The sequence below is a fragment of the Kribbella sp. NPDC050820 genome (genome assembly GCF_040653975.1).
Classification (GTDB): domain Bacteria; phylum Actinomycetota; class Actinomycetes; order Propionibacteriales; family Kribbellaceae; genus Kribbella.
This window is the reverse complement of record NZ_JBFAHB010000010.1, coordinates 1-188,870: the sequence shown is the minus strand read 5'-3', so window position 1 is coordinate 188,870 and position 188,870 is coordinate 1. Positions and strand designations below refer to the sequence as shown.

General features: G+C 67.2%; 171 protein-coding genes and 7 pseudogenes. 101 read left to right on the top strand and 77 right to left on the bottom strand.

Features of this window, described 5'->3' with window-relative positions; translation table 11 throughout:
- From AB0H36_RS12490 to AB0H36_RS12480, 3 genes are all read left to right on the top strand, one after another.
- The coding region (locus tag AB0H36_RS12490) for a hypothetical protein (protein ID WP_360520610.1) at nucleotides 1-256 on the top strand (256 nt) is incomplete at its 5' end.
- Nucleotides 257-343: 87 nt separating this feature from the next.
- Nucleotides 344-592, top strand: a complete 249-nt coding sequence (locus AB0H36_RS12485) for a hypothetical protein (protein WP_360520607.1) — start codon at nucleotides 344-346, stop codon at nucleotides 590-592.
- Nucleotides 593-755: 163 nt separating this feature from the next.
- Complete coding sequence (locus AB0H36_RS12480; RefSeq protein ID WP_360520604.1) at nucleotides 756-1,634, top strand: pyridoxal-phosphate dependent enzyme; 879 nt, start codon at nucleotides 756-758, stop codon at nucleotides 1,632-1,634.
- Here AB0H36_RS12480 and AB0H36_RS12475 read toward each other — a convergent pair.
- The gene (locus tag AB0H36_RS12475) at nucleotides 1,631-2,239 is read right to left on the bottom strand and encodes a hypothetical protein (RefSeq protein ID WP_360520601.1); all 609 of its coding nucleotides are present in this window, start codon (nucleotides 2,237-2,239) and stop codon (nucleotides 1,631-1,633) included. The two genes, AB0H36_RS12480 and AB0H36_RS12475, sit on opposite strands and share 4 nt — an antisense overlap.
- 1,297 nt (nucleotides 2,240-3,536) lie before the next feature.
- On the opposite strand from AB0H36_RS12475, the gene AB0H36_RS12470 reads away from it, so the two are divergent.
- Together AB0H36_RS12470 and AB0H36_RS12465 are read left to right on the top strand one after the other, a co-directional pair.
- A complete protein-coding gene (locus tag AB0H36_RS12470; protein ID WP_360520598.1) occupies nucleotides 3,537-4,151 on the top strand; it encodes a hypothetical protein in 615 nt (204 codons plus the stop codon).
- Nucleotides 4,152-4,547: 396 nt separating this feature from the next.
- Nucleotides 4,548-4,868 (top strand): hypothetical protein, encoded by a 321-nt coding sequence (locus AB0H36_RS12465; protein ID WP_360520595.1) that lies wholly within the window; start codon nucleotides 4,548-4,550, stop codon nucleotides 4,866-4,868.
- Between the two features lie 336 nt (nucleotides 4,869-5,204).
- Here the strand turns inward: AB0H36_RS12465 and AB0H36_RS12460 are convergent, their stop codons facing one another.
- Nucleotides 5,205-5,498 carry a hypothetical protein gene (locus AB0H36_RS12460; RefSeq protein WP_360520592.1) on the bottom strand — a complete coding sequence of 98 codons (294 nt, stop codon included), beginning with the start codon at nucleotides 5,496-5,498 and terminating at the stop codon, nucleotides 5,205-5,207.
- Nucleotides 5,499-6,057: 559 nt separating this feature from the next.
- On the opposite strand from AB0H36_RS12460, the gene AB0H36_RS12455 reads away from it, so the two are divergent.
- From AB0H36_RS12455 to AB0H36_RS12425, 7 genes are all read left to right on the top strand, one after another.
- Nucleotides 6,058-6,732 carry a haloacid dehalogenase type II gene (locus AB0H36_RS12455; protein ID WP_360520589.1) on the top strand — a complete coding sequence of 225 codons (675 nt, stop codon included), beginning with the start codon at nucleotides 6,058-6,060 and terminating at the stop codon, nucleotides 6,730-6,732.
- 53 nt (nucleotides 6,733-6,785) lie between these two features.
- Nucleotides 6,786-8,129 carry an aspartate aminotransferase family protein gene (locus tag AB0H36_RS12450; protein ID WP_360520586.1) on the top strand — a complete coding sequence of 448 codons (1,344 nt, stop codon included), beginning with the start codon at nucleotides 6,786-6,788 and terminating at the stop codon, nucleotides 8,127-8,129.
- A gap of 19 nt (nucleotides 8,130-8,148) precedes the next feature.
- A complete protein-coding gene (locus AB0H36_RS12445) occupies nucleotides 8,149-9,228 on the top strand; it encodes a phosphotransferase (RefSeq protein WP_360520583.1) in 1,080 nt (359 codons plus the stop codon).
- A gap of 108 nt (nucleotides 9,229-9,336) precedes the next feature.
- Complete coding sequence (locus AB0H36_RS12440; RefSeq protein ID WP_360520580.1) at nucleotides 9,337-10,806, top strand: ABC transporter substrate-binding protein; 1,470 nt, start codon at nucleotides 9,337-9,339, stop codon at nucleotides 10,804-10,806.
- 66 nt (nucleotides 10,807-10,872) lie between these two features.
- Complete coding sequence (locus AB0H36_RS12435) at nucleotides 10,873-11,817, top strand: ABC transporter permease (RefSeq protein WP_360520578.1); 945 nt, start codon at nucleotides 10,873-10,875, stop codon at nucleotides 11,815-11,817.
- A 100-nt stretch (nucleotides 11,818-11,917) separates the two neighbouring features.
- Complete coding sequence (locus tag AB0H36_RS12430) at nucleotides 11,918-12,760, top strand: ABC transporter permease (protein ID WP_360520575.1); 843 nt, start codon at nucleotides 11,918-11,920, stop codon at nucleotides 12,758-12,760.
- On the top strand, nucleotides 12,753-13,793 hold the full coding sequence (locus tag AB0H36_RS12425) for an ABC transporter ATP-binding protein (protein WP_360520572.1): 1,041 nt from the start codon (nucleotides 12,753-12,755) through the stop codon (nucleotides 13,791-13,793). The genes AB0H36_RS12430 and AB0H36_RS12425 overlap by 8 nt, the downstream gene beginning before the upstream one ends.
- A gap of 148 nt (nucleotides 13,794-13,941) precedes the next feature.
- On the opposite strand, the gene AB0H36_RS12420 is transcribed toward AB0H36_RS12425, so the two are convergent.
- A complete protein-coding gene (locus AB0H36_RS12420) occupies nucleotides 13,942-14,085 on the bottom strand; it encodes a hypothetical protein (protein ID WP_360520569.1) in 144 nt (47 codons plus the stop codon).
- A gap of 85 nt (nucleotides 14,086-14,170) precedes the next feature.
- Here AB0H36_RS12420 and AB0H36_RS12415 point away from each other — a divergent pair, with 85 nt between their 5' ends.
- The 6 genes from AB0H36_RS12415 (at nucleotide 14,171) to AB0H36_RS12390 (ending at nucleotide 22,139) form a co-directional block, all read left to right on the top strand.
- Nucleotides 14,171-15,085 carry an ABC transporter substrate-binding protein gene (locus AB0H36_RS12415; RefSeq protein WP_360520566.1) on the top strand — a complete coding sequence of 305 codons (915 nt, stop codon included), beginning with the start codon at nucleotides 14,171-14,173 and terminating at the stop codon, nucleotides 15,083-15,085.
- 42 nt (nucleotides 15,086-15,127) lie between these two features.
- Nucleotides 15,128-16,045: an amino acid ABC transporter permease gene (locus AB0H36_RS12410; protein WP_360520563.1), complete on the top strand. Its 918-nt coding sequence runs from the start codon at nucleotides 15,128-15,130 to the stop codon at nucleotides 16,043-16,045.
- Nucleotides 16,042-16,809 carry an amino acid ABC transporter ATP-binding protein gene (locus AB0H36_RS12405; RefSeq protein WP_360520560.1) on the top strand — a complete coding sequence of 256 codons (768 nt, stop codon included), beginning with the start codon at nucleotides 16,042-16,044 and terminating at the stop codon, nucleotides 16,807-16,809. Before AB0H36_RS12410 ends, AB0H36_RS12405 begins: the two co-directional genes overlap by 4 nt.
- A gap of 55 nt (nucleotides 16,810-16,864) precedes the next feature.
- Nucleotides 16,865-18,142, top strand: a complete 1,278-nt coding sequence (locus tag AB0H36_RS12400) for an FAD-binding oxidoreductase (RefSeq protein ID WP_360520557.1) — start codon at nucleotides 16,865-16,867, stop codon at nucleotides 18,140-18,142.
- 129 nt (nucleotides 18,143-18,271) lie between these two features.
- Entirely contained in the window at nucleotides 18,272-18,952 is a 681-nt protein-coding gene (locus AB0H36_RS12395; protein WP_360520555.1) for a GntR family transcriptional regulator, read from the top strand.
- A 64-nt stretch (nucleotides 18,953-19,016) separates the two neighbouring features.
- Nucleotides 19,017-22,139, top strand: a complete 3,123-nt coding sequence (locus AB0H36_RS12390) for an NAD-glutamate dehydrogenase domain-containing protein (RefSeq protein WP_360520552.1) — start codon at nucleotides 19,017-19,019, stop codon at nucleotides 22,137-22,139.
- A gap of 2 nt (nucleotides 22,140-22,141) precedes the next feature.
- On the opposite strand, the gene AB0H36_RS12385 is transcribed toward AB0H36_RS12390, so the two are convergent.
- The 5 genes from AB0H36_RS12385 to AB0H36_RS12365 form a co-directional block, all read right to left on the bottom strand.
- Nucleotides 22,142-22,285: a cupin domain-containing protein gene (locus AB0H36_RS12385; protein WP_360520627.1), complete on the bottom strand. Its 144-nt coding sequence runs from the start codon at nucleotides 22,283-22,285 to the stop codon at nucleotides 22,142-22,144.
- A gap of 94 nt (nucleotides 22,286-22,379) precedes the next feature.
- Nucleotides 22,380-23,099, bottom strand: coding sequence for an SDR family oxidoreductase (locus AB0H36_RS12380; protein ID WP_360520549.1), 720 nt, complete (start codon nucleotides 23,097-23,099; stop codon nucleotides 22,380-22,382).
- Nucleotides 23,093-24,160 carry a tartrate dehydrogenase gene (locus tag AB0H36_RS12375; RefSeq protein WP_360520546.1) on the bottom strand — a complete coding sequence of 356 codons (1,068 nt, stop codon included), beginning with the start codon at nucleotides 24,158-24,160 and terminating at the stop codon, nucleotides 23,093-23,095. The genes AB0H36_RS12380 and AB0H36_RS12375 overlap by 7 nt, the downstream gene beginning before the upstream one ends.
- Before the next feature lie 11 nt (nucleotides 24,161-24,171).
- Nucleotides 24,172-25,644 carry an NAD-dependent succinate-semialdehyde dehydrogenase gene (locus AB0H36_RS12370; RefSeq protein WP_360520543.1) on the bottom strand — a complete coding sequence of 491 codons (1,473 nt, stop codon included), beginning with the start codon at nucleotides 25,642-25,644 and terminating at the stop codon, nucleotides 24,172-24,174.
- Between the two features lie 109 nt (nucleotides 25,645-25,753).
- A complete protein-coding gene (locus AB0H36_RS12365) occupies nucleotides 25,754-27,205 on the bottom strand; it encodes an aldehyde dehydrogenase family protein (protein WP_360520541.1) in 1,452 nt (483 codons plus the stop codon).
- 195 nt (nucleotides 27,206-27,400) lie between these two features.
- Between AB0H36_RS12365 and AB0H36_RS12360 the strand changes: the two genes are divergently transcribed.
- Nucleotides 27,401-28,375: an oligopeptide/dipeptide ABC transporter ATP-binding protein gene (locus AB0H36_RS12360; protein ID WP_360520538.1), complete on the top strand. Its 975-nt coding sequence runs from the start codon at nucleotides 27,401-27,403 to the stop codon at nucleotides 28,373-28,375.
- Nucleotides 28,376-28,421: 46 nt separating this feature from the next.
- On the opposite strand, the gene AB0H36_RS12355 is transcribed toward AB0H36_RS12360, so the two are convergent.
- Nucleotides 28,422-28,874, bottom strand: a complete 453-nt coding sequence (locus AB0H36_RS12355; RefSeq protein ID WP_360520535.1) for a helix-turn-helix domain-containing protein — start codon at nucleotides 28,872-28,874, stop codon at nucleotides 28,422-28,424.
- Here AB0H36_RS12355 and AB0H36_RS12350 point away from each other — a divergent pair, their 5' ends adjacent.
- Entirely contained in the window at nucleotides 28,875-30,185 is a 1,311-nt protein-coding gene (locus tag AB0H36_RS12350) for a multidrug effflux MFS transporter (protein ID WP_360520532.1), read from the top strand.
- Here AB0H36_RS12350 and AB0H36_RS12345 read toward each other — a convergent pair.
- From AB0H36_RS12345 to AB0H36_RS12330, 4 genes and pseudogenes are all read right to left on the bottom strand, one after another.
- Nucleotides 30,175-31,440 carry an aminotransferase class III-fold pyridoxal phosphate-dependent enzyme gene (locus AB0H36_RS12345; RefSeq protein ID WP_360520529.1) on the bottom strand — a complete coding sequence of 422 codons (1,266 nt, stop codon included), beginning with the start codon at nucleotides 31,438-31,440 and terminating at the stop codon, nucleotides 30,175-30,177. The genes AB0H36_RS12350 and AB0H36_RS12345 overlap by 11 nt on opposite strands.
- Nucleotides 31,441-31,520: 80 nt before the next feature.
- Complete coding sequence (locus AB0H36_RS12340) at nucleotides 31,521-31,784, bottom strand: aldehyde dehydrogenase family protein (protein WP_360520624.1); 264 nt, start codon at nucleotides 31,782-31,784, stop codon at nucleotides 31,521-31,523.
- Between the two features lie 100 nt (nucleotides 31,785-31,884).
- A pseudogene (locus AB0H36_RS12335) lies at nucleotides 31,885-32,481 on the bottom strand (aldehyde dehydrogenase family protein); the annotation flags it as partial.
- A gap of 173 nt (nucleotides 32,482-32,654) precedes the next feature.
- A complete protein-coding gene (locus AB0H36_RS12330; protein WP_360520526.1) occupies nucleotides 32,655-33,932 on the bottom strand; it encodes an FAD-binding oxidoreductase in 1,278 nt (425 codons plus the stop codon).
- A 120-nt stretch (nucleotides 33,933-34,052) separates the two neighbouring features.
- Between AB0H36_RS12330 and AB0H36_RS12325 the strand changes: the two genes are divergently transcribed.
- The 12 genes from AB0H36_RS12325 (at nucleotide 34,053) to AB0H36_RS12270 (ending at nucleotide 46,821) form a co-directional block, all read left to right on the top strand.
- Entirely contained in the window at nucleotides 34,053-34,733 is a 681-nt protein-coding gene (locus AB0H36_RS12325; RefSeq protein ID WP_360520523.1) for a haloacid dehalogenase type II, read from the top strand.
- Between the two features lie 34 nt (nucleotides 34,734-34,767).
- A complete protein-coding gene (locus tag AB0H36_RS12320; RefSeq protein WP_360520520.1) occupies nucleotides 34,768-35,448 on the top strand; it encodes a GntR family transcriptional regulator in 681 nt (226 codons plus the stop codon).
- 149 nt (nucleotides 35,449-35,597) lie between these two features.
- On the top strand, nucleotides 35,598-36,074 hold the full coding sequence (locus AB0H36_RS12315) for a RidA family protein (protein WP_360520517.1): 477 nt from the start codon (nucleotides 35,598-35,600) through the stop codon (nucleotides 36,072-36,074).
- A 47-nt stretch (nucleotides 36,075-36,121) separates the two neighbouring features.
- Entirely contained in the window at nucleotides 36,122-37,228 is a 1,107-nt protein-coding gene (locus AB0H36_RS12310; protein WP_360520514.1) for an alanine racemase, read from the top strand.
- Nucleotides 37,229-37,283: 55 nt separating this feature from the next.
- Nucleotides 37,284-38,018, top strand: coding sequence for an SDR family NAD(P)-dependent oxidoreductase (locus AB0H36_RS12305; protein ID WP_360520511.1), 735 nt, complete (start codon nucleotides 37,284-37,286; stop codon nucleotides 38,016-38,018).
- Between the two features lie 1,483 nt (nucleotides 38,019-39,501).
- Nucleotides 39,502-39,771: a DUF6059 family protein gene (locus tag AB0H36_RS12300; protein ID WP_360520508.1), complete on the top strand. Its 270-nt coding sequence runs from the start codon at nucleotides 39,502-39,504 to the stop codon at nucleotides 39,769-39,771.
- Entirely contained in the window at nucleotides 39,701-40,387 is a 687-nt protein-coding gene (locus tag AB0H36_RS12295; RefSeq protein ID WP_360520505.1) for a CatB-related O-acetyltransferase, read from the top strand. The genes AB0H36_RS12300 and AB0H36_RS12295 overlap by 71 nt, the downstream gene beginning before the upstream one ends.
- Before the next feature lie 5 nt (nucleotides 40,388-40,392).
- Nucleotides 40,393-41,142 carry a YciI family protein gene (locus tag AB0H36_RS12290; protein WP_360520622.1) on the top strand — a complete coding sequence of 250 codons (750 nt, stop codon included), beginning with the start codon at nucleotides 40,393-40,395 and terminating at the stop codon, nucleotides 41,140-41,142.
- A 78-nt stretch (nucleotides 41,143-41,220) separates the two neighbouring features.
- Nucleotides 41,221-43,395, top strand: coding sequence for an MMPL family transporter (locus AB0H36_RS12285; RefSeq protein ID WP_360520502.1), 2,175 nt, complete (start codon nucleotides 41,221-41,223; stop codon nucleotides 43,393-43,395).
- The gene (locus AB0H36_RS12280) at nucleotides 43,392-44,591 is read left to right on the top strand and encodes a cytochrome P450 (protein WP_360520499.1); all 1,200 of its coding nucleotides are present in this window, start codon (nucleotides 43,392-43,394) and stop codon (nucleotides 44,589-44,591) included. The genes AB0H36_RS12285 and AB0H36_RS12280 overlap by 4 nt, the downstream gene beginning before the upstream one ends.
- On the top strand, nucleotides 44,588-45,388 hold the full coding sequence (locus AB0H36_RS12275) for a GDSL-type esterase/lipase family protein (RefSeq protein ID WP_360520496.1): 801 nt from the start codon (nucleotides 44,588-44,590) through the stop codon (nucleotides 45,386-45,388). Before AB0H36_RS12280 ends, AB0H36_RS12275 begins: the two co-directional genes overlap by 4 nt.
- Nucleotides 45,385-46,821: an MFS transporter gene (locus AB0H36_RS12270; RefSeq protein WP_360520493.1), complete on the top strand. Its 1,437-nt coding sequence runs from the start codon at nucleotides 45,385-45,387 to the stop codon at nucleotides 46,819-46,821. The genes AB0H36_RS12275 and AB0H36_RS12270 overlap by 4 nt, the downstream gene beginning before the upstream one ends.
- Nucleotides 46,822-46,851: 30 nt before the next feature.
- Here the strand turns inward: AB0H36_RS12270 and AB0H36_RS12265 are convergent, their stop codons facing one another.
- The 8 genes from AB0H36_RS12265 to AB0H36_RS12230 all read right to left on the bottom strand — a co-directional run bounded on the left by AB0H36_RS12265 (nucleotide 46,852) and on the right by AB0H36_RS12230 (nucleotide 53,931).
- Nucleotides 46,852-47,385, bottom strand: coding sequence for a PadR family transcriptional regulator (locus AB0H36_RS12265; protein WP_360520490.1), 534 nt, complete (start codon nucleotides 47,383-47,385; stop codon nucleotides 46,852-46,854).
- Nucleotides 47,386-47,497: 112 nt separating this feature from the next.
- Nucleotides 47,498-47,965, bottom strand: coding sequence for a hypothetical protein (locus AB0H36_RS12260; protein ID WP_360520487.1), 468 nt, complete (start codon nucleotides 47,963-47,965; stop codon nucleotides 47,498-47,500).
- Between the two features lie 22 nt (nucleotides 47,966-47,987).
- Nucleotides 47,988-48,689 carry a type 1 glutamine amidotransferase domain-containing protein gene (locus AB0H36_RS12255; protein ID WP_360520484.1) on the bottom strand — a complete coding sequence of 234 codons (702 nt, stop codon included), beginning with the start codon at nucleotides 48,687-48,689 and terminating at the stop codon, nucleotides 47,988-47,990.
- Nucleotides 48,686-49,120, bottom strand: a complete 435-nt coding sequence (locus tag AB0H36_RS12250) for an SRPBCC family protein (RefSeq protein WP_360520481.1) — start codon at nucleotides 49,118-49,120, stop codon at nucleotides 48,686-48,688. The genes AB0H36_RS12255 and AB0H36_RS12250 overlap by 4 nt, the downstream gene beginning before the upstream one ends.
- Before the next feature lie 76 nt (nucleotides 49,121-49,196).
- On the bottom strand, nucleotides 49,197-50,519 hold the full coding sequence (locus AB0H36_RS12245; RefSeq protein WP_360520478.1) for a cytochrome P450: 1,323 nt from the start codon (nucleotides 50,517-50,519) through the stop codon (nucleotides 49,197-49,199).
- Entirely contained in the window at nucleotides 50,516-51,928 is a 1,413-nt protein-coding gene (locus tag AB0H36_RS12240) for an FAD-binding oxidoreductase (RefSeq protein WP_360520475.1), read from the bottom strand. Before AB0H36_RS12240 ends, AB0H36_RS12245 begins: the two co-directional genes overlap by 4 nt.
- A gap of 28 nt (nucleotides 51,929-51,956) precedes the next feature.
- On the bottom strand, nucleotides 51,957-53,333 hold the full coding sequence (locus AB0H36_RS12235) for a TrpB-like pyridoxal phosphate-dependent enzyme (protein WP_360520472.1): 1,377 nt from the start codon (nucleotides 53,331-53,333) through the stop codon (nucleotides 51,957-51,959).
- 103 nt (nucleotides 53,334-53,436) lie between these two features.
- On the bottom strand, nucleotides 53,437-53,931 hold the full coding sequence (locus tag AB0H36_RS12230; protein WP_360520469.1) for a thioesterase family protein: 495 nt from the start codon (nucleotides 53,929-53,931) through the stop codon (nucleotides 53,437-53,439).
- A 414-nt stretch (nucleotides 53,932-54,345) separates the two neighbouring features.
- Between AB0H36_RS12230 and AB0H36_RS12225 the strand changes: the two genes are divergently transcribed.
- The 17 genes from AB0H36_RS12225 (at nucleotide 54,346) to AB0H36_RS12145 (ending at nucleotide 71,536) form a co-directional block, all read left to right on the top strand.
- A complete protein-coding gene (locus tag AB0H36_RS12225; RefSeq protein ID WP_360520467.1) occupies nucleotides 54,346-54,900 on the top strand; it encodes a 4'-phosphopantetheinyl transferase superfamily protein in 555 nt (184 codons plus the stop codon).
- A 2-nt stretch (nucleotides 54,901-54,902) separates the two neighbouring features.
- Nucleotides 54,903-55,871, top strand: a complete 969-nt coding sequence (locus AB0H36_RS12220; RefSeq protein ID WP_360520619.1) for an ACP S-malonyltransferase — start codon at nucleotides 54,903-54,905, stop codon at nucleotides 55,869-55,871.
- 26 nt (nucleotides 55,872-55,897) lie between these two features.
- Nucleotides 55,898-56,635 carry a 3-oxoacyl-ACP reductase family protein gene (locus AB0H36_RS12215; RefSeq protein WP_360520464.1) on the top strand — a complete coding sequence of 246 codons (738 nt, stop codon included), beginning with the start codon at nucleotides 55,898-55,900 and terminating at the stop codon, nucleotides 56,633-56,635.
- 86 nt (nucleotides 56,636-56,721) lie between these two features.
- Complete coding sequence (locus tag AB0H36_RS12210) at nucleotides 56,722-57,009, top strand: phosphopantetheine-binding protein (protein WP_360520461.1); 288 nt, start codon at nucleotides 56,722-56,724, stop codon at nucleotides 57,007-57,009.
- The gene (gene fabZ, locus AB0H36_RS12205; protein ID WP_360520458.1) at nucleotides 57,006-57,521 is read left to right on the top strand and encodes a 3-hydroxyacyl-ACP dehydratase FabZ; all 516 of its coding nucleotides are present in this window, start codon (nucleotides 57,006-57,008) and stop codon (nucleotides 57,519-57,521) included. Before AB0H36_RS12210 ends, fabZ begins: the two co-directional genes overlap by 4 nt.
- Before the next feature lie 11 nt (nucleotides 57,522-57,532).
- Nucleotides 57,533-58,555 carry a glycine cleavage T C-terminal barrel domain-containing protein gene (locus AB0H36_RS12200; RefSeq protein WP_360520455.1) on the top strand — a complete coding sequence of 341 codons (1,023 nt, stop codon included), beginning with the start codon at nucleotides 57,533-57,535 and terminating at the stop codon, nucleotides 58,553-58,555.
- Nucleotides 58,556-58,582: 27 nt separating this feature from the next.
- The gene (locus AB0H36_RS12195; RefSeq protein WP_360520452.1) at nucleotides 58,583-61,084 is read left to right on the top strand and encodes a beta-ketoacyl-[acyl-carrier-protein] synthase family protein; all 2,502 of its coding nucleotides are present in this window, start codon (nucleotides 58,583-58,585) and stop codon (nucleotides 61,082-61,084) included.
- Nucleotides 61,069-61,521: a hypothetical protein gene (locus tag AB0H36_RS12190; protein WP_360520449.1), complete on the top strand. Its 453-nt coding sequence runs from the start codon at nucleotides 61,069-61,071 to the stop codon at nucleotides 61,519-61,521. The genes AB0H36_RS12195 and AB0H36_RS12190 overlap by 16 nt, the downstream gene beginning before the upstream one ends.
- Entirely contained in the window at nucleotides 61,518-62,309 is a 792-nt protein-coding gene (locus AB0H36_RS12185; RefSeq protein ID WP_360520446.1) for an SDR family NAD(P)-dependent oxidoreductase, read from the top strand. The genes AB0H36_RS12190 and AB0H36_RS12185 overlap by 4 nt, the downstream gene beginning before the upstream one ends.
- A gap of 31 nt (nucleotides 62,310-62,340) precedes the next feature.
- Complete coding sequence (locus AB0H36_RS12180) at nucleotides 62,341-63,249, top strand: amidohydrolase family protein (RefSeq protein WP_360520616.1); 909 nt, start codon at nucleotides 62,341-62,343, stop codon at nucleotides 63,247-63,249.
- Nucleotides 63,246-63,512 carry a hypothetical protein gene (locus AB0H36_RS12175; RefSeq protein WP_360520443.1) on the top strand — a complete coding sequence of 89 codons (267 nt, stop codon included), beginning with the start codon at nucleotides 63,246-63,248 and terminating at the stop codon, nucleotides 63,510-63,512. The genes AB0H36_RS12180 and AB0H36_RS12175 overlap by 4 nt, the downstream gene beginning before the upstream one ends.
- A 3-nt stretch (nucleotides 63,513-63,515) precedes the next feature.
- Nucleotides 63,516-65,342: an asparagine synthase (glutamine-hydrolyzing) gene (gene asnB / locus AB0H36_RS12170; protein WP_360520440.1), complete on the top strand. Its 1,827-nt coding sequence runs from the start codon at nucleotides 63,516-63,518 to the stop codon at nucleotides 65,340-65,342.
- 35 nt (nucleotides 65,343-65,377) lie between these two features.
- Nucleotides 65,378-65,632 carry a ferredoxin gene (locus AB0H36_RS12165; protein WP_360520438.1) on the top strand — a complete coding sequence of 85 codons (255 nt, stop codon included), beginning with the start codon at nucleotides 65,378-65,380 and terminating at the stop codon, nucleotides 65,630-65,632.
- A gap of 34 nt (nucleotides 65,633-65,666) precedes the next feature.
- Nucleotides 65,667-66,944 carry a hypothetical protein gene (locus AB0H36_RS12160; protein WP_360520435.1) on the top strand — a complete coding sequence of 426 codons (1,278 nt, stop codon included), beginning with the start codon at nucleotides 65,667-65,669 and terminating at the stop codon, nucleotides 66,942-66,944.
- The gene (locus AB0H36_RS12155; protein ID WP_360520432.1) at nucleotides 66,941-68,416 is read left to right on the top strand and encodes a carotenoid oxygenase family protein; all 1,476 of its coding nucleotides are present in this window, start codon (nucleotides 66,941-66,943) and stop codon (nucleotides 68,414-68,416) included. Before AB0H36_RS12160 ends, AB0H36_RS12155 begins: the two co-directional genes overlap by 4 nt.
- Before the next feature lie 219 nt (nucleotides 68,417-68,635).
- Nucleotides 68,636-70,996 carry a LuxR C-terminal-related transcriptional regulator gene (locus tag AB0H36_RS12150; RefSeq protein WP_360520429.1) on the top strand — a complete coding sequence of 787 codons (2,361 nt, stop codon included), beginning with the start codon at nucleotides 68,636-68,638 and terminating at the stop codon, nucleotides 70,994-70,996.
- 12 nt (nucleotides 70,997-71,008) lie between these two features.
- Nucleotides 71,009-71,536 carry a hypothetical protein gene (locus tag AB0H36_RS12145; RefSeq protein ID WP_360520426.1) on the top strand — a complete coding sequence of 176 codons (528 nt, stop codon included), beginning with the start codon at nucleotides 71,009-71,011 and terminating at the stop codon, nucleotides 71,534-71,536.
- Between the two features lie 554 nt (nucleotides 71,537-72,090).
- Here AB0H36_RS12145 and AB0H36_RS12140 read toward each other — a convergent pair.
- The 4 genes from AB0H36_RS12140 to AB0H36_RS12125 all read right to left on the bottom strand — a co-directional run bounded on the left by AB0H36_RS12140 (nucleotide 72,091) and on the right by AB0H36_RS12125 (nucleotide 75,998).
- The gene (locus AB0H36_RS12140) at nucleotides 72,091-72,465 is read right to left on the bottom strand and encodes an Mth938-like domain-containing protein (RefSeq protein WP_360520423.1); all 375 of its coding nucleotides are present in this window, start codon (nucleotides 72,463-72,465) and stop codon (nucleotides 72,091-72,093) included.
- Nucleotides 72,466-73,264: 799 nt separating this feature from the next.
- Entirely contained in the window at nucleotides 73,265-73,843 is a 579-nt protein-coding gene (locus tag AB0H36_RS12135; protein ID WP_360520420.1) for a hypothetical protein, read from the bottom strand.
- A gap of 454 nt (nucleotides 73,844-74,297) precedes the next feature.
- Nucleotides 74,298-75,518: a globin domain-containing protein gene (locus tag AB0H36_RS12130; protein WP_360520417.1), complete on the bottom strand. Its 1,221-nt coding sequence runs from the start codon at nucleotides 75,516-75,518 to the stop codon at nucleotides 74,298-74,300.
- Between the two features lie 33 nt (nucleotides 75,519-75,551).
- Nucleotides 75,552-75,998: an Rrf2 family transcriptional regulator gene (locus AB0H36_RS12125; protein ID WP_360520414.1), complete on the bottom strand. Its 447-nt coding sequence runs from the start codon at nucleotides 75,996-75,998 to the stop codon at nucleotides 75,552-75,554.
- An 88-nt stretch (nucleotides 75,999-76,086) separates the two neighbouring features.
- Here AB0H36_RS12125 and AB0H36_RS12120 point away from each other — a divergent pair, with 88 nt between their 5' ends.
- Nucleotides 76,087-76,332, top strand: a complete 246-nt coding sequence (locus AB0H36_RS12120; RefSeq protein WP_360520411.1) for a hypothetical protein — start codon at nucleotides 76,087-76,089, stop codon at nucleotides 76,330-76,332.
- 60 nt (nucleotides 76,333-76,392) lie between these two features.
- On the opposite strand, the gene AB0H36_RS12115 is transcribed toward AB0H36_RS12120, so the two are convergent.
- Nucleotides 76,393-77,376, bottom strand: coding sequence for a CopD family protein (locus AB0H36_RS12115; RefSeq protein WP_360520408.1), 984 nt, complete (start codon nucleotides 77,374-77,376; stop codon nucleotides 76,393-76,395).
- Between the two features lie 261 nt (nucleotides 77,377-77,637).
- Between AB0H36_RS12115 and AB0H36_RS12110 the strand changes: the two genes are divergently transcribed.
- The 4 genes from AB0H36_RS12110 (at nucleotide 77,638) to AB0H36_RS12095 (ending at nucleotide 81,662) form a co-directional block, all read left to right on the top strand.
- On the top strand, nucleotides 77,638-78,411 hold the full coding sequence (locus AB0H36_RS12110) for a hypothetical protein (RefSeq protein ID WP_360520405.1): 774 nt from the start codon (nucleotides 77,638-77,640) through the stop codon (nucleotides 78,409-78,411).
- 296 nt (nucleotides 78,412-78,707) lie between these two features.
- A complete protein-coding gene (locus AB0H36_RS12105; protein WP_360520402.1) occupies nucleotides 78,708-79,025 on the top strand; it encodes a hypothetical protein in 318 nt (105 codons plus the stop codon).
- A 24-nt stretch (nucleotides 79,026-79,049) separates the two neighbouring features.
- Nucleotides 79,050-81,164 carry an acetate--CoA ligase gene (gene acs / locus AB0H36_RS12100; protein ID WP_360520399.1) on the top strand — a complete coding sequence of 705 codons (2,115 nt, stop codon included), beginning with the start codon at nucleotides 79,050-79,052 and terminating at the stop codon, nucleotides 81,162-81,164.
- 78 nt (nucleotides 81,165-81,242) lie between these two features.
- Nucleotides 81,243-81,662, top strand: a complete 420-nt coding sequence (locus tag AB0H36_RS12095; protein WP_360520396.1) for a VOC family protein — start codon at nucleotides 81,243-81,245, stop codon at nucleotides 81,660-81,662.
- A 257-nt stretch (nucleotides 81,663-81,919) separates the two neighbouring features.
- Here AB0H36_RS12095 and AB0H36_RS12090 read toward each other — a convergent pair whose 3' ends face one another.
- Nucleotides 81,920-82,312, bottom strand: coding sequence for a hypothetical protein (locus AB0H36_RS12090; RefSeq protein ID WP_360520393.1), 393 nt, complete (start codon nucleotides 82,310-82,312; stop codon nucleotides 81,920-81,922).
- A 273-nt stretch (nucleotides 82,313-82,585) separates the two neighbouring features.
- Nucleotides 82,586-82,813: a hypothetical protein gene (locus tag AB0H36_RS12085; protein WP_360520390.1), complete on the bottom strand. Its 228-nt coding sequence runs from the start codon at nucleotides 82,811-82,813 to the stop codon at nucleotides 82,586-82,588.
- Nucleotides 82,814-83,051: 238 nt separating this feature from the next.
- Here AB0H36_RS12085 and AB0H36_RS12080 point away from each other — a divergent pair, with 238 nt between their 5' ends.
- The gene (locus AB0H36_RS12080; RefSeq protein WP_360520387.1) at nucleotides 83,052-83,261 is read left to right on the top strand and encodes a hypothetical protein; all 210 of its coding nucleotides are present in this window, start codon (nucleotides 83,052-83,054) and stop codon (nucleotides 83,259-83,261) included.
- Here the strand turns inward: AB0H36_RS12080 and AB0H36_RS12075 are convergent.
- A complete protein-coding gene (locus AB0H36_RS12075; RefSeq protein ID WP_360520384.1) occupies nucleotides 83,222-86,644 on the bottom strand; it encodes an NAD-glutamate dehydrogenase domain-containing protein in 3,423 nt (1,140 codons plus the stop codon). The genes AB0H36_RS12080 and AB0H36_RS12075 overlap by 40 nt on opposite strands.
- A 119-nt stretch (nucleotides 86,645-86,763) precedes the next feature.
- Between AB0H36_RS12075 and AB0H36_RS12070 the strand changes: the two genes are divergently transcribed.
- Entirely contained in the window at nucleotides 86,764-87,675 is a 912-nt protein-coding gene (locus tag AB0H36_RS12070) for an ABC transporter ATP-binding protein (RefSeq protein ID WP_360520381.1), read from the top strand.
- Nucleotides 87,672-88,475 carry an ABC transporter permease subunit gene (locus AB0H36_RS12065; protein WP_360520378.1) on the top strand — a complete coding sequence of 268 codons (804 nt, stop codon included), beginning with the start codon at nucleotides 87,672-87,674 and terminating at the stop codon, nucleotides 88,473-88,475. Before AB0H36_RS12070 ends, AB0H36_RS12065 begins: the two co-directional genes overlap by 4 nt.
- A 204-nt stretch (nucleotides 88,476-88,679) precedes the next feature.
- Here AB0H36_RS12065 and AB0H36_RS12060 read toward each other — a convergent pair whose 3' ends face one another.
- The 5 genes from AB0H36_RS12060 to AB0H36_RS12040 are packed head-to-tail and all read right to left on the bottom strand — an operon-like array spanning nucleotide 88,680 to nucleotide 90,881.
- Nucleotides 88,680-89,132: a type II toxin-antitoxin system VapC family toxin gene (locus AB0H36_RS12060; protein WP_360520375.1), complete on the bottom strand. Its 453-nt coding sequence runs from the start codon at nucleotides 89,130-89,132 to the stop codon at nucleotides 88,680-88,682.
- Nucleotides 89,122-89,391 (bottom strand): type II toxin-antitoxin system prevent-host-death family antitoxin, encoded by a 270-nt coding sequence (locus AB0H36_RS12055; RefSeq protein ID WP_360520372.1) that lies wholly within the window; start codon nucleotides 89,389-89,391, stop codon nucleotides 89,122-89,124. Before AB0H36_RS12055 ends, AB0H36_RS12060 begins: the two co-directional genes overlap by 11 nt.
- A gap of 34 nt (nucleotides 89,392-89,425) precedes the next feature.
- Nucleotides 89,426-89,995: a hypothetical protein gene (locus AB0H36_RS12050; protein WP_360520369.1), complete on the bottom strand. Its 570-nt coding sequence runs from the start codon at nucleotides 89,993-89,995 to the stop codon at nucleotides 89,426-89,428.
- Nucleotides 89,996-90,049: 54 nt separating this feature from the next.
- Complete coding sequence (locus AB0H36_RS12045; protein ID WP_360520366.1) at nucleotides 90,050-90,430, bottom strand: VOC family protein; 381 nt, start codon at nucleotides 90,428-90,430, stop codon at nucleotides 90,050-90,052.
- Between the two features lie 16 nt (nucleotides 90,431-90,446).
- Nucleotides 90,447-90,881, bottom strand: a complete 435-nt coding sequence (locus tag AB0H36_RS12040; RefSeq protein ID WP_360520363.1) for a hypothetical protein — start codon at nucleotides 90,879-90,881, stop codon at nucleotides 90,447-90,449.
- 343 nt (nucleotides 90,882-91,224) lie between these two features.
- On the opposite strand from AB0H36_RS12040, the gene AB0H36_RS12035 reads away from it, so the two are divergent.
- A complete protein-coding gene (locus AB0H36_RS12035; RefSeq protein WP_360520360.1) occupies nucleotides 91,225-92,199 on the top strand; it encodes an alpha/beta hydrolase in 975 nt (324 codons plus the stop codon).
- Between the two features lie 36 nt (nucleotides 92,200-92,235).
- Here the strand turns inward: AB0H36_RS12035 and AB0H36_RS12030 are convergent, their stop codons facing one another.
- The 8 genes from AB0H36_RS12030 to AB0H36_RS11995 form a co-directional block, all read right to left on the bottom strand.
- Nucleotides 92,236-92,610, bottom strand: coding sequence for a hypothetical protein (locus AB0H36_RS12030; RefSeq protein ID WP_360520357.1), 375 nt, complete (start codon nucleotides 92,608-92,610; stop codon nucleotides 92,236-92,238).
- A gap of 131 nt (nucleotides 92,611-92,741) precedes the next feature.
- Entirely contained in the window at nucleotides 92,742-92,891 is a 150-nt protein-coding gene (locus AB0H36_RS12025) for a hypothetical protein (protein WP_360520354.1), read from the bottom strand.
- Nucleotides 92,892-93,244: 353 nt separating this feature from the next.
- Nucleotides 93,245-93,823, bottom strand: coding sequence for a GerMN domain-containing protein (locus AB0H36_RS12020; RefSeq protein WP_360520351.1), 579 nt, complete (start codon nucleotides 93,821-93,823; stop codon nucleotides 93,245-93,247).
- Between the two features lie 472 nt (nucleotides 93,824-94,295).
- Nucleotides 94,296-94,919, bottom strand: coding sequence for a hypothetical protein (locus tag AB0H36_RS12015; RefSeq protein WP_360520348.1), 624 nt, complete (start codon nucleotides 94,917-94,919; stop codon nucleotides 94,296-94,298).
- A 36-nt stretch (nucleotides 94,920-94,955) separates the two neighbouring features.
- Nucleotides 94,956-95,099 (bottom strand): hypothetical protein, encoded by a 144-nt coding sequence (locus tag AB0H36_RS12010; RefSeq protein WP_360520344.1) that lies wholly within the window; start codon nucleotides 95,097-95,099, stop codon nucleotides 94,956-94,958.
- A gap of 72 nt (nucleotides 95,100-95,171) precedes the next feature.
- A complete protein-coding gene (locus tag AB0H36_RS12005; RefSeq protein ID WP_360520341.1) occupies nucleotides 95,172-96,773 on the bottom strand; it encodes a polyketide antibiotic transporter in 1,602 nt (533 codons plus the stop codon).
- Complete coding sequence (locus AB0H36_RS12000; RefSeq protein WP_360520338.1) at nucleotides 96,770-97,672, bottom strand: ABC transporter ATP-binding protein; 903 nt, start codon at nucleotides 97,670-97,672, stop codon at nucleotides 96,770-96,772. The genes AB0H36_RS12005 and AB0H36_RS12000 overlap by 4 nt, the downstream gene beginning before the upstream one ends.
- A gap of 84 nt (nucleotides 97,673-97,756) precedes the next feature.
- Nucleotides 97,757-98,389, bottom strand: a complete 633-nt coding sequence (locus tag AB0H36_RS11995; RefSeq protein ID WP_360520336.1) for a TetR family transcriptional regulator — start codon at nucleotides 98,387-98,389, stop codon at nucleotides 97,757-97,759.
- 434 nt (nucleotides 98,390-98,823) lie between these two features.
- On the opposite strand from AB0H36_RS11995, the gene AB0H36_RS11990 reads away from it, so the two are divergent.
- The 3 genes and pseudogenes from AB0H36_RS11990 (at nucleotide 98,824) to AB0H36_RS11980 (ending at nucleotide 101,794) form a co-directional block, all read left to right on the top strand.
- Nucleotides 98,824-99,270 (top strand): CBS domain-containing protein, encoded by a 447-nt coding sequence (locus tag AB0H36_RS11990; RefSeq protein ID WP_360520334.1) that lies wholly within the window; start codon nucleotides 98,824-98,826, stop codon nucleotides 99,268-99,270.
- A 19-nt stretch (nucleotides 99,271-99,289) separates the two neighbouring features.
- Nucleotides 99,290-100,594, top strand: a pseudogene (locus AB0H36_RS11985) (ArsB/NhaD family transporter); the annotation flags it as partial.
- 21 nt (nucleotides 100,595-100,615) lie between these two features.
- Nucleotides 100,616-101,794, top strand: a complete 1,179-nt coding sequence (locus tag AB0H36_RS11980) for a cation:proton antiporter (protein WP_360520332.1) — start codon at nucleotides 100,616-100,618, stop codon at nucleotides 101,792-101,794.
- A 2-nt stretch (nucleotides 101,795-101,796) separates the two neighbouring features.
- Here the strand turns inward: AB0H36_RS11980 and AB0H36_RS11975 are convergent, their stop codons facing one another.
- The 5 genes from AB0H36_RS11975 to AB0H36_RS11955 all read right to left on the bottom strand — a co-directional run bounded on the left by AB0H36_RS11975 (nucleotide 101,797) and on the right by AB0H36_RS11955 (nucleotide 105,572).
- The gene (locus AB0H36_RS11975; protein WP_360520330.1) at nucleotides 101,797-102,573 is read right to left on the bottom strand and encodes a hypothetical protein; all 777 of its coding nucleotides are present in this window, start codon (nucleotides 102,571-102,573) and stop codon (nucleotides 101,797-101,799) included.
- Nucleotides 102,574-102,850: 277 nt separating this feature from the next.
- Nucleotides 102,851-103,606, bottom strand: coding sequence for an ABC transporter permease (locus AB0H36_RS11970; RefSeq protein WP_360520328.1), 756 nt, complete (start codon nucleotides 103,604-103,606; stop codon nucleotides 102,851-102,853).
- Nucleotides 103,603-104,316, bottom strand: coding sequence for an ABC transporter ATP-binding protein (locus tag AB0H36_RS11965; RefSeq protein ID WP_360520326.1), 714 nt, complete (start codon nucleotides 104,314-104,316; stop codon nucleotides 103,603-103,605). Before AB0H36_RS11965 ends, AB0H36_RS11970 begins: the two co-directional genes overlap by 4 nt.
- Nucleotides 104,309-104,863 carry a TetR family transcriptional regulator gene (locus AB0H36_RS11960; protein ID WP_360520324.1) on the bottom strand — a complete coding sequence of 185 codons (555 nt, stop codon included), beginning with the start codon at nucleotides 104,861-104,863 and terminating at the stop codon, nucleotides 104,309-104,311. Before AB0H36_RS11960 ends, AB0H36_RS11965 begins: the two co-directional genes overlap by 8 nt.
- Before the next feature lie 133 nt (nucleotides 104,864-104,996).
- Nucleotides 104,997-105,572 carry a helix-turn-helix domain-containing protein gene (locus AB0H36_RS11955; protein ID WP_360520322.1) on the bottom strand — a complete coding sequence of 192 codons (576 nt, stop codon included), beginning with the start codon at nucleotides 105,570-105,572 and terminating at the stop codon, nucleotides 104,997-104,999.
- Nucleotides 105,573-105,622: 50 nt separating this feature from the next.
- Here AB0H36_RS11955 and AB0H36_RS11950 point away from each other — a divergent pair, with 50 nt between their 5' ends.
- The 5 genes from AB0H36_RS11950 (at nucleotide 105,623) to AB0H36_RS11930 (ending at nucleotide 108,785) form a co-directional block, all read left to right on the top strand.
- Nucleotides 105,623-106,300 carry a haloacid dehalogenase type II gene (locus AB0H36_RS11950; protein ID WP_360520320.1) on the top strand — a complete coding sequence of 226 codons (678 nt, stop codon included), beginning with the start codon at nucleotides 105,623-105,625 and terminating at the stop codon, nucleotides 106,298-106,300.
- Between the two features lie 271 nt (nucleotides 106,301-106,571).
- Complete coding sequence (locus tag AB0H36_RS11945) at nucleotides 106,572-106,889, top strand: hypothetical protein (RefSeq protein ID WP_360520318.1); 318 nt, start codon at nucleotides 106,572-106,574, stop codon at nucleotides 106,887-106,889.
- A gap of 7 nt (nucleotides 106,890-106,896) precedes the next feature.
- Complete coding sequence (locus AB0H36_RS11940) at nucleotides 106,897-107,229, top strand: hypothetical protein (protein ID WP_360520316.1); 333 nt, start codon at nucleotides 106,897-106,899, stop codon at nucleotides 107,227-107,229.
- 99 nt (nucleotides 107,230-107,328) lie between these two features.
- The gene (locus AB0H36_RS11935) at nucleotides 107,329-107,904 is read left to right on the top strand and encodes a redoxin domain-containing protein (RefSeq protein WP_360520314.1); all 576 of its coding nucleotides are present in this window, start codon (nucleotides 107,329-107,331) and stop codon (nucleotides 107,902-107,904) included.
- Nucleotides 107,905-107,906: 2 nt separating this feature from the next.
- Nucleotides 107,907-108,785, top strand: coding sequence for a cytochrome c biogenesis CcdA family protein (locus tag AB0H36_RS11930; RefSeq protein ID WP_360520312.1), 879 nt, complete (start codon nucleotides 107,907-107,909; stop codon nucleotides 108,783-108,785).
- Nucleotides 108,786-109,010: 225 nt separating this feature from the next.
- Here AB0H36_RS11930 and AB0H36_RS11925 read toward each other — a convergent pair whose 3' ends face one another.
- The 6 genes from AB0H36_RS11925 to AB0H36_RS11900 form a co-directional block, all read right to left on the bottom strand.
- A complete protein-coding gene (locus AB0H36_RS11925) occupies nucleotides 109,011-109,628 on the bottom strand; it encodes a hypothetical protein (RefSeq protein WP_360520310.1) in 618 nt (205 codons plus the stop codon).
- 98 nt (nucleotides 109,629-109,726) lie between these two features.
- On the bottom strand, nucleotides 109,727-110,101 hold the full coding sequence (crcB, locus tag AB0H36_RS11920) for a fluoride efflux transporter CrcB (RefSeq protein ID WP_360520308.1): 375 nt from the start codon (nucleotides 110,099-110,101) through the stop codon (nucleotides 109,727-109,729).
- Nucleotides 110,098-110,487 carry a DUF190 domain-containing protein gene (locus tag AB0H36_RS11915; RefSeq protein ID WP_360520306.1) on the bottom strand — a complete coding sequence of 130 codons (390 nt, stop codon included), beginning with the start codon at nucleotides 110,485-110,487 and terminating at the stop codon, nucleotides 110,098-110,100. The genes crcB and AB0H36_RS11915 overlap by 4 nt, the downstream gene beginning before the upstream one ends.
- The gene (locus AB0H36_RS11910) at nucleotides 110,484-110,966 is read right to left on the bottom strand and encodes a CrcB family protein (RefSeq protein ID WP_360520304.1); all 483 of its coding nucleotides are present in this window, start codon (nucleotides 110,964-110,966) and stop codon (nucleotides 110,484-110,486) included. Before AB0H36_RS11910 ends, AB0H36_RS11915 begins: the two co-directional genes overlap by 4 nt.
- Before the next feature lie 137 nt (nucleotides 110,967-111,103).
- On the bottom strand, nucleotides 111,104-111,631 hold the full coding sequence (locus AB0H36_RS11905; protein ID WP_360520302.1) for a helix-turn-helix domain-containing protein: 528 nt from the start codon (nucleotides 111,629-111,631) through the stop codon (nucleotides 111,104-111,106).
- A gap of 192 nt (nucleotides 111,632-111,823) precedes the next feature.
- Nucleotides 111,824-113,200 carry a serine/threonine-protein kinase gene (locus AB0H36_RS11900; protein WP_360520300.1) on the bottom strand — a complete coding sequence of 459 codons (1,377 nt, stop codon included), beginning with the start codon at nucleotides 113,198-113,200 and terminating at the stop codon, nucleotides 111,824-111,826.
- A 478-nt stretch (nucleotides 113,201-113,678) separates the two neighbouring features.
- On the opposite strand from AB0H36_RS11900, the pseudogene AB0H36_RS11895 reads away from it, so the two are divergent.
- Nucleotides 113,679-114,137, top strand: a pseudogene (locus AB0H36_RS11895) (YoaK family protein); the annotation flags it as partial.
- A 152-nt stretch (nucleotides 114,138-114,289) separates the two neighbouring features.
- On the opposite strand, the gene AB0H36_RS11890 reads toward AB0H36_RS11895, so the two are convergent.
- Nucleotides 114,290-114,673, bottom strand: coding sequence for a hypothetical protein (locus AB0H36_RS11890; RefSeq protein ID WP_360520636.1), 384 nt, complete (start codon nucleotides 114,671-114,673; stop codon nucleotides 114,290-114,292).
- A gap of 124 nt (nucleotides 114,674-114,797) precedes the next feature.
- Complete coding sequence (locus AB0H36_RS11885) at nucleotides 114,798-115,397, bottom strand: TetR family transcriptional regulator (protein ID WP_360520298.1); 600 nt, start codon at nucleotides 115,395-115,397, stop codon at nucleotides 114,798-114,800.
- Between the two features lie 96 nt (nucleotides 115,398-115,493).
- Between AB0H36_RS11885 and AB0H36_RS11880 the strand changes: the two genes are divergently transcribed.
- Both AB0H36_RS11880 and AB0H36_RS11875 read left to right on the top strand, forming a co-directional pair.
- Nucleotides 115,494-117,638 carry an MMPL family transporter gene (locus AB0H36_RS11880; protein WP_360520296.1) on the top strand — a complete coding sequence of 715 codons (2,145 nt, stop codon included), beginning with the start codon at nucleotides 115,494-115,496 and terminating at the stop codon, nucleotides 117,636-117,638.
- Between the two features lie 77 nt (nucleotides 117,639-117,715).
- Nucleotides 117,716-119,227 carry a sulfatase gene (locus AB0H36_RS11875; RefSeq protein WP_360520294.1) on the top strand — a complete coding sequence of 504 codons (1,512 nt, stop codon included), beginning with the start codon at nucleotides 117,716-117,718 and terminating at the stop codon, nucleotides 119,225-119,227.
- 643 nt (nucleotides 119,228-119,870) lie between these two features.
- Here the strand turns inward: AB0H36_RS11875 and AB0H36_RS11870 are convergent.
- The 6 genes from AB0H36_RS11870 to AB0H36_RS11845 all read right to left on the bottom strand — a co-directional run bounded on the left by AB0H36_RS11870 (nucleotide 119,871) and on the right by AB0H36_RS11845 (nucleotide 123,381).
- Nucleotides 119,871-120,257, bottom strand: coding sequence for a J domain-containing protein (locus tag AB0H36_RS11870; RefSeq protein ID WP_360520292.1), 387 nt, complete (start codon nucleotides 120,255-120,257; stop codon nucleotides 119,871-119,873).
- A 38-nt stretch (nucleotides 120,258-120,295) separates the two neighbouring features.
- Nucleotides 120,296-120,778 (bottom strand): Hsp20/alpha crystallin family protein, encoded by a 483-nt coding sequence (locus AB0H36_RS11865; protein ID WP_360520290.1) that lies wholly within the window; start codon nucleotides 120,776-120,778, stop codon nucleotides 120,296-120,298.
- A gap of 245 nt (nucleotides 120,779-121,023) precedes the next feature.
- A complete protein-coding gene (locus tag AB0H36_RS11860; RefSeq protein ID WP_360520289.1) occupies nucleotides 121,024-121,311 on the bottom strand; it encodes a hypothetical protein in 288 nt (95 codons plus the stop codon).
- 55 nt (nucleotides 121,312-121,366) lie between these two features.
- Nucleotides 121,367-121,804 carry an Hsp20/alpha crystallin family protein gene (locus AB0H36_RS11855; protein WP_360520287.1) on the bottom strand — a complete coding sequence of 146 codons (438 nt, stop codon included), beginning with the start codon at nucleotides 121,802-121,804 and terminating at the stop codon, nucleotides 121,367-121,369.
- A 141-nt stretch (nucleotides 121,805-121,945) separates the two neighbouring features.
- Nucleotides 121,946-122,164: a hypothetical protein gene (locus AB0H36_RS11850; protein ID WP_360520285.1), complete on the bottom strand. Its 219-nt coding sequence runs from the start codon at nucleotides 122,162-122,164 to the stop codon at nucleotides 121,946-121,948.
- 917 nt (nucleotides 122,165-123,081) lie between these two features.
- Nucleotides 123,082-123,381 carry a hypothetical protein gene (locus AB0H36_RS11845; protein WP_360520633.1) on the bottom strand — a complete coding sequence of 100 codons (300 nt, stop codon included), beginning with the start codon at nucleotides 123,379-123,381 and terminating at the stop codon, nucleotides 123,082-123,084.
- On the opposite strand from AB0H36_RS11845, the pseudogene AB0H36_RS11840 reads away from it, so the two are divergent.
- Nucleotides 123,262-123,783, top strand: a pseudogene (locus AB0H36_RS11840) (1-aminocyclopropane-1-carboxylate deaminase/D-cysteine desulfhydrase); the annotation flags it as partial. The gene AB0H36_RS11845 and the pseudogene AB0H36_RS11840 overlap by 120 nt on opposite strands.
- A gap of 59 nt (nucleotides 123,784-123,842) precedes the next feature.
- Here AB0H36_RS11840 and AB0H36_RS11835 read toward each other — a convergent pair.
- The gene (locus AB0H36_RS11835; RefSeq protein WP_360520630.1) at nucleotides 123,843-124,493 is read right to left on the bottom strand and encodes a hypothetical protein; all 651 of its coding nucleotides are present in this window, start codon (nucleotides 124,491-124,493) and stop codon (nucleotides 123,843-123,845) included.
- Nucleotides 124,494-124,937: 444 nt separating this feature from the next.
- Here AB0H36_RS11835 and AB0H36_RS11830 point away from each other — a divergent pair, with 444 nt between their 5' ends.
- A complete protein-coding gene (locus AB0H36_RS11830) occupies nucleotides 124,938-125,201 on the top strand; it encodes a DUF6624 domain-containing protein (RefSeq protein ID WP_360520283.1) in 264 nt (87 codons plus the stop codon).
- 570 nt (nucleotides 125,202-125,771) lie between these two features.
- On the opposite strand, the gene AB0H36_RS11825 is transcribed toward AB0H36_RS11830, so the two are convergent.
- On the bottom strand, nucleotides 125,772-125,876 hold the full coding sequence (locus tag AB0H36_RS11825; RefSeq protein WP_360520613.1) for an FAD-dependent monooxygenase: 105 nt from the start codon (nucleotides 125,874-125,876) through the stop codon (nucleotides 125,772-125,774).
- Between the two features lie 421 nt (nucleotides 125,877-126,297).
- Between AB0H36_RS11825 and AB0H36_RS11820 the strand changes: the two genes are divergently transcribed.
- Nucleotides 126,298-126,639, top strand: a complete 342-nt coding sequence (locus AB0H36_RS11820; protein ID WP_360520281.1) for a hypothetical protein — start codon at nucleotides 126,298-126,300, stop codon at nucleotides 126,637-126,639.
- On the opposite strand, the gene AB0H36_RS11815 is transcribed toward AB0H36_RS11820, so the two are convergent.
- Together AB0H36_RS11815 and AB0H36_RS11810 are read right to left on the bottom strand one after the other, a co-directional pair.
- The gene (locus AB0H36_RS11815; RefSeq protein ID WP_360520279.1) at nucleotides 126,636-128,078 is read right to left on the bottom strand and encodes a S8 family serine peptidase; all 1,443 of its coding nucleotides are present in this window, start codon (nucleotides 128,076-128,078) and stop codon (nucleotides 126,636-126,638) included. The two genes, AB0H36_RS11820 and AB0H36_RS11815, sit on opposite strands and share 4 nt — an antisense overlap.
- Nucleotides 128,079-128,107: 29 nt before the next feature.
- Nucleotides 128,108-129,715, bottom strand: a complete 1,608-nt coding sequence (locus tag AB0H36_RS11810) for an amidohydrolase family protein (RefSeq protein ID WP_360520277.1) — start codon at nucleotides 129,713-129,715, stop codon at nucleotides 128,108-128,110.
- A gap of 101 nt (nucleotides 129,716-129,816) precedes the next feature.
- Here AB0H36_RS11810 and AB0H36_RS11805 point away from each other — a divergent pair, with 101 nt between their 5' ends.
- The 8 genes and pseudogenes from AB0H36_RS11805 (at nucleotide 129,817) to AB0H36_RS11770 (ending at nucleotide 148,848) form a co-directional block, all read left to right on the top strand.
- Nucleotides 129,817-131,169 carry a hypothetical protein gene (locus AB0H36_RS11805; RefSeq protein WP_360520275.1) on the top strand — a complete coding sequence of 451 codons (1,353 nt, stop codon included), beginning with the start codon at nucleotides 129,817-129,819 and terminating at the stop codon, nucleotides 131,167-131,169.
- Nucleotides 131,166-132,545, top strand: a complete 1,380-nt coding sequence (locus AB0H36_RS11800) for a hypothetical protein (RefSeq protein ID WP_360520273.1) — start codon at nucleotides 131,166-131,168, stop codon at nucleotides 132,543-132,545. Before AB0H36_RS11805 ends, AB0H36_RS11800 begins: the two co-directional genes overlap by 4 nt.
- A gap of 6 nt (nucleotides 132,546-132,551) precedes the next feature.
- Nucleotides 132,552-135,956: a DUF6603 domain-containing protein gene (locus AB0H36_RS11795; RefSeq protein WP_360520271.1), complete on the top strand. Its 3,405-nt coding sequence runs from the start codon at nucleotides 132,552-132,554 to the stop codon at nucleotides 135,954-135,956.
- A complete protein-coding gene (locus AB0H36_RS11790) occupies nucleotides 135,953-139,261 on the top strand; it encodes a hypothetical protein (RefSeq protein WP_360520269.1) in 3,309 nt (1,102 codons plus the stop codon). Before AB0H36_RS11795 ends, AB0H36_RS11790 begins: the two co-directional genes overlap by 4 nt.
- On the top strand, nucleotides 139,258-144,774 hold the full coding sequence (locus AB0H36_RS11785; protein ID WP_360520267.1) for a hypothetical protein: 5,517 nt from the start codon (nucleotides 139,258-139,260) through the stop codon (nucleotides 144,772-144,774). The genes AB0H36_RS11790 and AB0H36_RS11785 overlap by 4 nt, the downstream gene beginning before the upstream one ends.
- A gap of 1 nt (nucleotide 144,775) precedes the next feature.
- Nucleotides 144,776-146,644, top strand: a complete 1,869-nt coding sequence (locus AB0H36_RS11780; protein WP_360520265.1) for a hypothetical protein — start codon at nucleotides 144,776-144,778, stop codon at nucleotides 146,642-146,644.
- 87 nt (nucleotides 146,645-146,731) lie between these two features.
- Complete coding sequence (locus tag AB0H36_RS11775) at nucleotides 146,732-147,268, top strand: hypothetical protein (RefSeq protein ID WP_360520263.1); 537 nt, start codon at nucleotides 146,732-146,734, stop codon at nucleotides 147,266-147,268.
- A gap of 293 nt (nucleotides 147,269-147,561) precedes the next feature.
- A pseudogene (locus AB0H36_RS11770) lies at nucleotides 147,562-148,848 on the top strand (IS3 family transposase).
- Between the two features lie 154 nt (nucleotides 148,849-149,002).
- Here the strand turns inward: AB0H36_RS11770 and AB0H36_RS11765 are convergent.
- Nucleotides 149,003-150,568, bottom strand: coding sequence for an IS1182 family transposase (locus AB0H36_RS11765; protein WP_360520261.1), 1,566 nt, complete (start codon nucleotides 150,566-150,568; stop codon nucleotides 149,003-149,005).
- 732 nt (nucleotides 150,569-151,300) lie between these two features.
- Here AB0H36_RS11765 and AB0H36_RS11760 point away from each other — a divergent pair.
- From AB0H36_RS11760 to AB0H36_RS11740, 5 genes are read left to right on the top strand one after another with little or no spacing between them, the layout of a single operon-like run.
- The gene (locus tag AB0H36_RS11760; protein WP_360520259.1) at nucleotides 151,301-152,428 is read left to right on the top strand and encodes a hypothetical protein; all 1,128 of its coding nucleotides are present in this window, start codon (nucleotides 151,301-151,303) and stop codon (nucleotides 152,426-152,428) included.
- On the top strand, nucleotides 152,425-153,546 hold the full coding sequence (locus AB0H36_RS11755) for a CHAT domain-containing protein (RefSeq protein ID WP_360520257.1): 1,122 nt from the start codon (nucleotides 152,425-152,427) through the stop codon (nucleotides 153,544-153,546). The genes AB0H36_RS11760 and AB0H36_RS11755 overlap by 4 nt, the downstream gene beginning before the upstream one ends.
- The gene (locus AB0H36_RS11750; RefSeq protein ID WP_360520255.1) at nucleotides 153,543-154,958 is read left to right on the top strand and encodes a CHAT domain-containing protein; all 1,416 of its coding nucleotides are present in this window, start codon (nucleotides 153,543-153,545) and stop codon (nucleotides 154,956-154,958) included. Before AB0H36_RS11755 ends, AB0H36_RS11750 begins: the two co-directional genes overlap by 4 nt.
- Complete coding sequence (locus AB0H36_RS11745; RefSeq protein WP_360520253.1) at nucleotides 154,951-158,718, top strand: FHIPEP family type III secretion protein; 3,768 nt, start codon at nucleotides 154,951-154,953, stop codon at nucleotides 158,716-158,718. The genes AB0H36_RS11750 and AB0H36_RS11745 overlap by 8 nt, the downstream gene beginning before the upstream one ends.
- Entirely contained in the window at nucleotides 158,715-160,094 is a 1,380-nt protein-coding gene (locus tag AB0H36_RS11740) for a hypothetical protein (protein WP_360520251.1), read from the top strand. The genes AB0H36_RS11745 and AB0H36_RS11740 overlap by 4 nt, the downstream gene beginning before the upstream one ends.
- Nucleotides 160,095-160,263: 169 nt before the next feature.
- Here AB0H36_RS11740 and AB0H36_RS11735 read toward each other — a convergent pair.
- From AB0H36_RS11735 to AB0H36_RS11725, 3 genes and pseudogenes are all read right to left on the bottom strand, one after another.
- Nucleotides 160,264-161,568 (bottom strand): annotated as a pseudogene (locus AB0H36_RS11735) (ISL3 family transposase); the annotation flags it as partial.
- 384 nt (nucleotides 161,569-161,952) lie between these two features.
- A complete protein-coding gene (locus AB0H36_RS11730; protein ID WP_360520249.1) occupies nucleotides 161,953-162,267 on the bottom strand; it encodes a bacterial transcriptional activator domain-containing protein in 315 nt (104 codons plus the stop codon).
- A 565-nt stretch (nucleotides 162,268-162,832) separates the two neighbouring features.
- A pseudogene (locus tag AB0H36_RS11725) lies at nucleotides 162,833-163,001 on the bottom strand (transposase); the annotation flags it as partial.
- An 823-nt stretch (nucleotides 163,002-163,824) separates the two neighbouring features.
- On the opposite strand from AB0H36_RS11725, the gene AB0H36_RS11720 reads away from it, so the two are divergent.
- Nucleotides 163,825-165,057: a patatin-like phospholipase family protein gene (locus AB0H36_RS11720; protein ID WP_360520247.1), complete on the top strand. Its 1,233-nt coding sequence runs from the start codon at nucleotides 163,825-163,827 to the stop codon at nucleotides 165,055-165,057.
- A gap of 259 nt (nucleotides 165,058-165,316) precedes the next feature.
- On the opposite strand, the gene AB0H36_RS11715 is transcribed toward AB0H36_RS11720, so the two are convergent.
- A complete protein-coding gene (locus tag AB0H36_RS11715) occupies nucleotides 165,317-165,799 on the bottom strand; it encodes a hypothetical protein (RefSeq protein ID WP_360520245.1) in 483 nt (160 codons plus the stop codon).
- A gap of 812 nt (nucleotides 165,800-166,611) precedes the next feature.
- Between AB0H36_RS11715 and AB0H36_RS11710 the strand changes: the two genes are divergently transcribed.
- Both AB0H36_RS11710 and AB0H36_RS11705 read left to right on the top strand, forming a co-directional pair.
- Nucleotides 166,612-166,923, top strand: coding sequence for a hypothetical protein (locus AB0H36_RS11710; protein ID WP_360520243.1), 312 nt, complete (start codon nucleotides 166,612-166,614; stop codon nucleotides 166,921-166,923).
- A gap of 57 nt (nucleotides 166,924-166,980) precedes the next feature.
- On the top strand, nucleotides 166,981-167,397 hold the full coding sequence (locus tag AB0H36_RS11705; protein ID WP_360520241.1) for a hypothetical protein: 417 nt from the start codon (nucleotides 166,981-166,983) through the stop codon (nucleotides 167,395-167,397).
- Between the two features lie 539 nt (nucleotides 167,398-167,936).
- Here AB0H36_RS11705 and AB0H36_RS11700 read toward each other — a convergent pair.
- A complete protein-coding gene (locus AB0H36_RS11700) occupies nucleotides 167,937-168,428 on the bottom strand; it encodes a DUF4231 domain-containing protein (RefSeq protein WP_360520239.1) in 492 nt (163 codons plus the stop codon).
- Nucleotides 168,429-168,869: 441 nt separating this feature from the next.
- Here AB0H36_RS11700 and AB0H36_RS11695 point away from each other — a divergent pair, with 441 nt between their 5' ends.
- Nucleotides 168,870-170,105, top strand: a complete 1,236-nt coding sequence (locus tag AB0H36_RS11695; RefSeq protein ID WP_360520237.1) for a hypothetical protein — start codon at nucleotides 168,870-168,872, stop codon at nucleotides 170,103-170,105.
- Between the two features lie 140 nt (nucleotides 170,106-170,245).
- On the opposite strand, the gene AB0H36_RS11690 is transcribed toward AB0H36_RS11695, so the two are convergent.
- Together AB0H36_RS11690 and AB0H36_RS11685 are read right to left on the bottom strand one after the other, a co-directional pair.
- Entirely contained in the window at nucleotides 170,246-170,722 is a 477-nt protein-coding gene (locus AB0H36_RS11690; RefSeq protein WP_360520235.1) for an NUDIX domain-containing protein, read from the bottom strand.
- Nucleotides 170,723-171,213: 491 nt separating this feature from the next.
- Entirely contained in the window at nucleotides 171,214-171,453 is a 240-nt protein-coding gene (locus tag AB0H36_RS11685; protein WP_360520233.1) for a VOC family protein, read from the bottom strand.
- 225 nt (nucleotides 171,454-171,678) lie between these two features.
- Between AB0H36_RS11685 and AB0H36_RS11680 the strand changes: the two genes are divergently transcribed.
- The 5 genes from AB0H36_RS11680 to AB0H36_RS11660 all read left to right on the top strand — a co-directional run bounded on the left by AB0H36_RS11680 (nucleotide 171,679) and on the right by AB0H36_RS11660 (nucleotide 179,179).
- On the top strand, nucleotides 171,679-172,911 hold the full coding sequence (locus AB0H36_RS11680) for a hypothetical protein (RefSeq protein WP_360520231.1): 1,233 nt from the start codon (nucleotides 171,679-171,681) through the stop codon (nucleotides 172,909-172,911).
- A 42-nt stretch (nucleotides 172,912-172,953) separates the two neighbouring features.
- Nucleotides 172,954-174,279 (top strand): hypothetical protein, encoded by a 1,326-nt coding sequence (locus AB0H36_RS11675; protein ID WP_360520229.1) that lies wholly within the window; start codon nucleotides 172,954-172,956, stop codon nucleotides 174,277-174,279.
- The gene (locus tag AB0H36_RS11670; RefSeq protein WP_360520227.1) at nucleotides 174,276-175,043 is read left to right on the top strand and encodes a hypothetical protein; all 768 of its coding nucleotides are present in this window, start codon (nucleotides 174,276-174,278) and stop codon (nucleotides 175,041-175,043) included. The genes AB0H36_RS11675 and AB0H36_RS11670 overlap by 4 nt, the downstream gene beginning before the upstream one ends.
- A 103-nt stretch (nucleotides 175,044-175,146) precedes the next feature.
- Nucleotides 175,147-176,571 carry a WD40 repeat domain-containing protein gene (locus tag AB0H36_RS11665; protein ID WP_360520225.1) on the top strand — a complete coding sequence of 475 codons (1,425 nt, stop codon included), beginning with the start codon at nucleotides 175,147-175,149 and terminating at the stop codon, nucleotides 176,569-176,571.
- Nucleotides 176,546-179,179, top strand: coding sequence for an AAA family ATPase (locus tag AB0H36_RS11660; protein WP_360520224.1), 2,634 nt, complete (start codon nucleotides 176,546-176,548; stop codon nucleotides 179,177-179,179). Before AB0H36_RS11665 ends, AB0H36_RS11660 begins: the two co-directional genes overlap by 26 nt.
- Here the strand turns inward: AB0H36_RS11660 and AB0H36_RS11655 are convergent.
- On the bottom strand, nucleotides 179,164-179,802 hold the full coding sequence (locus AB0H36_RS11655; RefSeq protein WP_360520222.1) for a response regulator transcription factor: 639 nt from the start codon (nucleotides 179,800-179,802) through the stop codon (nucleotides 179,164-179,166). The genes AB0H36_RS11660 and AB0H36_RS11655 overlap by 16 nt on opposite strands.
- A gap of 152 nt (nucleotides 179,803-179,954) precedes the next feature.
- Between AB0H36_RS11655 and AB0H36_RS11650 the strand changes: the two genes are divergently transcribed.
- Both AB0H36_RS11650 and AB0H36_RS11645 read left to right on the top strand, forming a co-directional pair.
- The gene (locus AB0H36_RS11650) at nucleotides 179,955-180,224 is read left to right on the top strand and encodes a hypothetical protein (RefSeq protein WP_360520220.1); all 270 of its coding nucleotides are present in this window, start codon (nucleotides 179,955-179,957) and stop codon (nucleotides 180,222-180,224) included.
- 119 nt (nucleotides 180,225-180,343) lie between these two features.
- Complete coding sequence (locus AB0H36_RS11645; RefSeq protein WP_360520218.1) at nucleotides 180,344-180,904, top strand: DUF4231 domain-containing protein; 561 nt, start codon at nucleotides 180,344-180,346, stop codon at nucleotides 180,902-180,904.
- A 1,480-nt stretch (nucleotides 180,905-182,384) separates the two neighbouring features.
- Here the strand turns inward: AB0H36_RS11645 and AB0H36_RS11640 are convergent.
- Nucleotides 182,385-182,744 carry a hypothetical protein gene (locus tag AB0H36_RS11640; protein ID WP_360520216.1) on the bottom strand — a complete coding sequence of 120 codons (360 nt, stop codon included), beginning with the start codon at nucleotides 182,742-182,744 and terminating at the stop codon, nucleotides 182,385-182,387.
- Entirely contained in the window at nucleotides 182,741-184,186 is a 1,446-nt protein-coding gene (locus AB0H36_RS11635; protein WP_360520214.1) for a hypothetical protein, read from the bottom strand. The genes AB0H36_RS11640 and AB0H36_RS11635 overlap by 4 nt, the downstream gene beginning before the upstream one ends.
- A 435-nt stretch (nucleotides 184,187-184,621) precedes the next feature.
- On the opposite strand from AB0H36_RS11635, the gene AB0H36_RS11630 reads away from it, so the two are divergent.
- Nucleotides 184,622-184,936 carry a hypothetical protein gene (locus AB0H36_RS11630; protein ID WP_360520212.1) on the top strand — a complete coding sequence of 105 codons (315 nt, stop codon included), beginning with the start codon at nucleotides 184,622-184,624 and terminating at the stop codon, nucleotides 184,934-184,936.
- 60 nt (nucleotides 184,937-184,996) lie between these two features.
- Here AB0H36_RS11630 and AB0H36_RS11625 read toward each other — a convergent pair whose 3' ends face one another.
- Nucleotides 184,997-186,385, bottom strand: coding sequence for a DNA sulfur modification protein DndB (locus AB0H36_RS11625; protein WP_360520210.1), 1,389 nt, complete (start codon nucleotides 186,383-186,385; stop codon nucleotides 184,997-184,999).
- 133 nt (nucleotides 186,386-186,518) lie between these two features.
- On the opposite strand from AB0H36_RS11625, the gene AB0H36_RS11620 reads away from it, so the two are divergent.
- The 4 genes from AB0H36_RS11620 (at nucleotide 186,519) to AB0H36_RS11605 (ending at nucleotide 188,371) form a co-directional block, all read left to right on the top strand.
- Nucleotides 186,519-187,247 carry a hypothetical protein gene (locus AB0H36_RS11620; RefSeq protein WP_360520208.1) on the top strand — a complete coding sequence of 243 codons (729 nt, stop codon included), beginning with the start codon at nucleotides 186,519-186,521 and terminating at the stop codon, nucleotides 187,245-187,247.
- A 186-nt stretch (nucleotides 187,248-187,433) separates the two neighbouring features.
- On the top strand, nucleotides 187,434-187,646 hold the full coding sequence (locus AB0H36_RS11615; RefSeq protein ID WP_360520206.1) for a hypothetical protein: 213 nt from the start codon (nucleotides 187,434-187,436) through the stop codon (nucleotides 187,644-187,646).
- 203 nt (nucleotides 187,647-187,849) lie between these two features.
- Nucleotides 187,850-188,041: a hypothetical protein gene (locus AB0H36_RS11610; RefSeq protein ID WP_360520204.1), complete on the top strand. Its 192-nt coding sequence runs from the start codon at nucleotides 187,850-187,852 to the stop codon at nucleotides 188,039-188,041.
- Nucleotides 188,042-188,230: 189 nt separating this feature from the next.
- Nucleotides 188,231-188,371, top strand: a complete 141-nt coding sequence (locus AB0H36_RS11605; RefSeq protein ID WP_360520202.1) for a hypothetical protein — start codon at nucleotides 188,231-188,233, stop codon at nucleotides 188,369-188,371.
- Nucleotides 188,372-188,870: the final 499 nt, after the last annotated feature.

Genomic DNA, 188,870 nt, shown 5'->3' with positions numbered 1-188,870 from the left:
CGAGATCCTCGGCCCGGTCGGTAGCCGCGCGGAGTTGATGCGCGGCTACCCCGGCTTCGATCTCAACCGCTTCATCACGATGATGCTCAACGTGTTCTGGCCGCTGACCGACGACTTCCTCAGGGGCGGTGACGACGGACTGAGCCCCAACGGCGCGTGCATCACCAACTACTGGACCAGCTCAGCGTGCGGGCCATGGCGGCGGTGCCATCCCGAGTCGTCGTCTGGCGGCATCGCGTTGGTGCGCCAACAGTGACGATTCAGGCCCACCCGCGATACGGGTTTGAGCGGACAACAGGCGCGTCCGAGCACGACACAAGGCCTCTCGGAGGGTTGCGTTCGCGTGCTGAAGTTCGGTGACCTGGCGCTGCAGACGATCGACTTCCGCGATGAGCACGGCTACGTGCTCTGCCTCGATTGCCTCTGCCGAGCGGACCCGTTTACGGCTCCGCCAGTGGCGCAGACTGCAGCGATCCAAGCAGAACCGTTGGTCGAATCTGGCCGCGGTGTAGGTGTCTCCGCAGTGCTCACACACGTGCTGGCGCGCACTCAAATCGGGCCCAAACGGGGGTGGAAGATCGTCCATAAATGACTCAGCGTCCGGCCCCCGAAGGTGCCGAAATGCCCGTTGCAGATCGCCGAAACGCCTCGGGTGCAAGATGTGTGCCAGCGTTGGTGCCAGGACCTGGGGGAGCAGGTTCTTGGCGACGTGCCATGCTGGCGTGGTGGAGGATGGGCTGATGTCGGAGCTTCGGTTGCCGTCGCCGGTGGTTGAGGTTGACGATGAGCGGCTGAGGGCTGCGGGGGTGCGGGTTCTGCTGAAGCGGGACGATCTGATTCATCCGGATGTGCCGGGCAACAAGTGGCGGAAGTTGAAGTACAACATCGCGACTGCTCGGGAGTTGGGCTTCGAGGTTTTGCTGACGTTCGGTGGGGCGTACTCGAATCACGTTCGGGCGACGGCGGCGGTCGGGCAGTACTGCGGCTTCAGCACGATTGGGGTGATTCGGGGTGAGGAGCACCTGCCGCTCAATCCTTCGCTGCAGTACGCCGTCTCTCGCGGGATGCGGCTCACGTACCTCGATCGCACGACGTACCGGATCAAGAACTCAGATGCGGTGGCCGATGCGCTTCATCGGGAGTTCGGCGACTTCTATCTGATCCCCGAAGGCGGTAGCAACGCTGACGCCGTACGCGGCTGTGCCGAGCTGCCGGCGGAGCTGGACTCGTCCTTCGATGTTCTGTTCTGCGCGGTTGGTACTGGGGGCACACTCGCAGGCGTAGCGGCTGGCGCGCGCCGGGATCAGTTGGTGATCGGGGTCCCGGTTCTGAAGGGCGGCGACTTTCTCGAAGCGGAGATCGCTGAACTGCAGCGGCAGGTGTACGGCGCGCGCAGGGGATCCTGGCGGCTCGAGTGCGATTACCATTTCGGCGGATACGCGAAGCGGAGCCGGGAGTTGGACGAGTTCATCGATGACTTCGAGGCGCGGCATGGTTTGCGGCTGGACTGGGTTTACGAGGCGAAGATGATGTACGCGTTGTTCGACCAGGTGGCTCGCGACGCGTTCCCAAGGGGTACGACGATCGTCGCCTTGATCAGCGGCTCCGGAGATGTGCCGGTATCTGATTGCTAGGCGTCGTGCCACTCCAGGTGCCAGTCTCCTGAGTTGACGATGAAGTTCTTGCCGAAGCCCAGCCAGCGGCCGTTCATGCGGCGGGCGTGTGGGCTGATGACGAGTTGGATTGTGCCGTGGTACACCGCGCCGCGGTAGTAGCCGGTGGGTGCCGTTCGCTCCTTCCAGGTTCCGGTGGCGATGGCTCCGTTGACGGACAGGTCGAGCGTGAGTCGTGATTCGCCATCGGCGGGATCGGTCGAACCGTGGAGCCGGTTTCCGGTGTGGTGGAGGCGGATAGTGTGTTGGCCCTCGAATGTCGCGTCGCGGCCGGCGGAGAAGTAGCTGTACTGGGAAAGCCAGAGTCCGCTGAGATTGCCGCTTGTCGCTCGCGCTGTGTCGAGGCACGAATAGTCGGCGAGGTCGGCCACGAGATCCGCGACGGCGCACTGGTAGAGCTCGGCCAGTCGGGCGAGGACATCGAGGGATGGGGCGTAGCCGGTTGGCGTCGGCCACTGCTCCCAGGAGGAGAAGTTCTTGAAGGTCTTGGGGTCGTCCGGCCAGTGATGGTTCCATTGGTCGGCTGCGTCGCGCTGGCTCCAGTCGTGAGCGAGGCGGAACGCCACCCGTGGATTTACGCCGTACCGGTCGGCGAAAGCGTCGGCGACCTCGACCCAGGTTGATCCCTGAGCGCGTAGTTCGGTGGCCCAGTCTCGTCGCTCCTGGCGCAGACTGCTCGCTCTTGCCGGACGAGTGCCAGGGGTGATGCTCATGCCTCCCATGGTGTCACAACCTCCCCGTTGCACGGGGAGGCTTGGGGTTAATGGTCACTGGCTGTCTCGGCGGTTCGTTCGCGTTGCTGACGGCAGATTTGGAGCATGGTCAGGGCGGTGGGTGAGCCCGAGCGTGCGCCGGAAAGTGCGCGGTTCCTCTGCCCTGTCGCCCTGGCCTGTCCAAGCTGTGACTTTGATCGGAGGACGGGGAAGTGGACGTGACCAGGCCGCGAACGCGGGAGTGGCCGGTCCTGCGTTCGGCGCAGGAAATGGATTGCGATGGCCGGAACCCTCGCGGCGACCAACCGTGCGTTCTCGGATATCACCAGGGTCCGCATCGGGATGACGCCGGCACCGAGTGGCTTGATGACGGCGACCTCGCACACCCCGACTGGCTCGATGAGTAAGCGGCGGAATGTCCGCGACCGGCGGTTGCGCCGGTGGGTCCTGAGGACTGCGGCGGTCGATCGGCGCAACGGCGTCTCGCCGGAGGGCTACGACCCACACGGCGTCAGTCAGATTCTCCCTTGGTGCGTGGAGGCATATCTGGCCCGCGGTCCGATCACTCAGCGGATGTCTACCCGCAGATATCGCATGGTGGAGTGGCGGAAGGTTCATGCCGGCGGTTCGCGGATCCGGGCAACTGCGGTAATCGAGCTCCTCGAGGGCCGGCGACCAGCTCACGCGATCCGGCCATGACGTGCTGATCGCCCCTCGAGCCGGGGGAGCGGACGCGCTGAGGAGCAGCCCACGTTCTCCTCAAAGTCCCCTATGCCCCGCTTCCGTTCCTCGTTCGACCGGAAGTTCATGACCAGCCCCTCACTGATCCTGGTCCCGCCTTCGCCCCGGAAGCTGCGTCCATCCGATTCCTGACGCCGTGTCAGGCCGGGTGGGCGCAGCGCAGCACTTCGCAGCGTTTCGCAGGAGCCCTCATTTGCCGATTCGCTGGTGGTGCGGGGCGTTGAGCATTCATGGCGAACAGACGAGAGGTCCAGCGGGCGAAGCCAGAGTCGCGGGTGAGAGTAGAAGCGCCCGATCGGCCGCCGGTGCTTTATCCACAGGTGGCTCGTGTGCTGCGCCGGATTGTTGTACGACTGGCGCAGAAGAGGCGTGCAGCTGAGAACGCTTCGCGGTCGGAGGAGAAGGCATCATGATCGGCGACAGGCAGGACGAGTGGGCGACGCTGGATGAGCTGCTCGGGATGGAGGCGCTTGCTGCTCGTCCGGTCGGAGGCGATGGGATCGGGCGGCTGGCGTTCTACGGGCGTTGCTCGACGGAGGACAACCAGGATCCGAAGTCGTCGCTGGCGTGGCAGTTGGGTGAAGCCGCCCGGTTTGTCGAGCCGCTCGGCGGCGAGATCGTAGCGGAGTTCTTCGACATCGGGCAGACGCGGTCGTTGCCTTGGGAGCGGCGGAACGAGGCGAGCCGGGTGCCGAAATTCCATCGGTACGGCGTCTCGCTCTGGATACCGAGTCTCGGTGCGCAGTTCGATCCGGAGAACTCTGTGCACGACATGGCGATGACGATCACCGGTGGGTTGTCGAAGTCGGAACGCCAGCATGTGCAACGCCGCGTACGGGCGGCGATGGCGGCTCAGGTGGTGACCGATGGGCGGTACCAGGGCGGCAGGGCGCCCTACGGGTATGTGGTCGTCGACGCCGGCCCGCATCCGAACCCGCGGAAAGCGCAGGAGGGTTACAGGCTTCGGGTGCTTGCCGTCGACAACGAGGCGGCGCCGGTTGTTGAGCGGATCTTCGAGCTGTAGCTCGGTGGGCTGGGCCTGAAGTCGATAGCTGAGACGCTGAACGTCGATGGCGTCCCGTGTCCATCGGCGCACACGCCACAGCAGAACCGGCATGCACGTCGTACGGTTCCGGCGGTCGCGGCAGTCGAAGATCGTACGTTCTCGGGAGCCCGCCCACCCCGCCATCGTGTCCGTAGACGCCTTCACGCGAGCACAGCTGGAGTTGCGTGTGCGCCGAGGGAGCGGACCGGCGGATCAGGCCAGGCGTGAGCGGACGCGTGTGACAACCACGCGGGTCTATCGGTTCCGGGCGCGCGGGTGCGGTGTGGGTTGTGCGGACGGAAGATGCAAGGCGCTGCGCGGAAGCATGCCATCTTCTACCGGTGCTGCGCTCGAACTCTGGTGCCAGGGTCAGAGGTGGCGGCTGTCCATCCGGCGAATGTGTACCTGCGGGAGGACCATCTGACGCGGAAGGTGAACGCCTGGATCGCGACGCTGTTCAGCCCCGAGCATCTCGCCGAGACCGCGGAGGCGTTGGCAGCAGTCGAAGAGGATCACGAGTCAGCATTCGTTGCGGTCAGGTTGGCGCAGAGGATCGAGGCGGCGGAGGCTGCGATGGCCCGGTTGCGGCGAGCGCTCGAAGCCGGTTGGGATCCCGCGGCGCTGACAGAGCAATACAACGCGGCGGTGGCCGACAAAAGGGCCGCCGAGGTTCCCGAGCGCTTGGGCTCCAGGTGAGCTACAACCACGAGACCAGATCGGCTGAAGTCGCCATAAGCCCCGCTCTGCGTGGCTTTAGCGTTGGTGTCCGAGGAGGGACACGCACCTTAACCACACGGCCGGAGTTGAGTGCTTGAGATCGGCGTAGGGTGTGGTGCCGAGTTACGAGCATTCCGGTTCTTAGCGACTGACTGGCCACGCAGTTGGTTGTTTGAAGGGCTGTGGGGGAGCGGTGCGGGCAGGCGCGCTGTCTCTGCCCGGGAGCAGGGCCAGGCTCGTCGCGGTGCCGTTCAAGGTATCGGGGGCCGTTTCGGTGAGCGGACCGCGAATCGCGGGTGGGTGGTTCGTGCGGTCCTACAGTGTGGCGACGGTGCCGGACTTGCCAGGAGGTGCTGCATGAAGATCGACGCTGCAGCACGTCGGCGTCTGGAAGCGGCGCGCAGCATGACGCCGTGCGACCGGTTCGTGATCTGATCGGTGCCGACGACCTACCAAATCGAACCCCTCCAGTCCTTCTGCGTCCACCAGGTCCTCGACGCCGTCGGCGAACAGTTCCACCGACCACGGCTGCGCCCGCGTGTCCGAGGCGCCGAAGCCGAGCGTGTCCGGTGCGATCACCCGGCGATGGCCTGCCAGCCGGGGGATCACGACCCGCTACTCGTCCCACGATCTCGGCGTCTGGTGCAGGAGTAGCACGGCCTGGCCGCTGCCCTGGTCGGCATAGTGGATCTGGCCGTGCCGGGTGTCCGCATAGCACTTCCGCATGGATTGGCTCCTTCTGTGCTCAGGTCCGGTTCAGCAACGGCAGGACTGTGCGGCCCACCTCGGCGACCAAGGTCGTCGGGAGATCCCACGAACCGACGTGCTGCAGGCATGCCGCGCTGACCCATGCGCCGAGATCTCCCGAATTCCGGAGGCAATCTCGTCGGGGGTACCGAACAGGCAGGAACCGCCGGGCGAATCGGGCTGCGTCGGCGTCGCTGATCCAGTTCGAACACACCTCGACGGCCTGGTCCCAGCTCTCGGCGTGGATCAGATCGGGCTTCCGTGGGGGATGTGCTCGGGGACAGCGAGGTTGATGCCCGTGGGCGCGGTTCGGCAGGGGAGGCTTCGGTCAAGCTGACAGCATTAGACTGTTGACAATAGAAAGTCTGCGATCCTACGGTTGATGCCATCAGACCAACCCGCGGAGAGGCAGCTAGTGACTATGGGCACCCCGACGTTCCGGCCGACTTACGTCTCGTTCGACTGCTACGGCACGTTGATCGACTTCCAGATCACCCCGATCACCCGTGAGCTCGTCGGGGACCAGGTCCCCGCGGAGAGCTGGGACCAGTTCGTGGCGGAGTTCCGCGGCTACCGCTACGACCAGGTGTGCGGTGAGTACTACGCCTACGAGCAGGTGCTGCAGGACTCGTACGAGCGGGTCTGCCGCAGGTGGGGCCTCGAGGTGGACCCGAACGCGGGGAAGCGGTTCGCCGACGGCGTCCGGAGCTGGGGACCGCACGCTGACGTGCCGGCGCCGCTGAAGACGATGAGTGAGAACTACGAGCTGGTGATCCTGTCCAACGCCGACGACTCGTTCCTGGCGGAGAGTGTGCCGCGGCTCGGAGCCAAGTTCGACGCTGTCCTGACCGCGGAGCAGGCCGGGTACTACAAGCCTCGGTACGCCGCTTTCGAGTACATGCTGGACAAGCTCGACGCGTCCCCGGAGGACTTCGTCCACGTGTCCTCGCACACCCGGTACGACCTGATGCCGATGCACGACCTGCACTTCCCGAACCTGGTCCTCCTGGACCGCGGCTACGACCCGATCACCCCGGGCTACGGGTACGTGACGGTGAAGTCCCTCGACGAGCTCAACCGCATGCTCGGCATCTGACTCGAGCCGCACAGCCCGCCGCACGCCGACCCGTGAGCAGGATGATGACTTCGATGTTGAGCCGAGCAGTAGTCAACTACCCGAATCGGTTCGACCCAGGGGTTCTGAGCGATCTCCCGGAACGCCTTCAGCAGACGATCAGGCGCCGCGACGAGGTGCTCGGCCCCGGCTACACGCTCATTTACAAGGAGCCGGTCGAGTTCGTCTCCGGCTACGGGGCCCACCTGGTCGACCGGGACGGCAACGACTACCTCGACGCGTACAACAACGTTCCCTGCGTTGGACACGCGCACCCGCACGTCGTCGAGGCCGTCTCCCGCCAGTTGGCGGCAGTCAACACCAATACTCGCTACGTCCAGGAGTCGTTGGTGGACTATGCCGAGCGGCTTCTCGCGACGTTCCCCGCGGAGTTGTCGAGGCTGAGCCTCGCGTGTAGCGGGTCGGAGGCGAACGACCTGGCGATCCGGGTTGCGAGGTACCACACCGGCGGTGAGGGAATCATCGTGACTCGGTGGGCCTATCACGGCATTACCCGTGAGGTGGCGAGCTTCTCGCCGCATCTGGGCTCCGGTTCACCGCTCGGCCCGAACGTGCGGCTCATCGATCCTCCCGACCCGCGGCTGGCCGCGTCCGGATCCGTGCTGACCGAGCACATGCATCATCAGGTGCGTGACGCGATCGAGGATCTCCGGCGTCATGGCTTCCGGCTGGCGGCCCTGATCACCGACAGCGCGTACACCAGCGACGGGATCTTCACCGACCCGGTCGGCTACATGAGGCCTGTTGTGGACGAGGTGCACGCAGCCGGCGGTGTCTACATCGCGGACGAGGTCCAGTCGGGGTTCGCCCGGCTCGGCGATTCGATGTGGGGCTTCAGCCGCCACGGTGTGCTGCCGGACATCGTCACCATGGGCAAGCCGATGGGCAACGGGTTGCCGCTGTCCGGTGTGGTCTTCCGCCCTGAGGTGTCCGACGAGTTCGGCCGGAACGTCCGCTACTTCAACACCTTCGGTGGCAGTTCGATCCCGGTGGCTGCCGGCGCCGCAGTACTGGATGTCTTCGAGATGGAGAACGTGCAGCAGCGCGTTCTGGAGAACGGCAAGGCGCTGCGAGCCGGCCTGGTGGAGATCACGCGGAATTCCGCCCACGTCGCTGAAGTGCGCGGTGGTGGTCTGTACGTCGGGGTGGAAATCGTCCGGGACCGGGAGACGCTCTACCGCCCGGACCGCGGGCGTGCCGAGGACGTCATCAACGACCTTCGTGATCGGCGAATCCTCATCAACGGCACCGGCAGGGCGGCGAACGTGCTGAAGATCCGCCCGCCGCTCGCCTTCACCTCCGCCGACGTGACCCGATTCCTGGAGACCTTCGCCGAGGTCGCGAAAGTCCGGCTGTAGCCGGCCGAAGGGACCGACAGTGAGCGCTTCGCCGCCTACGAGCCCTGCCCAGGGACTCTTCGCCGAGAGCGGCCTGGGACCGTCGCATGAGCCCGTCGACGCGACGCTGATGAACATCCTGCTCGAGAAGCACTACCAGGTCGGCGGGCGCCTGGAGCGGCTGGCGACGGAGAAGGACGACACGTTCAGACTCAGAACCGGCGCGTCCGACTGCCTGGTGAAGGTCTCACCACCCGACGAGGCCGAGTTGGTGGTCTCGTTGCAGACTGCCGCGATGCGTTTTCTCGAAACCGCCGCTCCGGAGTTGCCGGTCCAGCGGGTGAGGCTGACCGTCGACGGCGACGACCACGTGCTCATCCCGTTGAACGACGGCAGGACTCGCGTCCTGCGCGTGTTCGGTTTCGTCGAGGGCGCCGTCTGGATACGCACGGATCCGGACGCGGCGCAGCTCGCCAAGGTGGGGGAGATGCTGGGGCGAATCGACGTGGCGCTCGAGTCTTTCGCGCACCCTGCGGACACGAGAGGCCTGGTGTGGGACATTGGCCAGTTCGACCACCTGACCGAATTGGTGGACCACACGCCGAACATCGGCCACCGTCAACTGGCTCGCGAGGTCTTCGGCCTGTACGGCGCCGCGATCGCGCCGCGGCTCGGCGCCCTGGAACGGCAGGTGATCCACGGCGACTACAGTCCGTACAACGTCGTGGTTGATCCGGTGAGCGACGACTTCGTCACCGGCGTCATCGACTTCGGCGACACGGTGTGCAGCGCGCTGATCTTCGACCCCGCCGTGTCGTTGGCGAACCTGATCGGCCGGGCGGATGGGGATCCGTGGCGTGACGCCTGCACCTTCGTGGCCGGCTACGAACGAACCCGGCCGATCAAGGACACGGAACGCCCGTTGCTGCCAGTCGCCGCGCTGGCGCGACTCACCGTGCGTGCATTGATCACGAACTGGCGGGCGCAGCGGGTGCCGGAACGCCGCGACTACCTGCTCGCCCATGCCAAGGACGACTGGACGAACGTGGAGCGGGCCCTCGCCGTACCAGTGAACGAAGTCGTAGCGCGACTGTCCGACGGCCGTCATGATGACCAATAGGCGTTCTTGGTTGTCGGTCCCGCCCGGTGCGGGAGGAGGACCACAATGGGTCGGAAGCGTTGGACGTGCGGCTTGGCAGTTCTCGCGCTGAGCGCCACAGCGTGCGGTATGAGCGCCGACGGTGAGGCCGGCGGGAACGCGACCGGTCGCCTGGTGTACGCCGAGTTCTTCGCGCCGGCCGCCGCCTGGGCGCCGGAAAGCGACGATGCCCAAGTGCTTTCCCGCGCCGGCTGCCTGGAGTCGCTCCTCCGCTACCAGGCTGACGGCTCGCCGGCGCCGAGCCTTGCCGCCTCGTGGGAGCAGGTGACGCCCACCGCGTGGCGGTTCAAGCTTCGCGACGGCGTGCAGTTTCAGAACGGCGCGCCGATGGACGCGAACGCGGTGGTGCAGGCCTTGCAGCACGTGCTGAAGGCCAAGACGCCGGCGCGCTCGTTCAACCCGGATGTCGTGTCCGGCGTGAAGGCGGTTGATATTTCCACCGTCGAGGTCGCCACCTCGGTGCCCGACGTACTCCTGCCGCTGCGGATGGCCGCTCCGAGCACGGGAATCCTGGCGCCGCAGGCCTACGCCGGCCCGCGGATCAACATCCGGGGGACCTGCACCGGGCCGTTCACGGTCGTCAACGAGGTACCGCTCCAATCCTTGGAGCTCAAGCGCAACGACGACTATTGGGGCGGCACACCGGGTGTCGCGACGGCCGAGGTGCGCTTCATCGCGGACGGCGCCGCGCGCGTGACGCAGGTGCAGACCGGTGAGGCGGACATCGCCTCGGTGGTCCCGGCCGTCTCCCTGGCCACGCTGGAAGGCGACGCCGGCATCGAGCTGCAGAAGGTCCGGACGCCGCGCACCGCCGTGATGCTGCTGAACAACGTTCGCCCGCCGTTCGACAATCCGCTGGTACGACGTGCTCTGCAACACGCCGTGGACAGCAAGGCGATCGCCGCGACCGTCTACGAGGGAGTCGCGGCGCCCGCCGTCGGTCCGTTCTCGCCCGACGACCCATGGACTCCGGAGGGGGCGGCCCCGGCGTCCTTCGACCACGACGAGTCGAAGAGCCTGCTCGATGCGGCGGGAGTCGATCCACACTCGCTCGACTTCGTGCTGATCGCCTACAACGACCGGCCCGAGTTCGCCGACCTGGCCGCTGTCATCCAGGAACAGGTCGGCAAGCTCGGTATCAAGGTCAAGATTCGCGCAGGCGACTACGCGTCGGTGGAACCTGACATGCTCGCGGGTAGGTTCGACGCCGCACTCCTGTCGCGCGGCTACCTGGTGGACGTCGGTGACCCGGCCGGGTTCCTTCGGTCGGACTACTCCTGCCGCGGCAGCTTCAACATCGCCCACTACTGCGATCAGCAGACCGATGCCATGATCAACGAGGCGTTGACAACCAGCGACCCGAACGCTCGGCATGACCTCGAGGCCCGGATCGCGGAGAAGCTCCAGGACGATGCCGCCGGCGTGTTTCTCGTGCACGAGTCACTCGTGACGGCGGTCCGCTCGGGGGTCCGGGGATTCGAGCCGCACCCACTCAACTTCTACGTCCTCACCAAGGATCTGAAGTTGGGGGTCGGCTGAGGCTTGGTTGCCCTCGTCAACTAGGCCGGACACGGTGTCCGGCCGGGAGAACCAGCGGAGATGGCGATGCTGAGCTTCCTGATTCGCAGGACGGTGGTCCTGCTGATCACGCTGCTGGTGGTGTCGGTGCTGGCGTTTCTGATCCCGTATGCCGGGGAGGGGGATCCGGCGCGGAAGATCCTGCAGGCCAGGGTCAACGACCCTGTGCTGGATCCGGCCCAGGTGGAGGCGTTGACCCGGGAGCTGGGCCTGGACCGGCCGGTCTTCGTGCAGTACCTGGACTGGCTGGGCCACGCGATGACGGGCGACTTCGGCTACTCGTTCACCAGCCGGACGCCCGTCGACGAGCTGGTCTTCCCGGCAATGGGCGTATCGATATCGCTGGCTCTGGCCGCCCTTCTGCTCGCCTTGCTCGTCGCCCTGCCGCTCGGGGCCTGGGCCGCCACCGCTCGGGGCGGCAAGGTTGACAGTGCGATCACGCTCGTCTCGCAGAGCGCGGTGTCGGCGCCGGAGTACTGGGTCGGCCCGGTGCTGGTTCTGCTCTTCGCCCGCTATCTGGGCTGGCTGCCGTCGAGTGGCTGGAGAGGGATGGCTTACCTCGTCCTGCCTGCTGTCGCTCTGGCGCTCCGGCCGCTGGGCTACTTCGCCCAGGTGACGCGCGCGGCGATGAGCGACGTGCTCGCCGCGCCGTACATGACGGCTGCTCGCGCTCGGGGATTGAGCTATCCGCAGACCCTGGTCAGGCATGGTCTGCGCAACAGCCTGCTACCGGTGATGACGCTGTTCTCCTTCTGGTTCGCCGGACTTCTCGGTGGGGCCGTGGTGATCGAGGTGATCTTCAACATCCCGGGCATGGGCCGGCTGCTCTACACGTCCGTCGTCAACAACGACGTGCCCGTGATTCAGTGCGGCCTGGTCTCGATCCTCACCTTCGCGGTGGCGATCAACACGGTGACCGATCTGCTGTACGGCGTACTCAATCCGGCGATCAGAGTGACCAGCCATGCCTAGTGATGTGACGCGCTGGCACCCACGCCGCAGCCTGCGTCCGGAACAGCGCCCGTCAGCGGTGCGATCCGCGACCCCGCATCGGCCGAACGCACTGGCCCTCATGCTGCGCGGCGCCCGCAGCCGGCCCTGGACCTTCCGCATCGGCGCCGGAATGCTCGCAGCAGTTGTGCTCGCCCTGCTGCTCACGCCCTGGATAGCACCGCACGACCCCGCGACCCAGGACCTGACGAACCGCCTGGCCGGATTGTCGGGGGAGTATTGGTTCGGCACCGACCATCTGGGCCGGGACGTGCTGTCCCGGCTGATGTGGGGCGGCCGGTTCTCGGTGACCATCGCCGCCGTCACGCTGATCATCTGCGCGGTCACCGGGTCGGTCATCGGGGCGTTGGCGGCGCGCAGAGGCGGCTGGCTCGATGAGCTGGTGATGCGCAGCGTCGACATGCTGATCTGCTTCCCCGACGTCGTGGTCGCGCTGTTCCTGATCGCGCTGTTCGGGAGCGGCTACGGCACCCTCGTCCTGGCCCTGACAGTCACCGGCTGGACACCCTTCGCCAGACTGATGCGCGGCCTCGCGCTGGAGATCAACTCCAAGGACTTCGTCGAGGCGGCGGAGATACTGGGCCTGCCGAAGACGTACATCCTGTTCCGGCATGTCATTCCCAACGCGCTGCGCCCTGTGCTGGCGATGGGCTTCCTGCGCTTCGGGCACAAACTGATCACCGTCGGCGCGCTGTCCTACCTCGGCCTGGGCGTGCAGCCGCCGGACTCTGATTGGGGCGCGATGCTGCTCGACGCGCAGCCCTACATGGAACGTGCGCCGTGGCTGGGAATTCTGCCCGGCGCGGCGATCTTCGTCACCGCGCTCAGCGTGACCATGATCGGCCAGGGTCTGGACGTCTCGGGCACGCGGCGCAGACGGCACCTGGGAGAATCCGATGCCTGAGGCAAGGAAGCGGGCGGAGTGCACGTCGCCGGACCGCGGGCCTGGCCCCTTGCTGGATGTCCGCGACCTGCGGGTGGACTTCCCCGGCGTGTCCGGCGGACCGGCGATCGACGGCTTGGACCTGAAGGTCGGTGAGGGCGAGATCGCCGCGTTGGTAGGGGAGTCCGGATCCGGCAAGAGCCTCACCGCGCTGACCGTGATGGGCTTGCTGCCGACCGGGGCCCAGGTGGTCCGGGGCAGCGCCGTGCTGGAGGGCGAGGACCTGCTGGCGATGCCGGCGAGGCGATGGAACGAGATCCGTGGCAGCAAGGTCGCCATGTTGTTCCAGCAACCCAAGGCGATGCTGGACCCGACAGCCCGGATCGGCAGCCAGGTCGCCGAAGCGTTACGCCGCCGCCACAAGATGAGTCGCCGGGAGGCGAAGGCACGGGTGGTGGAACTGCTCCGGGATGTGGGCATTCCGGAGCCGGTTCGGCGGTCGTCGTCGTACGCGTATCAGCTGTCGGGTGGAATGGCGCAGCGGGTGATGATCGCCGCCGCGCTGTCCGCGGATCCTGAGCTGCTGATCGCCGACGAGCCCACCACCGCGCTGGACGTGACCGTGCAGGCACAGATCCTCGATCTGCTGAAGCAGAAACGCGACGAACGCGGCCTGTCGATCCTGCTGATCACCCACGACCTGGGCCTCGTCTCCTCAGTGGCTGATCGGGTGGCTGTGATGTACGCCGGCCGGATCGTCGAGGACGGGGTCACGGCAGACATCTTCGCCGACCCCCAGCATCCCTACACCGAGGCGTTGCTGAAGGCCTCGCTGCTGGAAGCCAAGCCCGGCAAGCTGTTCTCGATCTCGGGAAGCGTCGCCCAAGCCCGGGCAATGACCCACGGATGCCGGTTCCTGTCGCGATGTCCGAAGGCAGCCGAGCTGGGACTCACCGAGCGATGCCAGAGTGCCGAGCCGGCCCTGCACACCTGCGGCGAGCACGAACACCTCAGCCGTTGTTACGCATCGCGTGGGTATCCCACCGCAGAATGACCGCCGTCGCGGCGACGTGGACCGGGACCTGACCCCGGTTATTTGCAGGCAGTCGGCGACAAACTGTTGACAGTCTAAAGTTGGCGGCTCATAGTTTGAGGACGATCAAGAAGCAAGAAGAGGCAGCGCCCGAGACCCGGTGCCCCGCCTACACCGGATCGACGGCCGCGCCGTACGTCTCCGGATGAGCCCAGATAGGGAAGTGCAGCCAAGCATCAGGCGCACATCCCGGGATGACGTGGCGCTTCGAACCAGCGGCTACGGCCTGCGGCTGCTTATCGATTGTTGACATTCAACACCTCAACACAGGCCTTGACCGGTGTGACGCTCACGCCGGCGAGCCAGAGACCACAGGAGGCACGACAATGCGCAGGTATATGCGGATCACTTGGGCTGCGGTGGCGGTCGCCGCCGCAGTGCTCGTCACGGCATGCGGTGGAACGGGAAGCCAGGACACCCGCGCCGCGGCAGCCGAGGGCGGCATTCACACCGACGACATCTCTCAGGGGGTCGAGGCCGACCCCGCCGCCGCGAAGCTCGTGCCCGCGGAGGTGCGGAGCTCCGGCAAGCTCGTGGTCGCGATGGACCTGTCCAGCCCGCCCACGACGTTCCTGGCCCCCGACAACAAGACGGCGGTCGGCTTCAACCCCGACATGGCTCGCCTGATCGCGAAGAAGCTCGATCTCCAACTGGACATCAAGAACGTCAAGTTCGACACCATCATCCCCGGTCTCGAGGGACATCGTTACGACCTCACCGTGTCGACCATGACCCCGACCAAGGAGCGCCTCAAGGTGCTCGACATGATCAAGTACTTCAAGAACGGTTCATCGATCGTCGTTCCGTTCGGCAACCCCAAGAAGCTGGCCGTCGACACGCTGTGTGGCCGGAACATCGGCGTCCAGTCGGGCTCGGTGCAGGAGCTGATCCGGCTGCCCAAGCTGTCCAAGGAGTCCTGCGAGGCCAAGGGTGAGCCGGCCATCAAGGGTGTGTCTCTGCCCAGTGTGCAGGACGGTCTGACCCAGTTGGCCAGCCAGCGGATCGACGGCGTCTTCTACGACACCACTTCCCTGATCTGGGCCGCCACCCAGCAGCCGAGGACCTTCGAGGTGCTGGAGCCGCCGGCCGCCAGTTCCGAAGTAGCGGTTGCCCTGGGCAAGGGTTCCGAGCTGACACCCGCGGTGCAGGCGGCGATCCAGTCGATCATCGATTCGCCGAAGTACGACGAGGCGCTCGGCCGATGGGGATTCCAGGGCCGGGGGCTCGACAAGGCGACGATCGCCGAAAGCTGACCCCGAGGTCAACGCCACCGGCCCGTGGAAAGGAACCGAACCATGCAGGTGATCCCGCCCGAAGTGAAGCCGCGCATCCGCCTCAAGACCTCCGTCGACTACCTGGCGTGGGCTGTCGCGGTCGCTGCCATCCTCGGCCTCGTCTACACGCTCGTCACGAACGAGAACTACCGGTGGGGCGTGGTGCTCAAGTACCTCACCGCCGACTCGATCATCAACGGCATCTGGATCACGCTGATGCTCACGATCAGCAGCATGGCCCTGGGCATTCTCCTCGGGCTGGTGCTGGCGGTGATGCGTTCGTCCTCACAGCGGCCGGTGTCGGGGCTGGCCCGGCTCTACATCACGTTCTTCCGCGGAACACCGGTGCTGGTGCAGCTGATCTTCTGGTTCAACCTGGCCGCGCTCTATCCGCACCTGTCGCTCGGCATCCCGCTGACCGGCATCTCGATGCCGATCAACGTGAACGAACTGCTCAGCCCGCTGACGGCCGCTCTGATCGGACTCACGCTGAACCAGGCGGCGTACATGGCGGAGATCATCCGCGGCGGATTCGCGGCCGTCGGCAGGGGTCAGCTCGAAGCGGCGGAATCGCTCGGTATGCACGGGTTCACGAAGCTCCGTACGGTCATCATCCCGCAGACGATGCCGACGATCATCCCGCCCACCGGCAACCAGTTCATCGGCCAGCTCAAGGAGACCTCGCTGGTCAGCGTGCTCGGGGTGGCCGATCTGCTGCAGAGCTCGCAGTCGATCTACGCCCGGACCTACGAGACGATCCCGCTGCTGATCGTGGCCAGCCTCTGGTACCTGATCATGACCGTGACGCTGAGCGTGCCGCAGTCGATGATCGAGCGCCGGTTCTCCCGGTCCACCCGCACCGGCCGGCCGAGTCGTTCGGGCGACGGTGACGGCCGGACCGGCCAGGTCGAGATCGCCCCGAAGGAGTCCGTGCTGTGAGCGCCGAAGGAAGCATCATCGCCCGGAAGCTGTGCAAGAGCTTCGGGGACAAGCCAGTCCTGCGCGACGTCGACTTCACGGTCGAGTCGGGCGAGATCTCCTGCATCATCGGTCCCAGCGGCTCCGGCAAGTCGACGTTGCTGCGCTGCCTCAACGGCCTGGAAACCGTCGACCGCGGGGTGCTGAAGGTCAACGGCGAGGATTTCGGGTACGTCGAACATCCCCGCGCCTTCCATGCAGTGAGCCGCCGGCGCCTCGCCCAGCAGCGCATCCGGATCGGCATGGTGTTCCAGCAGTTCAACCTGTTCCCGAACATGACCGCCCTGGACAACGTCATGGCCGGCCCGGTGCTGGTCAAGAAGATGTCGCGCGACGCGGCGAGGGACCGCGCCCGATCGCTACTTGCGAGTGTCGGCCTCGCCGAGTTCGAGGGCCAGTACCCCTCGCAGCTGTCCGGCGGGCAGCAGCAACGGGTCGCGATCGCCCGGGCTCTCGCGATGGAGCCGAGCATCCTGCTCTTCGACGAGCCCACCAGCGCACTCGACCCCGAGAAGGTGGGGGAGGTGCTGGACGTCATGCGCAACGTGGCCGCCGGCGGCATGACGATGGTCGTAGTGACTCACGAGATGGGGTTCGCCCGTGAGGTGGCGAAGAACCTGGTCTTCATGGATGACGGGGTCATCGTCGAGCGCGGGGACGCGCGCGAGGTGCTGGCCCGCCCGCAGGAGCCGCGGACCCGGGAGTTTCTCGAGTGCGTTCTCTGACCTCCACACAGTTCTGCAATCGACCGACATCTGACGAACACGGGAGTGCACCGCGATGAAGTTCATTCCATATTGGCTGGACACCTCCGAGCAGGGGCCCGACCGGTCTCGTACTGCGGTGGGTGGTGAGGTCGACGTGGCGGTCGTAGGCGCCGGTCTGACCGGTCTGTCCGCGGCGCTGCACCTGGCTCGCAAAGGCGCCAAGGTCGCGGTCCTGGAGAAGGAGACGGTGGCGTGGGGCGCGTCCGGCCGGAACGGGGGGATGGCGACGCCCGGGCTGTCGGTGGGCTTCCGGGACGCGGTCGCCAAGTACGGGTTCCCGACCGCGAGTGCCTTGTACCTGACCTACAACGATGCGATCGACACGATCGAGAAGCTGGTGGCCGACGAGGGCATCGACTGTGATTTCGCGCGTACCGGGAAGATGACGCTAGCGGCGAAGCACGGGCATATGGAGGGCCTGCGGCAGACCCAAGAGGTGCTGGCGCAGCGACTTGGCGAGGAGACCCTGCTGGTCTCCAAGAGCGAGTTGCGCGGCGAGATCGGCTCCGAGTACTACGCCGGAGCGCTGATCGATCCACGCGGCGCCGGGCTGCACGTCGGGAAGTTCACCCGCGGCCTGGGTGAGGCCGCAGCCCAGCAGGGGGCGGAGATCCATGAGAAGGCTCCGGTCGAGCAGGTACGGCGACTCGGCAACAGCAGGCACGAGTTGGTCACACCGCGGGGCAGCATCCGGGCGGACCAGGTGCTGGTCGCGACCAGCGGCTATACCGGGCGGCCGTTCCGGTGGCTGCAGGTGCGGATAGCTCCGGTCGGCAGCTTCATCATCGTCACCGAACCGCTGGGCAAGGAGGTCTGCGACCAGATCATGCCGACCCGGCGGATGGCGTCCGACACCAAGAACCTGCTCTACTACTTCCGGATCACGCCTGACCACCGGCTGTTGTTCGGCGGTCGCGCCCGGTTCGCGATGTCCAGTCCGCACTCGGACGAGAAGAGTGGACGCATTCTGCGCAAGGCCATGGTGTCGGTGTTCCCGCAGTTGGCCGCCGCGCGGGTGGACTATTGCTGGGGCGGCCTGGTCGACATGAGCATGGACCGGCTGGTCCATGCCGGTGAGCACGACGGGTTGTTCTACTCGGTGGGCTACTCCGGGCACGGTGTGCAGATGGCAACCCACATGGGTAAGCAAATGGCCGAATACCTGAGCGGCAGCATCGAGGCGAACCCATGGCGTGACATCACGTTCAAGCGCATCCCTGGCCATGTCGGCCCGCCCTGGTTCCTGCCGTTCGCCGGCGCCTACTACAAGTTCCAGGACCGGATCAGGTGATAGCTGGTCAGTTGACCGGTTTGGGTCTGCGCATTGGTATAATGTTGACAGTCTTCCCGTCGTCGTACGGGGTCGACGACCGCAGCCGCATTCGGCGTCTCGGTCCGGTAACAGTCAGGGAGCTCGATTGTGACGGGGAAGAACGAAGCACCGACCCGGATCCCCCGGGCGACGTTCGCGACGATGGTCGGCGAACGGATCCGCGCCAGCATCATCGAGGGTGAGCTCGCGCCTGGGACCCAGCTCAGCGAGGTCGAGCTGGCTGCCAGGTACGGCGTCAGCCGGGGGCCGGTCCGGGAGGCCCTGCAGCGCTTGATCCAGGAAGGTCTGCTGCTCAGCGAGCCCCATCACGGTGTCTCTGTGCCGGTCATGAGTACGGCCGACTTCGAGGACATCTACTTGGTCCGGCTGGCCCTGGAGACAGCGGCACTCCGGAAGGTCATGTCCGGTCCCGAGGCGGTGCAGACGCTCAGATCGCTGGAGCGGGTCGTCCGCCAGATGCGCAACGCCGAAGAGTCCGGCGACTGGCAGACTGTGGCAGAGCTGGACATGGAGTTCCACACGGTGATCGTCTCAGCGGCGCACAGCCCGCGGCTGGACCGGGTGTTCCACACAGTCATCTCCGAGACCCGGCTGTGTCTTGGAGTGCTCGTCCGCGCGGATGAGCGCCGCACGGATCTGGTCGATGAGCACGAGGACATCGTCGACAGGATGCGAGCCGGCGACTTCGACGGGACGGTGGCGGTCCTCAAGAAGGGCTTCGAGGAGGCGGTTGTCACGCTGACGCAGGAGAGCGCGGCCGCGCGATAACCCCCCGCCGAGCGCGGGGACGACCGAGCGTGCAGGCGTACGGTTGCGTCACGTGGAGGGGCTCATGGCCGAGTCATACCGGCAGGCTCGAACGCGAGGACTGCCCAAGGTCGACTGGGACGCGAACGGGTCCGGTCTGCGATGCCTGGTGCGGTGGCCGGGCAAGCGGCCGGCCCTGTCGCAGGTGCTTCCGACCTTCGACCAACTGGGCCTCAGGCTTGCGGATCACCGGCCCGAAGCAGCGGCGGATGCCTTCTTCTTCCAGCGGTTCGAGGACTCGTACGCCGACGAGGTTATGCCGCTGCTCACCGAGGCATTCATCGCGTCGTGGGAGGGCTCCGTCGACCGTGACGTGTTCGCCTCGCTGGTGGTCGACGCCCAGCTCCACCCGAGGCAGGTGCAGCTCGTGCGGGCGGCGTTCCAGTACCTACGGCAGGCCGGCCTCGCGGCAAGCCGGTCGTACGTTCGCGGCATCCTGACCCGGCATCGGGACTTCGTCCGTCATTGGGTCGAGGTGTTCGAGCAGCGGTTCGACCCGGACCGACCGACGAGGGCCGAGCACCTGCTGGGCAAGTACGCCGATGCCGCCACGACCCGCGACGAGTTCCGGGTCCTCGACTGGTACACCGGTCTGCTCGAGTCGGTGACGCGAACCAACTACTTCCGGCGCGACGACGTGGGTGCCCTGTCTGCCACGATCGTCCTGAAGCTCGACCCCGGCAAGCTGCCGTTTCGCACCGATCCGGCGGTGAAGGTCGAGACGTTCGTCCATCATCCCGGTGTCGAGGGCATCCACGTGCGCTACGGAGCCGTGGCACGGGGTGGACTGCGCTGGTCCGACCGGATCGAGGACTACCGCGACGAGGTGCTCGCACTCGCGAAGTCCCAGCAGGTCAAGAACTCCCTCATCGTTCCGGCGGGCGCCAAGGGCGCGTTCGTCGTGAAGACCGCGCTCGCCGAGCTGACCGCGGCCGCGGCCGCCGACGAGGTGAGGCGCTGCTATCGAATCTTCGTCCGAGGTCTGCTCGACGTTACCGACGACCTGACGGCCGGCCGTGGCATCACCCGTCCGCCCGGAGTCCTCGCGACGGACTACGCGGACCCCTATCTCGTGGTGGCAGCCGACAAGGGAACCGCCGCGTTCTCCGACCTGGCGAACGCCGAAGCGCGGGACGCCGGCTACTGGCTCGATGATGCGTTCGCCTCCGGTGGGTCCACCGGGTTCAACCACAAGGCGCTCGGGGTCACCGCACGTGGCGCCTGGGTCGCGGTACGCCGCCACCTCGTCGAGCTCGGCCTGGACCCGGAGCGCGACGAGATCACCGTCGTCGGGATCGGCGACATGTCCGGAGATGTCTTCGGCAACGGCATGCTGCTCTCGGACAAGCTCCGCCTGGTCGCGGCCTTCGACCACCGCGATGTCTTCCTGGACCCCGATCCCGACCCGGGCGCATCCTTCGCCGAGCGGACCCGGCTAGCGGCACTCCCGGGCTCCTCGTGGGCCGACTACGACCCTTCCGCCATCTCCGCGGGCGGCGGGGTGTTCCCGCGGTCCGGCCGTTCCGTCCCGATCTCCGCGCCGGCGAAGGCAGCTCTCGGCATCGACGCCGACACTCTGTTCCCGGACGAACTGGTCCAGGCAGTCCTCCGCGCACCTGCGGACCTGCTGTGGAACGGTGGGATCGGCACCTACGTACGGGCGTCGTACGAGACCGACGCCGAGGTGGCGGATCGTGGCAACGACCGGGTCCGGGTCACGGCCGACGAATTGCGCTGCAGGGTCGTGGGGGAGGGTGGGAACCTCGGGCTGACGCAGGCCGCGAGGGTCGAGTTCTCCCTCGCCGGCGGCCGGGTCAACGCCGACTTCATCGACAATGCCGCCGGGGTGAACACCTCCGACCGGGAGGTCAACCTCAAGATCATGCTGCGGGCGGCGGAGGACGCCGGTCTCATCGGCCGGGCCGAGCGCGACCGTGTCCTCGACGCGTGCGCGTCAGCCGTGGTCTCGGCGGTGCTGGACGACTGCGAGCAGCAGGCCTTGGCGATCAGCGTGGCCGAGGGGTACGGCGTGACCGTGCTGGACCGGCACGACCAGGTGATCCACAACCTCGAGGAACACGGACTCGTCCGGGGCCGCGAGCACCTCCCGGATGCGGAGGAGATCGAGCGGCGACGCGCGTCCGGCCGAGGCCTCACTCGCCCCGAGATCGCTGTCATCCTCGCCCACGCGAAGAACCTCACCCACGGGCTGCTGCTCGAGGGCGACGTACCCGATGACGATGGTGTGGCCGGCGTCCTGACCGGCTACTTTCCTGCGGAGCTGCGCGGTCGGTACGCCGCCCAGATCTCGGCGCACAAGCTCGGTCGCGACATCATCGCGACCCGCTTGACCAACGAGTTGATCGACCGCGTCGGCCCCGGATTCATCTACCGGATCGAGGATCGGACCGGCACGAGCACGGAGCAGACGATCCGGGCGATCCTGATCGTCAGGGAGCTGCTCGGCCTGGACCAGCTGTGGGACGGGTTGGCGCCGTACCCGGTCGCGCCGACGATCCCGATCAGGCGCGCGCTCGAACGGGTCTTGGACTACAACGCGTCCTGGCTGGTACGACGGAAGAGCACGCTGGGCTCGATCGACGACGAAGTGGCCTCGTTCGCAGACGCTGTCACTGACCTGCACAACGCTCTGGCTGCGTCTCCGTCACCCGACGTCGGGTCCGCGTACGCCGATGCACTCGACCACCTCGGGTCGCTCGGAGCCGCGCAAGACCTTCTGACTCGCTGCCGAGCGGTAGCGCGCATGGGAGCGGCTCTGGCGCTCTCATCAGCATCCGCTGAGAGCGGACTCGACGTGGTCCGGCTCGAACGCGTCTATGCCGCGATCGGCGAGACGGTGGGTCTGTCGTGGCTCTACGCCGCGATTCCGAGCAGCACCGCCGACCCCCACTGGGTGCAGCTGGCCAAGGCAGCCCTTCGCGACGAGTTGGCAGCCTTGACCGTGACCCTGGCCACCGACGTGTTGCGGGCCGGCGGCCTCGAGTCGTGGACCGAGCTGCACGGGGATGCGCTGGCCCGCGCACGTACGGCGTACGCGGGCCTGTCGGGTAGCGCGGAGGTGGACGTCGCGATGCTCACCGTCGGCGTCCAGGTGCTGCGCGACCTTTGCCACGCCGTCGGCGCCTGAGCTCAGTTGGCGGCCGCGGGTACGCCGATGCTGTAGACCTTCCGGATCGTCTCGGTGACGTGCCACCGGCCGGACCATCCGCGTGGCTGGACGATCACGTCGCCGGCGGACACCTCGTAGCGGCCTCCGGTCTCGCCGTCTGTGATGTCACCGCTGTCCGCACCAGGACGCTGGCCCCTCGGCGCTAGCGGGCTGATGGACGTAGGTCACGCTGTGTTCTCCCGTAGTCAGTAGAGCGTCTCAGAAGGCGAGCGGTTGTCTTTCGTAGAAGAAGCCACCGGTCGGTCCGTCGCCGGGGAGGGTGGCGAGCCACACCGGGGTATCGGCGCCGTCTTCCACCGGACGGGTGGCGTCCGGGCTCATGTCCGTCTTCGTGTAGCCGGGCGAGGCCGCGTTCACCAGGATGCCGGTGCCCTCGAGCTCGGCCGCCAGCACCCGAGTGAGCATGTTCAGCGAGGCCTTGGAGATCCGGTACGCCGGCGAGGTGGGAGTCAGTGCCAGCTCGAGTGACGCCATGGTGCTGGACAGGTTCACGATCCGGCCGTATCCGCGCCCAAGCATGAACGGGATCGCCGCAGCACTACAGCGCCAGGCGCCGTACAGGTTGGTGGCCAGGGTCTCGTCCACCAGCGGGAAGTTCGGTGCGGCGGCGCGATGGAGCGCCGGCCCATCGATCGCGACACCGGCGTTGTTCACGAGGACGTCGATCGAGCCGTGGCGGCGCGCGATCTCGGTAAAGGTCGAGCTGACGGAGTCGTCCTCGGTCACATCGAGCCGGGTGCCCATCACCAGTCCCGGACCCTCGCCTTGCAGCCGGTCAGCGGCCTCCTTGGCGCTTGACTCGTTGCGGGCGGTGAGCACGACGTGCAGACCGAGCCGCGAGAGCTGACGGCAGATCTCGAACCCGATCCCGCGGTTGCCGCCGGTGACGACCGCGACGCGGCATCCGTGTCTCAGCACAGCTGATCCAGCACCGTGGTGGTCACCTGCTCGGTGTCGGCGGTGCCGCCGACGTCGGCGGTCCGGGTCTCCGGACGGCGCAGCGACTCCTCGATCGCGGTCATGAGCACGGCCGCAGCCGCTGGCGCTCCGAGGTGCTCCAGCATCATCACCGTCGACCACAGCATGCCGACCGGATTCGCGATGCCCTTGCCGGCGATGTCCGGCGCCGAGCCGTGCACCGGCTCGAACATCGACGGGTGCTCCCGCGTGGGGTCGAGGTTGCCGGAGGGAGCGATTCCGATGCTTCCGGCGACACCTGCTGCGAGGTCGCTCAGAATGTCACCGAACAGGTTGCTGGCCACGATGACGTCGAACGACTCAGGCCGCAGGACGAGCTTGGCCGCGAGCGCGTCCACGTGCTCCTCCACCAACTCGACGCCGGGATGGAGGCCCGCCCGCTCCCGGGTGACCTCGTCCCAGAACGGCATGCTGTGCACCAGTCCGTTGGACTTGGTGGCCGAGGTCAGCCGCCGTCGCCTGGCCGAGCTGAGGTCGAGGGCGTAGTCCGCGATCCGCGCGATGCCGCGGCGGGTGAAGATCGCTTGCTGTACGGCGGTCTCGTCCGGCAGACCGCGGTTGAACCGGCCGCCGACCTCGCTGTATTCGCCCTCGTTGTTCTCGCGCACCACGACCAGGTCGATCTCGCGGTCCGACGCGTCGGCGAGCGGGCTCTTCACCCCTTCGAAGGCCCGCACCGGACGCAGGTTGACGTACTGCTGGAACGCCCGGCGGATCGGGATCAGCAGTCCCCACAACGAGACATGGTCCGGTACGCCGGGACGCCCGACCGCGCCGAGGAGGATGGCGTCGTACTCCCTTAGGGTGTCGAGACCGTCGGCCGGCATCATTGCGCCCTCGGTGAGGTAGCGCTCGCACGACCAGTCGAACTCGTCGATCACGAGCCCGAGCCGGTAGCGCGAGTCCAGCGCCTCCAGCACCTGCCGGGCCGACGCGGCCACCTCGATGCCGATGCCGTCGCCGGGAATCAGCGCGATGCGTCGCCCGTGTGTGGTGGTCACCTGTGCTCCCATCAGGCCGTCGTCGCCACGGCGACGTACTTCGTCTCGAGGAACTCGTCGATGCCGATCCGGCCGCCCTCGCGGCCCAGGCCGGAGGCCTTCACCCCGCCGAAGGGCGCGGCCGGGTTGGACACGATGCCCTGGTTGAGCCCGACCATGCCGGTCTCGAGTCGCTCGGTGATCCGAAGTGCGCGATCGAGGTCGCGGGTGAACAAGTAGGCGACGAGCCCGTACTCGGTGTCGTTGGCGGCGGCGACCGCCTCGTCCTCGGTCTCGAACGTGGTGATCGGGGCCACCGGGCCGAAGATTTCCTCGTGCCGCATCCGGGCATCGTGCGGTACGCCGGAGAGCACGGTCGGCGGGTAGAAATATCCGTCGCGGTCCAGCGGCTCGCCGCCGACCAGAACCTTCGCGCCGCGCTGTACGGCGTCGCCCACCAGTTCGGCCACCTTGGCGCGGGCATCGTCGTCGATGAGCGGCCCGACCGCAACGCCGTCCTCGACCCCGCGGCCGATGGACAAGGCGCCCATCCGGTCGGCGAGCCGGCGCGCGAATTCGTCCGCCACCGACGAGTGCACGTAGAAGCGGTTGGCAGCGGTGCAGGCCTCGCCGATGTTGCGCATCTTCGCCAGCATCGCGCCCTCGACCGCGGCGTCCAGGTCGGCGTCCGCGAACACCAGGAACGGGGCGTTCCCGCCAAGCTCCATGGAGGTCCGCATGACCTGGTCCGCGCATTGCGCGAGCAGCCGTCGCCCGACCGCGGTGGATCCGGTGAAGGACAGTTTGCGCGCCCGGCCGTCGCGGATCAGCGGCTCCATCACGCCGCCTGGGTTGGAAGTCGTCACCAGGTTGAGCACGCCGTCCGGGAGGCCGGCCTCGGTCATGACGGCCGCGAAGGCCAGCATGGAGAGGGGGGTTTGCTCTGCCGGTTTCACCACCATCGTGCATCCGGCCGCGACAGCGGGGCCGATCTTGCGGGCGGCCATCGCCATCGGGAAGTTCCAGGGCGTGATGAGCAGGCAGGGTCCGACCGGCTGCCGCATCACCAGCAGTCGGGCCTGGCCGCTGGGCGCCACGGCGTACCCACCGTCGATCCGGACCGCCTCCTCGGCGAACCAGCGGAGAAACTCTGCCGCGTAGGCGATCTCGCCGCGTGCCTCGGCCAGCGGCTTGCCCATCTCGAGGGTCATCAGCAGGGCGAGGTCGTCCTGCCGTTGCACGAGCAGGCTGTGGGCCCGGTACAGGATCTCGCTCCGCTCGCGCGGCGGCACGGCCGCCCAGGACGACTGTGCCGCCGCGGCTGCGTCGAGAGCGCGCAGTCCGTCCGCTGGGGACGCGTCAGCGACGTGCGCGAGCACCCGACCGGTCGACGGGTCCTCGACGGCGAAGGTGGTCCCGTTCTCCGCCGGGTGCCAGGCACCTCCGATGAACAAGCCCGTCGGAACCGAGCCGACCACCTTTTCCTCCCGCACGCTGTCGACCATCGGACCTCTCCTGAATCTGTGTCGGCTTGGTGAATGCAACGCCCCTCCGGAATGGAATCCGGGACGCGCGAGGGAAGGGGGAACTCGCGCGTCCCGGGTGCTGGTGGACTCAGGCCGAGGTGTGGATGGCGATGATCTTGGGCTCGGTCATCGCGTCGACGGCGTACGGAACGCCCTCTCGCCCGACTCCGGACCGTTTGCCGCCTCCGAACGGCATCGCGTCGATGCGGTAGTCGCAGGTGTCGTTGACCATGACCGCACCGACCCGCAGAGCGCGAGCCACTGCCAGGGCAGAGTCGAGGTCGTGGGTGAAGACGCCGGCCTGCAGTCCGTAATCGGAGCGATTCGCCTCACGCACCGCGGTGTTCACGTCTTCGAACGACTCGATCGACACCACCGGACCGAAGATCTCGTCGGTGAGCACGCGCGAGCCCGCAGGGACGTCCGTCAGCACGGTCGGCCAGAAGAATGCACCGTCGCGCTTCCCTCCGATCAGCAGGGTCGCGCCCGCTTCCACCGCTTCGTCGACCCAGCTCTCCACCCGCTCCGCGCCGGCCTCGTCGACGAGCGGCCCCACGTCGGTTCTCGGATCGGTCTTGCTGCCGACCACCAAGTCCTCGGTGCGATCGACAACCAGATCGACCAGCTCTTGAGCCCGGTTGCGGGCGACGAACACCCGCTGAACGGACAGACAGTTCTGACCCGCGTTGGCGAAGGCGCCGTCGACGATTGCGGCGGCGGCTCGTGGTACATCGGCGTCGGACAGGACGATGACCGTGCCGTTGCCGCCGAGCTCCATCAGGGTCTTCTTCGCGCCCGCGGTCCGGGCAACGGCGTTCCCGCTGGCCCAGCCGCCGGTGAACGAGACCATGTCCACCAGAGTGTGGCCGACCAGGGCGGCGCCGACAGTGGCGCCGCGGCCCGGAAGGACGGCGATCCGGTCGGCGGGGATGCCGGCTTCCAGGAGCACCTCGAGGAATGCGAGGGCGGTCAGGGGAGTCTGTTCGGCCGGTTTCAGCACGACACCGTTGCCCCCGATGAGTGCCGGCGCCACTTTGTGGGCGACGAGGTTCAGCGGATCGTTGAACGGCGTGATCGCACCGACGACCCCGATCGGCTCGCGGGTGTACCAGCCGATCCGGTTCGCGCCCCGCGGGGTGTTGCCGAAGGGCAGTGTGCGCCCCTCCAAGCGGTCGCCCTGCTCGGCCGACAGCCGGACAGTCTCCGTTGCTCGCCGTACCTCTTGCTCGGCATCACGAACCGGCTTGCACCCCTCGCGTGAGATCAGGTGAACGAACAGCGCGGCACGATCCGCGAGCAGTCGCGCCGCTTGGTTGAGCGCCGTACGTCGCTGCCACAGCGGCCAGCCATCAGGGTCGAGGGTCGCGAGCGTGACGGCCTCGACGGCCGCGTCGACGTCGGCCGGCGAACAGTCGGACACCTGACCGACCAGCGTCCCGTTCTCCGGGTCGTGAACCGCGAGCGCGGTGGACGCGTTGCGCCAGGCGCCGTTCCAGAAGGCGCCGGCCGGTGGTTCCCAGGCTGTCGGGTGCTCGTTCATGGCATCAACTGTGAGGCCAGGACGGGGATGGCGTCAACTGCAAGCTGTTGACAACTGACAGGCCTGGTGGTTGGGTGTGGGATGGGGCAGTTGCGCCTCCGTGGTTCCTCGGCGGACCCACACCTGTCATGGAAGCGTGGAAAACGATCTGCACCTCAGCCGCTGCGACCCAGTGTGCGAGCCCACGGAGGCGTCATGTCCGGTTCGAAGTCACCGGCCCACGAGCCGTTGCTGACGCTGCGAGGTGTGGTGAAGCACTTCCCGGCCGGGCGGGGCAAGACTGTGCACTCCGTCGACGGTGTCTCCTTGGAAGTCGGAAGGGGAGAGGTTGTCGGCCTGGTCGGCGAATCCGGCTGCGGCAAGACCACGCTCGCCCGGACCATTCTGCGGGCGGTGCCAGCCGACGCCGGACATGTCGTGTTCGACGGCGTGGACATCACCAGGGTGAAGGGCAAGCAGGTCAAGACCTTGCGCCGATCGATGCAGTTCGTCTTCCAGGACCCGTACAGCGCCTTCGATCCGCGAATGACGTTGCGCACGAGTCTGCAGGCGCCGCTGCGCCACCATGGGGTCAAGGATGAGCGGGAACGCCAGGCTCAGGTCGCCGGGATGCTCGAGCGGGTCGGTCTCGAGGAGCAGATCCTCGACCGCCGTCCAGAAGAGTGTTCCGGCGGCCAGCTGCAGCGGCTGGTGATCGCTCGCGCGCTGTTGCTGAAGCCGAAGTTCCTGATCTGCGACGAACCGACCTCGGCGCTGGATGCCTCCATCCGCGCGCAGATCCTCAACCTGCTCGTGGAGCTGAAGGAGCAGCTGGACCTCACCCTGGTGCTGATCTCCCACGATCTGCGAGTGGTGCGGTACCTGTGTGACCGCGTCGCGGTCATGTACCTGGGCCAGATCGTGGAAGTCGCCGGCCGCGACGACCTGTTCACCAATCCCCGGCATCCCTACACCCGGGTGCTGCTGGCGGCGTCGCTGGCCGAGGACGAAGAGCCGGCCGGCATGGTGAAGCGACTCAGGGGTGAGCCGCCCAGTCCGATCGATCCGCCCCACGGCTGCCGGTTCCACCCACGGTGTCCGATGGCGCAGGACATCTGCCGGACCGTGGTGCCCGAGGTCAGCCGCCCCGGTCCGAACCGACTCGTTACCTGTCACTTCTGGGACCGGTAGCGTCGGAACGACGGCCAGGCCTTCCGTGCGTTCCTGCCCCGGCCGGTCAGGTCTCGATGAGGTGGCGCTCGAGGCCGCTCAGGATCTTGTTGCACTTGCGGACGTCGGCCAGGTTGCCGCCGAGTGCCTCGGTCAGCTCGCGGGACCAGGCGGCCCGGAGCGTGCGGAGGTTCGCGGCGGCCTTCCTGGTCGGCAGGACCGCGATACCGCGCCCGGTCGTGGGCTTGCGGGTGACCATTCCCTGAGCTTCGAGGGCGCGTAGCGCTGCGCTGACGTTGGTTCGCTGCAGGTGTGCGCGGGCGGCGATCTCACTAGGAGATGAGCCGGGATAGAGGTCGACGACGCGCATGACCTGTCGCTCGGTCTCGGTCATGAGTACGACGTCCGGGCCGGTGGGCGTGCGAGCGCGGACCAGCCGGCCGACGTTGAGGATGAGGTCCGCGAGTTCGGCCAGCGGGTCTTCGTCCTGCAGCCCGTTGTCCAGGTTCTGGTCCGGCATGTGCCCAGTCTAGGCGAATTATGTCAAGATAATGATGTGCAGATAATACGACCGCACCCCGACACCGCTCGGCCCCGGCCCGAGGAGCCGATGAGCAGGGCACGACGTGCGCGATTGACGCTGGTGATCGGCGCGCTGAGCGCCTTCGGAGCGCTCACCATCGACATGTATCTACCGGCCATGCCGGTGATGGCCGACACCCTGCACACGGGTGCCGGTCTCGTCCAGCTGACCCTCACCGTCTTCGTCGTCGGCCTGGCCAGCGGGCAGGTTCTGGTCGGGCCTCTGTCGGACGCACTCGGGAGGCGGCGATTGCTGCTGGCTGGTCTGGCGATCTACATCTGCGGATCGATCGGCTGCTTCTTCGCGCCCACGATCGGCTGGCTGATCGCCGCACGCGTTGTGCAGTCGGTCGGCGCCGCGGCCGCGACCGTGCTCTCGCGGGCGATGGTTCGCGATCTGTTCGACGGAGCAGCGATGACCCGGTTCTTCTCTTCGCTGATGCTGGTCAACGGCGTCGCGCCGATCGTGGCGCCGATCATCGGCGGCCAGTTGCTCAGCCTGGCGTCGTGGCGGGTCATCTTTCTCGTCCTTGCGAGCGTGGGCGCTGCACTGCTGGCCATTGTCGGTCTCGCACTTCCCGAGTCCCTTCCCCCTGAACGCAGGCAGCCGTCCGATCTGCGCGCCAATCTGCGTACGTGCGCGATGCTCTTCAGGGACACGTCGTACTTGCGATACGTCCTTGCGGCCGCGCTCATGTTTGCGTCGATGTTCGCCTACATCTCCGGCTCCTCGTTCGTCCTGCAAGACATCTACGGCCTCACTGCACAGCAGTTCAGCCTCGTCTTCGCAGTGAACGGGCTGGGCATCGTGCTGCTGGGTCAGGTCAACAGCCTGCTGGTGCACCGCGTCGCGGACGAGAACACACTCCTGGGGGCCGGCCTGGCCACTGGTGCGGTGGGCGGCCTCGGTGTACTGGTCAGCACGATCGCCGGGCTGCCGTTGGGTGCGCTTCTCGTGTGCCTTTTCGTTGTCGTCTCCATGCTCGGCCCAGTGCTCGCGAACGCCACCTCGCTCGCGTTGGCCGGTCACGGCTCCGCGGCCGGTACGGCCTCCTCGTTCCAAGGGCTGCTTCAGTTCCTCATCGGGGGCATCGTCGCGTCCACCATGGGAGCTTTCGGCGACGGCAGCGCCGTACCCATGGGGGCTGCCATGTGGCTGACCGCAACCGCAGCGCTCGCGGTGTTCGCAACCGGTCTCACGGTCGTCAACCGACGCAACTGTCGACGGCCCGATTCGGTCAGTCGGTGATGTGGTCGAGTGCGACGCGGATGGTCTTGGCGATGAAGGAGACCTCGTCGTCGGTGACGACGAACGGCGGGCAGATGTGCAGGGTGTTGTTGTGGATGAGGCGGGTCAGCAGCCCACTGTCGAGGCAGGCGTCCACGACGGCTTCGCCCGGCACGTCGGCGTTCAGTTGTACGCCGGCGAGGAATCCGGTGCCGCTGCGTACTGCGGTCACCAGCGGGTGGTCGGCCAGCGGCTGGATCGCGTGGTGCAGAACGCCTTCGAGCTCGGCCGATCGTCGGAGCAGGTGTTCTCGCTCGAGGATGTCCAGGTTGGCGTGGGCCACAGCGCAGGCGGTGGCGTGGCCGGAGTAGGTGATGCCGTGCCGCAGGATCGGGGCGTCGTCGGAGTTGAAGTACCGCTCCCAGACGCGCGGCCCGATGAGGACGCCGCCGAGCGGGGCATAGCCGGAGGTGATGCCTTTGGCCATCAGCACCATGTCGGGCTCGAGGCCGAAGCGCTCGCAGGCGAACATCGTGCCGGTGCGACCGAAGCCGGTGACGACCTCGTCGGCGATGAAGAGGATGTCGTGCTGCCGGGCGAGACGTTGCAGGCCTTCGAGGTAGCCCGTTGCCGGCGCGATGACGCCGCCGGTGCCGATCACAGGTTCGGCGACGACGGCGGCGATGTGCTCCGGGCCGAGTTCGGTGATGATCGCCTCGGCCGCGGCCAGGTCGTTGGTGGGGATCCGGGCCGTCTCGGGGATCAGGGAGTCGGTGCCGTAGCCGTCGCGGTTGTAGTCCAGGCCGGCGATGCTGGTGCCGAAGCCGTGCAGGCCGTGGTAGGCGTTGTGCCGGCTGAGGATGATCCGCTTGTCCGGCCGGCCCTCCAGTTGCCAGTGGCGGCGAGCCAGTTTGCAGGCGAGGTCGACCGCGTCCGAGCCGCCGCTGGTCCAGAAGATCTTGGCATCGGGGATGGGGCCGAGCGCGGTCACCCGGTCGGCGAGGCTGAGCGCGACGTCGTTCACGAAACGGCCGAAGACGTGGTACGTCTCCAGCTTCCGCATCTGGTCATAGGCCACTCGTGCGATGTCCTCGCGGCCGTGCCCGACATTGGCGTGCCACAGGCCCGCGGGCGCGTCGAGCAACTCGGCCCCGTCCGCTGTGATCACGCTCGCGCCCTGGCCGGCCACGATCGTCACGCGCTTCGCGAGAGCGGCCGGCATCTGTGCCTGCGCGCTCCACAGCGAGGCGCCGGCTGGGGGAGTGGAGTTCCTCATCGTGGCCCGTCCTTGAGTTGATTGTAAGCATTAGATTGTCGACAATCTGAGAGTAGCGGTGGTTCTGCCGTGCGGGGAACTCATGTCTCACCTGGCGGCGCTCTCCTGGCACCTGGCGTGAATTGCGCTGGGGTAGCGCCGGCGGTGGTGTTGTCGCATCGGCATCCGCGGACGTGCGGCCCGGTGCGCAGGTCGCGCGTGTAGACATAGGACACGAGGCCGTACTCCGTATTGTTGGCCAGGGCAATGGCCTCTTCGAGGTCGTCGTACGCGACTACGGGGGCGACGGGCCCGAAGATCTCCTGGGACAGGATGTGGGCGTCCTGAGGGACACCGCCCAGCATCGTCGGGGTGTAGTAGTACCCCGACCCGGTCGGGGGCCGAGCCGCCGACGACTGGGACGGCGCCCGCATCCAGCGCCGAGTGGACCAGCTCGGCGACCTTGTCGCGGGTCTTCGCGTTCACCAGCGGCCGCACCTTGGTCGCCTCGTTGAGACCGGGGCCCACGGGGAGGCCGCGCATGGCCTCGGCGAACCTCCGTGTGAACTCGTCGGCCACCGAAGAGTGCACGATGAACCGGTTGGCCACGGTGCAAGCGGAGCCGCCGTTGCGAAGTTTCGCCACCATGGCGCCAGCGACCGCCTCGTCCAGATCGGCGTCGGGGAGAACGACGAACGGCGCGTTGCCGCCGAGCTCCATCGCCGCACCGACGACGGTACGAGAGGCGTGCTCGAGAAGAATGCGTCCGACCTCGGTCGACCCGGTGAACGACACCTTGCGCACCAAGGGATGGTCGAGCAGGGCCGAGCTGAGGTCGTTGGACCGGGTCGATGGGACGATGTTGACGACGCCGTCCGGTACGCCGGCTTCGGCGAGGATCGCCACGATCGCGAGTGCTGTCAGCGGTGTCTCGGATGCCGGTTTGAGGATGACCGAGCAACCAGCCGCGAGCGCCGGCCCGATTTTGCGGGTGGCCATGGCAGCCGGGAAGTTCCACGGCGTGATGAGGATGGAGACGCCGATCGGCTGGCGCAGGACCACGATCTTGTTCGTCCCGGCAGGAGCGCGCTCGATCACGCCGCCGAGAACGCGCGGCGCAGGATCTCGCTGCGCGACCGAGGGCTGACCTGCGCCCAGACGTCCAGCGCCGCTTGTGCGAACCCGACGGCTGCCACCGCCTCGGCCACGGTGCCGTTGGCGGAGGCGACGGAAAGTCAGCTCACGCGGTCCTTGAACTTGTAGTAGGCGCCGGCGAAGGGCAGGAACCAGGGCGGACCGAAGTGTCCTGGGATGCGGCGGAACTCGAAGTCGCTCCAGATGTTGGCCTCGGGGACGCCGGACATGTACGCGGCCATCTGGCCCCCCATGTACGTCGCCATCTGGACCCCGTGGCCGGCGTACCCCATGGCGTAGTAGACGCCGTCGTGCTGGCCGGCCTTGACCATCCGGTCGAGGGTCATGTCGACCTGACCTCCCCAGCAGTAGTCGATGCGGGCGTCGGCCAGCTGGGGGAAGTTACGCACCATGGCGTCCCGGAGGATCGATCCGCTCTTCATGTCCGACTGCTGGTTCGAGCCTGCGAACCGCGCGCGGCCGCCGAAGAGTAGCCGGTGGTCGGGCGTGATGCGGAAGTAGTTCAGGAGGTTCTTGGAGTCCGAGGCCATCCGTCGGGTAGGCAACAGCTCATCGCACACGCTCATGTCGAGCGGCTCGGTGGCGATGATGAAGCTGCCGACCGGGGCGATCCGGACCTGATACCAGTAGAACGGCCGGCGGGTGTACGCGCCGGTTGCGACGAGGACCTGGTCCGCGTGGATCCGGCCCCGGGGGGTCTGGAGCTGGTGGCCGGAGCCGACCTTGGTCAGCTTCTGCACGGGCGCCTTCTCGTGGATGGTCACGCCGGCACGCTCGGCGGCCTCGCCGAGACCGCGGACGTACTTGCCCACGTGGAGACCGGCGCTCTTCGACTCGACCATGCCGCCGTGGAACACGTCGGTGCCGATCTCGCGACGCAGCTCCGCCTTCGGGACCAGCTGAGAGTCCCCTCCCAGGCGGGTGTTCAGCAGCTCTGCGGTCTTCGCGAACCCCTCGTAGTGCGCCGCCTTGGTCGCGAGGTTGAGCTTGCCGGTGCGGGCGAAGTGGCAGTCGATGCCTTCCTCGGTCACCAGCTTCTCGACCAGCTCGATCGCCTCGCTGTAGGCGCCGTACAGCCGGGCTGCACGGTCGAAGCCCAGCTTCTCCACCGCGGGCCTGATGCCGATCGACATGCCGGTGGTTGCCATGCCGCCGTTGCGACCGGAGGCGCCGAACCCGACGGTGTCCTGCTCGAAGACGTCCACCTTGGCGCCCTTACGGGCCAGGTGCAGGGCCGCGACGACGCCGGTCAGTCCGCCGCCGATGACGGCCACCCCGGTGCGTCCTTCCACACTCGTTGCCGCTCGCTCGGGCGAACTCTGGGGCGCGGTGTCGAGCCAGTACGACGTGAACTTCATGCGGATGCCTCCATCAGCCGGAGTTGTTGACAGTTGACTACCATACACATATGGTCGACCATCTACCATCGACCAGGAGCGGAACCTTGACCGCTCGGGGCTTAAGCACCAGGAGGACTCGTGGCATTCGATGAGAAGCCGAAATTCGTGACGTTCGACATGAACGGAACGCTGATCAAGTTCGCCATCAACGACGCGATCCGTGAGGTCTTGGGTGACCGGCTGCCGGCCGAGATCGCCGATGATTTCCTGCAGGCCTGCAAGGCGTACCGGATCGACGAGTGCATGAGCGACTACCAGCCGTTCCACCAGATCGTCGCCCGGTCCATGGAACGGGCCTCGCGCTGGGTCGGTCTCGAGTACCGGGAGGACGACGCGCGGGCGGTGTACGAGATCATCCCGACCTGGGGCCCGTACCCCGGAGTCACCGAGGCACTGAACCGCCTGGCTGAGGCAGTCCCCCTGGTCATCATCACGAACAGTGACACCGCGTACGCGGTGCGCCTCGCGGAGAACCTCCAGGCTCCGTTCGAGTTCGTGATCAGCGCCGAGCAGATGGGGGTCTACAAGCCGCGGCTCCGCGCGTTCGAGTACATGTTCGACAAGCTCGGGGCGACGCCGGACGAGCTCGTGCACGTCTCCGCGAGCCCCATGTACGATCTCCGCTCCGCGGCGGTGATGGGCATCGAGCGCAAGGTGTACGTCGACCGGGGCTTCGAGCACGACGAGCACTGGCTCGGCTACGAGCGGATCACCGACATCGCCGACCTGCCCGTGCTCTTCGGCCTGCCGCGTCCCTGACCAGTAGGGTCGACAAACGACCAGGAGGAACGCGATGGACCTGAGGCTCGGCGGGTTGGAACGGACGACGACTCCGGAAGGGGTCTACCGGATCCTGCGTGCGGCCATCCTCGACGGCATGGTTCCTCCCGGTGGACAGCTGCGCGAGCGGGACATCGCGGCGGAGCTCGGGATCAGCCGGTCGCCGCTCCGCGAGGCACTGACCAGGCTCGAGGAGGAGGGCCTGGTCGTGCGGATCCCGTTCCGGGGTGCGTTCGTGATGGAGGTGAGCGCCCAGGAGGTCGCCGAGATCGCCTCGGTCCGGTTGCTCGTCGAGCCGTACGCCGGCGAGCTCGCCCTCCCAGCGCTCCGTGGTGCAGAGCGCGGCAGGCTGGAACAGGCGCTCGTCGACTTCAGCCGGGCGACGGAGACCCACGACATCCCGGCCAGCATCGATGCCCACCTGCAGTTCCACCGGCTCTTCTACGAGCTGTCCGGACATGGAGTCCTGCGCAACCTCTGGAACGGGTGGGAGACCAAGCTGCGCCTGTACCTCATGGTCGACCACCGCTCGTACGGCGAGCTGCACGACATCGCCGTCGAGCACGAGAGGCTGGCCGCGGTCGCCCTGGAGGGCGACACGGAGGCGTTCCGGCAGGAACTGGCGCGGCATTTCCAGTCGGCGCTGCACGGCCGGACCGACGGCCGGGACGCCGCGCCCGTGGGGAACGCCTGATCGCAGGGTCTGCTCGAAGCCGAGCGACTCCCGGGCCAAGGCAGCCTGAGCAACTCCCGCTAGCCCACTGCGCCCGCACGCGGTGGGCACGTACATCCTCACCGCCGACCTCGCCGTCGAAGGCGACCCACCAGGAGACCCGAGATCAGATGACTGGCATTCAGACGCAGAGCGGTTCGGCCACGGAGCGGCTCCAGGCCCTCGGCCGGAACCTCCCCGAGGTCCGTGAGAGCTCGAAGTACCAGAACCACCGCGCGGTCGACTCCAGTGTCCACGTGGCGGGTCAGCTGCCCTACCACGACGGTGAACTGCTGGGCCAAGGCATCGTGGGTCGGGACGTCGACGTCGAGACCGCCCGCGAGCTGGCCCGTCACGCGGCGCTCAACGCGCTCGCGGTGGCCGCACAGGCGGTGGGAGACCTGGAGCGGGTGCGGATCGTGCAGATGCTGGTCTTCGTGGCCAGCACCCCGGACTTGGGTCAGCAGTCGCGCGTCGCCGATGCCGCCAGCGACTTTCTGATCGACGTGCTGGGGGAGAACGGACGGCACGCGCGCACCGCCATCGGTGTCGCTGGTCTTCCGCTCAACAGTCCGGTCGAGATCCAGATGGTGATCACGGCGGCGTAGGTCCGCGCCGTCCCGCCACCCTCTTCAGAGAGTTCAAGGAGTGCAGCGTGCACCGGCTTCAACGAGTACTCGACGGCCTGGCCGGCCGGCTCGACACACCCGCGCCGATAGTGCTGGCCGATGTCATGCAGCGCAACATCGAGCAGATGCAGGCCTTCGCCGATGAGCACTGGCTGAAGGTGCGGCCGCACGTGAAGACGCACAAGTGCGTGGAGATCGGTCGCCGCCAGCTCGCAGCCGGGGCGTGCGGGATCACCGCCGGCAACGTCGGTGAGGCCGAGGTCTTCGCGTCGGCCGGGTTCGACGACATCTTCCTCGCCTACCCGATCTGGTCCGCGGGTACGAAGGGGCTGCGGATCCGCCGGCTCGCCGAGACCATCCGGTTGCGCGTTGGCGTCGACAACGTGGCGGCCATCGAGGCACTCGCCGAGGCGATGGGAGGCGAACCGGAGCGGCTCCAGGTGGTGATCGAGGTCGATTGCGGTGCTCGTCGTTCCGGGGCGCCGCCCGAGGTCGCCGGCCAGCTCGCGCAGGCCGCCCGCAAGCGCGGCCTCGTGCCGGTGGGCGTCTTCACGTACCCGGGCCACGGCAGCTCCGGTCGGGACGTCCGCCGGCGCGCCGTAGCGGACCAGCAGGCCGCGCTGGCCACCGCGGTGCTCAGCCTCGCCGATGTCGGAGTGACGGCTGAGGTGGTCAGCGCCGGCTCGACACCCACCGCCGAGTTCTCCACGAACAGCCTGATCACCGAGATCCGGCCCGGCGAGTACGTCTTCTGCGACCTGAACAACACCCGGCTCGGCGCCTGCGCCGAGGACCAGGTCGCGCTGTTCGTCGCGGCCACCGTGGTCAGCGACTGGGTCCCCGACCAGGTCATCCTCGACGTCGGCACCAAGGCCCTGGGCCGCGAAGGCAGCCCCGATCGTGGTTACGGCGCCGTCGCCGGCACGAAGGCCGTCCTGGCCAAGCTCAACGAGTACCACGGCTTCCTGCCCTTGCCCGCAAGGGACTTCCGCCCGCGCGTGGGAGCCGTCGTACCGGTGGTGCCCAACCACGTCTGCCCGGTCGTGGTCAACTTCGAGGAGCTGATCGTCACCGACAGCGCGGGCACGTCGCTGGAGCGGTGGCCGGTCGATGCTCGCGGATTCCTCAGCTGACTGCCCGCACAGACATACCCGCACACCCACACCAGAACCCCCAGGAGACGCTGAGATGAGACTCGAGAAGGTCACCGCTCTGGTGACCGGCGCCAGCAGCGGTATCGGCGAGGCGGTGAGCGCCCGCTTCCGCCGCGAGGGCGCCCGGCTGCTCCTTACCGGACGCCGGGAACGACTCGACAGCGCCCAGCCCGACGACCTGTACGTCCCCGGTGACCTCAACGACGAGGCGGTCGTCGAGGCGCTGGCCCGCCAGGCTGCCGAGTCGGTCGGCACCGTGGACGTCGTCGTGCTTAACCACGGACTGCAGGCCAGTAGCTCGCTGACCGACATGGCCTACGACGACGCGAGGAACGTGCTGCACAGCAACCTGCTCAGCGCGTTTCTGGTGATGAAGCACTTCGCACCACTGATGCCCGCCGCCGGGGGCTCGTTCGTGTGCGTGGGCTCCCGGCTCGGCATGGTCGGCATGCCTGGGGAAGTGCTGTACTCCGCGGCGAAGGGCGGCCTGATCATGCTCGCCAAGGGTGCGGCGATTGAGTGGGCTCCGCGCAACATCCGGGTCAACGTGGTCGCGCCCGGCCTGACCGCGACCCCGATCATCGAGTCCTCCTTCGAGCGCAGGCCGGACCCCGAGGCGTACCGGCGCCAGCGCGAGTCCCAGATCCCGCTCCAGCGCCTCGCGTCGCCCGAGGAGGTCGCCGACGCCGTCCTCTTCCTCGCCTCGTCGGAGTCGTCGTACATCACCGGTGCGGTCCTCCCGGTCGATGGAGGGTACACAGCCTTTTGAACGCCGTGGCTGCCAACCCGCCTCCCGGCGGGTCGCGGTGACGACTATCATGAGCGGCCGATCATTCGGGTCAGCACTGTTGAGCGCGATGTCCAGCCTCGGTGCGGGTCTCCGCGACCGCACCCGAACGGCCCTGGCAACCGGCGACCGCGGCTCCATCGCACTTGTGCGCAGCCTTTTACCGCTGTCCCTTACTCCCGGCTCACGAGAGCTCGATGATCACCGGCTGAACGTCCACCTGCACGAGGACCCGCCTGACGGCCAGGATCGACTCCTGGGTCTTCCAACTGGTCGCGAAGTCGACGATCGAGCGGCTGCAGAGAGCTCTCGAGGCCGGCTGGGATCCTGAGGCACTGACCGAGCAGTACAACGCGGCAGTGGCTGAGAAGCGCGCAGCGGAGGCGGGACCGGCGGCGATCAACCGGTTCCTCAGCTCTCGGCAGCTGACACATCCGCAGGATGGTGACGGTGCTCGGTGACATGGCGAAGGCGTTGAAGCGCCGAACCGTGGCGACTTAGCCCAGCTGTGCGACGCCTTGGGCTTCGCAGTCACGTACGACCACCGGAAGCAGGTGGCGGAAGTGTCTGGACGTGGACGTGCTGAGCCGGAGGAGCTGAGTGAGTCTTGTTCCAGGAGTCCGGGATTTGCTGTTCCGGGTTCGGGGTTGTCCGGTCTATGGCCATAGTGGGGCCGTCTACAAACAGCAGGCAGATCGGTGCAGCCGCGACGACGGTAGACCACCGAGAGATGGGAAAGGGTTCATGTCCCTGGGGATATGAACCCCCACGTGTCCGAGGAGGAACACGCACCTTAATCACATACATCAAGCCGAACGTCTCGGCGCTACCTTGAGCACAAGGAGTGTTGCCGCCCGCCGCCGCGGATTTCATGCTGAGGTCGTTGAGCATGGGAATGATCAGTCCCGGGCGTTTCAACCCGCTTACCAACGTGACTGGTCAGTAAATCTAATGCGTCATGGTCACTGGGCTGGGGCAGTTCGTCGGCGTAGTAGCGCATACTTGCCGCGTCTTGCAGAAAGGTTGCTGCGAGCTGGCCGGCAAGAGTAGTGCTGAAGTGTTCGGAGGCATGCTCTCGTTGACGAAGGGTGGGGCGGCTCCGACGTAGCGGGTGGAACGGTTCACCTGTCCCGGCGGCATGATGGCCACGGCGGCACCACCTTGCCAGGCTGGGCGCCTGGTCGGAGCTGAGCTGACCGATGGCAGTTGGCTGGCAAATCCTTGTCATTTGCCACCTGTTGGCAGTACTTGATTCCTCCCGTCTGTAGCATTTGTCAAAGTGTGAACGAGGCTGGGATGTAGATAAATGCTGCATGCGCTACATATCATCCGCGTTTTGTTTACCTCGATGTCAGCGCGAGTTTCGGCCCAGGAGCGGCGATGAAGGCCAGGGGTTTCCCGATGGAAGGGGCGATCGGGTGATCGGCACGGTGACAGAGGCGCTGGGCGCGGGGCCGGGGGAGTAGTGGTGCGGCGGCGGTTGCTGGAGCTTCTTGCCCGGTACGGCGAATCGTTGCTCGCGGTATCCGTGATCGCACCCGCGTGTTGGCCGGCCGATGACGGTTCGCCGCCGGGTCATCCCGAACGGCCGGCCGGCCACCTCCCGCTCACCCCGGAAGAGGTCGCACTGTGGTCGCAGATTCTCACCCCTCAAGGAGGTTGGCTTGCCCGCACCGGACCCGACTCGGCTGTACCCGGACGCCTACGGTCCGAACGCCGGCTTGATCAAGGGTGACCCACAGGTCGTGTTTCTCAAGGCACTGGTGCAGTCGCCGCTGACCTCGGTCGGCGACTACAGCTACTACGCCGATCCGGTCGACCCGACCGGTTTCGAGCGGCACAACGTGCTCTTCCACTACGGGCCGGACCGGTTGGTCATCGGCCGGTTCTGCGCGCTGGCGCGGGGCGTGCGGTTCATCATGGGTGCGGCCAACCATCAGCGCGCCGGCGTCTCGACCTTTCCGTTCCCGATGTTCGGCGGGGAATGGCTGGAGCATATGCCGCTGTTCGCGCAGCGGGACTTTCCGGGCGACACCGTGGTGGGCAACGACGTCTGGCTGGGCTTCGACGCGACGGTACTGCCCGGCGTCCGGATCGGTGACGGCGCGATCATCGCGGCCAAGTCCGTGGTCACCTCCGACGTGCCGGCGTACGCGGTGGTCGGAGGCAACCCGGCTCGGCTGATCCGGTACCGGTTCGAGGCGGACGAGATCGCCCGGCTGGTCGACCTGGCCTGGTGGAACTGGCCGATCGAAGTGGTGTCCCAGAACATCGCCACCATCATGAGCGGTGGTGTGGCGGAGCTCGCGGAGATCGCCCGCCACCACGCCCTGGAGGAGAACCCGAAGTGATCTTCATGCTGCTGTTCTACAGCGACGAGAAGGCGATCGCCGCGATGTCGGCGACCGAACGCAACCGGCTGATCGAGGCGCACGTCGCGTACGACCACGACTTCCTGCGGAAGCGCTGCACGATGCTGGCCAACCGGGCGCTGCAACCATCGGGGACCGCGACGACCGTCGGGCCGCGCGGCGTGACGCCTGGGCCTGCCGTCGTCACCGACCCACCGTTGACCGGCTTCTACCTCATCGACTGCGCCGACCAGGCGGAGGCGATCGAGCTCGCCGGCGGCTACCCGATGCCGGAGGGGCTGGGCAGCATCGAGGTGCGGGCCGTCATCCAGGAGTGGGACTACGCGCCGAGCGTGCAGACCACCGCCGCGCCGGACGCGGTGTGGCACCAGTACGACGACGTGGCGAGCTGGCCGGAGTGGAAGCACGGGATCGAGCGGGTCGAGTTGGACGGGCCGTTCGCCGCGGGTACCACCGGGCGGCTGGTCGTGACGGATCGGCCGGCGATGCCGTACCGGATCGTGTCGGCCGACCCGGGCCAGGGATATGTCTCGGAGACGGAGCTGGGTGCGGGGATCCGCCTGCGGATCGAGCATGTTCTGGCGGCGCTGCCCGGCGGCGGCACCCGGATCACCCACCGGGTGAACGTACCCCGGGCCGCGCTCGACCTGTTCGGGCACGACTTCAGCCCGGCGTTGAACGACGGCATTCGCCGTACCCTGCACGCCCTGACGCGGCGGATCGAGTCCGATTGACATGCCAATGTGGAAGGACTACATTCCACATTGGAATGTCAATGTGAGAGGTCCGCACATCGTGAGGAATGGGTGACCATGTCAGCCACCGACTCGAACCGCGTCCGCGTCGTCCGCTGGCTGGTCCCCTCGCTGTTGATCATCGTCTGGCTCGGTGCCGGTGGTTGGCTCGGCGTGGTCGGCAGCAAGCTCGCCGAGGAGGTCTCCAGCGGTGCCGCGACCTACCTGCCCCGCAATGCCGAGGCCACCGAGGTCGCTGCGTTCAACAAGCGTTTCGGCGAGGCGGAGACGTTGCCGGCGATCGTGGTGTACAGCCGTGACGCCGCCCTGACCGACGCCGACCGCCGTGCGATCGCCGACCAGACCGCTGCGATCAACCGCGACCTGGGCAGCACCCTGACCGAGCCGGCCACCGGACCGCTGGTCGCCCCGGATGGGCGCGCCGCCATGGTCGTCGTGCCGTTCGCGGGCACCGACTCGAACAAGATCTCCGGGTATGTGCCCACCGTGCGCGCGCTGGTCAGCGGCGGCGAGGGGCTCACCGTGCACGTCACCGGACCGGCCGGCGTCCAGGCCGACCTCAAGGACGCGCTGGGCGCCATCGACCTGATGCTGGTTCTGGTGACGATGGCAGTCATCCTCGTGATCCTGATCGTGGTCTACCGCAGCCCGCTGCTGCCGTTCCTGGTCCTGCTCGTCGCGGGTCTGGCCCTGGGCGCCACCCAGGGCGTCATCTACCTGCTCGCCAAGCAGGACGTATTGTTCTTGGGTGCCGAGGTACAGGGCATCCTCAACGTCCTGGTGCTCGGCGCCGGAACCGACTACGCGCTGCTGCTCGTCGCTCGGTACCGGGAGGAGTTGCGCCGGCACCGGAGCCGCTTCGACGCCATGCGCGTCGCCTGGCGCAACTCGCTCGGCCCCATTGCGGCCAGCGGCGGTACCGTCGCCCTCGGCCTGCTCTGCCTGCTGATCAGCGATCTGAGCCTCAACCGCGACCTCGGCCCCGCCGGGGCGATCGGCATCGGATGCGCACTGCTGGCGATGCTGACCCTGATGCCGGCAGCGCTGATGCTGCTCGGACGGGCCGCGTTCTGGCCTCGCCGCCCGGCGTACGGCTCCGAGGCCGCCGAGCTGGCCGGTGTGTGGTCGCGGGTTGCCCGGTACGTCGAACGCCGGCCGCGGATCCTGTGGATCGGCACCGCGCTGGGACTCGTCGTGCTGGCGCTGGGCGTAGTCCGGCTGGACGCCACCGGTATCCCGCAGAACGAAATGATCATTTCGAACAACGTCGAGTCGGTGGACGGCCAGCAGGAACTGACCCGGCACTTCCCCGGCGGCAGCGGCAGCCCGGTGATCGTCATCGCCGACGCAGACCGCATCGCCGACGTGGCCGCCACGGCTCGCCAGGTCGACGGGGTGGCGGCCGTCGACCCTTACGTCGGTGCCCAGGCCGGAGCGCCGGACCCGGGCGCCCAGCCGGTCGTCGTGGACGGGCTGGCCCGCGTCGATGTCACCCTCGCCGATCCGCCGGACAGCAAGGCGGCACTGGACACGCTCGAGCGGCTGCGCGACGCACTCACCGCGGTACCGCAGGCGGACGCCAAGGCCGGTGGGTACACGGCGGTCCTCGTGGACTTCAACGACGCCGCGACCAGCGACCGCAAGGTCATCCCACTGCTGCTGCTCGTGGTGGGGCTCGTTGTGGCGCTGTTGCTGCGCTCGATCGTGGCCCCGCTGCTGCTGCTCGCCACGGTCGCGCTGTCCTACCTCGCCTCGCTCGGCCTGTCCGCACTGGTGTTCCGCGACGTGTTCGGCTTCTCCGCAGTAGACGCGACGTTCCCGTTGCACGCCTTCGTGTTCCTCGTTGCCCTGGGCATCGACTACAACATCTTCCTGATGACCCGGGTGCGGGAGGAGTCCGCGCGGGTCGGTACCCGGCGGGGCATGGTTATCGGCCTGACCGTCACCGGCGGTGTCATCACCTCGGCCGGTGTGGTACTGGCCGCGACGTTCGCCGCCTTGGCGGTCATCCCGCTGGTACTGCTGGTCCAGTTGGCGTTCACGGTCGCGTTCGGCGTACTGCTCGACACGTTCGTCGTGCGTTCCCTGCTGGTACCCGCGCTCACTCTCGATGTCGGCCGGCGGATGTGGTGGCCGGGCCGGCTCAGCCGGGCGTCAGAGACGCCCGCCACCCCGCCCGCTTCGCCGTCCCCCGACCCAGCGGTCCTGGAACACACCGGAGCTGACTCGTGATTACCGACACCAGCACGTACCCGTTCGAGATCACCGACCCCTTCCGGCTACCCGAGCAGTTCGCGTGGCTCCGGGAGCACCGCCCGGTCAGCATGGTGCACGCGGCCACCGGCGACGAGGTCTGGCTGGTCAGCGACTACGCCAGCGTGCGCGCGGTGCTGTCCGACCGGCGCTTCTCCCGCAACATCTTCCGTGCCGACGCGGCCCGGCTGCTCCCCGGCGTACCCGTGCGGCAGGTCAGCGTTCCTTTCGTCGACCCACCCGCGCACACCCGCTGGCGCAAGTTGGTGTCCCGCGCGTTCACCCCCCGGCGCGTGGAAGGTATGCGACCGCGGATCCAGGAGATCGTCGACGCGCTGCTCGACGACATGGAGAAGGCAGGAGCGCCGGCCGATCTCGTGCAGTCCCTGTCGTACCCGCTGTCCAACGCGGTGATCTGCGAGCTGCTCGGTATCACCGCTGCGGAGCACGAACCATTCCGCAGCCTGGCCAACACCGCGCTGACGATCAACGACTCCTCGCCGGAGGAGCAGATGGCCGCGCACCAGGCGATGGGCAAGTTCTCCCGGGACCTGATCGCGGCCAAGCGCCGCCACCCCGGCGACGACGTGCTCAGCCAGCTGATCGCGGCGTACGACGAGGAGGACGGCCGGCTGTCGGAGGACGAGCTGGTCGCCACCATCCTGGCCATCTTCATCGGCGGGTACGAGAGCACCGTCAACCAGTTCGGCAAGGGCATCCTGGCCCTGTTCCGCTTCCCCAGCCAGCTCGCCGCCTTGCGCGCCGACCTCGACGCGGTACCCATGGCGGTGGAGGAGATGCTGCGTTTCGCCGCCCTGGACAGCGGCTTCGGCTCGCCCCGGTACGCCACCGAGGAGGTACAGGTCGGCGACGTCACGATCCCGAAGGGCGCCACCGTTCTGGTCATCCGCCAGTCGGCCGACCGGGACGAGGCGCAGTTCCCCGATCCGGAGCGCTTCGACATCCGCCGCGAGGAGGCCCGGGCGCACAACGCGTTCGGGCATGGGCCGCATCACTGCCTCGGTGCCGCACTGGCCCGGCTGGAGCTCCAGATCGGGATCGGAACGCTGCTGCGGCGCTTTCCGGACCTCGCCCTCACCATGGCCGTCGAGGAGATCCCGTGGGACTACCGACTCACGGTGGCGGGTCCGCGGACGCTACCGGTGACCTGGTGAGCGACTCGACTCCCGCGGATCCCGTGGCCGGGGACGTTCCCGAGTCGGCGGTCGCCGAGCCCACCGTGGCCGCCGCGCCGGACCCGAGTCGCGCCCGGCGCAGGCGCCGACGGCGGATCGTCCTGCGGGTGATAGCGGTCGGAGTCGGGCTACTCGTCCTGGCCGAGGCCACCGGGCTGCTGCTGGAACTGCGGCAGGCCCGGACCTACCCGAAGTACTGGGCCGACCGGGCGGCCGAGCCCGCAGCTCCGGGGGCCGTGCGGTTGGTCGTGTTCGGCGACTCCGCCGGGGTGGGCATCGGCGCCTGGAAGCCGGAGGACAGCGTGGTCGGCCGGATCGTCGGCCACCTGCATGAGCGCACCCAGCGGCCGGTCCATGTCGCCAACTACTCCATTGGCGGCGGCACCTTCGGCAGCATCCTCACCGACCAGCTGCACCGGGCCGACGTGGCGAGCGCGGACGTGGTAGTGGTGATCGCCGGCTCCAACGACACCGGCGCCAAGGTGCCGCCGGACACCTACCGGGCGAACGTCACCAAGCTGCTCGAGGCGCTGCCCGCGGACCGGACCGTGCTGTCCGATGTACCGCTGCAGCGTGGTCGGGACAGCTATCAGCGGACGCTGGCCGAGCTTGCCGACGCCCGCGGTGTGGCCCACGCCGACTTCGCCGGCGCCTTCCGCGCCGCCCGCCGTCTGGACGTGTGGGCCCCGGACTTCACGCACGTCAACAGCGTCGGGTACCGGATCTGGTTCCAGGCGTTCCGACCGCACCTCGACACTATCGCCGGCCGGCTGTGACCACGCCGTACCCGCGTCGCTGGTGGGCGCTGGCCGCACTCGCGCTCGTGCAGTTCGTCATCGTGCTGGACAACACCGTGGTCAACGTGGCGCTCCCGTCAATCCAGCGGGAGCTGCGGTTCAGTGTCGAGGGGTTGTCTTGGGTGGTCAACGGCTACCTCCTGACCGCCGGAGGGCTTCTGTTGCTCGGTGGCCGCCTGGCCGACCTGTGGGGTCGCCGGCGGATGTTCCTGACCGGCGCGGTGGTCTTCGCGGGCGCGTCTCTCGTCTGCGGTTTCTCGTCCGACGCCGCCACGCTGGTCGCGGGCCGCTTCGCGCAGGGCGTCGGCGAGGCCCTCGCTTCCCCGGCCGCGCTGTCGCTGATCGCCGTACTGTTTCCCGAGCCCGGTTCGCGGGGCAAGGCGCTCAGCATCTGGGGCGGGCTGTCGGGCGTGGGGGCCACGGTCGGGGTGCTGCTGTCCGGGGTGATCACCGAGCTTCTCGACTGGCGCTGGCTGTTCTTCCTCAACCTGCCGTGCGTGCTGGTCGCCGTGATCCTGGTACCGCGGCTCGTGCCGGCCTTCGACCGGCCCCGGCCGGGCCAGGTGGACTGGCTCGGCGCGGGCCTGGCCACCGCTGGTTCGGTCAGCCTGGTCTACGGCATCCTCGCCTCGATACGGGCCGGCTGGGCCGATGCCGCCGTTGTCATCCCGCTGACCGTCAGCGTCCTGTCCTGGGTCGCGTTCGTGGTGGTCGAGGCACGGGCCAGCGAGCCGCTGGTGCCACTGCGGTTCTTCGCCAACCGCACCCGGCTTACCGCGAACGCCGTGTCGGTGTTCATGCTCGGCACGCTGTCGGCGCTGTTCCTGCTGTTGACCCTGTACATGCAGGACGTGGTGGGGTACTCGCCGCTGCGTACCGGCCTGGCCTACCTGCCGTTCTGCGTCTTCTTCGTGGTGGGTGCCGCGCTGGGTGCCCTGCTGCTGGGGCGCTGGGGTCCTCGGCTCGTCTTGACCGTGTCGTTCCTCGTTGCGGCCGCCGGCATGCTGCTGGCGAGCAGGCTTCCGGTCGCCGGCTCGTGGACCTGGGACCTGCTGCCCGACATGGCCGTACTGGCGACCGGCTTCGGCCTCGGATTGCCGGCGCTACAGGCGGCCGCCTTGCACGGCGTGTCTGAGCGGGACGCGGGGCTCGGCGCCGGTGTGCAGAGCTCTGTGCAGCAGTTGGCCAACGCGCTCGGGATCGCGGTGCTGCTGACCATCGCACTGCATCACAGCGGTGCGGTGCTCGCCGAGGGGGGACCCGCACAGGCGGCGATGACCGCTGGCTTCCGGTGGGCGTTCGGCGTCTCCGCCGGGATCCTGCTCCTGGGCGCCATCGTGGTCGCTGGGGCGATGCCTCGGTCACCGGCAACGATCGCCGTACCCGCAGAGGACACCGAAGCGATCGGGTAGGGGTCTCCAACGGATATCCAGGGGCGTGCCCTAGCCGTTCGCGCCCCGGATCACCGCGGGCAGCGCATCGAACCAGCCCAGCACCGCGCGCTCATATCGCACGCCGAAGTCAAGGGTTGCGGCCGCGTAAGGGTCGGATTCGCCGGTCGGTGGCTCGCTGAGCTGCTTCTCGTACAGGGCAAGGCGTTGGGCGTGGACGTGCCGGTGCGTGGCGATCACCTCGGCGAGCCGGTCCGGTGGTACGTGCCGGCCGAACATCACGACGAGCAGGAGTGGGAACCGGATCAGCTCTTCGGTCACATCGCCCTCGAGCCACTCGGCGAAGGCCGCCCGCCCGGCGTCCGTCAGCGCGTACGGGCGCCGGGCGCGCGGTCCCGGATCGCCCGCCTCGACCAGCCCGGCCTCGGCCATCGCTGTCAGCTCCCGGTAGACCTGGCTCTGAGTCAACGACCAGAAGTCGCCGATGCGCTGCTGGGCGGTGGCGACCAGATCCCATCCGGTCAGCGGGCCCTCGTGCAGGAAGCCGAGCAGCGACGCGGCGGTGGCGTTGAGCGTGCGGGTCATGCGTTCTCCCGGAAGGATCGATGCCTAGACATCCCATTGTGTCAGGTCGCGTCCGAGAACGTTGTGTCCGGGGGCGGCTGCGCCCACGGTGCTCAGCTCCGACTACGAGGTGCTACGAAGCCCGGGCATCGCTGGTGTGGGCTGCGGAGCGGTCGCCGGCGGGTAATTGCAGGCTGGGGACCAGCAGGGTCACGGCGAGTGTCACGACGCCGACCGCGAGACTGACGCCGCCTAGGCCCAGGATGACCACGAAGCCGTTGGGTCCGGTCGCGCCGTCCTCCAAGGCGGACAGGAAGAAACCCGTGGACATGAGCACGCCGCCCACGGGAATGGCCAGGCGTGCCAGCCAGCCCACAGCACCCCAGGCGACCCTGGCCCCGTCGGCGAGCAACAACGCAACCAGGCTCAGGATGACCAACACTCCGGCGTGACCGTGGCCGGCGCGCCAGAACGAGGCCTGGAAGTCCGTCGTCGCCACATTGCCGTTCGAGATCTGCGTCATGAAGACCCCGCCGATCTCGATGGTGACAATGATCAGTAACAGGATTCCGGCAATCACCTGCGAGCGCCTCGTCAGCATCCGAACTCTCCTTCGCGCGTTTTCACCGACACCTATCACCGGTCGCCGTGGCGGCGGCGACCGCCTGCTTGGCCACGAGTTCGGTCGATGCGGGATTCTGGCCGGTCACCAGTCGGCCGTCGACCACGACATGGGGCAGGAAGGGTCCCACCGCGTGGTGCTTGGCGCCGCGCTTGACCAGTTCGTCGGCAAGCAGGAACGGCACAACCGAGGTCATGCCGACGGCGCGTTCCTCGTCGTTGGTGAAGCAGGCGACCTTCCGTCCGGCGACCAGGTACTCGCCGTTCGACAGACGGGCGCCGAGTAGCGCGGCCGGGCCGTGACACACCGCCGCGATCACGGCGTCGTGTTCGTAGGCGTCGCGCAGCAAGGCTGCCAGGTCCTCGTCGTACGGCAGGTCCCAGACCGCACCGTGTCCGCCTGCGGTGAAGACGATCCCGTACGCCGTGGGGTCTACCTCACACACCGGCCGGGTCGCGGCCATCGCGGCGGTCATCGCGTCGTCGGCGAAGAACGCCTGCTGCGCCGGATCCGTGGTGTCGACCGCCTCGAGCGGTGGCCGCCCGCCCTGGATCGAGGCCACCTCGACCCGGAAGCCGGCCGACGCGAACACCTGCCACGACTCGGCCACCTCGGCCGCGTACGCGCCGGTCGGCCGGCCGGTGTCGCCGAGGACGCCGTTGCTGGTCAGTACCAGCAATGCGGTTCCGTCGAAACCGGTCACGGCTGGCCGGCCAGCGCTTCGGCCCGCCGGGCGAGCGTCTCGACCGTCTTCGGAACCCCCGCCGTCAGCTGCGGGCCGAAGCTCTTGCCGAAGTGCTCGGCCGCGGGACCGACCAGGTCGACCCGGAGCTGGATCCGCGTGCGGCCGTCCGGCAGCGGGGTCAGTCGATTGGTCGACCGCAGCGTGACGGTCTCGGCGATCTCGGTCTCGGAGACGTACCCGGAATTTTCGGTCGCCTCGACGATCTTGAACGGCAGCGGGCCGGAGCCGGGCGGGCTCAGCCGGCCGACCGTGCCGGTGACGAAGGGGCCGTCGAGTTCGACGTTGCCCACTGCCGCGTTCCACTCAGGCCAGGTGGCGACGTCCTGATAGCAACTCCAGATTGCTTCCGCTGTCGCGGCGGCCTCCGTGCTGTGCTCGTACGTCCACATTCTCGGGTCTCCGGTCTTGAGTGGTCAGGTCAGACGGCGGTCCGCGTCGGCAGGCTGCTTCCGGCCGTGTCGGACGTCATTTCGGCACGGTCCAGCGGATCGGCAGGTGCTTGATGCCGTTCTGGAAGTTGGACCGCAGCCGCACCGGCTCGCCGTCGGGCGCCACCTCGCCGAGCACTTCCAGCACCGCGCCGAACAGCGCCCGCATCTGCACCCGGGCCAACTGGGCCGCGATGCAGAAGTGCGGACCGTGGCCGAACGCGAGGTGTGGGTTGGGATCCCGGGTGATGTCGAAGGAGTCCGGATCGGAGAACACGGTCTCGTCTCGGTTGGCCGAGGCGAAGTAGACGACCACCTTGTCGCCCTCGCGGATCTCCACATCGGCGAGCGAGGTGTCCTGCACCGCCGTGCGGCGGAACTGGGTCACCGGGCTCCACCAGCGCAGCATCTCCTCGACGGCCGGACCGACGAGCGAGCGGTCGGCGCGCAACTTTGCGTACTGCTCGGGGTAGCTGAGCAGCGCGTGCATGCCGCCGGGCAGTGCGTTGCGGACGGTCTCGTTGCCGGCGACCGAGAACAGCCAGAACAGCTTTTCGAACTCATCGATGCTGACCCGGCCGCCGTCGCTGTCGACCTGCTGCATGAGCAGCGACATGACGTCGTCGCCGGGGTGCTCGCGGCGGTACTGCGCCAGCTCGCGGGCGTAGGCGTAGAGGTCGGCCATGCCGGCGGGCAGCCGCGAGTCCGGCATCCGGCCGTTCTCGTCCGGATCGGGCCGGACCTGCAAGGCCCGGACCGCCATCTCGGTCGCGCCGGTGGTGTCGAATTCGCTGCTCGCCTGGTATTCGGCGTCCTGGACACCGATGACCCGGTTGCTCCAGTCGAACATCAGCCACCGGTCGCTCTCCGGCACGCCGAGAATGTCGGCGAGCGTCAGCAACGGAAGATCGGCGGCGATGTCGCGGGCGAAGTCGCAGCTGCCACGCTCGACGACGGCGCCGACCAGGTCGCGGGCGTAGCCGCCGATCCGTTCCTCCAGCTTCGCGACCGCGCGAGGCGCGAACGCCTTGGTGAGCAGCCCGCGCAGCCGGGAGTGGTCCGGAGGGTCCATGTTGATCATCATCTGCCGCAGCGGCGGCAGGAGTGGCGGGGGCGCGTCGTAGATCTGCGTGAGCCCCCGGCTGGACGAGTAGACCTGCGGCGACCGCAGCACGGTCTCGACGTCGGCGTACCGCAGCACCGCCCAGAAACCGGGTCCGGCCGGCCAGTTGTCGACAGATGGCTCGGGCACCCACACCACACCGTGCTCGCGCCGCAGCCGCCCCATCAGCTCGTGCGGTACGCCGGCAACGTAGGTGTCGGGGTGTACCAAGACCTCGGTACTCGTCGGCGCGTTCACGACCGGCCTCCGGCATCGCTCGCGGGCTTGATGTTGTGGTTGAAGCGGAACGTGTTGTCGGGGTCGTACTCCGCCTTCACCGCGGCCAGCCGGCGCATCCGCGCGTCGTTCCAGAACGCGCTCACCCGGTCGGTGTCCTCGTCGTCGGTCACCAGGTTGAGGTAGGTGTCGCCCGATCCGAGCGCGCGCAGGTCTGCACCGGCCTGCTTGGCCCAGGACCGGCAGCGGTCGGTTTCGGCCGGGTCGGTCCACTGGCCGAGGACGTGGATCAGCCAGCTCTCCTGCCGGTGGCTGAAGGCGGTCGCGTCCGGCGGCACCCGGGTGACCGCCGCGTTGAACGGGATGACCTCGATGATCGAGTGCCGGTCCGGCAGCGTGCTGCCGTACGAAGCCAATGTCTCGATCTGCTTGCTGCCCAGCTCGGGGAGATACTCGCCGGTCCAGTAGTGCAGGTTGCCGTCCGGGTTCAGCGGGTCGAGCATCTGCTGCACCATGACGTACGGCATCGGATAGACGAAGTTGAGCACCGGCGATCCGAACTCCTGGACCGGCTTGACGACCTGCTGACCCTGCTCGGGCGGGCCCGCGTACCGTAGGAAGATCCCGATCAGCCGGCTGCCTCGATGCTCCTCCGGTATCACGTCCAGCGGCGGGGCGAACTGGAAGATCGCGTCCGCGCTGAGCTCCTCCGGCGCGTCTGCGATGAAGTCCCGCAGGAACGCGAGCACCTCGGGCGCCTGGTCGACAGGGTAGGCGACGAGACCCGCCAGGATGGTCGGTCCCACCGGGTGACAGCGGAACTCGAACGAGGTCACGACGCCGAAGTTGCCGCCGCCACCGCGCAGCGCCCAGAACAGCTCCGGGTGGCTGTCCGCGCTGGCGGTGACGAGGCTGCCGTCGGCGGTCACCACATCAGCAGACAGCAGGTTGTCGCAGGTCAGCCCGTACTTGCGCTGGAGCATCCCCATGCCGCCGTTGAGGGTGAGGCCCGCGATCCCGGTCATCGAGACCTGACCGGTTGGCGTGGCAAGACCGAACAGCTGGGTGTCGCCGTCGAGGTCGGCGAGGGTGGCGCCGCCCGCGACCCGCACGCTCGGGCCATTCGGGCCGGCCGGGTCGACGCGGACACCACGCATCAACGACAGGTCGACGAGCGCGCCGCCGTCACAGGTGCCGTGCCCCGCGACACTGTGGCCGCCGCCACGGATCGCGACGGGCAGGCCGTGCTCGCGAGCGAACTGCACGGTCTTCACCACGTCGGCGACGCCCTGGCAGCGGGCGATCAGCGCAGGCCGGCGGTCGATCATGCCGTTGTAGACCCGCCGGGCGCGGTCGTAGTCGGGATGGTCGGGTACGACCAGCTCACCGCGCAGAGCCATGTCCAGCTGGTCGGTCGGTAGGTGAGTCATTCGAGAGCCTCCCAGAACGGTGGTGGTGTCAGCGGGGTGAGACGACGGGGAGCTGGCTCAAGAAGACCTCCAGCTGCTCGTCGGACAGCTCGTCGTCGGTGATCTCTCCGGCTTGGAACGCGGTGTACGCGCCGAGGTCGAAGTGCGCGTGGCCGGTGACGAGCACCAGGATCGCCTGCTCGGTGCCGGTCTCCCGGCAGCGGACGGCCTCGTCGATGCAGGCGGCGAGGCCGTGGGTGGCCTCGGGCGCGGGCATGATCCCCTCCGTGCGGGCGAACAGCAGGCCGGCCGCGAAGCATTCGGTCTGCGGCTTGGCCACCGGCTGGATCAGCCCCTTGTGGACGGCGTACGAGACAAGCGACGAGACACCGTGGTAGCGCAGCCCGCCGGCGTGGATCGCGGCGGGTACGAACGAGTGGCCGACGGTGTACATCTTCATCAGCGGCGTCAGGCCTTCCATGTCGCCGTAGTCCCAGGCATAGCGGCCACGGGTCATCGCGGGGCAGGCGGTCGGCTCGACGGCGACGATGCGGACGTCGCGGGTGCCGGTCAGCTTCTCGCGCAGGAACGGAAAGGCCAGCCCGCCCATCGACGAGCCGCCGCCGACACAGCTGATCAGGACGTCGGGATAGTCCTCGGCCAGTTCGAACTGCTTGAGCGCCTCCTCGCCGATGACGGTCTGGTGCAGCAGAGTATGGCCGGCGGTGCTGCCGAGCGCGTAGCCGACGCTCTCGTCGGCGAGAGCGACCTCGACCGCCTCGCTGACCGCCAGCCCGATACTGCCGAGCGGCTTGCTGCCAGGCGGCTCGGCTGCCAGGGCCTTGCGGCCGACGTCGGTGTGCGTGGTCGGGCTGCGGTGCACGGTCGCGCCGAACGCCTCCATCATCGTCTTGCGGTAGGGCTTCTGGTCATACGACGCACCCACCCAGAAGACCTCGCACTCGACACCGAACTGGGCGCAGGCGAAGGCGAGCGCAGTACCCCACTGGCCGGCGCCGGTCTCGGTGGTGAGCCTCTTGATGCCCTGGGCGGCGTTGTAGAAGACCTGGGGTACGGCGGTGTTGACCTTGTGCGAGCCGGTCGGGCCGAGCCCTTCGTACTTGTAGTAGATGCGGGCCGGCGTGTCGAGCTCGCGTTCGAGGTTGCGGGCGCGGTAGAGCGGGCTCGGCCGGAACCTCCGGTAGACGTCGCGCACCTCGTCGGGGATGGCGATGAACCGCTCGGTCGAGCCGTCCTGGCGCAACAGCTCGGCCGCCGACAGCGAGCCCATCTCGGCGGCCGACATGGGCTGGTGGGTGCGCGGGTGCAGCGGCCGCGGCGGGCGCTCGGGCAGGTCGGCGACGATGTTGTACCACTGGGTGGGAATGTCGTTCTCGTCGAGCTGGTACTTGATCTGGCCGCTCATCATCATCCCTGTCGTCGGGCCGCGGGTGTTTGTCCGACCGATTTTGGCGAAGTCGTCGGTGTTTGCTGGCCTGCAGTTCGCTTTCGCTGAGCTGTATAAAATCTCAGCTCACTGTCTCGCTGGTGACGGCCAGTGGTCGCGCGGGGTTTCCCTGGCGTACTTGCTGGCTGCTGAGAAATGCCTCGAACTTTTCATGGAAGGAATCCGGCGCCCGCATGCGGAGACCCTTTTTCAGGTCGACCAACGCATGGCCGGACTTTGCCTCCGCGATCAGCTGGCCGCCCCTTTTGCGGTAGATCTCGTAGTAGCAGTCCAGTCGCGCCGTGGGCGTCGTCGCCCAGGTGCGGATCAGCAGGTCGTCGAGGTAGAGGGCGGGGCTGTGGAAGCGGACGTGGAACTCGGTCGTGGTGATCTGGTAGTTCCAGTAGTCGACCCCGGCTGCCAGGGCGAACGCCTCCCGGCCAAGGTCGCACCATGCCATGTAGTTGCCGTAGTAGGCATGGCGCTGACCGTCGCACTCCGACCATCGCACCCGGGCGGCCGTCTCGACGTACCCCCAGCGCATCACTCGAGGCGCTGTCTCGACCCAGCGGGGCATAGACCGTCATTCCTTCCAGTCGGTGTTCACGGTTCACGCGGTCACGCGGTTCACGTGCCGGCCAGAGCATGGTGATGGTCACGTCAGCTCTGCGCGAATCTCGCCGGGCCCCAGGCTGCTGGCCGGATAGTTGCGGTGTCAAGGTGTACGCCGGATCGTGGCTGATTACTGCTATCTCGGGTTTGGTCGCCTGCGGTAGATATTTCAACCTGATTTTGGGCCGGCCGGGTCACTGACCAGAATTGGATTCCTCGCATTTCGTACCAGCTAGGATCAGCCAATGCCGGAGAAGTCCTTGACAGGTCAGGTTCGGCATTCGTAGCGTCGGCGCCGTCCCCTACGAATATGTTGTGGTCGAAATTCTTCGCCTAACTGTCCGTGCGCCGAAAACAGGTGCGTGTTGGGAGCTTATTCATGAGTCGTTCAATCGGCGCCCGCGATCCGGGCACAGTGGCCTGGGAGGACGGGTTCGCCGCCACGGCGGGTGAGGTGCTGACGTTGACACGGGTGCCGGCCGGGCAGTTGTGGGGTGCCGGAGTCGACGTCATCGACCACGACCGCTTCGCGCTTGCGATCCGGCGTACCGGTCCCGCATTACTGGGCCGCGTCTTCGACGACAGCGAGCGGTCCGGTTCGGACGAATGTCGTGACGGCAGCGCACCGGAGCTCGCGCGGCTGGGTCGCCTGTTCGGCATCAAGGAAAGCGTCGTCAAGGTCGCGGGTGGTCTACCCGCCGGTGCCGGCTATCGCGACATCGTGGTCGGGGAGGCCGGCGACGACGGCGTCCGGACGATCGAGTTGCGCGGTGAGCTGGCCCGCTGGGCCGGACGCCACCAGGTGACGTTGATCGGTGGTGTGCTGCCCGCCGGCCGGGTGCTGCCTACCGGCGATCCGTCCACGCCGCACCTTGACCTGTGCTGGGCAGCCGCGACGTCTGGTGGGTCCGAGGCAGCGGGGGTGGCACGGTGAGTATGAGAGACGGTGCGGGCGACAGCGCGCGGGGCACAGCGTTCGTTTTCCCCGGGCAGGGAAGCCAGCGGCCTGCGATGGGTCGGGAGCTGTCCAGGTGTGGCGAGCAGGCACGCGCGCTGATCGACCGTTCGGAGGAGCTGTCCGGCGTGCCGGTCGGTGAGCTGATGACCCACGCGGACGCGGCGACCCTGGCCGATCCCGAGGCCGCGCAGCTCACCATCTTCGTGTGGTCGAGTGTGCTGACTGCGGAGCTCGCCACAGCCGGGTTCCGGCCGGTCGCGGTGGCCGGACACAGCCTCGGCGAATACTCGGCGCTGGTCGCGGCCGGCTGCCTCAGCTGGGAGTCGGCACTCGTCCTCGTGGCCCGCCGCGGCCGGGCGATGGCCGACGCCGCGCGCCGGCAACCTGGCGCTATGGCCGCCATCGTCGGCCTCTCGACGGACCAGATCACCGAGCTCTGCCAGCAGCGCGCGGACGGTGCGGGCGTCGTCGTCCTGGCGAACATCAACGCGGCACGCCAGGTGGTGATCTCCGGGACCAGCGCGCAGGTGGAGGAGGTAGCCGACGCCGCGCGGTCCGCCGGAGCGCTCCGGGTGAAGCGGCTGCCGGTCGGCGGCGCGTACCACTCGCCGCTGATGGCCGAGGCCGAACGAGAGCTCGCTCCGCTGATCGCGGCGGCCGACCTGCGCCCGCCGCAGGTGCCGTTCGTGTCCAGTGTGACCGGGACCGTCGTCGACGACATCGAGCGGTACCGGCAGCTGCTCGCCACCCAGATCACTCACCCGGTCAGGTGGTCGGACACGGTCGAGACGCTCGGCCGGACGGGCGCGGGCATCTTCGTCGAGGTCGGCCCGGGCCGGGTGCTCACCGGGCTCGGCCGGAACATGCTGCGAGCGGCCGAACACCTCGCTGGAATCGAAGCCCTGGGGACTCCCGTCCGGGCCGTCGCGGCGGGGCAAGGGTCATGAGCGCGGCCACGAGCACGGCCACGAGCATGGACGGACGGGTCGTGCTGGTGACCGGCGCCACGAAGGGCATCGGGCTCGGCATCGCGATCGACCTGGCGAAAGCCGGCGCCCGCGTTCTGCTGAACTACCGCCGCGACACCGAGCAGGCCAAGGAGGCGCTCCGCCAGGTTCGCCAGCACCAGCCTGACGCCGAGCTGGTGCAGGCCGACATTGCGCAGGCGGCCGAGGTCGACAAGATGTTCCGTCAGATCCGCGCCGATCACGGCCGGCTGGACGGCCTGGTCAGCAACGCCGGGATCGCCAACGACGGCTATGCCCTGATGATGGGCGAGCAGAAATGGCGCACGGTCGTCGACACGAACCTCACCGGATCGTTCCTGGTGTGCCGGGCGGCCGCGCGGCAGATGGCGTCGCAACGTTCCGGCGCGATCGTCGCGGTGGCCTCGACCAGCGGCGTGAACGCCCCCCAAGGGCAGGCGAACTACGCCGCGTCCAAGGCGGGCCTGCTCGCGCTGGTCCGGGTGCTGGCCAAGGAGCTCGGCAGCTACGGCGTACGGGTCAACGCGGTCGTCCCCGGCTTCATCGACACCGCGATGACCCGGTCCATGCCGCAGAACCAGCTCAACGCCTTCGTCGAGCGCGTACCGCTGGGCCGGATCGGCGCACCCGACGACGTCGCGCCGGTGGTGCGGTTCCTGCTCGGTGCCGAGGCGGCGTACGTGACCGGAGCCTCCGTCGTGATCGACGGCGGCCTGACTTGCTGAGCCACTGACCTGAGCAACTGACCTGAGCCACTGACCTGAGCCACTGACCGACATTCCGACACTGGACCCACGACAGGAGAAGCCACATGGTGGCAACGCTGGAAGAGACGAAGCTGGCGGCCAAGGCCCGCCGGGAGCTGTGCGGCGAGGTGAAGCACCTGCTGGTGGACCGGCTCGCCCTCTCGGTCGATCCCGACAAGATCGGCGACGACCAGCCGCTGTTCGGGCGCGGACTGGAGCTCGACTCCATCGACACGCTCGAGCTGGCGATGGCGGTCGAGGAGAAGTTCGGCGTAGTGATCACCGACGACGACACCGAGAGCCTGCTCTCGCTGAACCGCCTCGTCGACCACGTGGTGGCCAACCGATCATGAGCGTCCCGGCCGCAGACCAGCAACTGGCTGCCGACGGTCGGCCGGCCAGCCTGTCCGCCGACGACATCGCTCGGCTGCTCCCGCATCGGTACCCGTTCTTCCTGCTGGACAAGGTGGTGTCGGTCGAGCCGGGCGTCCGTGCGGAGGCGATCAAGAACGTCACGTCGTCCGACCCCGTGCTCGCCGGGCATTTCCCTGGCCGGATGCTCTATCCCGGCGTCCTCCTGGTCGAATGCGTCGCCCAGCTGGCCGCCGTGATCTACGGCAGCGCGGCGGCCTCGCGGGCCACCGGAGAGCTCGTCGCCGACGTCGCGGACCGGGTCGGTTACCTCGCCGAGATCAAGCAGGCGAAGTTCCTGGGCACGGTGCTGCCCGGCGACCAGGTGATCGTCCGCGCCCACACCGGACCTCGGATGGGCAGCCTCATGTCGGTGACCGGACAGGCGTCGGTCGGCCGTGACGTCGTGATGACGACTCGGCTTGTCGTGACCGAACGGAATGAAAGCGAATGAAGGAGAGTACGATGCAGAACGTCTATTCCGACACGGTCGCCGAGTACGAGCTGCTGCGCGGCGCGTGCGGTCTCGTCGACTACACCGGCATGGGCCTGGTCCGGGTCGCTGGACCCGAGGCGGCCGCGTTCCTGGGACAGGTCTCGACCCGCAGCGTCGACTTCCTGCTCGAGGGGCAGATCTCGGCGTCCCTGCTGTTGACCCAGGACGGCACCGTCGTGGCCGAGGCGCTGATCCACTGCCGCGGCACCGACTACCTCGTCGAGGTGTGGCCCGCGCAGGCCGCCGCGGCGGTGGAGCACCTGACCGCGGCCGGCGCCGCCGGGACCCACGACGTGACCGTGCAGGAGGTGTGCGACGAGTTCCGGGTCTACGGCATCGAGGGTCCGCAGTCGCCGGCGATCGCGCAGAAGTTCCTGCCGTTCCCGATCTCGTCCATGTCGTACGCCAGCTTCGTCACGGCGCCGTGGCGCGACGACCTGGAACTGCTGCTGAGCCGCACCGGCGTCAGCGGCGAGTACGGCTACAAGCTGCACGTCCCGGCCGCCGCCGGCGTTGAGCTGCGCGAGCACCTGCTGAGCCTCGGTGCGTCCGAGGTCGGGCTCGACGCGCTGGACGTCTGCCGGATGGAGATGCGGTTCGCCAACCTCGAGCAGGAAGCCGGCGGAGCGACGCCGTTCGAGATCGGCCTGCAGTGGATGGTCGACTTCGGCCACGAGTTCACCGGCAAGGAAGCCCTGACTGCGCACTGGAACGCCGGACCCGCCCGGCGCCCGGTCTGCTGGATCGCGGCCGACGGGCTCGACGCGGCACCCGACGCCGGCACTCCGCTCGCGATCGGCGGCGAGCAGCTGGGCGCCGTCACGCACGCGGTCTACTCGCCGCGCCTTTCCCGGGTGATCGGCACCGCGCGAGTCGAGTCCGAGGTGGCGGCAGCTGGGCTCGAGTTCACGCTCGACGAGCTCAACCACCCGGTCCAGACCGCCTCCGCGCCGTTCCTCGTCGCGACCAGCTTCGGCGTACCGCTCGAGTAGCGGCACCCGCCGCAGGAGGAGGAACCCATGAACAGCAGCAGCGGCACGGGCAGCAGCCAAGCCGATGAGACAGTACCGCCCACAGGCGTCGCCATCACCGGCGTCGCGATGACCTGCGCGCTCGGCGCGGGCACGGAGTCCGTCTGGACCGGAGTACGCGACGGTGCGACCGGGATCGGCCGGACCCGCCGCCTGGACACGTCCACTTTGAGTTGCCAGTACTCGGGCGAGGTCGCCGACGTACCGGTGCCGCCGCGTCGGGGCCGGGGCCGGGTCGACCGCGCGATCGGCCTTGCGCTGGGTGCGGCGGCCGAGGCCGTCGAGCACGCCAAGCTGGACATCGGCTCGTTCGACCCGTACCGGGTCGGCATCGCGATGGGTACGTCGGTCGGCGGCCTGGACGCGGGGGAGCAGTACCACTGGGAGTTGCTGCGCGGCGGTGGCCGGGTTGACGCCGCCTCGAGGCACCACCTGCTCGTCTACCCGCTCTACACCTCGACCGACGCGGTGAGCACGGCGTTCGGGCTCAAGGGTCCGAAGGTGGTGATCTCCAACGCGTGCGCGGCCGGGGCCAACTCGATCGGCTGGGCAGTCGACGCGATCCGCGACGGCCGGGCCGACGTGATGCTGGCCGGTGGCGTGGACGTGCTCGACATCCTCTCGCTGGCCGGCTTCGACAGCCTCAAGGCGCTGGACGAGCAGCCCTGCGCGCCGTACTCCCGCAGCAGCGGCCTCAATATCGGTGAGGGCGCGGCCATGCTGGTGCTCGAGTCCGAGCAGGTCGCCCGGGAACGTGGAGCACAGGTTCTGGCCTACGTCCTCGGCTATGCGCTCACCAGCGACGCGCACCACGCGACAGCACCGGATCCGGTGGGCGGCGGTGCATCGCGCGCGATGCGCCGGGCATTGGAGCAGGCCGGCTTCACGCTCGGCGATGTCGACTATGTCAACGGTCACGGGACGGGTACGCCCGCCAACGACAGCGCCGAGCGGAAGGCCGTCATCGCACTCTTCGGCGCGACCGGCGGTCCGCCGATGAGCAGTACCAAGTCGCAGGTCGGGCACATGCTGGGTGCGGCCGGCGCGCTGGAGGCCGCGGTGTGCGCGATGGCGTTGCACGACCAGGTGCTGCCGCCGACGGTGAATGTCGACGAGGCGGCGCTGCTGGACAGTGCCGGCGCCAAGCCGACGTACGACATTGTGGCGAACCAGTCCCGGCCCGCCGAGATTGACGTCGTGGTGTCGAACTCGTTCGCGTTCGGTGGCAACAACTGTGCGCTCGTGCTGGGTCGTACGCCCGGACCGGCGCCGGCCCGGCCGGACCGGCGGGTGGTGCTGACCGGTGCCGGAGTCGTCTCGCCCATCGGCTTGGGGCGCGACGGGTTCCTCACCGCGCTGAAGGCGGGCACCGTCGGCATCGGACAGGCGACCGGCGTCGACACCAGCCAGGCCGCGAGCCAACTCACGGCGGAGATCAGCGATCAGGACTACCGGCGCTGGATCAACCCGGCGTACGCCCGTCGGCTCGACCAGCTCGGTCTCCTCGTCCTCGCCGCGACCCGGAGCGCCTTCTCCGACGCGGGCTATCAGATCACCCGGCAGAACGCCACGCAGGTCGGCATGGTCTTCGGCACCTACACCGGACCGCTGGAGACGGTGGCGCAGCTGACCGAGACGATCGGCACCGAAGGTCCGCACCGCGTCAACCCGCGCCTGTTCCCCAACTCGGTGATGAACGCGGCACCCGGTCACGCCTGTCTGTCACTGCAGATCAAGGGCCCGCTGTCGACGCTCGCGATCGGCTGCGCGTCGGGTGTCGCGGGCCTCGGCTACGCCACGGACCTGGTACGCCGCGGTGAGGCCGAAGTGATGGCGGCGGTCAGCGCGGACGAACTCACGCCGCTGCTCCATCTCGGCTACGACCACCTGGGACTGCTGGCGTCGGACGAGGTACGCCCGTACGACCGCGAGTCCAGCGGATGCGTGCTGGGCGCGGGCGCGGCGGCCCTCGTGGTGGAGTCGCTGGAGCACGCGGAAGCGCGGGGAGCAACGATCCTCGCGGAGATCCGCGGCCACGGCGGCACCGGCGACGCATACCGGGTCGCCGGCAACGAGCCGTCCGGCGAGGCCTGGGCGCAGTGCCACCGCAACGCGCTCGCCCACGCGGGCCTGACCGCGGGCGACGTCGGTGTGGTGTACGGCGACGCCCGAGGGACGGCGGCGATCGACCGGGCCGAGGCCCAGGCGGTCGGCGCGGTGTTCCCGGCCAACTCGACGCGACTCGCCAACCTCAGCGGGCAGGTCGGTCACATCCACGCCACGACAGCGCTGATGTCGGTGCTCAGTGCGGTGGAGAGCATGCGGACCGGTTGGGTTCCGGCGATCACCGGGCTGCGCGATCCGCTGCCGGGGCTCGAGGCGTACGTCGGGTCGGACCACGACCCCACGGGCCGAGCCGCGCTCGTGACAGCGGCGAACTGGGGCGGCACATATGCCTCGGTGCTGCTGACCCCATGGCCGTCACAGTGAACCCGGCCGGGGCTGCCCAGCATCTCGACGGGGAACCCGCTGACGACTCGGCGGGCCCGGCGGTCCTGTACGTGTCCGCGATGCGGGCGCCGACCGGATCACCCGGACATCCAGGCTGGCGCCAGTTGGTGAGCCCGGCCGAGCTGGCGTACTGCCTCGAGCTCGGCCTGGTCGGCGAGCACGTGGCGGCGCGGGTGGTGGCGAAACGCGCGATCGCCGAGGCGCTGCGCTGGCCCGGACCGGTGCCGTGGTCAGGCATCGAAATCCTGCGGATGCCGCCCGGCGGGCCGACGGTCCGGTTGAGCGGCGCGGTCGAGCGGTGGCGACGCCGAATGCGGTTGCCGGTGCCGCGGGTCTCGCTCAGCCATGCCGCGGGGTACGCCGCCGCGCTCGCCTGGCTGCCGGGGCGCCGAGACGACGTGGAGGCCGGCTGGTGAGGGTGGACACGCCCGCAACCGACCCGTCGGCGCGGACGACCCGGCTGGCGGGCCGGATCGCCCTGGTCTCCGGCGCGGCCAGCGGCATCGGCCGTGCCGTGGCGGAGATCCTGGTCGGCGCCGGCGCGGGCGTCGTACTGGGCGACATCGACCGTGGCCGGTGCGAGGCGGTGGCCAAGGAGCTCGGTGCGGCCGATCTGCCGGGCCGGGTCATTGCGACCGAGCTGGACGTCACCGATGCCGGAGCCTGGTCCCGCTTCACCCGGACCGCCCGCCGGCACTTCGGCTACCCCGACCTGCTTGTCAACAACGCCGGCGTGCTCGGGATCCATGGCCTGGAAGGCGTCACCGACTCCGAGTGGAACCACGTGGTCGACGTCTGCCAGCGCGGCACCTGGCTGGGCCTGCAGGCCGCGGTGCCGTGCATGCATCTGGCCGGTGGCGGCGCGATCGTCAACGTGTGCTCGGTGTTCGGGCAGATCGGCTCCGGTGCGGCGTTCGCTTACCACGGCGCCAAGGGCGCGGTCGGGGCGATGACGCGGGCCGCAGCGGTCGAGCTGGCGCCCGCCCGTATCCGGGTCAACGCCGTGTCGCCCGGAATGGTCGAGACGCCGATGACCACCGGTCTGCCCCAGCAGTTCGTCAGCGACTTCGTGGCCGCCACGCCGATGGGGCGGATGGCAACACCGCGCGAGATCGCCGCCGCCGTGCTGTTCCTGCTGTCCGACGACGCGTCCTTCATCACCGGGACCGACCTGCTGGTCGACGGCGGATATGCGGCCCGATGAAACCCCTGAGTAGGACGAGGAGGTGACCGCGATGATCGACGACATCTTCGTCATCGACGCCACGACGCATACGTACAACCTGTCCGACGCCAACCTGCTCGGCCCGGCCGGCCGGCCCGGCAGGCACGCGATCGTTTTCCGCAACGACGAGCTGGCGAAGCGCTGGCCGCAGCGGTTCCTGACCTATGCGGGCGTGAATCCGGTCGACGGGCCCGACGCGTGTGTCGCGTCGCTGACCGATCAGCTCGACCGGCTGCCCGGCACGATCGGGCTGAAGGTCTACCCGGACGCCGGCACGCCCGACCGCAGCTGGCGGATGGACGACCCGGCGTACGCGCCGTTGTTCGAGCTGGCAATCGAGCGGGGCTTGAAGGTGGTCGCCTGCCACAAGGTGGTGCCGAACGGGCTGGTCCCGCTCGAGCCGTACCGGATCGACGACCTCGAACGCGCGGCGATCAGCTATCCGCAGCTGTCGTTCGAGATCGTGCACGCGGGCCTGCCGCCGTTCGTCGACGAGGTGACGATGGCGCTGACCCGCCTGCCGAACGTGTACGCCAACCTCGAGATCACCTCGGCGTTCCTGGAGCGCGGCTTCGGCGTGGTCGAGGAGGCGCTGGCGGCCTTCATCGGGTTCGCCGGCGTCCACAAACTGGTGTACGCCTCGGGTGGAATGCATTTCCATCCGCAGCCCATCATCGAACGGTTGCTCGGCTGGGAGATCTCCGACGAGCTGCTGAACCGCCACCGGATCGAACCGCTGACCGCCGCCGACCGGGCCGCCATCTTGGGCGGCAATTTCGCGCGCATGGCCGGGCTCGACGTCGACGAGCTCCGCAACGGCATCGCCGACGACGAGTTCGCCCAGGCCCGCCGCGACGGTGGTCGCCGGCCCGCCTGGACCCACTGGCGTGAACTAGTCCCCGAGTCGGTGACCGCATGACCGCCCCCGTCTCCCGACGAGTGAACGGCAGGACGACGGCGGCAGGCGAGACAGTCGCGTACTGCCTGGCCGTCGCGACCATCATGCGGGCGATCGAGCACCGGGTCGGCGAGATCGGCGGCGTCACCGACGTACGGGTCGAGATCGATCAGGACGCTCAGTGGTCGCCAGACCTGATGACGGCGTACCGCCGCGACCGGCTCGCTGCCCATCGCGCCGCGGACCGTACCGAACATCGTGTGACAGACCTGGGGAGGTTGTAGGGCATGTGCGGCATTACCGGATGGGTCGACTGGGAGCGGCGCCTCGCCGACGAGCCGGGCGTCCTGCAGGCCATGACGGACACGCTCGCCTGCCGTGGCCCGGATGCGCGGGGAACCTGGCTCGGCGAACACGCCGTGATCGGTCACCGTCGGCTGGCCGTCATCGACCTGGAGGGGGGAGCGCAGCCGATGCTCGCGTACCGGCAGCCGGGTGGCCGGCCGGTCGTCCTCACGTTCAGCGGCGAGGTGTACAACTTCGCCGAACTGCGGAGCGAGCTGCAGTCCCGAGGCCATCGCTTCACCACCAGGTCGGACACCGAGGTCGTGCTTCGGGCCTACCTCGAGTGGGACGCGGACTGCGTCGAGCGCCTGGACGGGATGTTCGCCTTCGCGGTCTTCGACGCCGAAGCCCAGCGGCTGCTGCTCGCCCGAGACCGGCTCGGCGTCAAGCCGCTCTACTACCACCACTATTCCGAAGGCATCGTCTTCGGTTCCGAGCCCAAGTCGCTGCTGGCGAGTCCGGTGTTCGATGCTGCGCTGGACGACCAGGGCGTGCTCGAGCTGTTCGCGATGTTCGGTACACATACACCGGGCAGCGGTGTGCTGCGCGACCTGCGCGAGCTGCGTCCCGGCACGTTGCTGGAGTTCGATCGAAACGGCGTCGAGACCCGCACCTACTGGAGTCTTGCCAGCGCGCCGCACACCGACGACCTCGACACCACGGTCGAGACTGTTCGCACGCTGCTCGCGGACGCCGTGACCCGCCAGCTCGTCTCCGACGTACCACTGTGTGCCCTCGTGTCCGGGGGCCTCGACTCCAGCCTCATCGGTGTGCTGGCCGGCCGCGCGACCGGAGCCGGATCGCTGTCCACCTTCGCGGTCGACTTCGCGGGCAGCGCCACCGACTTCCGGGCGGACGCGAACCGGCCCACCCTGGACGCGCCGTACGTCCGAACCCTGGTTGAGCACATCCGGTCGGACCACACCGACGTCGTGCTGGACGTACCCGACCTGCTCGGCACCTTCGAGCGCGCCACTCGCGCGCGCGACCTGCCCTGCCTCGGTGACCTCGACGGTTCCTTGTACCTGCTGTTCGACGCGATCGCGGGCCGCTCGACGGTGGCGCTGTCCGGTGAGTCCGCGGACGAGGTGTTCGGCGGCTACGCGTGGTTCCACGACGAGCAGGCAGTGGCCCGGAACGGGTTCCCCTGGAACCTCGACGACACCGGGTTCGCCAACGTCCTGGCGCCGGGGCTGAAGGAACGGTTGCGTCCGCAGGAGTACGCGGCGGACCGGTACGCCGAGGCGCTCGCGGAGGTGCCGCGGCTGGCCGGCGAGGACGGCTCCGATCGGCGGATGCGCGAGGTGTCGTATCTCGCGCTGACCCGTTTCCTTCCGGTGCTGCTCGACCGCAAGGACCGGATGAGCATGGCGGTCGGGCTGGAAGTCCGGGTGCCGTTCTGCGACACCCGGCTGGTGGAGTACCTCTGGAACGTGCCGTGGGCGTTCAAGGCGATCGACGGCACGCCGAAGGGCCTGCTCCGGCGGGTCGCCGCCGACCTGCTGCCGCGCGAACTCGTCGACCGGCCCAAGACGATGTACCCGACCGTGCCCGATCCGACGTACGACGCGGCCGTGCGCGCGGCGGCGAGGGCGCTGCTCGCCGGCGACTCGGCCATCGGGCCGCTGCTGGACGTCGAACGTGTCACCGCCCTGGTCGACGGCGACAGCCGGCGTCCGGCGTGGATGCAGCGGATGGCACTGGCCTACCTCACCCAGATCGAGCTGTGGCTGCGGCAGTACGAGGTCAAGCTCATGGTCTCGGTGTGAGTGATGGATCACCGGCGAGCAGGAGGGGAGGTCGCATGGCCAGGTGGAAGGTGACGGTCGACCCGGACGCGTGCACCGCAAGCGGGTTGTGCCTCGGCACGGCACCCGACCACTTCGAGTTCGGCTCGGACCGACGGTCGCGGCCGCGCGCAGCGCTGGTCGACGCGAGCGACCCGGACGACGATGCGGCGACGACGATCGCCGATGCAGCGGAGTGCTGCCCGATGGCGGCGATCACCATCGTCGACGCGGACTCCGGCCGGCAGCTCCTCCCTGAGCCGGCCGAGTGAGATGGAAGACCAGCAACCTGATCAGGAGGTTTTCGTGCGACCTGTTGTGATGCTCCTGGTGGGTACCCGGGGGATCCGGATCACCGACACCGTGCAGCACCTACGGCCGGTCGGCGATGTCGTCGTGGTCACCAGTACCGACATCCTGAACGCCCGGGCCGATCGGCTCGACGACGACCTACCGGCCACTGTCGCCGTCGCCGAACACAGCGACGGCCTGATCGACCATGCGGTGGCGCACGCGACCCAGTATCCGGTCGACGGCGTGCTGACCTTCTCCGACGACCTGGTCGAGGCGGCGGCCGTGGTTGCAGACCGGCTCGGCCTGCCGGGACAGCCGCCCGAGACCATGGCGGCCTTCCGCGACAAGTACGTCCAGCGCAGCACGCTGGCCGGCGCGGGCGTTCCGACGCCGCGCTTCTTTCGGCTCGCGAGCGCCGACGACGTACCGGCGGCCCTGGCCGAGGTCCCGTTGCCGGCGATCCTCAAACCGACCCGGGGGAGTGGTGGCGCCCTGGCGTCCATCATCACCGCGCCGGACCAGCTGGCTCGTCGAGTGGCGGAGGCGTTCGACGACGCGGCCCGGGCCGGTGGAGCAGTGGACCCGGGGACCGCGTTCATCGTGGAGGAAGTGCTGGTTGGCGACCCTGGAAGGGCGACACCCGGCTTCGCGCCGTACGTCAGCGTCGAGTCGGTCGCCGTCGACGGCGTGGTGACCCACTTGGCAGTCACTGACCGGTTCCCGACCGCGCCCCCGGTGCTGGAGACCGGCATGATGCTGCCGTCCGGACTTGGTGCCGACCAGGTCGCCGACGTGCTTGCGATGGCCGATCAGGCGCTCGGCGCGCTGGGCTTCTCGTGCGGCCTCGCTCATACCGAGCTGATGCTCACCGCCGACGGACCGCGCATCATCGAAGTGAACGGTCGCGCCGGCGGAGCGCTGCCGTACCTGTTCCCGATGGTGTCGGGCGTGAACCTGATCGCCCGGGCAGGTCAAGCGGCGCTGGGCATCGACAACGGCGACCTGCCTTCGTTCACCGGGCACGCGGTGTTCGTGAGTCCGCAGCATCCGGTCGGCGTTGAGATCGAGAAGGTCGAAGGCCTCGACGAGGTTGCCGCGCTACCGGCAGTCCGCGCGGTCATTCCGATCTCGGTCAGGCCAGGGCGCACAGACGCGTACCGAGACACCCTCATCGCCGCGATCCTCGCCACGGTGTCGACGCCGGACGCGGCCGTCGAGGTGTGGCGGGAGGCGATGGCTCTGGTACGACCGCAGTACGCCCCATCGACAGCTTCGGAAGTGACCGCATGAGTGGACGTGACGCCATGGGTGGGGCCGACGCACCGCCGCACACGCCGTACGCCATCGGATTTGCCGACCTCGACAATGAGGTCACCATCGATCAGTTGCCGGTGGAAGGCGACCTGCCCGAGTGGTTGTCCGGCACGCTGGTCCGCAACGGCCCGGCCCGCTACGCCGCCGGCAACGGACGGTCGCTGCGGCACTGGTTCGATGGCCAGGCGATGCTGCACCGCTTCGAGATCGCGGGTGGCGCCGTGTCGTACGCGAACCGGTTCGTCGACACGCCCAACTACCGATCGCTGCGCGACAAGGGCCGGATCGGATACACCGAGTTCGCGACCGATCCGTGCGGCAACCTGTTCAGCCGTTTCTTCACGCGGTTCTTCGGCGGGCCCGGTGTCAATCCGGCGGTCAACATCGTGGATTTCGATGAGTCCGCGGCGGCGGTGACAGAGACGCCGCTGGCGGTCGAGTTCGACCCCGCCACGCTCGCGACGCTGCGGGTCACCGACCAGCGCGACGGGCTTACGGGCGCTGTCACGACTGCGCATCCGCACGCTGACCCGACCACCGGCTCGCTGGTCAACTACCTCCTGAAGTTCGGCCGGCGCAGCAGCTACCAGGTGTACCGGCAAGACGCCGATCAGCGCGGTCGCCGGCTCATCGGCTCGGTCCCTGTCGAGCAGCCAGGCTATGTGCACAGCTTCGCGATTACCCAGCGATATGTGGTGCTGGTCATCTTCCCGCTGGTTGTCAATCCGCTGTCGCTGCTGCTGTCCGGCCGGCCGTTCATCGAGAACTACCGTTGGCGGCCGGAGCTCGGCACCCGCATCGTGGTGATCGACACAACTGACGGCAGCACCCGCGGGAGCTACCAGACCGAAGCCTGCTTCGCGTTCCATCACATCAATGCCTGGGACGACGGCGACGCGGTCGTCTTCGACCTCTGCAGCTACCCGGACGCGGGTGTTGTCGATGCGCTCTACCTCGACTCGCTGCGGGGCAACCGTGGCGTCCCGCTCGCCGTGCCGACCCGGTTCCGGGTCGAGCTCGCGAGCGGCACCGTGACCCGCGAGGCCTTGGCCGACGAACCGATGGAGCTGCCGAACATCGCCTACGCGCGCTGCAACGGCCGCCCGTACCGGTTCGCGTACGGCGTCGGCGCTCGTGACCGTAGCGGGCACAACTTCATCGATCAGTTGGTGAAGCTCGACACCACGACCGGCACCACCGAAAGCTGGCATCAGGACGGCTGCTACCCGGGTGAGCCGGTCTTCGTCGCGATGCCCACGGACGCCGCCGAAGACAGCGCCGCAGAGGATGCCGGTGTCGTACTGTCGGTCGTCCTCGACACGAACAGCGGACGGTCGTTCCTGCTGATCCTGGCCGCCGGAACCTTCGCCGAGCTTGGCCGTGCCCACGTTCCGCATGCGATACCCTTCGGATTTCACGGCAGGTACACCCGCACGTCGAAGCCGTGAAACGGCCTGGCGAGCTGAACCTGGCGTTTTCCCAGCATTCACAGACGCGATGCACACGAGCGTTGGTGACGGGCAGCGGCCGAGCCTAGTGTGAAGGCGCTTCAGCAGTTCCATCTGTTGTGCGAAATGGGAGGGACTTTGGCCGGGGGGCGTAGTACGACTGGTGAGGATCGGCAGGACGGGGACCGGCAGGTCCCAGGCTTGGGACGCTCGCCTGCCATGGAGACGGCGTCCGCGGCGCGCTGGGCGGCAGGCCTCCATTCGCCGACACTGCTCGTCGGTCGCGACAGCGAACGGGCCGCTCTGCAGCGGATCATCCTTGGCTCCGCCCGGCTCGTCACGCTGACGGGATCAGGCGGTACTGGGAAGACCCGGCTCGCGCTGGCCGTCGTCGGCGACGTACGGTCAGGATTCCGCGACGGCGTCTGGCCGGTGGAGTTGGCCCCGCTGTCCGAACCCACCCAGGTCGCCGGCGCTGTCGCGGCTGCGTGCCGTGCCGTCTCGGAGAGCGACACCCAGCCTGCGATCGATCTGCGCGACCGCCTGCGCGACCGCGAGTTGCTGCTGGTGCTCGACAACTGTGAGCATGTAGCCGACGGGGTGGCCGAGCTGCTGCGCTTCCTGCTACCGGACTGCCCTGGTCTGAAAGTGCTCGCGACCAGCCGGCAAGCGTTGCAGATCTACGGGGAGCGGTTGTATCCGGTCCGGCCGCTGTCCCTGGTCAGCTCGCTGCACGTGCCGCTGGCCGAGATCGCGGAGATCCCGTCCATCGCGTTGTTCGTCCAGCGGGCCCGTGCCGTCGTACCGGACTTCTCGCTCACAGCGGAGAACGTCGGCGACGTTGCCGAGATCTGCCGGCTGGTCGACGGACTGCCGCTCGCGATCGAGCTTGCCGCGACCAGGCTTGGGCTGTTCAGTCCCCGCGCGCTGCTTGCACGGTTGCGCGTCGGCATCGACATCCTGCGTCGAGGACTCGCCGACGTGCCGCCGCGCCAGCAGACGATGCGGGCGGCCATCCTGTGGAGCTACCAGCTGCTGACCGAGCCGGAACGCAAACTCCTCACCAGTCTCGGGGTCTTCGTCGACGGGTTCAGTGTCGCCGCCGCGATGGCGGTCGCGCGGCTGCCCCAGGACCGTGTCGAAAACCTGCTGGAATCCCTTCTGGACAAGGGGATGCTGGCAGCGTCGGTCGGCGTCGACGGTGAGCCCAGGTTTCAGCCACTGCATACGATCCAGGCGTTCTGCGTCGAACGGCTCCGTGACACCAGCGACGAAGAGGTCGTGCGTAGCAGGCACGCCGACTACTTCGCTGGATTGGTAGCCAAAGCGGAGAAGGATCTGGCCGGTGGGCGGCACGCGGCGTGCATGGCGCGGCTGGTGTGCGAACAGGCCAACCTGCGAGCCGCGTACCGGCACCTGAGGGCCCGCGGTGACGCGAACGGCGCGCTGGCCTTCGCCACCGGACTCTGGCGGTTCATGTTCGGACAGGGGCACCTGCGCGAAGGCCTTCGGCTATTGGAGGAAGCGCTGGGTGACGAGTGCGTCCGCACGCAGGACCGGCGGCACGCGGACGCGTTGCACGCCGCCGGAACGCTCGCGATGGCGGTTGGCGACTATGTGGCCGCGGAGGCCTACCAGCGTCGGGCCGTGGAGGCCTACCGCGCCCTCGGGGAGGTGCCTGGATTGGCCGCGGCGCTCAATCATCTCGGCAACCTGGCCCGGATCCGGGGCGATTTCGCAGCAGCCCGCAAGCTGTGCGGGAAGAGCCTTTCGCTGTGGCGGGAGGCCAAGGATCGGCGTGGTGCGGCGGTGGTCCTGATCGACATGGCGATGATCTCCCTGAGCCGCGGTGACGTGGCGGCGGCCGACGAGGCCGTGGGTTTCGCGTTGCCATTGGTGGAGGCGCACGGTGACGAGCGGAGCGCCCGAAGCGTTCGCGCGCTCGCGGGCCTGATCGCCTTCCGGCGCGGCGACCAGCAGGAGGCGGAACGTACCTGCCGGGCCGCCGCGGCCGGTGTCGTGGACATGGGTACGCACCCTGATACGCCGTTCGCGTTGGAGGCGCTGGCCTTGGTACTGGCCGGTCGCAAACAGCCAGACACCGATCTGGCTGCCGTGCGCTTGATCGCGGCAGCGAGCTCCGTGCGGGCGGAGACACACAGCTATGCATGCGCGGAGGTCCTCCCGTACGTCGATCGTGCGTTGCAGAACCTGCGTGGCCGGCTCGGCGATGTCGCGTTCGACAACGCCTGTATTGCCGGCAAGACTCTGCCGCTCGGCGCCTTGCTCGACGAGCGGGTGGGTGTGGTCGAAGCTCCGGCGCCTGCCAAGGAAGCGGGCGCCGGCGAGGCGGCCGACGCGGACCAGAGGATGGCCGATGCACTGCTCGAGGCCGCTCTCACGGCGCGGGAACGCGAAGTCGTCGTCCTGGTCGCCGAGGGGATGACCAACCGGCAGATCGCCAGCACCTTGAAGATCTCGGAGTGGACGGCAATCAACCACGTCCGGCACGCGATGCGGAAGCTGGGTGTGCCATCCCGGGTTCACGTCGCCCAGTGGGCCACCCGGCAGCAACTGTGAGAGCACATCGCTGTGCGCGCGACCCCCGAGGGAGCGCTGGTCGAGTTCGTTGACACCTACAGTAGGGAACGCACTATGTGGCATACCGTGTTCATCGTGCTGCACGCCGCCTCCGGAGTGGTTGCATTCGGCACCGGTTGCGCTGCAGTCCGGCGACAGCCTCTGTTTCCGTACTATTTCTGGTCGCTCGCGCTCCTGGACGTCTTCATAGTGATCTCGGTCGCGGTCGGGTGGCGCGACATGAGCACGACGTCCCAGGTGGTGTTCTCGGGGCTCATCGTGCTGGGCGGATACATGATGTGGCGCGGCATCCAGGCCTCGCGTACGCGCCCGGTGGACGGCGGCCCGCCGTCCGGTGCGTATCTCGAGCACCTCGGGTTCACGCTGATCGCGTTGTTCGAGGGTTTCGTCATCGTGGCGGCGATCGATCTGGGCGCGCCTGCGTGGCTGGTGGTCGTCCTCGCGGTCGGCGGCGTCGTCGGCGGCCACCTCACCATCAGAAACCTGAAGACCCGGCTGACTGTCCCCGAAGCTGTGTGACTGCTGCGTCCGCAGCCGCAACGCCAGCCGAGCTGAGGATTTCGTCCAGTGGAGACCGCCGACCGGTGACGACACCACGTTGGGCATCGTCGACGAGACGGCCATCAAGGTGGTCGATGGCACCGTCGAGGTCGTGTCAGAAGGGCATTGGAGGCACTTTCCCTCCTAGCTGCCGACGCCAACGCGCGTGCCTGAGACGCCCTCTCATGACGCAGACCGAGCCTCCTGGTCATCAACTGACGTGCCATGGTGGACCCCGTGTACAAGTACGACGGCCCGCCGATTCGGAATGTATACGAGCCCACCGGAGATGCGATCCGAGCCTGGGCGTACAGTGGCGCCCACTTCCCGGAGCAGGACTGGGACATCTTCATGGCCGAACCGCACTTACCCACGGATCGCGGCGGCGATCGACGAAGCGGAGCGTTCGACCGAGCCTTGGCTGACCACCTGGGCCCGCCGGTCGAGGCATGTCATCGAGAACCCCACACTCGCATCCTGGTCAGCGCCGGTCTGTGCTGTCGTAACGCACTCACCTGCCGCTCTGGGTTTACTCAACAGGTGGTGTGGATGAGCGCGCCCACCAGCTCACCCTGTCCGGCGAGGGCGTTGTAACGCTCCACGGCCGCCTTGGTCGGCAACACCTCCATCCGTGCGCCGACGTGCTCGGCTGTGCTGACTGCCCCGCGGGGCACCGATAGGCGTTCGTGCTGGCCTCGCCCGACCACGATGATCCTGGCGCCGTGGTCAAGCACTTCCTGAATGTCCGCCGGCTGCAGGCCGACGTCATGATCAGTGCCGGTCTCGGTCCAGTCCCAGTTGCGCCCACCTCCAGGCCACAGTTTGGCGTCCCGGAACACGCCGGCCTCAGTGGCGATCCGCCCCCACGACAAGGTGGTGATCTTCGGTGCCCGGCGCTGGTTCTGCATGCAATCGCTCATCGGATAACGTCATGAACAGCAGGACTCCCTTACACGCTAGCCGACGACCCTGGCGAACGGGACCGGCTGAACCGGCGCCCTGTCCAGCGGCACAGCCTGGATCGAGACGTGAGTGTGGCGTGTGGCACCCGGCCGTGGCGCCGTCCGCCGCTGCCGCGATCCGAGTTGGATCGGACGCTCGAGTTGGTTCGCACGGTCAAAGCTGCTCTCCGGCGTCGCCGGGCTGGAGCACGCGTCCTGTCGACGCAGCCCGTCTACCGCGGTGGGATGGCGAGCTCGCGGCCGCGGTAGAAGTGCTCTTCCTCGTGAACAAGGTAGGGAGCCATCGCCTGACGCCGGTGCGCTTCGGCCTCGGAGGCGCGCCACGCGTCGCACGATTCCTTTGAGTCCCAAAACGACACACCGACTACTTCTTGTTCGTCCTCGGACCAGTACGCGTATGCGCGTCGCATACCCTCCGGGTTCCGCTCCCGGCGCCACGCCCGCTCGAAGTCCGTCAACGTGCCGATGTGCTGCTGCCATGTGCATCGGGAGACGCAACCGTCGCGTGATCGGGTTCTTGCTGCTGGGCATGCTTGTTGTGTGGTTGGCGCTGGGGTCCAACCACTGCATCGTGTTCATGCTGTCACCGCTCGCCGCGCCTTGTCGTGCAATAGGCCTCGTGCGCGTCGAGAAGTACGCCGACCGGATCGCACTGGATCTCGGGTACGGCTTGGCGTCGGCGGGACGCGGTCACGAACCTGCGGCGACGCTCAGCTGTGCCCCTGGCAACTCTTCGTGTGCCGGGTCAACTGGTGAAGAGGTGCATGTCCTCGCAGAAGTCGCGGTTCTCGGTGTCATTCCGGCCGGTGCTTCCCTTCACGAGCGTTTCGTCCAGGATCACGTCGTCTTCTGGGTCAGTCGGCGTACCACTGTGATCGATGAGGAGTTCGACTCTGATCTGCCCGGAGTCCACGAACAGCAGCTTGCCGTCCGGTCCGTAGTTCTTGACGACTCCGGTGGACAAGGCAAGGACCGTCAGCGTCCCGTCACCGTTGTCGATCACCTTGAGGTCCTTGTTGATGATGGTGAGGACACTCGTGAACGACTTTCCGGTCGCCAGGTTCGTAAACGACAACGTGCCGTGGAGCGACTCCAGGAAGTAGACGAGCCCTTCCGGCCCCTGCGACTTGATCAGCAGCGATCCCCGGATGTCCGTGTCGATCCGCACTCTCAGGTCGCCGCAGAACGGATCGACCACCTCGCTGCTCACGTCCTGGAACCGTTCGTGCTCGATCGGTGCGGCCGCGGCCGACCCGCTCGAGATGACCAGGCTCGCTACCACCAGCCCGGCCGTCGATGCGATGGCGCACAACAATCTCTTCATGCTCGCCCCCTCGGGTGTCCGATGCGTGTGCCGCGAACTCCCGTCCCGCGCCCCAGCTGGTCCGCGGTTCACCCCTTACCGCCAGCCTCACACCGCCGTACGACGAAGTCCAGAGCTGCTCAGCAGACGTGATCGCAGTCAGCAAGGCGCGCCGCAGCATGTGAAGGGCCGGCCCACCAGCGCAACCATGAAACGCGACACCGTCTCCCACCGCCGTCGGCGCACAACCGTCACGCGGAGCGCGCAACAGCGACGGAGTCGAGCGGTGCGACGGCCGGCGCAGTGATCAGCGGCGGCGGGGTGCCGTAGCCATCTTCACGACCGACAACGAGGTCGGTACGGCGGCGGCCTGGCCCGCCGGACTCTTCTTCGCCGTGGTCGCGCTGACCGGCCAGGTCCCACGGGTCAGGCTCGGCGACAACGAGGTCGACCCGCGGTCAGGTCCTTGACGCGGTCAGACGCCGGCGAGCCACTTGTCCGGGCCGAAGACCTCGTAGCGAATGTTGGCTTCAGGCAACTGGCGGACGATCAGGCTGCGGTGCACCGACTCCATGAAGGGCAGTGGTCCGCAGAGGTAGACCTGCGCGTCGGCGGGGATGTCCACGGCGTCGAGGTCGACGAGACCGGCGAGGAGGTTGTCGCGTGCCGGTCGCACGCCGAGGTCCTCGTACCACCGGTGCAGGGTTGCGGCGGGCAGCCGGTCGACCAGTTCCTTGAGCTCTTGGCGATGGGCATGCCGGGCTGGGGCGCGATCGGCGTGCAGGACCATGACGTCGCGCGCCGAGGCGGTGTGGGTCAGGTAGTGCAGCATGCCGATGATCGGGGTCGACCCGATGCCGGCCGAGATCAGCACCAGCGGCGCGTCGGAGTCGTCGAGGACCAGGTCACCGAACGGTGGCGAGACGGTGAGCTCGTCGCCTTCGAAGACGTTGCGATGCAGGAAGTTGGACACCTCGCCCTCGGGAATCGGCGAGCCGTCGTCGGCCTGGGCGGCGGCAATGGCCTTGACGCTGATCGCCCACTCGTCGGTCCGGTGTGCCCGGGTCAGGCTGTACTGGCGAATCTGGCGGGCGCCGTCGGGCAGGGTGCAGGCCACCGAGATGTACTGACCCGGTCGCGCCGCCGGAAGCGGAGCCCCGTCCGGCGAGGCGAGCACGAACGACACCGTGTCCGGCGACTCCTGGACCCGCGCTCGCACGACGACCGTGCGCCACACCTTCGCGGGCTCGACACCGGCTTGGGCGTACAACTGCTTCTCGCGCGCGATGAGGTCGTTGGCCATCTGCCAGTACACCTCGTCCCAGGCAGCCCCGATCTCAGGAGTGACCGCGTCCCCGAGCACCTCGACGATGGCCTCGAACAGGTGCTTGTGCACGATCGCGTACTGGTCCGCGGAGATGCCCAAGGACGCGTGCTTGTGCGCGATCCGGGCGAGCAGGTCCTTGGGGGCGGGGGCGTTGTCGTCGACCAGGAGGCTGGCGTACGCCGCGATCGCACCGGCCAGCGCACGTTGCTGGTCACCCTGGGCCTGATTGCCGCGATTGAACAGGTCTCGTTCGAGCTCCGGGTGCGCGCCGAACATCCGTCGGTAGAAGATCGGCGTGATCCGGTCGATCGCGGCGCCGATGACCGGCAGCGTGGCCTTGACCACCTCGGTCGACTGGGCTGACAACATGGATTTCCTCCACAGGCTGGTTGGACGGGTGGGCTAGCCGGCGGTACGGACCGGGAGCGAGTGCAGGACGTCCGCGGTCGGCGACCAGGTGAGGTCGGTCACCGTGAACGGATCGAGCTCCCTGAAGAACGCTTCCTGCGCGTCCCGCAGTACCTTCCGCAAGCGGCAGGCCGAGCGCAGCGGACAGGGATTCGCTCCCTCGCACTCGATGACCTCCGCCGTGCCCTCGAGCTCACGAACGAGCCGGCCGATCGACCTCGTTCGGCCGTGCTCGGTGATGCGCAGCCCACCAAGGCGTCCGCGACGGGTCTCGACGACGCCCAGAGTCTGCAGGCGCGCCACGACCTTCGCGGCGTGCGTGTACTTGACCGCCATCTGATCCGCCACCCACTGCGTGGTCGGTGCCGAGCCATCGGCGGCCGGCACCGCGAGCCGCATCAGGATGCGAAGCCCGAGGTCGGTGAATCGGGTGAGCTGCACAGCCACGACCCTATGTATTTGACATCTCAGGTACCAAATTGAGCGCCGGTGGTGCTTCTCACCCGAACCGTGTACCAATCGGCCCTTGATGCTGCGCTCCGGCCTCGACGCCGCCGTGACCGTCAGCGATCAACAGGCGGCCACCGCGGTCCACGACCTCGACGCGGTCGGCATCGACGCCGGCCCATGCGGCGCGGCGACCCTGGCGGCCAGCAGGGTCGGCCTGACACGGTACCGCGACGACATCGCCGTACCGGCGGATGCAACGGTGCTGCTGCTGAGCACTGAAGGCCGAGCGGCCAACCCACTCTCCGACTCGGCGAGTACCCCATGACTGAGCTGAGGGCGAGCCACGCCGACCGGCTTGGGCACGGCGGCCGATCGAGATGCCGAGTCAGGTGGCAGCCCGGGCAAGGGCTGCGGTGAGGACGAGTGTCGCGGCGCCGAGGGCGAGTTCGGCGCCGATGAACAGCGCGATGAGTTGCACGGGCGCCGGTCTTGATTGCAATCGGCGTACGTAGGCTTGGCTGCCGGTGGCGGCGCCGAGCATGCCGGCAATGGCCAGCAGTTTGGCGAACAGTGCGGCGCCGTACGCGGAGGTGATCAGTGGCTGGAAGCCCCCGGCGTGCAGCAGCGCATGCGCCGTACCGGTGAGTGCGAGGGTCGTGACGCAGGCGATCGCGAGCCACGAGAAGCTTCCGAGGATGCCGTGCAAGACGATCGGGTCAGGTCGCGGCACTACAGCCACAGCGAGGGCCGCCAGCCCGCCCACCCAGCCGGCCGAAGCGAGAACGTGGAGCTCAGTGAGCGCGATCGCCGGCACCTCAAGATGGCCTGGCCGGGCGGCGACGACCGTCATGGCCAGCGACAGCACCAGCATCACGCCGACCGCCCCGCTGGCCCCGCGCCCCCGCGCGAGGTCCCTCAGCCACATGAGTGCAACCGCGCAGATCACCAGTCTGGCCAGCATCGCTATCGCTGGGCGGGCGAATAGCAAAGTCGATGCTGTGGGGACGGCTTCGGCACCGAAGCCGGCGCCAACCATCGTCGTGGCCACGCCGACCAAGCCTGACAGTGCGACCAGACCGAGCCCGAGCCAGGCGAGCCTGATCAGGTTGCGATCGCTGCGCCCCGACGGCCAGACCAGCAGCCAGAACCCCAGCGTGCCAACGAACAAGGCGACACCGGCGTACCCGGTCACTCTGGCCGTATCGGTCAGCACCGGAACCGGTGCGGACGGCAGCACGCCGGGTCGCAGTACGGCCAGAGCCGCGAGCGAGGCGCAGCCGACACACGTCGCCAGCCGGATCGCCGGAGCACGCTGAGCCTCTCCTGAACCGATTCCGGATCCGGCGTGCCGGAAGACAAGGTTGGTCACGAAGCACAACCCTCGATGGCGGGCCGCCGCGGCCCCCGAGGGCAGCAACCGCAGCGTAACGCAGTCCCTACTCCGCGGGTACGAAGACGGCTCACCCTGTGGACAGCGCCGAATTTTCACTATCGTCGTAGCGGCGTGCAACCGTTTGATTGCGCATTGTTGATCATGGATCCCGGGTCGCGGACGCCAGATCGAACTGCCTGTGGGAACGGGCAATCTATTGGGGCTAACGCCGACTGACCGGACCAGGGGAGCACGATGATGGTGAAGGCGAGGCGTAGCCGGCCCGTTCGGCGGCGTACCGCGCGACGCGTCGTCGTGGCAGCCGTGGTCCTTGGTTTGGCCGGTGGTGGCGCGCTCGCGGTGCAGTTGGCCGGCAGGGATTCGGGTACCGCGGGCCGCGACGCGCAGGGCGTGTCGACGGGAGTTCGGGCGACCGAGGTGCCCTCGCAGGCCGCGGAGACTGGTCCACCGACACCAGCGGGTACGGCGGCCGAGCTGTCGCCGAGTGCAGCGCTGGCTGCCTGCGCGGGTTCGCTGACGGCCGGGGACCCGGTGCTGTCGGCTGCGCGGATCGGCGTCGACCATTGGAGTCAGCACGTGCAAGCACGCACCGACCTGCTGGCCGGACTGCAGACGGAGGCCGTGACGAGGGCGATCTGGAAGCGGACCCGATTGGCCGGACCGGGCGATCAGCAGCAGTACGCCGCGGCACTCAGCGCCTGGAACCCACACTCGTCGAAGTGCGCGGGACTCGAGCCGACCACTGAAAACACACGATTCCGGGCGGCGGCGGCCGCGTGCCAGACCCGGGCTGCGGTCGTGACCCGCGCGATCGCGGCGTCGCGGCCGGCCATGACGGATTGGCAGACCCACCTGGCCAACATGACACGGCACGCCGCCGGAGAGATGACCGCGGAGCACGCACAACACCTGTGGGAGGAGTCTTGGCGTACGGCGCCCGCTCACATCTCGGCGTACCGGGCCGCGATGGGCGACGTTGCGAAAGCCCCAGCCTGCGCCCCAACCGAATGAGCCCTGACTGCCCTGGCCTCTGGTCGGGGCGACCACGCCAGCAGACGGTCAGCGCCGCGGCTGTCGCGCAGTTCAACCACCGCGAATTGACCCGCTGAGTCCGGCCGGCTTCGGCCCGTGGTGCAGGGCGCCGCCTCTGCCCGCCGTACAAGTGGGCCGCGTATTCCTGATGGCGGGGATACGCTGAAGTGTTACGGGTTTTGGGTATGCCGCGACATGGTGACGTCAGCGATCGGACTGCGACGGGCGAGGTTCTTGCCCGCACGGAGGTCGGCGTGTGCCCCTGTTCATTGCCGATGGGGGAGAGCGGTCGGGCGGCGATGGTGATGACTCAGCAGTACCTGGCCGGTGAGTTGTCGCTGCTCCTGGCGCAGCTGCGGGCGGTGGCCACGGATGGAGACTCCGCGCAGGAGGTCGTTGTGCTGCGCCGCGAGGCGGAGACGCTGCCACCGACAGCGCTGGCGTCCGTGGCGAGTCGAGCGATTTCGCTCGCCGACCGGATCTGCTGGGAGTCGATCGCCAGGGGCGACACTGCGTCGTTCAGCCATCAAGCTGAAGCCGCCGCCAGGCTGCATGAATTCAGCGTGTGCGCTCAGTTGCTGGACGACGACTAGGCCATCTTCTATCGGAGGTGAGCGATGACTGCACGACCAGAGGGCCAGTTGTCCGAGGCGCAGATCGCCGTGCACTGGCGGGAGGAGGAGTACTACCGTCCGTCGGCCCGTTTCATCGGCCAGGCGAACGCGGCCGACCCGGATGTCAGCGAGCGGTTCGGCGAACAGCATTTCCCGGACTGTTTCAGGGAGTACGCCGACCTGCTCTCGTGGGACTCCTATTGGCACACGACACTGGACAGCAGCAACCCGCCGTTCTGGAAGTGGTTCGTCGGTGGGCGCTTGAACGCGTGCTACAACTGCGTCGACAGGCACCTGACGACCAGCCGCAACAAGGCGGCCGTCATCTGGGTACCCGAGCCGGAATCCGAAGAGACGAAGGCGATCACCTACCAGGAGCTGTACCGGCGAATCAACGAGTTCGCCGCGTTGTTGCGCGACTTCTGTGGCGTGCGAAGTGGTGACCGGGTGACCTTCCACCTGCCGATGGTTCCGGAGCTGCCGGTGTCCATGCTGGCGTGTGCGCGGCTGGGCGTCATTCACTCCGAGGTGTTCGGCGGCTTCAGCGGTACGGCGTGCGGCGGCCGCGTCGCCGATTCCGGGAGCAACATCCTGGTCACGATGGACGCCTACTACCGCAATGGCGAATTGGTCGATCACAAGGCGAAGGCCGATGAGGCGGTCGCGGCCGCCCACGAACTCGGCCACGAGGTGGACAAGGTCCTGGTCTGGAGGCGCCACCCCGGCGAGTATGCGTCGCAGACCCCGATGGTCGCCGGCCGTGACTACTTCGTCGACGAGCTGCTGCGCGAATACCGCGGCGCGGTCGTCGACCCGGTCTCGATGCCTGCCGAGGCTCCGCTCTTCCTGATGTATACGAGTGGTACGACGGGACGCCCGAAGGGATGCCAGCACTCGACGGGCGGCTATCTGGCCTACGTCGCCGGTACGTCGAAGTACTACCAGGACATCCATCCTGAGGACACCTACTGGTGTGCGGCGGACATCGGCTGGATCACGGGGCATTCGTACATCGTCTACGGTCCGTTGGCGCTCGGGACGACGAGCGTGATGTACGAGGGAGTTCCGACGTACCCGGACGCCGGGCGGGTGTGGCGGATCGCCGAGCGGCTCGGCGTGAACATCTTGCACACCGCTCCGACCACGATCCGGATGCTCCGCAAGCTTGGGCCGGACGAACCGGGCAAGTACGACTACCACCTCAAGCACATGACCACGGTGGGGGAGCCGATCGAACCCGAGGTGTGGCGCTGGTACTACGAGGCCGCAGGCAAGAGGGAGGCGGTGATCGTCGACACGTGGTGGCAGACGGAGACCGGAGGATTCCTGGGTAGCACTCTGCCCGCGCTGCAGCCGATGAAGCCTGGCAGTTGCGGGCCTGGTGTCCTCGGTATCTATCCGGTGATCTACGACGAGGACGCCAACGTGGTCGAGGCCGGCAGCGATCGGGCCGGCAACATCTGCATCCGCAACCCTTGGCCGGGAATCTTCCAGACGATCTGGGGTCAGCCCGACCGGTTCGTACAGATCTACTACGAGAAGTACTGCCGCGATCCCGAGAGCAAGGACTGGCGCGACTGGCCGTACTTCGCCGGCGACGGCGCCGTACAGGCAGCCGACGGCTACTTCCGCATCCTCGGCCGGGTCGACGATGTGATCAACGTGGCCGGACACAGGCTGGGCACGAAAGAGCTCGAATCGGCATGCCTGACCGTGACCGAGATCGCCGAGGCCGCCGCCGTACCTGTGGTCGATGAGGTCCGGGGCCGAGCGGTCGAACTGTACGTCGCGCTCAAGCCGGGCAACGAGGCGAGCAAGGACATCGAGAACAAGGTGTCCGATGCGATCGTCCGCGAGATCGGCAAGATCGCCAGGCCCAAGAACGTCTGGATCGTGAGCGACATGCCGAAGACGCGTTCGGGCAAGATCATGCGGCGAGTGATCGCCGGGATCTCGAACTTCGCCGACGTCGGAGATGTTTCGACGCTGGCGAACCCCGAGATCGTGGATCACATCCGGCACCGGGTGCAGAGCCAGAAGTTGGAGCAAGGCGAGGTGCCTCGCGAACTGACGCCGGAGGAAGCCGCAGAGGTCAAGGCGTTCGGCCGCTCTGAATGACACACGCAACGCGGTAGGTCGGCCGGCAGTCGGTGGGAGGACAATTGGCACCGCTGAACCGATCGGAAGGAGGAACTGGTGAATCCCGACGACTTCCCGGCTCCCGCGGAGGGTTTTGTGCTCACCCACTTTCTGGTGGTGTCCGACCAGGAACGTTCCCGGGAGTTCTATCGCTCGCTGTTCGACGGGCAGGTGCTGGTCGAGCGTGATCCGGTCATCATGAAGGTCGCCAACAGTTGGCTGATCCTCAACGCGGGTGGCGGCCCGACGGACGACAAGCCCACCGTCACGCTCGAGACTCCGCCCGACCCCGACCGAACGAGCGCCTTCCTCAACGTCCGAGTGGCAGACATCGAACAGATCTACACGGACTGGACGGCGAAGGGGGTCGAGTTCCTCACCGAACCGAAGGACCATGGGCGCGAGATCCGTGCGTACGTGCGCGATCCGGACGGCCACCTGATCGAGGTCGGCCAGACAACGGGTCTGCTCGCCTGAGCGGAGCCCCGTGGTAGTCGCCGCCAGTGAACGGGCAGGAGCGCCACGCGTCGTCCGGCCGCTCCGTGCCAGGCGAGACGAACCCCCGTTCGCCGAGTTCAACCCGGTCGAGGCGGAGACGGAGGTGACCTTCGAGTTCGCGACCGCCGCCGACGGCGTTGACCTGGGGAGCGTCGTGCACCCGATTCGACATGTGTTCTGAAGGGACATGTCTGACAGGGTGTGTAGGGAGATGTCGGACGCCTGATGGCCGTGGCTCAGGTGTGGGTCGTGGCGGATCTGGTGGTCTCGATGGAGGTTCGGTTCGCGATCGGCGCGTTCGCGGCGTTGGGTGATCCGTCGGTGTCGGTGACGGAGTCGTGCCGGCGGTATGTGTCGAGGCGCTGGTGGCGATGCATCACCCGGCTGGTCGTCGAGGGCTGGGATGCCGGGGTCGCGATCGTGCGGGTGATCGATGACCACTCCCGCAAGATCTTGGCCACCGTGGCCGCCGCGGCCGGGAACGCCGCCTCGGTGCGGGCGTGCACGGCGGTCGCGCTGGACCGGCACGGCAAGCCGGTGGTGCCTTGCGGCTTGACCTGCTCGTACGCGGCCGCGCGGATGGTGGCGACGATGATCACACCGTCAACCCCGAGCAGCCGCAAGATCATCCCGTTGGACACGCACCCCCCAGGTAGGTCAGCTCGACCTCGTCGAGCCTGGGCAGCCGCGCTACGGCCGATCTGGACCATCGCCACAGTACGGCGCAGCCGCCGGAAATCATGACAACCACCGCCACGACCGTGCCGATGATTTGCGCGGTGTCCACCGGGTCCGTGCTGAGCCACATGACGGCCAACGCGCCGGCACCAGCCAGCATCAGCAGCCAGGCCAGCCTGCCCTGTCGGAAGCCGGCCGGGCAGGTGGCACCGGAGAGGTCAGGGTCAATCGACGCGGTCTGTCGGTGTCTGGTCGTACCCCGGTGGTGGGTTGGTGGAGACATGTTGATGGTCTGTTGGGTCGTAGTGCGCCGCGGTCTGACTCGGGCCATGACGTCGCGAGGACTTGGCGGCGGTCACTGTTTCGAGACCGACGACATACAGGGTCCACAGTGCGTAGCCGACCGCGACCAGCACGATGACGATCAGCGGAATCGCGATAGCCGCACCCATGAGGAGCCTCCAGTGCAGGGATCCTTCCCAGTACCCCGTAGCCGGCGCCTGTATTCGGTAGCTCCAGCAACTCTGCTAGGGACCAGCAGGTGGTAGTTCACCCACCGACCAGGTCGCCCACACCTTCCCTGCGCCCGAGCGCCGGCCGCCTTCACCGAGCCAGGGAGGGGGACCGCAGGCTTCGAGGTGAAGGCGGCACCTTCAGCTTAGGTACAGTCCTCGATCCGAGAGGCGGTGAATGGTAACGATTGCACGTCAACAAGCACTGGATTTCTGGGGCGAGTGGCACACGGTGATCTTCTTCGTCCGCAACTTCACCGGCGCTGTTCTCGAGCTCGACATCGGCCCCGAGCAGGTCGACGTACGGCGGGACGAAATCCGCGCCTTCAGCGCCGGCGTGCCCGGGCATCAGGTGAGGCGAGCGCCTGGGCCTGGGTCTGCGCCCTGAAGGCTGCGTAGGCCTTCGAGGGCGACGGCGAGCATGGGTACCCCGACGTCGGCCGCTCCGCGCAGTTGTTGCAACGTGTGATCCAGGAGCGCGAGGCGGCGCGGGCGATGCTGTAGCCACGCTGCGACTGCCTGCTCCGGTGATGGTGCGGTATCGACCTCGTGGAGGATCGCGAGCGCCATGTGCTGCTGTTCGACGACCAAGTCGTCGCCGAACGCGACCCTTGCCAGGATCGACCAATGGTCGTCGGTGGGCCGCTCTGCGGCCTGCTCGCGCAGCCAGTCGATCTGGAGTTGCTCTCCCACGAGCGTAAAGATGCTGGTCAGGAAGGTGAGGTCGGCGCCAGTGGCTTCGGTGGCCTCCACCACGCCCAGCGTCAGGGTGAGCGGCTCCAGGAGGCAGACCGCACGGGCGAGCTCGGGTGGTGCGCCCTCCGCGACCAGGTCGGCAATACGGGAGTCGAGGCGCCGCCGGGGGAGTGGCGGCATGAGCTGGTCGAGGCAGCCACTCAGCTTGTCGATGCCAGGGCGGAGTCGGGCCACTTCGATCGCGGGATCCACGGCGTGCCCATGCCGCATGAACCAGCGGGCGGCGCTTTCGACGACATGCCTGGTCTCGCCCAGGAGCCGGGTCTGCAGATTGGCGTGCCGGGCGACGTCCAGGCGGTCGATCTCCGTCCAGACAGCCGGAAGAGCGAACACGTCACGCGCGGCGACGTAGGACACGACGAGGTCCTCCCGGTCCCGGCCGGTGAGCTCCTGCACCCGTAGCAGCGCTCCGGAGCCCATCCGGTTGAACGCCTCGTTGGCGAGGACGCTGCAGGCGATCTCGCGGTGGAGGGGATGGCGGGGGAGGAGATCGTTGAACTCGGCGCGCAACGCCGGCGGCAAGTATCGTGCGAGCGCGGCGGAGCCGATGTACGCGTCGTCCGGAACGCCCGACTCGAGGAGGAAGTGAGTGGCCACGTCCTTGCTGACTGCGAGTAGCACCGCGATCTCAGGGCGGGTCAGCCCGAGGCCGCCGGCCTGCCGCTGCGCGACTGCCTCCTCATCCGGCAGTGACTCGAGCGCGCGCTCCAGGAAGCCCAGGTCCTCGGCGTGCCGGATCATCTCCGTTTGCTTGTCCAGCCACCCGGCGCCCAGCGCGTGGCTGACGCTGATCGCCCGGGCTTGCGCGGCGTTGTTCGCCAGTACCTGCTCGACGATTTGTGGAGCAACCTGCCGGAGTAGTTCGTCGCGCCGGGACCGGGACAGCCGCCTGCCCTTGACCGCCGCGTCGAGCAGGATCTTGAGGTTGACCTCGCGGTCGGAGATGTCCACCCCGGCGGAGTTGTCGATGAAGTCGGTGTTGATGAGGCCACCCGCCAGTGAGTACTCCACCCGCCCGCGCTGGGTCACGCCGAGATTGCCACCCTCTACCACCACCCGGGTCCGCAGCTCGGAGGCGTCCACACGGACCGCGTCGTTGGCACGGTCGCCGACGTCGGCGTGCGACTCGGTCGAGGCCTTGACGTAGGTGCCGACGCCGCCGTTGAACAACAGATCGGCCTGGGTCCGCAGAACCGCACGGATCAGCTCATCGGCGGGGAGTTGCTCTGCTTGCACGTCCAGCAGGGCACGCGCCTGTGGTGACAGCGGCACTGACTTCGCCATCCGCGAGAACACCCCGCCACCTGAGGAGATCAGCCTGGGTTCGTAGTCGGCCCACGAGGATCCGGGCAGCCGGGAGAGTCGCTGCCGTTCGGCGTACGACGCCGCCGGGTCTGGATCGGGGTCGAGGAATACATGCCGATGGTCGAACGCCGCGACCAGCCGGATCCGGTCCGAGAGCAGCATGCCGTTGCCGAAGACATCGCCGGACATGTCGCCGATACCGACCACGGTGATCTGGTCCTTCGCCGGGTCCAGCCCGAGCTCGCCGAAGTGCCGTCGTACCGACTCCCAGGCGCCTCGGGCCGTGACTCCGAGAGCCTTGTGGTCGTAGCCGGTGGCACCGCCGGAGGCGAACGCGTCGCCCAGCCAGAAGCCGTACTCCCGGGCGATCTCATTGGCGAGGTCCGACATCGTCGCGGTGCCCTTGTCCGCGGCCACCACCAGGTACGCGTCCGCATCATCGCGGCACCGCACCCGCGGCGGCTGGGCTACCGTTCCATCGACGCGGTTGTCGGTGACGTCGAGCAACCCACGGACGAAGGTCTCGTACGCCGTTCGCACCGCCTGCCGCATCGTCTCGGCATCCGTGGCGGCAGGCGGCCGCTTTACGACGAACGCGCCCTTCGCGCCGTGCGGAACGATCACCGCGTTCTTCACCCGCTGTGCCTTCATCAGGCTGAGCACCTCGGTGCGGTAGTCCTCCGTCCGGTCCGACCAGCGCAGGCCACCTCGCGCCACCTTGGCCGTGCGCAGGTGCAGCCCTTCCATTCGCGTGGAGTAGACGAAGGTCTCGGTCATCGGCCGCGGGACGGGAAGGAACGAGAGGGCGGTCGAGTCGAGCTTCAGCACGAGGTAAGGCTTCGGGACTCCGTTGGCATCGGGCTGGTAGTAGTTGGTGCGGAGAACCGCACAGACCAGCTCCACGAACGAGCGCAGTAGCCGGTCCTCCGACAGGTTCTCGACAATCGCCAGTGCCGCTTCCATGTCGGCCAGCGCCTCTTCCTCCCGCGCGATGCCGTCGTACGCGGGGTCCAGTCGTGCATGGAAGAGTGCAACCAGGAGCCGTGTCACACGCCTGTGCGTCAGGAGTGTCCGCTCAACGTAGCCCTGGCTGAAGGCGAGGCCCGCCTGGCGAAGGTATGCGAAGGCGGCGCGTAGTGCCGACACCTCGCGCCAGGACAGGCCTGCCCGCAGTACCAGCTGGTTGAAGGCGTCGTTCTCGGTGTGCCCTGACCACACGGATCCAAAGGCGTCGGCCACTTCGTTGCGGAGCGCAGGATCGGCCTTGAGCACCGCGACCTCACGCGGCAGCAGCCGGAACTCCTCGACGCGCACCGGTGCCCGCCCGGCAGGGCGCACCTCGTAGGCCTCGTGCCCGGCGATCCGGAGGGCAAGGTTCTCCAGCACCGGGAACACGTCCGCCAACAACGCCGGTGCCGGGCTCGGCCACAGGAGCAGCAGCCGGGTGCCGTCGTCCAGATCCAGGTCGAGCTGCTCGGCGGCCAGCTGGTCGGGCACCACCAGACGCAACAGCGGTTCGCGGACCCCGGCGTACTCCTCCAAGGCTGCCACCCAGGCGCTGGCGATCGCGGGCGGGTGCGTGATGTGAAACCCCTCCGGAAACGCCCGTGCGTACCGACCCATCGTGGCGATGGCACGCGCTTGTCCAAGGCGCGCCGCGAGTGCCTCCTGGAGCCCGCCCTGCCACCCACGCAGTGAGCTGGTGGCCATGCGCTCATCGTAGGCCCGGGACATGGTGCCGGTACGCTGCAATCACTCCCGGGAGTCGCGTGACCCGCTGTCGGGGCCGCACGAAACCAGGCGGTTCGGGACCGAGTGGAGGTCGGTCGATGGGTACGGCGATCGAAGTCGAGGGACTGGCCAAGCAGTACCGCCACAAACTGGCAGTGAGTGAGGTGTCGCTGGCGGTTGCCGAGGGCGAGGCCTTCGGGTACGTCGGCCCCAACGGCGCTGGCAAGACGACGACGATCAGGTGCATGCTCGGGCTGGTCCGGCCGACCGCCGGCACGATCCGCATCCTCGGACACGACGTGGCCACCGACCTCGACGCAGTGCTGGCCGATGTCGGGCACCTACCGGGTGAGTTCGGGTTGTGGCCTCAGTCGACCGGCGCCGAGTGCCTTGAGTATCTCGGCGCGTTGCAGCGACGGCCGCCTGTCCGCAGGCGCGAGCTGTGTGACCGGCTGGAGCTGTCGCAGGCCGAGTTGCGGCGACAAGTCAGGCTGTATTCGCGGGGCATGAAGCAGAAGGTCGGCATCATCCAGGCGTTCCAGCACGAGCCCCGCGTCCTGGTACTCGACGAGCCGACCGAGGGCCTCGACCCCGTCATGAAGGAGCGGTTCGTCGGGCTGCTTGCCGAGCACCGTCAGGCCGGTGGGACCACCTTCCTGTCGTCCCACATCCTCTCCGAGGTGGAGCAGACGACCGAGCGGGTCGCGGTGCTCAGGGCCGGCCGGATCGTTCGAACCGGGACGACCGCTGACCTCACCGGCGAGCGCGTGCTCCACTGCACGCTCGTGCTCAAGCAGCCGCTCATCGGGCCGGCCGGACTCGATATCGAAGGCGTCTCGGGCCTGGACAGCGACGGCCTGGTCCACCGCTTCGAATTCCGCGGCGACATGGAACCGCTGATGAGACGGCTCGGTGCACTGCCTGTGCGGGAGTTCGTCTCCGAGCCGGAGCATCTCGCCGAGACATTCTTCGAGATCTACGGAGATCCCGGCCAGGGGAGGACGCAATGAGCTCCGTCGTACTCCGCCAGACACTGCGGCAGGTACGCCGTACACTCGGCGTCCTCAGCCTCGGCGTCGGAGCGTTCTTCTACCTGGTACTGCTCGCCTCGTCGTCGTTCACCAAGGACGCGCCGAACGTGCCCTTCTTCCAGACGCCGCCCAAGGCCATGACGGCGTTTCTCGGTGGCTCAGCCGACTTCTTCCACGCCGACGGATGGTTGAGCGCCGGCATGACCCATCCCGTCATCCTCGCCTTGCTGACCTCGTCGGCGCTGCTGGTCGCCGCCGGATCGGTCGCCGCCGAGGTCGAGCGGGGCACGATCGACCTTGTGCTCGCCCGGCCCGTCGGTCGCGTGTCCTTTCTGCTGGCGAAGGCGCTCGCCTCGATCGTGGCTGTCACCGCTGCCGAGCTGGGTGGCCTGGCGGGCGTACTGGTCGCCAGACAGACGATCGATGGAGTCGGGGAGCTGCCGATCGGGGCCATCCTCCGCGCCTTCACCGGGTCGTGGCTGCTGTTCACCGCGGTGGCCATGGTTGCCATGCTCGTGTCCGCCCGGTCGAGTCTGCGGGGGCGGGCGATCGGCATCACCGTCGGCATCGTGGTCGCGTGGTTCTTCATGAACTTCATCGCCCTGCTCATCGACGACGTCAGCGGCCTGCGGTTCGCCTCGCCGTTCCACTACTTCAGGCCCATCGACCTGCTGGCCGCGAATGCGCCCACAGCCGACTTGCTTGTTCTCGCAGTGATCCCTCCAGTCGCCCTGCTCCTGGCCGCCACAGCATTCACCCACCGCGACCTCACCCGCTGAGCACCTCACGGCCCGCACCCATGTGACGATCCTTCGACGGGCCGACGTCAGCCCACTTCGCTCGCCGGCCCACCTGAGTGCCGCTTGCCTGGAGTGAAACGAGTGATTCAGTGTCCGAGGAGGAACACGCACCTTGACCACACGCCTCGAGCTCGGCGGTTACGGGGTAGATCGAACACCGTGATTGTGCACGATGCGTTGCGGCTATCCGTGCTGTGCCGGTCTGGTGACCGGGACGACGGCGAGCAACTCGTCGAGGCCCTTGAAGTCGTCCGGGTTCGTCGTGAAGAGCGGGATGTCCTCGGCGATGGCGGTCGCGGCGATCATCAGGTCGGCGACTCGGCGCCGGGGTTTGCGGCCGGCGCTGACGACGGCGGCGCAGACTCTGCCGTAGATCCTGGCGGCGTCTGCGTCGAAGGGGACGGGGTCGAACTCGTTCTCGGCGCGTTGGAGGACGTCCATCCGTCGGGCGCGCTCGGCGTGCTCGTCGTAGTCATTCTGCTCGTCGTTGCCGCGGACCTCGTGGGGGCCGGCGGACAGTTCTGCCAGCGTGATGGCACTGATCGCGACCTCGGACGGGAGCTCGGCCGGATCGATCCACTTGCGCAAGATCATGATGTTGGTGTCCAGAAGACCCTGCTGGTATTCAGCGGGCATAGGGGTCGTCCAACTGCTGGTCGGACGTGGTGTCCTGGTCGGCGCGGAAGGCGTCGACGGAGATGTCTGGCGCTGTCCGGGACATGGCGGCGAATTCGGCGCGCGGGACGAAACGCCGCCGACGCCGCAGCGGGATCAACTCGCCGATTCGGTGGCCGTCGCGCGTGACGGTGAAGGACTGGCCGCTCTGGACGGCGTCCATGATCTCTTTGGACTTGGTGCGCAGATCGCGCTGGGTGATCTCTGGCTGTCCCGTCATGGTAATCATGATAACTCGGCTGTGACACGGTGTGCTACTCGGTAGCACACCGTGGGGCGGAGGGGCATTGCAAGACCAGCGCGAACGCTAGCGCGGCGGCGATGTGGATCGTCAGAAGCGCTGGCCGGTACGCGCCGTCTCCGGCCGCGCCGAGCGCGACGACGTGCGAACTGTAGAGCGTCAGGGTCATGCTGCCGGCGGCGATCAGTGGCTGCAGTACGGGTGCTGCGCGGCGGGCAACAAGCAGACAGGGGCCGAGTATGGCGACTGCTGTGCCGATGGTGTGCAGCAGGTCGAGCGGCGTTCCTGAGTGCGGACCGGATACGGCGAGCCACCACCAGGATGTCGTGGATGTGGTGCCGCCGAGCGAGGTTGACAGCCTGCGTTCGAGGGCTGGACTACCGACGATCCGGTCGGGGCCGCCGGCCGGGTAGAGCAGTGTCCAGGATGCGGCCTTGGTGAGGACGGCCAGGCTCGCGCCGCCGACGCGTGGGCCGTCAGCGACTCCTGGTGAGTCGGGAGCGAGCCGGCCGACGGCCAACCCGGCGAGCAGGTACGGCGCTGCGCAAGGGCACGGCCGCGTGCTGATCGTTGCCGATGCCAACCGCTTGCCGTCCGGAAAAGAACGCGCTCGCAGTCGATCCGACGGCCGGTACGGTTACCGGATCGGGGCGCCTTCGGGGGTGTAGGTCGCCAGTTCGACCTGGTAGCCGTCGGGGTCTTCCAGGGTGAGTGCTTGCGCCGGGGCGGTGGCCGCGGTCCGGGGATGGATGTCCCCGTGCACGGCGTGCAGTTCCTCGGCGCGCTCGTAGATGTCGTGAATCGACGCGTCGGTCATCAGACAGATGCTGATCGATCCGCGGCGTGCCGGGGTGCCCTCGCGGAGCCGGATGGCCTGTCCGCCGACGACGAAGGACACCTCGCCCTCGTGGTCGCGCGTGGCCCGTGAGCCGGTCAGGGTGGACCACCACCGGCGGCTCGCGTCGAGGTCGGAGACGTTCAGTACGACGTGGTCGAGACAGTTCGCGTGGATCTTCATGTTTCGACTCCTTCCACTATGTCCGACGATCCGCCGGATGGTCGCCGCGCGTCCAGATCCGGCCGTCTGGTTCGGCGCAAGATGTCGGTACGACGCCGTCGTGGCCGGCCACCGACGCCGCCGGAATGGCGATCGCGCCGCCCAGGTCGGTCCAGAAGTTCAGGAAGCCGTGCTTGGCGTCCGCAACGCGCCGCTGAGCGGATACCCGGGGCAGCCCAGGATCGGTCGTTTCGAGGCCGTCGTCATCGGCTCCGACGTCGAGGCCGCGGGCAAGTTCGCACCTTCCGACGCGGGCATCACCCGCATGCACCAGATCGTCGTCTGGAGCCAACGGCGAACTTCCGGCCGAGCCCGACCGACTCCCCGCAACGCGATGCGTCGGCTGGACCCGCGACCTGCAGATGTTCCTGTCGGCGGCGACCCGGAACGCGAAGGTGGTCCTGTTCTTCACCAAGCTCGCCGGGCCGCCGCAGCCTGGGCCGCGCTGGGGCCACACCGACAGGTGGCGGCGTCCTGGCGTCCGGCCTCGACCGGCCCTGAGACCGGTCGCCTACGGCAGCGGCTGGCGCCCGGCGACCCGGGTCCGCTCCGGCGAGATGCCGGACGGTCCAGCGTGGGAGAACGTGCCGCGGTCGTGCGCTGGCGCTCGACAGACGACAACGCCGTCCTTCGCCATGTCGCGCGCGGACTCGGCGCACCAAAGGGCCCGCTGCAGTAGACGCACTCACCCCTCACACGCGCTGGTGAAGGCCGTTGCGACTTCGGCAATCCACAACGGGGCATAGCCTGGGATCGTGCAGTACGCCGACTGGGGTGAGCGTGCCGCTCGCTGGTCTGGAATTCGCAGCGAGACGGTCGATCTGCACGGTGCGAGGGTGCACTACCTGGCAACTGATCAGATGCGGTCAGTGGAGGTGCCCGTGCATCTGCTCGTTCCCAACCCGGCCAACAGCGCGTCGAACTGGCTCGACGTACTCGCGGAACTGCGAAGACACGCGCGCGCGATCGCGGTGGATATGCCCGGCACGATCGCCGGCCATACCGCGCTGCCGAACGGGCGCGCGGCGAGTATCGAGGCCAGCGCACTGTTCCTGAGCGATTTTGCTGACGCACTCGAGCTCGATCGGGTTGTGGTTCACGGCTGGTCCGCGGGTGGGATGGTTGCCTTGCTGTTCGCCGACCAGGCACCCGCACGGGTCGCCGGGCTCGTATTGGTGGTGCCTGCACTTCCTCCCCCAGTGAGCGACGGCGAGGCGCGCATGTGGCAAACGCTCGGCAGAGCCGGGTTGGCCATCGGCGCACCGGTCGCACTTGGGTTGGTCCGCGTTTCAGGGCGGCGCATCCTCGCTGCGCAGCTGCGGGTACTGGACGATCCCGCGTCGATTGCGGACAGCCGATGGAACACGGGCGGTGACTTGACGAGAATGTCCCCGGAGATCGCCGGTCTCCTGCGGGATGAGATGTCGGCGGTCGAGCCGACGCGTTTGGGAAGCGCGGTCAGGGTGTATGCCTCGCTCATGTCGCTGATGTTCGTCCGGCGGCGACTCGTGCTCGACGTGATGCGCCGGGTTGCATCGCCGACTCTCCTTGTCTGGGGCGATGAGGATCGTCTCACTTCCCGCGCGTCGATCGATGACTGGACGGCGCGGCGGCCTGACTGGGACCTGGTGGTCCTGCACGGCGTGGGCCACGCACCGCCGCTCGAGGTTCCGTCCGATTACGCTCGCGCGGTCATCGACTGGTGTGATTCACGGGTCCGCGACCTGTAGAGCTATGCGGAAGTTGCACGCACATTGACCACGCCTCTACGGCTTGGTGCCGCCCATCAAGTACACATTCTCCATCGAGATCGCCATGCCGCGGGAGAAGGTGGTCGGGCTGCTCGAGGACCCGGCACAGCGGCCGAAATGGCTGCGGGCCTGGTGCTGCACGAGCCGCTGAGTGGGGAGGACGGGCAGCTGGGCGGCAAGCCGCGGGTCGTGATGCAGATGGACCAGCGGACCTTCGAGGGCATCGAGACCATCACCCGCCGGGGGCCGGCAGACCTGCGCGAGCTCCAGACAACGAGCGTCGTTCACTCCTGCCTCGGAGGGCCGCGAGCCACTAGCGATCGCCCAGACCTGGTTCAGCGGCGGCCGGACGAGCCGTCGGTGGCCCTTGATGCGCGCAGTTGACAGCATGTCCACGACGTGCTTGCCGAGCGGGTCGGGGGCGGCGCGGCCGTAGTAGTCGCCGCCCGCGACCTTGCCGACACGTCGCTTGCGTCCGGCAGCGGAATCGTTGCAATAGGCAACAGTTGCCGCGCGACTGATCAGATCCGCGGAAGCTGCTCGTCCGGGTTCTCGTCGGGGTCGACCTCGGGCTCTGGGTACGGCGTGATGTCCGGATCGTCCGGCTGGTCTTGACCGGGCAGGTCCGGGTCGAGTGGATCGGGCGGCGGTGGAACTGGTGTCGTGGTCATGGTGCCTCCTGGAGTTGGACGGACATCGGTGGGGAGATGCGGACCGCCGTGCTGTCGCTACCAAGCCGTCGGGCCTGCCAGGCGCCATCCGCGGACGGGCAGTCAGCGCAGCAGAACCTGGGTCTGTGTGTCGATCTGGTACCCGGCAGGACCGGATTCATGTGTAGGTGAAAGCTGACGGGGATCGCGCTGTCGATGCCAGCCAACCGGCGACGCGAACTGGTCCGGGCGCTCGATGCCTTTGCCGCGGCAGTCGACGAACCCGCCGTAGTCGCCGAGGCTGCGTGGCTGCACGGCGTACTGGCTGTCGGCCCGCTCGCTGGTGCACTGGTCGGGCCGGGACTGAGGTTGTATCAGCGCGCACGAAGTGATGCATAGTCGCCCGCGGTCAGCGGCTCGGTTGTCAGCGCGCCGTCGGCAAGCAGGGTCTCGACGGGGACGCCGCCGCGTTGGAACGTCACTTGGTCGATGGACGGCAGCGCCGTGAAGGACAACACGATCTGGCCGACCGCGAGCACGTTCTCGGTGCTCGATCGTCCTTCGGTCTCGCCTCCGAGTTCGAGCACCACGCGAGTTCCCTGGATCTCGGCCACCGACAGTTGCAGGCCGTCCGGCAGGGCTGAGGTGATTCCGTTGGCCTGCTCGGTCTCGTTGGGCCCGGCTTGCAGCGCCTGGATGACGGTGTCGATGCGGTCTGTCTGCGCAGTGCTCGGTGCCTCGCGCAACAATCCGACCAAGCGGTCGTTGCGGACGAAATCAACCTGGACGGCCGGCATGCCGGGGACGGCAGTCGCCGGAGTGGCCGGCTGTTGAGGGCTGCGAAGTACTGTCGGGACGACTTCTGGGTCGATAGGGGCCGGCGTCGACTGCATCGGCACGCCGCACGCCGCCAGCAGCAGTACCGCCGGCACGAGCCATCGTGTCGGTGTCAAGCGCCGCCTCCGCATTCCATCGTCTGGCGGGGCGGATTCACCAGGTTGGCCGACCGAAACGCCACAAGGCCGAGGACGGCGTTGTGGTGGGATGCATGCGACGGACGCCCCTCAACGGCCGTCGCAGCATCCACTCGGCCCGGTGTGCAAGCGACCATCCGCCCGGACCTGTCGACGACGCTAGAACACGAAGCGACAGGCATCCAGCGCCGCGATCACCGCCAGGGGGAATGTCAAGAAGTCTCAATCCCCACGTCAAACAACCGCGAGATCCGGAGCGGTCTGCCGCGAGTCCGGCTGCGCGACCGACAGTGCGACACCTGAGGTTGACCCGGCCGGGTGGGGGTTTCTTGACCGGCCGGGTCAGACGTCCGCCGGAAACCCGTCCGGCTTGTGTCACGCTGCGACGATAACGCCGGCCTCGTGCTCTGCGACTACCTCCGCAAGACCGTCACAGACTCTGAACATGCGCTCAATGTGCCGTCACGAGCAGCTGAATCGGGCCATCGTTGACGACCAGAACCACTGCGCCGACGACGTGGATCGTCGTGAATGTCAGGAACAGTGGATCAGGCCAGGCGAAGCGGTACGACGCGCGTGCGGCGCGATTCTCAGCTCCGATCCGAGCCTTTGCGGCAGCCCGGTTGATGAGTCTCGCGAGGTCGGCCTGTGTGCCGAAGTCACCGGCGGCTACCTGGGCGTTGGCCGCCTCGACCCCAGCCGCGACGAAGCTGCGGTAGCTCGTCGTGATCCGCAGGTTGCTACCGCTGGTCGCAGCAGTGACGTGGGTCAGCGGGATGTCAGCTCGCCGGAGCGGGTTGCGCACGACGACGTGTGTCCGGGTTACGGCAAGCGACGACGACGCGTAGAGGTAGAGACCGCCCAGCAGGACAAGGAAGAAGATCTGCAACCACCAGTCGCCGCCGGTGAGGTCGTCGCCCTTGCCTTCCGGGAAGTAGGTCAGGGACACGCTGAGGACGGATTCTCCGACGAGGAAGGCGCCTGCGATCGTTCGCAGAACCGGTCGGTGGTAGCGCACGTCGGCGTCCGGATAGCCGGCGATCCCGCGCGCAGTCCTGGGGCGCAGCAGCGTCATGTGGTCCTTCCTCCGAACGGGCGGCAGTAGGCGTTGCTAGCGGTCCCAGGCTTCGGCGAGTGACTTGAGCCTGGCTCGTACACGACGGGATGCGGCAGCGAACTCGTTCACGGTGATGCCTCCGAGCACGATGCCGGCCGTCGCGACGATGGCGAAGAAGAACGGTCCAGGACCCGACATGGATCCAAGGATGCCTCATCCGCTGATGCCGTCTCCCGGCTGAGCGTTCGGTCGGGAGACGGCGCGCGGTGGTCAGGAGGATTCGATGTCGCGGTGGTGGAAGAGGGTGCTGCCGGTGACTGCGAGGGTGGCGGCGAGGGCCGTCAGTACTGCGAGGGGCGTCACTGGCAGGTCCGCGAGTGGCATGGCTGTGGTGTGGGCGAACGGCGACAGATCGGTCACCCAGCCGGGGAGGTCGAGGAGGGCGCCGAACATGCCGAAGAAGACTGCGTAGGCGACGACGATCCACGCGAGGGTGGCCAGCGCCGGGCGCAGGCCGAACAGCGCCGCCGTGAGACCCGCGATTAAAGCCACCGCCGGGAGGAAGGCCAGTGTGCCGACCGTGACTTCGGCGACGGTGCTCAGGCCGGCGTCTCCGGTGGCGGCGCCGATACCGACGCCAAGTCCGCTGAGAGCCAGCAGGATGGCGGACGCGAGGGTCGTGTAGCCGAGCCAGGCGAAGTACCAGCGGGGTCGGCTGACCGAGGTGGCGAGCGTTGCCTCGGTGTGGCCGCTGCGTTCCTCGGACCGCAGCCGAAGTACCGATGTGACAGCGAAGGCGCCGACGAGCAGAGCGAAGAACAGCGCCATGGTGGCGTAGAACGCGTCGAGTGGATCTTGGCCGTTGGCGGTGAAGATCTCGCCCATCTGCGGGTTGTTGGCGACGGCGTCGGTGACGGAGTCGCTGAGCGATCCGCTGGGTACGGCGAAGACGAACAGCCCAGCCGCCCATCCGGTCAGAGCGGTGCGCTGCTGACGGACCGCAAGGCCGAACGGTGTCGACAGCGACGGTGCGGCGTCAGCCCGGCCCAGCCTGGCCGGGATCAGCCCGGCGCCGACGTCACGCCGTACGGACAGGAAGTAGCCGACGGCAACCGACGCCGCTAGTACCGCGATCGACAACAGGAGCGGCCACCAGCGCAGGTCCACGAAGGGCCGAGCTTGCTGAGTCCAGGCCAGCGGCGACAGCCAGGACAGGAAGTTGCCGCCGGGCTGGGAGACGTCACCGATCGCGCGGAGGAGGAAGGCGGCGCCGACAGCGGCCATGGCGAGACTCGAGGCGGCGCGGGAGTGCTCGGTCAGTTGCGTGGTGACGGTGGCGATGCCTGCGAAGGCGAGTCCGGTGAGGCCGATGCCGGCGCCGACGGCGAACGAGTCGGCCGCGGCCAGGTCGCCGCTGAGCATCGCGAGCGCGGTGAGGAGGGCGACGCCGATGTTGGCGATCACCGCCACGATGAGGGCAGCGGTGGTGGCGGCGTGCCGTCCGACGACGGTGGAGCGGACGAGTTCGGCGCGTCCGGTTTCCTCCTCGGCGCGGGTGTGGCGGGTGATGAGGAAGATGCTCATCATCGCTGCGGGGATGGCGAGGTAGAGCACCATTTCGTTGGTGATCATCGCGCCGAGGGTGTAGTTGTCGAGGCCGTAGCCGGGGCCGGACATCATGGTGGCGGCGGGGGAGTCCATGAGTTCGGCCCGGACCTGGCGTTCTTCCGGAGTGCCGTAGACGGTAGGGAGGGCGCTGACGGCGTACAGCATGCCGAGGCCGATGCCGCCGATCCAGATCGGCAGTTTGACCCGGTCGCGGCGTAGTGCGAACCGGACCAGGGTGCCGGTAGCGGTGAGGTTCTCGTTCATGCCTGCGCTCCGACGAGTTCGTCGCCGTACTGGCGGAGGAAGAGTTGCTCCAGTGATGGGGGAGCGCTGTGCAGCGTGCGTACACCGAACTGCCCCAGCGACTGTACGACGGCCGGCAGGTGGTCGGCGTCGACGTCGAAGGTGACCTCGCTCCCGTCATAGCGCAGGTCGTGGACGCCTGGGACCGTCGACAGTGCAGTGGGGTCGCGGTCGACGGCGACGGTGATCGTTGTACGGGTGAGGTGCCGTAGCTCGGCGAGAGTGCCGGACTGGACGGCGCGGCCGTTGCGGATGATCGTGACCGTGTCGCACAGCTTCTCGACCTCGGCGAGGATGTGGCTGGACAGGAGCACCGAGCGCCCGGCCTGCTTCGCCTCGGCGATGCATTCCTGGAAGACGGTCTCCATCAACGGATCGAGACCGGAGGTCGGTTCGTCCAGGACGAGGAGTTCGACGTCGGATGCGAGCGCCGCGACCAAGGCGACCTTCTGGCGGTTGCCCTTGCTGTAGGTGCGGCCCTTCTTGGTCGGGTCGAGCTCGAAGCGGTCGAGCAGCTCGGCCTTGCGGGTCTTGTCCGAACCACCGCGCAGCCGGGAGAGTAGGTCGATGGCCTCGCCTCCGGTCAGATTCGGCCAGAGGCTGACATCCCCGGGGACGTAGGCAAGCCTCCGGTGCAGTGCGACCGCGTCGGCCCATGGTTGACGTCCCAGCACCGAGACGTCGCCGGCGTCGGCTCGGAGCAGGCCGAGCACGATCCTGATGGTAGTGGACTTTCCGGCCCCGTTCGGGCCGAGGAAACCGGCCACCTGGCCGGTCGGTACGGACAGGTCGAGCCCGTCGAGCGCCTTGACCTGACCGAAGGACTTGTGCAGTTGGGAAATCTCCAGGGCAGCAGCCATTGCTGAACCTCTCCAGAGTGATCCGGGGCAACCCGGCGAAATGTCGTCGTGGGGACGCCGCTGCGGGCGTCGTGTCCGCGCGTACTACGGCTTCGGGGAGCCGTCGGGCGGATCGCTGACGTACAGCAGGTACTCGTCGAGCATCGAACGGTCGACGAACAGCCCGTCGGTGAACAACTCCAGCGCGGGCAAGGTGATCTCGTTCGAGAGCCTGCGGAGCTCGGTGCGGAAGTCGTCCAGCTCCACCGGGCCCTGGCGCAGGGACATCCACAGCAGCAGCGAGCCCATCCCCTGGTAGGTCAGGTACCGGGCGCGGCCGGCGGGGTCTCGGCTCGGCCTGATCATGCCGGCCTGAACGCCGGCCTCGAGGTACGTCTCGGCGTCGGCGCACATCTGCTCGACGAAGGCGTTGCCCAGCTCGCCACCGGCCTGCATGCTGCGCAGTGAATACAGGGCGTGCGGCGCGTACTCCTCGATCTCGGCGAGTTGCGCGATCATGCCCGCCGGGCTACCGGTGGTCGCCTTCGTCTTCTCCGAACGGATGACCTCGAGCACATAGACGTCACAGGCCTTGCGTAGTCCGTCCTTGGAGCCGAAGTGGTGGACCACCAAGCCGGCGGTCACTCCCGCGTCGGCCGCGATCGCCCGCAAGCCGGCGGCAAAGCCGTCGCGTCCGAACCGGAGGATCGCCGCGTCCCGGATCCGCTCAGCCGTCATCGCCCCGGCTCCACCAACGGGCGGGGCGTCCGACACCCGGATTGAACGCACGTTCAAAGACTAAACCGCTGTTCAATCGGGGCGCAAGACCGCGCCTGTCGGTTATGGCAGCTGTCCAAGCTGCGGTTCCGATCCTCGCAGTCCTGCAGTCTCCGAGAACGCAGTCGCTGTCGCGGCCGGTGGATGTTGCTGTCGACAACAGACGGTTGCGGTTCCCGGCTGAAACGGGGTCAGGGTGTGGCCTCGGTTGCTCCGGGCACCGGGAATGGGAGAGGGTAGGAATCGGAGCGCCGGGAAGTCTGGTCGGCACGCCCGCACCCGTCTGGGATGTGGGCGGTTCGCGACGTCCTGGGAGGTCTCCGTGCCGAGCAGTTCCGCGTGTCGCCAGGCTGTGCCGACGTCACCTGTCCGGCGGTCCGGCGTACTGTGGGACTGTGCACGGAAAGCAGATGGCCGAGGAGTATCCGGTGATCGGCTTGGACGACGACGCCCGTCGGGCCGTGGAGTTGCTCGCCTCGCGTCGGCTGCCGGGCTTGATCGTGACCGGCGAGGACGGGAGTCCTTACGCGGTGCTGCCGGCGTCGCAGGTGGTGAAGTTCCTGGTGCCGACGTACGTGCAGGACGACCCGGCGCTGGCCCGGGTGATCGAGGAGTCTCTGGCCGATCAGGTGGCCGACAAACTGTCCGGCGTGACGGTGCGCAAGTTGCTGCCGGCGGAGCCCACCGAGGTGCCGGTGGTGAACCACGACGACACGATCCTGGAAGTCGCGGCGATCATGGCTCGGCTGCGGTGCCCGCTGGTCGCGGTCATGAAGGACAAGGAGATTCTGGGCGCGGTCACCGCGTCCCGGCTGCTCGAGCTGGCGACGACGCCGCGCTGACCGGCGCGAATCCGCCGTACGGCGGGTGCCGCGGATGACCGTCATCGCGGTGCTGGTGTTCGTCGTCGCCTATGTGCTGATCGCGACCGAGTGGACGCACAAGCTCCTGGCCGCACTCGGGGGTGCGGCGGTGTTGCTGGCACTCGGGGTCACGGATGCCGAGCACGCGTTCTATTCGCACGAGACCGGTGTCGACTGGGATGTCATCTTCCTGCTGTTCGGGATGATGGTGATCGTCGGCATCGTTCGGCGTACCGGGGTGTTCGAGTACATTGCGATCTGGGCGGCGAAGCGGGCGAAAGGGTCGCCGTTGCGGGTGATGATCCTGCTCACGCTGATCACTGCGGTGGCCTCGGCCCTGCTCGACAATGTGACCACCGTGCTGCTGATCGCGCCGGTGACCTTGCTGGTGTGCGACCGGCTCGGTATCAATCCGGTGCCGTTCCTGATCGCGGAGGTGCTGGCTTCCAACATCGGTGGTGCGGCGACGCTGATCGGTGACCCGCCGAACATCATCATCGCCAGCCGGTCCGGGTTGACCTTCAACGACTTCCTGATTCACATGGCGCCGCTGGTGGTCATCACGCTGATCGTGTTCACGCTGGTGCTGCCGTGGCTGTTCAAGGGCTCGTTCACGGTGGATCCGGACCGGGTGGACGGGGTCATGCGGCTGAACGAGCGCGAGGCGATCGAGGATCCGCGGCTGCTGATCAAGTGCGGCGCGGTGCTGCTGCTGGTGTTCGTCGGCTTTGTCGGCCGCGCGGTCGTGGACATCGAGCCCTCGATCGTGGCGCTGCTCGGGGCGGGGCTCCTGGTGCTGATCTCAGGGGTGGAGACCCGGCACTACATGGCGAGTGTGGAGTGGCAGACGTTGCTGTTCTTCGCGGGCCTCTTCATCATGGTCGGCGCGCTGGTCAAGACCGGCGTGATCGGCGAGCTGGCCGATCAGATCGGCGAGGTGATCGAGGGCCGCGCGCTGCTGGCGGTGATGCTGATCCTGGTCGTGTCGGCGGTGCTGTCCGGGATCGTGGACAACATCCCGTACGTCGCGACGATGAGCCCGGTCGTCCTCGAGCTGACTAAGAGCATCCCGGATCCGGTGCAGGCCGAGGCGTTGTGGTGGTCGCTGGCGATCGGCGCGGACTTCGGCGGCAACGCGACCGCGGTCGGGGCGAGCGCCAACGTGGTGGTCATCGGGCTCGCCCTGCGGGCCGGTCATCCGATCAGCTTCTGGGAGTTCACTCGCAAGGGTGTGGTGATGACCGCGATCACGATCATTGTTGCGGTGCCGTACCTGTGGTTGCGCTATTTCGTGCTGGCCTGATCGCCTCGTGGGGGATTGCTGATGCTGCTGCTGTGTTTCGCCGTGGTGCTGTTGCTCGCGGTGCTGGTGTCGAGTCTGGCGCACCGGACGATCCTGTCCACGGCCGTGCTGTTCCTGCTTGCCGGATTCGTGCTCGGCCCGGAGACGTCCGGCGTCCTGGACCTGCGGCCGGAGTCCGATGTCGTGGCGATCCTGGCCGAGCTCGCGCTGTTCGCCGTACTGTTCACCGACGGCATGCGGGTTGGGTGGGCTGACCTCCGCTCGGCTTGGCGACTGCCCGGGCGGGCGCTTGGCTGGGGATTGCCGCTGACCCTCGTCGTCACGGCGGTGGCGGCGCACTACGTCGCCGGCCTCGACTGGCCGGAGGCCCTGCTGGTCGGGGCGATCCTGGCGCCGACGGATCCGGTGTTCGCCTCGGCACTGGTCGGGAACGACAAGGTTCCGGCGCGCTTGCGGCATCTGCTCAACGTGGAGTCGGGAGTGAACGACGGCCTGGCGTTGCCGTTCGTGATGGTGTTCCTGGCGATCGCGGCGCATTCCGAGGACCTGCATCTCGGGGAGCTGGCGCTGGAGTTGGGCCTGGGCATCGTCATCGGCGTGGTGGTTCCGTGGGTGGCCATCCGGCTGGAACGAACCCGGTTCTTCTCCGCGTCGACGCAGTACGAGCCCTTGAACGCGGTGGCGATCGGACTCCTGGTGCTGGCGCTCGGCAAGACGATGCACGGCAACCTGTTCCTCGCCGCGTTCGCGGCCGGGATCACCGTCGCCACCTTCGGTCCGCGGCAGCGGGAGGCGTTCGAGCACTTCGGTGAGCTGATCTCGGAGTCGCTCAAGCTGGCTGCGCTGCTGGTGTTCGGCGCGCTGATCTCGCTCGAGTTCCTCGGCGAGATCTCCTGGCAGGGGTGGGTCTTCGCGATCGTCGCGCTGGTCGTCGCTCGGCCACTGGCCCTGGCGGTGTCGTTCTTCCGCTCTGGTCTGGGAGCCCGCGAACAGATCGCCGCGATGTGGTTCGGCCCGAAGGGATTTGCCTCAGTCGTCTACGGCCTGATCGTGGTGGAGTCAGGCATCCCGGCCGCTGACGAGGTCTTCCATCTGGTCGCGCTCACCATCGTGCTGTCGATCATCGCCCACTCGTCCACCGACGTCGTCGTCGCCCGCTCCTTCGAGCACGCCGACCTGAAGGCGACGGCGCAGACCTAGTGTCAGGTTCCGGACTGAGTCGCGGCCAGGACGGACGTGGCCTTGTCGGCGGCGGTCGTCGTCGCGCCATCGATGTCTTCGGGCACACCCGCGACGACCGTGACCGCCAGCACCACGTCATCGATACCGGTGGAGATCATGGTGACCTCGAGCCCCTCGAGGGGGCCGGACGAGGCAGTGAAGCGTACGGCGACCGGATCAGTGCCGGCCCGTGGCGCCGAGACCTCGCGGACGCTGATCGGGGAGCGGCCCTCACCGGGAATCGACAGGGTCATGGTGCGGCACGCGGCGACGGCTTGTTTGAAGGACTTCTGGAACGCCTGTACGGCGGCGGTCGACCCCAGCGCGTCGAGACTCTCGTCGATGAAGGGCCCTTGTGCGCCGCCGGAGTAGGACTTGGTGGCTGACGCCTTCGATCCGGGTAGCGTGTCGGCGTTGGAGAGGGTCACCAGCCGGGCGCAGCGCGGGTCCTTCGACGCGAGGGTGACGTCGCCGTCCTCGCCGCTGTCACCCGTTTCGATCGAGAAGCCGGCCGGCAGGTCTTCCAGTGCCAGCAGGGCTTTGGCGAGTTGGGCGGCGGTCCGGACCGGCTTCGCGGCCGGACTCGAGGGCGGTACGACGCTCGGCGTCGTAGCGGGCGGAGTCGCAGTGCTGGGAACGGGCGTCGGCGACGCCGCCGTGGACGGACTGGAGGACGCCGCGTCACCGCCGCCGGAGCAAGCGGCCAGGGCAAGCACGAGTACTGCGGCAGCGCAGGCAGGGCGGATGGACTTCGGCATCTTGATCGTCTCCTGGTGAGGGCATGGGTCAGGCGTCGCCGACCAGACTTCCCGGCACACCAGCAAGGCAGTTTCATCGTTGGGTACCGAAACGTTGCCGGCTCGGTACACCGCGCTGGTCCGATTCCGGCGGCACGGGGGAGCCGCCGGAATCGCACGCACCCGCTACATCGTCACGCCCAGGCCCGCGTTACAGCAGCGACGAGATCGTGACCAACCTCGACCGCCACGGGCTGCTGTTCGAGCAACCAGCGCGAGCTGAACGGAACCGCCGGACTCAGCGATCCAGCTGAAGGCGCTGCCAGGAGCGCAGCGTCAGTCCGGTGGCGGTGATGAGTACGGGTACGACGAGTGCCAGTTGGAGGATCGTGACGTTGGCGCCGTTGCTGATCGCCCAGAGTGCGGGGGCGCCGAACGGGAACCAGCCGCCGGTCCCGGCGACCACCGTGATCTGGGACAGCACCAGGATGCCGATCGTGGTCGCGATTCCGGCGAGCACCGAGCGACCCGCGGTCGCGGCCCAGGCGGCGGGAGTCGCGATGGCGGCAGTGAGCACGGTCAGGACGAACTGCCGCGCCATCGCCGGTACGACGTCAGCTGGGACGGGCCCGAGTCCGGCGGCCAGGCCGGCGGGGATCAAGGCGATCAGGAGGGCCGCGGCGGTCACGCATGCCCAGGCGAGGTAGACGACGAGTTTCGCGGTGGCGATCGTGGGTCTGGAGACCGGGATGGCGAACAGGCCGGTGATCGTTCCTTCCGCGAACTCGCGGCTGAACAGCCAGCTCAGGACGACGCCGTACCCGAGCAGGCTCGCCGCGGCGGTCACCTGCGCGGCGATGGTGAGATATCCGCCCCAGCCTCCCGGATGGATGAGCGGACCGAGCTTGGCAGCCAGTTGCGGGTCGTCGGTGCGGACTGCCAGCAGCATCGACGAGCAGATGAGGGTGATGCCGAGCACCATGATGATCGTCGACGCCCGCACCACAGTCGCCCGGACGAACTTGGTGAGCTCGGTGACGAGGCCGACGGTCATGCGGCCACGTCGTCGCTGTGGACGAGGTCGAAGAACGATCGCTCGATGTCGACGCCCTGCGGGTCGAGCGAGCCGATGATCCGCCCGGCGTTGAGCACCGAGATGCGATCGGCGATCCGGGCGACCTCGTCGAGATGATGGCTGCTGACCAGTACGGCGGCGCCGGTCGCTGCCCGTCGTACGAGTGCCTCGCGCAGCAGGATGACGCCGGCAGGGTCGAGAGTGTTGGTGGGCTCGTCCAGCACGATCAGTCGGGGGTTGTGCTGGAGTGCGGAGGCGAGACCGAGGCGCTGCCGGTTACCGAGTGAGAGCTTGCCGGCGCGGCGGTCGGCGTACTGGGCGAGATGGAGTTCGGTCATCGCGGCCGCGACCATCTGGGTGATCTCGGCGGGCGTGACTTGGTGCAGCCGAGCGCTGAGAGCGAGGTTCTGGCGGCTGGTGAGCTCGCGGTAGGCCAGCGGAACGTCGACCAAATGACCGACTTCGCGCCAGTCCGCGTCGTCCAGTGTCTGACCGGCGAGGGCTATTGTGCCCGCCTCCGGCTTGAGCATTCCCAGCAGGAGCCGCATCAAGGTGGACTTGCCGGCGCCGTTGAGGCCGACCAGTGCATGGACCTCGCCTGGTGCGACCGAGATGTCGACACCGCGGATCCCGGTGCCGTCGTCGAACGTCCGGACCAGGTTGCGAGCCTGGATCGCATCCTCAGCCATGGCGGTTCTCCAGCACGTCGAGCGCGGCGTCGATCGCCTGCGACAGATCGTCGCTGTCGGTCAGGCTCCAGTCGAGCAGGGCGGTGTTGAGGGCTCCCAGCACCGCTCCGGCGGCGATCCTCGCGTCGCGATGCGAGGTTCCACCACTCGCCAAGGCGTCAGTGATCACTGCCTCCGTCGCCGCCGTCCCGCTGATCATCGCCGCTCGTAGCGCCGGCGTCCGGGCGACGATCCGCAGCCGGACCCGGACCTCCTCGACCGACGGTGGTAGGAGTTCCTGCCAGGCCGTACGCACGCCCTTGGCTGCACGGCTGATCGGGTCGAGCTTCGCCGGCTGTTGCCGGATCGCGGCACCGATCAGGGGGTCGTACGGATCGTCGACCAGCAGGCTCGCCTTGCTCGGAAAATGCCGGAAGAAGGTCATCTCGGTGACGCCGGCGCGTGCCGCGATCTCGCCGGCGCTGGTGCCGTCGTACCCGCGCTCGGCGAACAGCTCCAAAGCCGCGGTCAGCAACCGCTCCCGGGTCCGCTCCGCTCGTCCACCCACGACTCAATGTTAGCCACTAACATTTCCGCCCGCAACGGCTGCACGGCCGCGCCTCCGTATCCGGACCTCGGCTGGATCCGGGCTGGGAAGGCCGAGCTGCCCGTTGCGGTTGACAAGGACCAGGGGACGGTCTTCAGAGTGCGGTCATTGCCGCGGTGACTGCTGGTTTCAGTTGGCGGCGGGAGGCGCCGGCGCGTGATCTGAGATTGATGGCGTAGGCGAGCAGTGTGAGCATCTCAGCCTGGCCTTCGATCGTCCCGCTGACGCGTAGCTGCTCCTTGCTCTGGGCAACCTTCAGGGCGGCGTGCATGGCGTCCCGTAGTGCATCGTGGTGTTCGGCGAGAAGCATCTGAACGGCGTCCGGCGACGACTCGACATGAGCGTTCGAGACCAGGCAGCCCCAGCCGGCGAAGTCGCCGGAGCAGCGCAACCGGAGCAGGGCGTCGAAGAAGGAGGCGATCGCGGGCAGTCCACGCCGGTCGGTGGCGAGTCGGTCGAACATCGGCAGCGAGCGGTGGTCCAGGTACCTGCGGACGGCCGCGGCGTAGAGCCCGTCCTTGCCTCCGAACGCGTTGTAGAGACTTGACCGGCTGAGTCCGGTCGCCGCGACGACGTCCTGGATGCCTGTCGCCGTCACCCCCTGGCGCCAGAACAGCAACTCGACGGAGGTGAGCACTGCCTCCTCGTCGAAGTGTTTGACATCTGCCACGGGCACCATCGTATCTTGGAACGACTGGTCCAAGATAGAGGAGCCTCCGGATGAGTGCGGTCGAATTACTGGTGCTGGACGTCAACGAGACCCTGTCGGACCTGGAACCGCTGCGCGAGCGGTTCAAGGCTGTCGGCTTGCCGGCCGACAGCCTGGACACGTGGTTCGCGGCGACGCTGCGAGACGGCTTCGCCCTGACCGCCGCGGGTGCGTCAGCCGAGTTCCGCGTAGTTGGCCGCGATGTGCTCGTCAGCCTGCTGAGTTCGCACCGACTCGATGCAGGGGATGAAACGGTGGGCTCGGTCCTTTCGGGGTTGACCGAGTTGTCACTTCACCCTGATGTGCTGCCTGGACTGCGTCGACTCCGCGACCTCGGCCTGCGGATCATCACCTTGACGAACGGATCCGCCGCGATGTCCGAGCGGATGTTCACCCAGGGCGGCATCATGCCGTTGCTCGAGCACCGGCTCGACGTGTCGGTCCCAGGCCGCTGGAAGCCGCATCCGGATTCCTATCGGTACGCGGCCGTCGTGTGCGGTGTCCCGGAGGAGCGGATGGCGCTGGTCGCCGTTCACCCGTGGGACATCGACGGTGCACGCCGAGCCGGTCTCCACGGCTACTACCTCGATCGCCGGCGCACGCCGTACCCGAAGGCCTTCAAGGAACCAGACCTCGCAGTGCCGGACCTGAACGCGCTCGCGGACGTCCTCGCGGAGAAGGTCGGGTAGAACTGGTGCGATGGCATGAGTCCCTTGGTGTGATCGCGGGCTGACATCGATGTCTGCAACAACGCAGGATGCTCGGTACCGCGGTAGTACTGGCGGCAGGTGACAGGTCGCGATACGTTGCTACTGGTGTGCCGGGAAGGCTGGTCGGCGTCGTACTTGTTCATCGCCGCCAGGAGGCAACGATGGGTACCGGCCGCGGTTCAGTTGACTCTCCCGATCTTGGGATCGGCTCACGGCTGCGTGGGGTGTGGCCCCCGATGCGGAGGATGTCGTGAGCAGCGGCGGCAGCTCCGGAGGCGGTGCGGCGCCGCTGGCGGCGGTACGCCATGGACTTCTCGTGCTCGACGTGCGCGGTGCGCTTGTGGGACGGGTTGAGTACGTCGGAGTGGAGGACCCCGACGAGCAGCGTCATGAGACGTGGCTGTCCGGCGAGGCACTGATCTGGTCCAGGTTCGTCCAGGTGCGTGGCTCTCGTCCGGACGGTCGTGGCTTCGTCATCGAGCCTGGCCAGATCGCGTGCATCGCCGACGATCACCTTCGATTGTCGGTCTGCGCGGATGATCTGTCGCTGAGCGACGATCCATTGTGAGGCCGAGATGCGCACCTACAGTGTCGTGTGGTGGAGCTTCGCCGCTTTCGCACGGTCCGCAGCGGTCTCGTCCGGTGATGTCGCTGCGGTGGATGACGTGACGGCGCTGACAGACGAGGAGCTGTGTGGTGCGTGGCGGCGGAGCACTTCGGCAGTCGCCGCTCCCCGTCAGGCAGCTGAGCTGGAGGAGCTGGTGGATGCCCGCGATCGCTACCTCGACGAATTGGAGCGGCGCAGCCCGGAGGCGTTCGCCGGGTGGCTGAACGCGGATCCGGAGGCCGCGGTCGACCCGGCCGTCTACTACACAGGCGCTGACCGCGGAGAACGCGGTCAGGAATGAACTCGAGTTGGACGGTAAGCGATCCGTAAGGCAGCTCGTTACGTCGGCCATCCGGGCTCAGCCCTACGGTAGAGCCAGTTCCGGTGCGGTGGAGGTTGGATGCTTGTTCAGCGGTTCGCTGTTGTTTCCCTGACCGTGCTGATGCTGGTATTGGCCGGCTGCGCTGCGCCTTCGCCGTCCTCCTCCGGATCCCCGTCGCCCGCTGGTTCTGCAGGCAGTCCTCCGGCTCGTCCCTCCACCACCGCGCCGGCGACAGCGGCTCCCGCCGTACCGGCGATCCTGAAGTTCTCCGGCACGACTGTGGACGGCAAGGACTTCGATGGGGCGACGCTGGCTGCGAAGCCTGCGGTGTTGTGGTTCTGGGCGCCTTGGTGTCCGAAGTGCCGTGCCCAGGCGGCCGAAACGGCCAAGGTCGCCGAGGAGTACCGGGGCAGAGCCAATGTCGTAGGAGTGGCCGGCCTCGACAAGCCGGATGCCATGCGTGGTTTCGTGGCCGACCAGAAGGTCGGCGGCTTTCCGCACCTGTCTGACGAGAACGGTGAAGTCTGGAGACGGTTCGAGGTCACCGAACAGAGCACCTACGTGATCCTCGATGCCGCAGGCAACAAGGTGTTCAGCGGGAACCTGGTGGCAGGCGACGGCCTTGCGGAGAAGCTTTCCCAACTGGTCGGCTGAGCATGAGTGAGATCCCGTTCGCGCTTGCGCTAGGGGCCGGCATGCTCGCCGCGGTCAATCCCTGCGGGTTCGCGATGTTGCCGGCGTACCTGTCCCTCCTGGTCACCGGAGACGACTCACCGAGCCGCGCGGTCGCGGTCGGCAGGGCGCTGGCCGCCACGGTGGCGATGACGGCGGGCTTTGCCGCGGTGTTCGGCGTGTTCGGGCTGGCGATCGCACCAGTAGCCGGGCAGGTCCAGCAGCATCTTCCCTGGTTCACCGTGGTGTTCGGGTTGGTGCTCGTGGCCGCGGGTGTGTGGTTGGCCGCCGGGCGCGACCTTCCCGTGCCGGTTCCGAAACTACGCCGGGGTCCGGTGGTGGCCCGCAGGGCGACCTCGATGGCTCTGTACGGCGTGGCGTTCGCGATCGCCTCGCTCGGCTGCACGATCGGGCCGTTCCTGGCGATCGTGGTTGCCGCGTTCCGCACCGACTCCGTGGCCACCGGGATCGCCGTGTTCCTGGCCTATGCCGCCGGGATGGGGCTGATCGTCGGCTCTGCCGCCATCGCTGTCGCACTGGCCCGGACTGGCACCGTGGGCCGGCTTCGTCGTCTCGGCCGGGTGGCGTCTCGCCTCGGCGGGGTTCTGGTGATCCTCTCCGGCCTCTACGTCGCGTACTACGGTTGGTACGAGCTCCGCGTGTTCAGCGGAACGACGACCCGTGATCCAGTGATCGAAGGTGCAGCCCGGCTTCAGACCTGGATCGCAGATGCTGTGGACAGCCTGGGAGTGGCTGCGGTAGCCGTCATCTTCACGTTGTTGTTAATGGTTGCACTTCTCCTCGTAGGCACAGCCAGGAGAGGGAACCGGGATCGGTCCAGGAGGCGGAGCCGTGACGGTTGATCCCACAGACGAGAGTGACCTGCCTGTTTCGATCACGCGACCCTCGTGTCGTCGCATCCGCGCAAGGGCGCGCGGGTTTCGGCCTGCGCTGAGCTGCCGTCTGCGCCCGCCTGGAGACCTCATGACCTCGCTGACGCCTGAGTCAGCAGCGCCCGAATCTGCCCAGATCCACCCTGCAGAGGCCGACGTCACGTCCGTACGTGCGGCTCGCATTCACTGAATCCGTCAAGTAGGCAGTTCGTGGGTTCTCAGTCGCATTGGTCGGCTGAGCCAGTCTGGGGTGGTCTCGGGATCGAGGTGGGCCTCGACTTCGTACCAGTCCGCGCCGGGTGGCTTGATGAGTCGGGCGAGCACGGTCACCGAGAGTTCGGGCAGCGGTTGGAGGTCGTCGGAGAGGAGCGCGGGCGTGCCCTGGATGCGACGTTCTGCGTTGATGGCGGCGACCAGAGCTTTCCTGAGTTGTTCGTCGCGGTCGAGGGGTTGGCTTGTGTCGTGGATGGCACGCAGCGCGGCCCCGGTGATGGAAAGCAACTTGTGTCGTCGGCGTCGCGACAGGCGTCCTGTGAGCAGTTGGTCGAGTTGGGTTGCCCAAGTAGTGGTGATGTCTGGGCGGATGGCGTTTCCGGCGGCCGCGAGGATTGCTCGGCAGGCTTCGATGTCGGTGCGGTCTTGGCGTATGGGATCGCTGCTGGTGATCAGGTAGGGGATCAGCGGGGCGAGCCGCGGCCGCCTGGCGGGGCTGGTGTGGTCGTTGACGACGCGGGCGATGTGGGCGAGCACGGGTGGTGTGCAGGTCGGGCGATCGCTCCACAACCCGCCGGCGGTCGCGCTGACGAGTTCCATGAGGCAGCCGCCCCTGCGGGGGTGGGCGTGGCGGCCAGTGGCGAGCAATGTCACCTCGACTGGTTCACCAGCGGGGGTTGCTGCGGGTGATTGAGTGGTCATGACCAGATCGCTTGGGTGACGGTGGCGCCGATAAAGGCGCCGCCGAGGCCGGCGATGATGCTGGCGGCGAGGTTCGCGGCCGCGAAGAACTTCGCGTTCTGCTCGACCAGGCGGAGGGTCTCGTAGGAGAACGTGGAATAGGTGGTGAGGGCGCCGCAGAACCCTGTACCGACGAGGTACTGCAGCTGGTCCGGCACGACGCCGGCTGTAGTGCCGCCGGCGATGGCACCGAGGATCAGTGAGCCGACGACGTTGACGGTAAAGGTTCCCCAGGGGAAGACGGTGTCGTGGCGGGCCTGGACGGCGCGGTCGGTGAGGTACCGCAGCGGCGCCCCGATGGCGGCCCCGACGAGCACGAGCAGCAGCGTCATCGTTCCTCCTGAACCCCGGGTCGCGCCTCGTCGCCGGCAGTGGACTCGTCGAGGTCGCGGCCGACGTACCGGATGACCTCGCAGTCGTCGAGAACGACCAGGCCTTCGGTGACGAGCTCGTCGAGCTGGGGCAGGAAGGCGTGGATCCGGTCGTGGGTGTCGATGATGACGATCACCACAGGCAGCTCCTCCGACAAGGAGAGCAGGCGGTTGGTGTGGATGAGGTTGGATGCGCCGTAGCCTTCGATACCGCGCAGCACGGTCGCGCCCGCCAGGCCGGCCTCGTGGGCGCGGTGCACGATCTCGGTGAACAGTGGCTTGTGGCGCCACTGGTCGCCTTCGCCGACCATGATGGTGAGTCGCAGCGCGGTGCCGGTGAATCTCATCGCATCCTCCAGGTGACGAGCCTGCGGGTGGTGTGCGCGGTGATCCAGACCGCGACAAGTGCCGCGGCCGGGGTTGCGGCCAGGTAGGCCAGCGCGGCGCCGGGGTGCCCGCCGGTGATGAGGTGCTGGACGTCGACGGTGTAGGTGGAGAACGTCGTGTAGCCGCCGAGCACACCGGTGCCGAGGAAGGGCCGCAGCAGCCGCTGGCGCAACCACACGTCGGTGACCAGCACCATCAGTACGCCGATCAGCGCGCAGCCGGTGACGTTGATCGTGAACGTGGCCCACGGGAACCCGCCGGCCGGTGTCGGCCAGGTCTGGCCGATCAGATAGCGGCCGGCGGCGCCGAGCATGCCGCCCAGGGCGACCACGGCGAGCACGGCCAGATCGCTGCGCGACCGGGATCGACGGGCGACGCGCAGATCGATGTCGGGGTCGACCGGTTCGAGCGGGGATGGGTCGGTTCGGTGATGCTGCACCGGATGGAGCCTCCTACCTGAACGTGGCTCCGCGCGGCCAGGCGGCCACGCGGAAGGACAGGTAGGGACTGTTGGCCACCGCTGAGGGTGACGGTTCGGGTCCGGCGAGCCCCACCGCCGGTCACGCGATCACCAGTCTACTGCCGGTGGCGTCGGCGTCCGCCCGGTCCAGCAGTTGCCCGCCGGAGTTGCCAAGGGCGAGGGCTCGCGGCGATGATGCCGGTGAGCAGTACGCCGGCGCGCAGGACGTCGCTGGCCTCAGCCGGTGACGTGCCGGTGAGCTGGCGAATCAACTGGTAGATACGGCCGAAGCGGTCGCGGACGGCCTCGCCGATGGCGGGCTCAGCGTTGGTGGCTGAGAAGCCGTGCAATGGGATGAGGAGGACTTCGGCCGGGAATCTCTCGCAGCAGCGGTCCAGGCTGTTCGGGGTCGGTTCTTGGCCGGCGGTGTCGCGGAGGGTCTGCTCGATCCGGTCGGAGACTGATTGGAGTACGGCCAGGAACAGTTGTTGCTTGGTGCCGAACAGGCGGATGACGTAGGGCTGCGAGACGTCGGCCAGCCGGGCGATCTCGGCCGTCGTGGTCGCCGCGTACCCGCTGGCCGCGAACGCCTGCACCGCGGCCTGCAGGACCTCCGCACGCCGTTCGACCGCCGTGAGCCGCATCCTCGTTTCCCGGTGCTTCAAGTGGACTGCGGCCGGAACGGTCGGCATTCGCGATGGTGGTGGCATCATGATCCTCGCGTCCAGTCGTCCCCGGCGTGTCTGACCCTGTCGAAGCCGGCAACCTCCTGGCGACTGGCCGCCACTTCCCGCCGAACGAACTTCGCGGTCTGCGGTCGCGGATGCGTAGCCTTGTCATTTCGCGGCCCGGAAGTGTGCGTCGAGTTGTCGTAGCAGTGCCGCGATCTGTGGGGTGGGGGTCCAGCGGCCGTCTCGGCCGGCCTCGTCGAGTCGCTTGCGCACGTCGCGGTACTTTTCGGCCGCCTTGTCGGCCTTGCCCGAGTCCAATTCCTTCGCAACCTCGTCGAGGTCGTTGGCGGCCTCGCGAGCGACGTCTCCATCGCGTCCGCCGTCGTCGCCACCTCGTCCTTCTCCCTCTCCGTTCCCCTTCCCGTTTCCTTCTCCGTCTGGTCCGCCGGCTTCTTCGCGAAGCAACTGCGTCAGCCTGGCCACCGCCGACGAGGGGTCGGATGCCGTCGTCCGTTCGGCAGGACTGCTCGGCTGGTTCGCCGGCGGGGTCGGCCTGGTGGCGGAGGTGGTGCCTGGCGCGGCTGGTGTGTCGGAGCCCGGATTCCCGCCGAGGGCGATCGCGGCCGCGACAACCAGCACCGCTGCGACTGCAGCAGCTATCAAGATCGGCCTACGCCGACGAGATCGGGCCGGTGTGCCAGGCACCTCGAACGCCGGCAGCACCTGAGTGCGAGCCGGGCCGGTGTCGTCCTGGATCGCGCGGCGGATCGCGTCCAGGGACCTGGGTCGTTCGCTCGGGTTCTTGGCGAGCAGGCCCATCACCACGTGTGCCAGGCCGGTCGGGACGTCTGGCCGCAGGGTTCGGATCGGGACCGGGGCGGCGCTGACGTGCTGGGCCAGGACCTCGTCGGTCGCCCCGTGGAACGGCGGCGACCCGGTGAGCAGCGCATACAGCACGCAGCCGAGGCCGTACCAGTCGCTGGCGGGTGTGGCGGGATCGCCGCGGATCTGCTCCGGCGAGACGTACGACGGGGTGCCGACCAACTTCTGGCCGCCGCGCCGGACTACGCGTCCCGCGGTCGCGATGCCGAAGTCGCTGACCTTGATCGTGCCGTCCGGGGCGAGCAGGAGATTGCCCGGCTTCACGTCGCAATGCACGATGCCGGCTGCGTGCGCAACGTCCAACGCCGCGGCGACCTGCAATGCGATGTCAATCACCCGGTCCGGAGCGGGCCGGCTGCTGGGTCCGCGTTCGAGCACCTGTGTCAGGTTCGGACCGTCGATCAGCTCCATCACCATGAAGGCTCGCCCGCGGTCGACGCCGATGTCGAAGACGGTCACCACGTTGGGATGATCCAGCTGTGCCGCCTTGCGCGCCTCGGCACGGATTTGATCCAGCGAGTCACCGTGCGCCGGGTGAAGGAACTTCACCGCCACCGCTCGATATAACTCCAGGTCCGCAGCCCGCCACACCTCACCGGCGCCACCACGGCCCAGCAGTACATCCAGCCGATACCTCCCAGCCAGCACCTCGCCAGTCACCAAAGTTCTCCTCGGGAGCGATGCCTCACCTTAGACAAGTTCCCATTGGCTCCAGCAGCGACGCCCGAGAAGAAGAAGTCCAACCCGGCCCAGTTGCGTTACGGCACCTCCGGGACGGGCCGCCGGCCAGCCGGACTGGTCAAGGTGGTCGTTCCCTTCGGCGCAAGTGTCGGTACTGCGGTGCTCGCTGCAGGCGCACCGGCGCTGGGCGAGCTGAGGCTTGGGGGAGACTCCGCTCGCTTCTCTTCACGGAGCTGCTGCTGATCTTGGCCAACTCAGAGAGTCACGCCAGTCGACCGGCTCGGTCCTACCAGGCCGGCTGCTGGTCGCTGGCGAGGTGGTGAAGCCGCGTCCTAGCTGCGAGTTCGACCAGGGCTCAATGTCACGCGGACGCGTTCGATGCGCAGCCCCTCCAGCGTGCGCCGCGGGACAACGCCCATCCAGTCCACCGGCGTAGTTGTCTCGCACCTCGAGTCGTATGCAGTGTGCTGGCAGCTGCGGGCGAACTCCACGAACTCGGGCCCGGGCGCGCGGATTCCTGGCCGCCTTCACTTTCCTCGCCTACGACCACGTCTTCGCCAATGCGATGACAGGCAACGTGGTGCTGACCGGGATTGCACTGCTCAGCGGTCAGTGCGGCCAGGTCTGTTGGCATGTGCTGCCAATGCTCGCCTTCGTGGCAGGCGTCGCGGCCGCCGAATCCTTGCGACTGCCCCACCTTCAGGCCGTCATACGCCGGCCGGCAATCGCCTGCATGGCGGCCGAGGCCACGTGCCTCATGCTCGCCGGCACCCCAACCCCTCGAGTGCTCCCGGCACGGTTGATGACCCTGGGGATCTCCTTCGTCGCCGCGCTCCAAAACACCGCGTTCCGGGAGCTCCGCGGAAAACCGTACAGCTCGGTCATGGTCACCGGAAACCTTCGCTCCGCGTCGGTGTCCGCATTCGCTGGGCTGTTCCTCGGCGACAGGGACAAGTGTCTGGCCGCCGCACGCCCGGAGTGCTCTGCGGTGCGTTCCTGGCCGGCGCAGCAGTCGCCGGCTGGGCCACCCCTCGACTCGAGAATCGGGCCCTCTGGATCGTCGCCGGCCTACTCACCCTGGCTCTGGTCAAATGCACAGGAGGCAGGAATCGCGAACTCGCTCAATCGGCGCAGAAAACAGCAATACACGACTTGTCGCGGGATGCGGACGCGGCCGAGCCACTCGCCGTTGTCGCGGATCCAGATGTCGACCTCAGCGTTCTCCTCATGAACTCCCGAGTCGCTGATCTGCCCGAAGGACGCGTCGTCGACGGACATGTGCACGTCGGGAAAGTGCTTCTTCGCGAGTTGGGCGACTGCTGGTGGTCCGCCGAGGGACACGTCTGCCTTGGCGTGGAGGATCCGCATCGATGTCTCGGCAAGGCGCGCTTCGACGACGCTTCGCGCCGGGACCTCCGCGATCCCGACCAGAAGCGACAGGACAATGCACACGCCAAGCGCCACGAACTCCGCGGACCGAGGCCTTGATGAGGTCGTCACGCAGGCCAGTAGACCAATCTGTCAGTCCTGACACAAATGGCTTGGGCGTGATCCATCCAACACACCGAAGGTGCAATCAGTCGCCGGTACGAAGAACGGTGAAGGCGTCCTGTACGAGTCGTAGCGCCGTAGTGAGCGTCCTCTCTCGGTCGGGCAAGGTGGAGTAGGCGATCAGCGTCGCGCGCATCGCCGCGACGGCCGCCCGTGCCAGCACCGATGCGCGCAGCGCGGTGTTGTGGTCATCGGATTCGCGCAGCCGGTGCGCAAGGGCCTCGGCAATGCCGTCCTCGAATGTGAGCAGTACGGCGTCGGGGTTCCGGGTGGGCGCGGCGAACCGCGCGGGGGGCCCGCTGAAGAGGACGCCGAGGCCGGCGCTCCTCTCGGCGCCGAGCGCCAGGAGGCTGTTGAGGATCGCGGTGTACGGCGGCTCGTCGGCGGGTCGGTTCCGAATCTGCTCAGCCAGGACCGGAATCAGGTCGAGAACTTCGCCGAGGACGAGGTCTTCCTTGGACCGGAAGTAGCGGAAGAACGTTCGCTCGGTCACGCCTGCCGCTCCGGCGATGTCGCGCACTGTCGTGTCGGCGTATCCACGGTCGTCGAACATCTGCAGAGCGGCGTCCTGCAGGGCGCGGCGTGTGGCGGCCTTGTGCTGCTCGCGGCGTCCGGGTGTGACCACCGTCGCAGTATCGCAGGTTGCGGCCAATCTGTCAGTCATGACACTTTAGTTTCTGTCAGTCCTGACACTTTTGCCGATCTACCGTCGGAGTCCCTCATGCGCACCGTTCTGGCTCGTATCGGCCGTGCCGCCTTTCGGCGGCGGTGGACCGTCATCGCCACCTGGTTGGCCCTGCTGGTGGCGGTCCTTGCCGCCGCGGGCGCGGTCGGCGGCAGTCTCGACAACGAGTTCACGATCCCCGGCTCGGAGTCGCAGCTGGCGCAGGACCGGCTGGCCGCGGACTTTCCTGCGGCCGCGGGTACCAGCGCCCAGATCGTCTTCAGGTCGGCGGATGGGAAGCCGGTCACAGAGTCGGCCTCGGTCGAGGCGATCCGGCGGACGCTCGCTGAGGTGGGCGGCGGCGAGCAGGTGGCCGGCGTGGTCGACCCGTTCGAGGCGGGCACGATCTCGCCCGATCGGCGGACCGCGCTCGCGCAGGTCCAGTACGACGTTGACCGGGCGGCGCTCCACGACGATGCCCTCGACGATCTGGAGCGATCCGCGACAACGGCCGAAGCGGCCGGGCTTCAGGTCGAGGTCGGGGGTGCGGCCTACGCCAGCGACGGGGTGTCGGTCTCGGTGCTGGAACTGCTGGGTGTGTTGATCGCGCTTGTCGTTCTCACGGTCACGTTCGGATCGCTCCTGACCGCCGGCGTGCCGCTGATTTCTGCGCTGATCGGCGTCGGCGTCGGCGTCGGAGCGCTGTTCGCGCTGACCGAACTGGTGGCGATCTCCTCGACGGCCGTGACCCTCGCGCTCATGCTGGGCCTGGCGGTCGGTATCGACTACGCATTGTTCATCGTGTCGCGCCACCGCAGGCAGCTGGCTCAGGGGATGGATGCGGAGGACTCGGCGGCCAACGCGACCGCGACCGCCGGTGCCGCGGTCGTGTTCGCGGGGGCGACGGTCGTGATCGCCCTCGTCGGGCTGGCGGTTGTCCGCATTCCTTTCCTCACCGTGATGGGACTGACGGCGGCGGGAGCGGTTCTCGTCGGCGTTCTGGTCGCGATCACGTTGATCCCGGCTGTGTTCGGCGTCGCGGGTCACAGACTTGCGCCGAAGCCGCGGTCGCGCGTGGCCCGGCTGGCCACCGGTGAGCTTCCGCCGTTCGGTGAACGGTGGTCAAGGGTGGCGACGGCCCGGCCGCTGATGACGGTACTTGCTGTGGTGGTTGCACTCGTCGCTGTTGCAGCCCCGGCCACTGACCTGCGCCTCGCCCTGCCGGACAACGTCACGGCCCCCACAGGCAGCACCGAGCGTCGCGCGTACGACGTCATCAGCGGCGAGTTCGGCCCGGGCTTCAACGGCCCGCTGGTGCTCTACGTCGGCGACGCGACTGCGCAGTCGGCGGGTGAGGCGGTGCAGCAGTTGCGCGCCCTGCCTGGCGTTGCGGCCGTTTCCCCGCCGCAATACAACCCGTCGACCGGCAGCGCCGTGATCCAGTTGGTGCCGACGACGGCTCCCGATGACGAGGCGACGGCGGACCTGGTAGAGCGGGTCCGCGAACAGCGTCCAGATGTCGCCGTCACCGGGACGACCGCGGTCGACATCGACATCTCGCAACGACTGCGCGACTCCCTCCTGCCGTTCCTCGCCGTGGTGGTCGGGCTCTGCTTGGTATTGCTGCTGCTGGTGTTCCGGTCACTGGTGATTCCTCTCAAGGCGGCGGCCGGATTCCTGCTGTCAGCCGGCGCGGCGCTGGGCGTGGTTGTCGCGGTGTTCCAATGGGGATGGCTCGCCGATGTCCTCGGGGTCGCCAACGCCGGTCCCGTCGTCAGCTTCCTGCCGATCATCTTGGTAGCGGTCTTGTTCGGTCTCGCCATGGACTACGAGGTCTTCGTGGTGTCCACGATTCACGAGGAGTGGATCAGGACCGGCGAGGCCCGGCGCTCGATTCACCAGAGCGGACGACACGCTTCTCGGGTGGTGACAGCCGCCGCGCTCATCATGTTCAGCGTCTTCGCCGGATTCGCCACCACCCACGACTCGCTGATCAAACCGATCGCGTTCGCCCTCGCCACCGGCGTTCTGATCGATGCCTTCGTCATCCGCATGACACTCGTGCCCGCCGTACTCGCCCTGACCGGACGCTGGGCGTGGTGGCTACCCGGATGGCTCGACCGGCGCCTCCCGGCCGTCTCGATCGAGGGCGACCCCCAAGACAGCCCGCCGCAGAAGGCCGACAGCCTTCCGGTCGGGTAGATCCAACACCCATTCAAGAAAGGGCAACCCCAAGCATGCGAGTTCCTCGCAGGACAATACGCCGCTCCGGAGCCGTGATGGCTCTGACAGCGGCCGTCGCCGGCGCAGCCGCCCTTGGCCCGGCCCGCCCACCCGGCGCCACCGCGGCCACCGAACGCCCCAACATCGTCATGATCCTCGCCGACGACCTCGACGCGCGGACAACGCCGTACTGGGACGCAATGCCGAAGACGGAGTCACTGCTGGCCAAGCGCGGTATGACGTTCGCCAACACGTTCGCGCCGATGCCGATCTGCTGCGCGGCACGCGGCTCGATCCTGACCGGCAAGTACGGGCACAACACCCACGTTCTCACCAACTCCGGCGACGAAGGCGGCTACGCGTCATTCGTTGCACACGGCAACGAAGACAAGACGTTCGTCAAGCAGCTCCACGACTCCGGCTACCGCACCGGCATGGCCGGCAAGTACCTCAACGGCCTCGAGGACGACCCCACCCACATACCACCCGGCTGGGACGACTGGAACGCCGGCGTCACCAAGTCCCTGTACACGGGCTACGACTACACGCTCAACGAGAACGGCAAGATGGTCGAGTACGGGTCCGACCCCGACGACTACCAGGTCGATGTCGTCGCGGACAAGTCGGTCGATTTCATCACCGACGCATCCAGCAGCGGACAACCGTTCTTCTGGTACGCCGCCGCGACCGCGCCGCACCTGCCCATGGCGGCACCACCGCGTTACGCCGACAACCAGTTCACCGACGACGAGGCGCCGCACCTGCCGAACTTCCAGGAGGACGACGTCAGCGACAAACCGACCTGGCTCCGAACCAGTGCCGCCCAACGTTCGCTCACCGTCGCCGCGACCAACGACAAGGACCACCAGAACCGGATGGGATCACTCCTCGCCCTCGACGACATGGTCGCCGACATCCTCGCCACCCTCGAACGAACGGGCGAGCTGGACAACACCTACATCGTGTTCACCTCCGACAACGGCTACAACCTCGGCGCCCACCGCCTCGTCCAGAAGATGGCCCCGTACGAGGAGTCCATGGACGTACCCATGGTCATCACGGGCCCCGGCGTACCCCACGGCACCAGCGACGACCTCGCCCTGTCCACCGACTTCGCACCCACCTTCCTGGAACTCGCCGGCCTGCCGATTCCCTCCGACGTCGACGGCCGCTCACTCGCTCCGCAGTTGCGCGGTGAGAAGGTCACCGATTGGCGCACCGATTTCCTCGCCGAGTACGGCGGCCCAGGCCCCCGAGGCAACGACGGGGTCTATCAGGAGTACGTTCCCGATCCTGCGTCCGACGTCTTCTCCGAGGTCTTCCTGGTCGACCTGCCATCCTGGAGCGCGGTCCGCGACGAACGCTACCTCTACGTCCGCTGGTACGACATCGAACGCGACGCAGCCGATCGCGAGTACGAACTGTACGACCTCACCAAAGACCCCTACCAGCTCGACAACCTGCTGGCGACCGAAGCCGGCCGCACCAAGTACGCCGAGCAAGTCTCCCGCCTCGACGCACGGCTCCAACAACTCAAGGCATGCAGCGGAGCGAGCTGCCGCAGCTGAGCCAGCTTGCCGTATGGAGGACGTGTCGCGGTCCGGTGCAAACCGCCGGGCCGCGACACGGCAGATCCAGCCTCGTCCTCCGGGCTGCCGGTTGGTTCCCGCGAGCACGCGGACCAGGCCTGCCTCGCCGGTGAGCACCTGCATACGCGCTGGGTCCGTGGCCCGGGTCCGGGACTGTCAGGCTGCGGCACGGTCGGTGAGGAGGGACCAGCGGGGGTCGTCGTCCTTCCAGTGGTGGAGGAGGGCGTTCGGTCGGTGTCACCGTGGTGGCGACCAGCAGCACCCGGGGCTCGTTGTCCTCGTGCCCGAGGTACCCGGGCTGCGGCTTGCGGGCACGCCTCCGGGCCGCCCTGACCACTTGCCGAGTCTGTCGGCCACCGGGCTTCCGGGTCAGGTGATGGACGGCCTCGCGCCGTATCAGGCCTGTGTCAGGGGGTCGGCAGGTTGTGTTGGGCGGGAGCGGTAGGAGTTGTGTCCGGCGGTGGAGCGGTCGCGGTGGTGATGATGTAGTCGACGCCGTGTCCGTTGGCGACGGTCGCGCCTTGGCTGACCTGGCGTTTCTTTCCGCCGCCGATGGCGAACGGTTCGGCGCGGAGTCGCCAGCGGGTCTTTCAGGTGGCGACCGCGGTAGGTTTCGCTGTCGTCAGCGGATGTCATCGGAGGCTCTTGTGGCTTGGCTCGGTGCGACCCCTCGGCCGGTCGTCTGCCTGGCCGGTTCCCAATGGACTGGCCCGACCCGGATGGCGGGTTCGAACCGGCTCTGCGCGGGCTGGGTCGTGGCTGGCTGGTGAGTCCGCGCTGTGGCTGCCAGTGGTGGTGTCTGGGTGCGGTCGTAGGCGGCGCGGCGGATCGGGTCGCGCAGGGTGGCGTAAGCGTTGAGGAGGTGGTGGAGGCGGTCGTCGGCGTCCGGGTCGGGTTCTGATGGTGTGCGGGTGTCGGGGTGGAGTTGGCGGACGAGGCTGCGGAAGGCGTGATCGAGGTCGTCCTCGGTCGCTGTGGGAGCAACGCCGAGGATCTCGTACGGGTCCATGGCGGATGCCGTTGTTGGTGCAACGTTGGGTGGGGCGTTCATGGCTGCACCCCCACCCGGAGGTCGTCGGGGTCGACGATGTGGATGCGCGTCGCGGGGCCGGGCCGGGCCTTTGCGGCGCGGATCGTGAGGACGCCGTTGGCCATGGTGGCGGTGATCCGGTCGCCCAGCACGGTGCAGGGAAGGCCGATGGTGTGGTGCAGCGGCCCGGTGTGGCGCAGGTGCTGGCGGATCACGCCGTTGTGTTCACGGTCGGGGATGTGGCCGCGAACGGACAGGGACCGATCAGTGTGCTCCACGACGATGTCGCTGGCGGTGGCACCGGGCAGGTCGATCTCGATCACGCACTCGTCGTTGGTTTCCTCGAGGTCGACCGCCGGTGTCCACGCCGTCAGCGTCTGGCAGGCGGCGAGTTCGTGCATGAACTGGTTCATCCGGCGGTGAATGTCCTCGAGGTGCGCGAACGGTTCGGCCGGCAGCCACTGCACGGCCGCGGGGCGCTGGACGACTCGGCTGCTCACTGCGCTCACCACCTCTCTGCGAAGCCTCGATCTCGGGGCCTGTCGTGCACTCAACAGCTGCCGGGACCCGGCGGTGATGCGGCGGCCCGCCTGGTTTTCGTCCTAGCCAGGACAGGGGCGGCTCCAGGGTTGGCTCGCCGCCGTCGGGGTGTGACTTGGCGGGCGGCCGCATCACCGGGTCAAGGGGTCGGATCGATGTGGGACCGGCTCACCTCCTTCCTGCACGGTGGTTTCTGGCAGGTGCGTCAGTGATTGCTGTGGTATGGCGGAGGGCCGCGCTGGCGAGCGTCGGGCCGGGCCGACGGCACGCGACCACGCCAGAGGCCGCCACGGCGCGGCCACCGGCGTGGCGGCCGCTCGGCCCAGTCGCCGACAGACGGACTGCGCCGCCGGGTGGGCGGTCCGCACGGGGCTTCCCAGCACGCGGCGATGAGGGCATCGAACTCGGCGCGCACCAGCTCGTCGTCGCCGAGCACGAGGTCGACGAAGACCTCGGCATCGTCGAGTGTGTGCTGGGTACCACTCGCCCTCATCGATCTCACCTCATCGACAAGTGCCCGCCGATCCACGGCGGCGTCAGGTTGCTGGTCAGGCGTCGATCTGCTTGTGGCCGCTGTCGGCGATCGCGATCTTGCGCGGCTTGGCCTGCTCGGCGATCGGGATCTTCAGCGTCAGCACGCCGTCCTCGTAGCCGGCCTCGATGTGGTCGGCGTCCAAGGTTTCACCGAGGAACAACTGCCGGGAGAACACCCCGAGCGGACGCTCGGCGACCTGCATCTCCACGCCCTCACCCAGCTCGAGCGGCCGGCGCTCGGCCCTCACCGTCAGCACGTTGCGCTCCACATCCAGATCGATCGCGTCCGGCGAGACCCCGGGAAGATCGAACGAAATGACGTACTGGTCACCCTGCCGGTAGGCGTCCATCGGCATCGGAGTCGGCCGTGACCACGTCCCCGGCGCCTGGCCGCCGTACACCTGCTGGGCCAGCCGGTCGAACTCACGGAACGGGTCGGTGCGCATCAACATCGTCCTGCACCTCCTGAGTGATCGATTCACGGTGGTGTCAACACGCACTTCCCTTATAACATGTCAACGGAATGATGACAAGTAGGCATGTCGTCCAATCGCTGACGCATACTGAGTTCGAGGAGGTGACCGACGACTCGCTCACGCCGGCGACGAGGCCGTGGCCAGCGCGCTGTCACGCAATGGGCCCGCGGGAACGCCGCCGGGCTGCGCCGGCTCGCCGGCCAAATCACCGGCCTGCCAGGCCTCGACACCGCCGCCCAAGACGCCGCGAACCGGATCCACCAGGCACTCGGCAACAACGACACCGCCACCCTGCTCGACCCGCTCGCCAATGCCGAGGCGCACCTGCCGGAACACCACCCGGACCTGGCCGCAAAGATCGCGACAATCGGGCCAAACAACCGACCAACTACGCCAAGAACCCACCACCAGCACTGAGCGAGGGTCGGCGAGCTCGCAGACGCCTCCGGGAGGCCTCTGGCCGCCGTGTCGTGGGAGACGAAGGTGGTAAGCGGCGAGGTCCGCAGTGCCCCCAAGACCGGGTGATCGCCCAATTGATCAAGCGCAGCATCGCGCGGGTCAGCTCAGCGCTCCGGCTGGCGTTCTCTCCCTGAGCGACCTGGCTGAGCGCGAGGCCGTGGGCACGCACGGAGTCGCCAGATCCTTTTGACGGCGGCCGTACCAGCCTCGACGGGAGATAGCCTTCTCGTCGTACCCGGTGGCGGGCGTGAGCTTGCCTGCGTCGATGTCGCGGTCGCCGCCGAACTCGAGCGCGTGCCGCACGCGCTCGTGCCCTTCCTGTCCAGCTCGAGGACGAGTCGGGCGTCGCTTGCCAGTGCCAGTCGTCGTACTGAATCTTGCGAGCCGCCCGCGCCTCGTCCAGAGCGCTCTGCGTGATCGCGTTCGACGCGGTGGCCGCCTCGTTGGCCTGGCGTACCCGAACCAGCTGATATCGACGAGGCCGATGTACGCGGGATCCCGAGTTCGCGCGCCGGATCCAGGCCCGAAAGCTGGTAGTCGACCGAGTGCGATCGTCGTCTCTTCACAGCACAGGTCAGCGCCAAGAACCGTCGATCAGATCCTGCCGGCCGTACCGGCTGAGAACGCTGATCAGGCGCACCTGCGCGCGGGAGAGGGCCGCGCGCAGCGTCGCGTTGGCGCCTTGAACCGTTGGTCGAATCTGGCCGCGGTGTAGGTGTCTCCGCAGTGCTCACACGTGCTGGCGCGCGCTTAAATCGGGCCCAAACGGGGGTGGAAGATCGTCCATGAATGACTCAACGTCCGGCCCGCGAAGGTGCCGAAATGCCCGTTGCAGATCGCCGCATGTTGGTGGAGGGGTCGTATTCGAGTTGGGGTGAGTTCGGGTCAGCGTGCGCGGTCGGCGAGGTAGCCGTTCCAGTCGCGGGCGGCGTGCGTTTGAGGAAGGTGGACTCGCGGTAGCGTGCCATGCTGGCGTGGTGGAGGAAGGCGTGCTCGGGGAGCTTCGGTTGCCGTCGCCGGTGGTTGAGATTGAGGATCACCGGCTGCGTGTTGCCGGGGTGCGGGTTGTGCTGAAGCGGGATGATCTGATTCATCCGGAAGTGCCGGGCAACAAATGGCGGAAGTTGAAGTACAACCTCGCGACGGCTCGGGAGCTCGGGTTCGGGACTCTGCTGACGTTTGGTGGGGCGTATTCGAATCACATCAGGGCGACTGCTGCGGTGGGGGCGTACTGCGGGTTCGAGACGATCGGGGTGATCCGGGGTGAGGAACACCTGCCGTTGAACTCGTCGTTGCAGTATGCGGTGTCGCGGGGGATGCGGCTGACGTACTTGGAACGGACGACGTACCGGGCGAAGACCTCGGATGCTGTGATCGGTGCGTTGCATCGAGAGTTCGGCGACTTCTACCTGATCCCGGAGGGTGGGAGTAACGCTGACGCCGTCCGCGGATGTGCAGAGTTGCCGGCGAAGCTGGACGCCTCCGTGGATGTCCTGTTCTGTGCGGTCGGGACCGGTGGAACGCTCGCCGGTGTGGCCGCGGGTGCGCGGGCGGATCAGTTGGTGGTTGGGGTTCCGGTGCTGAAGGGCGGTGCGTTCCTGGAGGACGACATCGTTTTCCAGGTTCCGGTGGCGATGGCTCCGCTGACCGACAGGTCGAGCGTGAGGCGCGATTCGCCGTCGGCGGGGTCGTTGGTGCCGCGGAGCCGGCTGCCGGCGTGGTGGAGGCGGATGGTGTGTTCGCCGTGCAGGTTGGCGGCGCGGCCGGAGGAGAAGTAGCTGTACCGGGAGAGCCAGAGGCCACTGAGATTGCCGCTCGTGGCCCATGCCGTGTCGAGGTTTGAGTGGTCGGCGAGGTCGATGACGAGGTCGGCGACGCGCACTGGTAGAGCTGTGCCAGCCGGGCGAGGACGTCGAGAGACGGCGCGTAGCCGGTTGGTGCGGGCCATTGCTCCCAGTAGGAGAAAGTTCTTGAAGGTCTTGGGGTCGTCTGGCCAGTGATGATTCCATTGGTCGGCTGCGTCGCGCTGGCTCCAGTCGTGGGCGAGGCGGAACGCGACCCGTGGGTTCACGCCGTACCGGTCGGCGAAGGCGTCCGCTATCTCGACCCAGGTTGATCCCTGGGCGCGCAGTTCGGTTGCCCAGTCTCGGCGCTCCTGGCGCAGACTGCTCGCCCTGGCAGGACGGGAGCCAGTGTCGATAGTCACGTGCGCATGTTGACACAACCTCCCCGTTGTGCGGGGAGGTTTGGGGTCAATGGTCACTGCCTGCCTCGGTGGTTCCTACGCGCTGCCGGGCGGCAGATTTGGAGCACGGTCAGGGCGGTGGGTGAGCGCCTACCGCGCACCGGCGGTGTTCGGTCTCATGCCCCGTCGCCCTGGCCGATCCAGGTGATGGTTGTGATCGGAGGACGGGAAGTGGATGTGACCAGGCAGAGCACGGGCGAGTGGCCGGCGCTCCGCTCAGCGCAGGAGATCGAGTGCGACGGCCGGAACCCTCGCAGCTAGGAACCATGTCTGCTCGGCTACCACCAAGGTCCGCATCGGGACGTCGACGGGGATGAGTGGCTCGACGACTGACTCTGCATCGCGCCGGGCCCTGACGGCAGGAAGCGTTGCGAAGTGTTGATTCGTCGGTTGATGGGAGCGGCAGTGGCTGCAGGGGAGGCGTCCGCGCGGTTGTTCGGCTACCTGGAGGACCGGGTACGGGTCAACACTGGCCTGCCGCAGTTGTACGGGACGCAGTTCGTTGACCACGGCAATGGCCTCGAACCGCAACCGATCGAGGATCCAAGCGGTCTCGCTGCGAGACGGGCGGCAGCCGGCATGGAGCCGTTCGAGGAGTACGAGGCGACGATGCATCAGGTTTGGCAGCAGGACAGTGATCCAGGGTCGGCTGATCCGTCGGAGGCATGAAACGAGCCACGGCCCGGACGGATTGAGGCCTGCGGGGCATACGAATGGCATTCATGTGCATTCCGGACAGTGACCACGAGGCTCCGCCTAGGTCCTGCTAGGTTCGTTTGTGGTGATGGCTAGGCCCGCGGTGAGCCGCTGCGAATGGGCAAGGTCGGCGAGCAGGAAACCGATGGGATCGGCATCGCCCGGCTCGTGACGGGTTGTCGTGGTCTCTGGAGGTACGACGGCGAGGAATGTGTAGCCGGTGCTGGCGGCGTCGATCCATTCCTGGCTGGCACCGAGTCCGCCGGGGATCTGGAGGGTAGGTCCTGGGGTGGTGAGTGTTGTGACGCGACGATCCGTGTGATGGAGGTGCAGCCGGCCGGAAGAGGGCCAGCGACGTTCCTGCCAGTCGTGTGGATCAATCTGGCCGACGCAGCGGGCCATCGCCAACTGAGTGCGGATCGCGCTGTAGGAGTCGGCTGGTGCGGCCTCGACGACTGGTGTTCTCCAGTACGTCGGCGGCCACCGGATGCCGTTTCTGTGTGGCAGCTGTCCAGCAGATCTGCGGGCGCCCAGCCGTTGATCTCAGCGGCCAGTTTCGAGCCCGAGGTTGAACGCGTCTTGGACGCCGAGGTTGAGGCCCTGCCCTCCGACCGGCGGATGGATGTGCGCCGCGTCGCCGGCGAGCAGTACCCGGCCGGTCCGGTAGCGCTCGGCCAGCCGGGTGGCGTCGCCGAAACGCGAGAGCTAGCGCGCTGAATGCACGCCGAAGTCCGTCCCGGCGACGGCCAGCAGCTGCTGCTTGATCTCTTCGAGAGTCGGCGGCACCGCCAGGTCGTCAGCCACGCTGCGGCAGGTACGCCGACGCGGTACACCCCATCGCCGAGGGGAATGGCACCGGACCGCAGCTGGGTTTGCGTACGTCGGCCACGGCGGCGGCGATCCTCTCCGGCGGAGCATCCGCCTTCATCTCGCCGAGCAGCGGTGTCGACCTTGCTCAGCTCACCGGGGGAAGCCGACACCGAGCAGCTTGCGTACCGTACTGCGGCCGGAACAGGGCTGCTCAAGGCCGAGCGGGTATTGTCGATGGGAGGGAGACCGGAGGCAGTCGATGAGCGACCAGGCGGATCAGAAGGTCAGTCCACGCCTGCGGGCGAAGCTCGATGACGCCGGTTCGAAGCAGGACGTCGAGGTCGTGGTCGAGCTAGCGCCACCCGAGCTTCCCGCCGAGGGCAGCCGGGGTGAGAAGATCGCTGTCGCCAAGCAGCGGTTCGAGCGTGAAGTCGCCTCGATGAGCGAACGGATCGCCTCATCCGGTGGCGAGATCATCGACACCGCGTGGATCAACTCGACCATTCGCACCAGGCTCCGGGCCGAACAGGTCGACGACCTGGCCGCCGACGATCACGTCGTAGCTCTGGACCTCGCGGCGAAGCTGGAAGCCGAGGACTAAGCGAACTGGGCCAACCCCTTGCCCTTCGCCGATACCGTGCCGCGGGAGATCCGCTTGGCTTCGCTGACGAGCTTGTCGCGCAGCTGGCCTGGATCGAGTGCCGGGTCCTTCTCCAGCCAGAGAGCCAGCATGCCGGATACGTGCGGAGCCGCGTAGCTGGTCCCGGCGCCTGCGTCTCCGAAGCCGCCGGCCACGAGGCATGCCGCGATGTTGCCCCCGGCGCCGCCGCCGGGAGCGACGACATCCGGTCCGGGCCGCGGTCCCGCCGGTCCACGGCTGCTGTAGTCCTCGACGGCCTTGCCATCGAGATCCGTCGCGCCGACAACGATGATCCCGTCGGCCTCGGCAGGACGGGTCATCGTCGCTCGTCCCGGACCTCGGTTGCCCGCGCTCTTGACCACAACCATTCCCAGCGCCCACGCAGCTTCCGCAGCGACGGCTTCCGGGCTCTTGGTGTTGGTGACCGATCCGGCACCCCACGAGCAGTTCGCGATCGCTGCCCCATCCTCCAGCGCCTGCTGGATCGCGAGGCCGCCGCTGAAGCTGTCACCGTTGAGCAGGTGGCTCGTCGCGAGCACCTTGTAGTTGTAGATGGTCGCACCGGGCGCGATGCCCCCGTTGTCGATATCGTCCGCCGCGATGATCCCCGCGACCGCCGTACCGTGGCTGCTTGGGTTGCCCCATGGCTCGGCGGTGAAGTTCCGGCGTTGGACAACCCGGCCACGGAGTGCGGGGTGCATCAGCGCCACCTCTGTGTCGATGACCGCGACAGTGATGCCCTTACCGGTGAGGTGCTCGGCCGTGAAGAACGCCGGGTAGCCGATCGCGTTGTGGTTGCGGGTATCGGCGTCGGCTTCGAGTCGGCGGGGAACGTCGACCGAAGTGACGCTGCGATCGGCGCAGACGTCCGCCAGGACCTCGGGGCCTGCCCAAGTGCGCAAGGTGTGGTTCAGCCAGCAGATCTGGGTGACCAGGGTCGGGATCTGCGGGACTCCAACCACCTCAGGCGCTGGTCCCAGCGACGTACCGGAGAGTCTTTCGATCTCGTTGTAGACCTCGCCGACCACTTGGTACGCCGACGTGCGGGCGGTGTGGACCAGTGCGCTGCGGAGCATCGTCGTGTTCGGATAGGCGACCGAACTGTCCGCGTGGGTCTCCGTGCCGATGGCCGACCAGTTCGACAGCTCCCGGGGAATCGGGAGCCGCGGCGGCGTGGTCGGCGCGGCGAACTCGACCACTGTGGGAATGGCGGGCAGGCCGGCTGGCGCCGGGCGAGCAATGGCCTCCAAGCCGAAGCCCGGCGCGACTGATGGTCGACTCAGACTGATCGTCAGGCAAAACTCGTCGGTGGACTTCGATTCGAGATCGCTGCCATACAGCGAGCGGACCGTCGCGCGTGCGTCGGCGATGGCCGCGCGCCGCTCTGGTGCGGTTGCCATGTTCCCCCCAAGAAAGTGTTGAGCAGGTGTCAAGAGAGCCAGTCGGGAATCCGATCTGGTGCGAGCAATTGGTATCGCTGCCGCAGCCGCATCGCGTTGCGGTTGCCGGGGTCCTCGAAGCCGAGGAAACGCAGGGCATTCCGGCCGAGGAATCGCTGTGTGGCGGCGACGCCGAATGTCTTGCGGTACTGCGTGCGATAGCTGTCGAGGAACTGGTCGTGAGCCGGCAGCAGGGCCTGCATGAACCAGTCGGAGCCGAACATCAAGCGGTCGGTCATCGGTGCGGTCTTCGCGGTCGCGGCCATCATTTCGCCGAGCATCGTGAAGTAGGCGCGCGCGATGCCGGCGTCATCGATGCGGTGGTTGCCGACATCGGCGTACACGTGCTCGTTCGCCACTGCGAGCTTCGCCAGCCGCCAAGGCCAGCCCGAGGCGGGCTCGTTCGCACGGGCTCCGCCGAAGTGGCCGAGATTGACTCGCAGGTTGGGAAACTCCCGCAGGGCCTGGGTCCAGCCGACCGGCCCGGCGAAGTCCTTGAAGCTGTCGTCGGCATAGTTCGATCGGTTCGCGTGGGCAGTGATGGGGACCTGCTCGGTCTGACACCAGTCGTAGAACTTCCGCAGTTCCCGGTCGACCAGCTCGGCCTCGGTGGGGGTCATGTCGATGGTCGCCTTGTTGCCTAGCGGCCTCCATCCCATCGGTGGATAGACCTTCACGCCGACGAACCCGTGCTCCAGGACTGCCGACTTGACCACGTCGAACGGCGTTTCGGCCAGACCCGAGAGCACCGCGTTGACCTGACGGCGCGGGTCGAAGCCGATGAAGGGATGCAACCTCGCGTTGTCGACACCAGGCAGCCGGCCGAGCATGCTCAAGCTGCTGATGCCCTCGAACAACTCGACCTGCTGGCGGAGCGTCGTCTTCGCCCGATCACCCAGCCCGGTGTCGAGATCGACGAGCAACGGGCAGAACAGGTTCACCTGCGCCGAGGAGTTGCGCACCAATCCGGCAGCGAGGTCGAGCCGAGACTGACCGAACAGCTTGGCCCATCTGACCGCGCGGCGGGCATCGGCGAGGCGATCGGTCCACCCCTCGGCGGACAGCGTAGCGACCTCGGTGCCGGTGCCGGTACGACGTACTTCAGTCTCCAGAGCGCTGCTCAATCGCCGGACGAAGATGGGGTCCTGGGCCAGCAGATCGTCGAAGGCAATGTCCGTTTGACTCTCGAGTTCCAGTCCCGCGCCGGATCCGAAGGTCTCTGGGCCAAGTACGTCGGCAACGGTCTCGTCGCCGGTCGCGAGCAGGCGCCGGATTCGCGCCATGTCTTCGGCGTATCCCGGCGCGGCGCCCTGCACGACGCGATCGATCAAGGTCGCCAGCAACGGTCCCAGAGCAGGCGTGTGCAAGTGCAATTGCTGCACGAAGCCCCGTACCGGAAGGTCATCCGCATTGAACACGTGACAATGCACGTCCACCACGAAGTCTGCCATCGCACCCGCCCCTAGTGTCGAAGAATGGCACCAGCGTGGGGTGGAGTCCAGGCCACGGCGTGAATCCATTCGGTGTACAAGTATTTGTTTCTCAACGACCTTGGGTTCGGTTGCGAGGGGTTGCTGAGAGGTGTGGTGGTGGGCCACGATGAAAATCGCGTGTCCGCCGGGATCCCTCGGCGGAGTCGCATTCTCAAGGGGGAGGATGCGTGGCCAGCCAGGATTGGGCGGCTGTTCAGGATCGCCTGATGGCCTCGTACGACGAGGTGCGCGACGAGCTGCTCGGGATCCCGGGCGTCGTCGAGGTCGGCGTCGGGCTGCGCCGCCGCGCCGGCCGGATCGAGGACGAGGCCGTGTACGTCGTCTCGGTGCGCAGCAAGCTTCCGCGGTCGGAGGTACCTTCCGGCCAGCTGATTCCCGAGTCCATCCGGGGCGTACCGACTGATGTCGTGGAGTTCACGGAGCCGATTCCGCTGCTGGGCTTTGGAGATGAGGACCACAAGCGCAACTACGGGACAAAGGTCGGGGGAGTCTCGATCAGCGCGGACGGCGGGAGGCCAGGGACGCTCGGTTGCTTCTGCAGGCGGAATGACGACAACAGCGTGGTCCTGCTCAGCTGCCACCACGTTCTGCTCGACGGAATCGCCGAAGTGGGATCAGGCGTTGGGCAGCCCCGGTACGACGCGAGTTGCTGTTGCACGTGCAACGAGATGGGCACCGTGCTCAAATCCGACAAGAACCTCGATTGCGCGATCGCTTCGGTCAAGTCGGACGTCAAGTTCTTCCCGAAGATCCGCCGGATCAAGAAGACCGACGGAACAGTGGAGGAAGAAGGCCTGATTCTCGGTGTGGCACCGCCGGTGATGGGGCGGGTCGTCTGGAAGGTTGGCAAGACGACGGGCCTGACCCGGGGCAAGGTCTCGGTGATCAATCCCGGATTGACTGACATCGAGATCGCAGTCGATCCAGCGTTCAGCACCTTCGCCCAACCCGGCGACTCGGGGTCCGTCGTGGTGGAGGAGGCGACCGGCATGGTCGTTGGGCTGTTGCGTGCGATCACGGCCGACGACGGGCTGACCGGCGTCATGAAGAAGATGACCGACGTCCTGGCGGTGCTCAACATTTCACTCATTCCGAGCGATCCGGCGGCGGTCTACACCGAGGCGTACGACGAGGACGGCGAGGAGCTCTTTCCGTTGCCGACGGCATCGCCCTTCGACAGCCTGGTGGCACGGCTGCGCGAGGACGAGGCCGGTCGTACCCTCCTGCGGGTCGCCGAGCGGCACGTGCAGGAGTGCCTGGAGTTGGTGAATCGGCGGCGCGAGTTCACGGTGGCGTGGCATCGCGGCCGCGGTCCGGCCTGGCTTGCCAGCCTGGGCAGAAGCTCCCGGGACCCGATCTACCGGATCCCCGACCAGATCGATGGAGTCGACCGTGCGGAGGCGCTGCGGCGGATCGAGCTCGCACTCGCTGCTGAAGCGAGTGACGACCTTCGGTCGGATCTGCGGGAGTTCGGACCGTCGTTGGCCGCTGCGTTCGGGGCCGGATCCAGCGTGGACGACATCCTCGACCGCCTTCGGATTCCGGCGAGTGCGCGATGACGAGCTACGAGGAGAAGAAGGCCGAGACCGAACGTCTGAAGGCGTTGCTGCCCGCCGTACGCGAGGAGTTGATGCGGATTCCGGGCGTCTCCCGCGTTGCCGTCGGTGCCCGGGAGCGGGCCGGCGAGATCGTCGAGGAGTTCGTGTTCCGCGTCCATGTGGACGAGAAGCTGCCCGAGTCCGAGCTGCCGCCCGACCAGATCGTGCCGCGCGAGATCGCCGGAGTGCCGACCGACGTGGTGGTGAAGCGGCTGCCGGTGAACGAGATCGGTTTCAACGACGAGAACGACCACACGGACTACTCGCCCGAGGTCGGCGGGTCCCGGATCGGCGCGGAAGTTGCCGGAGGCACCGGAACCCTTGGCTGCTTCTGCCGCCGTACGAACGACGACCGGGTCGTCCTGCTCAGCAACTGGCATGTCCTGATCGATCCCGGCGGTGACATCGGCGACGGCGTCGGCCAGCCGCGGTGGCGCGAGTCGTGCTGCTGCGCCTGCGGCAAGATCGGCGAGGTCCTCGACTACGACGAGGACCTGGACTGCGCGATCGCCGAACTCGACTCCGACATCGCCTACGCACCCAAGATCCGGCGGATCCTGCGTGCGGACGGCACCACCGAGCTCGAGGGCCGGATCGAGGGTTCGGCCGCGCCGGTCGTACTCGATGAGGTCTGGAAGGTCGGCGCTCGTACCGGGCTGACCCGGGGCATGATCACCGACATCGACCCGGGCCGGGTGGAGATCTCTCCGCTCGACCCCTTCCCACGGATGAGCAACAAGGGCGATTCGGGCTCGGTCTATGTCAGCCTCGCGACCGGCATGGTCTGCGTGCTGCACAACAAGGGCAACGGCCGAGAGGGCTTCGGCATCCCGTTCGACGAGGTGATGCTGGTGCTCCACATCGACGTGATCCCGACCGACCCGGACGCCGCCTACACCGTGCGGGACTGGATCGACTCCGACCGTCCGGTTCCGGTCAGTACGCCATACGCCGACGTGGCCGAGCGACTCAGGCAGACGCCGGGTGGGCGCGAATTGCTGAGGCTCGTGGCGCGGCATCGAGACGAGTGCCTTGACCTGGTCGAGAACCATCGCCGGTTCACCATCGCCTGGCATCGCAGCGGTGGACCGGCGTATTTGGCGGCTATCGTTCGCAGCGTGCGCGATCCGGATTTCCAGATCCCGCGGCGTTTGGCGGGCGTGGACCGAGCAGAGGCGGTACGACGCCTCACCTCAGCGCTGAGGGCGGTCGGCAGCCCGGAGCTAGTGGCCGATTTGGACCTCTTCGCGGCGTCTCTCGGGCAAGTGCTGACAGACGCCGACACGGCTGAGCAGCTTCTGGAGAAGTGGGAGGAAGCCCGGCAGCTGGTCGGGTGACACGTCATGGCCGAGGACCCGGGAACACTTGCTGCGATCGCGGCCTCGCTTGCCCGGGTCGTCCAGCCGCTCGAGGACCGGCTTGCCGGTGGTGACTTGAGGCTCCTCCTGGCCGAGCTCGGGCTCAACCTCCCGCCCACCATCGACGCGGACGCGGCGCTCGGCGCAGCCGGCCAGGCCGCGATGCAACGACTCACCGACCTGCCGACGATCATCACCGCGCTGGCAGAGGCCGTGTCGGACGAGGACACCGCGGCGATCGTCGGCAAAGCGCTGGAGCTGGCCAACGCTGTCGGCGGCGTGATCAAAGACCTCACCTCACTCGCGAATACGATCAAGTCGTTGGCAGGGACCGGCATCCCGGCGGCAGAACTGAATCAGTTCGCCGACCAACTCCCCGGCCGGCTGGTCGACTACCTCGTTGTCCGCAACCTCGAAGAGCTTCCGGGTGTCGCCGCCGCGCTCGACTTCGTCGGGTTCATCGAGCGGATCGACGTACCGGCTGCGGATGCGGCACATCCCGCGTTTGTCCGCCGGGTCGTGCAGATCGGGCAGTTGACCGCGTTCCTCGCTGACCCGGCCGCGCAGCTCAAGGCGAAGTATCTGTGGGGCGATCCGGCGTTCACCGGGCTCCCGTTGCTGCAGAAGATCACCTCCCTGTTGACCGGTGCGGGCGTTCCGGCGGTGCTCGACCTCGCCGGACCGACGCCCGTACTGGATGTGATGGTGCTGGAGGTCAGTCCGAAGCTGGATGCGCCCGTGGGCCTGCGAGTGCGGATCGCCCACCCGCTCGTGATCGACCCGGCGCCGTTCAGCCAGGACGACTGGGAAATCAGCATCAGCCTGAACACGCAGCTCGAGCCCGGGGTCGAGATCATCATCCAGCCTGATGACGGGGTCTTCCTGAAGCCGATCGGCACGACACCGGTTCAAGGCGACCTGGCCGTGTGCTGGCAGGGCGGCAGTCCGACCGGGACGCCGTACGTCGTGATCGGGGAGCCTGGCGGGAGTCGGCTGGAGGTGCGGCAGTTCGGTGCGACGGCAAAGGTCGGGTTCGCGTGGAACTCCGCGCTGAGCCGGGGCGAGGGAACGTGGAAGATCGGTGGCGAGGTGAAGGGCGGCAAGCTCGTCGTGTCGCTGGCCGGCGCCGACGGGTTCCTGGGCAGCATTCTCGGTGGCTTCGGCCTCGAGTCCGATTTCGACCTGGGCCTGGGATTCTCGTCGGCCGAAGGGCTCTTCTTCTCCGGCTCGGCCACCCTCGACATCCAGCTGCCACTGCATGTGCAGCTCGGGCCGGTCGAGTTGAGTGCGCTGACCATCACCGTGGGGCTCGGCGATTCCAGCTTCCCGATCGGACTGAGGACCAACCTCAAGGCGGCGCTCGGTCCGCTGCAAGGCGTCATCGAGCAGGTCGGTGTCGGCGCGGAGGTCAGCCTGCCGGCCGACCGCCAGGGCAATGCCGGACCGGTCGACTTCGAGCTGAAGTTCCTGCCACCCAAGGGCGTCGGGTTGTCGCTGGACGTCGGGGTGGTCAAAGGCGGCGGCTATCTGTTCATCGATCCCGAGCGCGGTGAGTACGCCGGTGCGCTCGAGCTCGCGCTGTTCGGGGTCGTCACGGTCAAGGCAATCGGCATCATCAGCACGAGAATGCCGGACGGGTCGACGGGATTCTCGCTGCTGATAGCGATGTCGGTCGAGTTCGGCACCGGGATCCAGCTCGGCTTCGGGTTCACCTTGCTGGCGGTCGGCGGCATCGTCGGGCTGAACCGGACGATGAACCTGCAGGCGCTGGCCGACGGCGTGCGGACCGGCGCGATCGAATCGGTGATGTTCCCGCGCGACATCATCGCCAACGCGCCGAAGATCATCAGCGACCTGCGCGCGTTCTTCCCGCCGCGGAGCGGCAAGTTCCTGATCGGGCCGATGCTCAAGCTCGGCTGGGGTACGCCGACGCTGGCCAGCATCTCGCTCGGGATCATCATCGAGATCCCCGGCAACCTCGCGATCGTCGGGGTGGTGAAGGTCGCGATCCCGGCCGACGACGTGGCGCTGATCGTGTTGCAGGTCAGCTTCATCGGGGCGATCGAGCCGGACAAGAAGCGGGTTTGGTTCTTCGCGTCGCTGTTCGAGTCGCGGATCGTGTTCCTCACCATCGAAGGCGAGATGGGGTTGCTGGTTGCCTTCGGCGACGATGCGAACTTCGTTCTCAGCGTCGGCGGCTTCCATCCGCGGTTCGCGCCACCGCCACTGCCCTTCCCGAGCCCGCGGCGGGTGGCGATCGACCTGATCAACACCCCGGTCGCCCGGGTGCGGATCGAGGGCTACTTCGCCGTCACCACCAACACGGTCCAGTTCGGCGCCCGGGTCGAGGTCTTCTTCGGGCTGAGTGCGCTGAACGTCCAGGGTCATCTCGCGATCGACGCACTGTTCCAGTTCTCGCCGTTCTACTTCGTCGTCGAGATCTCCGCCTCGTTCTCGGTGAAGGCCTTCGGAGTCGGGGTGTTCTCCGTCGGCGTCCGTGGGACCTTGCAAGGACCGGCGCCGTGGAACATCAAGGGCCACGGGTCGATCTCCTTGCTGTTCTTCGATATCGGTGTCGACTTCGAGAAGACCTGGGGAGACGCCAGGAACACCGAGCTGCCACCCATCGCGGTGCTGCCGATCCTCGAGGGTGAGCTGAAGAAGGTCGAGAACTGGCGCGCGATCCTGCCGGCCGGCACCAACCTGCTGGTGTCGCTCCGGCCGATGCCGGCGGCGGAGGCAGCGCTGATCCTGCATCCCGTCGGCGTACTGCGAATCTCGCAGCGGGCGGTGCCGCTCGACCTGAAGCTGGACAGGGTCGGCGCGCAGAAGCCGAGCGACGTGAACAAGCTGTCCGTCGTGGTGACCGGCGGCGGTCTGGCCCGGAAGGACGATGCCTTCGAGCCGTTCGCACCCGCGCAGTTCCAGAACTTCACCGACGCGGAGAAGTTGTCGAAGCCGGCCTTCGCGCCGGAGCACTCCGGTGTCGACCTGTCGGCCGCGGGCAACGACGTCCGTTCGTCGGTCATGGTTCGCCGGGTGGTCCGGTACGAGGAGATCATCATCGACACCTTCTACAAACGGTTCGCCCGCCGGTTCCGTGGCTACTTCGGCGTGCTGTTCGGCTTCTTCCTGAATGGCGCGGCGGTCTCGCGCTGCGAGTTGTCCAAGGCGGTCAAGACGAAACTGCAGCCGTTCGAGGACAAGATCGACGTACGACCGGAGACGTTCACGGTCGCGATGCAGTCGACGAACCAGGCGTACTCGGCCGATTCCAGGTCGTTCCACAGTGAGGCGAGTGCGCGGGAGTACCTGGCGAGTCAGGTCGCCGTGGATCCCGGCCTGGCCGACGCTGTCCACGTGATCCCCAGCTACGAGGTGGCGCTATGAGCCCGGCCCTGGGCACGTATTCGTTCCTGCCTTGGCTGCGGCAAGGACTCGCGAATCAGATCCAGTCGCCGGACTTCGCCGACGTCAAGGTCCGGGCTCAGATCACCGTGGATCTCGATGCCCGCGGGGAGAAGCTGGCCGGTGGCAGCCAGGGCACTCCGGTGGGCAGGCCGGTGTCCCTGTTCGGTCCCGGCGACATCGTCGGCATCGACCGGCGGGCCATCGTGCGGGTCGAGCCGCGGGACTGGATCACCAACTTCGAGCCGAATCACCTGCCGCAGATCGAGTTCTACGACGAGGACTTCCCCTGGCGCTACACACCGGCCGCGCCCGATGTCGCCCGCGGTCGACTCAGGCCTTGGCTGGCGCTCGTCGTACTCGCGGAAGGGGAGTTCACCGAGGGCACCGATACCAGGAGCAAGCCGCTGCCGTACGTCGATGTGCCCGACCTGGCGGTGTTCCCGAAGGCGGAGGAGCTTTGGGCCTGGGCGCATGTCCACGTCAACCGGAGCCTCGCCGACAGCGACGGCGAGTTCCGCTCGACCGACATGACGAATGTGATCCCGAAGCTGGTCGCGACCCTGGCCGAGAACCCCGACCTCGCCTACTCGCGGCTGCTCTGCCCGCGCAAGCTGGCCGAGAACACGGCGTATCACGCCTTCCTGATGCCGACCTTCGAGTCCGGTCGCCGCGCGGGCCTCGGGCTCGAGCTGGCGGATGTCGTCGCGACCATGTCGGCGTGGGATGCGGCGGCCAGGCCGCAGGGGCAGTCCTTTCCCTTCTACCATCGCTGGTTCTTCCGCACCGGGACTTCCGGCGACTTCGAGACCTCGGTGCGCCTGCTGGTCCCGCGGGTGGTCGATCCCCGGGTCGGCTTCCGCGAGCTGGACGTGCAGGAGCCGGGATCGACGGTCGACGGCGTCGACAACCCTGATCTCGGCGGCATCCTCAAACTGGGTGGCGCACTCCAGCCACCGTCGAAGGTCCCGCCCGAACCAGCTGACGTCTTCGAGCTGTGGGACGACCCGTTCCCGCGGCCACTGCAGCTGGACCTGGCCCGGCTGCTGAACCTGCCCGACGAGTACCAGCTCGCGGGCGATCCCGACCCGATCATCACTCCGCCGCTGTACGGAACGTGGCACGCCCTGACCAAGCGGGTCCTCACCGAGCACGACGGCGCGCCGATCACCCCGAACGACAACTGGGTCCACCGCCTCAACCTCGATCCCCGGTTCCGGGCCGCGGCCGGGATCGGCACGAGGGTCATCCAGGACCAGCAGGAGAAGTTCATGGACGCGGCCTGGGAACAGATCGGCAAGGTGCTCGAGGCGCAGCGCCGCATCTGGCTCGGCCAGTTCGGACTCCTCGTCTCGGATGTCTGGTACGACGCACACCTCGTGCCGGCCGTCGGCGTCAGCCGGCAACAGGGGTTGTTGCTCTTGGCACCGTTGAACAAGCGGATCGTGGGCGATGGGGTCACGCTGCACCACACGTTCCGCGAGGCGTTCGTGCAGCCCACCATGACGTCGTCCGCGCTGCGCCGGGCGGTCCGGCCGCGCGGTCGATTGATCCAGTCACTCCCGTTCGACGTCACGCATGCTCCAAACCAGTTGCTCGAGCGAGTCAACGACGAGGAAGTCAGTGCTGCCCCACCCAAGGTCGCGCCGGCCGGCGTGCTGACCGGTGAGGAGGCGGCTGCTCAAGCACAACCGGCCGACGTGCCGCGCGTCGTACTGGAATGGCTGAAGCGTTACCCGTTCCTGCCCGTGCTGGTGGTCTTGGCTGCCGCTGTACTTGGGGTGTTGCTCTTCATCCTGCTGCCGTGGCTCATCGGCCTGATCTTGGCGCTGTTCGTTCTCGGGGCCGGGTACCTGCTCTATCGAGTGCTGACCCGCTGGGCTCGCGCTGGCCAGGCGGCCGGCCTAGTTGATCTCACCGCGCTGACGCCGGAGCTGATCGACCAGCTGCCAGGCGTTTCGGACTTCGTCATCAGCGAGCCCGGATCAGGCGTCGTACGACGGGGGCCGGGAGCCGACAGCGTTGAGTCAGCGCGATTCAAGCAGGCTTTGCGAGACACGTTCGGCGGCGTGCAGCTCAGCGTCGAGGCCGGCCAACCGCCGAAGCGTCGCAGGCTCGATCTTCAGGGCCTCGCGACGTCGGCGATCGGGGCGGTCAAGCCGGTCCGGACGATCCCGAAGCGGGTGCTGTCCGGGATCGTGCTGCCGCCCCGGATCACCGATGACCTGGTCGAGCCACCGCGGGAGACGTTCGTCGAGCCGATGGCCTATCCCGTCATCGATCGGCCGATGTACGAGCCGCTGAAGAACCTGTCGTCGGAGTTGTTCCTGCCGAACATCAACCTGATCGAGCCGAACAGCATCACCTTGCTGCAGACGAATCAGCGATTTATCGAGTCGTACATGGTCGGCCTCAACCACGAGTTCGCCCGGGAATTGCTCTGGCGGGAGTATCCGACGGACCAGCGCGGCTCGACCTTCCGGCAGTTCTGGGACGTCCGCGGGTTCTTCAACGCCGAGAACCTCGACGACGAGGCGCTGAAGGAGAAGCTGCGCGACATCCCGCCGCTGCATCTGTGGCCGAAGGCCTCGCTGCTCGGTACGCACGATCATCGCGAGCTGCCCGGTGAGAACGAGGAGGAGCTGGTTCTGGTGATCCGCGGCGAACTGCTGAAGCGCTACCCGAACGCCGTGATCTACGCGCATCGAGCCTGCTGGCAGCGCAAGAGCGCGACGCCAGCGGACGCGAATCGCGAGCCCTGCGCACGCTCCGGCGCGATCGACAACACGGTCGAGCGGCGGCTCGTCTCGCTGACCGCGGCCGAGGAGGAGCGGCCGCCCACCAGCAAGATCCTCACTCCGCTGTACGAGGCCAAGGTGGATCCGGACATCTACTTCTTCGGCTTCGACCTGACCTCGAAGGAAGCCAAGGGCGAATCGGGTGAGGAGCCCGACGACGACCCCGGCTGGTTCTTCGTGATCAAGCAGCGCCCCGGTGAGCCGCAGTTCGGTCTCGACAACGAGCAGAGTCCAGATCTCCAGGTGTGGAACGACCTGTCCTGGCCGTTGATCCAGCCGGCCGCGGCCGGAGCGCATATCGACATCGCCAGTGCGCCGGCGCAGTTGAGCGTCGCGAATCCGGGCAGCTCGGACGAGAAGTATCCGCAGTACCTCGATGACAGGAACATCCAGTGGAACCGGAACACGATGAGCTCAGCTGATCTGGCTTACATGACCTTCCAGGCGCCGGTGCTGGTCGCCGTACACGCGCACGAGATCCTGCCGTGACCGACTTCACCGATCTCCGCGCACAGCTCCGGGACGCCCGGGAGCAGGTCAGCGGTATCGCGAGCCAGTCGGCCGCACTCGTCGAGCGGCTGAAGCAGATCGACGTACGCACGGCTCGGTTGAACCGGGTCGCCTCCGCCGGCAACGAGGAGTACGACGCGCAGCGGGCGGAACTGGAGCGGGACCGGCGTGAGACTATCGCGGCTCTCGAGGAACTCCGTCGTAGCCGTCGGGAGGCCGTCGCGGTCGAGGCGGAGCTGGCCGGGCAGTTCGGTCAGTTCACCGATCCGCGGGAGGGAATCGGGCGGCTGGACGACGGCGTCCCGATCCTGATGATGCCGGTTCGGGTGGAGACGCGCTTCAAGCAGGATGAACTGTGGGTCCGGGTGTTTCCGGATGATTGCTGGGTCGACGGGTTCGACCCGGAGCTATCCGAGACCGAGCTGACCAACGTACGCCGGTACTGGACCGGGATCTGGCAAGCGGGCGGGATCGAGGATCAGGAACGTGGCGCGTGGACAGTGCTGGTCGAGGCCCACGGTTCCGGGCGCGCTGGGTGGATCGTCGACGCCTACCAGCCGGCCAATCTTCCCGGCAAGCCGGTGAAGGTGCGCGCCGAGGACGTCGTACTCACGGTGCCGGTGGAGAGCGCGTTGGCCGACGCCGACGCGGTCGCCGACTACTGGAGAGAGCTGTGGCTCGCCGATAGAGCGGCGGCTGAGTCCGCGGCTGTGGAAGCCGCACTCGAGGATGCGGTGGGAGCGGCGCGGGCTGACGAGATCCGGGCCGGCTTTGTTCCGGCGAACTTCACCGCGGCCGTTGCCGGCGGGCTGACGAAAGCGGACGTCGCTGTCTCGGTGGCCTTCGTCGAGTTGCCTGCGACCGCTACGAGGGAGAGCGCTTGGTCCAGTGCGCCGCGGGCGACGATCCTTCCGGACCGGTTCGTGTTCCTCGGGTACGAGCAGGCCGGTGGTCAGCCGTCAGTGATCCGAGTCGGTACGCCGGTTCCGTCGCCGCTGGTGGTCGGTCCCGACCCATCCGCGCCAGCGGCGGAGCAGCTGCACCATGACGAGCACGGCAACCTGGTGATCCCGAACGAGCTCGGCTGGCTGGTGGACTTCGACGCGGCGGAGAAGGTCGGGATGGCGATGCGGATCCCGTTGACGCCGACGCAGGCGTCGCGCGGATTCGCTCGGGTGCTCGTGCTCGGCGTACGGCTCAGTGCTGACGAGGGCACCGCACAGACGGAACTCGAGACGTTGCTGCGGCACCATTCCTCCAAGGGGAGTGGGCTCGCGGTGGTGCCGCAGGGGACTCCCACCAACAACACCGAGGCAGTCGGCACCGGCTTCGATCGGCTGGACGACGCGGACGAGAGTTTCGACGACCGCCGGCAGCCGTTGTTCCTGGCGCAGAGCGGCTGGCTGGACAAGGCCGACGGGCAGTGGCTCGCGGAGTACCTCGGAGTCGATCCCGGCTTGTTCTCCACCACCCACGCCGCGGATGCGCAGGACCAGTTGACGGCGCGAGCGATGAACACCGCGCTGTGGCCGGCGACGATGGGCTACTGGATGGAGACGATGATGTCGCCGGTCTTCGACGACAGCGCGATCGAGACCACCCGCGAGTTCTTCACCCAGTTCGTGATCGGTGCCGGTGCGTGCCCCGCGATCCGGATCGGGCAGCAGCCGTACGGGATCCTGCCGGCGACGCCGCTGTCGCGGATGAACTGGCTCGAGCAGCGACCTGATCGAGTTCATGACTTCGGCCAGTTGCAGCGGCTCTACCGGATTCTGCTCGACATCCGGGCCGACTTCGACGGCATCGTCCCGAGCCTGTCCAGGGTCGGCGCGAGCGGCGATCCTCATGCGCTCCTGCTCGATGTTCTCGGTCTGCATCCCGGGTCGGTCGAGTGGTCGCAGCGGTACGCCGAAAGCCTCAAGACGCTGTTCAACCGGCTGAACCTGCTGGGATTCGGCGGCCTGATCCAGAAGTTGCTGATCGCGGCGCAGCGTCAGGCCGCCCGACAGAAGCTGACCGGCCTGGGTCACGCCGGCGAGGTCGACCCCAAGATCCTCGACCTCGTCTTCGCCGGCAAGCACAACCTGCTCAAGGGCGGCGTGATCGACGACGTACCGCTGTCGGAATCCGAGCAGCTCCGGACGTCGACCGACGATGGCAGGAACTACCTCGAGTGGCTGATCGATGCGGCCAACACCTCACTCGACGCGCTGTACCAGCAGAAGGGATTCGTCGACAACAAGCGTCCGGCCGCGCTCCTCTATCTGCTCCTCCGGCATGCGCTCCAGCTCGGCTACTCCGATGTGAGCATCCGGCTGCATCAGGACGCTGGGCTCTACTCGGCTGCGCAGGCTGCGATCGCCCGCGCTGACGAGCCGTTCCTGCATGTCCGGGACAACAACCTGGTCAGCGAGAGCCGCTATCAGCCGTTGTACGTCGCGGCGACCGAGATCACCGGGAATCCGGACACACCGGTGCACGAGTACATCGGCGAGCGGCTGCGGGCCCTTCAACTGCACTTCCACCTCAGCGATCAACTGGCCGCACTCGGCCGGCTGAAGGACCAGCCGACCGCCGTACTGGAGCGGGCGTTGGCGGACCACGTCGATCTGTGTTCCTATCGGCTCGACGCCTGGTTGCTCGGGCTGGCGAACGTGCAACTGGCGATGATGCGCGGCCTGCGCAACGGTTCGGAGACCCCGGCCCGCCAGGGCATCCACCTCGGTGGGTACGCATGGCTCGAGGACCTGCGGCCGGATAGGCGAGAGTTGACCCCGGTCGAGCTCGACGAAGAGTTGGCGGTCGTGTTCGGTGACGGTTCGCCGTTGCTTGCCGACAGCACCAATCAGGGCTACGTGCATGCTCCGTCGCTGAACCACGCGGTCGCGGCCGCCATACTGCGCAACGGCTTCCTGTCGAACGCCAGTCCGGCGAATCGGCAGACGATGGCCGTCAACCTCACCTCGGAGCGGGTCCGGGTCGCCCTTGGCATCATCGAGGGCATCCGCGCCGGGCAGAGCATGTCGAGCCTGCTCGGCTACCAGTTCGAACGCGGCCTGCACGACCGGCACGGGCTCGCCGAGGTCGACAAGTTCATCTACAAGCTGCGCAAGGAGTTCCCGCTCCGGGCGGACCGGATCAAGTCGACGAAGTCCGAACCCGGTGATGCGATCGACGCCATCGAGGCCAGGAACGTGATCGACGGTCTCGCCCTGGTCGAACACCTGGCGAGCACGCAGAAGTTCACCTACCCCTTCGGGAAGAACACGCTGCCGGACGCGAGCCCGGCCGAGGCCGCCGCGCTGAACGCTGAGGCGGACCGGCTCCGCGAGACGCACGACGCCGTCGCGGACCTGGCTCTGTCCGAGGGCGCGTACCAGGCCGTGCTGGGCAACTACGACCGGGTCGCTTCGACGTACGACGCCTATGCCCGCGGCAACTTCCCGCCGGAGCCGGACGTGGTCCGCACGCCGCTGAACGGAACGGGCCTGACCCTGCGAGTCGGTTTGCACCTCGACCCGGCCGCGGATCCGGCGACCTCGCCGGTAGCCGGGACCTCGATGACTCCTCGGGCAGTCGGCGAGCCCGGTGTGAACGCGTGGCTAGCCGGCGTTCTGCCGCCGCCGGATCAGATCGGTTGTGTCGCGTCGTACCGCTCTGCCGCGACCGGAACCACCGAGACGCTGGAGATCACGCTCGACCAGCTCGGCCTGCAACCCGCGGATCTGCTGGCCGTCATCCGGGAGGACACCGAGTCGTCGATCAGCGAGCTCGACGACCGCGTCGTGCAACGCGTGGTCGCCGACGCCGATCCGCGGCCGGACGTGCTGGTGACGATCGAGTACCTCACGACGCAGACAGCGCCGTACAGCGTCTTCGAGCTGCTGCCGGGTCTTCGCGCCGTACGGCGATTGACGACCAAGTCGCGGCCGCTTCGGTCCAGTGATCTGGCGCTGATGAACGAGTCGAGCAGCACGCAGGACGCCGCGCCGGAGTTCGACAAGGAGCGGCTCGACCGGGTGCGGAACGCGTTGCTGGATGTCCAGGCCGACCTTGCGGCGTACGCGGCGAGTATCGATGGACCTCTTGCGGATCTGGACAACCGGCGCGACGAGATTCTCACCGGGATCGACACGTTCATCGACGATCTGGCCGCGCTGCTCGCCAGGGTGGCGCTGTTCGGGATCCCGCAAGCTGGGTGGGCGTTCGCGTATGACTTCCGGCGGAACTGTTTCGCCACGATGCTGGCGCAGGCGGCGGAGCTGGTGACGCGGTGGGATGGCAAGCTTGCGGAGTTCGACGCGCGCGTTGCTGAGGCCGGGACGGCGGCGACGGACGAGGAGAAGTTCGAGCTGCTCACGCAGGCCGAGCGGGCGGTCTCGACGATCATCACCTCGCCGTTGCCGGCCTCACCCGCGACGTACGAGGCCGACCTGGTCACTGTGAAGAGGCCGGCGTTCGTTGCCAAGCGCATCGAATTCGACGCGTTCGAGGGGTCGACCCGGCGGGGTGTCTCGGCGCTGCTGGCCGATCTGCGGGCGGCGTTGCCGATCACGGACCTCGACTTCGTTCCCTTCGACCTCGGCACGCGCGAGGACGAGATCATCCGCTTCGCGCAGGACATCAGTGCCGTTGCCACCGTGCTCGGCGCCGAGGTCGATCGTCGCCTCACCGCATCGCAGGACCTGTTCGACGAACACGACGCGACGGCCGAGGCCAGTGCCAGGGTCGACGCGCTCGATCGGGCCGCGAAGGTTCTGCTGGGGGAGGACTTCCGGATCGTCCCGCGGTTCCGATTGTCGGCAGCGCAGGGCGACGAGCTGGCCAACGCGCACGCCGACTCGGCGTCGAACCGCTTGTTCCGGCACCTCACCACGCCGGCCGATCCGGCCGTCGACCCGGTCGATTTCCCGGTCGACGAGTGGATGTACGGCGTCGCCCGGGTGCGCGAGAAGCTGAATGCCTGGGAGCAAACGGTGATGTTCACCGGAGCCCTCGGTCGCCCGGAGCCGGAGCTGACCGCGATCCAGTTGCCGTACGTTCCCGATGATCACTGGCTGGGGCTCGACTTCCCAGCGGACAAGAAGCTGGACAGTGACCGGCTCCTCTACACCGCCCACTACTCCACGCCGTTCGACAAGACGAAGCCACAATGCGGGATGCTGCTCGACGAGTGGACCGAGACGATCCCTGACCAGAGCATCGACACCGGCATCGCCTTCCACTACGACCGGCCCAACTCCGAAGCGCCGCAGACGATGCTGCTGGTGACGCCGTCGGAGTTCCGTGGCGCGTGGCAATGGAACGACTTGGTCGACGCTCTGAACGAGACGCTGGACCTGGCCAAGAGCCGGGCCGTGGAACCCAAGCATCTGGACTCTTCGCCGTACGCGCCCTTCTTGCCCGCGACCGTGCTCGCCACCCAGGTCAGACAGCTCACGATCGCGATGGATCTTGCCCTCAACAACAAGATCGCCCTGCTGGAGGACTGACATGCCGTTCAGCATCACGCGCAACCTCGGCTCGGTCATCGCGAAGAAGTCGCGGCCCGCGATCACCATCTGGAACCGGCTCGAGGGCCGGCCGCGAGCGGAGAACTTCGACCGCGCGCTCCGGGCCGAGGTCCGTGATGCGTTGTGGATGCTGACCCGGCAGTGGCAAATGGGCGAGTTCCGGGGCGACGATGCGGGCTCGCCGATCGACGTGAAGGTCCATCTGGAGACGACGAAGCTGCAGAAGTACCAGGCGGTGCTCGGGCCGGTCGAACCCTTCAACGACCAGATCCCGCTCGAGGCACACGTCGAACGGATGGCGTTGGCGATCGCGCAGGGCGGCCATGAGATCGCGCTCGACCTCCGGCTGCTGCTCGGTCGGCAATGGCTGAAGCTGATCCGCAGTGTGTCGCCGGCGCCGCTGGTTGCCGAGCAGTTCATCGGCCAGTACCCGATCCACGTGCCGGATCCGACGGACCTCGCTGATGCGCCGACGTGCGCGCACCCCGAGGCATGGTCGAGCTTCGCAGCCGTCGCCACGCGGCGGATGGACGGGGTCAAGCTCCTCGACCACCTCGCCTCTGCTGGGAATCATGCGTACGACGGGATCCCGGCGCTGGTGGGGATGGAGGCCCAGGTCGACGTCGTCGCGGAGCGGTTCGGTCGGTGGTTCCGGCGCGTGTTTCACCAGCCGGCCGGACCGGGTGCCTGGCAGAAGGAGCGGCTCGAGTACCAGTTCGCGGTGTCGGCGCCGTACGGCGAAGCGGAGAAGGTGCTGGCCGCGGAGGAGTACTACCAGGGTCATCTCGACTGGTACAACTTCGATGTCGACCCGACGCGGGAAACACTGGGCGACCTCGATCCGGCGGCTGTTCCGCCCAAGCCGCACACCTTGTCCATGTTGCCGACACAGGCGACGTTCAACGGGATGCCGAACACGCGCTGGTGGCGATTCGAGGACTCCCGGACCAACTTCGGCGATATCAAGCCGGACACCACCGACCTGGCGAAACTGCTGCTGATCGAGTTCGGGCTCGTGTTCGCCAACGACTGGTTCGTCGTACCGTTCACCGTGCCGGCCGCGACCATCGCCGAGATTCGGGGCATGGCGGTGACGAACGTGTTCGGCGAGCGGACGTGGGTCGAGGCGGCCGGCCGTGGCGACGACGATGACTGGCAGCGCTGGGCGATGTTCCTGGTCTCGATCCGCGGTGAGGGTCATCAGCCGGCCGACCGTAGCCTGTTGCTACCGCCGGCGGCACGGCAGGTCCTCGAAGGACGGCCGCTCGAGCAGGTGATGCTCGGCCGGGACGAGATGGCCAACATGGTCTGGGGAATCGAGCAGACGATCGCTCTCCCGTCCGGTGACCCCGCGAACGGGCGGGAGGCGGCGGAGCAGACGCGCGCGTTCTTCGAAGCCGACTTGGAACGCCGCCTCGGCGCACCACCCGAGCCGCTGCCGCCGGCGGAAGGCGCGAAGATCCGCTACAAGGTGATGAGCTCGGTCCCGGAGAACTGGATCCCGCTGATCCCGGTCCATGTCGAGGGCGACAACCGGGAGGTCCAGCTCCAGCGGGCAGCGATGCTCCGGATCATGGAAGGGGACACCGCACCCACCCCGGAACCCGTTCGTCCGCGGACCTCGCTGCTCCGGCCTGGCCTCGAGGACACTCCGCCAACGGGCTATCTCCTGCACGAGGAGGAGGTCCCGCGCGCCGGAACTGTCGTGTCGACCAGCTTCGAGCGAACCCGCTGGAATGCGGGCCGCGCGTTCGTCTGGCTCGGGGTCCGCAAACAGACCGGCCGTGGCGAAGGCTCCAGCGGCCTGGCCTTCGATTACCTGGCCGACGTACCGCCGCCCAAGGACTGACACTGACACGCCTGTCGTTGACCCGTCGGAAGGGGCCTCCTCGACTGCCGAGTCGTAGAAAAGTCTTTCCGCTATGCAGAATTCGAGGTGCTGGTGGGGATCGAGGCACTCGCTGCTCGCCTGCGCGCCCAGCTGGATGATGAGGCAGTCATCACCGATCGCGCGCAGCGGCGGACGTACGAATGCGACGGCCTGACCCACCATCGGGTGGTTCCCGCGCCGGTGGTCCTCGCCGACGCGACGACCGCGGTCGCCGCGACGGTCAGACTCCGACGCGCCCTCGAGGCCGGCTGGGATCCGGCCGAGCTGACAAGCCAGTACAACGCCGCTGTCGCTGAGAAGCCAGCAGCCGAGGCCGGTATGGCAGCCATCGAGCCTCCGCAGCGGTTAACGGCCAAGGACGTTCGAGCGATGGTCGACCAGCTCGGAGACATCGGGCGAGTGCTCGACAGCGCGACGCAAGAGGACCTTGCTTCCCTGTACGACGCACTACGTCTGACGATCGACTACGACCACAGGACCCGGGTGGCTGAAGTGTCGATCACGCCTGCCCCGCGTGTGGATAGTGTGTGTGTCCGAGGGGGGACACGCACCTTAACCACACGCCTGGACCTGAGCGCCTGATCGATCGCTCGAACCCGCAAACCGCTGACTTCCAGCGAGACTGATCGATGCTCGCCAGTGGCTCGCGATGTTGCCGCCGATCTGCCCTTTCCCCAGATTGCGCTGTGCATCCCCTCGCAAGGTGGGCGTCCACCCCTATCGCGCCTTCCCGAAGGTTGGGCGACCTCACGTTCGCAGCTGCGTGACGTCGTCGAAGCCACTGACGATGTGCCTGCATCCGACGCAGGTTGACGCTTACCTGAACCGCCCCAGGTTTGATGCCGCATCTTTCTGAGTTTGGAAGGATGCAAGACGTGCCGAAGAAGATCGATCCCGAGGTCCGTGCCCGCGCTGTCCGGCTGGTCAATGAGCATCTGTCGGAGTACTCGTCGTTGACGGCTGCGGCGGAGGCGGTGGCCAAGCAGGTCGGTGTGGCGAAGGAAAGCGTGCGCCGTTGGGTGTTGCAGGCCCAGGTGGACGCTGGTGATCGTGAGGGTCAGACGGGCGTGGAGTCGACGGAGATCAAGGCGTTGAAGGCGAAGGTTCGCCGGCTGGAGGAGGACAACGCGATCCTCAAGGCTGCAACGGTCTTCTTCGCCGGGGAACTCGACCCCCGCAACCGCTGATCATGGGTTTCATCGACACCATGAGAGCCGAAGGTCGCGCGGTCGAGTCGATCTGCCGGGTCCTGCGTGAGCAGGGCTGCCAGGTCGCCGCGCGGACCTACCGGTCCTGGAAGCAGCCTGACCGCCGGGTCGCCGCGCGGACCCTCACCGACGCGCAGGTGGTCGACGCTGTGCGCAATGCTGCCTGGCAGCCCGAGGCCAAGACCGGGGCGCCGAAACTGACCGCGGAGGGCCTGTACGGGCGGCGGAAAATGACCGCCCTGCTGCGCCGCACGAGCATGCCCCAGGCCTCCTTCGGCGCGGTGGATCGGGCGATGCGCACGCTGGGGCTGGTCGGGGTGCGGCGCGACAAGGGCGTCCGCACCACGATCCCGGCCAAGGACGCGTTGCGGGCCGGTGACCTGCTCGACCGGGACTTCACCGCCGACGCGCCCAATCGTGTGTGGGTCACCGACTTCACCTATGTGAAGACGTGGGCGGGGTTCGTCTACGTGGCGTTCATCCTCGACTGCTTCGCCCAACGCATCGTGGCCTGGCACGCCTCGACGAGCAAGCAGACCGACCTGGTGATGACGCCGCTGCGGATGGCGCTGTGGCAACGCGACCGCGAAGGCCACCCCACCATCGCGGGCGAACTGATCCACCACAGCGATAGCCGGGAGTCAATACACATCCATTCGGCTGGCCGAGCACCTCGAGCTCGAGGGCATCCGGCCCTCGATCGGGTCGGTCGGCGACGCCTACGACAACGCTTTGATGGAAACCATCAATGGCCTCTACAAGGCCGAGTGCATCCGCACCACCGTCTTCCACGACGGACCGTACAAGACCATCGCCGACGTCGAGTACGCCACCGCCGGCTGGGTCGACTGGTACAACAACCGCAGGCTCCACGGCTCTCTTGGCATGATGCCTCCCGTGGAGTGCGAGCAAGCCCACTACGCTGCCCTCAACCGAGCGCCGCAACCCGTATAAGAGCGGCAGAGAACCTGGGGCGGTTCACTTGCTGTGTGGTGGTCGATGGTGTCGGTGCCGGGGGTTGCCTGGTTCGGTGTGGTGTCGGGGTGTTGGTCGGGTCGCGGGGCTTGTGTGGGGGTGGTTGTGGGCGTTGCTGTGGGGGTTGTTCGGTTCAGGCGATGGCCCAGGTCCGGTCGGTTCGGGTGAGGCCGAGGTTGAGCAGTCGGCGGAGGTTCAAGGCGGCGGTGCGGGTCTGGAGCCAGGCGTGGTTCTTGGCGATGCCTCGGTAGCGGAGTTTGCGGTTGCGGCCGGTGACGAGCCAGGCGATGGAGCGTTCGACCATGGGCCGGTGTTGGCGGTAGTCGGCTTGCCAGGCGGGGTCCTTCGCGCGTTGGCGATGCTCGCGTTGCAGACCGTGGTGTTCGTGCAGTTTCAGGGTTCGGCCGTGTTTGGCGGTCGTGCACTGTGTGCGGAGGGGACAGTCGCGGCAGGCGGTGCCGAACACGACGTTGCGGGTCTTGGTGATCGTGCGGGTGACACCGTTCGGGCAGGTCGCGGTCCCGGTGGTCTCATCGACGGTGAAGTCGTCGATGCCGAACCCGCCGGGGACGGCGGGTTTGGTCGGCCAGGGTTTGACCATGGGGGTGTGGCCGGCGTCGGTGATCGCCTTCAGCGCGTCCCCGGTGCCGTAGGCACTGTCGCCCAGCACGTCCACCGGCTGCTCGCCGGTCAGGGTTGGATCGGCGGCCAGCAACCGGACACCGGTCGCGCCGTCGGCCGCGTCGGTGCCGCTGGCCTTGGTGAGCTCGGCAGCGGTCACGATCCCGGTCTCTGGCTCGACCGCGAGGTGCGCCTTGAAGCCGTCTTGGCGGCGGTGCACGGTCTTGTGGGCGTGCCGGGCGTCGGGGTCCACGATGCTGATCACCCGGTCCTTGGCGACCTTGCGGGCGATCTGCCAGCGGCCGTCGGTGCCGTCGCTGTCGTCGGCGGGTTCGACGTCTTGGCCGGCGATCAGTGCCAGCAGCGCCACCGTCTCGGTCTGCTCCGCGGTCAACTCCAAGGTCGTGACCTCGGCGAGCAGCGCGACAGCGTCTCGGACGAGTCCGTCGACCAGCACAGCGCGGGCTTGGCTGTCGTCCCAGGCGATCCGCGGTTTGCCCGGATCGTCATAGTCATGTGCGCTGCACTTCGCGGCCACGACCGCAGCCGCACCCGGGATCTCCCGGCGGACCTTGCGGATGATCGCGATCAACTGCGTCACGGTGTCCTGCGTGGCGACCGCGTCATCGAGGATCGTGGAGTCCAGCGCCCGCCGGTTCTTGCCCTTCAGCACTCCCGTCTCCGCGACCACCTTCAACACCGCATCGGCAATGCGGTGCGGGCTCTTCGACGCCGCCAGACGCCTGCGCCAATACGTCAGCGTCGAGGGATCGAACCCGGCATGACCAACCGGCAACCCGGTCGCAACCTTCCACCGCAGATCCGTCCGCACCGACGCCACAGCGTCTCGATCACTGAGACCATGCAGGGCCTGCAAGACCAGAACCGACGCGACGATGTCGACCGGGATCGACGGCCGGCCCTTGCCGGAGGGAAACAAATCCTCAAACATCCCCGTCGGGAACAGCACCCGGCGCTGATCGGCCAGCAACCGGAACACCGACCCCGGCTCCACCAGATGCCCCGCGACCGACTCGGCATCCAACAACTCACGCTCATCAAGCGGACGACCCTGCATCACCACATCGTCCCGGCCCCAAGAACACAGGGCCAGGACGACACGCATTGTTCAGCAGACTCCTAGCGGATCGGGAGGAATGGATGAGCCGCTACAAATTCACCGCGCGGGACCTGGACAGGCGACGCGAGACATCGTTCCGCCGCTACTCTTTGCGCCCCTTAATCGAGCGGATGATGCAACCAGTTATTCGCCGACTTTCCTGATCTGACCTGCCGTCCGATCTGGTATTGGTACGTGATTCGGCGCATAGTTGGAGAAGGGAATGGTCATGGGGTGCAACAGGCTGGATCAGGGCTTTGGTGGCCGTGTCGAGGTAGGACGGGCAGATGGCCTGAGTTCCGCACGGCGAACCTCACTGATGCGCTTGAACGGAGGCAACTCCTTCTTTACGGCTTCAGGTCCGGCGAACCCGCGAACAACGCTCCAACCCTCCAACTCGCCCGACATTCTCGTCGCGCAGGGGCTGACCGCTGATGCTCGCGGGATCGTTTGCTACGCCGGCACGGGCGCCCCTGCCTTTTGTGGTCGGGCTGACATACGGGAACAGCAGGCGGCGTTGCGCCGCATAGCCTCGGGCGTCGTCCTGATGGCCGTGCCATCGCCTCCGTTTCACCGCGCAGCGCTCCATAGCCACAGCGGGTCGGGGCAATGGCAGCTTTGGCTCTGGCGGGCCCGCTCACCACTCGTCCTATTGGAGACGCGGCTCGAACAACTTTGGGAGATTCAGTCGTGGCCGATACTTCTGCGGGCCCGCTCGAACTAGAGCTCCTGCCTGCGCGGCATGGCGATTCCGTCTTGCTGACGTGGGGTCCACCAGCGGATCGCCATCGCCTGCTCATCGACGGCGGGCCGGCCAGCGCATACCCAGCCGTGGGTGCTCGACTGCGGCGTGTCGCGTCCGAGGGATCGCTCGACCTCCTCGTGCTGACCCACGTCGACGCCGACCACATCGAAGGCGCCTTGCTCCTGACCAATGACGCCGATGTCAACGTCGGCATCGCGGAGTACTGGTTCAACGGTCCCGCGCAGGTCTCGCCCAAGCTCGGTGGCGCCCAAGGAGAGATGCTGGCGGCCCTGATCAGCGGACGCGGAATCCCGTTGAACGCCGCGTTCTCGAAAGCCCCTGTCTGGGCGCCGGACGATCAGCCGCTCCCGGTCCGCACACTGGCCGGTGGCCTGACGTTGACCGTGCTTGGGCCGGATGGCAAAGCCCTCAAGGCGTTGCGGAAGGCCTGGCGGCCCGCGCTGAAAGGTGAAGGGCTCTTCTTCGACTCCGAAGCCGACGCGCTGACGGAGTTACGGGCGAGGGCCGGCTTGCTCCCCGCGAAAACGTTCCTCGGCTCACGGAAGCCCAATGGAGTCTCGGATCTGCTCCAGGAGAAGTCGAGCAGGGACACCGCCCCAGCCAACCGCAGCAGCATTGTGCTCCTGGCCGAATACGCCGGAAACTCAATCCTCTTGCCCGGTGACTCGACGCCGGCCACCTTGCTGGCCGGGGTACACCGGCTGCTGGCCGAACGACAGGCCGAACGTCTGGATTTGACCGCGTTCAAGCTTCCGCACCACGGCAGCACCCGCAACATCACCCCCAAGCTGCTGGAACTCTTGCCGTCCGACTACTACCTGTTCTCCAGCGATGGCGCGAAGTTCGAACATCCCGATGACGCCGGTGTGGCCAAGTGCGTGGCCTATGGAAAGACGGGTTCGACGTTGGTGTTCAACTACCGCAATCCACGCACGCTGCGTTGGCAGCACGACGACGACCTGAAACCGCGGAAGAACTCCACGCTCTTCCCGCCCGCAGGCAGCGAGGGTGGCGTCGTCCTGACCCTGGCGCCCAGGAAGAAGAAGCGGTGAGTAGGCAGCCACCGCTGTCCATCAGCGTCGCCGTCTCACCCACTGGAAAGGTGACGGCGCGATCTTGGCGTGACGGCACCGAACAGAGCAGCGATCATCGTGTTGCCCTGATGGGACTCGAGGGACGCACCCTGCGCGTGTTCGAACGCTGGCTGATGGAGCACGACCGGGAGTGGGACCGTGAGGACATTCGCGTCTTCGGCCAGTTGCTGCACCAACTTCTGTTCTCCGACAAGGTCTGGACCTGGATCAGGCATCAGATCGACAACCGCGGAGACGACACCGTTCGACTCCAGTTGGAGTTTCCCACCGATGCCGCAAGCTCCCGTCTCGCGACACTCCCGTGGGAGTTCATGTGTGGGCCTGACCGGCCCGGCGACGACGGCCAGTTCCTCGTGCTGATGCCCGGTGTTCTGCTGTCACGCTCGGTTCCTCCCGGCACGCCTTATCGCGCGACCGTCGACCTGCAGGAGGTTAGGATTCTGCCGGTCGTCGGCGCACACAACGACTGGCTCGGCAACGTCGACTACAAACCCGTTGTCAGAGCCATCAAGAAGACAGCGAAGACCCGGCCCGACTTCACCGTCTGTAAGGCGGCTGTCGACGTCAGCGAGGACGAGCTGGCCCGCACAGTTGCCGAGAAACACCCCCACGTGGTGCATTACATCGGCCATGGCCGCTTCAACAGTGAGACCGGCAAGGGATCTATTGCCCTCAAAGGCGCCGCTGGGCGCGAGGAATGGATCGATGAGGACCGCCTTGCCGAAAGCCTGTGCACAGACGACTGGGCGCCCACGGTGGTTGTTCTTCATGCCTGCGAAGGCGGGGCCAACGACTACGAGTACCGGTATGCCGGGCTGGCCCCAGTGCTGGTCGGGCAAGGCGTGCACTGTGTGGTTGCGATGCAGTATCCGGTCACCAATGAGACCGCGATCGCCTTCAGCACGGCCTTGTATGAAGCTCTGGCTTGCCACGAGTTTCTCGACCAAGCAGTCCAGTCGGCCAGGAAGGTCATCTGGCAAGACAGCAAGGACGCAAGGCTGCTTGGCGTACCGATGATCTACCAACGCACCGCCGAGCCACTTCTCGGCGAGAAGAGCGAGCGCGCGAAACGATGACGACGTACGAGTTCAAGATCGTGATCGACCGCGAGGGCGTGTCCGGTGAGTACGGCCTGCCGGGATCCCAGGCCAGTGCCGCCGGCCGGCACGACCTCATGGCCGACCCCATCGATCCGCTCACCCTCGCAACCGTCGCGCTGATGAACCGATGGCTCTGCTTCTGGGACCTCATCGAGGAGGCCGAAGTTCGCCGCCGAGAAGACCTCCTCGACTCGAGCGCCCTGAAGGTGCTGGGCACTCAGCTCTGGCGGCTGATCTTGGCCGACAAGCACGGTCAGGACAACCCCGTTGGACAGGAGCTGAAGAAGCGGATCCCCAAGGAGGGGCAACCACCGCTGCGGCTATCGATCGTGTTCGCCGACGACGCGGATGCGGACCTCAAGGCCCTGCCGTGGGAGTTTCTCTATGAACCGGAGGGCAACTGGTTCCTCGCCACCAAGACCGAGCTCTTGTTGACCCGCTACGTCACGATGGCTGAGAAACCGGTTACGGTCAAGCAAGTCAGCAACAAAGACAAGCTCAGCGCGATGCTGATCGCGGCGCTGCCCGAGGCTCCCGATTTTGCTATCCACCGTGAGGCGCTGGGAAAGCTCAGGACGGCACTCAAAGACGTGCCGGACCTCTGGGTTGCCAAAGCGATCAAGTCATGGGACGCGGCCAAGGTTCAAGCAGAGCTCAGCAAGAAGCCCTACCACATTCTCCATATCGTAGGAATCTGCCGCGGTACCCCGGACCATCCGCAGATCTATCTCGGCGGTGCGGGTGACGGTTACCAGGATCCCGCGCAGTTTGTCGAGATCCTGACCGCCAACACGATCCGTCCCCGGCTGGTTATTCTCCAGCTCTGCGACTACAAAGATGGCGACGCGACCGAGAACTTCGAACGCCTCGCACCGGACCTGATCAGGCGACAAGTGCCGGCCGTACTGGCCCTCCAGTACGCAGTCAAGATCGACCAGGCAGACCGCGTCGGTCTCGGAAAACAGTTTTACGAGCGTCTGGTCAGCGGCGAACACATTGGCGCCGCGGTTCAGGCCAGCCGGCGGGGGCTGCAGGTCGAGCATGAAGACCGCCGTTTCGGGACTCCCGTCCTCTACCTTCAAGAGGACGGTGCGCTGCGGCGCGAACTTCCCATCGCCATCAAGACGACCACACCGACGACAAATGCCCCGGAGTCCTCGAAGCGGACCGACCTGATCGACGTCGTCATCGCAACCAAGGGCCTTACGCCCCAACAGGAGAACGCGATGCTGGCGTGGATAGCAGGGCTTGACCCAGACCTCGACGACTCCGAAATCGCAACGCTCATCAAGAAGAAGATGCTCACCCGGATCGATGCACGCACGCGCGCCGTCTATGCCCGGATGCTCCGTGCCCTGGACCTCGGAAGGCCCACCGAGCATGACTGATTCCGGACGGACCAAACCTGCCCCCGGCGACGTCGACGCCGCTGTCTTGATGGAGGCCTCCGCCCGAGCCATCGTCAAACGCACTCTCGATGAGCTCGCGGATGATTCGAACTTGTCGAAGCCGACGAGGCTGCTGGCTCAGTCCGCGTTGCGTGGACTGCGAGGTCTGGGCGACTACGAGAGAGTGATCGCAAGCCTTGACCGGCTGACGTACGAGATCTCCATGGTCAACATCATTCTGGAGCGCTGCGCACAGAGATTGCGTACGAAAGAGAAGCAGCTCGCACGGCGCAGTGAAGGTAGCGACTTCTGGTGGAAGGCCTATGCACGCGACGTCACCGGCGAGCTGCGACGAGACTCGATCGACGAAGCCTTGAGACGGTGGAGCGCCGTGTGGCTCGACGGCTTGGCACTGCGCGATTGGAGCGGATGCCGGCGCTTCTTGGACCTGGCCGGCTTTCCTTCCACCGAAGTGGTCGAGACGACCCGTGGTCAGCTGCGTGCCATCACCGACGCGATGGCCTCGGACACGTATGCAGCGGCGCTCGATCCGATCGACGCCATCCTGATCCCTGTGACGGGTCGGCGCCTCGACGAGAGCACCAGGGTCCGGCTTGCCGTCTTGCGCACCCGCATTCTCCGTCGTGAGTTCTCGGATCGCACCCTCGCACGGCAGTCCGCTGACGACGCACTCACGCGCGCGCAATCGAATAGATGGAAGGCGCTGGCCTACACCGCACTGGCCGAGACCCAGCTCGCCAACGACGAGGACGAGGATGCCCGCGCGACACTCAGACTCGCGGCCAAGCACGCCACACTCGCCGACGGCGAAGATGCCCGCGCAGCGCTGAAGCAGACGCCCGAGTTCGCAGCGCCCGGCACCGACACCCTGATCGTCCAAGGGCTCCTCCTCGAGCGCGACGGCCTCGGAACGCTGGCTGACCAGTCTTATGACGATGCGATCGAGGGCGACCGGAGAGCCATCGATCCCGTACTGCTGCGGCCGGTGCCGGACCGCCTGCTCGTACGCGCCGCCCTGACGTCGGATCACGACGCCGCAGAAGCCCTCACCTTGCTCGACCGCGTTCTGACCGGATCGTCTGAATCCGGGACATCCCAACGCCTCAGAGGCGAACAGAACTACGCCCGGCGGGATGTCCACCTCGCGATGGCGGAAGTGACGCTCAAGCTGGCGAAGTCGATGGACCATCAGGGTGATGCCGGAGCCGCACAGGCCCGGAGGGTCGAGGCCGCTTGGTCACTCGTCGAGGCGGGGAACGGCTACTCAGAGGCTGGACTCAAACCGCAGGCCCTTCAGCTCTTCAACCGGGCACGCAAGCTGGCACCGGAGCGGGCAGAGTTTCGCTGGGCCTATGCGGAGGGGCTTCGGCTCGACGCTTTCGGTCCCGACGGTACAGTCAGCCGCGACGCGCTCAACAAGGCCCGTCGGCACCTGGAGAAGGGGCTGCGGATCCGGCAGCCCGAGCGCGACGAGGCCTGGGTGCTCGTGACCCAGGCATTGATCGATGATGTTCTGGGCGACTCCGGGAGTGACCCCGCCTTGCTGGTCGAGCGGGCGCTGCTCAAAGACCCCTCGTACACGCGTGCGTACGGTTTCCTGGCTGATCTCCTGAGACGCCAGGGACTGATCCAGGAAGCGTTCGATGCCTCAACCGACGGCGTGGCGACTGCCGACTGGGCCGACTCGGTGATCGTCGGTACCCACCTGTCCGTGCTGCTGGACCGCGGCGATTACGGCAAGGCCCTGGAGTTCGTCGACTACCAGTCGCTGCGCCAGCCTGACGACGAAGACCTGCTATGGCAACGCGCCAACGTGTTGTTGCGGGGGGACCGCGCTGAGGAGGCATTGGAGAGCTTGACTGGCCAGACGGCGTCGGAGTCGGTTCGCCTCCTGTTGGGCCACTGCCTGTTTGCGGTGGACAAGCCTGAGGCCTCCCGCGACGAATTCATGGCGCTATGGAACGACACCAGGTCCGGTCCGGCAGCTGACGTCGCCGGGTGGGCGGCCTTCCGCGCTGGCCTGGTCGACAACGCGATCGAGATCTACCGCGACCTGCGTCCCCGGGCGCCCGCACGGATGCCCTTCACGCGTGACCTGGGGCAGATGCTCTTGGTGAAGGGTGAGATCGACGAGGGCGCGCGGCTCTTGAAAGAAGGCGTCGACGCGTGTCAACAGCCGGCCGACCTGCGGCACCTCGCCACCCTTGAGTTCGACTACCTACGCTATGCCACCAGGGATCAGCCCCACCAAGAGCAGGTCGCTCAGGTGCTCGGCGATCTGGCCGCGCACATCGACAACCGCTGCGTCACGCTACTGGACACCCATCGCCCCAACGAGTCAGTGCCCGCGTTGGTCAGCGCGGCGCGCCGTGCACTCACCAACGGCCGCCCGCTGGAGGCCTTGTCGCTCTACGGAGGACTGGTCGGTCATGCCGAGGTGCCGGAGGCCCTCGATGCCGCCCTCAGGGCCGGCGACGAGGCACGCAGTGCAGCCGATGTTCTCTACAAGCAAGACCTGCACGCTGACGCCCGAAGCCAATGGTCAGCAGTCGAGAACGCTCTGGCTGGCCTGCTGATCGAGGCCGACCGCGGCCTCATGCAGTCGCTTCAGGCTCGACGCGCGCTCTCGAATCTCGTCGACGGCTCCTACGACGACGTGGCGACGTGGCTGGGCGACGTCCGGGTCGACGTCGCCTTGCAGGACGCCATTACTGAGGCAGCGCAGACAATTGCGCACGATCCGGCGACGCTGTGGTCGCTCCGCGACGGCCTACTCGCGCTCGCCAGCCGTGCCGACGTCGGCGACGGCCAGCGTCGGCTCCTGCAGACGGCGGCCGGCACGTTGCCACTGGAACAGACCTATCAGCTCCAGGCAAGCGCAGCTGACACGTTGGGTTCGACGTTCGTGTTCCTCAACCCGTTAGAGCTCGCGTTCGGGTCGGGTCTCGGCGATCTGATGGACTCCGACGAACTGCGGAATGCGACCCTGGACCTCCAAGACCGCATCTCCGAACAGATGGGGGTCCGGATTCCGTGGATATATCCGGTGCCCTCGCCGGAGCTCAACGATCTCCAGGTTGACCTCAATCTTTACCGTCGATGGGTGGGGACCATCGACGTCGCAGGCTCCCGGGACTCGTGGCCGGCCCGGTTGATACAAGAACTGGAGGATCTTGTCCGTATCCACTTGTTCCGTCTCGTCGGAGTGGACGACGTGCCGGTCTGGCTCGAGGACTGGGACTCCGGCGACTCGACGGCCACACCGTGGCGGCCGGCGGATCCAAGGGCTGACCGGCTCAGGCTGGCACGGGTGTTGCGCATGCTGTTGCGCGAGCAGGTTTCAGTCGTCGACCGACGGCGGATTCTCGATGCGGCCCGCCGCTCGCCGGACAGTGCCGACCGGACCTCGGAGTCCGCAACCCTCGAGACGCTGCGCGCGGTACGCCTGGCCCTCGATCTGGACGCCCTGGGGGTACGGCCGGACGCGACCGTGGTTGCGCTTCCCGACGAGCTTGAGGAACGCCTACGCAGCGGGCTCTGCTCTGACCGGCCGGTGTGGGAACTGCCGCGCGACCTGACGTACCCGTTGGTGGCGGATTTGCATGCCTGGCTGGGGGATCTGCCGATGCGGCCTGACGTCGTCGCGGTCACGGACGGCCGGCTGCGGCCCTTCGTCTGGCGGCTGCTCGCCTCGAAGGCCGCGAACATTCGCATCCTGTCCAAGGACGAACTGTCATGACCGAGTTGACCCGAAGGATGTTGGGTGCGCCGCTACCGCGGCGCCCGATCCAGGTCGAGGTTGGACTACCCGAAGCGCTCCGGGCATCGTGTGCCGATCAGCTCACTGCGGCCCTCGACGGGCAGCTCACGACGCTGCTGGACGAGCTCGGCCTTGATCGGCGGCTGACCATCACCGAGCGAGACGACGTCGCCGGCAAGGGGAACAGGGACACAGCCACTGTCTCGATCGACGGACGACCCATCGCCTATCTGCCCCGCTCCCAGCTTCCCGACGATGCGACGGCGGAAGTTCTGTGCAGCGAATTCATGTCCCGAACGCTCCGGCGTCTGCCGACGTTGGCGGGGTCCAGGTCGAGCAATCGCAGCACAGCCGCGTACATCAGCGCACTCGGCTGCCGGGCCTCGCTGACCATCGCAGATTCGGTCAGCTTCGACGTCGATACCGCAGAGCGATTCATCGATGCACGAACCAACGAGGAGATCGTGGTCGAGGTTGCGGCGAGCACCATGCGAAAGGTTGCGGAGGATGACGTTCGGGCCCTCGTCGACCTCCGCGAGACCGACTATCGCAAACGCGGAGTCGTCTCTCCCGACGTACGTGTGGTATTGACGGATCAGCCTGCGGGTTCGGTTCGATTTCGGCTCAACGACGTGACGCTGCCTGAACACAACCTGGGCGAGGACGCGCGATGGGTCGATGTCGTCGGCGATCTCGGCAAGACGCTCGCCGAACGCAGACACTGGTTTGTACGGATGCGGCACTTGTCCCGCGTCATCGACGAGGACCTGGCCTACGTATTTCCCGACCTGGTCGCAGTGTTGGAGGCCAACTACTCTCGCGCCCAAGTGACGGCGTGCTTGCGCGAGCTCGTGCGCAGCGGCCGACGCATCCGCAACTTGCCCAGGATCATGTGGATGCTGCTGGAAATTGGCGGGACCGCTGCCGGATCGGACGTCGTGAGGATCTCGGAGTCGCCGCTACTGCCCAAAGCCCGGCATCGGCCCATGGCCGACCGCGATCCGATGGTGATGGCTGTACGGGTGCGCAAGCTGGCCGCCGAAGAGGACTGGCGGCTGGGCAACTACTACCCACCGTCCAACGTCGTACGGCTTGCTGCGCAAATCGAAGAACGTCTTGTCGCAACCAGCGAGGGGCCAGCCCTGGCCGAGGCCGAATGGGCAGCCGTACGAGCTTTTGCCACTGCTGCGAAGGCCGACCGTGTGGTCACCCGCAGCGTTGGGGCGATTGGCCCGGTACGCGGCGCATTGCAGGCGGTCGAACGGATTCCCCGTGTCATGGCCTCGCACGAACTCCCACCCGATGCCGATGTCGCTTCCTTCCCCGTACTGCACGACCCGCAAGCTTCGCTCTAGCCTCAATACCCGTGACTTGAGAAAGGGTCCTGGTTTCGTGCTTCTTCGGTCGGTGGGTGACCGGGGTGGTGCGGTAGTGCGGGAAGATGTTCACGGTATTGGCTGGGTGTCGGGTGGGTTTGGGGGCCGGTTCGATGGCCGTCGCGTTTGACGGCTCTTCACAGATGAGGTGTAGTTGCGGTCTGAAGCCGCCGGTCTCGAGTAGGGATCGGGCGATGTAGTTGGTCAGGTTGCGGAATCCGAGGGCGGAGCCGCGGAGGTGTTCGAGGCGGCCGTTGATCGCCTCGGTCGGTCCGTTGCTGGTGCCGGGCCGGTCGAAGTAGGCGAGGATGTCCGCGGCACGTTTGGTCAGGGTTCGGCCGAGCGTGGTGATCTCGGTCAGCGTTTCGGGGACGCGGTGGCTGACCGATGTGATGAGCTGCTGCATCAGCTCTCGGCCGCGTTGGTGGTCAGGTTCGCGGTAGGCGGCGATCATGCGCTGGTAGATGCCCCAGGTGGCCTCGACCTCGACGTGTTCGTCGGTCGCGAATAGTGCGGCCAGCCGGTCGGTCTGCTTGCCGGTGAGCAGGTCGGCTCCGGTGTGCAGGGTCCGCCGCGCGTTGTAGAGCGGGTCGGCCTTGCGGCCGCGGTGCCCGCGGGTGTCTTGCTGGACGCGGCGTCGGCACTGGTCGAGCGCGTCGCCGGCCAGGCGGACCACGTGGAAGGGGTCCATCACGGCTACTGCGTCGGGAAGTTCTTCGGTGGTGGCGGTCTTGAACCCGGTGAAGCCGTCCATTGCGACAACCTCGATCCCGTCGCGCCAGGACTGTTCCTGGTCGGCGAGCCACTGCTTGAAGGCTTGCTTGGAACGTCCTTGGACCATGTCGAGCAGCCGTGCTGGGCCGGTGCCGTCGCGGATGCCGGTCAGGTCGATGATCACGGTGACGTACTTGTCGCCGCGACGAGTGTGGCGCCAGACGTGTTCGTCGACCCCGACCACGGCCACGCCGTCGAACCGGCCGGGATCATCGATCAGCACCCGCTTGCCCTCGGCGAGAACCGCATCGTTGGCGGTGTTCCACGCGACCCCGAGACCCTCCGCGACCCGGGCGACGGTCAGGTGCTGGACCACCAGGGCTTCCAGCGCCCACCGCAGCCCGCGCCGCGACAGCTTCGCCCGGGGCTCGGCCGCCCGGCCGGTGTCTTGGCGCCACACGTGCCCACAACCACTGCACCGGTAGCGGCGCACCGTCACGTGCAAGGTCGTGGGACGCCAGCCCAGCGGCTCGTGCGCCAGCCGCCGGACCACGCTGTCGCGAACAGTTCCTTCGCAGCCGCAGCGCCGACACCAGCCATCCACGTCATCAGTCTCGACAACCCGGCAAGCCAGCACCGCCCGGTCCGGCTCAAGTCGCTGCCCGACGGCCTCGAGACCGAGCTCGTCAACGCGTGTGAACGTGGTCAGGTCAGGGCAGATGAAGGTAGCGTCAGACACGTCGAGGTCTTCCAGATGGGCAGCGTGAGAACTCCCATCATCGGAAGACCTCGACCCCTATCCGGCCACCGACGCGCCAACCCTCACTACACCCTCAACTGCGAAGAGCCCGTTTGACTCCTGCTTGGAGACACCTGCTGACACCATCAACGGCTCTGAACTGCGAGCGGGACCCGGGGGACAACAACCGAAACAACAAGACTGAAGTCTCTGCGGTTTCAGGGGATTGCCAGACGGACATCAGGACTAAGTCGGTGAGCAAGCCGGCGAGGCGAATGCCGGCGGCGGTGAGGTCGAGTTCCGGCCAGGCGGCTGCAGGTCAAGCTCGCGTCATTGTCCGTTCGATCTGTCATTGGGGCCAACTGTTCCCCGGCTCGCAGGAGTCTATGCGGGCGTATGGAGATGGGTGTGCCTGGCCGGCAGCAGCTCGGTCACGCGCGTCGATGGCTCCAGGTCGAGCTCGCGCTGCAAGAGATCTCTGAAGAGCAGGTAGTGGTGAATCGCATCGGCCACGTTTCCTTCAGCGAGATAGACGGACATGAGTACGGCGTTCGCAGTCTCTCGCAGCGGCTCAGCGCGCACGGCCTCGAGAGCGAGCCTGAGCGCGGCGTGGAGTTGGCCCCGCTCGGTCAGTTGGCGCACAGCCACTTCCAGGGCGTGGATCCGCAACTGGTTGAGCCGCTCGCGTTCGAAGATCACCCAGTCGTCGTACCAGCCAGGGAGGAGCGCCGGACGGCACAAGCGTCCGCCCGGGAGGGCTACGTCTAGTGCGTCGAGATGCCGGGATGATCGGATCTGCGCCGACGAACCCAACACGCGCATTAAGGATCCGCAGTTGAAATCTTTCAGCTCGCGTCAACCTGGCTACCGCCCAGCGGCTGTGAGCGCCGTGTCAGGCGCGTTTCATAGCCGCCGACGGGTGGTGCCGCGCCGGTGCGCACGATCCGCACCAGCCGGTAGGTCTCGGCGCGCCCAAGAGCTCGGCCGCACTCAGTTCGGCGACCTCGCGCGCTGGGGGCGTTGCGCTGTTGCTGCCGAACACTGCGATGAGAGGAGCATCCAGATCGTATCCATTGACCAGTCCTGCCTCGGGTCTCATGGCGCATCGGCTGTGTTCGGAAGGAGGACGGGCCTGGCCAGACGCAGCAGCGCGGCGGGTTCGGAAAGACGACGACGTTGGTGCGGAATTTGATTTCCTTGTTGTTCGAGTTGGAGGCGGTGAACGCGGCGGGTGACGCGTTCGAGGCGGTTGCTCGAGTGGACCCCTCTTCCAGTGGCTGATCGGGAAGTCGGCGAATTCGGTGACGTCGTCGGCGGCGCCGCGCAGGATGGGTTCGACCTTGGATAGTTGTCGGCCCAGCACGGTCGCGGTCACGTCGAGTTGCTCGCGGACATGCGCGGTCGGGCTGGGCGAAGATGTTGCGGATCGTCGCATCCGCGGAAGATGTTGCCGTCGCTGGGGGGCGGAAGTCATCTGTGACAGCAAGCGTCGGCCCGCTTGCCGCCGGATTGGCCACCGTTGCGCTACGCAACTATGGTTGAGCAGGCGTGGGTCGGCCACGCCTGAGTGCATCCGCGCAGATGCGTGATCTGCCGTCCGTCGGGGCGTCTCTGCCTGCGGCAGCCGGGACCAGCATGACTGCCGCTGTCGTCGGACAGCGGCCGCCGAGTGCAAATGCGTCGGTCCGCCGAACGGAGCCCGAAACGTGGTGGGCGGCTTCAGTAAGTGGACACGGGAAGATGTCATCGGCCTTCACGTAATGCAACGTCGCGTCCTGCGATGATGCGGGGATATAGCCTGGTCGGCCGCTATCACGCCATCTGTCAGTCGGCGTACGCAATCGCTTGTTTCGGTTCAGTCCGGCCCAATTGAAATCGGCGACGAAGAATGCCAGGAGAGGTTGGCGACGACAAAGTGTGCGCGCTCTTGACTGACGGTGTGCATGCGGGGGAGTGTTACGAGTGGGGGAGTGTTGCGATGTCCAGGCCAATCGTCATCCGAGCGATTGACTGGGGGGCCGGGCGTGCACGGCACCATAACCGCCAAGCAAGCGGCCGAGCAAAGAAGCCGTGGAAGCGAAGTTGCGCAAGCGATCTAGCGCGCGGCAGACCGCTCAACAGCGGCGCGGGCTCCGTCACGTTGCAGCCTCGGTTGCCGGCGGCGCAGCTGCGGCTACTTTTGCGTCCGTGCACCGCGCCGTAGGCCTCCGGCGAGACAGCGATCGGGTATGGTGATGTTTAGGTCGGAGTGGCGAAATGGAAGATATGGCGGCACAGTGGCCGGTTGATTCGCCGGCCCTCGGGACCAGATTGTCACTCGAGCCCTGCGGACGCGGCCGACGTGAAGCGGCGGCGCCGGCGCCGTCCCCCCATCCATTGGCGTGCACCTTCTCCGGAGGTGGGTTCAGAGCGACATTCGCCGCGCTAGGTGTTGCCCGCTTACTGGCCGACCTGAGCCGGCTCGGCGACCTACGCTACGCGTCATCGGTGTCGGGTGGATCAGTGGCCAATGGCATCTTGGCAGCCGCTTGGCCGGCGATCAGGGATCGGGGCTACTCCACGTCCGCGGTGGACGAACTAGTGATTGATCCGGCGGTGAGGATCGTGTCGTCCAAGTCCCTGAAGATCTCCCTGGTCAAGGGACTCTGGCGAACCGTCGGGCCTCGCAACCGGACGGACCTGCTGGCCCGGCGGTTTGACGAGTGGTTCTTCGGAGGACTCCGTCTGACGCAGCTCGACCCCGAGGTGCGTTGGATCGTCAACGCAGCCAATCTGACCACCGGCGTACGATTCCGCTTCGAACGCGATGTGTTCGGGGACTACACCATTGGCCTGCTGCCGACAGTTGGCACGAATCTGCGGCTGAGCGTCGCCGTCGCGGCATCGGCAGCGGTGCCTGGCGCTTTCGCACCGATCGTCTTGAAGGGACACGCGTTCCCGTGTGGGCAGGACCCGCCTGTCCTGGTCGACGGCGGCGCGTACGACAACACAGGTCTGCAAGCGTTGGACCGAGACAAGTACCGCGATGTATTCCTCGTGAGCCTCAACGCCGGTGGGCTGCTCCGGCCAGGAGGGTACGGCAGGATTCCACTGATTCGCGAGTTGGCACGGGCGAACTCGTTGCTCTACCGGCAAAGTACCGGTCTGCGGACGAGGATGATGGTCGAGCGGTTCTCCTTGGCCCGTACCGTCCCGGCCGGCGACGCGCTACCTGCGGGCGCCCGACGCGGCGTTCTGGTGGCACTCGCCACCGACTTCCCAGCCGCGGCGACGGACGAGCTTCGAGCCTGGCGCGCGGCGTACCCCGAGCATCGTGCCTACGAGGGCCGGGATCTCTCGCTGGTCCCGACCGTGTTCGACAAGCTCGCCGAGAGATTGTGCCGGACGTTGGTCTACCGAGGCTGGTGGTTGACCGGCGCGGCACTTGCTATGCATTGGCCGGAGCGGCTGCCTGATGCGTTCGAGTCACTGGAACCACCGCAGCTATGAGGGGGAGGGACGCCCGCGACGCCGTCGAGCGGCACCGACGAGTCCTCAACTGAATCGATGTGGTTGTCGAGAAAGGAGGAGTCGGTGGCCACTGCCCTTGATGTCGAAGCGCTGCCGGCCCGCCTCGGAGACTGCATCCTGGTCGAGTGCTTCCGCGACCAGGGACCTACCTCGCGCATGCTCGTGGACGGAGGACGCGAGATTGCTGGCCGACCCTGGAAGCGCGTCTTCGCCTGCTGGATCCGCACGACTGCCGACCCTATGTTGCCGTCTCGTCACCCACGTCGACAACGATCACATCGGAGGCATGATCCCGTTCCTGCAGAGCGAATTCGCCGCAGGTGTCTCGGACTACTGGTTCAACGGCAAGCGCATCTGCAATATGGCAGAGATCGAAGATGACCCAGTCGTCGTACCATCCCGGCAGCAGGTCCAGGGCATCTCCGCCCCAGCGCGGAAGTCGCAGCTCTTCGGCCGAGGCGTGCCCTTCGATCACCCGCTGCGCCCAGTTGTCGATGGTGCTGATGTCCACCGACGTCGTGGGATCGAGCCACAGAGCGCACTTGTCGGCTCGGAGTACGTCGATCCCGGCGCCCTTGAGGCGCCACAATGACGAGCGAAGGTTGCCGGCGGCCCGGTCGTCATCGCCGAGGGGCCACAAAGTCCCGGCGACGAGCCGGCGGTCGACTCTGCCTTCATGCAGCGCGATGAACGCGAGCAGCCGCTTACTTCCCTCCGGCACGCCCAGACGCCGGTTGCCTCTGACAACGAAAGGCCCACCGAGCAGACACAGCTGTGATCCGCTGTTGGAGTCGTGGAGCAGGGCCCCGAGCGCGCCGGCTCCCTCCCGAACCGGCACCAGCCCCCTTGGAGATACGTAAGCAGTCACAGGAACCCCCCTGTCTACGTGTCAGCAGACTAAAATTCCGGCGTCGCCGAGCTGTCACCCGGAAAAGCGCCACTGCAAGCTCCAAGACCGGCAGGCGTGCAGACCCGGTGAACATCAAATGCTTCATCCACAGGCGTTGAGCACGTGGCTCGTTCTTCGACGAATTTGGTCGATCGGCTCGTCATGATGGTTCTTCCTCTCGGATGATCTCGCCGTGTCCGATCAGGAGCCAAGGTCCCCCAGCCGGCGCCCCAGGCTGCTCCTCACATTGCTCGATACCTGAACACGCCCGGAAGTTGCGATCCAGATCGACATCCGCACCGGGAAATAGTCCTCGTTCGGAACAAACTGCGTGAAAGTTGTTGGCGACCGAGCCGGGTTGGGAAACGGGCAACGCATAAGCGCTTGGTCACCGCGAAGAATGGTGCCTGGCTTGAGTGACGTCTTGGTGACAGCGTGTCCGTACAGTACAGAAGGCCGGCAATGTCCAGGCAGGGATTCCGTGAAGGGAGTGCGGACGATGGTGTGGAACTCGCAGAAATGGCGAGCCGTGCTGTTCGATTTCATGGAGCGGGCGGGCTGGTCGGCCGGGGCAACTGTTCTTCGCGACTCTGCTTGCGGGGGGCACGTCGGCGTCAGTCGGGACTCTGCCATGGAAGTACGCGTTGACACTCGCCGCCAGTGGCGCGGTGTCAGCCATCCTTCTGACAGCACTGCAATATCTTCTCAAACTCACGGATCTGAGCTTTTGGCTCGATCTTGTCGTGCGGCTTGCCAAGACCTTCCTGGCGTCCTTGGCCGCGTCGATAGCTGCCGGCGCCGTTTTCGATGTGACGAAATTCGACTGGAGCACAGCCCTGAATGTTGCGGTTCTGGCGACACTGTCAGCCCTCGCAAAGGGATTGCTGGCCCGGCAGCCCGCCGCACCAAATCCGTCGACCCTCCCGATCACGACGTACAAGGAAGCGAACGGGTAGCCGCGGTCCCCGCTCGTCGATCAGTCTTATGCGCGACGCCCAAGGAAAGATATGGCAATGGCAGATTACCTTGCTGTAGGAGTTGCGGCCGCTGCGCTGCTGATCTCGCTGTGGCAGGTCGTCGGAGCCGCACGCGCGCAGAGACTGCGGCTCCTTCTGGGCGACCGGATCGCTGTCGCATTTCAGGCCGACCAGATCGCGGCCGGCAGGGCTCGATTCGTGTCGAAGAGTGTTGTCAGGGCGTTGGAGCCGTCTGATCGAGCTCGGCTACAAATCTATCGCGCATTGGATGAGATGAACCGTCGTCAGAGGGATTGCGCGCGAGATTTCAGGGCGACATTGATCATCGCTACCATACGCTATGCAACTGTACCGCGCGCTGACGCCTCGAGCGGAGAATCCGCGGTCGATCTCACGAACTTCACGAAGCGCCGCGACCAACTCGACGCGGCGCTTCCGTGGATCAAGACTTAGCCGCCCGACCGCGCGGAGTCAGCTTCGTGATTTGCGTCTGCAACTCCCGCAGCCAGACCCGATGCGCGGAAAGGACTTCTGTGTGGCGCGATGCATCGTCCGAGCTAGACGCTGGGTCGACGGCAAGGGGCCTGAGTGCGATGAGGTACCGCATGCAGGTTTTGATCATCTCTTCGCCTATGGCAACCTTCGAGCCAGGCAGACTCTGAATTGAGGCGACCAGTTCGTCACGCAAACTGTATACGCTATCGTGTGAACGCCGTTCACACTCCAAGTGGTGAGTTCGGTGTCGTTATACAGCTGCTTTCGCAGAACCAGGCCACGAAAAGCAGCCGTTGCGCTGTATTCTGCATCTCTTCGCCATCTCCAGGTCGCGACCAGCGTCAACCCCGCCGTCAGTGCCGAAATGATGCTGATGATCAAGGCGATGTATTCCATGAGGAAGTCAGCTTCCAGACGACTTGTGAAGCCTGAACATAGCACTACGAATACGCTCGTCCCAGCGCGACTGATTCGGCGCGAACTGCTCCGTGACGAACCTAAGCCTTAGCATCTGGTCCTACATCCCGTTGCGCTGAGGCCGCGGCGGTGCGCGTGCGTGCGGGTGACCTATGCGCCGTACGCTCGAATTCGGCGACCTCCCACTCGACCAGATCGGCGACGCCCTCGACAAGCTCGGCACAACTCAAGCTCTTGACGTTGAAGAGCGCGACCTCGGTCTTGATGTGCGCCAGAGTCCGGGCTCGTGGCGGTCCGGTGCGTTGCCATCCGAAGATGTGGCGCGCCCCGCCTGCAACCGCCGCGAGGGCGCCGAGAGTTGCTGCCAGCCAGGGAGCCCAACCAGCCGCGGTGGCGACGGGCACCGCCGCCGCGGCGCCGATGGCAATGATTTCCAACGTGTAGTTTCCGTTGCGGGCGACCATCGTCGCCTTGCTGTACCACTGCAACTCACCGCACACGTAGTGAGGGATCTCGCAGGCGACCTTCGGGTTCGTCCCGCGGTTACTGGAGGATCGCTCATCGGGGACCATTCCTCGATGACAGCACTGGCCGGCGTCCGCCGCCAGAGGCCGCCTCGATGGATGATGTGAATGCATTGATGCAGCGCCTGTTGTGCCAGATCGGGCTGTGCGAGGCAGGCCGTGGGCGGGCCTGGTTTGGTTCAAATGATTGAATGCCGATCGAATGCTTGCGCAGTTGCCTATGTCTAGGTACGAGCGGTTCTCGCAGTCACAGTTCTATTACCTGCAGGAATCAGGTAACGATGCGCTGACGCACCGCGATACATCGGTCAGGTAGCCGGCGCGGAAATCGGGTCAGTAGGTGGGCGGGGGAACATAACTGTGGGGGATCATCCGACTGACGGGCGGATCATGCCGGGAGCGCGGTACCCGGGGCAGGGCGGGACGCTGCCGGAATTCGCGGTCGGACGAAGGGGGATCGCGGAGGCGCTGCGACACTTTCTTCGTCCTATGAGGTGGATCTTCAATGTCTTCGCCTTCCTGGTGAACCCAGCACCTCGAGCCACCAGACGCGCGCGCCGCACTCTGGAACACTGGTATCGGGCCTGGCCCAGCTTCGAGCAGGCCTTCGCGATCAAGTACCCAGCGAGCGATCGCGGCGAGGTCAAGAATCATTACCTACGGTGCGCCAGGCAGGTCGCTGATGATCTGGTACGCCGTCAGGCCCGCACCGCGAGGAGCGCGGGATGTGCGGCGCTCGCGCTGACCTTGACCGGCTTGCTACCAGTGGCCTTCGGCGACGTAACACATCGGTCCTATCTCGTCCTGGGTTCCGCATGGCTCGCAATAGCCTCATCTGTGATCTGCGCGGCGCTTGCGCTCGGCGCGTTGCCCTCGTTCGCTGCGGTGGCGGCGGTGTTGTCCACACTCTTCGGGATTGCCGGTACGACCGGAGTCCTCCTCCTGCCACAGGGAGCAGGACCGGACGACCTGTCCACTCTGCTGGTGGGAGCCGGCCGCAGGCCCGCAGCGGTGTTACTCATCCTATTCGCCTTCTACGGCTACTTGATCGGTGCAGTCTTCGTGCTCGGCTTGATTCTGATTTCGGTGATGAATCGCCGCGCTGAGATGCGGATTCCGCATATCTACGCGTTGCACGAACTCGTTCGGGTTGTGGACTTTCTCTCCAGACCGGACCCGTTCATCAGCCACCGGAGTCGCTGCGCGATGGTCAAAGCCTTACATCGAGCCTCGCGCCTGACCCGATCTGGCCTGCCGGGTTCAATCACGCTGCCGAGTCCTGCGCAGCGAGCCATCTTCAGTGCGAGGTGCCAAGGCGCCGCCGACTCACTCGAGTCGATGGAGATCTGGGTCGCGCTGCCCAAGTCCGATACAGCAGTACACCTGTCCGCGATCTCCGTTGGTATTGGCGTCGTGCTCTTGTCCGGGCACTATGACGAGCTTCCAGAGCTGCACCTGCCGCCGCTGACGGGCGCTGAGCGCCTCATGGTCGCAAGTCAAGTCGCCAGGTCTCTACTGATCGGAGCGATTCCCTTGGTCGTCGTTGTGGCCCTGCGATGGTTCGGGATCCAGGTCGACGGCGCGTTGGGCAGCGGGCTGACGTTCTTCTGCATCGCCTGGTTTGCCGTGACATCGCTGTCGCTGCTCGACCCTCTGTTCAGTCAGAAACTGGCCATGGTGCGCGAGGTGATGGCCACCATCAGAACCCGAGCAGACGAGAAGTAGCCCATGTGCTTCAGCATCGACGAACGGCTCAGTGAGACTCTGACCCGCTATCCGCGTGACCACTTCGTCCACCGCTCGGTCTTGCGGACCGGCCCTGCGCTTCGGTTGGCGGTGCCGATGGTCCAGAGCCAACGGACCATCTAGTCGAAGTGCACCGTCGTGCCGGGCTTGAGGTAGTGATCGATGCGGCGGCGCATGGTGGGATTCATCTGGAGGCTGTCGAGCTGTTCTGGTCTGATCCAGCGGACCCGGGTGCTCTCACTGCTGGGCGTCGGGGCGCCGCCAGTGGCTCGGGCTCGGACGAGGATGGAGAACTCTTGGCGGGCTTCGCCGTTGCTGGTGTAGAGGATGATGTGTTTCGGGTCGGTGTAGATGCCGAGGACGTCGAGGACCTCGCAGTCGATGCCGGTTTCTTCTTTGGTTTCGCGTACGGCGGCCTGGGACATGGATTCGCCGAGGTCGATCGCGCCGCCAGGCAGCGCCCAGTTGCCGTTGTCGGAGCGTTCGATCAGAAGGATGTCGCCGGCGTCGTTCTCGACAACAACGTTGACGGACGAGACCATGCTGTTGGCAGCGGGTGCGTCCGGATCGTCGTAGTAGTCGATCCGCCCCGGCATCGGCCCTCCCGATGTAGTTGGCACCGGCAACTTGTCCCCGAAACGAACGAAGCGGCACCGGAGTGCCGCTTGGTCGAGGTGAAGCGAGTGTTTCAGTGTCCGAGGAGGAACACGCACCTTAACCACATGCTTGGAGCTGGGCGCATGAGCGGCCAGCCGAACCGGTGCCTGCAGACCTGCGCCCGAGACCGATCACCAAGTGCCGTTGGCTTTCCAGACGGGCCAGTCCTGCGGTGTTCGATACCGCGGTGCGCGTTGGCTCTCGACGTCGCGCGACGGTCTGTCCTGGTGGGGACAGCTCGTATGCGTCGCGTGAAGCGCAGCGGAGTGCGGCAGCGTCGGTGAACGAGTCTGGCACGTCACCAACGAGGCAGACTGAACCAGCTCGGGGTCCCGGTCGCGTGCGGCTGATCCCAGAGGGTTGCCGACTGCTGGTCGACCCCGACCATCGATCGCGCGGCGCGCCGTGTTCGCCGCTCGTCACCTGTGGGTCACGCGGTGCGACAAGGTCGAGCGGTACTCAGCGGGCGAGGGTTGCCGGCGGCCGCCAGCTTGCCGCGGAGCTCGTCGCTGCCGAGCATCAGATGCATCCCGTTGGGCAGGTCGCATCCGGCGCCTTCGTCCGGCCAATGCTCGTCCCGGACGAACTCGAGCCCGAGCCGCCGGTAGAACTCGATGGCAGCTGTCAAGTCGCTCACCGCGATGTCAAGCGCGTTCACGGTCGCAGGCATGGTCGTTCCCTCTCTCGATGAAGTCCTTCCACCAAGAAGACGATCGGCAGTCCGCCGAATACGACAGACCGCGCGGGTCGTCGACGAAGGTGCGGACAACGTGCGATGGCTGTGCGCTGCGATGGGCTTGCTGTTCGACGGCAGCCGCGAGACAGTCGACTGGCGTCTTCGTAGGGGTTCCGGAGACGGACGAGGCGCAGCGTCTGAAAGTCGAGGAGGGGACGGATGGGGCGAGTCGACGCGTTGGTGGTCACGGCGTTGCCGGAGGAGTTCGAGGCCGCCAAGGCGGTTGCTGGAGGTGGTGGCTGGAGCCTGCACGATGCGGGTGGGGCGGCGCCGTATGTCAGCGGTGAGGTCGAGACGTCATCGGGTGCGCTCGTCGTGGCGTTGGCTCGACCGTCGGCCATGAGCGGTCGTAGCACCACGCCGATCGTCACGGCGCTGGTTCAGTCGCTGAGGCCGAACTGTCTGGCAATGAGTGGTGTTTGCGCCGGGAACCCGGACAAGACCGCGCCGGGGGACGTGCTCATCGCATCGCCGGCCTACCAGTACGACGAAGGCAAGCAGAGGGGCGACGAGTTTCTCGGTGACCTCCAGCAGTTTCCGTTGGAGGATCGCTGGCTACGAGAGGTGCAGGACTACGACCCGGCACATCTGCCCAGCTACGGTCCGGCGACCGATGACGAAGCGACCATCTGGCTGCTCGAGCGGCTGCTGCTGATGCAGGAGCCGCGACAGCACCCGGCCCGGCCGAGGTACTTCCCCCGGGGAGCATGGGGCTCCCACGTCGGCGCGATCGAGGCCGAGGGTTTCATCATGCGGCGGCCGAACGGCGAGCCCGCCCTGACAGACGCAGGCCGGGCCTACATCGAACGGATCCGGTACGACGACGTCGACGGACCGGATCGACTGCCGTTCGCGGTGTTGCACGGTCCGATGGCCAGCGGAAACGCGGTGATGCAGGACCCCGAGATCTGGGGTCGTCTGCAGCGAATGGGAAGCCGCCGGATCCTCGGTCTGGAAATGGAAGCCGCGGCCGTCGCCACGGTCGCGCACCAACTCGCAGTGCCGCATTGGCTGATCGCGAAAGGCGTCATGGACAGTGCGGAACTGACGCGGGACGACCGTTTCAAGGAGTTCGCCGCCCGCGCATCGGCCGAGGTTCTCCTCGACCTGCTCGGACGCCTACTGGTGCCGCCTGCCCGTGAGCCGCGTGTGAGCCAACCAGGCACGGTCAAGCTCCAGATCCTCCGCCGCCTGGACTACGACTGGATCGATCTGGCCGATCATGTCGGCATCCCCGCCTTCCAACGTGCTCGTTTCGGCCCGGGCGAGGGGCCGCGGGGTGTGTGGGAGTGGCTCGAGGTACGAGAGCGGCTCGGCGACCTGCCAACGGCGTTGGCCGACATAGGCCGCGAGGATCTGGCGGACCTGTTCCGGCAGCAAGCGGCCGACTAGCCTGCTGCGGTGGGGCAATCATCACCAGAGCCGGTCCCTGGCATGGCCAAGATCGAGTTCGTCCGCCGTCTCGGCACCGACTGGCGTGACCTGGCGGATACCCTTGTCGCCCGGACAGACGAACAACAGCGGTTCAGCCGGGCGTCTGATCCTGGCCGTGCGATCTGGGACTGGCTCTCGGACCGCGAGCGACTAACTGAGCTACCGGACGCGTTGATCGCCATCGGCCGGGAGGATCTGGCCGACTTGCTCGGTGGCGGCGGGGGAGAGGTGGCCAGGCAGGCCATCGACTTCTCTGCGCTCATCAATGAGCGCACCGAGGACTTCGTCGGGAGAAGGCGGCTGGCCCGCGCCCTGTGGGACACCTTCGACGATCCGTCCTTCAGATCCGGATATCTGATCCTCAAGGGCGAGCCGGGGATCGGGAAAACCGCGTTGATGGCCAGCTTGGTGCAGCACCACGGGCTGGTTCATCACTTCAACAGCGCTATGACGGGGCTCGACTCCGCCGACCGATTCCTGCGGAATGTCTGCGCGCAGCTGATCGTCACCTATCGGCTGCCGTATCGACGGCTGCCGAACGATGTCGCTGCCGACAGCGCGACCTTACTCGGGTTACTCGGCGAGGCGGCCGGCAGCGGACGGGTGGTTGTCGCGGTCGACGCGGTGGACGAGGCGGCCGACCGCGGTTCCGGTGGCAACCGCCTGCTGCTGCCGCCCGCACTTCCACCGAACACCTACCTGCTCGTCAGCTTGCGCGACACCGAGGGAGTCCCGCTCTACGTCGACGAGAGGCGCGAGGTGACGATCGACGAGCGGGATCCGGAGAATCTCAGCGACGCACGCGAGTACATCGAAGCCTTCGTCCGTCGGCACCAGGCGATCATGGTGCCCCGGCTGGCCGAGCTCGCACTGGAAGAGGCCGAGCTGGTCGATGCATTGACCGAGCGCAGCGAAGGCAACTTCATGTACCTGCGAAGCGTCCTGCGTGGTGTCCGTGATCGCACGCTGGGTGGAGCTGGCCTCGATTCGCTCCCGCAGGGCTTGCAGGCGTATTACGCACACTTGGAGCGTCAGCTCGGCGTCGGCCACGACGCCGAACCGGGACGGCAGCTGAGGATCCTGGCCGTCCTGGCCACCTGGCCCGAGCCGTTGAGTGTGGACCGGCTGGCCCAGTTCGCCGGCGAGACGTCCGGCACGACCGCGGCCGTCGTACGGCGGTGGAGTGGATTCCTGAATCGGCTCGACGGCGACGTTCCTCGCTTTGCGCTCTACCACGCCAGTTTCCGCGACTTCCTGGCCGATCGGCTCGACCTCGGTGCGGTTCGAACGCAGATCGCGCTCAGCATCGAGCGCACGCTGCCATGAGTCGTCGCTGGGCCGACGTACCGACGGATGTCCTGGCTCACTACGTCCCGGCGGTGCTGGTGCCGAACCGCAACTACGTCCGGGTCCGCCAGCTGCTCACGTCGGTGGATTACCTGGACGAGAAGCTGCGCCGAGTCGGAATTCCGGCTGTACTCGACGACGTGCGTACGGCGCGCGGGCTGGCTCCCGACAAGGCGAGTGCCGACGAGCTGGTCCCGCTTGAGCTTGCGCTGACCGAGTCCGCGCAGATCGTGGAGGAGGATCCCGAGCAGCTCCGTGGTCAACTCCTGGCGCGGATTGGGCGCCCGGCCGAGCCGGACGTCGAGGCGCTGCTGGATCAGGCCGCAAGTTGGCGCGAACGCACCTGGTTGCGACCGCTCGGCAGCATCCAGAATCACGGCTACCTGGCTGCTCTCGGCCCGATGGCTGGCATGGTCGATGCGATTGCGGTGAGCGACGACGGGTCGGTTCTGCTGGTCGGCGACCGCAACGGCGGTCTCTCCGCGTGGGACCTGGCCGGCCGTGACCGGGTCTGGTCCGACCGGACTGATTGCGCGGTCAATGCGATCGCGTTCCGGCCCAACTCGTTCGAGGCCTTCGTGGCGCTGGACGATGGCGTCGTGGCGCGATGGTCGCCCGCTGATCGCAGGCTGCGCGTGTACGAAGAGCTCGAGGACTACGCGGTGACCGCGCTCACCGTCGGCGAAGAAATGCTGGTTTACAGCGGCGGTCCCGAGGTACGCGGTGGACGTGTTCGGCACTGACGGCGCCGTGTGGCGCTCGACTGCAGGGCAGGCGCTGGTCACCGCGGTCGCAATCACGGGCGATGGAACGCGATGCGTATCGGGCGCACGTGATGGCGAGCTGGTGCTGTGGCGCCTGGCCGACGGCAAGGAGTTGGCCCGCTACCCGTCACCGGTGGACCGAGTGCTGTGCCTGGCTGCGCTGCCGGCGTCCGGAGTAGTTGTTGCTGGAGGCAAGGACAAGCGGGTGGTGGCTGTCGATGTCGACACCGGCGCGACACGGATGCTTGGGCGACATCGCAACCAAGTGAGGGGGGTCGCGGCGTTCGACGACCGACATGTCGTCACCGGCTCGTACGACGGCCAGGTGCGGATCTGGGACGTCGAGTCATCGAGCCATCGCCGCGTCGGTATTCATAACGGCTGGTGCCTGGCGGTTGCCGCACCGCGCGGGGGCGGCGTCGTAGCGACCGGGTCCTCGGATCGCCGGTTGCGAATCTGGGACCCGGACGGCGCACCACCCGATCTCGACCGGAAGCGGTCCACCCGATCCCTCGTGGTGGTCGACGGCATCGCGTACGGCGGTACCAACCGGGCGGTGCATCGAGTCGACACCCGTACCGGCACTTCCCTGGCCCCGCTGATCGGGCATCGTGGCAACGTCGAGACCATGGTGGCGACCGCCTACGGCGTCGCTTCGGGGTCCGGCGACAAGACGATCCGCCGGTGGGATCCGGCACTCGACGAGTGTCTCGTGCTTCGTGGTCACGAGGCAGGGGTAGGCGCTCTGGCCGTCACCCCCGCGGGCACGGAGATCGTGTCGGTGTCGCACGACCGGACTTGGCGTCGTTGGGATGCCAGGACCGGGGAGGCGGGCCCGGTCGGTCAGGGCACCGAGCCGTACACCTCCGCGCTCGTGCTGAGCCCCGATGGCGAGTTCGTCGTCACGGCAACCATCGAGCACACCATCGAGGTGTGGGGGCGTGAGTCGGGCCGGCAGGTGGCTCGGTTGCCGGGACACACGGGCTATGTGGTGTCGCTCCTCGTCCCACCCGGTCATGGCCTGCTGGTTTCCGGCTCGTGGGACCGGACGATCCGCGTCTGGGATGTGCGTACTGGCGATCTGCACTGGACGCTGCGGTGCGAGGAATGGATCGTCGATCTGGCGATGACGACGGACGGTGCGCTCGCCGCGGCGTACTGCGCCGACGGCACGATTCTCCTGATCGACATCGCGCATCGCTCGCTGCGTGGCACACTCGACCTCGGACGACCCAGCTATGGCCGCCTCGTCCTTGGTGCCGACGACCGGACGATCTTCGCCATCAGTTCGTACGAGTTGCAGGCCTGGGACCTGGTCAGCGGGGACCGCCTCGCATCCTTCGACGCGGATCTTCCACTGCGTGAGATCGCACTGGCCGGACCCGACGACGTGGTCGTCGGCACCGATCTGGGCACCCTCGTCGCCCTGCGATTGGAGCGCGCTCTACCTTCGGCGCCGATAGGGCGGCACACTGTCGTTCGTGGGCGAGCAGGGGGGTTTCGGTGAGACCGCGGGCAGCGTGGATTCGGGCCAAGGCAGGATGAAGTGGGAGTTCATTCGTCGGCTGCTCAATGACTGGGAAGACCTCGCGGATGTGTTGGGGGTGAGCCTGGCCGACCGGTACAGGTTCGAGCGCGGCAACCAGCCCCGGCGACTGTGGGAGCACCTGGAGCGGCGGGGGGAGCTGAGCAAGCTTCCCGAGGCTCTGCGCGACATCGGCCGAGCCGATCTGATCGACCTGTTGTCCTACGATGGGACACCGGCCGATGATCGCCGCCCTGTCCGCGGCGGTCCCGCTCCAATCGATCGGAAATCGGAGAGTTCCCGGCTTCGCGCCGCTTTGCTGGGCGGTGACAAGCAAGTGATCCTCGTCCGCGGTGAGACCGGGATCGGGAAATCCGAACTGGTCGACTTCGTCGTCGACGAGCTGGAACACGAGCAGCCGGCGGGCGGGATCCGGATACGGAGTCACCAACTCGGGCCGGGGGCGCGGTTGACGACAGCTGCGATCGTCGAGGACATCGAGGGTGCCGCAGCGGGGACCCTGAAACTCAAGCGCGGTGAGTCGCTGACTGCCCGGTTGCAGCTGGCACTGGAGCAGTCGCTCGGCGAGCGTGTCGCCATTGTGGTCGATGGTGCGCAGTACCTGCTGGCAGGCGACACACGGACCGTGCCTCTCGACCTCGACGAAGCCTTGCAGGTGCTGTCCGAGCAACGCGGCCACAATGTGCGGGTCGTGCTGGTCTCGACCACCTTTCTGGAACCAGGGCCAGGCACCCGGTGGAAGACCGAGGTCGTGCCGTTGGACGGTCTCCCCGCAGAACACTTCGTCGCGCTCGTTCGCGAGCTGGACCGCGATGACGTCTCCGGTCTGGCCGGCCATCCGGACGACGTACTGAAGGATCTGGGCGATCTGCTCCACGGCAACCCGCGGCAGTTGAAGGTGCTGAACGCCCTGCTGAGCATGGGGACGGGGATCTCGCTCGGGGAGCTGACCGAGCAGTTGCGTCTGGTCAGTCCATCGCAGCTGGAGCGACGCCTGACAGACCAGCTCGTAGCGACACTGAAGGAAGAGCAACGTGACGTGCTGGAGGCCGTTTCTCTGTTCACGGTCCCAGTTCCGCCTGCTGTCGTCTCGTCGATGCTGGGCCCGCGCGGGACGCCCGAGATCATCCGCTGGCTGACGAGGAAGCACCTCGTGGCGCAGACCGGTGACGGCGCCGTCTTCCTCAGAACCGGGGAGGCCGCAATGGTTTTGAGAGCCTTGGCGGGACGTCACACCGAGGACGATCCAGACGAGCTGCTGCGCAGAGCGGCGAACGCGCTGTCGGACCACCGCGTTCCGGATCGCGAGGTCGAAAGTCTCGCCGATCTCGACCTGCATTTCGAAGAATTGCGGCTCTGGCTGGAATCCGGGTTCCCCGAACCGGCGTACGCGCGGATTGATGCGATTGATCAGATTCTCCAGCGGTGGAACCGCGGTGCGCTGCTGCTCGAGGCTCGCGAACGGGTTCGTGGACAGCTCGGACAACCATTCCGCGAAATGGCCAACTGCAATGCGCTCGGTGACATCTATGCCTCACAGGGCCTGATCAACGAGGCGATGACGGCCTTCGAAGACGCCCTCGAGTACGAGCGAAGCTGCGGTTGGCCGAGTGGCCGGCGCAAGATCATCGGCAATCTCGGATCACTGGCCTGGGAGGACAACGACCCTGTTGCCGCCGAGGTCCGCTACGCCGACGCGTTGGCGATGGCGCAGGAACACGGCGACGATCGCGATCAGATGTTTGCGCTGGAAGGTCTGGCCAACTGCCGTCGTTGGCGTGGCGCGTACCAGAGCGCTCTCGGCCTCGGCCGCAAGGCGCTGGAGGCGGCACAGCGGATCGGAAGTCCGAACGCGGTCGTGCTGGCGACCCGGCTCTCCCGGTGGCACACGGAGATCGGCGACTGGCGGACCGCCGATCGGTTGCTGACGGTGGCAGAGGAGGAGGCACGACCGCATCGCAACCGCGCGTTGTACGCACGGTGGCTGGACGGCCGCGCCGACTTCCTGCTCTCCCAGGGCGGGCGCGAGACCGAGGCGATCGAACAGGCCGTCACCGCGGCGAACGCGGCATTGGACGTCGGCGATCCGATCACGCTGATGCAGGCGCAGACCACGCTGGGCGCGGCGTACCTCGAGAACGGCGACCTGGTGGCGGCGGCTCGGGAGATCCGTGCCGCGGCGCGCTATCGCCGGACCGGCAGATCCCTGATCATCCTCGTCTTCGAGGCGATCCTGGAACTCCGCATCGACCCGGGCATGGCGCGCGAGCGATTCCTCGAACTCGAACGCGAGGCGGTCGGCCGGATCGGCGCCGAGGGACACGAGCGTCCTGATTTCACCGCCTGGGATCTCCGAGCGGTCGCGGTGTGCGGCCTGCAGGAGGGTGACTTCCGCGCAACCGCCACGGAGTACTTCACCCGTGCGCGCTGTGGATCCGACCTCCCGGTACCGGGACTCACTGCGCGCCTCGCCTTCATCCTCGAGCAGATCGCGCAGTACGGCGGTGCCGAACTCGACCCGGTCATCGCCGCCGCGACCAGACCGTGTGGCGTTCAGCCGCTTGCTTGATCTGTGTCGCTCGATGCCCTCAGCCAGCCAAGTTCGGAGGCCCGGACGATCGCTTCGGTCCGGCTGCGCGCGCCCAGCTTTCGGTACAGCGCATTGAGCAGCCGGAACATCGCCCGCTCGGAGTACCCGGCGCGGAGAGCCAATCGTGCGACCGTGCGGCCCGCGGCGAGGTCACGGAGCCAGGAGATCTCATCCGACGAGAGCGACGGCCCTGTCGCCGGTGGAGTGGCAGTCGCTGTCACCAATGCCCGACAGACCGCGGCAGGTAGAACCGCCTGACCGTCCTCGGTTGCCAGCACCGTTCGTTTGAGTACGTCGGCCGAAGCCGCGCGCGCCACGACCGAGCGCGCGCCGACCTGGATCGCCCGCGTACCTGTCTCCACCGACTCGTCACTGGTCAGCGCGATGACGATGCACTCGGGGTTGGCGGACACGACACCATCCAGCATCAGCCAGTCATCAGGCGCACTGAGGCTGAGCAGAACCAGGCCTCTTGTTCGCAACCGGGCCCAGCGCACGACATCGTCGGGTGTCTCGACTCGATAGCCGGCTCCAGCGAGTGTCGCTGCCACGCCGGCTCGGAACAACGGCAGCGGATCGACAACCGCGACATCGCCGCTCACCGTAGCCGCCGCTCCCTTCACCTGCCGATACCCGTACCGGCGGCAGCGGCAGGCTATCAAGGCGGAGCCCTGCCAAACGCAGTCATGGACCCGCCACGCCGCGTGCGTCTAGCGTCGATGGGGCGGCAGCCCTGCGAGCGGTGGAGCGGGACATGATCTACGACGATAACCGGGACCGGCCACCCTTCAATCCGATCTGGCTCGCGGACGAGCCCGCGAACAGCGCGGCCGGCCTGCCGTACGACGAGGTACGGAGCGTCGTGGAACGGCTCGCCACCGAGCATCCCAACTGGGAACCGGCCCAGATCAAGCTCGAGATCGAACGACCGCCCCGAGGCGTGGACTACGGCCTTCCGCGCGGTGTTCGGATCTCGGAGCAGGCGATCCGGAGAGTCGTCAGTCAGCTTCGCCAGCGCCGCTGAGCAGCACGCCGTACTCCTTGCTGTCCGTTCGCGGTCCGGTGACACTTGGATCGGCACCCTGCCGATTTCGTCCTGACCGTCACGCGGTCGAAGCGCGCGCCAGATGCGAGGTCCAGCGAATGTCCCTGGATGAGTCGAGTGCCGTCAACCTGACGGAACGGATCGCCTTTCTGACGGCGGAACTGGACCGCCAGCAGCTGCGCTTCGCCCGCCGGCGCAGGCGCGACAAGCGCAAGGCGTTCGCACTGCAGATGGCAACCGTGACGTTGTCGGCAACCATCACCGTGCTGCTGGGACTTCGGGTCGCGGGTACGGCGCAACAGTTGCTCACCAACATCGCGCTGGTGCTGGGCGCTTTCGTCACGGTGCTGGCCGCGATGGAGGCGTTTTTCGATCACCGAGGGCTCTGGGTGGGCCGTACCGTGACCGTCCGCCGTTTGGAGGCCTTGCGTCGTCAGGCTGAATATCGTCTGATCGGTGGTTCCGAGGATGAGGTGACTCTGGCTCTGCTGGATGAGCTGCTGGCCGAGCTGGACAAGATCATCGCGGACGACCAGCGAGCGTGGTTACGGCTCCGCTCTGCGGGGCTCCAGCCAACAGAGGCAACCGGCGACGAACAAGGGCGCGAACCTAGGCCGGAGGGACGCTTGAAGGAACAGGACTCGGTCAGCCGTATCTGACGTCCAGTCGAACGGTCCGCCGATTGCAGTGCGCAGTTCGTTGCCTGGCAACACCGGCCTCCTCCTCACGGCACCTGCCCACGACCAGACGTCCGGCAAGTCGGCATCGGCGAAGACGAACCGGCAGGCCGGTGCGGTTCCGGCGCCTAGCCACGGATGTTGACAGCGCGTGCGGCTGGCAGATCTCACGAAACGGCGGATGGATTGGGGATGGGGCAGTATGAGAACCGCCTCGGGGATGAGGTTGATGACGTCGTCCGCCGAGAGCTCACGGGAGGTGGTGCGTCGGACGAGGTGTCAGACACGGGAACCCAGCATCGCCAGCAGGGTCCAGACGAAGAGTGTCGCGCAGGGCCCCCGTACATGGCGGCCTCTCAGATGACCTCCCGGCCACCGGCGACACGCTCTGCGAGCTGGGGTCGGACAGTGCGGGGCATCGCCACTGGTCGCAAGCCGGGCGCAGTGAACAGCTGAAGGCGGAAGATGATCGGTCCATTGAAGGCAGCAGGAGGTACTTGGAGCATGTGTTGGTCCAGTACTCGATCGCGTATGCCGTACTGCGCCTCGGAATCTTCTATGTCTCATGGTATGGGGGCCTCTGGACATTCCTCTGTCGCGACTCCAGCTCTACGGCTCGCGGTGACTCCATGTGCGCAGAAGCCGGCCGTCGGATCCTCGCCACGTGTGTAATGGTCCGGACGTTGCTGCCGGTGGTGGTGTGGGGACCACGGTCGTTTGTGCGGTCGACGGAGCGATTCTCGGGGTGGCGTGCACGATCGCAACTACCAGTATGAGTGGTGCTAGTAGGCCGATCCCGAGGCTGCCGATGATGATCAGCGGCGGGCTAGCGTGCTCATTGCTCCAGTACTTGTCGGGCAGGCTGATGAACAAGCCTGCGGAGACCGGCGCGCAGATGCCGTAGATCAGGGCACCGTAGACGGCGAAGTTGAGGATGCGGTCTGCCGAAACCCCATTGGCCGGTATCGGATCGGGGCGACTCCACCGGCGACGGCAGCAACGAGGATTACCAGCAAGGCAGGCGGGCGCGAGGTATCACGGTGTGCTCCGGTTCGTTGCGACGTCGAGGTAGTCGTTGGCTGTGATGCCGAGCAGGAGCATGATCCTCATCACGACGCCCAAAGTCATCACGGTGGCCAGGCTGTCGAGTGCGAGCCCATCGATGCCGTTGTGTGCTCTGGATCGAGGTCCTTGACGGGTGCGGCAAAGAGGCAGCAGACACTGGTGATGCGGGCGAATCTTCCGAGGGCAAGGTCGCCCGACGCGGTCATGTCCTCGGCCCAGACTCGTTTGCAGAACGGGTCGGTGGATCCGCCGCTGACCAGGCTGAACAGGTAGCTGCAGAATCCGAGGACAACGAGGGTTGCTGAGAACAGGCCGATTGCCTGGGTGTTGCGGCTACGTTCTTGCGGTCGACCAGCAGGACGATGCCGGTGAAGACGAATCTGGGCCCGAGAGTGCGTCAGGCTGGGGTGACGCCAGCGCAGAATGCCCCGAGGCCGAGGCGGCTGACCAGGACGGCGATGACTGCCGCATTAGGTGTGCTCTCGCCCAGGTCCTGGAGGATCTCGAAGAGGGCGGCTGCCTCGGCGGCGGCGTCGCCCGATGAGGTGATTGCTAAGCCTCGGAGTCGCGGGTGCAGGCAGAGCTTCTGTTGGAGTTGGCGGCGCTTGTTGTTGAACCAGGTGAGACCGAACTTGCGGTACTTGTCGTCGTCGCCGGTACCGATGCCCAGGCCGTCGCCGAGGAGTTCGTAACCGAGAACGATGTAGAGCTCGTCGTCGGTCTTGTTGAGGTAATCGGCGAGGATGTTGTTAGTCACTGGTGTGTACGTCCTTCGAGGTGTGGTGCGACGGCGGTTGCGGCCGCGAGGGCGAACATCGTTGCGGTGTCAGCGTCGAGATCGGTCTGGCTCTTAAGGCCGGACCTGACGGAGTTCAGTAGGGAATGGAAGCTGAGGGAGCGGTTCGTCTCGAGGATTTGGGTGGTAGTCGCAGCAGAAACCCCCCAGGCGGCAAGAGCTTCTGCCGGTCGTCCTGCCAAGGCCAATTCGCCGCCAGGGCTGAGTCGAGTGCCCTGCAGTTCGTCCAGTTCAGGGAAATTGCCGACCAGGACGCTCGCCTCGGTGCACTGGACCTTGTCGTAGGTGTGCACGGCCTGCAGGTAGCTGCGGTCGAGTGGTGAATCAATGCGAGGGTTCGAGTAGATCGAGTTCAGGTCGATGCTGGTTGCCGCCGGATTGAAGGCTGCGGCGCTGTCGGTGGCCGCGACCACTTGATGGAGCCAGAGTTCGGAGAACTGTTGATCAGAAGGAGGGAACTGGGACAGTAGAGCCGCTGCCCTGACCTGCGCGGGCGGATGGGTGGAGCCGCGGCGAATGAACATGGCACGTTCGGCAGCGTGAACGGTGACGATGCTCACCAGAGCAGCTGTGAGCAGTAGCGCGGGTGGGAGATCGAGGTCGGAGCCGTCGAGATGTTTCTCGGTGGAGTTGAGGAGTATTTCCAAGGCGAGCTTGTCGGCATCGAGTTCGAGTTGCTGGTCCGGCGAGCAGGCTGGGAGATCGGCGAGAGCGGAGAAGGAACTGACCGGAGCTGAGTGGCCCAGCACGTGGTGCGCCAGCTCGTGCGCGATGACGAACTTGGTGGCGATCAGGCTTACGAGCATACCGATCCCCGCAGGATCGGAGTCCAGCTCGAGCCCGAGCTTTGCTGCTGTTCCACCCACCCGCTGATGAATGTTGTGGTAACGGAGTAGCGCGACCAAGGGATCGGTGGACACCGGAAGCTTCTTGGTGACCGCCATCTTGAGGCTTCTCCAAGCTGTGATGACAGCTGGGCCGCTGCCGACACGAGCGAAGAGCTCACCGACGAAGCTGCTGAGCAGACCCGTGAGAGTGAGGATCGAGTCCGAGACCAGGATCAGACCCGATCCGTCCGGGAACCGTCGCATCTCGGCACTGACATCGTCCTGCAGGGTGCTGCCGATGCAGACGGAGGCAAGCGTCAGTTCGTCATAACCTGCTCTGTGCAGTGTTTCGAGCAAGTTGTTCGCACAGTGACCAACGAGCGCGGTCGCGGGGTCGGCGCCGAGCGCGACTGCGTCGGAGGCCTCGAACTCGAGCCGATTGCGCTTGAGTTGGTCGGCGCCGCCATGATCGCCGCGCTCAGCGAGCTTCTGCAGGATCTCTTCGTGCTGAGCTGCACGATCGGGCTGGATCTGCTCGTACTTGCGGTGCGCGAGCGTGTCGCGTGCCGGGCTCATGGCCGCCCCCATCAATAGGATTTACTCCCACATCGGTCCAGGGCTCCCGGCGTTACGGTGACTTCTGTTCAATGTCCTTGGCTTGGTCGATAGCGGCCCGTCTATTGCCATACTCCGCGCCACCCGGCCGAGCAGCTCTTCAGGTATTTGCAGATCGATTACCGTGCGACACCATGGGTCGTGACCTTAGGGGTGAACCGCTATGAGTGTCGAAGAGATAGCCGCGATGTCTGTCCGGGTCCCTTCGACTCAGCCCGGCGGAGGGCACAACGGTTCAGGTGGCCTGGTATTCGGCCGGCTTCATGACGGTCGGTCGACAGCTCCGCTCACTTAAACAATCAATTTACAGGGGTTGATGCTTCCGAGGCCCTGACGCGCGTCACTCCGACATGCCGACGAACGGCCGAGGATCGGCCTTCTCGGTAAGGTGACTGAGTGTCGCCGAGTAAGCCTAAAACCGCCGTGACAGCCGCCGCCGTCGTGGCGACAACTCCACAGCCGGATGACGCGGGAGCCCAGACAGCCGACCGGTTCGAGTGGCAGGCGGCAATGGAACTGGCCCCGGATATGGTGGTGGCAGCCAAGCTGCCGCCCAAGCTGTCCGAAAGTGACGCGGGACCCCTGGATTGCAGGCGCTTTGACGATGCCTACATGCTGATCGCGGAGCCGATCGTCGCTGTCGAGCAACGGATCGTTGTCGGGATCAGGATGGTCGGCGTCGAGCTCCCAGTCGGCGTCGCAGTGGGTTGAAGTTGGGGACGACGTAGGTCATCAACGGGGTCTCGGCCTCGCCATGCTGGGTGGTCGTCACTAGACGGCGTCCGACCTGGCGGTTGTGCCGTCCTGGAGTCCGCGGACGCGGCGGCCGACGGGCGAGTCGGGGTCGGTTAACGCGCGGACTGCATTCGCGCCGATCTCCTTCGCGGAAGCGGCCACCAACACGAACTCGTCGGGGATTCGCCTTTCAACGGTCTTACCGTCGACCTTCACTTTCCGCTTCGCCGGATTCACCTTGCCTGCGATGCCCTGCCAGTCGGGATTGACGTTCCAGTTGATGCCCCGCAGTGAAGCGAGGTGCTGCTCCTGGCGCGAATGGTTCGGCGCGACCCAGTCGTGGCCCATCACCCCGAGCGCAACCTTGATCGGCATCGACTTCAGGACTCGGTCGGGGTCCGTGAAGATGGCCCCGGACCGGTTGCCGTCGTCCAGTGTCGGCATCTCGAAGTGGTCCAAGATCGTGCCGAACCACTCGACGCCGGCCTTGACAACCTGTGCGTACTGCACGTCGTCCTTCAACGCGTCGTCGTACGAGATGGTCGAGGTGGCTTTGCTGTACGAGCCGAGCCCCAAGGCGCGAGTCATCGTGATTGCCTGTCCGACCAGCAGATGCTTGTTCTCAGCCATCGCGACCGCAGTGACCTGCCGTCCCGAGCCCACCAGTGGCATCCTCAACTCCGCGAAGATCTCCTTCGCGGCGCGGGCCCACGGGTCGCGGATGTTGAGGGAGTCGACCTCGTTGCGGGTAAGGGTGACGCCCTTTCCGTTCAGATCGGCGAACATCTGCCCCATCGCTGCCACCGGGATGCCGTGGATGATCTCCACGGTGACCAACTCCTGCTTGAGCTTCTCGCGGCGCGATCCCGAGAGCTTCGAGGTCGGAGACAGCGAGATCTCGATGCCGAGATGACGGGACTCACCGTCCGCGAGCATGAACTTCCGCGAGGTGTCGAGCTCGTAGACGTAGTACTCACCGCCCATGGATGCGTCGACGCTGGTGTTGCGTTCACCCGTTAGTTGCTCCGGACTGTAGAGGACAAAAGCGGGCAGCGTCGCGGTGAGCGGCGGACTGTCGAGGAATGGGCCTTGGATGTAGTCGACAAGCCCCTTGGTCGCGTTGACGTACTTGCGCGTCGGGGACCAGCCAATCGGCTCGCGGTGCGTACGCGTACGCCCCGTCTGAGGATCTACGCCTCTTACACCCTTCATCGCGCGGGCGAAGAACGTGCGTTGGATGGTGCCTCGGGCCGGGGCAAGCTCCTGTACTCGTTGGGTCAGGTGGTCGAACCGGTCGCCCTGCTTCTCCTTCGGCTCGAAAGCCATACCGGAGATGGTGATGTCCATCAGCAGAGAAATGGGGATGACCGTGGTGAGGCGGTTGGGGCCGAGACTGATCGCTCCGACGCGGGTGGTGATGGCCATGGGATGGTCACGCTTTCTCGAGCACGTACGCGAGGTGGAACTTACTCGAGGCTATTCGAACCTTGACCTCGAGGCAACATGCTTCTTACTCTAGATTTCGCCAGCGGCCAGGTCCACTTTCGGGAGTTCAAGAATGACCCTGCTCGACGACGTGCTCGCGGGGGCTACCGGAGACGCCCGGATCGCCAGCGTCCTCCGTCAGCTCAAGATCCTCGCGGCACGGACAGGCACCGGCCCGCTCGAAGACTGGATCGGCCACGAACTTGGTGGCTACGCGGAGGATGCCGAGCTGCCGTCGTACCGCGGACCGTTCGTTGTCCCTGTGCTCGGACACTTCTTCGGCCCGTTCCGGAGCCAGCTGCGGAACGTCCCGATTGCGCGTGCCAGTTTCGCCAAGGAGCTCGACGCGGATCACCTGTTCGAGGTGCGGCTGCGGGAGCCGGTCGCACGCCTCGAAAGCATGGCGGCGCAGGACGGGGCGACTCTCGCCTGGTCCGGCGACACGATCAACCTGTTCAACTGGGGCCTGGACAACGGCCGGATCCAGGCTCCGCTGAACGACGGCTATGTGCTCGGCCAGGCGATGATGCCGATCGCGCGAGACGTGTACGTCGGCGCACTCGAGGGCGTCCGCAACAGAGTCCTCGACCTGGCCCTTCAGTTGGAGAAAGTAGTTCCGGCCGCGGGACAGGCCGCTACGACGCAGAACGAACAAGCTTTGGCCGGCATGATCATCAACAATCACTTCCACGCCAGCTCGAACATCGCGATCGCCAGCACCGGCGTCAAGCAGTCGGTCAAGCCGCCCGGCGAGGGCGATGTCGAGGGCCTGATCGCCTTCCTGCGGGAGATGGGTTTGTAGCCGGATTCGCTGGCCGAACTGCGAGCGGCCGCGAAGAGTGATGAGGAGGACCGCGGCGAAGGCCCCGGCCGCTGGAAGCGGGTACGGCAGTGGTTCGCGAGGGTTGCCACGGACGCAGGATCGGAAGCCGTCGGAGGAGCCGTGGCGGCGGCCGCGATCGGCTTCCTCGGCGGCTGAAACGGCTGCGTGGCGTCGTGGCAGCCGGCTTTCGACCTCCGCGCCGATCACGAGGCCCAGTTCATGCAGGCCGCGGCGGCTGGTGCCGTCAGCACCTTGCTCGGGTCCGCGGTTGTCGTCCGGGAGGTCTGGCCTGCTGAGGTGGCTGTGGATCCGTTCCTCTACCGCGCGGTGGCTCCGCAGAAGAGGTCAGTGACGCGGCAGTTCCGTTGCACGGCCTGAGCAGGACTCGCAGGGCGCTGGCGCAGGTGAATGGCGCGGCGGGGACGTGCGGCAACGACAGCGCTCCTGCGGCCGATGGCGGCGGTCCTCGACGACGCGTCGTACCTGCCGGACATCAACTCGGCGGACGACGGGTCGCTGCTGCCGAGGCGTTCTACGACAGCGCTCGGAGTGTGCCCTTCAATCTCTAGCGGAACCGGCAGGTGTCGCTGCATGCCATGCTGGTGTTCTCCCATGCTCGCTCGCTGCTCGAGGCCGTGATGGCGACGTACGACCAGAAGGGATGCGAAGTCATCGCGATCTGCGCGGCCCGCATCCTGCTCGATGAAGCTGCCTGTGTCGCGTGGCGTTTCTCCGCGCCGCCGGGTGGCTTCGAGGCGCGGGCGACGCGGTAGTTCGACGAGTTCCGGTACAAGCTCAAGCGGACGATCGACACGCTAGCCGGCAGCGGTATCCCCAGAGCCGTTGCCGAACGGTTGCTGACCCTGCCCGGCGATGTACAGTACGACGTACCGCTGGACCAGATCCCCAAGAATCGTGAGCGCCTACCCTCCGTGAGCAGCATGCTCCGGGATCTTGGAGCGATGCACTACGAATCTGGCTGGCTGCACGTTGCCTACGCGCTGTTGAGTCAGATCACCCGAAACACGCCGCTCGGCTACCTGCACCTGATCCGTGCACGTCCGGTGTGGGGTACTGACGTCAGCTCCGAGATCTCGCGTTGACCCTCGACGTGGCCTGCCTCACCGGCGCCCACCTGATCGGACACGGTGCCTCGCTGAGAGACCTCAAAGAGCAAGCGCGCAATCCGCCGCCCACGCCCGGCAGACATCTCCCTCGTCATTCCGATCGAAGGTGTTGCGACAAGCCATCGAACCCAACGACGCCCAATGCTCCACTTTCACCAATCGTTGACACCATCGTCCTGGACGGGAAGTACCGGAGTCCGGGATTCGCTGTTCCAGGTTCAGACCGGTAGGTCGGGCTGCGAGACTGGTGCAACAACAAGGCAGCGTCAGTCGGGCTGACTGACGCTATGAGGCAATTTCAAGAGATCAAGGGTTCAAGTCCCTGGGGACATGAACCCCCACGTGTCCGAGGCCGGACACGCACCTTAACCACACACCTCTGTCAACGGCAGCCGAAAACTGACCAGCTTGCGGCAACTGAATGTTGACCATCTTCTGGTTCATGGTTCGTCGGTCGGGGCGGTGGGGACGCGGC

Excerpts from the sequence above, each read along its gene's own strand:
- AB0H36_RS12470 (WP_360520598.1), top strand. The coding sequence starts at position 3,537 with ATGATCGGCGACAGGCAGGACGAGTGGGCGACGCTGGATGAGCTGCTC.
- AB0H36_RS12455 (WP_360520589.1), top strand. The coding sequence starts at position 6,058 with ATGGGCACCCCGACGTTCCGGCCGACTTACGTCTCGTTCGACTGCTAC.
- AB0H36_RS12450 (WP_360520586.1), top strand. The coding sequence starts at position 6,786 with ATGTTGAGCCGAGCAGTAGTCAACTACCCGAATCGGTTCGACCCAGGG.
- AB0H36_RS12440 (WP_360520580.1), top strand. The coding sequence starts at position 9,337 with ATGAGCGCCGACGGTGAGGCCGGCGGGAACGCGACCGGTCGCCTGGTG.
- AB0H36_RS12435 (WP_360520578.1), top strand. The coding sequence starts at position 10,873 with ATGCTGAGCTTCCTGATTCGCAGGACGGTGGTCCTGCTGATCACGCTG.
- AB0H36_RS12430 (WP_360520575.1), top strand. The coding sequence starts at position 11,918 with ATGCTGCGCGGCGCCCGCAGCCGGCCCTGGACCTTCCGCATCGGCGCC.
- AB0H36_RS12425 (WP_360520572.1), top strand. The coding sequence starts at position 12,753 with ATGCCTGAGGCAAGGAAGCGGGCGGAGTGCACGTCGCCGGACCGCGGG.
- AB0H36_RS12420 (WP_360520569.1), bottom strand. The coding sequence starts at position 14,085 with ATGTCAACAATCGATAAGCAGCCGCAGGCCGTAGCCGCTGGTTCGAAG.
- AB0H36_RS12415 (WP_360520566.1), top strand. The coding sequence starts at position 14,171 with ATGCGGATCACTTGGGCTGCGGTGGCGGTCGCCGCCGCAGTGCTCGTC.
- AB0H36_RS12410 (WP_360520563.1), top strand. The coding sequence starts at position 15,128 with ATGCAGGTGATCCCGCCCGAAGTGAAGCCGCGCATCCGCCTCAAGACC.
- AB0H36_RS12400 (WP_360520557.1), top strand. The coding sequence starts at position 16,865 with ATGAAGTTCATTCCATATTGGCTGGACACCTCCGAGCAGGGGCCCGAC.
- AB0H36_RS12390 (WP_360520552.1), top strand. The coding sequence starts at position 19,017 with ATGGCCGAGTCATACCGGCAGGCTCGAACGCGAGGACTGCCCAAGGTC.
- AB0H36_RS12370 (WP_360520543.1), bottom strand. The coding sequence starts at position 25,644 with ATGGTCGACAGCGTGCGGGAGGAAAAGGTGGTCGGCTCGGTTCCGACG.
- AB0H36_RS12365 (WP_360520541.1), bottom strand. The coding sequence starts at position 27,205 with ATGAACGAGCACCCGACAGCCTGGGAACCACCGGCCGGCGCCTTCTGG.
- AB0H36_RS12360 (WP_360520538.1), top strand. The coding sequence starts at position 27,401 with ATGTCCGGTTCGAAGTCACCGGCCCACGAGCCGTTGCTGACGCTGCGA.
- AB0H36_RS12355 (WP_360520535.1), bottom strand. The coding sequence starts at position 28,874 with ATGCCGGACCAGAACCTGGACAACGGGCTGCAGGACGAAGACCCGCTG.
- AB0H36_RS12345 (WP_360520529.1), bottom strand. The coding sequence starts at position 31,440 with ATGAGGAACTCCACTCCCCCAGCCGGCGCCTCGCTGTGGAGCGCGCAG.
- AB0H36_RS12340 (WP_360520624.1), bottom strand. The coding sequence starts at position 31,784 with ATGCTGGGCGGTGTCCCTCAGGACGCCCACATCCTGTCCCAGGAGATC.
- AB0H36_RS12330 (WP_360520526.1), bottom strand. The coding sequence starts at position 33,932 with ATGAAGTTCACGTCGTACTGGCTCGACACCGCGCCCCAGAGTTCGCCC.
- AB0H36_RS12320 (WP_360520520.1), top strand. The coding sequence starts at position 34,768 with ATGGACCTGAGGCTCGGCGGGTTGGAACGGACGACGACTCCGGAAGGG.
- AB0H36_RS12315 (WP_360520517.1), top strand. The coding sequence starts at position 35,598 with ATGACTGGCATTCAGACGCAGAGCGGTTCGGCCACGGAGCGGCTCCAG.
- AB0H36_RS12305 (WP_360520511.1), top strand. The coding sequence starts at position 37,284 with ATGAGACTCGAGAAGGTCACCGCTCTGGTGACCGGCGCCAGCAGCGGT.
- AB0H36_RS12290 (WP_360520622.1), top strand. The coding sequence starts at position 40,393 with ATGCTGCTGTTCTACAGCGACGAGAAGGCGATCGCCGCGATGTCGGCG.
- AB0H36_RS12285 (WP_360520502.1), top strand. The coding sequence starts at position 41,221 with ATGTCAGCCACCGACTCGAACCGCGTCCGCGTCGTCCGCTGGCTGGTC.
- AB0H36_RS12265 (WP_360520490.1), bottom strand. The coding sequence starts at position 47,385 with ATGACCCGCACGCTCAACGCCACCGCCGCGTCGCTGCTCGGCTTCCTG.
- AB0H36_RS12260 (WP_360520487.1), bottom strand. The coding sequence starts at position 47,965 with ATGCTGACGAGGCGCTCGCAGGTGATTGCCGGAATCCTGTTACTGATC.
- AB0H36_RS12250 (WP_360520481.1), bottom strand. The coding sequence starts at position 49,120 with ATGTGGACGTACGAGCACAGCACGGAGGCCGCCGCGACAGCGGAAGCA.
- AB0H36_RS12240 (WP_360520475.1), bottom strand. The coding sequence starts at position 51,928 with ATGACTCACCTACCGACCGACCAGCTGGACATGGCTCTGCGCGGTGAG.
- AB0H36_RS12235 (WP_360520472.1), bottom strand. The coding sequence starts at position 53,333 with ATGAGCGGCCAGATCAAGTACCAGCTCGACGAGAACGACATTCCCACC.
- AB0H36_RS12230 (WP_360520469.1), bottom strand. The coding sequence starts at position 53,931 with ATGCCCCGCTGGGTCGAGACAGCGCCTCGAGTGATGCGCTGGGGGTAC.
- AB0H36_RS12225 (WP_360520467.1), top strand. The coding sequence starts at position 54,346 with ATGAGTCGTTCAATCGGCGCCCGCGATCCGGGCACAGTGGCCTGGGAG.
- AB0H36_RS12220 (WP_360520619.1), top strand. The coding sequence starts at position 54,903 with ATGAGAGACGGTGCGGGCGACAGCGCGCGGGGCACAGCGTTCGTTTTC.
- AB0H36_RS12215 (WP_360520464.1), top strand. The coding sequence starts at position 55,898 with ATGGACGGACGGGTCGTGCTGGTGACCGGCGCCACGAAGGGCATCGGG.
- AB0H36_RS12210 (WP_360520461.1), top strand. The coding sequence starts at position 56,722 with ATGGTGGCAACGCTGGAAGAGACGAAGCTGGCGGCCAAGGCCCGCCGG.
- fabZ (WP_360520458.1), top strand. The coding sequence starts at position 57,006 with ATGAGCGTCCCGGCCGCAGACCAGCAACTGGCTGCCGACGGTCGGCCG.
- AB0H36_RS12200 (WP_360520455.1), top strand. The coding sequence starts at position 57,533 with ATGCAGAACGTCTATTCCGACACGGTCGCCGAGTACGAGCTGCTGCGC.
- AB0H36_RS12195 (WP_360520452.1), top strand. The coding sequence starts at position 58,583 with ATGAACAGCAGCAGCGGCACGGGCAGCAGCCAAGCCGATGAGACAGTA.
- AB0H36_RS12190 (WP_360520449.1), top strand. The coding sequence starts at position 61,069 with ATGGCCGTCACAGTGAACCCGGCCGGGGCTGCCCAGCATCTCGACGGG.
- AB0H36_RS12180 (WP_360520616.1), top strand. The coding sequence starts at position 62,341 with ATGATCGACGACATCTTCGTCATCGACGCCACGACGCATACGTACAAC.
- AB0H36_RS12175 (WP_360520443.1), top strand. The coding sequence starts at position 63,246 with ATGACCGCCCCCGTCTCCCGACGAGTGAACGGCAGGACGACGGCGGCA.
- asnB (WP_360520440.1), top strand. The coding sequence starts at position 63,516 with ATGTGCGGCATTACCGGATGGGTCGACTGGGAGCGGCGCCTCGCCGAC.
- AB0H36_RS12165 (WP_360520438.1), top strand. The coding sequence starts at position 65,378 with ATGGCCAGGTGGAAGGTGACGGTCGACCCGGACGCGTGCACCGCAAGC.
- AB0H36_RS12155 (WP_360520432.1), top strand. The coding sequence starts at position 66,941 with ATGAGTGGACGTGACGCCATGGGTGGGGCCGACGCACCGCCGCACACG.
- AB0H36_RS12150 (WP_360520429.1), top strand. The coding sequence starts at position 68,636 with ATGGAGACGGCGTCCGCGGCGCGCTGGGCGGCAGGCCTCCATTCGCCG.
- AB0H36_RS12140 (WP_360520423.1), bottom strand. The coding sequence starts at position 72,465 with ATGCAGAACCAGCGCCGGGCACCGAAGATCACCACCTTGTCGTGGGGG.
- AB0H36_RS12135 (WP_360520420.1), bottom strand. The coding sequence starts at position 73,843 with ATGAAGAGATTGTTGTGCGCCATCGCATCGACGGCCGGGCTGGTGGTA.
- AB0H36_RS12130 (WP_360520417.1), bottom strand. The coding sequence starts at position 75,518 with ATGTTGTCAGCCCAGTCGACCGAGGTGGTCAAGGCCACGCTGCCGGTC.
- AB0H36_RS12120 (WP_360520411.1), top strand. The coding sequence starts at position 76,087 with ATGCTGCGCTCCGGCCTCGACGCCGCCGTGACCGTCAGCGATCAACAG.
- AB0H36_RS12110 (WP_360520405.1), top strand. The coding sequence starts at position 77,638 with ATGGTGAAGGCGAGGCGTAGCCGGCCCGTTCGGCGGCGTACCGCGCGA.
- AB0H36_RS12105 (WP_360520402.1), top strand. The coding sequence starts at position 78,708 with ATGGGGGAGAGCGGTCGGGCGGCGATGGTGATGACTCAGCAGTACCTG.
- acs (WP_360520399.1), top strand. The coding sequence starts at position 79,050 with ATGACTGCACGACCAGAGGGCCAGTTGTCCGAGGCGCAGATCGCCGTG.
- AB0H36_RS12090 (WP_360520393.1), bottom strand. The coding sequence starts at position 82,312 with ATGATCTTGCGGCTGCTCGGGGTTGACGGTGTGATCATCGTCGCCACC.
- AB0H36_RS12085 (WP_360520390.1), bottom strand. The coding sequence starts at position 82,813 with ATGGGTGCGGCTATCGCGATTCCGCTGATCGTCATCGTGCTGGTCGCG.
- AB0H36_RS12080 (WP_360520387.1), top strand. The coding sequence starts at position 83,052 with ATGGTAACGATTGCACGTCAACAAGCACTGGATTTCTGGGGCGAGTGG.
- AB0H36_RS12075 (WP_360520384.1), bottom strand. The coding sequence starts at position 86,644 with ATGGCCACCAGCTCACTGCGTGGGTGGCAGGGCGGGCTCCAGGAGGCA.
- AB0H36_RS12070 (WP_360520381.1), top strand. The coding sequence starts at position 86,764 with ATGGGTACGGCGATCGAAGTCGAGGGACTGGCCAAGCAGTACCGCCAC.
- AB0H36_RS12065 (WP_360520378.1), top strand. The coding sequence starts at position 87,672 with ATGAGCTCCGTCGTACTCCGCCAGACACTGCGGCAGGTACGCCGTACA.
- AB0H36_RS12060 (WP_360520375.1), bottom strand. The coding sequence starts at position 89,132 with ATGCCCGCTGAATACCAGCAGGGTCTTCTGGACACCAACATCATGATC.
- AB0H36_RS12055 (WP_360520372.1), bottom strand. The coding sequence starts at position 89,391 with ATGACGGGACAGCCAGAGATCACCCAGCGCGATCTGCGCACCAAGTCC.
- AB0H36_RS12045 (WP_360520366.1), bottom strand. The coding sequence starts at position 90,430 with ATGAAGATCCACGCGAACTGTCTCGACCACGTCGTACTGAACGTCTCC.
- AB0H36_RS12030 (WP_360520357.1), bottom strand. The coding sequence starts at position 92,610 with ATGCTGTCAACTGCGCGCATCAAGGGCCACCGACGGCTCGTCCGGCCG.
- AB0H36_RS12025 (WP_360520354.1), bottom strand. The coding sequence starts at position 92,891 with ATGACCACGACACCAGTTCCACCGCCGCCCGATCCACTCGACCCGGAC.
- AB0H36_RS12015 (WP_360520348.1), bottom strand. The coding sequence starts at position 94,919 with ATGACGCTGCTGCGCCCCAGGACTGCGCGCGGGATCGCCGGCTATCCG.
- AB0H36_RS12010 (WP_360520344.1), bottom strand. The coding sequence starts at position 95,099 with ATGTCGGGTCCTGGACCGTTCTTCTTCGCCATCGTCGCGACGGCCGGC.
- AB0H36_RS12005 (WP_360520341.1), bottom strand. The coding sequence starts at position 96,773 with ATGAACGAGAACCTCACCGCTACCGGCACCCTGGTCCGGTTCGCACTA.
- AB0H36_RS12000 (WP_360520338.1), bottom strand. The coding sequence starts at position 97,672 with ATGGCTGCTGCCCTGGAGATTTCCCAACTGCACAAGTCCTTCGGTCAG.
- AB0H36_RS11995 (WP_360520336.1), bottom strand. The coding sequence starts at position 98,389 with ATGACGGCTGAGCGGATCCGGGACGCGGCGATCCTCCGGTTCGGACGC.
- AB0H36_RS11980 (WP_360520332.1), top strand. The coding sequence starts at position 100,616 with ATGCTGCTGCTGTGTTTCGCCGTGGTGCTGTTGCTCGCGGTGCTGGTG.
- AB0H36_RS11975 (WP_360520330.1), bottom strand. The coding sequence starts at position 102,573 with ATGCCGAAGTCCATCCGCCCTGCCTGCGCTGCCGCAGTACTCGTGCTT.
- AB0H36_RS11970 (WP_360520328.1), bottom strand. The coding sequence starts at position 103,606 with ATGACCGTCGGCCTCGTCACCGAGCTCACCAAGTTCGTCCGGGCGACT.
- AB0H36_RS11965 (WP_360520326.1), bottom strand. The coding sequence starts at position 104,316 with ATGGCTGAGGATGCGATCCAGGCTCGCAACCTGGTCCGGACGTTCGAC.
- AB0H36_RS11950 (WP_360520320.1), top strand. The coding sequence starts at position 105,623 with ATGAGTGCGGTCGAATTACTGGTGCTGGACGTCAACGAGACCCTGTCG.
- AB0H36_RS11940 (WP_360520316.1), top strand. The coding sequence starts at position 106,897 with ATGCGCACCTACAGTGTCGTGTGGTGGAGCTTCGCCGCTTTCGCACGG.
- AB0H36_RS11935 (WP_360520314.1), top strand. The coding sequence starts at position 107,329 with ATGCTTGTTCAGCGGTTCGCTGTTGTTTCCCTGACCGTGCTGATGCTG.
- AB0H36_RS11930 (WP_360520312.1), top strand. The coding sequence starts at position 107,907 with ATGAGTGAGATCCCGTTCGCGCTTGCGCTAGGGGCCGGCATGCTCGCC.
- AB0H36_RS11925 (WP_360520310.1), bottom strand. The coding sequence starts at position 109,628 with ATGGAACTCGTCAGCGCGACCGCCGGCGGGTTGTGGAGCGATCGCCCG.
- crcB (WP_360520308.1), bottom strand. The coding sequence starts at position 110,101 with ATGACGCTGCTGCTCGTGCTCGTCGGGGCCGCCATCGGGGCGCCGCTG.
- AB0H36_RS11915 (WP_360520306.1), bottom strand. The coding sequence starts at position 110,487 with ATGAGATTCACCGGCACCGCGCTGCGACTCACCATCATGGTCGGCGAA.
- AB0H36_RS11905 (WP_360520302.1), bottom strand. The coding sequence starts at position 111,631 with ATGCGGCTCACGGCGGTCGAACGGCGTGCGGAGGTCCTGCAGGCCGCG.
- AB0H36_RS11880 (WP_360520296.1), top strand. The coding sequence starts at position 115,494 with ATGCGCACCGTTCTGGCTCGTATCGGCCGTGCCGCCTTTCGGCGGCGG.
- AB0H36_RS11875 (WP_360520294.1), top strand. The coding sequence starts at position 117,716 with ATGGCTCTGACAGCGGCCGTCGCCGGCGCAGCCGCCCTTGGCCCGGCC.
- AB0H36_RS11870 (WP_360520292.1), bottom strand. The coding sequence starts at position 120,257 with ATGGACCCGTACGAGATCCTCGGCGTTGCTCCCACAGCGACCGAGGAC.
- AB0H36_RS11860 (WP_360520289.1), bottom strand. The coding sequence starts at position 121,311 with ATGAGGGCGAGTGGTACCCAGCACACACTCGACGATGCCGAGGTCTTC.
- AB0H36_RS11855 (WP_360520287.1), bottom strand. The coding sequence starts at position 121,804 with ATGTTGATGCGCACCGACCCGTTCCGTGAGTTCGACCGGCTGGCCCAG.
- AB0H36_RS11845 (WP_360520633.1), bottom strand. The coding sequence starts at position 123,381 with ATGAATCAGATCATCCCGCTTCAGCACAACCCGCACCCCGGCAACACG.
- AB0H36_RS11820 (WP_360520281.1), top strand. The coding sequence starts at position 126,298 with ATGAGCGACCAGGCGGATCAGAAGGTCAGTCCACGCCTGCGGGCGAAG.
- AB0H36_RS11815 (WP_360520279.1), bottom strand. The coding sequence starts at position 128,078 with ATGGCAACCGCACCAGAGCGGCGCGCGGCCATCGCCGACGCACGCGCG.
- AB0H36_RS11805 (WP_360520275.1), top strand. The coding sequence starts at position 129,817 with ATGGCCTCGTACGACGAGGTGCGCGACGAGCTGCTCGGGATCCCGGGC.
- AB0H36_RS11800 (WP_360520273.1), top strand. The coding sequence starts at position 131,166 with ATGACGAGCTACGAGGAGAAGAAGGCCGAGACCGAACGTCTGAAGGCG.
- AB0H36_RS11795 (WP_360520271.1), top strand. The coding sequence starts at position 132,552 with ATGGCCGAGGACCCGGGAACACTTGCTGCGATCGCGGCCTCGCTTGCC.
- AB0H36_RS11790 (WP_360520269.1), top strand. The coding sequence starts at position 135,953 with ATGAGCCCGGCCCTGGGCACGTATTCGTTCCTGCCTTGGCTGCGGCAA.
- AB0H36_RS11780 (WP_360520265.1), top strand. The coding sequence starts at position 144,776 with ATGCCGTTCAGCATCACGCGCAACCTCGGCTCGGTCATCGCGAAGAAG.
- AB0H36_RS11765 (WP_360520261.1), bottom strand. The coding sequence starts at position 150,568 with ATGCAGGGTCGTCCGCTTGATGAGCGTGAGTTGTTGGATGCCGAGTCG.
- AB0H36_RS11750 (WP_360520255.1), top strand. The coding sequence starts at position 153,543 with ATGACGACGTACGAGTTCAAGATCGTGATCGACCGCGAGGGCGTGTCC.
- AB0H36_RS11745 (WP_360520253.1), top strand. The coding sequence starts at position 154,951 with ATGACTGATTCCGGACGGACCAAACCTGCCCCCGGCGACGTCGACGCC.
- AB0H36_RS11740 (WP_360520251.1), top strand. The coding sequence starts at position 158,715 with ATGACCGAGTTGACCCGAAGGATGTTGGGTGCGCCGCTACCGCGGCGC.
- AB0H36_RS11720 (WP_360520247.1), top strand. The coding sequence starts at position 163,825 with ATGGAAGATATGGCGGCACAGTGGCCGGTTGATTCGCCGGCCCTCGGG.
- AB0H36_RS11705 (WP_360520241.1), top strand. The coding sequence starts at position 166,981 with ATGGCAGATTACCTTGCTGTAGGAGTTGCGGCCGCTGCGCTGCTGATC.
- AB0H36_RS11700 (WP_360520239.1), bottom strand. The coding sequence starts at position 168,428 with ATGGTCCCCGATGAGCGATCCTCCAGTAACCGCGGGACGAACCCGAAG.
- AB0H36_RS11695 (WP_360520237.1), top strand. The coding sequence starts at position 168,870 with ATGAGGTGGATCTTCAATGTCTTCGCCTTCCTGGTGAACCCAGCACCT.
- AB0H36_RS11690 (WP_360520235.1), bottom strand. The coding sequence starts at position 170,722 with ATGCCGGGGCGGATCGACTACTACGACGATCCGGACGCACCCGCTGCC.
- AB0H36_RS11685 (WP_360520233.1), bottom strand. The coding sequence starts at position 171,453 with ATGCCTGCGACCGTGAACGCGCTTGACATCGCGGTGAGCGACTTGACA.
- AB0H36_RS11680 (WP_360520231.1), top strand. The coding sequence starts at position 171,679 with ATGGGGCGAGTCGACGCGTTGGTGGTCACGGCGTTGCCGGAGGAGTTC.
- AB0H36_RS11675 (WP_360520229.1), top strand. The coding sequence starts at position 172,954 with ATGGCCAAGATCGAGTTCGTCCGCCGTCTCGGCACCGACTGGCGTGAC.
- AB0H36_RS11670 (WP_360520227.1), top strand. The coding sequence starts at position 174,276 with ATGAGTCGTCGCTGGGCCGACGTACCGACGGATGTCCTGGCTCACTAC.
- AB0H36_RS11650 (WP_360520220.1), top strand. The coding sequence starts at position 179,955 with ATGATCTACGACGATAACCGGGACCGGCCACCCTTCAATCCGATCTGG.
- AB0H36_RS11645 (WP_360520218.1), top strand. The coding sequence starts at position 180,344 with ATGTCCCTGGATGAGTCGAGTGCCGTCAACCTGACGGAACGGATCGCC.
- AB0H36_RS11635 (WP_360520214.1), bottom strand. The coding sequence starts at position 184,186 with ATGAGCCCGGCACGCGACACGCTCGCGCACCGCAAGTACGAGCAGATC.
- AB0H36_RS11625 (WP_360520210.1), bottom strand. The coding sequence starts at position 186,385 with ATGGCCATCACCACCCGCGTCGGAGCGATCAGTCTCGGCCCCAACCGC.
- AB0H36_RS11620 (WP_360520208.1), top strand. The coding sequence starts at position 186,519 with ATGACCCTGCTCGACGACGTGCTCGCGGGGGCTACCGGAGACGCCCGG.
- AB0H36_RS11605 (WP_360520202.1), top strand. The coding sequence starts at position 188,231 with ATGCACTACGAATCTGGCTGGCTGCACGTTGCCTACGCGCTGTTGAGT.